Source organism: Exiguobacterium sp. GL_137 (assembly GCF_057834585.1).
The window spans coordinates 2,264,471-2,495,156 of record NZ_CM174406.1 but is presented as its reverse complement, the minus strand read 5'-3'; the positions used below and the strand labels follow the sequence as shown (position 1 = coordinate 2,495,156).

The window sequence follows — 230,686 nt, the reverse complement described above, 5'->3', positions numbered from 1 at the left end:
ATTTTGAAGCCGTCATCGGAACCCTGGTCCTTGTCATCGCACTCGCATTTGCGATCCAAGTCATCGAAGTCAGACCGGTTCTGCAGGATGTTGCCGGTGGATTGATTCCCGGATTTTCGGGGACGTCGAGTATTGTTCTCGCAGCGGGGATGCTCGGGGCAACGGTCATGCCACACGCGATTTATCTCCATTCCGACTTAACGAAACGACGGATGGGGAACATCGCTGATAAAAAAGGATTATTACGGATTCAGAAAATGGACATTTGGGCGGCCATGTTGATTGCGGGAGCAGTCAATGCCGCGATGCTTGTCATTGCGGCGACCGTTTTCTTCGGGACGAGCCAACAGGCAGAGACGCTGGAAAGTATTTTTCACGGGCTCGGGACGTCACTCGGCGGTGCAGCACCTTATCTGTTTGGCGGAGCACTGTTGATTTCCGGACTCGCTTCATCGAGTGTCGGCACGATGTCCGGCGACGCCATCATGCGCGGTTTCCTGAAGATGGAGATTCCGCTTTTTCTCAGACGCAGTATCACGATGTTACCGGCTATCCTCTTGCTGTTATCCGGATTTGATCCGACACGCGCGTTGATTTGGAGCCAGGTCGCCTTATCGTTCGGGATTCCGTTTGCGTTGATTCCATTAATTCGTGCCACATCAAGTGAACGGATCATGGGCAAATATAAAAATCGGCCGCTGACGAAAGGTTCCGCTTGGACGATTGTCAGTATCGTTATCATCTTCAACGTCTATCTGTTAGCTGATCTTTTATTTTGAATAATCAGATTTTTTGTTTTGCTTACCGGCAGCTCGGGTAATTCATTACTAGAAGCTTTCTGCCCGGAAGCTTTGCTACCCCTACAAGGACGATGGTGCGGACCTCCCCCCGATGCACCATCGTCTTTTTTGTCTGGACAAAAAGTGCTATGATTAGAAATAGTGTAAAATATATTGAAAAAGTTCCGGAGGTGGAATCAGATGGCAAAGATTAATGAAGAACAAGTCCGCCATGTGGCGCATTTAGCACGTCTCGCCGTAACAGATGAAGAAGTCCAACAATTTACCGTTCAACTTGAGAAGATTCTCGGGTTTGCTGAACAATTAAATGAGCTCGATACGACAGGCGTCGAACCGACGACACACGTCCTCGATCTCAAAAACGTCTTGCGTAAAGATGAAGTACGTCCATCGCTTCCGCGCACGGAAGTAGAACGACTCTCACCTGATTGGGAAGACGGACAAGTCCGTGTCCCGGCAGTATTCGAATAAGGAGGAGACCACCGATATGTCACTTTTTGAACATGGTGTAAAGAATTTACACACACTCGTCAAAGACGGAGAAGTCAAAGTATCCGAGCTTGTCCAGGAATCGTTTGACCGGATTGACCGCGTGGACGGAAACATCGGCGCATTTTTATCGTTGAACGAAGATGCTTTCGAGCAGGCAAAACGGATGGACGAGATTGCAAAACATGAAGCAAACCCGTTATTCGGGTTACCGATTGGTGTCAAAGACAACATCGTCACGAAAGGGATGACGACGACATGTGGTTCGAAGTTCCTCGAAAACTTCGTTCCGGCGCATGATGCGACGGTCGTCGAGCGTCTGCATGAAGCAGGAGCCATCACAATCGGGAAATTGAACATGGATGAATTCGCGATGGGCTCATCAAACGAAAACTCGGCTTATAAACCGGTCCGCAACCCATGGAATACGAAACACGTGCCAGGCGGTTCGTCAGGCGGCTCAGCAGCAGCTGTCGCGGCAGGCGAAGTCTTATTCAGCCTCGGTTCTGATACGGGTGGTTCGATCCGTCAACCGGCTGCTTACTGTGGTGTCGTCGGTTTAAAACCAACATATGGTCTCGTCTCGCGTTACGGTCTCGTTGCCTTCGCCTCGTCACTTGACCAAATCGGTCCATTGACACGGACGGTCGAAGACAATGCGTACTTATTGAGTGCGATTGCCGGACATTGTGACATGGATTCGACGTCAGCGAACGTCAACCCGACGGATTACACACAAGCACTGACAGGGGATATCAAAGGACTGAAGATTGCCGTTCCGAAAGAATATTTCGGAGAAGGAATCAGTGAAGGTGTCAAGGAAAATATCCGTGCCGCCATCAAGAAACTCGAGTCGCTTGGTGCGACGGTTGATGAAGTGTCACTTCCGAACTCGAAATATGCGTTGGCGACGTATTACCTGCTTGCTTCTTCAGAAGCTTCATCCAACCTGGCCCGTTTCGACGGTATCCGTTACGGTGTCCGCGCCGAAGCCGATGCACTCGAAGATGTCTTCAAGTATTCGCGCGCTCAAGGTTTCGGTGACGAAGTCAAACGCCGGATCATGCTCGGAACGTATGCCCTCAGCTCAGGCTACTACGATGCCTACTATAAAAAAGCACAACAAGCACGGACATTGATTAAACAAGACTTTGACCAGGTCCTTGCCAACTACGATGTCATCATCGGACCAACTGCACCGACACCTGCCTTTGAACTCGGGGCACAAAACGATGATCCGGTCACGATGTATGCCAACGATATCCTGACGATTCCAATCAACTTGGCAGGTGTGCCGGCGATTTCGGTTCCAGCCGGTCTCGTCGACGGATTACCGGTCGGTCTGCAAATCATCGGAAAACACTTTGACGAGGCGACGATTTATCGTGCTGCGCATGCATTCGAGCTTGCGACCGGTGGATTTGCGCTTCCGAAGCTATAAAGGAGAATGCCTTATGAACTTTGAAACGGTCATCGGTATTGAAGTCCATGCCGAATTAAATACAAATACAAAGATGTTTTGCGGCTGTGCCCGGGAATACGGAGCGGAAACGAACACGAAGACGTGCCCGATCTGTCTCGGACATCCCGGTGTCCTGCCGAAAATCAATGAAAAAGCAGTCGAACTCGCCGTTCGTGCAGCCATGGCCTTGAACTGTCACGTTGCCGATCAAACGAAATTCGACCGGAAAAACTATTTTTATCCGGATACGCCAAAAGCCTATCAAATTTCGCAGTTTGATCAGCCGATCGGTTTTGACGGCTACATCGATGCGGAAGTCGACGGCGAAACAAAACGTTTCCGGATTGAACGCGTCCACCTCGAAGAAGATGCCGGGAAGATGAACCACACCGGCGCCAACCATTCGGTCGTCGACTTCAACCGGACCGGCGCACCGTTGATTGAGATCGTCAGTGAAGCCGACATGCGCTCACCAAAAGAAGCGGTCGCTTACCTCGAGCGTCTGAAAGAAGTCCTGCAGTATGCAGGCATCTCGGACGTTAAGATGGAAGAAGGGTCGTTACGTTGCGACTGTAACATCTCCGTCCGTCCCTACGGACAAGAGAAGTTCGGTACAAAAACCGAACTGAAGAACTTGAACTCGTTCGGAAATGTCTTAAAAGGTCTTGAGTTCGAAGAAGACCGTCACCGCAAGCTGTTGTTATCCGGCGGCGTCATGCGTCAGGAGACACTCCGCTTTGACGAAACGAAAAAACAAACAGTCCTGATGCGGGTCAAAGAAGGCGCATCCGATTACCGCTACTTCCCGGAACCGGATCTCGTTAAGCTGGTCCTCGATCATGACTGGAAAGAAGCAATCCGCGCCGGTATTCCGGAATTACCGGATGCCCGTCGTGTCCGCTACCAGGAAGCGCTTGGTCTGTCGGCCTATGACGCGAAACAATTGACGGTCACACGTGAGATGGCCGAGTACTTCGAAGCAACGATTGCAGCCGGTGCTGAACCGAAAGCCGCTGCCAACTGGACGGTCGGGGAAGTCCAAGGTCACTTGAACAAATCGACGGAAACGTTTGATACGATCAAGCTGACACCAGCCCGTCTCGCCGAAATGATCGAACTGATTGCCGGCGGAACGATTTCATCGAAAATCGCGAAACAAGTCTTCACGGCTGTCATCGAACAAGGCGTCGAGCCGCGTGCTTACGTCGAAGAACAAGGACTCGCGCAAATTTCGGACGAAGGACTCCTTCGCGGACTTATCGTCGAGATGTTTGAAGCAAATCCGGCGGTTGTTGAAGAACTTGTCAACGGCCGTGACCGGAAAAAAGGTTTCGTCATCGGTCAAATCATGAAAAAAACAAAAGGAATGGCGAATCCGGCATTGCTCGATCAACTGTTCTACGAAGAACTCGAAAAATTAAAATAAGCTTTGTTGAAGTACCGGTGTCCTTCCTTAAATCAGGGGGAGGAAGCGGTGCTTCTTTTTTTGCCTTTGTAATGTGTCAGAACTTCATGTAAAATAAAACAGTTATGTATCAAATGGATCGGTTGAGTAAAAAAGGAGAAAATCTTATGAGACCTAGAGCGCGAGTGATTTATAACCCGACTTCCGGGAAAGAGATGGTAAAGCGTAATCTGCCGTATATCTTAGACCGGCTGGAAGCAGCGGGTTATGAGACTTCCGTCTATTCGACGAAAGCGGTCGGTGACGCGACATATGAAGCAGCACGGGCCTGCGAAGCCGAATTTGACCTTGTCGTTGCTGCAGGTGGAGATGGTACGTTAAACGAAGTAATCAGTGGAATGGCCTCGTATCCGGTTCGTCCGAAACTGGGTGTCTTACCGGTCGGAACGACCAATGACTTCGGTCGGGCAATGCGGATTCCCTTGACGATCGAGGGTGCGATGGATGTCATCTGTACAGGGTACACGATGCCCGTCGACATCGGGAAGATCGAAGGGGCGACAGGTACCCACTATTTCATCAACATCGCAGGTGGTGGCATCATGACGGAACTCTCGTACGAAGTTCCATCAAAACTCAAAACGGCCCTTGGACAATTGGCGTATTACGTCAAAGGGATGGAAAAACTCCCGCAAATCCGTCCGACCTATGTCGAGCTTGAACATGAACGCGGGATATTTAAAGGTGAAGTCATGTTGTTTTTGACTTCGAATACCAATTCCGTAGGCGGTTTTGAAAAACTTTCACCGAATGCATCCCTCAATGATGGACGCTTTGATTTATTCATTTTGAAAAAATGTAATCTCGTTGAGTTAATCCGTGTCATGCGGTTGGCGTTAAAGGGAGACCACTTCTCTGATCCATGCATTGAACATGTGACGACGTCGTTTGTCCGGATGCGAAATACATCCGAGATGAGCTTGAACATCGATGGCGAGTTTGGCGGGATTTGTGAAGGGGAGATGACGAATCTTCAATCACATTTCGACGTCATGACGCCGAAGTTCCGGATCGACGAGATGGAAACGATCAATTTACAGCTACAGGCACAAGAACAGGAAACGAATCTCGCGTAAGACGCGGGATTTTCTAGGAGGAAAATAACATGATCCCAGTACAAAAAAACGATGAGCACGTCGTCGATATCGTCGACTTGACGCACGACGGTTCAGGGGTTGCCCGGATTGACGGCTACACCGTCTTCATTCCCGGTGCCTTGCCGACGGAACAAGTCAAAATCAGAATTACGAAAACGACGAAATCGTACGGTTTCGGACGGATCATCCGTCAAAAAACGAAGAGTGTCGATCGTGTTGAGCCGCCTTGCCCGGTCTATAACCAGTGCGGCGGTTGCCAACTGCAGCATCTCTCGTATGACGCGGAACTGAAATTCAAACATAACCGTGTCCGTGATGCGTTCGCGCGTCTTGCCGGTCTTGAGATTCCGGTCCACGAAACGATGGGTATGGAAGATCCATGGGGTTACCGCAACAAGGCACAAGTGCCGGTCGCGTTCCAATCCAACAAGTTAATGGCCGGTTTTTATCAAAAACGCAGTCACCGGATCATCGACATGGATTACTGTCTGATCCAAAATAAAGAGAATGATGATGCAATTCAAGCCGTCCGGAAAGTACTGGCTGACCTGAAGGTTCCGGCTTACGACGAAAAGAAAAACAGCGGTGTCATCCGTCACATCATGGCACGCCACGGTTACCACACAAACGAATTGATGATCGTCCTCGTGACGAAGGTCAAACAATTGCGCGGTGCTGATAAAATCGTCGAAGGCATCTTAAAAGCTGTCCCGAACGTCACATCGATCCAGCAAAATATCAATCCGGATGAGACGAACGTCATCTTAGGAAAACGTAACATCGTCTTACACGGACCATCTGTCATCCGCGATCAAATTGCCGGATTGACGTATGAAATTTCACCGCATTCGTTCTTCCAGGTCAACCCGTTACAAACGGAAAAACTGTACGGAAAAGCGCTTGAATACGCTCAGTTAACTGGCGATGAAATCGTTGTCGATGCGTATTGCGGTATCGGTTCGATTTCATTGTCGCTTGCGCAACAGGCGAAACACGTCTACGGCATCGAGATGGTACCACAAGCGATTGACGATGCACGCCGGAATGCAAAAGCAAACGGCATCGATAACGTATCGTTCGAATACGGAACTGCAGAAACGGTCATGCCGGCACTCGTGAAAGGCGGCATCAAGCCTGACGTCATCGTCGTTGACCCGCCGCGTAAAGGCTGTGACGAAGAATTCCTCCGTGCTGCTGCTGAAGTCGCGCCAAAGCGGATTGTCTACGTCTCTTGTAACGCTTCAACACAAGCGCGGGACGCCAAGCTTTTGGCTGAACTCGGCTACAAGCTGATGGAAGTAACACCTGTTGATATGTTCCCGCATACGACACACGTTGAGAGCGTTGCTTTGTTCGTACGTGAAGAAATCTAAAAATCTCTATACTAACAAAAAACGAGAATCACTTACCGCAAGAACGGTGAAGTGATTCTCGTTTTTTTATGCGTAATGTTTACTGGCTCTTAGAAGCGAATAGCGCATCCACCGCGCGTTGACTGGCTTTCCCGTCGTCCAAACTGCAAAAGCGTTCCTGGAATGCCGTGTATTTATCTGCGTATTTTCTGGAGTGTGCCTCGATGTCTGCGATATAGTCGATTACCTGGTCACTTTCTTTTAACAAGGGACCGGGAACGACTGCTTCAAAATCAAAATAGAATCCTCGGAGAACAGAAGCATATTTCTCTAAATCATACGTAAAAAACAACATCGGACGGTTCAGGTGGGCATAGTCAAAGAAAACGGACGAATAATCGGTAATCAGCAGATCGCTGATCAGATACAGTTCTGAGATGTCGCCGTAAGAGGAAACGTCGTAGGCGAAGTCCGCCTGTGCGCTGAGATCGAGATGTTCCGCAATCAAGTAGTGCATTCGTAACAGAACGATATAGTCATCACCTAACCGGGCTTGCATCTGTTCCAGATCCAGCTTGAGATTGAAACGGTATTGTCCCTTCGTCACGAACTCGTCGTCACGCCAAGTCGGTGCATATAAGATGACTTTTTTGTCAGGCGGTAATTGTAATGACTGTTTGATCTGTTCGGCTTGTTGCTGACGATTCGGGGCATACAACAGATCATTTCGCGGATAACCGGTTTCGAGAAGTTGTCCCCGGAAATCAAACGCCCGTTTAAAAATCTCACTGGAATAGACATTGGGTGAAAGCAGGTAATTCCATTCCTGTGCCTGTGACGAAAAGTTTTTTTTATATTGTTCGGTATTCGTACCCGGCATATGAACTTCGTCCATATCGAGTCCCAACCGTTTTAAGGGTGTCCCGTGCCAGGTCTGTAAATACAGCGTCTCCCGCCGTTTCTTTAAGCTGAGCGGCTGACGCGTGTTGAAAATCCAGTACTTGGCCCGGGCCATCTGATAATAGTATTTCGGGCTATTCCGCAATACCCAGTTCGGACAAGCTGCCTTGACTGTAGCGGTCGGTTCTTTGGCAAAAATCCAGACGAGTTGCAGTTCCGGATGCTGTTTTTGAAGCGTCAGGTAGAGCGCCTTCGGATTGTCCGAATAACCGCGTCCTAAAAAACTTTCAAACAGGACAAGATTCTGTTGAACCGGAAGCTTTTGAAACAGTCGATAGAGAAGTAATCCTTTATGGATTTTCTTGCGACGGATTTTCGTAAATAGCTGTGTCATGTCATGCTCCTTTAAAAATGATGTTGTCTGTAATGAGTCGGCGTCTCGCCCGTCGTCTGTTTGAACGCTTGACTGAAATGACTTTGACTCGAAAAATGTAACTTGTTCGAGATGGTCAGTAAGGAATCATCCGTCGAACGCAATAACCTTTTCGCTTCACGGATCCGTTCACGAATGACATAGCGTGCGAGTGGAAGACCCGTTTCTTCCTTGAACAGGACGGATAAATAATTCGCCGAGACATGAATGGCCTGGCTGATTGACGAGACCGATAGAGGATCATACAGATGCTGCTGGATATAACGGATCGCGGCAAGTACGTGCGGCGAATGGCGTAACTCCTGGATCTGTTTGACGGCTTCTGCAAAACTGACCGTAATCCGGACATGACGGTTTCGCAGTTCGGAAATACTGGTTGCCGCCTCAATCGATTCAATCATCCGGTCACTGAGCATAAAGGCTTCATCCGGTTCCAACCCGCCATTGATGGCAGCCCGGGCGCTCAATAAAACGGTACCGAGCAGAAGATTTTTTTCTGCCCGTAATGGTTGATGACGTGCCAATGATCCGAACTCACCGTAAGCGGGGAGAGAGTAGGTCGTCGCTAAGCGTTCGCTTTGTCCGGAAGAAATCCATTCAATGATCTGTTGTTCCCGCTCCCATGCTTTGATGTAGGCGGTTGTGGCCGTATGGGGAGAAACGTCGGCAATCAACGGGATTTCCTGCTCCTCGCTTTCCGATACAGTCCGGATGTCCCGTTTGGCGAGTTGCTGGCCGGTCAATAAGCGGTGGACCAGATGAGCACAGTCAATCAGCCGGTTTTCCGTCGTTCGGGTCAAGGATTTATAAAATTGATGGAACGCTTCATCCTGGATATGCGCACGGAACAAGGCCGACTGCAGTAAGACCGGACCGATCCGGTACTGCCCTTGTTCATGGACAGGAATGAACAGATAGGCCGTCCCGTCTTTTAATGTATACAGGAGCGGTGTCTGATCCGGTGCAGGCCACTCCTGTTCGATCGATAAACGGCTTGGATGGGAGGGGGCAACAGGACTGATGTCCAGTTCTTCACCGGTCAGGGACTGGTACGAAACAAAAAAACCAGTCGTCCCGTAAAGACTTTCCGCGATCTGAATTAAATCTTCTGTTGATAAGGGTGACACTGGAAATCCTCCTTTCTTCTAAACGTGTTGTTTTCAGTTTACGTCGTGTCCAGGCGATTGTATAGCAAGAATCGCCTGGACACGGGGACGCCGAAAAATCAAAAGACATCAACGGCCTGCGTGCTCAGGCTGTTGATGTCTGTTTGGTCTTAAGTGAAATCGATTAACGATGCGCGTCGTCAAAGGAGTCTGAGTCGACCGTATCAATTGATTCGATATCAGTTGATACGTCCTCGGTTTCAGGCAGCTCATCGAGTGAGGCCGTCGCTACTTGATCGTAAGATGTGTCATTAACAACCGGTTCAGATACTTCGGCAGGCGGCAGAAGGTCGTCCCCGCCAATCGGTTCATCCACTTGGAAATCGACGGTCAGGGCATGAAGTTCCGTTGCGATTTGCGCGAGATGGGCCGCTGCTGTCGTAACCGCTTCGATTGTCGCATTCGTTTCCTGGATGCTTGCGGCACTCGTCTCGATCCCGGCAGCATTTTCTTCCGTCAAGGCAAGAATCGTTCCCATCGCGTCAGAGACTTCTTCGGTGGCCGTCGTCAGCGCACTGATGTCACCCGTTAAGGATTCTGTCCGTTTCGAGACATGCTGGACGGATCCGGCGATCTGTTCGAAATCGACACCGGTCGTCTTGACCGATTCGAGCGATTGCTTTAAGTCATCCATGACGCCGTTCATCGCGCCCATCGCCGTCTGTGTTTCATGTTGGATGTTATCGAGCAGCTGTTTGATTTGTTTCGCGGACTGATCACTTTCCTCGGCAAGTTTCCGTACTTCGCTTGCGACGACGGCGAACCCGCGTCCCTGTTCTCCGACCCGCGCCGCTTCGATGGCCGCGTTTAAGGCCAACAGGTTGGTTTGACTCGAGATGGCCTGTAACGTTCCGAGGATTTTACCGATCTCTTCCGAACGATTGCTGAGGAAATCGGATGTATTCTGGATTTCCTGCTCCAGCGAGTCGGAATGCTGTAATAAATCGGTGATGGTTTGTTTCGTTAAGCTGCTGCCGCGTGCCGCTGCAGTTGCAACGGAAGCGACTTCATTCAGTGTTTGGGTAGCCGATGCCTGCATTGCGACAGACCGTTCCTTGACGCCATATACCGCCTGGGAAGACCGTTCCGCTTGCTTGGTTTGGGTCTCACCGGCGGAAGCGATTTCTTCCATCGTCTGTCCGATTTGAACCGATGCATTTTGAACGTGGGTCGCATTTGATGACAAATCTTGCGAAGCATCCCGGACGGTTCCGGCTGACTGAGTCATCGCGGTAATCGTTTGACGAAGCTTTTGGCGCATCGCGTCAAAGTTTTCGCCAAGATCAGACAGTTCATCGCGGATCCATCGTTTCGGACGGGTCGTTGATCGCAAATCGCCGCTCGCAATCGCTAATGCTTCATTACGCAGTCCGGCTAACGGGCGATTGATGGACCGGCCGATGAGCCAGGCGATCAATGTCGCTAAGGCAATCGCAATGACGAAATTGATTAACGATTGTTTCAGCATCGCATCCTTCGGCGCATACAACGAGGCGTAGTCGAGAACGACGGCTAATTTAAAGCCGGTCTTCGAGGACAACTGCCAGATGACGACCGATTTTTTTCCGTCGACATCCATGATCGTCGAACCGGATTCCTGGTCGATCATTTGTTTCGGTGCTTCAAAGTATGCTTTTCCACCTTCACGTAACTGATCGACTTTTTTGAAGAAATAATTTTTATTCGGGTGCGTGACGACTTTACCGTCTTTCGTATAACTGAAGACGAATCCTTGTTGACCGATTTCAATCCGTTTCATGTCTTCCGATAACCGGTCGACACTCTTGTAGACGGATAAGACCCCTTTGATGTTCGCCTGATCATCGAGCGCTGCTTTTGAAAAACCGATGACGGAAAGCTTGGTCGCCTGATCATAGTAGGGTTCGCTCATTGCGACCGTACTTGAATTTTCTAATGCCTGTTTGTACCAAACGTCCTGACGGGGATCATAACCCGACGTTGCTTCCTGTTTCGGCCAGTTTAAATAACCGCCTTTGACATCGGCATACTGAACAAAAGAATTTTCGATTTTAGATGAACCATATTTCTCAAGGACACTGTAGATATCTTTTGCTTTTTGAGAAGGCAGTTCCGCACCAATCTCCGGAGTATTGCGTATGTAATTCGGTAGTTGTCCGTTCGTCCGGTTGAACGGAAGACCGGCTAACAGGGTGGTATCTTTTTTAGTATCATCGATGATGCGGGAAAAGGATTGTTCGAGTTGTTTTAAGGCCGTTTGAGAAGTCGAATCGACCAGTCGCTCGACGGTCTGACTCGTCTGATCGTAGGAAAACCAGGTCGAGACCCCTAACGTGAGGGCAGGTAATAGAATCAACCCGATGAAAAGACGGCGTGTTATCGGAAGACGCATATGTAATTCTCCTATCTTTTGAAATAGTCTATAAAATCTGTCTATTCTGATTATCGGAAGGGTAGTACTAAATATGAAGGAATTGTGGGGAGATTTTCATGATTTGGGAACTGAACGTAACCGGAGTTCATGATAAAATAGAAGGGGTGTCACAGAGTGGCTAGGGAGGAACAGAAATGAATATTGCTTTTTTCTTATTACCAAAAGACGAAGTCAAATACTTAGATCCGGAATCAACGGTCAGACAAGCACTCGAAAAGATGAAACATCATCGATTCACGTCGGTCCCACTCGTTGATGACAAGGGAAAATATGCAGGAACCCTGACGGAAGGGGATGTCTTGTGGGCACTTGAAAAAAATCTTGAACATGCGGATTATGATCATGTCCTGCAAACCCGTTTAACGGATATTAAGCAACGTGTCCGGTACAAACCGGTTTCCATCACAGCGCAGATGGAAGAGATGATTGAAGTCATCACCGATCAAAATTTCGTACCGGTCATCGATGATGGAAAACACTTCATCGGGATCATTCGTCGACGCGATATCATTGACTACTTTGCTAAAAAAGTAGCGCGGGAAAACGTTCAATACTGAAATCCAGTAAAAAAAGCACTGATTTTCACGAAAAGTGGAGAGAAGTGCTTTTTATTGACCCGTTTTCACTTCAAGAACCGGTTGTGTTGGACGATATAGAAACATAATGACAAGTTAGGGAGGACGATGTGTTGCGACGTTTATCACCAGTCTCCATCGTAGAAGCATTCCGAAAACGCTCCTACTACAAAACGTTCTCATGGATGATTTCAGTTATTGGTCTGTTAGCGTTACTAATCGCGATGCAACAACTGGCTAAAAATCTTGAAGACGGGTATCAGTTCAAACGATCAAGTGATAGGATGGATATTTTTGAACAACTCAATCAGGTCGAACGGGATTTGACGAATGAGTATTACCTCACCTTAAGTGAAACAACGAGAGATGCCGTTCCGGCACGGACCGATACGTGGCAACAAACGAAAACTGAACTGACAGCATTGAGTCAACAGATTAAAAAAATACAGATGGAAGGACCTGCTAAAAAGGATCTCCTAGCTGAAATCAACCGTCTGCAGACCGGAGGATATCAGTCGGATCATCAATTCTTTCGGGTAGCGACTGCGTATAAAAGTGAAGTCTTGTTTAACCAACTGTACTTAAGCGGAGAGACCGGCACCTATTACTCGTTCTTCTCAAATCTTTTTTTAATGCAGGAAGAGTTCGGAAGGGCGGGACAGTTCTTAGTCAGTGTCACTAAAGAGGACCAATTGAATTCGATTGATTTGTTGCGCCTTCGGCAGATACGCCAGGAGCTGAATTCGCGGAACAATGCATTAATCCAGTCCCTCTATGCGACGATGCGACCGGAATATGAAGATCGTCGCCGTGATATTTCCGTCATGAGCAACCAGATGTACGCTTACTTACGAATGATTGATGCGACAATCAATCAACCGGAACTCCGGCAATATGGAACGATTGATGACTTGGCAGGGCGGTATCAGGCAAGTATGTACCGTTCGTTCGATCAAGGGATTGCTAATGTTCAGACTGAAATGACTGAACACGGGACAACACTTATCCAAAATGCCTGGTTAATGTTCGTCGCGACGTGTTGTGTCATTCTATTGCTGCTTTTGTTGACGTTATCCTTATTACGGGCATTCCGAAAAGACTTACATATTCTGCAGGCAGAAGCAGACTTTTTTGCGGAAGGTCCGAAGCAGTCGCATCATCAGGTGCCGGAATCAAATGACTTCCATCCGGTCGTCGAAGCCTTCCGGACGATGACGACAATCATTTCCGGATTGTTGGATTATAACGATAAAAAAACAAGGGAAATCAAACAGAAGAAGGCGGAAATCGAGTCCTTATTTTCTCAAAATACGAATCCAATCGTCGCGCTGTCGTCTGATTTTCAATTGCTTAGCAGTAACGACCGTTTCAAGCATTTGGCCCAATCCTCTGAATTGATGACGATTGAAGAACTGATTCACCCGGCGGATTTAAATCGGTTTCGCCGGGCACTCAATCGGGCAATCGAGGGATACAGTCAGACAATCCGTTGCCAAATGATTTTCAAACAAGACATCCGTAACATGTTCGTCAATATCATTCATGTCCCGTCGAAAAATGACAATGGGACAGCACTTTATTTAACCTGTCATGACGAGACGGATCAATTCAAACGGGAAGAACGAATCACACAATTGGCATTGTATGATGTGCTGACCTCCTTGTTGAACCGGAACGGGTTTGAACAAAAAATGGCAGAAGCCATCGCTGCACCGCAACCGGGAGAATTGGTCACGATCGGTGTACGTCAGTTCAGACGGATCAACGATATTTACGGACACAGTGCCGGTGACCAAATCTTAAAGGAAATGGCGAATCGTTTACGGCATCATTTCATCGGGACAGGTTCGGCAGCCCGGATTGGCGGCGATGAGTTTGCCGTCCTGATTTTCCAACAGGACATTGTCGATTACCGCGATCTGAAAACGATTTTGGAACGTCCTTACCGAATCGATGGTGAAAAAATTGATGTCAACATCAGTATGAGTATGGTCCGTTATCCGGATGACGCGGTCGCGGTGACCTCGTTGCTGTCTTCAGTCGATATCGCGATGCAACATGCGAAACGGGAACAAACGGGTGGACCCATCTGGTTTGAGTCCTGGATGAGTGAAGAATACCGCGAATCGGTCGTCTTAGAAGCAGAGTTACGGGAAGCGATTGCCCGAAACGAACTGCAACTGTTTTATCAGCCTCAAATCAATCTGAAGACAAAAACGGTCGATGGATGCGAAGCCCTGCTCCGCTGGTTCCATCCAGAGCGTGGCATGATCAGTCCGGCCGTCTTTATTCCGATTGCCGAACGATCGATGTTGATCGAAGAAATCGGGATGTGGGTCGTCCAGGAATCCGTCAATCAGGTCAGACGATGGGAAGGGACACCGCTTGCGTCGCTTCGTGTGTCTGCCAATCTATCCGTCAAAGAGTTGGTCTCGGGACGAATCGTCGAGTTATTAACGGATGTCAGGGACCGTTATCCCGGGATTGAACAACGGATGGAACTTGAAATTACAGAATCATTTGGTGTCTTTTCCGATACACGCGTATTCGATGCGTTGCAGACGTTGCATCAGCTCGGTTACCGACTGGCGATCGACGACTTTGGGACAGGCTATTCCTCGCTGTCGTATTTAAGCCGTCTTCCGATTCAGCGTCTGAAGATTGACCGGTCGTTTATCAGCGGGACCGATGCCTGTTCAAACGCACCGTTGATCGAGACGATCATCCGACTCGCCCACACGTTAAAATATGATGTCGTGGCGGAAGGAATCGAACAAGCCGAACAGGGAGAGAATTTACGAAAACTGGACTGTGAATATGGTCAAGGTTTCTATTACTCCCGTCCGGTTCCAGCCGATGAATTTGAAATCTGGTATGACCGGTATCAAGAGGATATTAAACTGTCGGGATGATGACCGGCTCGATGATACAAAATGACCGCTTCCCGTCTGATGGTGGGAAGCGGTCATTTTTCGTTTGAACGGAACTTTCTTTCGATTCTTCTCGTGAAACAACCAATCAAAAAACGAACCGAAGATTACCCTAATCAGGAATCCGGCGGTTCGTTTTTTGATGTTCTTTCTTGCGAATCAATCAAACACGGTCGAGTGCGAGATCATCCGTTTCTGATAAATAAGCTTTGATCGGTTCGACGGCTGCACCGACCGTACCAGGAGCGAATGGTGATTTCAGTCCGGCGCGTTCGACGAGTGTCAGGAAGCTTTCCGATCCACCGGCTTTACAGAGCTCGAGATACGATTTCCAAGCGGCTTCCCGGTCTTGTTCCATCCAGGCATAGAACTGGAAGGCACAGACTTGTGCGAGCGTATAATCGATATAATAGAACGGGCTGCCGAAGACGTGACCCTGCTGGTGCCACCAGGCACCTGAATCGAGATAATCATTTTCTTCATAGTTCCGGTGTGGCAGATATTTCTTCTCAATATCACGCCATGCCGTCCGGCGTTCTGCCGGTGTCAGTTCCGGTTGATTGTAGATGACATGCTGGAATTCATCGATTGCGACGCCGTATGGTAAGAATGTGACGCCACCGGCAAGGTGACTGAACTTATACTTCGCCGTCTGATCGCCGAAGAATTCTTCCATCCACGGGTAAGCGAAGTATTCCATCGACATGGAGTGGATTTCACACGCTTCGTACGTCGGGAATCCATATTCCGGCACCGTGAAATGACGGCTCTCATAGACTTGGAAGGCGTGTCCGACTTCGTGTGTCAGAACATCGATGTCGCCGGCCGTTCCGTTAAAGTTCGAGAAGATGAACGGCAGTTTTTCATCAGCGATATACGTACAATAACCGCCGCCGGCTTTCCCCGGTTTGGCCGTCAAGTCGAGTGCGCCGCGTTCGAGCATATACTCGAAGAACTCGTTTGTCTCCGGTGACATGTCGCGGTACATTTTCTTTCCGCCTTCGATGATGAACGCTTCTTCGCCTTGTGGTGTCGCATTTCCGGATTTGAAAGCAAATCCTTCATCGTAATAATAAAGAGAATCGACACCAATCCGGCGTTGCTGGCGTTCTTTGAGGGATGTTGCAATCGGAACGATCGTCTCGAGAATCTGTTCCCGGTAGTTTTCGACCATCGATTGATCGTAATCGACACGCAACATCCGGGCGTAACCGAGTTCAACGAATGACGGGAAACCAAGTGTCTTCGCGATATCGGTCCGGACATGAACAAGTTTGTCGTAAATCGTATCAATCGCGTCGCCGTGCTCTTTTAAGTAGCCGTAACGTGCTTCAGAAGCGGCTTTTCGGACAGTCCGGTCGGCCGACTGAAGATATGGACCAAACTGGGACAAGTTCAATGTCTTGCCGTCGAATTCAATTTGCGCCGCCGACATCAGCTTCGTATATTCACTTGCCAAACGATTTTCTTCCTGGAGTTTTGGGATGATGGCGTCAGAAAATGTTTTTAAGCTGGCTTCCGCCAGTAAGAAAAGTTGTTTCCCCCATGTGGATTCAAGTGAAGAGCGGAGGGGATGCGTCGTCAACGTTTGATAATAACTCGAGACATATCCTTGATAAACCGGACCGGCTTCGTCAAAGAAACCTTGCTCCGTTTCATAGAAACCATCGCGTGTATCGATCGTGTGACGAATCTCCACGAGTTGACTGGCTGTTTCAAATTGATTTCTAAGGGTATTAATCTCAGAGATGGCATTGTTTGCTGTGTCTACCTCAGTTGCTTCACGCAAACGAGCGATTGCAGCATGCATGGAAGTTTCAAGGACGTTCAGGTCAGGACGGACATATGTAAGTTCTGAAAATGTTAACATGTAAGCGCCTCCTTGTGATTTCTAACTATTATCACACAAAAATACTTGCAAAACCAGAGTTACAAACGTATGCTTTTTGTGAGAACGTGAGCGAGTTCGTATTTAACTGGCTCCTATAAAAAAATCGAATCTTCGTCAAGAAGAAAACGATCGAGAAAGTAGAGGGATAGTATCATGGGATTCTTTAAAAAATTGTTTGGTGGTAATGATGAAGGAAACACGAAAATTGCTTCTGCCCTTACAGGTAAAATCGTCAGCATCGAGAACGTACCCGATCAAGTTTTCTCGCAAAAAATGATGGGCGACGGTATCGCCATCGAACCAACGGAAGGTAAAGTCGTTTCACCGATCAACGCAACGGTCGAAACCATTTTCCCGACAAAACACGCGATTGGTCTTAAAGGCGAAGACGGTCTTGAGTTATTGATCCACGTTGGATTAGATACAGTTAACCTTAAAGGTGAAGGCTTCACAGCACACGTCCAATCTGGTGATAAAGTGAAAGCCGGTGACGTTCTTGTTGAATTCGACCTCGACTTCATCCGTGCGAACGCACCATCAACAATCACACCAATCATCGTGACGAACCACGATCAATTTACACTTTCTGCAGTACCGGCTGAAGGAACATCTGTTGTCGCAGGCGAAACAGAACTCTTCAAAGCAACACATAAATAATTACACACCGAATCAGTCCCCTTGTCCTAGATGAGGGGGCTTTTTTTGTCGTCTCATACCCGAGCTTACTGTTTTGTAAGATGAATGAAAGTCTAGCCGATTCTTTGAAAGGAATGGTGTTCCTTATACTAAAAGCAACATGAAGAATACGGGAGGAAACACATCATGAAAGCCATCTTACACGCAGAACAGATTACGAAAGTCTATCAGACGAAAAATGCCCGACACGAGGCTCTCCGGCCGACGACACTGACGATTCACGACGCAGAATTCGTCAGTATCATGGGTCCGTCTGGAGCCGGAAAATCAACATTGTTAAATCTATTGTCAACGATCGATCAACCGACGGACGGTACGATTCAGATTAACGGGGAAGATGTGACCGCAATGAAGGAAAAACAGCTGGCCCGTTTTCGGCGGGAACAGCTTGGTTTTATCTTTCAGGATTTTAACCTGCTCGATACGATGACCATCGAAGAAAACATTGCCTTACCGCTTGCGTTACAGCAGGTCCCGAAAGCCGATATTTTGGTTCGGGTCGCATCTGTCGCCCGAGAGCTTGGAATCGGGGAGTTACTCGCGAAACGGCCGTCCGAACTGTCTGGTGGTCAAAAACAACGAACGGCCGCCGCACGTGCAATCGTCCATCAGCCGTCACTGATTTTAGCGGATGAGCCGACCGGTGCACTCGATTCAAAATCAGCGACCGGTCTGCTTGAAGCAATGGCCGGTCTGAACGAACAGGGGGCGACGATTTTGATGGTGACGCATGATCCGGTAACCGCGTCGTATGCGGAACGGGTTCTGTTCGTCAAAGACGGCGAATTGTTCCGTGAAATTCATCAGTTCGGGACACGCAAAGAGTTTTTCGAGCAAATCATGGAAGTTCAACGTGAACTCGGAGGTGCGGTTCGTGAACTTGTTTAAGTTAGCTTTCCGGAATTTAAAGAACATCCGTCAGAATGTGATGTATCTCGGTGCTGTCACGTTTGCGATTTTAATTTACTATACGTTTTTAGCAATCCGCTCCAATGAAGCGATGTTACAAGCCAATGAATTGTACGGAAAACTCGGGACGGTCTTTACAGGTTCGAGTGTGATTCTGGCACTCTTTTCCGCCATCTTTATCTGGTATTCGAGTGATTTTTTCTTACGACGCCGGAAACAGGAAATCGGTCTGTATGCCTTACTTGGTCTCGAACGCCAACAGATTGCGAAGTTGCTGTTTCTTGAGACGATGGGGTATGGATTGATTGGGCTGTTGATTGGAGTTCTGCTTGGTACGGTCGCCTCGAAGTATTTTGTCCAACTGTTGGCGTACGTGATGGGAATGACGATTGAAGCAGATTTTTCGATCAACGCCGGTGCAATCGGTCAGACGGTTGTTGTCTTCTTGACAATCTTCCTTGTGATTGCGCTCCGTTCAGCCCGGACGATTTACCGGTTTACCTTGATCGAATTGTTTAAGGCGAAACAGCAGGTTGAAACCATCCCGAAAGTGCATCCGGTTCTTGCCGTAGTGTCCGTCTTATTGATTGGTACCGGTTATTACTTGACGGGGAAACCGTTGCTCGCTCACTTTACAATCGTCGCACCAATTTTGATGGTCTGTATCATTGTCGGAACGTTCGGCACGATGAGCTACTTCACGATTTTTTTACTGCGTGTCGTCAGTAAACGCCTTCGGCATTACCGTGGCACGAACTTGATTTTACACGGGCAATTGATATCGCGGATTAAATCGAATGCTGTCATGTTGTCGACGATCACCGTCATCACTGCCGTCACGCTTACGACAGTCGGGACAGCGACATCGATCTACTATTACATCGATCGGACGGTCGAGGAACAAATGCCATACAGCTTGTCAGTTGCAAGCAAACAAGCAGAGGCAGAAAAATTAATCCGGTCATCGAATCAGACAATTGAGTCGCGGACGATGGTCAACGTCAAGAACGTCAATCATACGCTCGAGGAGCTGCCGAATCCGCTGTCGTTTACGACGTCGTACCAGACATACGCGTTTGACGGGGAACCCGGACAGTTCAGTTATATCAGTTATTCCGATTATCAGAAGCTCGCGAAGAGTAACGGAAAACGTGTGCTACCCGAACCGGCAACAGGCGAAGCGATTGTCCTTGAGACGTTCAAAGGCAATGATTTATTGGAGGAATCCGTTCGGTCCCCAATCGGAGTGACGTTTAAAGACACACATTCGTCCTTTCGGATTACCGGTGCGACGAATCTACCACTTACTCAACTGTATGCGAAAAAACGGTTGGCCTTTGCTGTTTCGGATGATGCCTTTGCGATAATGCCGGAAAAAGCTGCCATGCTGACGAACTATCAGTTCTCCGACGAACGGTCGGATGACGGGCTGATCAACCGACTGGAGCAGTTGTATGGTGAAAAAGCAGAGACAGAGATGGCAGCCTATTATCCGGTCTACGCCATGACGACGGCGACGACAGGATTGCTTGCCTTTGCCGCCGGATTCCTCGGACTCGTCTTTTTACTGGCGACTGGATCCATCATTTACTTTAAAATGCTTGCGGAAGCAGAAGAATCGAAACAACGGTTTGAAATCATTCAAAAGATTGGTGTCGATCAGCAAGAGCAGACCGGTATCATCCGACGCTCGGTCGGTTTCATGTTCGTCTTGCCGTATCTGCTTGGTCTGGTCCACAGTCTGTTTGCGATGCAAGTTCTGCAAAAATTGTTGAACTATGATTTGCGGTTACCGATGTCACTTGCAATCGGTTGTTATACCATCGTTTATCTGTTGTACTATCTCGTCACGGTGCGTGCTTATCGGCGGATCGTCATCTAATTCAAATGGGCGGGAAACGAATAATCGTTTCCAGTCCATTTTTTGTTCGGTATCATGGAGGAAGAAGGAGTTGAATCTGCAGATGGAAACCATTTTATTAGTAGAAGACGATCAACAGATTGCACTGTTATTAAAAGAACTGTTGGAACGGTACGATTTTCATGTCATTCACGAAGATGGATTAGGAGATGTCGTCGCTCGATTCGAAGAAACGCAACCGGACGTCATCCTGTTGGACGTCAACTTGCCAAAGTTTGACGGATTTTATTGGTGCCGTCAGCTCCGGATGAAGACGCGGGCACCCATCCTGTTCATCTCGGCCCGTGTCGGGGAGATGGATCAAGTCATGGCACTCGAATATGGAGCGGATGACTATATCGTCAAACCCTTCCAGGGAGCCGTCGTCATTGCGAAAATCAAAAGTCAGATTCGACGTGCGTACGGGACATTGTCCCAGGAGAGTGAGGAGCGGACGGTCAGTCGTGCCGGTCTGACATTGTATTTGGATCGTTATATCGTCGAACATGAGGAACGGTCTATTGAACTATCGAAAAAAGAAGGATTGATTTTAGAGATGTTATTGACGGTGAGTCCACGGATTGTCAGTCGGGGTGACTTGTTGGAACGGATTTGGGATGATGAAGCGTTCGTCGATGAAAACACGCTGAACGTCAACATCACCCGTGTACGGAAACGACTGGCGGAAATCGGAATCGGGGGCCTTGAAACGGTCCGGGGAGTCGGCTATAAACTGGTCCTCGACAAATGAGACTTTTTTTCAGACATACGATTCCGGGCATTCTTTTCTTCAGCGGACAGATGGTAGCCTTGTTCCTCATCTTATGGTTATATGACCTCTATCGCCCGGCTGCCTTTTTTTATATTGCTCTTTTAAATGCAATCGCCTTGCTGATTTATTTAAGTTACCGTTTCTTTAGTATGTTACCGTTGCTCAAACGATTGCAGACACCGATTCAATCGGTCGCAGAACCCATCCGGGCGGACAGCGACGAACCGCTTGCGGCAGCCGTCGAACACTTTTTAGAACGGCAACAGACCGTCTTTCGAAACAGTCTGTTTGCGGAGCGGCGGAAGGAAAAGGAACGGCACCGGTACGTCGATCAATGGATTCATCAAATGAAGACGCCGCTTTCGGTCATCGAATTGATTCTCGAGCATCCGGGGGAACAGTTCCAGGCGGACTTACGCCATGAAGTCGACCGGATGCGAATCGGACTGGATCAGATGCTGTATTCGTCGCGTCTCGAAGCGATTGAAACGGACTTGAAGGCGGAGCGTTTAAATCTTCGGACGCTGGTGACGAGTATCATCAATCAGGAAAAACGGCTGTTCGTCAAAAATAAAGTGTATCCGAAGCTGGAACTCTCACCGGATTTTTATATCTATACCGACTCGAAGTGGTTCCGCTTTTTAGTGTTGCAATTGATCACGAATGCCGTCAAATATACAGCCGGTCATGGTCACGAAGTCTGCATTCGGGCGGTCGAACAATCCGGGAAAATCGTGCTGACGATTGAAGATGACGGCGTCGGGATTCCGAAACGTGACGTCCCGCGTGTCTTCAATGCATTTTTCACGGGCGAAAATGGACGACGTTACGGAGAATCAACCGGGATGGGACTGTACTTCGTCAGTCAGATTTGTCTGAAGCTCGGGCATACGATTGAACTCGACAGCACGGAAGGTGTCGGAACGACCTGTCGTCTTACACTGGTAGGAGGGAAACAACATGATTGAAGTCAAACAGTTAGGAAAAGTCTATCCCGGAAAAGTGACGGAACAACCATTGACGGATATCAACTTTCGGGTGGAGGAAGGGGAGATGGTCGCCGTCATGGGACCGTCCGGCAGCGGAAAGTCGACCTTGATCAACCTGCTCGCGACACTCGATCAACCCAGTTGGGGATCGATTTTGATTGAAGATATCGATACGGCAACGTTCAAACGGAAAGAAACAACCCGCTTCCGGCGTGAGACGCTCGGAATCATCTTTCAGGAGTTCAACTTGCTGGATTCGTTGACGGTGGCTGAAAATATGCTCGTTCCTCTGATGCTCAGCGGAAAAAAGACGAAGGAAGCCCGGGAAGAAATGCAACATCTCGCAAAACGGTTGCAGATTGACGAATTGCTCGACAAACAGGTGGATGAAGTATCCGGCGGGCAACGGCAACGGACGGCGATCGGGCGTGCCCTGATTCACGCACCGCGGCTGATGCTCGCGGACGAACCGACGGGCGCTCTTGATTTTCAGGCGACGAAACACGTCATGGAATTGCTGGCAGAATTGAATGCGGCAGGCATGACGATGGTCATCGTCACCCATGATCCGACGGTCGCCTCGTATTGCAATCACGTCCTGTTCCTGAAAGATGGCAGCATTCAAACGGAATTGTTCCGGGATGAACCACGCCGGGTCTTCTTTCAGCGTGTCATTGAGTCGCTCTCGTTATTAGGAGGGGATGAACATCACTTATCTGCAATACGCCCTACGTAACATCAAGCGGTACCAGCGTCTCTACTATGGATACGCGTTGACGATCATCGTCGCGATGACGATTGCGACGAGTTACTGGAACCTCGTCGTCAGCGAATCGTTTCAGAACATCGCCAAAGTTTTAAGTCAACTCAATCAGGTCATCGAACTGACGATGCTGTTTGTATTCATTGCCGAAGTCATCATCCTGTTTTTTAGTATCTTGTTTATTTATTCGACAACGTATACGATGCTCGAGCACCGGAAAAACGATTTACGGGTGATGCGGACGCTCGGAAGCGGATTTTCGCATTTCCTGAAATATTTTATGATTGAAATCCTGATTGTCGGCGGGCTGGCGATCATCGGCGGTATCACGCTCGGTGTCGTCCTGACGAAACTGATGTTACTCTCGATTGAAAAAGTCATGTTCTTACCGCGACTGACGATCGAACTGTCCCTTACCTCGTTTTTAGTGTTGATTGCAGGTGCGCTCCTGACCCTCTTGATTGCGACCGTCCTCGCGATTTATAGATTCCGACCGGATCGTCCTGTCCGGTCCCGTTCGCGCTTCCGGATCCGGTTTGGTCTTACGATGCAGGGAGTGGCAGTGCTCATTCTGTTTTACGGATATTTCATGGCATTGACACAACAAGATACCTTTCTGTTCGTCTTTCCTTTCATCATCTTTGTCGGCTCGTTCTTTTTCTGCCGTCACGTCATCCCGATGGTGCTTAAACTGTATCGTCCGCGACGGTTGTCGTTACGGAAGTTAATCGTCTCGGAAATCGCGATTCAGTTAAAAACGAACAGTACGCTGGTCGCGCTCGGAACAATCTTGACCTCCTGTGCTTTGACGGCCGTCGGTCTCGTCTTTATCTTTCAACTGATCGGATTTGATCTGTCGTCGAACAATCAATTCGGACTGGTCTATTACGAAGAAGCTGCCGTCCCGTCCGAACGTCTGGAAAAACTGGAACGGACGATGACAAAAACGTTTCCGGACAAATACCGGCAGGATGTCCGGCTCAAAGGAGTCAAGACCCGGTACGTAATTCCGTTATCGGATTATAACGAACTGATGAAGCATCTGGGTCATGAGCAACGGACGCTGTTGACGGACAAACAAACTTTCATGATTCCGGCCCGTCCGGTTCAAGTCAAGGAAGTGACACCGACGATGCAAAAAGCAAAAGCCGGGATGAAGCAAGCCGGCTACCGGCTTGAGCCGATGGCGGAACATCGTCTGCTATTCGGGTACAATGACCGGATTGAAACATTATTCGTCGTCAGTGACCGTGCTTTTACCACGATGGATCGTCCGGTATTCCATATCCGTGTCTTTGATACACCATCGTATGCCGATTACGGGACGGACCGCTGGACGCGTTGGATGTCGATTGTCCGGGAAATTCAATCCAAAGCAGAGCTAGGTAAAAACACTCCGGTTCCGTACCAGCTGATCAATGAGACGGAAGATAAACTGGACGGGATTCGCATCATCCGGCTGGTCTCGTTTGTTGTCATTCTGTTGACGGTCTGGCTGTTTGTCATCAATGCGAGCTTCCTGCACGTCTGGATGCAGATGACGGCAGAACGTGAACAAAAGCGGTTAAAGACATTGTCTGCGCTCGGTTTCAGTAAACGGAGCATCCGTCGTTTCCTGTTCATCAAATACGGTACGGTCTTGATGGTTCCGTACTTCATTTCGATTTTTCATGCCTGGTTGCTCTTTCAGGTCATCTTATCGAATGGGGGACTGGAAATCGGTCCGTTTCTTCCCTTATCCTTCACCTGGATCGGAATCGTCACCGGCTGTTATTTCATCAGTATCTTGCCTTTATGGGTCCGCTATCCGCGGCATCTGATGAAAAAATCGTGCGAAAGTTCGATGTATGCGATACCCGATTCAAGGGTATGATAATAGCATAGCGAGGAGGGATAATATGCTGGACCATTCACCTTACCGGGGATACGGTGACCGCATCCGAATCTTACGGGAACGTGCCGGAATTTCAATCGACCAGTTGGCGGAAAATCTTGGGGTTGCCCCCTATTTCATTCGTCGTACGGAACTCAGCGAAGTGTATCCGACGAAAGCGTATATCGAATCTTTGGCGGAGGCCCTGCATATCGATTCCAGTTACTTGGCACGACACATCTGGACCGGGGAGTCCTTGAAGTTCGTCATGCAGGAAAGAACGCCGCTCGAAGAAATGCGATTGGCGTATGAACAGACGATGGGACAAGATGAAACAATGATTGAACAACAACTGGAAGAACGGATGCGCCTGTTCGATTTAATGTATGACGAAGACGTCAAACGGATTGAACAGACCATGAGTGCGACGGAACAGCGGATTTTTCACGAATTGGTGGAAGCAGTCATGGAGGCGGGGGAACTGCAACGGGAAGAGGCGAACGAGACGTTCGAATTGTTTGCGGACAAACTCCCGACGATGCTTCAACTCGATGAATACCTCAATCGTCTGACGGAAGAAACCGAGACGACAGTAACCGATTGTTATACGAAGTTCAGTCAATCAGTTGACCGGGCACGTTATCACCGTAAATAAACGATCCGAACGGAAGGATAAACAAACGAGGAAGGCGGATGTAATATCCGTCTTCCTCGTTTGTATGAACACTGACGTTCAAGTCAGTTCTGTTTTAAATGAATTAACGCTGTGGTGCAGGACGTGGTGCCCGGCGTCCTTTTTGTCGTGTCCGTCCAATCAAGAAACCGATGAAGGCATTTGCGATGACAAGCACCCAGCCGACATATCCGAAGTTTAAAGTCAGACTGCCAAGCATGGCCTGCCATTTTAAAATCATCATGAAGTCTCCCCGAATCAGGAAACGAGCGACACAAACGAGTAAGACTGTTGTTCCACCGATAAAGACGCCGATCCAGCTTCCATATAAACGGGAGGACTGGACGCGTACAGCGACGAAAGACCAATAAAATAAACTGACGATGAATGTCACTCCGCCATAAGCGAGGACCAGCTTCCATGTCTCACTTGCTTGTGGAAATTTCGTAAACATGACAAGGGACGAGACGATGGCGGCAGCTGTGAATAAAATCGCTGCCCAAAAACGAGACCGCATAACGTAATTCCTCCTCAAGGCTTTTTCTCACCTAACGATAGCGGAAACGGTTCGTCTTGTAAACTACTACTGGCGGCCACCTAAAATACGACGCAGTTGCTTCAACGGATTTGATCCGTAAAAGAGGACACCCCCGCGATAGAATCGTGTTCCGACGAACAGGGCGAGGGCGATGCTGATTCCCATCAGGAGGAGGGATAACGCGACTTGCCAGACCGGGACTTCCGTCAGCATGACACGTAAGAACATCAACATCGGGGTAAAGAACGGCACGAATGACAGGATGACGACTGCCTGGTTCGTCGGGGCGTTCAGGCTGAAAATCGACACCGTGAAAGCAGCGACGATCAACATGATGACCGGCAAGGTGACCTGTTGGGCATCTTCAACCCGACTGACGAGCGAACCGAGGGCGGCGAGCAGCGTCGCATACAGCAGATAACCGAGCAAGAAGAAGACGAACAGATACACAATCGTCTTGACGCTCAGTGAATCAAGCGACAGCTGATCAAACAGACTGCTGCTTTGGGCACTGTAATAGCCGACTCCGACGAGTAACGATAATTGAATCAGACTGACGGTGGCGATCGAGGTGATTTTCGCCAACATATGCTGAATCGGGCTGGCGGCAGAAATCAGCAATTCCATGACACGCGATGATTTTTCATTGGCAATTTCCGTCACGATCATGCCGCCGTAGATGGCAATCGTAAAGTACATCAGGAACAGCAATACATAGACGAGGGCGGAAGCAGCGAACAATTCGTCTTCGCTTTTGCCGCCGGTCGATGTCAATTCTTGTTTGACGTCGATGGGAGCGGCAAGCGAAGCAAGCAACGCCGGATCGACGTCGGCGTCAGTGATGACCGTCTGATCACGGACCTGTTTTAAAGCGGCAGACAGTTGCGTCTGCAACTCCTGTTCCGGACTGGCACTGATTAACGTCACCCGGTACGGATCGTCGGACAATAAGGCGACAGCATCATACGTTCCTTTGTCGACGACTTGTCGCGCCTGTTTCAGGGAATAGTCTTTTTCGGTAATATTCGTTTTGATACCGACGTCTTTTAAGACGGGAATGATCGGAGCTTCCAGGGAGCTGACGACTGCGATTTTCGGGTCATCGCCCGAAAACCAGTCGATGATCCGTTCGATGTTGCTGAATCCAACGAGGAACACAATCATCAGAACGGTCGAGATGAGAAAACTTTTCGCGCGTAATTTTTGAAACAGACTAAACCGATACAATGTCAGGAATTTACGGTTCATAACGTTTTCCAACCTCCTCGATGAAGATGTCCTGCAGGGATAGTTGATCCCAGACGAATCGTTCGACATGGAATCCTTCCGTAATCAAATGACGGAGCAGGGAATCTGCAGCTTCTTTCGATTCCACCTGTAAATTGTGACCGGTTCCGTCTGATTCGACCTGGAGAATTCCCGGCAATGCATCCCAAAGCAGGGCAGGGGCATCTGTCGTCAACAAGACCCGTGTCTTGCCGTATCCGGCCTTGATTTCCGGCAGGTAACCGGCGACGACCGGTTTCCCGTGATCGAGAATAGCGACATGTTCGCACAGTTCTTCAACATGATCCATCCGGTGGCTCGAGAAGACGATGGTCGTTCCTTCTGCCGTCAGTTTCCGGACCGCTTTTTTCAGTTGTTCGACGTTAACGGGATCGAGTCCGCTGAACGGTTCATCTAAAATCAGCAGGTCCGGTTTATGTAAGACGGCAGAAATCAATTGGATCTTTTGTTGATTACCTTTTGATAATTGTTCGACACGCATCTTTTCGTACTGCGGAATCTGGAAGTAATTGAGCCATTCGAGTAAAGACTGTTTAGCATCTTTTCGTTTCATGTCACGTAGTTCGGCTAAAAAAATCAATTGTTCGTCGACCCGGATTTTCGGATACAAGCCACGTTCCTCAGGAAGGTAACCGATTTTTGATAAAGGAATCGGCTGTCCTTTCCAGGTGATCGACCCTTCCGTCGGTTTCAATAAACCGAGTAACATCCGGAACGTCGTTGTTTTTCCGGCCCCGTTCGCTCCGAGTAATCCGAAAATCTGTCCTTCCGGCACTTCGAATGATAAATCGTCGACCGCTGTGAACGTCCCGAATCGTTTCGTGATGGCTTTGATTTCAAGCATGGAATCAGTCCTCCCTCATTCAGATAAAATGCATGGTCCAGTTGAAGTATCTCTTATTCTTACGGGGAAATGGAAGAAAGGTTCCAAAAAAGAGATGTTCAAGCATAAAAATTTACTTTTAGTAAATAAGTTACTATTATTGTGTTAAAGGGAATGATGAGAAGGGAGCGTGAACGAATATGAAAACAAAAGGCATTCATCACATTTCAGCAATGGTCGGTAATCCACAGGAAAATCTTGATTTTTACGGTACGACGCTTGGTCTGCGTTTCGTCAAGAAAACGGTCAACTTTGACGATCCGGGAACCTATCATTTTTATTTCGGCAATGAATCGGGTGCACCCGGGACGATTATCACCTTTTTCCCGTTTGAAGGCATGCAGCAGGGGAAAGTCGGAGCGGGGCAGGTTGGAACGACGGCATATGCGATTCCGACTGGGAGCTATGACTTTTGGAAAAACCGTTTGACGGAAAAAGGAGTTGTCTTTGAAGAAGCCGAACGTTTCAGCGAAAAACAACTTGTCTTTCAGGATCCGCACGGATTACAGATTGAACTCGTCGAACGCAGCAAAGGCGCAAACAGCCGCTTTGAAATCGACGGCATCTCAACCGATGTCGCCATCAAAGGGTTTGCCGGTGCGACCTTGTTGTCGCATGATCCGGCAGATACAGGACGTCTCTTAACGGATGCATTCGGATTAACGGTTGCGAAACGTTCCGAGACGATGGATCGTTATGAAGCGGAAGGCGAATTCGGCAACACCGTCGATATCCTGCATACGAACGTACCGGTTGGGCGACCGGGTGCCGGGACCGTCCACCATATCGCGTGGCGGGCCGATGATCAGGCACAGCAAATGGACTGGATGAAACAAATCAATACGTTTGGCTTGATGACGACAGAAGTGAAAGACCGGAATTACTTTACATCGGTCTACTTCCACGACCGTGGACGGATTCTGCATGAAATCGCCACCGATAATCCGGGATTTGCGGTCGATGAAGCATTTGAAGTATTAGGAGAAGCGTTAAAATTACCGGAACAGTTCGAAGCACACCGGGCGACAATTGAAGGACATGTCGCACCCATCAGACTACCAAAGGGGAGACTCATATGATTCATTTATTTGAACCTGCTAAACGACCAGGCGCACCCATTTTTCTTTTATTGCACGGAACAGGCGGGACTGAACAGGATTTAGTCGGACTCGTCCGGCTCCTCGATCCGGAGGCCGGTTATCTGTCGGTCCGGGGTGAGGTGACGGAAAACGGAATGCCCCGATTCTTCAAACGATTGGCGGAAGGGGTTTTTGATGAAGAGGATCTCGCCCTCCGGACAGCCCGTTTGATGGAGTTCGTGAAAGACATGAGCCGCACGTCGGACTTTTCGCTTCAAGATGTCATCCCGGTCGGTTATTCGAATGGTGCCAACATCGCAGCGAATATGATGTTTGAAGAACGGTTATTTGAACAGGCGATTTTATTGCATCCGATGGTACCGCGTCGCGGTGTGACGTTACCGGATTCGTCGCGGGTTCGAATCTTTATCGGAGCCGGAACGAACGATCCAATCTGTCCGGCTTCGGAGACGGAAGATTTGAAAGCGATTTTTGAACAGGCAGGAGCTACGGTTGATGTGACCTGGTCAAACCACGGTCATCAGCTCGTCATGCCGACGATCGAAGCAGCAGCAGAATGGCTGACTCAAAAATAACGACAGCAAAAAAGCACGGGATGCAGGGAGCAGATGTCCTGACATTCCATGCTCTTTTTTTGTTCAAGCAGGATGGTCGCTCTTAGGACGGGAATAGACGATGAGGACACCACGTTCGACGAGCTCGTTCGCAAGCGTCTCGATGGCTTCTGATGATGTTTTCGTTTGGGTGATGTGTCGGTAGAGGTGACGGAGTTCACGGCGCATCGGTTTACGGATCAACCACATGCTATCGATGATGAGGCACCAGGTCACGACGGTTTCATGACCGATGTAAAACTGGGTTTGACGATTGAGATACCGGATCCACCATTCATCCCGGGCCATTTTTAACAGGACGCCGGTGGTTAAGAGGACAGCCAACACAAGCGGGATGCTTTCGTAGATCGGGAGACCCGCCAGCTGATTGCGAAGTCCGGTTACGAAACTGATCATCGTCCATCCAATGATACCGATGACAAGCCAATAACTAAAGTTGACTATACTTCGTTGTTGTTGCTTCATCTGAAATCGGGGTTTCAGGATTGGGGTTGACATCAGAATCACCTCCTTTTTTAAATAATCGAATTTTCTGACAATTTATACTTGTCCTTCTACTATAGTTACTTTTTCCCGAAACGTCTAGTCGTTAGACATAGAAAATGTGTTTCTTTCTTGACGAATTTCGTGTACGCTAAAAAAAGAAAGTGAACGGTTACATACAAGGGGGAAAAATGATGGATCAAGTGGTATGGATTGCAGTCGGTATCGTCGCAATTGCTGTATTTTCAGCATCAAGCGTTGCCGCATACATGGGTGTCAAAAACCAGGAAGACTAATGACATGGTGCCTGTCACCGTGTAGATGAGTGCTGAAAAAAGGAGATTCCGTAAAAATCGGAATCTCCTTTTTTAATGACTGTTATTTGTTTTCCGTAATCTGAATTTTTTCAGCAAACGGTTTGAGTGCGTCGCTCCATCGAAGATAGCCGCCACCGACCAAATGAAGCCCGTCGTACGTCATCCGGTTTTGAAGGTAACCTTGCTGATTGGTCAACTCAGGTCGTAAATCAACAAAGGGAATACCAGCAGATTTCGCAAGCTGTTCAAGATTCCGGTTCAGGGCTTCGACGTCACGATTGACGCGGACCGAATCGGAATACTTGGGTGCGACGGGTAGTGTTGACTGAATGACGACATCAATGTTATTTTTTCGCAGTGTCGTCACGATCGTCGTCATGTTTTCCGTAATGGTCGGAATCGGAGTGAAGTGACGGATGTCATTGATGCCGCCCATCAGGAAGACACGTTTCGGTTTCAACTCGACAATCAGGTCAAGCCGGGTCAAAAATCCTTCCGTCGTATCGCCGGGAATCCCGAAGTTAACGATTGTCGGATCATTGAGCAAAATCCGCCAATCACCAAAATTCGTCATGGAGTCACCGAGCATGACAGAATTCGGTGATTTTGGGTATTGATAAGTATGAAAGAGACTATTCAACCGGACGTAGTTCGGATTTTTCGTATATTGGAATGTCGTGATGGGTTGTGTAGTGGTGGCAGGAAAGGCCTGCTCGAATAACTCGATCGGTTTGCGTCCGAGCAATAGGGCGAGGAGGACGACGTTTGCGACGACCGAGAGAATGACTAGTGCTTTTTTCATAAAACAATCGTTCCTTTCGAGGGAGTATAAGGGGTAGTGTAACATGAATCGAAATCCGTGGTTTGATAATATCAAAGGATTCCTTGTCATTTTCGTAGTAATTGGTCATATGCTGACGGATTTACGGTTTGATTACGATGGAAAGTTACTCGAAACGGTGTACTTGATCATTTATTCGTTTCACATGCCATTATTTATTATTTTAAGCGGCTACTTCTTCCGTGAAAACAAGTACTTGCGTGTCATCCAACTGTTTGCCGTCTATTGTGTCTGGCAAATCCTGATTGGTTCATGGGCGACGTTTGGAGAAGGATTGCCGTTGTTGTCCGGACAAAATCTCGGCACGCATCTGTTGCGTCCCTACTGGGCACTCTGGTATTTGTTCGTCATGGTCGTCTGGTATATCGTTACACCGTATGTCGTCCATCTGCGTGGGTATGTCTGGTTCGGACTCGCCTTTGCTTTATTGTACGGCTTTGAGCTCGAAAACACAGGTTTTTTGGCCTTACGGAAATTGATCATGTTCTATCCCTACTTCCTGCTCGGTAACTACTTGTCGGAACATGAGTTCATCCGGATTTTTGAAATGCCAAAAAGCTTCAAACGGAGAATGAATGTCCGGTTAATTGGCGGACTGGCGTTCGCGAGTGTCATCGGTTTTCTCCTATATGAAGCGTGGCGCGATACGCCGCAAGAAATCGTCGCTCTGGCGAATGCATTCAAGCACCGCTTCCCGTATGTCGAACAATATGACAGTGATGCCTGGATCGGTGTGTTGAAGCACAGTGTGATCTACTTCCTGTCGATTACAGCATCGCTTGGATTCATGATGCTCGTTCCGATGCGTCGTCTGCCGCTTGTTACACGGGCGGGTGAGCTCAGCTTATATGTCTACTTGCTTCATGTTTTCTTCGTCATGGCATGGCGTCAGTACGCGACGACAGCCTTCGTGCCGCAAACTTGGCTCGCCTTGCTGGTCGTCATCGGTGTCGCCCTGTTGATCGTCGGAGTAATCATTCATCCGTTCGTTGTCCGCCTGATGCGTCCACTGATTGAAATCGACATTCGTCCAATCGTCGAAGAACGACAAGACCTTTCAAAAAAAGGCTAAATGCTATACACTTTAAAGTAGAGCGATTAATAGATGAAGGGCGTGGAAAGTATGTCATATAACTTAAACAATGCGGATGGTGTCGTAAACGTTTCCCAACAAGTCATTGAAGTGATTGCCGGGGTAGCAGTTCAGGAAACAGAAGGAATTGCCTTTACACAGGACGATTCGAAGTTACAGGAAAAACAGATGGTCAAACTCGTGAAGGTCGAAGATGTGGACGGTGCGATTACGGTCAGTCTCTCGGTCCATATCAAATACGGGATGTCGATCATCAAGACAGCAGGAAAAGTACAGGAACGGATTGCACAAGACATGGAAAACATGTTAGCATTCCAACCGCAAGCGATTAATGTACGTGTAATCGGTTTATTAAAAGGATAATCAAAAATGGACTTTTCGTCATTGACGAGAAGTCCATTTTTTTGAGGGGATTATTCCGGCAGATACCGTAAATCCAGTGAATCGGCCGGATGTGCTACGTAATCAAAGCTTAAACGGATTGCGTGTTCACTCTGCGAGGACACGGTCAGCGAAGTATGCCGGGTTGCAGCGACGGCCTGATCACCAAGCAGTAACTCAAACGACAGCGAATCCAGCTCGAGAGACTGTCCGCTCGGATTACGGACCAGCACGATGGCCTCGACCTTTTGTTCCTGTTTAAAAATCGAGACCGGTAACAGGGACCATCCATCTGTTGGCGGGGCAGGGTGCGAGAAAGCGATTTGGCGAATCAAACGCTGTTCCGGAGCAGAGAACGACTCATCGATTACGAGATCCGTCAGCTGTTCATTCGAGAAGACGAGTTCGAGCGGTGCATCAAGCGTCGATAAATCAACGAACTGTTCTTCATCGGAAAACTCGAGCCAAAGCGGTAAGGTCGCTGTCGGAAGAAGGACCGGTACTTCCTCAATCGTGAATATTTTCCGGGCGACGAGCTGGTCACCTGACAGGACGAGAACGACCAAATCATTCAGCTGGAAAGAACGCGGAAGCGTATTTTGGAACAACGCAATCACGTGTAACGGTTCGGTCTGTAACACTTGAAAGAGATGGATCGCCAACTGGTTGGGTCCGAGTTTCGGTAACTGATTGAGTGCATAGCGAAAGACATACTCGTCTTCTTTGACAATCGGCATATCCTCGGTAAAGTAAAGCGCGGGTTGAATGTCAGAATCAATCGACGGTTGCATGAAGCAGTCCTCCTTGCAAAGTAGTCTCGTCCAGACGACATAGTCCAGACACGACTTGTTTTTCAAAACTGAAGATGGCATAACGGAAATAATCCATGCCTTCCCGTTCGAAGATCCGAACCGGCTGTTCTTGACCGTAACTGCGTAAATGAATTCCTTCCTTGAGCGAGTTCATCGCCGTCAAGTGACTCGTCCACTGTTCGTCCAGGGCAAGTAACATGAAACGTCGTGCCGTCTCTTCATCTTCGGCAATCTGCAAGGCCATTTTTTGATCGACTGAAGTAATCAGCGGTTCCATTTGTTGTTGGATGGTCTCGATCGAGTCACCCAGGACCAATTCAACCGGTTGATGCAGCAGCTGCTCCAGTTCCGCCGTCAATAATTCGATTGGCCATTCTTCCGGAACGAGATCATCCGTCAAATATTGCTCGAGATAGGAATGGATGGTCCGAGCCGCAAACGGCTGAACAAATTGTTCCAGCGTCGCCGAATCAACGATTTGGTTGCGAAGACGATAAATGGCAAGGCGCTGTTCACTGATGACTTCCTCGAGTTGGACAAGGTCGTCACGGACACTGCGGTTGACAGATTCACACGTTTCCTGAGCATAGGCCATCAGTTGCTGAGCTTCTTTTGCATGAACCGGACCGTTGACAGGACCAAGTTTCTTTGTGACACGCTCTAACCGTTCGCGCGCAAACCGGCGGGGCAGATCATCCTCAAGCGACAGGTAGAACCGGGTCAGGCCGGGATCGCCTTGGCGTCCTGCCCGACCACGCAACTGGTTATCGATCCGGACGGACTCGTGCCGTTCCGTGCCGATGACGAACAAACCGCCCTGTGCCTTCGCCGCATCATCAAGCAGGATATCCGTTCCGCGTCCTGCCATGTTTGTCGCAATCGTCACCCGACCGTGGCGGCCAGCGGACTCGATAATCCGAATTTCTTGATCGACGGTCTTGGCATTCAGTATTTCGTAAGGGATCTGACGTTGATCAAGGACATCGGCAACCTTTAAGGATTGTTCGATTGAAGTCGTTCCGATCAAGACGGGTTGTCCCGTCAAATGAGCCGTTTCGGTCGCTGCCGCAATCGCTGAATATTTCTCGGAACTCGTCAAGAACAGGACATCGGCTTCGTCAATCCGAATTTTAGGACGATTCGGTGGAATTGAGACAACATCCATCCGGTACGTCTTCAAAAATTCATCGCGAGACGTGGCAGCAGTACCTGTCATTCCGGACACATGATGATACATGCGGAAGTAATGCTGAATCGTAATTTGCGCCGTCGTCCGGTTTTCTTCGGTCACGCTGACGTGTTCCTTCGCCTCGAGCGCTTGATGGAGGCCATCCGATAAACTTCGTCCTTCCATCAACCGTCCGGTGAATAAGTCGACGAGCGCGATTTTATCATCCTTGACGATATAATCGACATCCCGTTTCAGAACGACGTGGGCCCGAAGTGCTTGGATGACATAGTGGAACAGGACGGCATGCTCGGCCGCGAACAGCTGATCGATACCGAAAATCCGTTCGATCGTCTCGATACTTTGATCGGTCAAGGCGACCGCTTTGATTTCTTCGTCGTATGAATAGTCAGCGTCTTCTTTAAAGTCTTTGACGACATGACGAACCAATTGCTGTAATCCTTCATGGACGGTATCGCGTTCCGCCATGATAAGCGGTGTTTTTGCTTCGTCAATCAAGACGCTGTCGACTTCGTCAATCAAGGCGAAGCGGAGGGGGCGTTGCAGACGATCCTCTTGTCGCATGACTAAATGGTCGCGCAGATAATCGAAACCAAATTCCGTTCCGACTCCGTATGTAATATCAGACGCATAGGCCTGTTGTTTTTCTTCGAATGACAGTTCTGCTGAATTGATGCCGACCGTTAAACCTAAAAACCGGTGAATCTGACCGATCTGTTCCGCATCACGCCGGGCGAGATATTCGTTGACCGTGATGACATGAACCCCTTGACCGTGTAAAGCCTGGGTGAAACTTGCAAGTGACGCGACCAGTGTCTTTCCTTCACCGGTCGCCATTTCGGCGATGTGTCCGGACAGAAGGGCCAATCCACCAAGTAACTGGACATCGTAGTGACGAAGACCGAGTGTCCGCTTGCTCGCTTCACGGACAAGCGCGAACGCTGTCCCGGTGAGGGCTTCGATTTTCTCACCAGCTTGAAGGCGGGTTTTTAAGGATTGTGTCAAAATCCTTAATTCTTCATCCGTTTTTTGTTCCATTTCTGCTTCCAGACTGTTAATTAATAAAACGGTTTTTTCATAACGGCGCATTCTGCGGCTCTGTTCATCTATTAATTGTTTAACACGCTGAAACATAGTTGGTCACTCCTTCGGTTCGACTGTCAAACTCGCTTTTATTATAACAGTTAAAAATTGTAAAACGAATAGTAAAGAGCGAAATAAGTAAAACATTCCCTTGAAATTGAAAACGGTTTCTTTGGGGAAAGACTAATGATTTGGATTTGTTTTTTGATAACGCTTGCAAACAATGTGGGGAACAGGTAAAATAATTCTTGAGGCAAGTGCAATCGTTTGCGCAAATCATTCGATTTCTTGTCTTTCATGTACGATGGATGAAAGGATGGATGTCGAATGGCACCAACGATTGAAGCGGTCATTTTTGACTTGGACGGCGTAATTACCGATACAGCCGAGTATCATTATCTGGCTTGGAAACAACTGGGTGAGGAGTTGGATATCCCGTTCGACCGGGAGTTCAATGAAACACTGAAAGGCGTCAGTCGGACTGATTCGCTGGAGCGGATTTTAACACTTGGCGGAAAGCAGGATGCTTTCACGGAACAAGAGAAAGTTGCGCTCGCAACGAAGAAGAACGACCATTACGTCACGTTGATCCAGCACATCTCAGAACAGGATCTTCTGCCGGGAATCATTGCGTTCCTTGACGAAATCCGTGCGACTGGGCTGAAGATCGGAATGGCGTCAGCTTCTAAAAATGCGTTGACTGTCGTTGAGGCACTTGGAGTTCGGCATTATTTTGACGACATCGTCGATGCGGCAACCGTCGCCCGGTCAAAACCACACCCTGAAGTGTTTTTACGGGCAGCAGAGGCGCTTGACGTCGCACCTGAACGTTGTATCGGTGTAGAAGATGCAGCAGCAGGAATCACGGCCATTCACGCAGCGGGTATGTATGCTGTCGGCGTCGGTCCGGAAACGACGTTACATGAGGCAGACTATCGTGTCGATTCGACGGATTTGCTTTCCCTTGAGCAGATCCTAGCTAGTCGCTAATGACCATCCGCCATTCCCTGATGGCAGATAGGTTTATCTGATTGATCTCTTTTCATGTGAGTACAAAAGGACCGCTTCCCTGAGCGGTCCTTTTGTCATATAAAAAAACGCTCGTTCCGACAAACGGAATGAGCGTTTTTGCAGTACTTAAAGTGTCGCGAGAATACCGTCGGCAATCGCCCGGGCATAACGCGCTTGATAAGCGGGATCCGCCAGTTTCGCACGGTCAGACGTATTGGATAGGAAACCGAGTTCCGCCAGGACGGCTGGTGCCTGCGTCCCCCGAATGACGGCATAGTTAGCGAAATGGACACCCCGGTCACGCATACCGGCATAACCTGTCATCCGTTGTTGGATCGCCTGGGCGAGTTGAACCGAAGTGGTTCCCTTATAGTAGTAACTTTCCGCACCGGACGCACTACCGGCATTTGAAGCATTGATATGGATACTGACGAACCGTGACGTTGACAAGGCATTCGCCATCGCACTCCGTTCGCCTAATGACGGATAATAATCGTTTGTGTAACGCGTCAGCGTCAAATCTACTTTTCCCTGTAGAAGACCGGCGACTTGACGCGCGACGGACAGGACGATGTCCCGTTCTGCGAGCCCTGCCCGGACAGCACCGGGATCATAAGCACCGTGTCCGGGATCGAGGACAATCAAGGGACGATTCGTTGGGCTTGGCTGGAAAATCGTCAAGTAAGTGGCTTCGACATATCCCCGTCGTCCGTCCGCTGTTTGGACAGCAACAAAACCACGTGTCTTATGAAGACTGTTTGTCACGACAACCGGCGTACCGCGGCCGAGACGAGTGAGTTGTCCGCTGAGGACGGAAGCGGATGACCGTAAGGCAACGGTGCTGCCGGCATCAATCAGGACATACATCTTGCTACCGCTGTAATCCGCATTTCCGGCAGACGGTGCAGTAGGGGAAGCTGTTCCCTTTTTCAAATACGTACCGATGACGTATCCGGTCTTGCCCCCGTAATTGATTTTATGCCAGTTCGAACTGACGGATAGGGACTGGACGACTTGATTGCTCGGAATCGTCATCAATAAGGCACCGGATGTCGTCGGGGCACTCCGGAAGTTCAGCCGTTCGGTCGTCGTATAAGCTGTCGATGATGCCGTCGCTTTCTTTAAATAGGCACCCGATACAAAACCGGTCTGTTTGTTATACGTCACTTTGTACCAATCGCCGTCCCGGAAGCTTGATGCGAGCGTCGTATTCGCGGGAATCGTCAACAGACGTGCCGAAGACGTCGAGGCTGCCTGTCGTAACGACAAAGCATCTGTCGTCTGGTAATTCGTTTTTGTAAAGTTCGTCCCGGTGACGACTTTCGTTAAGTATTGACCGAGTACATAACCCGTCTTGCCATTGTGTGTTACACGATACCATTCCCCGATCCGGTAGTTGGACGTCAGAGACGTTTTTTTCGGAATCGTTGTTAATTTTTTCGAAGAGATCGAGTTAGTCGAACGTAAATTCAATAAATCTGTTGTTTGATAGATTGTTTTCGTAAACGTTACGCCGGATGCAGCCGATACTAATGAGGACGGAAAAGCGATGGTAGTCAGAAGCAAAAGTACTAGTGCCATTGTTAAGATTTTAGTTAATTTGTCCATTAAATTTCCAGTCTCCTTTTAAGTAGAATGAATACGTATAAAACCTTATATAGTCAATTAAGTATTTTTAAAATAGTTTAATTTATAATTTATCTATTCCGTTCTAGCTCCTTTCTGTTAATATGAAGTGTAGTCAAGTGACAACCAATGAGAGAAAAATATTACAGAATAATTAAATATATAATAAAATTATATATTAAAGAGGCAAAATGTAGTTTGTTTTATTTCAAAAAACATACAATTGAAACATAATTGAAATATTTATGTTTAATTTAGGAAAGTAGGTTAACAAATGGGATCGAGTGAACATATCTACCGAGAACTGATGGAAATCGAAGAGGAATACCGTCGTTTGCAACGACGCGCTGAATATTTAATCGCAGAATTAAGCCGGGGAACAAGCGATTCAGCAAAAGAAATCGCGGTGACACAAGAACGTCCCCTTAAACAACGCCGAGTGAATCAACGTTACCCGCTGGAAGTGTATGTCCACCAAATCAGTGACTTGATGCGTGAGCGCGAGTCGATGTCGGCACGCGATATCCAAATGGAACTCGAACTCCGGTACCGTCACCAAATCAGCAACATCTATCAATTGATGGCCAAAGTGGAACAAGCGAATCCTGCGATTAAAAAAGTCGGACGCGGTATCTATACATATGATCCATCTGCAGAAGTCCCGATCTTCATGTGAGCCGCTCGTCGGCTCTTTTTTTTTATGATATAATTCGCGCAGGAGCGTGATGTTATTATGTTATGGACGGCGTCCATTGTCTGTTTTATCGCGGCCTTACTGATCACACCCGTTGTAAAACGCTTTGCGATTGCAGTCGGTGCCGTTGACAGTCCGGACGCGCGAAAGGTACACGTACGAATTATGCCGCGGTTAGGCGGACTTGCGATTTACATCGCATTCATGATCGGTTACTTTATTTTGCAACCTTCCAGTCCCTATGCGACACATATCCTGGTCGGAGGCTTTGTCGTGATTTTGACGGGAGCACTCGATGACCGTTTTCAATTAAATGCCCGGCTTAAATTAATGGGGCAGATCGTCGCGGCCGTGGTCGTCTTAAACGGCGGTATCCGGATTGAGTTCATCAATCTGCCGTTCGATCAACAATTATTTCTCGGCTGGTGGAGTGTCCCGCTGACGTTTCTATGGGTTATCGGTATCACGAATGCCGTCAACCTGATTGACGGGCTGGATGGCCTGGCGGCAGGGGTGTCGAGTATCGTTTTGCTGACGCTGATCAGTCTCGCCGTCATTCAGGGCAATGTCTACGTGACGATTGTCGCGATTCTCTTATTAATGAGTACATTTGGTTTTCTGTTCCACAACTTTTATCCGGCAAAGATTTTCATGGGGGACACCGGGGCGTTATTCCTCGGATATATGTTAGGTGTCTTGTCATTGCTCGGTTTCAAGAACGTCACCTTGTTTTCGCTCGCGGTTCCGGTCATCCTGCTCGGTATCCCGATTTCCGATACCTTGTTTGCGATCGTTCGACGGGTGTTACAGGGAAAACCACCGTTTGCGCCGGATAAAGCCCATCTTCATCACCGGTTACTCGACCTTGGGTTTACGATGCGGCAGGCGGTACTCGTCATTTACGGACTATGTGCCGTTTTCGGGATGACAGCGATCCTCTTTTCACAAACGACTTCGCTTGGAGCACTGGTATCCTTGCTGATGTTATTGCTGGTACTCGATATTTTAGTCGAATCGCTGGGCTTACTGGGTGAGCGTTATCGACCGTTACTGGATTTGCTGGAACGCATGACATCAAAATGACCAATCAGCCGCTCAAATCCGTTTGAGCGGCTGATTTGGCGATGGGAGAGTCGAGATGAATCCGATTGAACGAGCAGACCGAATTGTCTATCTGGATGTTTTGCGGGGATTTGCTTTATGCGGAATCCTCTTTGTCAATATGCCGAGTTTCCTTGGGGAACGTTTCACGAATGAGATGGGAACTGCCGATCAGGTGTTGCGCCTGCTTTTTGACCTGTTCATCCAAACGAAATTTTACACGTTGTTCAGTGTTTTATTTGGAGCCGGCTTTATCTTATTCATCAATCGCTTGCGGGTGAAGAAAAAATCACTGTGGATTTTCGTCCGCCGCTTGCTGGCTTTATTTCTATTCGGTCTTATCCATCTGTTGTTCTGGAGAGGGGATATTCTGCAGACGTATGCCCTTTGCGGCTTGATGTTGCTTGCCTTCGTCCACACACGATCATCAACGAAACTATGGATTGGTCTTGCCTTACAGCTGTATGTCTTCTTTCGTTATCTCTCGATTTATCAATATGCCCAGTCTGTCGGGGACCGGTCGATTCCGAACCCGGATATGACCCTGCAATCCATCGTGGCGGCACGTGACATTATGGAATTCGTCACCTATCATGCGATCGTTCAATTACCGCACGGTTTAAACAATTCACTGGCGATTTGGCCGGAAATTCTTTCCCTGTTTTTAATCGGGGCTTACTTCATGGAACGGTTCACGGCCCGACCGCCGGCGACCCGAACAATCGGTCTCGTGTTCGGCGTCAGTCTGTTGCTGTCGTTACCGTTACTCTATCCGATCGTTCAGATTCATCAGGGGCGCATCCCGGATGGACTGGCCAACTACTTTTTTGTCTGGCTGTCGGGGCGCACACTCGCTGTCGCCTATGCAGCGGGGATTGCTTTACTCGTCCGGTCAGGACGTCCGTTAATGGGATTTCAAGTGTTGGGACGGATGGCCTTGACGAATTACCTCACGCAGACGTTTGTCTTTACACTGGTGCTGTTCGTAACCGGGCGATACGGGACGATTCCGCTCTGGCAGGGAATGTTACTGGTTATCGTCGTACTAGTCATGCAAATCCTGTTCTCGAGCTGGTACCTGAAACGGTATCGTCAAGGTCCTGTGGAGACTTTTTGGAGAACTGTCACATATGGCGGGGAAAAATCACGAAACGTCTGAATGGTCACAGAAAATTTACAAATTTTTCGTATAATTCAGCGTGGAGGTGGTTATATGAACAGATGGATCGAAATTTTTATCGTGTCCTTGAAGCTTGGATTAACATCATTTGGCGGACCGGTTGCCCATTTAGGCTACTTTTACGAGGAATACGTCAAGCGAAGGAAATGGGTGGATGAGAAAGCCTATGCCGATCTCGTCGCCCTTTGCCAATTCTTGCCAGGACCGGCTTCGAGTCAGGTCGGGATGGGAATTGGTCTTGTCCGGGGTGGAGTCGTCGGGGCGATAGTCTCATTCATCGGCTTTACGTTACCATCAAGTATTCTGTTAATCATTTTTGCGTTGCTCGCAACCGAATTTGATTTAACGGAAGCCGGTTTCATCCATGGTCTGAAACTGGTTGCGGTCGCCATCGTTGCGGATGCGGTTCTCGGTATGGGAACAAAACTTGCAGTTGGTCCGAAACGGTTATTTTTAATGTTGCTGGCGTTGGCCGGTGTCTTGGTGCTTGCCCATCCATTGGCACAAGTCGGTGTCTTGCTTGTTGCGGCACTGATTGGTCTATTTTGGTTTGAAGATGAACCTGCGGGTGGTGGGAAACTAGATATTCGTGTGCCACGTGTTCTCAGCATCGGTGCGTTGATTTTGTTCGTCGTCCTGCTCGTCGTGACACCTTTCCTAGCCGCTAACGCGACAGGAAATCTTCAACTGACGAGTATCATGTACAGTGCAGGTGCACTCGTGTTTGGTGGTGGACATGTCGTCCTGCCATTCTTACAGCAGTCGCTTGTGCCGGACTTTTTGACGGGTGATAGTTTTCTTGCCGGGTATGCGGCAGCGCAAGCCGTCCCAGGACCGCTCTTTACCTTCGCGACGTACCTCGGGACGGTCGTGAACGGACTGATGGGCGGAATCCTTGCGACTCTCGCCATCTTCCTGCCTGGCTTTTTACTTGTCCTCGGTGTCCTGCCGTTTTGGGACCGGGTCCGTGGCAACAAACAGGTCGGCCGGATGTTGATTGGTGTCAATGCAGCGGTCGTCGGAATTCTGCTTGCTGCGTTATATGATCCGATTTTCACGTCGAGCGTCAAAACAGGAGTCGATTTTTTCGTTGCATTCGGTTTGTTTTGTCTGCTCCGATTTTATAAACAATCACCGCTCCGGATTGTTATTTTGGGTGCATTGATTGGATCCGTCATGGGCTGGTTCTGATTTTGAACAAGACAAAGGGTGGCAGAATTGTTCTGCCACCCTTTTCTTTGTAGAGACTGACGTTTAAGTTAACCTCTCTCTATAACCAATCACGTATCGGAAACGTCATCGCATTCAAGTGTCACGAGTACGATTGAATCTTGTTTGACTTGACGGATGGATTGAAATCCGAATTTTTGATACAACGCAATCGCCGGCTCATTTAAGGCAGCTGTAGAGACGAAGCGGAGCGGTTGTTTTTCGCAGGCATACCGGAGCAGTTGCGTGGCGATACCTTGACGAAAATAATCCGGGGAAACGAGCAACCGGGTGATGGTCTCTCCTTCGACTGTTACCGCTCCGACGAGTCGCCCGTCAAGACGCATGATATAACCGATCGGGTGCTCCTCGTGCAACGCGGCTTCTGTCTGAAGAAGCGGTGGAAAGAGAGCGGCACCGATCAATTCTGCCTCGACCCGGTAAGCCTGTTGTTGAAGCCGGTAAAGTTCGGGATAATCAGTTGATTCCAGTCGTTGAATCATCGGTAACCTCCGGTGTTGAAGTCGATTCATCCGCTGTATCAGGCAAGTTCAACTGTTCCTTTAACATCGTTTTCGCATCGGCGAGAGAACCTGGGTCGAGCTTATAATAGTAGGCACCGTTGATCTTGGTATCCGTCCCTTTTAAATCAATCCGGTTGACGGTATTCAAGGATTTGACGAACGGCTGTAATTGGAACGCTTCCGTCAGGGACATGTTTGTCGTGAAATTATCCCCGGTCGCATCCATCAACTTGTTCAGCTTTGTGATGGATCCAAAGGATGTCGATTGATCGATGATCGCTTGGACAACCTGTTGTTGGCGTTTCGTCCGTCCGATATCTCCTTCTGGATCTTCGTAACGCATCCGGGCATAGGCAAGAGCTTCCTCACCGTTTAAGCGTTGAAGACCGGGCTCGAGTTTGACGCCGCCCTTTTTGTCGGAAGAGTTTAACGTATCGATTGGTAATTTGACATCGACTTCAATGCCGCCGACAGCATCGACAATCGCAACGACACCATTGAAATTGATTGAACCGTAATAATCAATCGGGATATCGAGCAACTTTTCGACGGTCTCAATCGTTGAATCAATGCCGCCGAACGCATAGGAATGATTGATTTTATCTTCGTACCCGACAGACGGGATCATGACGAGGGAATCACGAGGAATACTCAGCAAACTGACTTGTTTATCCGTTTTGTTGAACGTTGCGACAATCATCGTATCGGCACGTGAGGACGTATCACCCGGACGTTCATCCGTTCCGACGAGCAGGACGGAAAAATGATCTTTCGTTAAGTCGACGGCAGCTGCCCGCTTATCTGATTTATCTCCACGTGACAGTTCGACTTCTGATTGTTTGGCGGTTTGGAACGTTTTATTAGCGACATAGGCAAATGCAGCACCTCCAGCGATAAATACGACTAGAAAAACGGTGACGAACACTTTAAACCACGACCGCTTTGGTTTTGGTTTGGTAGAACGGGATCGTTTGGAATCATCCACGATTCATTACTCCTTACTTTACTGAATTATTAGAAAACTTTTAAATTCTTTACAATCAGTATAGCAGGTCAAGGTTGAATGTCACGTTCGACATAGCGCGAATGCGTTTTCTCGAGCAGGGCTTGCCCGTTCGTCAAATTCGTCATCCACTCAAGGAAGGCGGGGACGGCTGTTTCCTCGACCCAGACATCGATTTTGACATGATCAAGATAATGAATCTGATCAATGATGTGTTCGGTTGCCCGTAATTCATTTTCCAGCTTTCCGAGCCAGGTGTAGTCGACCGTGATTTCCACTAAATCGTGGGCAATCCGTTCAACGATACCGACAGCGTTCAGGCCTTCCGAGACACTCGAGCCGTAAGCCCGGATCAATCCGCCGCCGCCGAGCTTGATGCCGCCGAAGTATCGGGTCACGACGACGACCGTATTGCGGAGATTCCGTTTTTTTAAGACTTCCAGCATCGGGACGCCTGCCGTTCCACTCGGTTCGCCGTCATCATTGGCTTTTTGAATCTCATTGCGTTCGCCGATGATGTAGGCGGAGCAATTATGATTGGCATCCGAATGTTTTTTTTTGAGGTCCGCAATGAAGCGCTGAGCCTCTTCTTCCGAGGTGGTACGCGCCAAATATGTAATAAATCGTGACTTTTGGATAATGATTTCATGGAAACCGTTTTCTTTTACTGTATAATAATTAAATAATGTCATAATCAAAAATGTCCTCCTCGTTAACTAGTTCTTTCTAGCATAACGACGATTTGAGAGAGAGACAACCGTGGGGACTGGCAAGGAACGGAGGGAGTAGTATGACGAATGAGATGGGGGAGCGACTGTCCTTGAATGATATCGTACAGAACATCATTGGTGTCGTAGAAGAAAGCCGGGAAGAAATCGTCCGGATTACCGAAAGTTCACGTGAGCAGTATGCTGAAATTCAGCAGGAGCTACGGGAGTTGAAGACACGTGTTCACGACTACATTAAAGAAGCTGAACGGCTGGAACGACACATTAAGGATTCGAAAGCGCGACTCGTCATCGTGAGCAAAAACTTCGACAACTACTCGGAACAAGATATTCGTTCTGCTTATGAGACGGCGAACTCGCTTCAGCTCGAGTCATTCATCAATCAACGCGATGAGATGAACTGCCGCAAACGGCGGGACGAGCTCGAACGACGTTTGATTCAACTGGACGAAACGATAGAACGTGCCGACATGCTGATCAGCCGTGTTTCGGTCGTGTTGAATTTCCTGACGGACGACATGCAGGTCATGAACGAAAAGTACGAAAAAGCGATGCAAAAACAAGAGATGGGTTTAAAAGTATTCCAGTCGGCAGAGAATGAGCGCCGCCGCCTGTCGCGGGATATGCATGACGGTCCTGCGCAGACGCTTGCCCACGTGTTGATCCGGGCTGATTTGATTGAAAAGATTCACCAGCATAATGGCGCGGAAGCGGCCTTTGAAGAAATACATCGTCTGCGGAAATTGATTCGTGATGGATTAGCTGACATTCGACGTATCATCTATGATTTACGGCCGATGACGCTGGATGATCTCGGATTCGTCCCGACACTTGAACGCTATTTACGACATATGCAGGAAATTTCCAACATCCCGATTCACTTTAATTATCTCGGAGGCGGCGAACGGATTGAGTCCACATATGAAGTCGCCGTCTTCCGAATTGTGCAGGAAGCGGTCCAAAATGCAGTTAAGCATTCCAAAGCAGGGGACATTCGTATTATCATAGAACAGTATCAACATTCCGTTCGAATTCATGTTAAAGATAACGGGATCGGATTTGATTTTGATTCCATCGTCGAATCGTGTGATGAGTCATTCGGACTGATCGGGATGCGGGAACGGATTGAATTGATAGACGGGGAATTTGAGATTGAGACGCAGCCAGGTAAAGGGACAGTCATCAAGGTAAGGATTCCAGTTGAGGAATCCGGAGTGAGAGGAGAAACACTGTGAATAACGAGCAAGTAAAAGTAGTCATCATCGACGATCATCAGTTATTCCGGGAAGGCGTCAAACGGATTCTTGATTTCGAAGAAGAGTTCGTCGTCGTCGCGGAGGGCGAGAGTGGAGCAGACGTGATTCCACTCGTTGAAGCACATCAGCCGGATATCGTCTTAATGGATATAAATATGCCGAAAGTCAACGGGGTCGAAGCAACGAAACGTTTGATGGAAGTCCATCCGGAAGTCCGGGTCATCATCCTGTCAATCCATGACGATGAAACCTATGTCATGCATGCGCTTGGAGCAGGGGCGGTCGGTTATCTCTTAAAAGAGATGGCGACGGATGAACTGGTCAATGCGATCCGGTCTGTGTACCGGGAAGGCGGATATGTCCACCCGAAAGTCACACCGAACCTGTTACAGGAATACCGTCGTCTGATGAAGATGAAGCAGACGATGTCTTCACAACCGATTGAAAAACGTGTCGCCGAAGCACCGTTACATGTGTTGACACGCCGGGAATGTGAAGTCCTGCAGCTGCTCGCGGACGGTTTCTCGAACCGGGCGATCAGCGATACGTTGTTCATCAGTGAGAAAACCGTTAAAAACCACGTATCCTCTATTTTACGTAAGATGAATGTACCCGATCGGACCGGTGCTGTCGTCGAAGCGATTCGCCGCGGCTGGGTCGTCGTCGTTTAAGGTCAGGACGGAAGCCGAGTCGGCTCCGTCTTTCTTTTTTTTAGACTTCAACCTGTGATATGATAAAAACCGATTGTGACCTGTCAGAATACCTTATGTCACGACGGAACTCTTAAAAGCGAGGAAATTCACGAATGAGCCAGATTGTGATTTTAACGGATAGTACTGCCTATCTGCCAACTACCTATTGTGAAGAAAACAATGTCCATGTTGCACCGCTCAGTGTCATCTTTGACGGAGATGCGTATCGTGAAGGACTCGATATTTCCGTACCTGATTTTTATCAACGGATTCAGACGGGAAGTTTACCGACGACCTCACAGCCGAACATCGGTGATCTTGTTGATTCGTTTGAACAACTTCCGCAAGGGACGGATATCATCGGTATCACGTTATCAAGCGGAATCAGTGGGACGTACCAGGCCTTACATACGATTAACATGATGGTCGAACACGTTCAGGTCCATCCGATTGATTCGCGGATTTCCTGTATGCCGCAAGCCTTTTTAGTCAAAGAAGCCGTTCGGATGCGTGATGCCGGTGCGACGGCGCGTGACATCGTCGCCCGTCTTGAAGCATTAAAAGAAGTCATCCGTGCCTATTTCGTGGTCGATGACTTGGAACACCTCCAACGCGGCGGACGTCTCAGCATGACACAAGCTGTCGTCGGTTCTTTCCTTAAAATCAAACCGGTGCTTCATTTCGTTGACGGGAAAATCGTGCCGTTCGAAAAAATCCGAACGTTCAAACGGGCCGTCAAACGGATTGAGGAAATGATGGATGAGACGATTCAAGGAACCGGTGCCGGTCATGTCATCGGTGTCATCCATGCGGAAGACTCTTCAAAAGCGGAAGCGGAAATTGCCGTCCTGCAAGAACGGTTCCCGGACGCCCGGATTGAGATGAGTGTGTTTGGTCCTGTCATCGGGACCCACTTAGGACCCGGTGCGATCGGCATCACCTGGTATCAAGAAGCGTAACCCTGTATTATCCATAGGACATACAATGAACAACGGCGTATCTGCGAAAGCAGGTACGCTTTTTTCGTCCCGTTATGCTAAATGGATGCTTCCAGGCGGCGGCAGGAAGTCCGTTCGACTTGCCGAAAAGGAGAGTCAGTCAACGAAAGGAAGTGACTTATGGATTTACGTGGACGATTGATTCCCGACTACCGGCTCGACATGTCGGTCGATGCTCCTCTTGAATACCGGCCGGCTGTCACGTGGCGTTGCGAGCGGTGCGGAAAATTACCGACCCGCGGACCGTGTACGTGCGGGAAACGCTGTTATTACTGCCGCCATTGTTTGATTTTCGGCAAACTGCGGACGTGTGACCGCCTTGTCACGGATCCGCGCCCGCTTGACCCCGTCCGTCCCGATTATCATACGGAACTGAATTTGACGAGTGATCAGCAACGGATTGCCGATGCGATTAGCCGGACGATTGATCAACAAGAGAAGCTGCTTGTCCATGCCGTCTGCGGCGCCGGAAAAACGCCGATGTTGTTTCCGGGCATCGAACGGGCACTTTGTACGAATCGCCGTGTCCTGATTACGACGCCGCGCGCGGACGTCGTCCGGGAATTGACAGGGCATCTGAGACGGGCGTTTCAACAGGCAACCATCGTTTCGTTGTTTGGAGGGTCCGCTGACCGGTTGGGACTCGGCGACATCACAATCAGTACGACCCATCAATTGATTCATTACCGCGCGTGTTTTGACGTCGTCTTCATTGATGAGGTCGATGCCTTTCCGTACCGGACCGATCGGACGTTACACCGCTATGTCCGTCAGGCGACGGCTCCCGGTTCTTCTTTGATTTTACTCAGTGCGACACCTTCGTTGCGCGATCAACGCCTGCCAACGGTTCGTTTGATGCGCCGCTATCATGGTTTTCCGTTGCCGATTCCCCGCCTGCAGATTCCCTATACGAAACAGGATATCGTAGACTGGCTTCGAACGCATGCGACTAAACCACGTCTGTTGTTCGTGCCGCAAGTCGCGGCGCTTGAGACATGGCAGACCTTTTTGCATCAGCAGGGGATCGAGTGCGAAACCGTCCATGCTGCCGATCCGGAGCGGGTCACAAAGGTCGCCCGTTTCCGTCAGACGACCGGTATTTTGTTGACAACGACGATCCTCGAACGGGGCGTGACGTTAGTCGACGTTCAAGTGGCAGTTCTCGATGCCGATCAATCTTTCAGCAGTGCGGCCTTGATTCAAATCAGCGGACGGGTCGGACGAAATGCTGATTTTCCGGAAGGGGACGTCGTATTGTTTGCGAATGACCGGTCCGATGCGATGTACCAAGCGATTCATCACATTAAACGAGCGAACCGGGAGGGATTTCGATGAACTGTTACCTGTGCAGGCAGGACTTTTTACCCGGCTGGACGTTATCAAATGTCTGGACTAGTCAAACCCTGTGTCCGACCTGTAAAATAGAATTTGTAAAAAGAGGGGAATGCGGAGGGTGTGAGGATTGCGGAAAACCGGGACTGCCGCTCTGTTCGGATTGTCAGAACTGGCGCAACCAGGGACGACGATTGGTCACGCACCCGCTATTTCTTTATCAGACACAAGCAAAGGCGTTCATGAAACGGTATAAGTTTCTCGGGGACACGGCTTTGCTCGACGTGTTTAAAACAGAGCTCAAAAAGGTAAAAGTCAAACAGGATTGGATTGTCCCGATTCCGCTCAGTCCGGAACGTTTGCGCGAACGCCGATTCAATCAGGCGGAACTGATCGCCCGGATGATGCGGGGACGGGTCCGGCTTGTGCTCGAACGGGCGGATGGAGCCGCATTCAGCCATCAGACGAGGCACGAACGACTGGAACGGGACAATCCGTATCACGTCATTCAGCCGGTGACCGGAAAAACGATTTTGCTGGTCGATGATGTCTATACGACCGGAATCACCTTGCACCAAGCGGCTTCGCGGCTTTATGGAGCCGGCGCCAAAGAAATTTCTGCGGTAACTTTATTTCGAAGTGTTTAAAAAATCTTCATTTCTGCCGATACTCAATATGAGGTGAAGGAAATGGATGTATTAAACTGCAAAACTTGTGGGAAGTTATTTGTTCGTCAATCTTCTGATCTGTGTGTCGATTGTATCAGAAAAGATCATACTGATTTTGAGAAGGTGCGTGAGTTCCTGCGAGAACGGCGAAAAGTCCGAACCTCACCTAAGGATGTTGAGATGGTTATCGGAGTAAAGAGAGAAACGGTCTTCCGTTACATCAAAGAAGGGCGATTGTTGATCTCTGAGATTTCTCAGATGGACATCATGTGTGAGAGTTGCGGGAAGCCCTCCCGTGATGGCACGATTTGTGCCGGATGTCGTGAAAAACTGCGACGTGACCTCGCCCAAGCGATGCTAGATTCTTCTACCCCTTCGAAACCGCGAACGTATCGAACTTGAATTAAGAATCTTGTAGTCTAGAAAGCAGGTGTTCACATGCGAATTGATTCTACGAAATGGGTTAACATGCCTAAAACGTACGAAAGAAATCAAAAAGTAGAAGGAACAGAACCAACACGCACGAATCGGCCGGATGAAGTGACGATTTCAAGCGAAGCGCGTCTGCGTTTCAATGAAACGACGCCTTCACGGACCGAAAAAATCGAATCCCTTCGACAAGCCATTCAGGATGGAACCTACAAACCGGATGCGAAGAAAATCGCGGAACGTTTCTTGAACTTGTAAGAAGACTAACTTAGACAATAGAGGCGACTCGGGGCAAGGATGCGCGGGTCGCTTTTTATATGAACGAACATAGACGGAAGAGGAGGACATGACGGATGGAACTCATCGATCAGCTGACGGCGGAACATGCCGCACTACTTGAATTGGCAAAAGAAAAAAAGCAGGTCTTGATTCAAAATGATATGCAACGTCTTTCGCAACTCGTCAAGGAAGAGCCGATTCATTTAAAACGAATCGAACAGTTGGAACAACAACGCCTGACGCAGATGGGCACGATGACGATGACGGAGTGGCTTCAAGCCCACCCGGAGGATGTCAATTCCATGCGTCGGTTACTTCAAACGATTGGTCAGTTAAAAGTACTCAACGAATTAAATGCTGATTTACTGACCCAATCGTTACACTACTTAAACTGGCATCTGGAATTGTTGATACCAGAAGCAGATGATTTTACATATGGTCAGTCCGCGCTTGATCGCGCACATTTCAATCGAAATGCTTAAGGAGGCAAATACATGGGATCAACATTCATGGGGCTTGAAACCGGTCGTCGTGCACTGACGACGAATCAGTGGGCGCTCCAGTCGACCGGAAACAATATCGCAAATGCAGGAACGGCCGGCTTTTCGCGGCAACGTCTTGTCATGGCGACGACGGAACAACTGTCGATGGCAATCGGTACGGGTAAAATGGGACAAATCGGTACGGGTGTAAAAGGTGAACTCCTCGAACGTGTCCGCGATGTCATGCTCGATAAACAATATCGAGACGAGGCAACGAAGACATCTTACTATGGTACAAAAGAAGCAGCATTCGGTCGTATGGAAGATGTCATCAATGAACCATCCGATACCGGCTTGTCCAAAGCATTTGACGGGTTTTGGGAATCCCTTCAGACCTTATCAACGAATCCCCAGGATTCAGGTGCCCGGAGTGTCGTCCGTCAAAAAGCGGAGACATTGACACAAACGTTTAATTACATGGCGAAGGCACTTAATCAAGTACAAGGTGACCTGAAAAGTGAAATTGAGGTCTCGACTAAAAAAGTAAATGATCTGTTCAAAAAGATTCATAATATCAATGCTGAAATTCATACAGTCGAACCGCTTGGTGTGTTACCAAATGCACTTTATGATGAACGAGACCGTTATTTCGATGAACTCGCAGAGTACGTCGATTTTGAAAAAGTATCAGTCGACGGTGATGCGATTCAGCAAGGAACACTTGGGAATACGGTTAAAACGGCAGAAGGCCGGATTGATGTTCGAATCAAATTACCGAATGGTGACAAGTTGCTTGCAGTGGATTCAGATTTACCAAAAGCAGGAACGTTGACCTTTACAACAGATGACAATGGTCTCTATACAGGATTCAAAACAGATTCACAAACGATCTCATTTGACGCAGCCGGCGGTTTTTCATCAGGTCGATTAATTGGTCTGATTGAGATGTACGGACACGTTGAGGATGGTCAAGCAACGGGTGAGTATGTCAATATGCAGGGACACCTGGATGAGATGGCAGCAACGTTTGCGACAGCATTCAACGAAGCGCATGCGACGAATGTAAAAAAAGACAAAACAGCGGGTACAAGTGAATTTTTTGTTTCTTCCAACGGAGGAGTAATCACAGCGAAGTCGATCACGCTTGGAGCAGACATTAAAAAGAGCCTGGATAACATTGCTACCTCGACAGACGGAAACATCGGTGATAGTGCCGGTGCCTTGAAACTGGCCAACATGAAGACGGCAAGCATTCGTTTTGAACGATCCGATACGACGACGACAATCGGTTCGTTTTACCAAAATGTCATTGGAGACATGGCAGTCGCAACGGATCAGGTCGCTCGGCTCGGTCAGAGTTCTGCCGTTTTGATGGAAAGTGCGGAACAGCGCCGTATGTCGGTTTCGGCTGTTTCAATCGATGAAGAGATGACGATGATGATTCAGTACCAACATGCATACAACGCGGCAGCGCGTAATATTACTACGGTTGATGAGATGCTTGATAAAATCATCAATGGTATGGGAATCGTAGGACGGTGATGACTAAATGCGCGTAACACAAACGATGCTGACGAAAACAAATATCGGACATCTCTCCGCCAGTTATCAAAAACTGAGTGCGATGCAGGAACAATTGATCAGTGGAAAAAAGATTCAGCGACCATCTGAAGATCCGGTCGTCGCAATGCAAGGGATTCGTTACCGGACAGAAGTGCGTGAAGTCGAACAGTTCAAAAAAAATGTCAATGAAGCGACAGGTTGGATGGACTTGACGGACTCGGCACTCAACGAAGTGACATCCGCCATGAGTCGGGTCCGCGAATTGACGACACAAGCTGCGACGGATACGTATGATGCTACGCAACGGAAAGCAATTCAGAGCGAAGTGGGTCAGTTGATTGAACATATCGGGACACTGGCGAACACGAAATATAATGAAAAAGCCATTTTTAATGGAACAAAGACGGATCAACCCTTCATTTCGATGGAAGGTCTGAAAGAATATTTAACGACACCGGGTAAGTCGGTTAATACCGTATTTACAGACGGTGATCCAACTCTAAAAGAAGAAGAAGTCATCCGTTATGAAATCTCTTCCGGAATTGAAGTTCAAGTCAACGTTTCACCGACAAATGTATTTAGTCCGGAGACGTTCACGACGCTCAAAAAATTATACGATGCTCTTGGTGGGGTTTCAGACGCAGGTGCCGTCGATAGTTCAAATAATGGAGCCGAATTATCAGGGATGTTAAAAGATCTTGATAGTATGCTCAATCAGACGGTCGAAACGCGTGCTGACCTTGGGGCGCGGGTCAACCGACTTGAACTGAACGCATCTCGTCTGGAAGATCAAGAAATTATCGCAAAATCGGTCATGTCGGATAACGAAGACATCGAAGCCGAAAAAGTCATCATGGAACTGAAGTCGTATGAAACGTTACATCGTGCGGCACTCAGCGCGGGGGCGCGGATCATTCAGCCAACCTTGCTTGATTTCTTACGTTAAGAAGGAGATGACGGACGGTGAATCTGCCACATCTTGAGATGCGTCAAACGTCAGCGAAGATTGGAATCAACACCACCCGTGCGACACTTGAGCAACATCAGGCACCGGCGACATTATCGATTGAACAACCGAAAGGGAATCTGTCGATCGAAACCGTCGCAGCACGACTCGAAATTGATTCGACCCAAGCGATGATTGAAACGGGACGACTTCCAGCTTTTGAGTCAGTCCAGCGTTATGCGGAATATGGTCGTCAGATGGGGCAACAGGCAGTTGGCCGGGCAGCGTCTGAAGGCGATCAATTGATGCGAATCGAGCAAGGGGGAAATGCGGTATCCCGCGTCGCAAAATCGCGGGACACACCGCCTGCTGAAGTGACGACACTCGGCTTTTCGCCACGCAGTCTCGAACGCGTCAAAATCAATTATACACCGGTGGAAGTGCAACTCAATTACACAGCAGAACGACCGCGAATCGAGGTTCAGGTCAATCGACCGGAGTTGAATGTGACGGAAGGTACGGTCGAAATTTATCTGCGGGAACAAAATCAACTGGATATGTGGCCGGTCGGCGGCATGTTCGATGGGGAAGGATAATCATATGCAAATCATTACTGATTTTTTTGGTCCGGTTCAAGTGGACGAAAGTGAAATCATTACTTTCGCTTCGGAAGTACCGGGTTTTCCGGAAGCACGACGCTTTATCCTCTTACCGTTCGGCGAAGGGATTCCTTTTTGGTCATTCCAATCGATTGACCAGCCGGAGTGTGCGTTTGTCGTGACGAATCCATTTTGGATTGATCCGGATTACGTGTTTGAATTACCGGAATCGGCGAAGGAGCAACTTGGGATTCAGGAAACGGCACAAGTCGCCGTCTATACGACGGTCACGTTACGTGAACCGTTCCAGGAATCGACGACGAACTTACGGGCACCATTCGTCATGGAGACGAAACGCCGTCAAGCGAAACAAATCATTCTCGATGAAACGTACGCGAATCGTCGGATGATCGGCAGTTTGACCGAAGTAGGTGGCCGCTGATGCTCGTCTTAAAACGAAAAACGGGAGAAGCGATTCAAATCGGGGATGATATTGAGTTGACGATTCTCGCGATCGAAGGGGATCAAGTCAAACTCGGTATCAATGCGCCCCGGCAAATCGATATCCACCGCAAAGAAATCTATCTGGCGATTCAGGATGAAAATGCGGAAGCTTCGCAAAGTACCGGTCTGATGAGCCAATTATTAAAACAACGAACAGATACATGACCAGGACGGGACGGACTTCAATGTCGGTCCTGTTTTTTCGTTCAACAAAAAAATGCTCAATTCTTTTGAATCGTGTATAGTAATGTAGAGAAAAGAAACCTTTTTGACTAAAGAGGGAGTGTAATGGATGAATGAGACGAAGCAGCTGAAGAAAGATGCGAATCGTGTATTAAAAGCGACGAGCCGGACCTTTTATATACCGATCAGCCGTCTGTCACAGGAACTACAGGAAGCCGTCGGAGCGGCTTACTTATGTATGCGGGCCATCGATGAAATCGAAGACCACGAAGAATTGCCGACCGGGGTCAAGACGACATTATTGCGCGAAACGGCGTTAATGATGCGGGGAACATTCGACGAGCAGACATACCGGACGATGATTGCCCCTTACGCGAATCAATTGCCGGAAGTGACACTGCGCCTGTCAGAGTGGATTGCGTATTGTCCGGCGGGTATTCGAACGAAAGTCCTGGAATCGACAGCCGAGATGGCAGAAGGCATGGCCACTTGGGCAGAACGGGACTGGACGGTCAAAACGGCAGCAGATCTTGACGAGTACACGTATTACGTTGCGGGACTGGTCGGTGTCATGTTATCCGACATCTGGTACTGGAAAGCCGGTATCGTGACGGACAAGCAGCAGGCGATCGGATTCGGACGGGGACTGCAGGCCGTCAACATCCTGCGCAATCAACAGGAGGACGCCGAACGCGGTGTCGGCTATTTCCCACCGGGTTGGACGACGGAGACGATGTTCGAGTATGCCCGGGAGAATCTGGCGGAAGCCGATGCATATCTCGCCTCGATTCCAAGAGAGACGACGATCTATGAGTTCTGCAAGATTCCGCTTGCACTCGCCCACGGAACACTGGATGCGCTCGCGCGGGGAAAAGAAAAACTCAGCCGGCCGGAAGTCCTGAAGATTGTCGGGAGTGCCGTTCTAAAACGATAATGGATAGACGAAAGGAGACATTGTTCCTCGGAACAATGTCTCTTTTTTTAGCGGATATCTTCGAGATACGATAAAATTTTTTCTTCATAGGCTTGCCGGTCATGTTTGTACGACTGGACGTGCCCGCCGTTTTTCGTCACATACAATTCAGACCGTGGAGCCGCTTTTTGCAGCCGCATACTTTCCGTGACCGGAATCGCATCATCGTCCTTCCCGTGAATCATCAAAATCGGATAATCAATCCGGCGGATGGCTTCGAGCGGTTGGACGCGTTCCGGGTTCAGTCCCGTTAAAGGCGGTGTCACCTGGAGGATGACCGGCGTGAACGGGAAGTTCGGCAGACCGCTCCAGACCGGCAGATTCGTCGCAAGATAGTTCTTGAGATCACTGAACGGACTGTCCGCGATGACACCCGCGACTTCGGCTTTCGGTGCCGTGACGAGAGACGTTGCGGCGCCCATCGAGATTCCGTAGAGGACGACGGGTTCTGATGCCCGGGACTTCGCATAGCGGACGGCGGTCAATAAATCATCCTGTTCCTTCGCTCCGACCGTGACGCGTTTGCCTTCCGATTGACCGGAGCCGCGGAAATCAAACGTCAGGACGTTATAACCGGCTTGATGGAACTTTTTGAACAGCGGCAACACCGGGACATCGTTTTGTTCCCGGTTTTTTCCGTACCCGTGGGCAAAGACGATCGTCAACTTGGCGTCTTCACTCGGAATCCACCAGCCGGACAGACGGGTCCGGTCTTTGTAAGAGCGGAACGAGATATTTTCGTACGCCAGATCCTCCGCCTTTTTCGGATTAGTCGTCAACGGTTCCCGGGGCGGCTCCGTTAAGGAAGAACCGACATAAGCAGAAATGCCGACGATGGCAATCAACACTAAGACGATGAGGACAATCAGTCCGGCAATCAATTTCTTGCGATGTTTTTTCAAAAACGACACGGCGATTCTTCCTCTCTGCAGTAGGATACGTTAATGAATATCTTTTTTCTTGAAACGACCGCCATGGACATCATGGATGTTGCCGATCGCGATAAAGGCTTCTTCGTCAAAATCGCGGACGATTTCCTTCAGCTTTGTTTCCTCCAACCGACTGATAACACAAAAAATGATTTTTTTGTCGTCGCCGGAAAAAGCACCTTCCCCGTTCAGGTACGTCATCGTCCGACCAAGCCGGTCCATGATGGCAAGACCGATTTCTTCATGGTTTTCAGAAATAATCCAGACACTCTTCGACTGATCGAGCCCGTCGATGACGACATCAATCGTCTTGAAGGCGATGAAGTAAGTAATCAAGGAATACATGGCCCGGTCCCAACCGAAGACGAAACCGGCAGCGCCTAAAATAAAGACGTTGAAGAACATGACGATTTCACCGACGGAAAACGGTGTCGAGCGACTGAACGAGACCGCTAAAATTTCGGTCCCGTCGAGTGAACCACTCGCCCGGATGACAATCCCGACACCGATTCCGAGAATCAACCCACCGAAGACGGTTGCGAGGAGATCGACCCGTGTCATCGGACCGATGTCTTCCAGTAACTTTGTCGCAATCGCCATGACGGAAATGGCGTAGAGCGTCGATAAGGCAAACGTCTTCCCGATTTGTTTATAACCGAAGAAGATGAACGGGATGTTGAGAAAGAATAACCACAACGCGAGTGTCGAATCGGTCAACTTCGATCCGATGATGGAAATGCCGACAATCCCACCATCGATGATACTGTTTGGGACAAGGAATCCTTTGAGTCCGATGGCGAAAATCACGGCACCGATCGTGAGCAACAACAAACGACGGACCAGTTGCCATTTCGTTGAACGGCGGTGTCGTTTGGCCTGTTCAGCAGCGGGCATCGAACCCCTCCTTTTGCATACACTTTTCATTACTATAACAAAAAAGCACTAAGGCACGCGAGAACGACCTTAGTGCTTATTTCACCCGTTGTAGCGTAATGTCTGGAAAAACCGTAAGACCAGTTCCGCTTCTTGCGTCGTCGTATAGCGTCCGACATATTGTCCGTCCTCAAAAGCAGTAACAGTCAGGGTGCAGGAGACCAGCTGAAGACCTTCCGACAACCGGACTTCAAACGTCGCGGTTTGCAGAGGTAAGGGAGTATCGGTCGTAAAGTAGAGATGACGTGTACTCGTCCGGTGGGCTTGAATCTCGGAAAAACTAAAGTCGAATGTCTGATTTTGATGTTGCAGCATCTTGATTTTGCCTTGGACCGTAAAGCTCGGTACGTTATCCGAGGCAAGCGAACAGGCTTCGATCGGATACAAGACTTCCCGGATCAGAAAACTTTCCATGACGGCCGCGGACACCGGTCGGCTGAATAAATACCCTTGGATGTTCGGACATTCAAGAGCCCGGAACGTCTCGAGCTGTTGAATCGTTTCAATGCCTTCCGCGATGACGGCAAGATTAAACTCCTTCGCCATGTAGAGAATACTTTTAACGATAGCTTGTGCTTTCTTATCCTCGGCGATATGTACCGCAAACTGGCGATCGATCTTGACGACATCAATCGGATAACGTTGCAGGTAGACCATTGATGAATATCCTTTTCCGAAATCATCGAGCGCAATCCGGACACCGAGCCGGCTGACATGTTCCAGCGTCCGGCTGATATTCGGATCATCCATGATCAATGCCGCTTCGGTGATTTCCAGTTCCAACAGCTCGGCCGGCAATTGATACGTAGCCAGTATCTGTTCAATCTGGTGTTCGAACCCGGGAATCAAAAACCGTTTCGGCGAGACGTTGACGGATACCGGGACAAGATCGGCACCGGCACTGGACCAGTCAAGCATCGCCTGGCACGCTGTCTCGACGACCCAGTCGCCGATTGCGATATGCAGGGCACTTTCCTCGGCGAGCGGGATGAAATCATTGGGCGGAATCCGTCCCCATTCCGGGTGTTGCCAGCGGATTAACGCTTCGAGACCGATGATTTTCCCCGTCCAGCTGTCGACTTTCGGTTGGTACTCAAGAAACAGTTGCTTCCGTTCAATCGCATAGTGTAAATCCTGTTCGAGCCGGTAACGGCGGTAATAATCGATATCGAGATTGGACGCATAATGATGGACGGTACTCTGATTTTCACGTCGTGACCGCCGGAGCGCCGTATACGAATGTTTCATCAATTCGACCGGATCGTTGCTGTCGTCCGGAAAACGGCTGATGCCGATCGAGACACGGGTGAACAAGGCATAAGGATCAATCAAAATCGGTTCGACGGATAAAGATAACAACGTTTCCGCATAGGACGTGATATCGTCCTTGAGGCTCGACGGAACGAGTATCGCATATTCGTCGCCTCCGAGGTGCCCGAAAAAGACGCCCTCCGGTTTTGAGGTGTTGAGGAGTGCACTTGTCGCCTGAATCCACTGGTCACCGGAAGCATGACCAAACGCATTGTTGATATCCGAAATCCGGTTAAACGAAATCGACAGAATCGAAAATGCCGTGTTCGCCTGCATCCAGTCACGGATCGTCTCCGTCAACGACAGGCGGTTCGGCAGACCGGTGACCGAGTCATACATCGCCAGCTGTTGCAAGCGTTCCTCGTACTCTTTTTGGAGTGTAATGTCGTGCATGATGCTGTTCGTATAGGCAATCGAACCGTCCAGCTGGAAGACCGGGATTTGTTGGTCTTCAATCCATTTCATACGCCCATCCGGGAACGACAGACGGTACTGGATCGAACTTGCTTTACCAGACTGCAACTGTAAGATGAAGCGTTTCATTGCCGGTACGTCACGCGGGTCAAGTCGCTCGAACAGCCAGTCCTGACTGAGGATCAAATCGTGCGGCAACTCTTCGAAAATCTGGAAAAACCCTTTGGAATGAAACAACAGGCGTCCGGTTGATAAATCGATTTGCGAGATGGCGGCTTCGAGTGCTTCATAGATTTCACGCGTCTGTTCCCGTTCGAGTGCCAGTTCACGGCGCGCTTCACTGACTTCTGACAAATCATAGAGAATCAGAGAAATCAATCCGGTCGGACCGTCGCGTCGTAATGCCTTCAGACGTAACAGTTGGTATTCGTAGTCAGCATTCAGGACGGACACTTCCTGTTCGAACGTATCGATTTCTCCATCAAGCAGGCGAATCATCTGAAAACGGAGCGGATCAAAATCACGCGGATGGATCCGTTGATGTAACTGTTCATTCGAAAAGGGATTCACCGGACTGGACTCGATTCCCAAATATTTGATCAAAGAGGGTGAATACTCAATCGTCCGGTTCACTGGATCGTAATGAAAGACGACCAGTTCCGGAATCTGTTCCGTCAGTTCCAGTTGCGACCGGATGTGGACGACATCATCCTCCAACTGTTTTTCGCGTGTGATGTCACGTGCGATCCCGTACACCCCGACGACATGCCCATCCTGTTCAATCGGCATATTCGTGATTTTGAGCGTCAGCCGGTGTTGATCGGCATGCAGACCTTGTGCCGTATAGTGGACCGTCTCACCGGCCAGGGCCCGCTCGAAAAATGCCGTGACGGACGCATGCTGTTCCGGTGGATTGAAGACGGCGAAATGATTATATAAAGTTTCCTTCGAATAACCGAGCATCCGTGGAAGCTGTTCGTTGAAATAGATGATTTCACCAAGATGATTAAAGAAAAAGACAGCATCTGTACTTTGCTGAAAAAAAGGTTCCACACGTTTTGGGCGTGACAGTTCTAACCCGCCAATCAGCAGAGGGGATGTAGATGAACGGCTCAGCCGTTGCATCGCGTCGAAAAAAGTCATAGACAAATCTCCTCACTCGAATTTTTTCTCTCACTCTTAGTATCGGAGTAAACGAAGATCAATTGCAATCAAAGTTCGAAGAATAGACTTTTTTTTCAAAAAAAGCGAATCATTTTTTGGAGAATGGGAGGAAGTGGAATGGAAAAGAAGAGGGTGGGATGGGAAGTCTGCTTTCTTTCGCTCGCTTTTCTCAGGTGGAACGGAAGCAGAGCTTCCTTTTCCCGTAGAAGTCGAGCTTCGAAAGCAGACGTACCCGAATCATTCAATCGGGCAAAAAAATATAAAAAATCATCAACGAAGGAAACGTACAAAAAGACAAAAAGACAAAAAGACAAAAAGACAAAAAGACAAAAAGACAAAAAGACAAAAAGACAAAAAGACAAAAAGACAAAAAGACAAAAAGACAAAAAGACAAAAAGACAAAAAGACAAAAAGACAAAAAGACAAAAAGACAAACCCCGCCGATGCCTGTTGAATGGCACATGCTGGAGTTTGTCCGTGCTTTACATATTAGATGGCAAGATCAACAGAAGTCTCGCTGGCGTTTGGATCAGCCTGATCCGGACGGTCGGCATCGTTCATGCCGTGATGGCGTCCCGGTCCATGTCCGCGTGGTCCCTGCTGTAAGTCGTCATAGCTTGAGACTTCATCGGCCCGTTCCTGCATCCGTTCCTTGATCGCCGTCGCTTGTTTTTTCGTGATGGCACCGCTTTTGACTTTCGCATCGATTGCTTTCGTTTGTTCGGCAAGGACAGCCTTCTCAAAAGCAGCGAAGGAGATGTTGTTCGCTTCCGCAAATTCCGGTAACGGTTGGTTCGCTGCCTTGAACTTCGTCGCATCGAGATTCAGCCGTTTCAAGATAGCGGACGTTGTATCACCGAAGACGTCATGACCGGGTCCACCGTGTTCGCCTGGTCCATGTTGACCGCGGTCCGGTAAGTCATCGTAACTGTTGGCATCCGAGAACTCTTCTGTCAGGCGGGCTTTGATCTCGGTCGCCTGTTTTTTCGTCATCTTCCCGTCTTTGACGAATTGATCGAGCTGTGTCGTCTGCGCTGCAAGCAATGCTTTTTTGTAATCCGCGAACTTGATTGACTGGGCTTTCGCATAAGCAGCGAGCGATTGGTTGGCTGCATCGAATTTATCTTGGCTCAGACCGAGTGCCTTCAAGACGTCGGCAATCAACGATTCGTTGAAGAAGCCGCCTTTGTCACCGCGATGTCCTTTTGGCATCTGTTCTTTTAAATCGGCATAACTCGAAACCCCGCTGAAGCGTTCCGTGTGGTGTTTTAACATATCCGCTGCCTGCGACTTCGTTAAGTCACCTGATTTGACGAGTGAAGCGAGCTGTTCTTTTGCGGCGGCGAGTTCCGCCTTTTTATAGTCACTGAACGAAATTCCTTTTTGTTTGGCCAGATCTGCGATCGATAAACCTTTTTCACGGGCCGCATCGACCTGCTTTTCCGTCAGATTCAATTTTTTGAGCAGTAATGTAAAATCGAGTCGTTTCATCCCTTCGAAATGCGGACGTTCTGATTTCGTTTCTGTTGAGCTGTCGTCATTGGTTGCAGCATAAGCAGAAGCTCCTCCTACTGTTAAGGCGCTGATTGTCAGTGCGGTGATCCATTGTTTTTTGAATTGCATGGGTGATCACTCCTTTCACCCTTTATGTTAGCGGGACACGCCTGCGAAGTTGTGAGGAAGTTGCAAGGAAATCGCAAAGAAACGTCAACCGTTCAAAAAAGACGGTACACTACAAGTGGAGGGATGAAGATGAACATTTTAGTGATAGAAGATGAACTGAAGCTGGCACAGGTGACGGAACGTTTTTTGCGTCATCACGGCTATACGGTCACGCTCGCGGCGTCGCTTGCGGAGGCTAAAACAAAACTTGCGAGTACGTCGTTTGACGCTGCCCTCGTTGATGTCCGCCTGCCGGACGGGGACGGCTGGTCGCTTGTCCCGGGCATCAAAGCGACGGTTCCGGCTCCGGTCGTCTTCATGCTGACGTCACGCGGGGAAGCGGACGATCGGGTGTTCGGACTGGAACTGGGAGCAGATGACTATCTCGTCAAACCGGTTGTCTTCAAGGAATTGATCATCCGGCTCGAGCGGGCGTTGAAGCACCGGTTGCCGGTCGGTCGGCAGTTAGGTGACGTGACGATTGATGAGAAGGCGCGCCGTGTCCAAAGTGGAACGGACACCGTCAGTCTCACGAAAATGGAATTCGAACTGTTGGTCTATTTCTTTGAGCACATGGGTGAAGCACTGACGCGCGATCAAATTCTCGATGAAGTCTGGGGCTATACGTTCGGAGGCGATACGCGGACGGTCGATACACATGTCAAACAGTTGCGGGATAAGATGCCGACGATTAAACAGCAGTTGAAGACGGTCCACCGGGTCGGCTACCGGTTGGAGGCAATCGAATGAGTAAGTTGATGCGAAAGTTTTTGCTGGCGGTCATTGCGCCGTTATTGATTATGGGCGTACTCAGTTTCAGTCTGACGGCGTTCCTCGTCAACCGGTTTGCGGAAGATGAACGTTACAGTCAGTTGATGCGGGAAGCAAATATCATCGAGGAAGCACTGGCAGAAAATCGTCCGGTACCGCGTGAAATTCAAGGGTTTATCACCCGTGACGAAGTGACGGAACGAATCGGAGGACGGGGACGGCAAGTCGTCGAACTGCCGATTCTTGACGATCTCAAACAAAAAGACATTATCGAAGTCCAGGGGAACCGGCTGTTGACGTATCAGTTGATGAGCGGCGATACCGTCATCACGACAATCCGCGAAGCACCGCTCGCAAGCAGTGCCCTCGACGGCGTCTATCTGGCGATCGGTGTGGCGTTACTGGCCGCCTTACTGCTCGCAACCGGACTGGCCTATTATATGGGACGGCAATTCATCCGACCGATCATGGAACTGCGGACCGTTGCGAAACAGATTGGCGACGGACGAAAAGACGTCCTGTTACCGGACCGACCGAATGATGAAGTCGGTGATCTGATTCACGCCGTCGATGAGATGCAGGAACAACTGATCCAGAAAGAAGCGTTGCAAAAATCGTTTATTGCCGGAATCACCCACGATTTGCGGACACCACTCGCCATCATCCGCAACGAGACGGAAGCTCTGGCGGCCGGAGTGATTCCAGTCGACGAACTGCCGGACGTCACAACCAGTATCATCGAAGAAACGGATCGGCTCGGGCTGTTGATTGATGAGACGCTGGTCTATTCGAAACTGGCCGGCGGGATGATGCCGCTTGACCGGACGGAGGTGGCAGTGAATCAATTAGTCGAAGAAACAGCGGAACGGTTACGGTCGACGTTCAAAAAAGACGGTCTTCGTTTGACGGTCGAGACAGAACCGGTCCTGCTTTCGCTTGATCGGCGGATGTTCGAACGGGTTCTCGTCAATTTTCTGATGAACGCCCACGTCGCTGCCCCGAGCGGAAGTGAAGTGTTCGTCCGGCTGACAGCAACCGAATTGACGGTGGAGGACGCCGGAAGCGGTGTCGCAGAACGCGACCGTTCGACAATTTGGGATTTGTATGTCAAACAGACCGGCGGCTCCGGGCATGGTCTCGGTCTTGCGATCAGCCGGTTGATTCTCGACAGCCACGGGCTGAAGTACGGTGTCCGGGACAGCATACTTGGCGGTGCCTGCTTTTATATCCGGTTCAAATAAGCAAAAGAAAAAAAGGTCCCGTCATTCACCTGAGTGAAGAGCGGGACCTGTTGGTTATTCAGAATCGTTGGCTTGAACGAGACTCGGTTTGACGAGCGTATAGAACTCATCGCTCATCCCGACACGGCTGCCCATCTGACAAGCGAGTTCGAGTGTCTCCTGATAGAATTTCGCCACCAAACTATGATTTTTGATGTGCATATCCTTCATCGCTTTTTCAACGCCGAGGACGACTTTTGCGATTTGATCATCGGCATCATTGCGAACTGGGACAACGTTTTCCGGAAGATCGACTTCCTTGTCGTGTCCGTTAAAGCGGAACGACGCCCCGAAACCAAGATGCTCGAGGAAGAAGTGCGGTAACAATTTACCGGCGAAGAACTGGTGCCACTCTGATTCTTTCATCGTATCCATGTCGCGTTTGAACGATGTCGTTGCAAGTGCATAGCGGTCATGTGTATCTTTCATGAACTTCTCGAGGATTGGTACCTGCATCGCAAACGAATTTTTCAGCAGATTATCGAGCTGTTCTTGCGTTAATAGTTCTTGTTCAGCCATCAGTTTAACCCCATTTCGTTTCGTTAGTTCTATCGTAAGAAATTTAGACAATTCCGTCAAATCTTTTTCAAGAATAGAGTTTACCTATTTCACAAAAGGGAATTCCTTTACTATCGAAGAGTTAAGGGGGAGTTAGCATGAAACGAGTAGCAATGACAGGGGTATTAATCGGAGCATGTCTAATTCCGGTGACAGCTTTCGGCGCAAGTAATGTGACGTACAAAACAGGTACGATTCAAAACAAGGACTTCGGCTATTCCGTCAAGGCGACGACAGCCTTGCAGACAGCGATCAAGCAGGATAAGATCGATGTCGTCAAAAACAAAACCGTCAAGACGAAATACGGTATCGTGACACGTAGCGGGACGTTTTCGCTCTACTATAAAGTAAAGGGAAAAGATCAAATGCTCGTCAACTTGAACTTTGAACCGAAAAAATTAACGAAAAAACAATTTGAGAAACAAGTCGGGTTCGGAACCTATCTCGGCACAAAAGGCAATAAAACATACTATTATGTGCAACCGACGGAAGCCGTCAAAGGCGCAGCCGGGAAACAAAAGATTGCCGACCTGATCACACACGATGTGCCGGCGATGATGAAGACATTCAAATTAAAATGAGGAAACTGCAAGGAGCACCAGCTTTTGCTAGTGCTTCTTTTGATGGTCCGATATAGTAAAGGTTGAGGTGAAGTGAAATGGAATGGACAGTAACAGAAGTTAAACAAACAACAGAAGTCTTACAACTTGAGAAATGTGTCAACGATCACGACGGCATTGAATTGAAAGTCGCCGCAGATTGGGTCGGACAAAATGATTTCGCGATTTATGACGATACGAAATTAATCGGTTATCTGCAAGCGTTCGCTTACTTACCGACAGAGTGGGAAATCAATGTCTTCGTCGATCCGGATTACCGGAAACAGGGTGTCTTCACGCAACTCGTCGAAGCGGCGAAAGAGGCGGCCCGTCCGCAAGGGGTCGAAGCGTTTACGTTCGTCATTGATGATGAAAGTAAATCGGGCCAGGCCGTCCTTGGTCAGCTCGGTGCCGGGTACCGGATGACGGAATACAACATGGTCCTGAAAAAAGCGCAATTGTTCCTAAAAGCGGACCCGGATTTTGAACTGCGGGAAGCGACAGCGGACGATCGTCCGTTCATCGTCGAGACACTTGGTTCGTCATTCGGCAATACAGCGGATGAAGCGGAATCCATCTATCAAGCAATTGAGTCGGATGATCGTGTCACCTATATCGGTGTCGCAAACGGCAAACCGGTTGGTGTCATTCGGGCTTACTTAGCATCTGAGACGCAAGCGAGCATTCATGCGTTTGCCGTCCGTCCGGAAGCACAGGGAAACGGATACGGCAAGAAGATGCTGAAGCTGATGGTCCAGGCGATGTTCCGCACCGGTCGGACGCAGCTTGAACTGGATGTCGAGACGGATAACGCGCGGGCGCTTGATCTCTATAAAGAGGCCGGTTTTGTTGTCGGACGCGGCTATCAGTTCCACGTACTTGGCTTATAATAGATTTAGAAGAAAGTCCACGCGAGTGGGCTTTTTTTGTTGGATAGACCACAGGTCTTGAAATAGAAAAAATGTTTCCGTTTGTCCGTTGGCGCGCTTTCCTCGGGCGGAACGCAAGCCGCGATCGTCCTCTTCGGACGACCGGGTCTTGCCTGTTCCTGACGGAAGGGACAAGCCCTTCCTTTTCCCGTAGGAGTCGCGCCCGGACGACGGAAACTTTTTTGTTAGGAAACTTGTGACAAATGGCGAAGTAAACAACAGGGAAAAACAAGTTCATATTCTAAAAGAAATCTGAAACCTTCTCGCGATTTTGTCGTATACTACACATATGGAAAAAAAGAGGAGGCGACGTTATGGAATGTCGTAAAGATTCATTACGGACGTTGAAGTGGGTATCAGGTGGTTTAGAGGCAATGCTCGGGATACCGGTGCTTGGTGGATTATTTATTGTCTTTGGAACAGGTTACAATGCGCTTTGGGTCATGTTAGCGTTCCATATCGTGGTCGTCGTCTTGACGGCACGTGCCGGTCGGGTGTCAAAAGGGAATATCGTCGGGATCGTCGCATCGACAATCGGATTCATTCCTGTTGTCGGGATGCTGTTGCACATGGCGGCAGCAATTACGATTTTACTGGATGCGGCATTCGGGAATCGGGTTATCACGCGGACACATGTTGAACGCGTCGAACCGATCCGTCCCCGTCCGGTCCGGAAAGAACAGGAACGCAAAGAGGACCATCCGTTCTAAGCTTTTTTCGTTGACAGTTGAAAACAAGCCGTGTAAAGTAAACAACAAGTTAAGCCATATCAAACAAATCAACGACGCGGAGTAAGTACCGTCAACACTGCCGACAAAGCGAGTCAGGAAAGGTGAGAGCCTGACGCGGTAAGCTGATCAGGGAATGGACCGCTGAGAGCCTGTTGAACGATTCAGTAGACAGGACGGTTGCCCCCGTTACCGGGCTAGCTGGTTGTTGGACCAGCGACAAGAGGAGATTTTTAATCTCAACTAGAGGTGGCACCGCGCGGATACAGGCGTCCTCTATGCATCAGCTTTTGCTGTGGCATAGAGGGCGTCTTTTTTGTTTACGTCAAGGAACGCCGAATCATCCAACGCACATTATCTTTAGGAGGAATTATTTATGAAAAAGACATTGATCGCGGCGGCAAGTACGGCGTTCCTGCTCGCAGGATGCTCCACAACGGATACAGAACAAGCAGCACCAAATAAGAATGACAAGAAAGTCCTGCACACGATGGAAAGTTATGACCTCCTGTCGGTCGACCCGGCAGACGCCATCACGTCAAATATCTTTAACCAAATCTACGAAGGATTGTACCGGTTTGATGCAAACAATGAACTGGTCCCGGCAGCAGCGAAGTCGCACAGCGTGTCGGAAGATGGAAAAGTCTATACGTTTAAGTTGGACAAAAACGCTAAATGGTCTGACGGCAAACCGGTCACAGCGGAAAACTTCCGTTATGCCTACGAGCGCGTCATCGAAACGAATTCACCGTTCGCGTACCTGCTTGAGCCGGTTAAAGAAACAAAGGTCATCGACGATCAGACGTTACAGATTGAACTGAAACGACCGACACCATACTTCCTCAGCATGACGACATTTGGTACGTATATGCCGGTCCGGGAAGACATCGTCAAAGCACAAGGTGAAAAGTTTGGAACGGATCCAAAAACAAACGTCTACAACGGACCGTTCACATTCAAGAAATATCAGGCCGAGCAAGGCTATACGCTCGCAAAAAACGCAGACTACGCGGACCGCAAAAACGTCAAGATTGACGAAGTGGATGTCAAAATCATCAAGGATCCGATGCTTGCGATCAATCTGTTTGAAACAGGAGAACTCGATGTTGCACCGTTGAATTCGGAAAACGTCGTCACGTACAAAAACAAAAAAGAGTACAACACGTTCAGCGATTCGCGGATGTTCTTCATCCGGATGAATCAAAAAACAGAAGCTCTTAAAGATCAGAAGACACGTCAGGCGATTGATGCCGCCTACGATAAAAAAGCACTGACAGAAACGTTACTCGGAAACGGCTCACTGCCGGCCGATTACATCGTCCCGCAGGAACTCGATCCAAAATACGACAAGACCCGTCAAATTGAATCATCGTTTGACGCAGCACAAGCGAAACAAGTACTCGCGGATCAAAACCTCGAGTTGACGATGATCATTGAAGACGACGATGTCTCAAAGAAAATCGGCGAATACATCCAAGGTTCACTGAAACAACAAAATGTCGATGTTAAGCTGTTGTCACTGCCGAAAAAAGAACGGTTGGCGCGTGAAGGACGAGGGGATTATGACTTGTCACTCGCAAGCTGGGCTCCGGATTATCAAGATGCGACAACATACTTGAACCTCTTCATGACAGGAAATCCGTTCAACATGATGGACTACTCGAACAAACAGTATGACAAACTCCTGAAACAGGCGGAAAACGAACTAGATCAGGACAAACGTTTGGAACTCTTAAGCGAATCCGAAACGATGTTACTCGACGATCAAGCGATTTCACCGGTCTACCAACGGAAAAATGCTTTCCTTCAAAACGCGGAAGTGAAAAACCTGGCCCGTCACAATGTCGGAACAGATATTTCCTATAAATACGTTGAGATTGACCGCAAATAAAGTAACACCAACAGATATCCAGTCAACTTCCTTCTTCTATAGAAGGTATTGACTGGATGTTTTTTTGTTATGTCTATTATCGATGTGACGAAAGTATGAAGGTGTGAACTGCAAAATCAGGTCAATTCACTTAAAGCGTTCTCAGAACCTGCCGATAAGTAGGGTGATGAGATTTGAAACAGGAAAGGGAGTTTCGAAGATGAGTAGATTACGCAAAAATTTAAAGATGCGGTTGTTTGTCTGGGTCTTGGCGATTTCAGTCATTACCGGTGGGATTTCAGCACAGTTGACGTTGTTCTTAAACCGAGGACTTGATGTCGCGGACGGACCGTCGATTTGGTTAGGTGCCGGGATTGGCTTAGTTTTATCCATCATTGGTTCAGCATTGATCCAATTGATTCTCCGTCAACCAATCAAAGCGATTGAAAAGGCGACGGAAACAGCGCGGGAAGTCGCAAACGGTAATTTCAACGTCGATTTCGAAGAAGCAAAACGCGGCGACGAAGTTGATCAGTTGATGCATGAACTCGAAGTCATGGTCTTACATATCCGCAAACAAGCGACACAGATGGGCAATTCAAGTGATAAATTGACGGCGTCAGCGCAGGAAATCGCGGCTGCTGTCCAAGAAGGTAATGCATCAGGCGAAAGCATCCGCTCGGCGATGGCAGAGCTCTCAACGAAGATGAATGAAAACGTCGATCAAGCTTATCTGTCGATGGATGCGCTCGGCGCCGTCAAACGGACGATGGACGAAGTCGCCAAAGAAATGAACGAAGCATTGAAATCAGCAACGGTCATGCAGACGGAAGCGGAGAACGGGAAGACGCTGGCGACAGATTCGGTCGAAGCGATGCATATGATTTCAAGTAAGATGGAACAATCAGCGACATTGAACAGTCGACTGACCGGTATGACAGGTGAAATTTCGCGGATTACCGATGTCATCAGTGACATCTCGGCCCAAACGAACTTACTCAGTCTGAATGCCTCGATTGAAGCGGCTCGTGCCGGTGATGCTGGACGTGGATTTGCTGTCGTCGCAGCGGAAGTTAAAAAACTCGCCGAACAGACCGCAACGTCGGCAAAAGAAATCACGGATTTAATTTCCGGTGTTAAACGTCTTGTTAACGATACAGCTAATGCGATGACGGACGTCCAAAAAGAAGTTGCAACTGGTGTCGGACTCGTCGAACAAGCCGGTTCGTCGTTTGAAGAGATCCATCAGTCGACAGAAAGTGTTTATTCACGTGTCCAGTCGGTTGATCAACTTGTCATTAAGTCAGACAAGGAAATCGATCAGGTTGGTTTAACGACGGCGAATATCCTCGCGATGGTCGAAGAAGCATCGAAACATGCGGAACAGGTCTTGCAGGCGTCAAGCCATCAAGCAGCTTCACTTGGTGAGGTCAACGGCGCGATGGAAGAGTTGGTTGCAGTCGCAGAACAACTACAGGAAGAGACAGGCGCGACGCGTCTGTAAATCAGAAATCGTAGACGGAAGTAGCGTCTGCGATTTTTGTTTAAATTTTTTTATTTTTTTTGAGAGAAACTGTTAAACATTTCGGTACGGCGACGATATATAGAGTGGAAGCAGTCATCGACTACAACCACCGCGCTACTCTTGGGCCGGCCAGGGGGCGCATCTCGGAGAAGAAGGATCTTCAAAGAGACAAAAAAATTATTCCTATGGAGGGAAACTTACAATGATTATCAATCACAACATTACAGCACTTAACACACACAACAAACTTTCGAGCGCAACTGCAGCTCAAGGGAAATCAATGGAGAAACTGGCTTCAGGTCTTCGCATTAACAAAGCGGGCGACGATGCAGCTGGTCTTGCAATCTCTGAAAAAATGCGTGGACAAGTTCGCGGACTTGATCAAGCGTCACGTAACTCGCAAGACGGTATTTCATTGATTCAAACAGCTGAAGGCGCATTAAACGAAACACATGATATCTTACAACGTATGCGCGAGCTTGGTAACCAAGCTGCCAATGATACAAATACATCTTCTGACCGTGGGGAAATTCAGAAAGAAATCAACTCTTTAACTTCTGAAATCAACCGTATCGGAAACACAACTGAGTTCAACACACAAAAACTTCTTGATGGTGGAAAAAATGGTGCTGGAAGCGCGGCAGTTACTGCTGTAGCTGGTAAGTTTACTGTTGGTGTTACAGATACAGTTACTGCTGGTGTTACAGTTGATGGTACTAATTTCACAGGTGCAGACGTTGATGCAGTTGTAACTGCAATGACAGCTGACGCAGCATTCACTGCTAAATACACAGCAGCAAACGTTGGTGGGAAAGTTGAACTTACACAAGCTACTGGAGCTGAGTCTGCAACAAACCCTACTGTTGCTGGTGGAACGATGGCTATCGATAACGCCGGAGTTGCAGCTAAGGCAGAAGTAATTGCAGATTCTTCAAAAAGCTTGAAATTCCAAATCGGTGCTAACGAAAATCAAAGCCTTACTCTTGATATCGCTGATATGCGTGCGTCTGCTCTTGGAATCACAACTTCAGGAACAAGCGACAAATTAGCAGTTACTGATGGAACAAACAACACCACTACTGAGCAAGCATTAGATGTCTCAACACACGCTAACGCTGCAAGTGCAGTTACAAAAATTCAATCAGCAATCGATACAGTTTCTGCTGAACGTTCAAAACTCGGTGCGAATCAAAACCGTCTTGAGCACACAATCAACAACCTCAAAACTTCTTCTGAAAACCTAACAGCAGCTGAATCGCGTGTACGTGATGTCGACATGGCAAAAGAAATGATGAACCAAACTAAGAGTTCAATTCTTGCACAAGCAGCACAAGCTATGCTTGCACAAGCGAACCAACAGCCACAAGGTGTTCTTCAATTACTTCGTTAATCATATTTTTTACTTAAAGGTCATGGACTTGTTCCATGGCCTTTTTCTATTGAATTTTAAAAACAGGTATTACAAGTTACTCGAATATGCCGATATACTACATAGAGAACAAAAAGGAGTGTTTGTCCATGAATTCCATCAATACGGAAATCCGGCTTCACCTGCCTGAAAATGTCTTGCCTTACGAAGCGACACGAAATATCTTTGTCGAAGCGAATCAAGAGGATTTGGCAAAGGATGGCATCGTCATTTTACCAACGCCGCAACATATTACGAAGCTTGAAACCGCTATCGAAAAGGCAAACGTTCAGCTCGAATCGCAACGCACTGGTTTAAAGTTTGTTAAGCATGAGAAATTGAATGAGTTTTATATTCAAGTTGTCGATACAAATAATAATGTCGTTCAAGAAATTCCAAGCAAAAAGGAACTCGATTTTTTTGCAGCTTTCATGGAATTTAATCAACTGATCGATAAACGAATTTAAGGGAAAGGACTGGTTGGATGGCAGGAATACGTCTTAGTGGTCTCGCAAGTGGAATTGATACAGAAACGATGATTAAACAATTGATGCAGGCAGAACGTGCACCTGTTGACCGTTTGTCACAAAAGAAACAAACGTTGACATGGCAACGGGATGCTTACCGCGAAATGAACCGCGGTTTACTCGATTTACGAACGGCAGCAAGTGATATGTTGCTATCCAAAAACTATACTGCGAAGACTGCCACTAGTTCGGATACATCGAAAGTCGTCGTTACAGCAAGTACAGTGGCAACAGCAGGGAGTGTAACGATTGATAAGATTGGTCAATTGGCGTCAGCTGCCTCTGTAACAATGACGACAACAGCAGGGAAGTTATCCAATACAACGCTTGCTGACAGTGGTATGTTTACAGTGACGGATGGAAAAATAAACATTCAAATCAACAGCTTTTCTGCTGATGGAACAGCAGTCAGTGAAACCATTTCGCTAGATGCAACACAAAAAATATCGGATTTAACATCAGCCATCAATGCTAAATCAAGCCTCGGAATGAGCACAGTCTATAACGACATTACAGGTAAGCTGGTTTTCACGAAAACAATTACTGGAAAACTGAATTCAAGTGGGGCAGATATAACGATTCGTGATGCGAATGCTAATGTTGATATTGTAAATTCACAGTCATCGGCGATGGGGCAAGACGGTAAAAATGCCAAGTACACGATCGGTGGACAAGAGCTTGAACAACGGACCAATACGTTCACCCAAAATGGTCTGACGATTACGTTGAATGGAACGTCTACAACTGCCACAACAATCAATACAAAACTCGATACGCAAGCAAATTTTGATTCGATTAAGAAGTTTGTTGATAAATATAATGATTTAATCGACAAGATGAATAAGAAAGTACGTGAAGAAAAATATCGTGATTTTCAACCATTGACGGATGCGCAACGTAAAGATTTAAGTGAAGACGAAGTCAAGAAGTGGGAAGAAAAAGCGATGAGTGGTGTACTCAAAAATGACAATTTCCTTCGTGACGGGATGAACGCGTTCCGAAGTGCGATTTCTGCGAAGATTGATACAGGCTATTCGTATACATCAGGTGCGGATACGATTCAATTGCAGTATATGTCACAAATCGGCATCACTTCAACAAGTGACTTCCGGGATGGTGGAAAGCTGAAAATTGACGAAACGAAACTCAAAAAGATGCTTGAGGAACAGCCGGAAGGCGTCTATAAACTGTTTACGGCAGATGCACCGGAACCGGTAAAAGATGCTCAAGGAAGTCCAATCCCAAGTACAGCTGGACTGGACGGATTTGTTCGTCAAATCCAAGGTTTCGCGACGACGATGCGCGACAAAATTTCGAAGGTCGCAGGACTTGATGGGGCCGTAGCGACGACGTACCGTCTCGGAAAATCATTAGCCGATCTGGATAAAAGTATGCTGACGTGGGAAGATAAGTTAACGAAAAAAGAAAATGCTTATTACCGTCGTTTTGCAGCGATGGAACAGGCAATGAACCAGGCGAACAGCCAATCGGCGACACTCGCTTCATACTTAGGACAATAAGGAGGACTTCAGATGGCGAACCCCTACGCAACGTACCAAACGAACTCTGTTACAACAGCACTACCACAAGACTTGACATTGATGCTGTATGAAGGACTGATCAAGTTTGCGATGCTTTCGAAACGGTCGATTGAACAGGGTCTGATTGAACAAAAAAACACGAACATTCAAAAAGCGCAGGCAATTATCCTCGAACTTCAGCTGACACTCAACCAGTCAATTGCCTTATCAAAAGATTTAAATAATTTATACGACTACATGCAGGGGCGTCTGATTGACGCCAATGTCAAAAATGATGTTGTGGCAATCGACGAAGTGATTGGTTTTGCGGAAGAGTTCCGCGAGACATGGAAAGAAGCGATGAAGCTCGCGCGTCAACGATGAGTCCGCTCGATCCGCTCCGTCTGAAGACAAAACATCTGATGGAACTGCTGGAGCAGACGCCGGACGAAGACGTTTATGACGAATGGTTACTGAAAATCCAGAACTTGTTGAACGAACGGGAAGCGTTCATCGCCGCTCATTCGAACTTACTAGCCGGCGCCAATCAAGCCGTCATTCAAGAGCTGGTTGCAGAAAGTCAAAAAATCGACTTGAAATTATCGTCAGAAACCGCTAAATTAGGGGTACAAATCAATCAATTGCGTCAGACGAAAACAAGTCGGAAATCGTATATCGATCCGTACGAAGAAGTCGAAGGTAGTTTTTCACCGTATTTTGATTCTCGTCAGTAACTTTCTAGACGTAGGGAGGGATCTCGCGTGCCAAAACGTGAAGACAAGAAACGAAAGGTCGTCAAACCATTTTACCGTTCCGATGGATCGTACGATCAGTTCATCGAACCGGATGTCGAGTCGGAATCCTGGGAAGAAGCCGAACGTCCGATTTCCGATTTACCGGATGCGTATGAAGAAGAAAAATATCGACGCGAGTCGTTGTAACGAAAGAGGACCTTCCACCGTGGGAGGTCCTCTTTCATGTAAAACGGTATGCATTTTTTTCATGTTGTTTGACGCTGTACATCGCTTCGTCCGCTTGAATCAGTAACAAAATTGTCGTTACGCCGTCTTCCGGGTAACGGGCAATCCCGATCGACGGCGTGACCGATATTGCTGTCCCGTGGAACAAAAACGGCTGATTGAGCTGATTGATCAAGTCTTCAGTATAGTGAACTGTCTCAGATTTCGAACGGGGTAAGAAAACGATGAACTCGTCTCCGCCGAGCCGGGCAGCAACTTCATCTTCCCTGAGATGAAGCCTGAGCCGGTTCGCCGTCTCCTGCAGGACATAATCGCCGGCGTCATGTCCGTACCTGTCGTTGACTTGTTTGAACCCGTCGAGGTCAATGAACAGCAACGAACCGGATTCAATCTGCACCAATCGGTCCTGCAGAAAGTTTTCAAAATACCGACGGTTCGGTAACCGGGTTAAGGCGTCGTGATAGCCAAGTTCTTCGAGCCACTGTTGCTGTTCGAGCGTTTCAGTAATATCCGACAGCAGGACGTAGACATATTCGTGATCCGGAACGGGAATCAGCGTCGTATCGTATGTTCTGGTTCCTTCATGCAACAACAGCTTCCTGCTTGTCTCCAGGCGCACGACTTCTCGACGGAGTTGTGACGACAGGTATTCCGGGAGTTGCTGACCGAAATGCTGCAAGGCCGGCGGATTCATCGTTTGGAGGGTCCCCATCCGGTTGACTTGAAGAATCGGTTCCGGATGATCGAGAAACAATCGCCGGTACTCTTCTTTCCGCAGTTCGAGGAGGGATGTCTGTTCCTTGACCTGTTGCGCGAGATCAAGCTGGATGACTTCGTATTCTTCTAATAAACGCCGGTTTAGCCGTTCTGAAAAGTACTGACGAATTAAAAACAACGAAAACAATAAGGCGATTGACAAGACGTAAACGAGAAGCGGAACTTGGAAAAAGGAAATCCAGACGAGCAACAGCACCAGGCTAATGTACGGTAAATACGGACGCGACAACGTATATTTTCGTGTCGTCGATGCCGGGACGCGGCGGAAGTAACGGATGAGTTCAAACAAGCTGAGTGGATAAAGCGGTAAGAAAAAAACGGCAAGATCAAACTGGCCACGAATCAAAAACGTGTAGTAACCGAAGTTCGCTACACAAAACAGGGCAATGGCCTGGATGAGCGTCCGGTGACGTACTGTATCGCTTAGCCCCGTCGTGTAGAGGATCAGAGAAAACAAAATCAGTGCCATGAAACAGAGCGAATAGATGGTCATCGCAATCAGTTCGACGGTATTTCGGGAAAAATCAGGCACATTCTGTAAAATCATCACGTAACCGAAGACGAACGACATGCCGAATAAAATAAAGCCATCAAGATAAAGCAACCGATTTTGACGGAACGAGGACCAATCGATTAGTTGGGCCAAGGTCATCGCGGTCAAGAATAAGAAAAGTGTCAGTGTCACATTTGCCAAGGCGTCAGACCAAACAGGGTGGAACCGGTCGGGTAACGATGCTAAAACAGAGTTGATGACAATTCCGAGCCAAAATAACACAATCGCCTGACCGATTCTACGGTACGGATGATTCGGCCGTCTTAAAAAATGAACAAACGCTGACCAGGAACAGAAACTTAAGCCGATTAAGGTAATGCTGCCGGCGATGGCAGGGGTCCACGTCTGGTCAAACGTCAATGCTAGAATCAGATAGGTCACAAGTAAATAAAGACTGGTTGCGTAAGGTCTCGTCATGTGTTCGCCTCCTTCCTCGATGTCTTATATGTATGGATTTCGTCAACCAAAAAGAAAACCCCTGTTTCGTCCAACACATCGCAGACAAACAGGGGAGAAAATTAAATGGGATGTTGTTCGCGGTACAGTTCCCAGTGCTCGCGGGCTTCTTTTTTAATTCGATCGGAAACCGTTTTACTTTGGAAAATGAGACCGTACCATTGTTTGGCGTTATCTGTATCGCCTAACGTCGCATACAAATCACTGATCCGTAAAAGTAAGACATCGTGAGGAATACCCGTTCGGACCGCATCCGAATACTCTAAATAGATGGTTTCGTATTTTTGGACAGATCGCATCGTCCAAGAAAGTTCCTGTTCCAAATCTTCCAGCAACCGATACATCCATGAAATTCGAATACCAAGCATCGCTTGGATGCTGTCTTTTTGTAACGTGACTTGTGCCATATACAAACATAGTTTGTATAGATACAGTACCTGTTTCACAGAACGTTCTGTTGCAGAGAAAGGTAAGACCGGAAGCGTTGATAAGATGTCCGTTTTTAGTAGCGTTCGGACATCAGGCCGTAGTTTTTCAAACGCTTCATGGAAAATGAAACGACAGTGGCTACATTGGATGGGTTCGTAAAAATAGACGTTAGGTCCCTGATAATGAATGAAGCCATCCATATCGGTGTGTTTGACACGAATATGGCGGCTCAAGACACGTTTCGTCTCCGTTTCTTTGAGACAGTAGGGGCAACGGCATTTTTTAAGATAAAGATCAGGCATGATACGTGCTCCTCAAGATAAATTTAGACAAAAACGTTGACGAGCATTCCTTTGATTTCACCGATCTGGTCGAGAATCTCGAGTCGGCGGGATTCGCCGGAAATGACGTTGTCGGTCAGTTGCAGCAACTTCGCATCGACCTGTTCGACGACCTTGTAGATTTTCGTTCGGCCACGGCGGTTGAAGCCACGCTTTTCTTCGAGTTGTTGCGACTGATCGAGGGCATCTTTTAGGAAGTCCTTGATCTTTTCTTTATATTCTTCGAGGTTCTCGATTGTCTGGCTTTCCGCCAGCAACTGACCGTGCTCTTCGACGAGCATCAGTTTTTGTTGGAGACGTTCGTAGCCTTTATGTTCACGCTTATCCTGCATCAAGGCAGAAAACGTCGTCGACGCTTCAACCTCACGTGGTCCGGTCTTCGGTGTCTGCAGGCGGCTTGTTTCTTGGATGCGCCGGATGTCCATGGGTGATTCCTCCTTTGATTAGTTGAGTAGTTGTAAGACGCCTTGCGGTAAGGCGTTTGCCTGGGCGATCATCGCCATGCCTGATTGATTGAGGATATTGTACTTCGCGTACTCCATCATCTCACGCGCCATATCGGTATCACGAATGCGTGACTCGGACGCCGTCAGGTTTTCTTTACTGACACTGAGGACGGACGATGTTGCTTCGAACCGGTTTTGAATCGCTCCGAGTTTTGCCCGTTGCTGGGAAATCGTATCGATGGCCTGTGTATAACGGCTGATAGCTTCATCGGCGTCGCTGTTCGTCATGACGCTGAGCGCGTATTCCGGTGTTGTGTTGACGCTTGGATAATCGAGTGTCCGGGCGTCGGCGTTGGGTTTGACGGTCGTACTGATTCCGATGTTGAGTGCGCGCATATCATCAATCGTTAAAGAAATGCCTTCGTTCGCGCCGGCATTCGTCTGAATGAAGACCGCATTGTCTTCTGTACTGAAGCCACCTGTCAATAGTTTTTTACCGTTGAACTGGGTTGTCTCGGCAATCCGTGAGACTTCATTCGTCAACTGATTGACTTCTTCCTGGATCGCCGTCCGGTCTTCGGTTGCAAGTGTTCCGTTCCCTGCTTGAACGGCCAGTTCCCGCATCCGTTGCAACAGGTTGTGTGTTTCACTGAGTCCGCCTTCGACCGTTTGAACCATTGAAATTCCGTCGAGGACGTTCTGTTCCGCTTTATCAAGTGCTTTGAGACGGTTCCGCATCTTTTCAGAAATCGCGAGACCAGCCGCATCGTCAGCGCCGCGGTTAATTTTTTGACCACTCGACAGTTTATCCATCGTTGTCTTGACGTTCATCTGATTAGCACTTAAGTTTCGGTAGGCTTTCAAAGCCTGTACGTTGTTTGAAATCCGCATTAATAGTCCATCCCTTCGTAACGCTCATGGTGTGCCGCCCGGACGAGGGGACGGTCTTTCTTCAGACTGGCCGCTTGCCAGGTGATCAGCAGTTCTTCCGTCAGTTGCAACAATTCGTTTAAACGCGTTGGCTCGATGTAAGCCTGTAACGTCTGTTCTGCTAAGTAATAATAAAGTTGATCGAGCTGGGCGGTGATGATGCCGCCTTCGTCGTTCAGTCCGGACTGCAGTTTTTCAAGCAATTGGTAGGCTTTTTGCAGACGGACGTTGACGGCATCGAACCGTCGCTCGTCGCGACCGGTAATTGCCTGTTCATATTGAAAGACGAGACCTTTTAACATCGTTTCCGTCAATTGTTGGGGAGTCATTTGATACAGTTCCTGTTCGGTCATGAGTTCCGTCCTTTCGCGTGATCAAGTTCTTCAATCAATAATAACAATTCGGCCATTACATCATACAGTTGCGGCGGGATCGCCGTTCCAAGATCAAGGTCTAGCAGATGACCGAGCAGCGACGTATCCTGTTCAATCGCGACGCCGCTGGCACGCGCCTCTTGCAAAATGCGGTCCGCTGCGGCACCGGTTGCCCGAGCGACGACGATCGGCGCATTACCGGACGCTTCATCGTACCGGAGGACGGCCGCTGACTTCCGGTGTTTTAAATCAATTTTCTGATACATAGGGCCTCCTTAAATCCGGTAATCGTAACCGGTCGGTATTTCGTCCGGTTTGACGGTTTCCGGTGTCGTTTGATCTTTCGTAAAAGCATCGAAGCGGATACGGACGTCCTGATAACCGGTTGCTTGTAACGCTTCCGTCGTCCGTTCGAGGAACGGTGTTGCCAGACGCTCGAGGAGCGGGAAATCATTTTCGATCGTAATCTGCATCTTCCGGCTGACGGTCTCGACACGGACGCCGATGTCACCGAGACGTGGTGTCTCGAGCTGGACATACAACGTGTTGTTTTCCCAGTCGATCACTTCATCCGGTCGTTTGTTTTGTAAGTGGACGTGGAGTCCGGCGGTGCCTTCGACGAGCTGGACGGGCAGGGCGAGCAACAGTTGCTGCAACTGCTGGTTGCTGTCCGGTTTATTGACCTGCTGCTGTGTGTTCAGGAACGTTTGCAGTTTCGCCGCTTCCGGATTCGCTGCCGGTGTCGCGAGTTTCAACTCTGCCGTCTGCAACTGGAGCGTTTTCTGGACTGTCTCCTGTAAAACCCGTGGACTGTTTTGTCCCGGTTCGTAGGGAATCGGTCGTTGCGCGGTCGAAGCCGGCTGGCTTTGTTGCGGTACCGGCGTTTGCTGCGTATTTGCAACAGCCGGCCGTAAGCTTGGATTCAGTTCCGGTAAGTAAGCTGTCCGGACATTCGCCGGGGAGTAGCGGAACGCTTCCAGTGTTTGGCGGACATCCTGGACGACGGCTTTGGCTTCCGCGCCGCGTCCGAGCAGGGCGAGTTCCGTTCCCCGTTCGAGTTTTGATAACAGTTGGATCAATTGTTTTTCATCACGCATGCTCGTATGTAACATTGCGTCCGTCTGCTGGAACGTTTGCCGCAGGCGATTTGCCGTACTTTCGATGACTTGGGCCATCTGGAGCGGACGCTCCTCGACAAGCGGTTCAATTTGCCGCAGTTGCGAGACGATCGTCCGTTGCTCACGCCGGAAGTCATTTGTCACTTCGGCGAGTCGGGGTGTCACTTCGGCAATGACCGTCAGATTCGACCGGACGGGTGCGGCGGGCGGACTAATTTTTTCTGCCGGCGCTGCTTGCGCCTGGGCGATGACGGCCGTCAGTTGTTCGAGCTTGCTTGCTACCGGCCGTTCCTTTAGCGTGGGGCGTTCACTCGGAAAATAGGACCGCAGCTGCTCCCGGACCTCTGTCAACTCACCACGGTCGATCCGGGCGAGGATGTCCGGTTGAGCGTCGTGCGGGACATGCGTTACGATCTGCCGGAGGGCGACCGGTGTTGCTTGATCGATATCGTGATGCGTCGGAAGCGTCGTACGGGCGACGTCGAGCGCGATGACGTTGCTGAGCGTCGGTTTGTCGATGACGGCCTGTCGTTCCGGTAAAATGTCGACCAATGCATCGGTTGAGCCGAGCAACTGGGCAATCAAGACATCGGCATCGGGCGGCAACGCACTGTCGGACGGGCGTGTCACGAGCTGGAGAACCAAGTCCTTGTAGGTCCCCTGCAGGGCAGCGACGAGGCGGGCAACCGTTTCCGGCGTCTGCGGCAGTTGACCGGTCGCAAGCAGTCGGGCAACGGCTTGTTTTAATTCCGGTGGGAGATCGTCGAGTAAGGTGGCATCGACACCAGACGAATCGGGTTTGGCAGGTCCGGTCACCAGGACATCGGCCTGCTCCGTCACCTGTTCGATCAGGTAACCTTCCGTCGTTTGGCCTTTGACCTGGAATTGAAAGGTGCCTTCCGGGACATCTCCCGTGAAGGTCATCTCGACCTTTTCGCGACCGACTTGGACGAGGGCTGTATTCGGTCCTGTCTTTTCAAGGACGGTCCCGCTATATGTTTTAGTCTCCGATAAGGTAGTAGCAGGGGCGGAACGGGTCGGACTTGTTGGATTCATCTGGATATTCATCGATGAACCTCCTTTCTTGAAAAATTCTTCATCTTATTATATATCGGCACAAACAAAAAAGGATTGAGCGAAATCATCGCCCAACCCATTTTTTTTAAGATTTAATTGCATTAAAGCGGTCCTCTAATGTCATCGCGTTTAATTGTTGGTAACGAGCCATCAGCTCGCCGGTTGCTTTCATCTGGTTGCGGACGATGTAAGGAGAGGCGTTTACGGGAAGGATCATGCCATTACGAGTTTTGAGTTTAGTCTGTCCGTCTTCCTCGATGACTTCGGACATGTGGCTCCAGGCGTACCACTCGCAATCATCACGTTTCGGTGATTTGGTAGGGAAAAAGACGAGACCGAGTGTCGGTTCGATGACGACAGGGACTTTTCCTTTCACGGAAGCGACACGTTTGGCTGTGACGATCCGTTCCTCAATGGAACTGTTGTACTGTCTGCAGGATAACTGCAGGAGTTGATACGGACGAAGCGGCGTCATGATCGTTGACCCGTCCTCCAGGACGATGATGGATTGTTTCATCATGTCATAGCACGGTAAAATCGCAACGGTCCGCTTCGTGATTCGATACTTTTCGTCATTATGGAATGGTCGCATTCGACTGCATCCTCCTTAGATAGGACAATGGATAAAATAGGTAATTACTAACGATATAATACAATACTACACCTGTAATGACAATGTAATTTTTTGAAAAAAAGAGTAATAAGTGCCTTTAATAGGTTTTATATGATATTGAATTCAAATTAATCAGAATTTTTAATTGTCAATAATTGTTTCTTTTGCTAGTATAGATGGTAGAGAGCTTGCTCTCGCTATCCAGTTTGCGAAGGGAATGTGAATTCGAATGGAACAAGGTAAAGTAAAATGGTTTAATGCTGAAAAAGGTTACGGCTTCATCGAGACATCGGATGCAAAAGACGTCTTCGTCCACTTCTCGGCAATTCAAGCAGAGGGCTACAAATCACTTGAAGAAGGCGAAGAAGTAGAATTCGAAATCGTCGATGGCGATCGTGGTCCGCAAGCAGCAAACGTCTCGAAACTGTAATCCCGTTAGCAGCCGCCACCGTTTTTAGGAATCTCCTAAAAGCGGTTTTTTTGTTTCATCTCAATTTGTTAAGGGTATATACGCTAATATCAACATGCAAAACTATTATAGTACGCTAAGGTTCAAGGTGGATGTTCAACAGAATGTCATCGTTTTCATTTCCTTGCATGGCTTATCGTGGTATAATAATTACGAACCAAAAGAATTTTGAATCTTCAGAAGGAAACGACTGAAACGATGACGAATTCATAGGTTCAACCGGTTACTTAAGGAGGAGTTTACATGATCTACAACATTCGCGGTGAAAACTTGGACGTCACAGATGCTCTCAAGGATTACGTCGAGAAAAAGCTTGAAAAGTTAACTCGTTACTTCACAACTCCTACGGAAGCGCAGACGGCTTATGTTAATCTCAAAGTTAACAATGAGAAACAAAAAGTCGAAGTGACGATTCCAATGCCAAACCTCTTGTTACGGGCAGAGGATGTCAATGGCGACATGTACGCAGCCATCGACCTTGTCGTCGATAAGCTCGAACGTCAGATCCGGAAACATAAAACGAAGATCAACCGGAGAGGCCGTGCCAAAGAAGGCGGTATTGGGGAGTACTTCAAAACGCTCGAAGGACCGGAGGCAGAAGCACCTGTCTACGAAGAGGATGAAGCGGAACTCGAACTTGTTCGGACAAAACGTTTCACACTCAAACCGATGGATACGGAAGAAGCAATTCTTCAAATGGATATGCTCGGTCACACGTTCTTCGTCTTCTCGGACGCTGAAACGGGTAACACGAACGTTGTCTACCGTCGAAAAGATGGCCGTTACGGCTTGATTGAACCAGAATAATGAATCTACAGAGGACTTACTCCATGGAGTAAGTCCTCTTTTGGTATGATAAAAAACTATTCATGAATAGAAGTTGTCTCAGACTAAAGTTGGATTTCCCGTGACGCGGATGGTCCGCGTGTTGAAATTTGACGGCGTATTCGGTACACTGAATAAAGGAAAAATCTCGGAATTCTGTTCGTTTAAAGAATCGTTCGAAGTAAGGGGACTGTAAGGCATGGCTAATTTTCTAAAAGAGTTATTCGCACCGACGAAACGTGTTCTGAAAAAAGCAGAAAAAGCGGCGGATGCCGTGGAATCATTTGAGGCACAAGTCGCTGCCTTATCGGATCAAGAATTAGAAGGAAAAGCGGTCGAATTCCGGACTCGTCTTGAGAACGGGGAAGACCTCGATGATATTTTACCGGAAGCTTTTGCGGTCTGTCGCGAAGTTTCAACGCGTGTCCTCGGGATGCGTCATTACCGTGTCCAGCTGATCGGCGGATACGTCCTGCACAACGGCGATATCGCTGAAATGAAGACCGGGGAAGGGAAAACGCTTGTTGCGACACTTCCTGTCTATTTGAATGCCCTCGCCGGAAACGGCGTCCACGTCATCACCGTCAATGAATATTTGGCGAAACGTGACCGGGACATCATGGAACCACTTTACGCAGCACTCGGTTTATCAGTCGGTCTGAACTTGTCGAGCATGTCGCGCCAGGAAAAACAAGCGGCTTACAACTGTGACATCACATACGGAACGAACAATGAGTTCGGATTCGATTACCTGCGTGACAACATGGTCCTCTATAAAGAAGACCGCGTGCAGCGTCCGCTGTCCTTCGCTGTCGTCGATGAAGTCGACTCGATTCTTGTCGATGAAGCACGGACACCGCTGATCATTTCCGGTTCTGCCGAAAAATCGACAGCGCTCTATTCGCAGGCGGATACGTTCGCGAAGATGATGAAAGCAGACGAAGACTATACCGTCGACATCAAAACGAAAAGTGTTTTACTGACGGAACAGGGAATCGACCGTGCTGAAAAATATTTCGGCATCGATAACCTGTTTGCGCTCGACCACATCGCGTTGAACCATCACTTGAGTCTTGCGCTACGTGCGAACTCCGTCATGCACCGGGACGTTGATTACATGGTTCGTGAAGACGAAGTCATGATCATTGACCAGTTCACGGGACGTGTCATGGAAGGCCGCCGTTATTCGGAAGGTCTGCACCAGGCGATTGAAGCGAAGGAAGGCGTCGAGATTCAACGTGAATCGATGACACTTGCGACGATCACGTACCAAAACTTCTTCCGGATGTACACGAAGCTTGCCGGAATGACCGGGACAGCAAAAACCGAGGAAGAAGAGTTCCGTAACATCTATAACATGCATGTCGTTCCGGTTCCGACGAACAAACCAATCGTCCGGGACGATCAGCCGGACTTGATCTTCAAGACGATGAACGGGAAATTTGCGGCAGTCGCGGACGAAATCGAACGTGCCCACCGCGAAGGACAACCGGTCCTTGTCGGTACGGTAGCGGTCGAGACGTCTGAACTCCTCAGCAGCATCCTCAAGAAACGCGGCATCCGCCACGAAGTCTTGAATGCGAAAAACCATGCACGGGAAGCGGAAATCGTTGAAAATGCGGGACAACCGAACTCGGTAACGATCGCAACGAACATGGCCGGTCGTGGTACCGACATCAAGCTTGGACAAGGGGTCATCGAAAAAGGCGGTCTTTATATCCTCGGGACAGAACGTCACGAATCACGCCGGATTGATAACCAGCTTCGTGGTCGTGCCGGACGTCAAGGAGATCCGGGGGCATCACAGTTCTATCTGTCACTCGAAGATGAATTGATGCGCCGTTTCGGATCAGATTCCCTGCAATCGATGATGGACCGTCTCGGAATGGACGATTCCCAACCCATCGAAAGCCGGATGGTCTCACGGGCCGTTGAATCGGCACAAAAACGGGTCGAAGGAAATAACTTTGATGCCCGGAAACAAGTTCTCGGATATGATAACGTCATGGCGGACCAACGGAAAGTCATGTACGCGGACCGGGCAGCCATTCTTGATGCCCAGTCGGTTTCAAACATCGTCCGTCCGATGATCGAACAGACGATTGAAGCGGGTGTCCATCAGTACACGCCAATCGAGTTCGTGCCGGAAGAGTGGAGCATCGGTGCGTTAGCAGAGTGGGCGAACCAGACACTTGCGCTCGAAGAAAAAGTGTCGGAACAGGATCTGTTCGGCAAGGAACGCGAAGAAATCATCGAACTGTTAAAAGAACGGACTTTCGCCCATTACGAGCACAAACGCTCGGAAGTACCGGCAGAAGCGTTTGACGAGTTCGAGAAAGTCATCGTTCTCCGCGCTGTCGATCAGCACTGGATGAACCATATCGATCAGATGGATCAATTGCGTGAAGGGATTCATTTACGTGCCTACGGTCAAAACGATCCACTTCGTGAGTATCAATCGGAAGGTTCGATGATGTTTGATACGATGAACGCAGCGATTGCGGAAGAAGTGACACAGTTCGTTCTCCGGGCGGATCTTGATCCGAACTTGAAACGCGAAAAAGTCGTCAAAGACGAAGTCGCCGTTTCCGGTAAAGAGGACAAGGTCGTCAAAAAAGCACCGGTCCGTAAAAATCCAAATGAACAAATCGGACGTAACGACCCATGTTGGTGCGGATCCGGTAAAAAATATAAGAACTGTCACGGCCGTCAGGCATAAGTGACGAAGCGGCTGAGAGAGGCGGGAGATTCCTGCCTCTTTTGACGGAAAGAGAAGGTGGAACACAATGGAATTAGCAGAAATACGCAATACCGCCGAGTGGATGGAAAAGAAACTCGATGAATACAAGGCATCACTCGATCTCGAGAACAAAATCTCACGCATCGAGGAGCTTGAAAATGAGATGACATACCCGGACTTTTGGAACAATCAGGAGTCGGCGCAAAAAGTCATCGACGAATCAAACGGTCTGAAGGCAATGGTCGATAAATACCAGCACCTCGCAGACGGTCACGAAAACATCGTCCTGACGTACGAATTGATTAAAGAAGAGCCGGACGTCGAATTGCAGGAAGAACTGGAGTCGGAACTCGGCGACATCAAACGGAAGTTTGACGAGTTCGAATTGCAAATCCTGTTGAACGGCGAATACGATGCCAACAACGCGATTCTCGAATTACACCCGGGAGCCGGCGGAACCGAGTCGCAGGACTGGGCATCGATGTTACTCCGGATGTACCAGCGTTTTTGCGACAAGCAGGGCTGGAAAGTCGAAACGATGGACTATCAGCCGGGTGACGAAGCCGGTGTCAAATCGGTCACGCTCCGTATTCAAGGGCACAATGCCTATGGGTATTTGAAAGCGGAAAAAGGGATTCACCGTCTTGTCCGGATTTCACCGTTTGATTCGTCAGGCCGTCGCCATACGTCGTTCGTGTCGTGTGACGTCATGCCGGAATTCAACGATGACATCGATATCGATATCCGCACGGAAGATTTACGTGTCGATACGTACCGGGCATCCGGTGCCGGTGGACAGCACATCAATACGACGGACTCTGCCGTTCGGATCACACACATCCCGACAGGCGTCGTCGTGTCATGTCAGCAGGAACGGTCGCAAATCAAGAACCGTGAAGCGGCAATGAAGATGTTGAAAGCAAAACTCTACCAACGTGAAATCGAAGAGAAGCAAAAGAAACTCGACGAAATCCGCGGTGAAAAATCAGACATCGCGTGGGGCAGCCAGATTCGTTCGTACGTCTTCCACCCATACAGCATGGTCAAGGATCACCGGACGAACTACGAAGTCGGGAATACGCAAGGGGCAATGGATGGAGACATCATGGGCTTCATCGATGCGTACCTGCGCTTAATGAATATGTAAGTTTATATCCCGTCGGCCTTTGTGTCGGCGGTTTTTTTCTACTAATCGATTCAGGAGGCGAAACAGATGCAGATTCGTACAGAAATATTCAAAGACGCGGCCGGAATCCGGCTTGTCCATCAAGCCGCGTTTGGTCAGCGGACGGAAGCCGATCTTGTCGAAGCGTTACGGGAAGACGAGGCGTCACTCCCGCACTACAGCCGCGTCGCCGTCACGGACAAGGGAGAGATTGTCGGACATGTCTTACTGAGCCGGATTTACATCGAAGACATCCCGTCGCTCGCACTTGCGCCGGTCGGTGTCAAACCACACTGGCAACGGAAAGGTATCGGGTCGGAACTGATCCGTCAAGTGATTGAAGATGCCCGGGAAGCCGGTGAATCGCATATCGTCGTCCTCGGTCATGACAGTTATTATCCACAGTTCGGGTTCGAGCGGGCCGTCGATTACGGTATCGAAGCGCCATTCCCGGTACCGACGGACGTCTTTCTCGTCATGCCGCTCGAGCGGCAGGCGTTAAAAGGGATTCGTGGTGTCGTCCGGTACTCGAAACCCTTTAGTGCGGTATAAGAGAACCACTGCGAGTTGCTCAGCCCTTCTAGTCGCTCCTCTGTTTTTCCGCTAAAATGAAAAACGGGTTGTAGAACTTATATAAGGGGAAATGTAACGTTATGACATCAACACGTCAGGAAGTCGTTCGCGACTATATTTATTTATTACTCGGTTCTGTGTTCGTCGCCAGTGCCTTCAGTTTATTTTTGGCACCGAACCAGTTGGCCTCCGGAGGCGTCAGCGGTCTGTCGATCGTTTTAAACGATCTGTTCGGGATTTCACCGGGCTTGTTTCAATTGATTGCTAACATTGTCCTGCTCGCAATCGGCTGGATGATTCTCGGGATGGGATTTGGCGTCAAATCACTTGTCGGCTCGATCTTTTTACCGGTCGTCATCCTGGTTTATGAACGGTTTGACGTACCGGCAGCGACGATGAATCCGATGCTTGCTGCCATCTTCGGCGGAGCCGGTGTCGGAATCGGTCTCGGTCTGATTTTTAAAGCCCGCGCCTCGACCGGCGGGATGGACTTGATTGCCCAGATTCTGCACCGCTTCACGAAAATTCCGCTCCATTTCTGCATCGCCATGCTCGACGGAACGATCGTCATCAGTGCTGCGATCATCTTCTCGCTTGAAATCGGCTTGTATGCCCTCGTCGCCTTGTTCATTACGATCAAGATGATTGATGTTGTGCAACTCGGTATCACGAATGACAAACTGGCGTATATCATCTCGGATCAACGGGAAGCGCTTGTCAAAGAGATTTTCCAAACGCTTGACCGGGGAGCGACGGAAATCGAAGCCGCCGGTGCCTTCACACGGACACGCAAACCGATGTTGATGGTCGTCGTCCGGCAGGGGGAAATCACGACGTTAAAGGAAATCGTCAAGCACATCGATCCGACAGCCTTTTTGGTCGTCAGTGAAGCCCATGAAGTGCTGGGACTTGGTTTTTCAGATGATAAACGGTACCGGAATGTGCCGTAATCGTTTATTATTCGTGAAGTTTTTGTGAAATCACGCTTAAAAAGTAGCGATAACGGTTATACTCTAATAACAAACGACGTTATTTGGTACTTACTAAGGGGGATATACGGATGAAACTGAAAAACCTTTTACTCGCAGCCGGACTCGGCGCGACGCTTGTACTCGGTGCATGTGGCAGTGACGATTCAAGTTCGTCGGATACATCAAAAGACGAATCGACGATGAGCGATGATTCGTCAAAAACAGAAACAGCGGTTGACGCTGAAAAAATCTTCGCCAACAACTGTGCCTCGTGTCACGGGAATAATCTCGAGGGAAATGTCGGACCGAACTTGACGAAAGTCGGAGCGAAATATTCTTCGGAAGAAATTCAGGAAATCATCAAAAACGGTAAAGGGCAAATGCCGGCCGGTATCCTGAAAGACGATAAAGAAATCGTCGCCGTTGCGGATTGGTTAGCTGACAAAAAATAATTATGTGATAGTATGGGGCTAGAGATGATGAACATGACAAATGTTCGCTGTCCGGCTCCCTTTTTTTATGTAAATCAGCCGGAAATGACATTTGATTGTAATGTGCTTAAAAATTGTTGCCTGTTATAATGGGGTTCGGTAGGCGTTAAGACCTATCTGATCACCATCAGTAATCAAGTAAGGATGTGAAGCAAGTGATCAAGATGCAACAAGTCAGCAAAATTTATCCGAACGGTGTCACGGCACTTCGTGAAGTCAATTTGACGATCAACCAAGGTGAATTCGTCTACATCGTTGGTCCATCCGGAGCCGGGAAATCGACATTCATGAAAATGATGTATCGCGAAGAACGTCCGACAAGCGGTTCGTTTTTATTTAAAGGAATTGAAGTAGGTAAGTTGAAAAACCGCCAAATCCCCGAACTTCGTCGCCAAATCGGCGTCATCTTCCAAGACTTTAAACTACTCCCGTCCTTGACGGTTTATGAAAACGTCGCGTTCGCCCTTGAAGTCGTCGGGGAAGACCGCTCGCAAATCCGTAAGAAAGTGCTTGAAGTACTCGATCTTGTGAAGCTGAAGCACAAGGAACGAAACTATCCAGATGAATTATCCGGTGGAGAACAACAACGGATCTCGATCGCGAGAGCCATTGTCAATCGTCCCTCACTTGTCATCGCCGATGAGCCGACAGGAAACCTCGACCCGGATACAGCATGGGAGATCATGGAAGTATTTGAAGAGATTTATCGCCGTGGGACAACGGTCGTAATGGCGACCCACAACCGAGATATCGTCAATAAGATGCGTCATCGCGTCCTCGCAATTGACGGTGGAAAAATCGTCCGAGACGAAGAGAAAGGAATGTACGGCTATGAAGTTTAATGGATTCCGTCATTTACGGGAAGGGGCAAAAGGTCTCGTCCGAAACGGCTGGATGACATTCGCTTCCGTCAGTGCCGTTACCGTGACCTTATTACTCGTCGGGATTTTTGCGATGGTCATGTTCAACGTCAACAAGATTTCCGATAACGTCGAAAAAGACGTCGAAATTCAAGTGTTCGTCGAACGAGAGTCCGATCAGGCAAAAATCGATGCAGTTGGAAAAAAACTAGAACAGATGCCGGGTGTTGAATCTGTTCGTTACAGCTCAAAAGAAGAAGAACTGGACCGCTTCAAGGAACAGCTTGGCGAAGGATCACAAGCCTACCAGTCGGTTGAGAAGGATAATCCGCTCCACGACCGGTATATCGTCAAGGCGACTTCACCAAATGAGACAGAAACTATTGCAAATACCGTCAAAAAAATGGAAAATATAGATAGTGTCGAATATGGCGAAGATTATGTTGAGAAGATGTTCAACTTCCTTGAAGGGGTTCGGATCGGCGGAATCATCCTGATTGTCGGTTTGACATTCATGGCGATGTTCCTCATTTCGAATACGATCAAGGTCACGATTTTCTCACGTCGCCGTGAGATTGAAATCATGCGACTCGTTGGTGCAAAAAACGGCTTCATTCGTGCACCGTTCTTCATTGAAGGACTGTTGATGGGTGTCCTCGGGGCCTTAATCCCGATTGCCGTCGTCTACTTCGGATACGAAGTGACGTACAATGCGTTGCAACCACAGCTCGTATCATTGAATGCCTCGATCTTCACCTTGATTCCACCGGGTGAACTGTCGATTCAGGTTTCCGTCATCCTGCTGGCGCTCGGTGCCTTCATCGGTGTATGGGGGTCAACGACGTCACTTGGCCGTTTCTTGAAGATTTAAATTCTGAAAATCAAATAAAAGATAGAGGAGAGATGCTTCTCATGAAGGTCCGATTCTGTTCTACCGTCCTAAGCTTGGCATTAATTGGTTCAAGTGTATCCGTTCAGGCAACGTCCAAGGAAGATTTGTTGAAGGAACAACAGGAGGTCGAGTCCCGTCTGCAAGAGACGGAACAATCGCAGAATCAGACATCGGAGAAGTTAGTCTTGACGAAACAGGAGCGCAAGGAAGCGAAAGTGCGTCTTGATGAAGTCAACAGCCGTCTGGAAGATTTAGCGAGTAAGATTGCGGATCAACAGGCGGCTGTTTCTGTTGCCAAAGAGGAACTGGCGATCGTCACCCGTGCCGTCGGTCAAACGGAATCCAAACTCCGGACACAGGAAAAATTGATCGGGGACCGGTTGCGGTCCGTCCAACGGGATGGGGATGTCAAATACATCGAAGTATTGCTCGATGCCAAGGATTTCGGGGATTTGATTTCACGTTTCAGTACTGTCAGCGAAATCATCAAGCAGGACGACGGTGTCCTGCAGACATACCAGGCGAACGTCAAACAGTTAACCGAACAACGGTCCGAGCAGGAACTCGTACTCGGACAATTAAAAAAAGAGCAGCGGAAGCTGTTGATTTTGCAGACCCGGATCATCGCGGAATCAGAAGTCAAACGGACGTTGGTTGTCCGGTTGAACAGTCAGGTCGAACAGTTACAACAGGAACAGTTCACGAAAGCGGAAGAAGCTGCAATCCTTGAAGACCAGCAACGTCTGATCAGCCGTCAGTTGGAAGAATTGCGGGCGGCCGAACTACGGGCGCAACAAGAAGCAAAAGAACGTGCCGAAGCGGCGCAAAGAGCAGCCGCTGCCCGGGAAGCAGAGGCAGCAGCAGAAGCTGAGCGGCAGGCAGAACAGGAAGCAAAAGCAGAAAAAGAACAGCAAGAACAAAATCAACCAACGTCCCGTCCGCCGACGGCTTCGGAACCGGTGACGGAAATACCTTCTGCCCAACCGGAGACATCGGAACCGGGCACGATCGTAAAGCCTTTCCTATTGCCTGTCACCGGCTACGTCTCGTCCCCGTTCGGTCCCCGCAACAATCCGTTGACCGGAAAATCGGAACGGCATACCGGACTGGATCTCGTTAATGCTAAAGGAACCCCGATTAAAGCAGCGGCAGGGGGGATTGTCCTCCGCGCCGGAAGTGCGACCGGCTATGGAAATGTCGTCATGATTACACACCTGATTGACGGAAAGGTCTGGACGACTGTTTACGGCCATCTCGATTCGGTTTCGGTCAAGGCGGGACAAACAGTCATGCCGGGGGATATCGTCGGCAAACTCGGTTCAACCGGCTGGTCGACAGGACCGCATCTCCACTTTGAGATCCATCGCGGCGAGTGGGCTGTCGGGCAACCAAATGCGGTTGATCCGGCACCGTACATCTTATAACTTCAACGAGCGACTGACGAAAAGATAGGGTAACCTATCTTTTTTTGCTATACTGAAAAAAATAGCAGGTTTACACCAGAAACGAGGAATTACGCGTGAAAAAATCGACAACGGCCGTCATAGCGGTCAGTACGTTTGGTTTGGGTCTTGGAGCAGGGGCTGTCGGGATGTTAGCGGCAGGTGGAACGGATTCAGTGGCGACGAGTTCTTCGTCTAACGCAACGGGAGATTGGAAAAAGATTGATCAGGTCAGACAGATGATTTCCCAAAATTATCTCGAGGACGTGACGGATCAGGAGTTGCTCGAAGGGGCACTGACGGGAATGACGGAAGTCCTCGAAGATCCCTATTCCGTCTATATGGACGAATCGGAAACGGCATCGTTCAACACGAATTTGTCGTCTTCATTCGAAGGCATCGGTGCGACGCTCGAACAAAAAGGTGAATCGATTGTCATCGTCTCACCGATCAAGGGATCGCCCGCTGAAAAAGCCGGTATCAAACCGGGGGATATTATTTTAGAAATCGACGGTAAATCAACAAAAGGACAGAAAACGGATCAAGCGGTCAAGAAAATCCGCGGCGAAAAAGGGACGAAAGTCGTCTTGACGATTCAACGCGGCGGACAGGATCCGATGAAGATTTCGATCGTCCGCGATACGATTCCGATTGAAACCGTCTATTCGAAGACGGAAAAAGTTAATGGCAAGACGATTGGTGTCCTGCAGGTGACACAATTCTCGGATCCGACGGCAAAAGAGTTCGAGGAACAACTCGCAGCGCTCGAGGAGAAAAACATTGATGGACTTGTCATCGATGTCAGGGGAAATCCGGGCGGCCTGCTGACGGCCGTCTCGCAAATGATTGCGCCGTTCATTCCGAAAGAGACACCGATTTTCCAGGTAGAGGACAACAAAGGGGAGCGGACGCAGGAATTCGGGAAAGCGGACGAGAAGAAACCTTATAAGCTTGTTGTCCTCGAAGACAGCGGATCGGCCTCAGCTTCGGAAATTCTGGCTGCCGGTCTCAAAGAAGGCGCCGGTGCGGAAGTGGTCGGAACGAAGTCATTCGGGAAAGGAATCGTCCAAAGTGCCTATGATTTAAAAGACGGCAGTGATTTGAAGCTGACGACGAACAAATGGCTGACTCCGGACGGAAACTGGATTCATAAAAAAGGGGTCAAGCCGACGGTCGAAGTCAAGCAGCCAGATTACTTTAATGTGACGAAGATTCTAACCGATGACAAGACACTTGCGACTGGGGATTACGGCAAAGCCGTCGAAAACGCGCACCTGGTCCTCGAAGCAATCGGCTTCGATCCAAAAGGGCAGGACGGTTACTATGGCGATACGATGAAGCAGGCCGTCGAGCGTCTTCAAAAAGAAGCGAAACTCGAAGTGACCGGTAAAATCGATCAAGTGACGGCGTCCGAAATGGAAACCCGTCTCCTGAAGAAACTGGAAGATGAAAAAAATGATGTTCAGCGCATCAAAGCGCTGGACGTCGCGGCACAATAACTCACAGAAAGAGGTCTGAATGAGCGTGGAATTACTCGATGGATTCGGTTGGACAGTGATTAGTCTCTTCGCTAGTCCAATCTTGTGGTTAGCAATTCTAGTCAGTTTTTTACTCAGTATGCGACGTATCAAACGCGAACGGAATCTGTTCCGGTCACGCACGCGTAGCAAGCGGACCGATGTCTTCGAAACGCTTATTCCAGGCTTCGTCGTTGGTCTTGTCTTATCCGTCATCAGTGTAAGTCTGACATTGACGGTCTCGTCAGAGTTTCTGATCGCCTTCATGGTGTTGACGTTTTTGATTTTGTTGACGGGTATCATCCGATTCAATTTACCGCTCGGACCGCTTGTCATCCTGGCAGGTCTCACCTGGTTCATGACGAGTGACCGGATTGACGGACTCCGTGATGTCAGTGTCAGCGATTGGATGCTGCTTGCGGCCCTGTCGTTAGGCGCCGAATTGCTGTTGCTGATCTGGCGGGGGAAAAAGAATTTATCGCCTTCGCTCGTCTTATCGAAACGGGGACGTTACATCGGCGGGCTGTCGTCCAACAAACTGTGGCTGATTCCGCTCATCGTCTTCGTGCCGGGAAGCAGTTTCGAAGCCTTGATTCCGCAATGGTCGTTTCCGGAGTTTGTTCCGATTGTCTTGTTCCTGCCGATCGGCTTCAGTTTCCTCTTTACCGGCCAGTTGCCGGACCAGCTGATCCGTCCCCTGATCCAAGGGCGGCTGATTACGTTCTTGTTGTCCGTCGTGCTCGCAGTAGGCGCATTCCTGGCCGGACAGGACATCTGGTTGTACGGGTTGCCGGTCCTGCTCATTATTCACCTGATTCTGCATCAGCGGACGAAACGACTTAACCGGTCCCAGACCCCGTTGTTCCTGAACGGTAAACGTGGGGTCGTCATTCTCGGCACATTACCGGAGAAACCGGCTTCCGAGATGGGGCTTGTTCCGGGTGAAGCAATCTATAAAGTCAACGGGGAGTTCGTCGAGTCGGAGAAATCATTTTATGAAGCGATTCAAAAACATAAACCGTACCTGCGTCTCGAAGTCATGAACCATAACGGAGACGTCCGGTTCGCACAGCGGGCCTTTTATGAACAGGATCATCACGATCTCGGGATTTTGTTCGTCAGTGAGCCCGGTAATAAACGGACGAAAATCCGGACGCTTCAGTGATTCAAAATCAAAATCCAGCTCAAAAAACAGTTCAGCCTACGGGCTGGACTTTTTCTTTTGGCGAAAAACGGGTAACTTCTAAGAGGAGCACTTCAAAGTCGAATGTTTGTTCGTAAAGTGGTACAATAAAAATAGATTTTGTGAACTGGATGAGGGGGAAGAATACGATGGATTTTGAGTTAGTATCACCATTTGAACCGGGTGGCGATCAGCCGGAAGCGATTAAAAAATTGATTGCAGGCGTCAAGAAAGGTGAACGCCATCAGACGTTGCTCGGCGCGACAGGGACAGGGAAAACCTTTACCGTCTCGAACGTCATCAAAGAGATTAAGAAGCCGACGCTGGTCTTGGCACACAATAAGACGCTTGCCGGTCAGCTGTATTCGGAGTTCAAAGAGTTCTTCCCAAATAACGCGGTCGAATATTTCGTCAGCTTTTATGATTACTACCAACCGGAAGCCTATGTGCCGTCGACGGATACGTTCATCGAAAAAGATTCATCGATCAACGATGAGATTGACAAGCTGCGTCACTCGGCGACATCTTCCTTGTTCGAACGGGAAGACGTCCTGATTGTCGCGTCGGTGTCGTGTATCTATGGTCTCGGTAATCCGGAAGAGTACAACAACCACGTGCTGTCGTTGCGTGTCGGAAACGAGATGGGACGAAACGAGATGTTGCGTCGTCTGATTGACATTCAATATGAACGAAATGATATCGACTTCCAGCGCGGGCGGTTCCGTGTTCGGGGGGATGTTGTTGAAATCTTCCCGGCGTCCCGCGATGAACAGTGTGTCCGGATCGAATTTTTCGGAGATGAGATTGAACGGATCCGTGATATGGATCCATTGACAGGGGAAATCATTGCCGACCGGGAACACATTTCGATTTTCCCGGCATCCCACTTCGTGACGGGGGATACCCGTCTGCAAAAAGCGATTACGAACATTGAGGCTGAGCTCGAAACGCAACTCGCGAAGATGCGTGAAGACGGCATGTTGCTTGAAGCCCAGCGTCTCGAACAACGGACGAACTACGATCTCGAGATGATGCGTGAAATGGGCTACTGTTCCGGGATTGAAAACTATTCCCGTCACTTGAACTTAATGCCACCGGGCTCGACACCGTATACGCTGATCGACTATTTCCCGAAAGACTTCTTACTCGTTGCCGATGAGTCGCACGTCACATTGCCGCAAATCCGCGGTATGTATAACGGGGACCAGGCGCGGAAACAAGTCCTCGTCGATCACGGTTTCCGTCTGCCGTCGGCGAAGGATAACCGACCTCTCCGGTTCGAGGAGTTCGAAGAGAAGGTCAGCCAAGCGATCTATATCTCGGCGACACCGGGTCCTTACGAAATCGAACATACAAAAGAGATGGTCGAACAGATCATCCGGCCGACCGGACTGGTCGACCCGACGATCGAGATTCATCCGATCACGGGACAAATCGACTACTTGATGGATAACATCCGTGAGCGTGTCGCGAAAAATGAACGGGTTCTCGTGACGACGCTGACGAAAAAAATGTCGGAAGACTTGACGGACTACCTGAAAGAACATGGCGTCAAGGTCAACTATATGCACTCGGAAATCAAGACCCTCGAACGGATTGAAATCATCCGCGATCTGCGGCTCGGCAAATACGATGTCCTTGTCGGGATTAACCTGTTGCGGGAAGGACTTGATATTCCGGAAGTCTCGCTCGTAACGATTCTCGATGCCGATAAAGAAGGATTCCTGCGGTCGGAACGGTCGCTGATTCAGACGATCGGCCGGGCCGCAAGGAACTCGGAGGGACACGTCATTCTCTTTGCCGATAAGATGACCGACTCGATGCAGCGGGCCATTGATGAAACGGAACGGCGGCGCAACATTCAGCTCGCCTTTAATAAAGAACACGGTATTACGCCGAAAACGATTCAAAAAGATGTCCGGGGTGTCATCAGTACGACGATTGAGAATGATGATACCGTCGAAAAACTCGAGAAGTTCAACAAATTGAAAAAACCGGAACGCGAAACATTGCTCGAACAACTCGATCAAGAGATGCGTCAAGCGGCGAAAGATATGCAGTTTGAACGGGCAGCAGAATTGCGTGACCTTATCTTAGAATTGAAAGCAGGTGCCTAAGTTGGCAGAAAAAAAGAACAAGATCATCATCAAGGGCGCTCGCGTCAATAACTTACAAAACATCGATGTTGAAATCCCGCGCGATCAGCTCGTCGTTCTGACGGGCTTATCAGGATCGGGGAAATCATCGCTCGCGTTCGACACGATTTATGCGGAAGGACAACGGCGTTATGTCGAAAGTCTGTCCGCTTACGCCCGTCAGTTTTTAGGTCAGATGGACAAACCGGATGTCGATGCGATTGAAGGACTTAGTCCGGCCATTTCAATCGACCAAAAGACGACGAGTAAAAACCCGCGTTCGACGGTCGGGACGGTCACGGAAATCTATGACTATCTCCGCCTGCTCTATGCACGGATCGGGAAACCAATCTGTCCGAATCACGGCATTGAAATTTCGAGCCAGACGATCAGTCAGATGGTCGACCAAGTGATGGAACTGCCGGAACGCAGCCGTCTGCAAATTCTCGCGCCGATCATTTCCGGACGAAAAGGCGCTCATGTCAAAGTCTTCGAAGATTTGAAAAAAGAAGGTTTCGTCCGCGTCCGTGTCGATGGAGAAACGATTGATTTGACGGATGACATCGAACTCGAGAAAAATAAAAAACACTCGATTGAAGTCGTCGTCGACCGGGTCGTTGTCCGTCCGGACGTCGAAGCCCGCCTCGCCGATTCTCTTGAGACGGCACTCCGTCTTGCCGACGGCCGCGTCATCGTAGATACGATGGATGGGAACGAACTGTTGTTCAGCGAACACCATGCCTGCCCGATCTGCGGCTTCTCCATCGGTGAACTTGAACCACGGATGTTCTCGTTCAACTCACCGTTTGGTGCCTGTACGTCATGCGACGGTCTCGGAACGAAACTGGAAGTTGATGTCGATCTCGTCGTGCCGCATCCGGATAAATCGCTCAACGAAGGGGCAATCATTGCCTGGGAACCGACCAGTTCACAGTATTATCCGCAGCTGTTGGCAGCGGTCTGCAGTCACTTCAACATCGATATGGATACGCCGTTCGAACAGTTGTCGGAAGAACACCGCGATATTGTATTAAATGGTAGCAGTAAGGAAGAGATTCAGTTCCGCTATGAAAATGACTTCGGGATGGTCCGGAATACATCGTTATTTTTTGAAGGCGTCTTGAATAACCTGCAACGCCGCTTCAAAGAGACGTCATCGGACTACATCCGTGAACAGATGGAAGGGTATATGGCGAAAAAAGCTTGTCCGACGTGTAAAGGACACCGCTTGAAACGCGAATCACTTGCGGTCAAAGTGTCAGGGATCCACATCGGTGACGTAACGAAGATGTCCGTCAAACAAGCAGTCGTCTGGTTTGAAGAGTTACCAAGTAAATTATCAGAAAAGGATCAGACAATTTCACGGATGATCGTCCGCGAAATTCATGAACGATCGTCGTTCCTCGAAAACGTTGGTTTGGATTATCTGACGATCTCGCGTGCTGCCGGAACATTATCCGGTGGGGAAGCGCAACGGATTCGTCTTGCGACGCAAATCGGATCGCGTTTGACAGGCGTTCTCTACGTCCTCGATGAACCGTCAATCGGACTCCACCAACGCGATAACGACCGCCTGATCAATACATTGAAGACGATGCGCGATCTCGGGAATACGTTGATCGTCGTCGAACACGATGAAGATACGATGATGGCGGCGGATTACCTGATTGATATCGGACCGGGAGCCGGCGATCACGGCGGATTCGTCACGGCAGCGGGGCGTCCAGAAGAATTGATGCAGGATCCGAACTCGTTGACGGGACAATACCTCTCCGGCAAGAAGTTCATTCCGGTGCCGTCTGAACGGAAACAACCGGACGGTCGGGCCTTACAGATTCATAAAGCATCGGAAAACAATTTGAAAAACGTCGATGTCGACATTCCACTTGGTTTGTTCGTTGCCGTGACCGGAGTATCCGGTTCCGGAAAATCGACATTAATCAATGAGATTCTCTACAAGACGATTGCCCATGAGATGAACCGGGCGAAAGAAAAACCGGGGGCGCACAAAGGCATTTCCGGACTCGATCAAATCGATAAAGTCATCGATATCGACCAATCTCCGATCGGTCGGACACCGCGTTCGAATCCGGCAACCTACACCGGTGTCTTTGACGATATCCGTGATGTCTTTGCGTCGACGAATGAAGCAAAACTCCGCGGTTACAAAAAAGGCCGTTTCAGTTTCAATATCAAAGGCGGACGTTGTGAAGCCTGCCGCGGCGACGGAATCATCAAGATCGAAATGCACTTCCTGCCGGATGTTTACGTGCCGTGTGAAATCTGTCACGGGAAACGCTACAACCGGGAAACGCTGGAAGTGAAATATAAAGGCAAGACGATTGCTGATGTCCTTGAGATGACAGTCGAAGATGCGTTGGAATTCTTTGAAAAGATTCCGAAAATCAGCCGCAAACTGCAGACGATTGCCGACGTTGGTCTGACGTACATGCGTCTCGGACAACCGGCGACGGAACTGTCCGGCGGAGAAGCACAACGGGTCAAGCTGGCATCGGAACTGCATAAACGGTCGACCGGGAAAACGATTTATATTCTCGATGAACCGACGACAGGGCTGCACGTCCACGATATCGCCCGGTTGCTGAAAGTCTTGCAACGACTCGTCGACAACGGAGACACGGTGCTCGTCATCGAACACAACCTGGATGTCATCAAAACAGCCGACTATTTGATCGATCTCGGACCAGAGGGCGGAGACGGTGGCGGGAAGATTGTCGCGACCGGAACACCTGAAGAAATCGCAGCAGTCAAGGAATCCTATACAGGTCATTACCTCGCTCCTGTTCTTGAACGAGACGCTGCCCGAATCGAATCGTGAAACTTTTTTGATTCAGGAATCGTAAAAAGGGAAGTAAGGAAAGTAGAACGAAGTAAATAAGCAAGTCACATCGATTAACGTGTACCAGATCAGAGGAGGGAAATATTGATGAAGCAAGATATGCGCCAACTGATACTTGAACAGGTGAAAGAAGGAAAGCTGACGATTGACGAAGCGCTCGACAAACTCGAACGGCTTGAAGCAATCGATCAGAACCCGTCGTCGGCAAGTCAGCATAAATATGTGGATGAACCGGAACAATACGACCGGGTCGATCATTATACGGTCGATTCTTTGACAACAAAGGTCATGTCAGCTTTTGACGGCCTCGTCAACCGGATCAAAGAGAGTGACTTGTCACTCAACCAAACATCCGGACCGAACGTCACGTACGTCAAACAATTCCCGTTCAGTGGTGAGACGATTCATTTGGATTTATTTAATGCCAATGCCATCGTTGAGCCCGGTGACCTGGAAGAGTGTGAGTTGACCGTTACCGGTCGCCCGCTCCGTCAAGTTAACGAAGAACAGGCACTGGAGCAACTGCAAGCAGCACTTCAGCACTCTGTCTCTGCGAATACGTTATCGATTCGTTTAAAAGATAAACGTGTTCGGGCGACGGTTCATTTGAAGATTCCGCGCCGTCACTATGAATCATTGATATTGCAGACGTTAAACGGGGAAGTGACGTTATCGTCACTCGATGCGACGTCGGTGCAACTGATGACAGCAAACGGACGGATTCATGTCCGCGACCTGTTCAGTGAAGAAGTGAAGACATCAACAGCCAACGGTTCGATTGAAATCGAAGAATCGGAAATCAAGTCGTTAAAAGCGAAGACAGCCAATGGTCAAGTCATCGCAACCGGTGTATTTGAACGGTCTGAGCTGAAGACGGCGAACGGAAACGTCCGGTGTGAACTGAAGACGGTTCAGGATGCGAAGATTCAGGCCTCATCGCTTGCGGGAAGTATCGCCTTGACGTTACCGCATGGTGCGGAAGTCTACGGTGAACTGGAAACGAACTTTGGCGGATTGAACTGTAACCTGGATGAGATGGAATTGATCCGTGATCAAAAAGAAGTCGTCAACCGGAAACTCCACTTCCTGTCAGGTCGTGGACGGACGCCAAAAATTGAAGTCGCTGCCGATACGAAGACGGGTACGATTTCAGTCACACACGGTGTTCATTTGAGCCCTCAAACCCTATAAAGTGATCCCTGCCCCTGAATCAATCGGGAGGCAGGGATTTTTTTGCCGAAAAAAGACGACCCGCTATCAGAGGATAGGGAGTCGCCGAGTCAAAAAGTGATACTCATTAATAATCGTAATCCTGATCCATCATCGGATCGTCAAAATTCATGTTTTCGAAATTGTTCATGTCATAACCAAACGAGAGCAATGCGATGACACCGATGATGCCGAGGACAATCGAAAGAACGATCAATCCGATTCCCATCCAACTCTTCCGGCGTGAGCGGTTCCAATAGAAAATGATAGCCAGAATGTACGAGATAAATGAACCGCTGATAAAGATTCCGATAATCGAGATGATGAAGAACAGTAATGCTGTTTGATCCTGATTGCGCGAGTAAGCTTTCCACATGTCGATCAGTGCGATGATAAGGTAAACAAAGCCGACGATGGCAAGAATACCGAATAAAATCATGATGATGATGAAACCTATGCCACTGCCTGAAGCGTCCATCATAATATCCCTCCTTTTTATGTTATCTGTAATCCATTCCCAAGATCGTCCACTTCTAATCGAATTCCTTGATTTCCGTAAAAATATGGTACAATACTTCAAGTGAAAGGGGCTGATTGAGCGTGCAACCAAAAGTGCGAACAGCTGAAATCGTAAAGCAATTCAATTTAAAAATCGTCACCGGAGAAGAGGGCTTACACCGTCCGATTCTGACGGCTGATCTTTGTCGACCGGGTCTGGTTCTCGCCGGGTATTATGCCTATTATCCAGCAGAACGTCTCCAGATTCTCGGAAAAACGGAATTGACATTTTTCAACAACTTGACGTACGAAGAACAGCTGGAACGGGCGAATGTTCTCTGTACGGATGAAACACCGGGAATTTTGATTACACGTGGTTTTGATGTGCCGGAAGCGATCGTCAAAGCAGCGGACGAAACGAACGTCCCGCTTTTGACGACGAAGGGACATACGACATCGGTCGAATCGCAAATCACGAACTTCCTCGAAGCGGAACTGGCACCAACGACCGCGATGCACGGCGTGCTCGTCGACATATACGGCGTCGGTGTCTTCATCAAAGGGGCAAGCGGCGTCGGGAAATCCGAGACGGCACTTGAACTCGTCAAACGGGGACATCGTTTGGTCGCCGATGATTCGGTTGAGATTCGTCAAACCGGTGACGGAATCCTCGTCGGGACGGCTCCGAAATTGATTCAGCATCTGCTTGAAATCCGCGGAATCGGCATCATCGATGTCATGACGTTATTCGGTGCCGGTGCCGTTCGTTCGCACAAGAAAATCAGCCTCGTCTGTAATTTGGAAATTTGGGATCAGGCGAAAGTCTACGATCGGGTAGGACTGGACCAGGAAACACTGCAAATCATCGATACGGAAATCCCGTTCTTGACGATTCCGGTTCGTCCCGGACGAAACTTAGCCGTCATTATCGAGGTAGCCGCGATGAACTACCGTCTAAAAAATATGGGCATCAACACAGCAGAAGAGTTTGCGGGACGTCTCGCGCAAGCGATTGAAGATGGGAACGGTGGTCTTTGATGGGAACATTAGCGAGTGTCCAACCGACGTTTGATCGGGTAGCCATCGAACTGGGCCCGATTCCGATTTACTGGTACGGGATCGTCATCGCGCTTGGCGCTGTCGTCGGTCTGATGATTGCGATTTTTGAATCCAAACGGATTGGCTTTAACGAAGAGTATGCCGTCGACGTTGTCATCTGGTCGATTCCGATCAGTATCATCTGTGCCCGTATTTATTATGTCGCGTTTGAATGGGATTATTATGGTCAGAATCTTGATCAAATCATCAACATCCGCCAGGGCGGGATTGCGATTCATGGTGCGATCATCGGTGCGATTTTGACCGTTCTGATTTATACGCGCAAGAAAAACATCTCGTTTTGGCAAATTGCTGATATTTTGGCGCCGTCGCTGTTATTCGGACAAGCGGTCGGACGCTGGGGGAACTTCTTTAACCAGGAAGCCCACGGCGGAGAAACGACATGGACATTCCTGCAGGATACGTTGCACTTACCGGACTGGATCGTCAATCAGATGTACATCGACGGTGTCTATTACATTCCGACGTTCTTATATGAAAGTATCTGGAACATAATCGGTGTCATCTTATTGATCGTTTGGCGGATGAAGTTCAACCCGCGCCGCGGTTATGTGTTCCTCGGTTACCTGATTTGGTATTCGATTGGTCGTTTTTACATCGAAGGTTTACGTACGGACAGTTTGATGATGGGAGGCGGACTCCGGACCGCGCAAATCGTCTCGATTTGTTTGATTGTCTTTGGTCTGATCATGCTATTCGTTCGTAAAAATGCTGTCCGTTATTTGGACGGAACAAAACGGGAGGCGAAATGAACCGATGATTCAAACGATTCTATTTGATCTCGACGGGACGTTGATTGATACGAACCCGCTCATTCTAAAAAGTTTTGCCCACACGCTCGATTATTACTATCCGGACCGGACGTTTACGGAAGCGGAACTGCTTCCGTTCATCGGACCGACACTGGAAAAGTCGTTTTCGGAAATGAATGCGGACCAGTGGAAAGAGATGGTCGCTTTTTACCGGAGTTACAACATCGCGATGCATGATGCGCTTGTCCTCGAGTATCCGGGGGTGCTGGTCGGATTACGAAAATTGAAGGAACAGGGTTATAAATTAGCGATCGTCACGTCGAAGAGTCGCCGCGTCGCGTTAAAAGGAATCGAACTGTTTGGATTGACGCATCTGTTTGATGCCATCATTGCAGCAGATGATGTGACGGAAGAGAAACCGGCTGTCGAACCGTTTGAAAAGGCGATGGCGTTACTCGGTTCGACCCGGGAAGAAACGATCATGGTCGGCGACAATGATACGGACATCCACGGCGGGAAAAATGCCTGTCTGAAAACCGTTGCTGTCGGCTGGGCCATTAAAGGACGTGCGTATCTCGAAGCATTGCAGCCGGACTTAATCATTGATTCGATGGAACAGTTAAGTGACTGGATCGAGGCCGAAAATGCCACGGCGGACTGACCGGTATTACGTCGGGGCAACGAACCCGCTTTGGCATATGTACCGGACGGTGTCGTTCTTCAAAGTGATGTGGTGTTTTACGATTATCACAATCGGCCGGTTCTCACCATCGCTTCGTTTCAAGAACAGCCTCTACCGGACGTGTATACGGATGAAAATCGGTGACCGGACGGCACTCGCTTTGATGGTCATGCCGGATACGATGTTCCCGGAACGGATTACGATCGGCTCCAATACGATCATCGGATTTAATACGACGATTCTTTGTCACGAATACTTGACGACCGAATACCGGATCGGGAACGTGACGATCGGGAATGATGTGTTGATTGGCGCAAATGTGACGATTTTGCCCGGAGTGACAATCGGGGACGGCGCGATGGTCGGAGCAGGATCCGTCGTCCACCGGGATATTCTGCCCGGCGAACGGGTCTCGAGTCAGCCGCTCCGCCGGCACGAAATGTGACAAAAATGTGAGAAGGAGGAGAGGACGAGATGAATCAAATCCGCTTTACGTATAAAACAGGAAAGTATTTCGGAAGATTATTTGCCGAACGTCCGCAAGGGTTGGTCGTCGAAGTATTGGCCGTCGAGAAACATCCGATTCAAGGTGATCTGCACAATCCGAATCAGGTCGACGTCCCGCTCTTCCATGTCCGTACTGCCTTACACCCGCACGAAAAAGTGACGGTCGCCCCCGGTGTCGTCTATGCCTATGAAGGTGAGATTCCGAGCTATGCCGAAAGCTTACGCCAGGCATATGACAAGGAAGTCGAACGTTTGAATGGACAAAACCCGGAGACGGATGCTTTCGTACAAAAATGCTTGGAGAATTACAAGGAACTGGAATCGATTTATGCGAAACGCTGGGGATAAACCCCGGCGTTTTTTTCTGTTGCAACGGTTTCCGAGATAGGTTATTCTTGTCTCTGCAACTACGAAACCAGATTTAGATCTATGGGGGCTTGAATCATGATGGAATTAACTGAATACAAAGCAGACCCCTTTGCGATTACAACGCGCCAAGCGGAGCTTTTTTATTTCCGCGGACGGAAGGCGCACCGGGAAGGGCGACTGGAAGAGGCGGTCTATCACCTCGACGAAGCGACAACACTTCAGCCGAGTGACATCCGTTACCTTTTACGTTACGCCCGTGTTTTATTCGAGACAGGCGAAATCAATCATGCAAATGATGTCTTGAAACAAGTGCGGACGCTCGACCAGTCAAATACGGAATCCTTGTTTTATTTAGCGAATAACTACGCGCATGTCTCCTTATATGAAGAGGCGAAAAAGTACGCGCTTGAATATTTATCCAGTGCACCAAACGGGAAACACGCAGAGGCATCGGCCGCGCTCGTGGAATTAATCGATCTCGAACAAGAGATGGAAGATGACGATGAGGATGAATTGATTCGTTTACATGCTCAAGCACAACGTCAAATCGATAAAGGGATGCTCTTTGCGGCGCAGGACACATTGGAGTCGTTGATTGCCCAGTATCCGACATTTTGGCCGGCCTATAACAATCTTGCGATCGTCGAGTTTTACCTCGGTGAAAATGATCGTGCGTTTGCTTCACTCGAACAAGTCCTTGATGGAAATCCGGGAAACCTGCATGCTCTCTGTAACACGCTCGTGTTGTTGCATGAGATGGGACAAGATGAAGAAGCACACCGTTTGTCGAACAAACTCGAACACGTCCGCTCTGTGAATCTTGAGACGCGCTATAAGGTCGCTTCAACGCTTGCGATCATCGGTCGCCACGATTTGGCGTACGAAGAACTGAAGTTACTTGAACGTCGCGGCTACCGGGGAGACCCGTTGTTTGGTCACTGGTTGTCGATTTCAGCATTCAAGACGGGACACATCGAAGAAGCGGCTGCGTTCCTTCAATCAGAAGAAGCGCAAGGCATGCGGGAAGAACGGGAAGCTTACGACATCCGTCATAACCTCCAGTTCCGCTCCGCCTTGATCCAGGCCTTGAAGACAGAAGATGATGTCTCGCGGATTTTTACGGCCTTGTTACTCGGCAAGCTGAACGATGAAGAAGCGAAGCTCGCATTATCGATGATGCCGGAAGTGACGGATCATCCGGACGTTTTATTACTGACCGAACAAATCATTCATGAGATGAACGGGGAGCACGAAGTGATCAATGCTCGGATTCAACGTGCCTTGATGACGATCCGTTTGGCGGAACGTTTTGTTTCGGATGAAGAACGAATGAGCCTCGAAGGTGATTTTTACGAACGATTTGCCCGACTCTTCCTGAGCGGTGAGACGTTTGATTCGGTCGAACAGTCGGCTGCGGCCTTGATCTATCTGTTTCACGATGTCCGCGACGGCATGTTGATTGAAGACTGTGCGTCACTCGTTCATGTTTCATTTGATGATACCGCAGCGACGATCCGTTCCTATCAACGCGTTTTGAACCCGGCCCGTGCAAAGTGTTAGACGTTTGTACGATTCTCACCTATACTCAAATTACAACGAAAATACAGATGGGGTGGAATCATGACAGAAACTGAACAGAAAATTTATGACGTCATCATTATTGGTGCCGGTCCTGCCGGCATGACAGCGGCACTTTACGCATCACGTGCGAACCTTTCGACTTTGATGATTGAACGCGGTATTCCGGGCGGACAGATGGCCAACACGGAAGACATCGAAAACTATCCGGGCTATGACAGCATTCTTGGACCGGATCTTTCACAAAAAATGTTCGACCATTCCAAAGCATTTGGTGCAGAGTATGCGTACGGAGACGTTCGCAGCATCGAAGACGGTCCGGCATTCAAGACCGTTCACGCACACAACAAGGATTACCATGCCCGGGCGATCATTATCGCCTCAGGAGCCCAGTACAAGAAAATCGGTGTGCCGGGCGAGGAAGAACTCGGCGGACGCGGTGTCTCCTACTGTGCGGTCTGTGACGGTGCGTTCTTTAAAGAAAAAGAACTGTTCGTCATCGGTGGCGGTGACTCGGCTGTCGAAGAAGGTGTCTACTTGACACGCTTCGCGAAAAAAGTCACGATTGTTCACCGTCGTGAAGAGTTACGCGCTCAAAAAATTCTTCAAAAACGTGCATTCGACAATCCGAAAATCGATTTCATTTGGAACCATACGGTCAAACAGATCAACGAAGATAACGGAAAAGTCGGCGGCGTGGAATTGATCAATACGAAAACAGCGGAAACGACGACGTATCCGATTGATGGTGTCTTCATCTACATCGGGATGAACCCGATCACAGGATATGTGCAGGATCTCGGCATCTTAAACGATCAAGGATATGTCGTGACGAACGAAGGCATGGAAACGAACATCAAAGGTATTTTTGCAGCCGGCGATGTCCGTGAAAAAACACTTCGTCAAGTCGTCACAGCAACAAACGACGGTTCGATTGCGGCGCAAAACGCGCAACACTATATCGAAGCGTTGCTTGAAGAATTACAGGAATCATCACAAGTCTAATTCAAGATCCAGCTTGGTTGGGAAGCTCTTCCATCAAGCTGGCTCTTTTTTTATGTTATACTGAAACGAGAGTAAAAAATACACACGGAACTGTTGTCTGGAGGGCGAAGAGATGGAACAGAATCAACCGCAACTGGTCATCATTACAGGAATGAGTGGCGCCGGAAAAACGGTCGCAATGAACAGCTTTGAAGACTTAGGCTATTTTTGTGTCGACAATCTACCACCGACGTTATTGCCACAATTGATTGAAGTGATTGGGCAGGTGCGTCCGAAAATCGCCGTTGCCATCGATACACGGGCTCGTGATTTCATTGACAGCTTCTTTGTCGTTTATGAAGATTTGAAAAAAACGAATCTGCAAATCCGGATGTTGTATCTTGATGCCCGCAATGATGTACTCGTCCGCCGGTATAAAGAATCCCGCCGGTCGCATCCGCTCGCACCGACCGCGTCTCCGTTGATCGGCATCGAACGGGAACGGACATTGCTCGAAGGATTCCGCGATAAAGCCCAGTTGCTGATGGATACGAGTGATATTAAACCGCTCGCCTTAAAGGAACGGATCTTAAAAGAGTTTACCGAAGGGGAACGGATTCCGTTCACCGTCAATGTCATGTCGTTTGGTTTCAAGCACGGTCTGCCGCTCGACGCAGATCTCGTGTTTGACTTACGTTTCCTGCCGAACCCGTTTTACATTCCGGAACTCCGACCGAAGACCGGTCTCGATCTTGAAGTCTCGTCTTATGTCATGCAGTGGCCGGAAGCGAAGCTGTTTTATAAAAAGCTCGTCGACATGCTCGAATTCCTGATTCCCCAGTATGAGCGGGAAGGAAAATCGCAGCTCGTCGTGGCGCTCGGTTGTACCGGTGGAAAACACCGGTCGATTACGTTTGCTGAAGCGATCAGTAAAGAGTTTAAGAACCAATACCATATCGTGACGAATCACCGGGATTATGTCCACGCGAAGGAGGAGAGATAATGAAATGGGAACGAAAAGTCGTCGCTATCGGCGGAGGAACGGGCCTATCGACTCTCTTGCGCGGATTAAAACATTACCCGCTTGATATTACGGCCATCGTCACCGTCGCGGATGACGGCGGAAGCTCGGGCCGTCTACGGACAGAGTTTAACATGTTACCGCCGGGCGATATCCGGAACGTCATCGTCTCGCTGTCTAAATCGGAAACGTTGATGGACCGGATCATGCAGTACCGTTTTGAGACGGGAGAAGGTCTGCACGGGCACTCACTCGGTAATTTGATGCTGACGGCAGCGACGCAGCTCTGTAACGGCTCCTTCGTCGAAGCGATCGGTGTCATGGGACAACTCTTGAATGCCGAAGGGAAAGTCTATCCGGCGACGGAACGGACGATTACGTTATGCGCCGAGTTTGAAGACGGAACGATCGTCAAAGGGGAATCCCTGATTCCGAAAGTCGGCAAAGTCATCGAGCGGATTTTCCTCGAGGAAGAGGATGTCCGTCCGGTTCCGGAAGCGATTCAGGCGATTCTTGATGCTGATGTCATCGTCCTCGGTCCCGGCAGTCTCTATACGAGTGTCATTCCGAACGTCCTGATTGAGGAAATCCGGGACGCCATCAGTCAATCGCTTGCGCCGGTCGTCTATATTTGTAACGTCATGACGCAACCGGGTGAGACGACAGCCTTTACGGCAAATGATCACTTGAATGTGTTGGAACGATTCCTCGGTAAAGGGGTGATTGATACAATCATCGTCAACAACGAATCGATTGATGTCAGTTATCTGCGGAAGTATCAAAAGGATCATGCCGACATCGTGACCTATGATGAATCAAGCTTTGAAGAAGCAGGAATTGAAGTACTCGCGGACGATATCGTGGATTATAACCATCACTTCATCCGTCATGACTCGGATGCTGTCGCAAGCCTCGTCATGCGGAAAGTTCTATCCATTCGACGCGTGCGTCAATTCGAAGGGAAGGAGGAACTGACGTGAGTTTTGCATCAGAAGTCAAAAAAGAGTTAACGCAAATCGCGATCACCGATCATGAAATGAAGGCGGAACTTGCTGCCTTGGCCCGGATGAATGGAGCAATCTCATTTGGACTGGGACGTGGACTGACACTGGATATCTCGACGGAAAACGCTTCGATTGCCCGCCGTATTTATTCCTTGCTCAAACGCGCCTATGCCGTCCATCTGGATTTACTCGTCCGGAAAAAAATGCGTCTGAAGAAAAATAATGTCTATATCGTCCGCGTCAAACAACAGGCGGATAAGATTTTACAAGACCTTGGTATTTTAGGGGAAGGGTTTACGATGATCCGTTCGATTAGTGATTCGATCGTCAACGACGAACGGCGTGCGCGGGCCTATCTGCGCGGTGCCTTTTTAGCCGGAGGCTCGTTGAACAATCCGGCGACGTCTTCGTACCATCTGGAAATCTTCAGTCTGTACGAAGAACATAATGCTGCTTTACGCAGCCTGACGAATCAGTTTGATTTGAATGCAAAAGCGATTGAACGGAAAAAAGGACATATTCTCTACATCAAGGAAAGTGAGAAGATTTCTGATTTTCTTAAGCTCGTCGGAGCAACGTATTCGATGTTACGGTTTGAGGATGTCCGGATTTTAAAAGATATGCGGAATTCGGTCAACCGGCTCGTCAACTGTGAGACGGCGAACCTCAACAAAACCGTCGGGGCGGCGTTACGCCAGGTCGAGAACATTAAGTTTCTCGAACGGACGGTCGGACTTGATGTCTTGCCGGACAAATTAAGAGAAATCGCCATCTTGCGGGTGACACATCAAGACGTGACCTTGCAGGAACTCGGTGAGATGGTCGAGAGTGGTTCCATCTCGAAATCCGGGATCAATCATCGATTGCGCAAGATTGATCAAATTGCGGATAAAATCCGAAACGGCGAGTCGATGACCGGGGCTCTTTAGGGAGTAACTTGCGAGATGAACAATAGTCTACTATAATATATAGTCGATGCAACTAAATGTTCGAATTAAGGAGTTTTTGAAATGGCTAATGAGAAAAAACGTATTTCGCTGACAGTTGATGCGAAGTTTGATGAAGTGCTTACGAAAAAAGCGAAAACAATCGGTGTACCAAAAAGTACGCTCGTCGCTTTTGCGACATCGTTGTTCCTGAAACAATTGCAGGCGGAAGAAGAACTTTCACCTCATGCGAACGGAATCTACACATTGATTCGCGAAAACCACGATATCGTATCTGATATCACAGATTTGATTGACTAAAAAATAGGACCTCTGTCCGCGTCTGTTCTGAGAAGAGTGACGCAAAGGACAGTGGTCTTTTTTTGTACACATGAAAAAACCGTCCTCGCAAGTTGCGAAGACGGTCTGGTGAAAATTATGCACGTTCCATGACGCGGTCGATTAAACCGTAGTCAGCGGCTGCTTGAGCAGACATGAAGTTATCGCGCTCTGTATCACGCTCGATGACTTCAAGTGGTTGTCCTGTGTTTTCAGCCATGATTTTGTTTAAGTGTTCACGCATTTTGATGATACGTTCCGCATGGATTTTAATATCCGATGCTTGACCTTGTGTTCCACCGAGTGGTTGGTGGATCATGATTTCGGCGTTTGGAAGTGCAAAACGTTTTCCTTTAGCGCCGGCTTGAAGCAAGAATGCACCCATTGAAGCAGCCATTCCGATACAGATGGTTGAAACTTGCGGTTTGATGAAGTTCATCGTATCGTAAATCGCCATACCTGCTGTGATTGAGCCGCCCGGGCTGTTGATGTAAAGTGAGATTTCTTTATCTGGATCTTCTGCTGCTAGGAAAAGTAACTGGGCAACGACTGAGTTGGCGACGTTGTCGTCAATCGCGCTCCCGAGAAGGATGATGCGGTCTTTCAGCAAACGGGAATAGATATCGTAAGCACGTTCCCCGCGGTTGGTTTGTTCGATGACTGTTGGAATTAACATAGTCTTTGCCTCCTTATGGTTGGTATGTAGCTCATATTCGACTTGTCCTTATCATAATCCTTTGGTCAATATTGGTCAAAAGATACGCTGTTGGTTTTATATATTTTTCCTGAAACAGTTCCTGTTAAACATATCAGTATAGAAAAAAGGCAATACCGTAAACGGCATTGCCTGAAGATTCAAGTATGGTACACCCGGAGAGATTTGAACTCCCGACACCTGGTACCGGAAACCAGTGCTCTATCCCCTGAGCTACGGGTGCATGTAATTACTGAACAATTAATAGTATACCGACATTTTTTCAGAAAAGCAATACTAGATTTTCAAGTTTACTGATTTTTTGTCAAAACGTAAGAGACGATTGAATGAAGGTCCATCCTATATAATAGAAGCAGAATCTATTTTAATCGGGAAAGGGAGGGGAACGGATGGAACAGAGACAGGAACAAGAACAGCGTCTCGTGATGTCAGCCGCTCAGTTGTTTCAATTGGCGGTGCTGGAAGAGACGCGGGCAGAACTCGAGGAACGATTGTACCGAATCATCCGTCGTGCTACTCGGACTGAACATAATGGAAGAAAAATGATTCCGCCGGATTTAGCGCAGGTTGCAGACCGGATTGACTCATTTGAAGCGGAACTTCTTCAGCAAATACGTTTAGAATCGGTCAGACAGGAAATAGGATATATGGCGGAACAACTCATCCTGTACTTAGACGCGGATGGATTACTCAGAACGACCGATGCACGATTAGCAGTTTTGCTTGACTGTGAGGAGTCGACAATCAAGCAGGCACGACAACTGCTTCAGCAATGTGAACCGACCGGAATCGCGGCACGCTCGGAAGCGGAGTGTCGCCTGTTGCATGCCATGGAGCTTGAGGAAGACCGTTTGATTGATTTGGTCGCTGATCTGTCAGACGGGCAATCTCTTACAAACGTCTTGGAAAAGATTAATGACGGGACAGAGCGGAAACAAATGAAGCTACGGATTGAACGGTTACCGAAAACCCCACTCTTACCGACATCGACCACGATGACGATCCCGGAAGCCGATGTCGAGTGGGTCGACGGTCAGGTGCAAGTCAACTGGTATAGCTTAACACTTGATACGTCGTGGACGGATCTTGAGGAAGCAACACCTTTTTTGAGCGCCTATGAACGACGACGCAAAACCTTGCATTCGATTCTGGACGTTATCATTGCGCGGCAAATCCGTTGGTTCAAAGGGGAACTTCATTTAGAACCGTTGACGAAAAAAGAAGTCGCCGAACAAACGGGATACCATCCTTCGACGATTGGTCGGGCGATTGCCAACAAAACGATCCGGACGGTTCAGGGAACCCTTGAGCTTGAGAATTTTTTTGTATCGAAGACGAAAAGCGGCACATCGAGCTTTTTAATCAAGGCCCGAATCGCACAATTGATTCAGGAAGCGACCTCGCCGCTGTCGGATCAACAGATCGTCAACCGTCTCGACCTGGAAGGCATCCGGGTCGCAAGACGGACAGTCGCGAAGTATCGGGCGGGTCTGTACTTGACCCGGTCCGACATGACGAAACGACGAGAGGCGAATGAATGATGCCATCAAAAGAACACACGACCTTAACACTGTATTCACGTCCCGGATGTACGCTATGTGAGGAAGCCGCCTTCTTACTTGATTTCGTGCTCGATGAATTTCCGGATTGGACATTCGAAGAAGTGAACATTGAAGAAGATGCTGCGCTCAGTCTCCGGTTTTTATATGAAATTCCTGTCGTCATGCATCAGTCCGAAATTTGGAGTTATGGCAAATTCGAGACAGAGGCGATAAGAAACCGCTTACTTGAAAAAAGTTAAAGGGCGAGGCTTGAATCCTTGTACGAGGGCTGTTATGATGAGGATGTACCAAGTGGGACAAGATATGACACGCGGGACGTAAAGTGTCCAGCAACTTGAGAGGAGCGGGAATACATGATTCGGCAGTTAGTACAGATCCAAAAACGAATCGTGCCTGATCTGATCGAAGAAATGCAGACACGTTACGACATACTTCATTATGTCCGGCTCATGCAGCCGATTGGCCGGCGGACCCTGGCAACAAGCCTCGGCTTGACGGAACGGGTATTACGCCGGGAAGTGGACTTCCTGAAAGAGCAGGGATTGCTCGAAGTGGCGACACAAGGAATGTCTTTGACGGATGAAGGGCGGATCGTCTTACGAAGTATGCACAGCGTGATGGCAGAACTGGCCGGTATTTCTGACATGGCGAAAGCCTTACAGGAAAAACTGGGTGTCCGGGATGTCGTCATCGTACCAGGAGATTCGGATCAAACCTTCTGGGTGCAACGCGATATGGGACGTGCGACGGTCGCACGTTTGAAACGAGAACTTTCTTCATCTGTACACAACACGATTGCAGTCACAGGAGGTACGACGATGGCTTCCGTCGCGGCGATGATGTCGCCCGATAAGGAAAACCGTCCGATGACATTCGTGCCGGCACGTGGCGGTTTAGGTGAAACCCTTGAATTACAAGCGAATACGGTCTGTTCACGGATGGCATCCCGTGCACAAAGTGATTATCACTTATTGCACATACCAGACATGGTCAGTAAGGAAACGTTTGTGAAGATGGTGGAAGAGCCGAGCATTAAAAATGTGTTACAAATGATTAAAGATGCCTCAATCGTGGTACATGGAATTGGTGAGGCAAAAACGATGGCAAAACGTCGTCGCGCTTCGACCGAGTTACTGGAACAGCTTGAACAGGAACATGCGGTAGCGGAAGCATTTGGTTATTACTTCGATCGGGACGGAAAGATCGTGCACCGGGTGAAGACGGTTGGTCTTCAACTCGACGACTTAAAAAAAGTCGAACACGTCATCGTCGTCGCCGGAGGACATTCTAAAGCAGAAGCAATCAATGCGTATGTCAAACAGTCCCCGGACATCATCCTGATTACGGATGAAGGGGCAGCAACAACGATTTTGAAAGGGTAGCCCCCTTTTGAATAATAGATAACTCGCTTTACATTAAAAGGAGGAAAATTATCATGGCGGTAAAAGTTGGTATTAATGGATTTGGACGTATCGGACGTTTGGCACTTCGTCAAATTCTTCAGTTTGACGGAATCGAAGTAGTCGCAATCAATGACCTTACAGACACTAAAATGCTTGCACACCTCTTGAAATATGATACGACTCAAGGTCGTTTCGACGGAGAAGTTGAAGTACACGACGGTTACTTCCTCGTCAACGGTAAAGAAATCAAAACACTTGCTAACCGCAACCCAGAAGAACTCCCATGGGGCGAGCTCGGTGTTGACATCGTTCTCGAATGTACTGGTTTCTTCACAGACAAAGAAAAAGCTGAGCTTCACTTGAAAGCCGGCGCTAAAAAAGTCGTTATCTCAGCACCTGCTACTGGCGACATGAAAACAGTTGTCTTCAACACGAACCACGAAATTCTTGACGGAACTGAAACAGTTATCTCTGGTGCTTCATGTACTACGAACTGTCTCGCGCCTATGGCTAAAGTTCTTCAAGATCAGTACGGAATCGTTCAAGGTCTCATGACAACGATCCACGCTTACACTGGCGACCAAAACACACTCGACGCTCCACACCCTAAAGGTGACTTCCGTCGTGCACGTGCAGCGGCAGCTAACATCGTTCCTAACTCAACTGGTGCTGCTAAAGCAATCGGTCTTGTTCTTCCAAAACTTCAAGGTAAACTTGACGGTGCAGCACAACGTGTACCAGTTGCTACAGGTTCACTCACTGAGCTCACAACAGTTCTCGAGAAGAAAGTAACAGTTGAAGAAGTTAACGCGGCAATGAAAGCAGCAGCTAACGAATCTTACGGTTACACTGAAGACGAAATCGTTTCTTCTGACATCGTTGGTATCTCTTACGGATCACTCTTCGATGCAACACAAACGAAAGTCGTTACAGTCGGCGACAAACAACTCGTTAAAACAGTTGCTTGGTATGACAACGAAATGTCTTACACTAGCCAGCTCATTCGCACACTCAAACACTTCGCAGAAATCGCTAAGTAATTCGAGCAATTAAATAGCAATTGAATAAGAGCGGAAACGATACAGTCTCCGCTCTTATTGCGGAAAAAAGTCTGGAGGGGCGCATCAGCCCCTCACTATACGTATGAGACGGAGGACGAATGTATGAATAAGAAATCAATTCGCGATATCGATGTAAAAGGAAAACGCGTGTTTACACGTGTGGACTTCAACGTACCGCTAGAAGACGGCAAAATCACAGATGATACACGGATCCGTGCTGCCCTTCCGACAATCAAACACTTGGTTGACGGTGGAGCGAAAGTCATCCTCGCAAGCCATATGGGACGTCCAAAAGGCGAGAAAAACCCTGAGTTCTCACTTGCACCAGTCGTAGCACGCCTTAGCGAACTGCTTGGTAAGGACATCAAGCTCGTTGAAGAAGCATACGGTCCGGTCGCTGAAGAAGCGGTCAGCAAGCTTGAAGAAGGAGACGTCATCGTTCTTGAAAACGTTCGTTTCTACCCAGGCGAAACGAAAAACGATCCTGAACTCGCAGAAGGTTTTGCGAAACTTGCAGACGTTTTCGTCAACGACGCATTTGGTGCAGCGCACCGTGCGCACGCTTCTACAGAAGGAATCGCACACCATGTCGAGACAGCTGTAGCAGGATTGTTGATCGAAAAAGAACTTCAGGTTCTCGGTAAAGCCCTCTCAAACCCGGATCGTCCGTTTACAGCGATCATCGGTGGTTCGAAAGTCGCGGACAAAATCGGCGTCATCGATCACTTGCTTGATATCGTCGATACGTTGATCATCGGCGGAGGATTATCTTATACATTCCTTAAAGCTCAAGGTTATGAAGTCGGTACGTCACTTCTTGAAGTTGACAAAATCGAACAGGCGAAGGAATTCATGAAAAAAGCAGAAGATAAAGGCGTTAAATTCTTGATGCCGGTCGACTGTGTCATCACGAAGGAATTCGGCGAAGAAACATACGTCGGACCACGCGATATCGACAGTATCCCAGCGGATCATATGTCACTCGATATCGGTCCGAAAACAATCGAACTGTATGCAGAAGCAATCAAGGATTCGAAACTCGTTGTCTGGAACGGACCAATGGGTGTGTTCGAACTTGATAAATATGCAAACGGAACAAAAGGTGTCGCTCAAGCATTAGCGGACAGCGATGCATACTCGATCATCGGTGGTGGAGATTCTGCTGCAGCGGCTGAGAAATTCGGTCTTGCAGATAAAATGAGTCACATTTCTACTGGTGGCGGCGCAAGCCTCGAGTTCATGGAAGGTAAAGCTCTTCCAGGTGTCGAAGCGCTTAACGACAAGTAATCTAAAGTTCACAAGGGAGTGTTTTCAATGCGTAAACCAATTATCGCAGGTAACTGGAAAATGAATCTTACCCTCAAGGATGCTGTGGCATTCGCTGAGGAAGTCAAAGGAACTGTACCCGCTTCTTCGAAAGTCGACGCGGCTGTCTGTGCACCGTCTGTATTCCTTGCACACTTGACAGAAGCGACAGCTGGAACGGACCTGAAAATCGGCGCTCAAAACATGTATGACCAAGAGAGCGGCGCATTCACAGGTGAAATCAGCCCAGTGATGCTCAAAGAACTTGGCGTAACATACGTCGTCCTCGGTCACTCAGAACGTCGTGAGTATTTCGGAGAAACAGATGCGTTCATCAACAGCAAAACGAAAAAAGCATTTGAGCATGGTATCGTGCCAATCGTTTGTGTCGGTGAAACACTCGAAGAACGCGAAGGCGGGAAATTCGAATCAGTCATCCGTGAACAAACAACGAACAGCTTGAAAGGCTTAACAGTCGATCAGGTTAAAAACCTTGTTGTCGCATATGAGCCTGTCTGGGCAATCGGAACAGGAAAATCAGCAACAGAACAAGATGCACAAGATTCTTGTAAATTCGTTCGCGATGTCATCGCAGCTGAATTCGGTACGGAAGCTGCAGAAGCAGTCCGCATCCAGTACGGCGGCAGTGTCAAACCGGACAACATCAAAGAATATATGGCTCAGCCTGACATCGACGGTGCTTTAGTTGGTGGCGCAAGTCTTGAGACAGGATCGTTCCTCAAACTGTTGGAGGCGATTTAAATGAAAAAACGTCCAGTCGCACTGATCATCCTTGATGGTTTCGGTATGCGTGACGAGGAGTTCGGAAATGCTGTCACGGCAGCAAACAAACCGAACTTCGACCGGTACTGGGAACAGTACCCGCATACGTTGTTGAATGCGCAAGGAGAATACGTCGGTTTGCCTGAAGGTCAAATGGGGAACTCAGAAGTGGGTCATTTGAACATCGGTGCAGGTCGCGTCGTCTACCAATCGCTATCCCGAATCAACAATGCCATTAAGGATCGCTCGTTCTTCTCGCGTCAAGCGATGAACGATGCGGCAGGTCACGTGAAAAAATACGGTTCAGCCCTTCATATCTTCGGTCTGGTCTCTGACGGTGGAATCCACAGTCACATCAACCACTTGTATGCCGTGCTTGAATTCGCAAAACTTCACGAAATCGAAAAAGTCTATCTCCATGCCTTCACGGATGGCCGCGATTGTGATCCGCAATCAGGAGCCGGTTTCCTCCGTGATGCCCAAGCGAAGATGGACGAGTTAAACGTCGGTCAATTCGCAAGTGTCTCTGGTCGTTATTATGCGATGGACCGCGACAACCGCTGGGAACGCGTCAAGAAAGTCTATGACGTCATCACGTTCGCAGACGGTCCGACAACAAAAGACCCAATCGCGATGGTCGAAGCTTCGTACAAAACAGACGTTACAGATGAGTTCATTGAACCAACGGTAGTCGTGCAGGAAGACGGTACTCCAGTAGCACCGATCCACGATAACGATGCGATCATGTTCTTCAACTATCGTCCGGACCGTGCGATTCAGCTCGCCAAGACGTATAAAGAAAAAACAGGCTTCAATGGTTTTGAATTGCCGGACAATGCGCCGAAGAACCTGCTGCTCGTCTCGATGACGAAGTACTCGGATGCGATTGATACGGACATCGTCTTCCCACCGGAAGACATCAAAAATACGCTCGGTGAAACGTTATCGAAACAAGGCCTTAAACAATTGCGGATTGCGGAAACTGAAAAGTACCCGCACGTCACGTTCTTCTTTAACGGTCAACGTGAAGAGCCGTACGAAGGAGAAGATCGGATTCTGATCCCGTCTCCAAAAGTCGCGACATACGACTTGAAACCGGAAATGAGTGTCTATGAAGTCACAGAAGCGCTCGTTGACGCAATCAACTCGGACGAACATGACGCAATTATCCTCAACTTCGCCAATCCCGATATGGTCGGTCACTCGGGTATGCTCGAGCCGACGAAGAAGGCGATCGAAGCGGTAGATAAATGTCTTGGACAAGTCGTTGATTTGATTCTCAGCAAGGGTGGCGCAGCCATCATCACAGCCGACCACGGGAATGCGGACAAAGTCCTCAATGCCGATGGTAGCAAGATGACGGCTCACACGACAGAACCTGTTCCATGTATCGTCACGGTCGAGGACGTCGAACTCCTTGAGCCATTGACTGGCGTATTGGCAGACTTGGCACCAACTGTTCTCGATTTACTCGGAGCAGATCAACCGGCAGAAATGACGGGGAAATCGATTGTATTAAAGAAATAATCCCGTCAATCGATCGACTTGTCACTGTCTCACCACAAACTAATCTTTCTCAAACAAAAAGGAGCGAATTTAAATGTCAATGATTACAGAGATTTATGCACGCGAGATTCTTGACTCACGCGGTAACCCAACAGTAGAAGTAGAAGTATATACAGAAGACGGCGGCTTTGGTCGCGCACTCGTCCCATCAGGCGCATCAACTGGTGAGCACGAAGCAGTTGAGCTTCGCGATGGCGACAAATCACGTTACCTCGGTAAAGGTGTCTTAAAAGCAGTTGACAACGTCAACGAAAAAATCGCACCTGAAATCATCGGTTACGATGTTTTCGACCAAGCAGGAATCGACAAAAAGATGATCGACCTCGACGGTACGAAAAACAAAGGGAACTTCGGCGCTAACGCAATCCTTGGTGTTTCTATGGCTGCTGCACGTGCTGCTGCAGATGAGCTTGGTCTTCCACTTTACACGTACCTCGGTGGATTCAACGCGAAAACATTGCCAACTCCAATGATGAACATCATCAACGGTGGATCACACGCTGACAACAACGTTGATTTCCAAGAGTTCATGATCATGCCTGTTGGAGCTCCAACATTCAAAGAAGCTCTTCGTATGGGTGCTGAAATCTTCCACGCGTTGAAATCAGTTCTTAGCGGAATGGGTCTTAACACAGCAGTCGGTGACGAGGGTGGATTCGCTCCAAACTTGAAATCAAACGAAGAAGCAATCACAGTTATTCTTGAAGCAATCGAAAAAGCTGGCTACAAAGCAGGCGAAGATGTTTACCTCGCTATGGACGTCGCTTCTTCTGAGTTCTACGATAAAGCAGCTGGAAAATACAACCTCGCTGGCGAAGGCAAAGTCCTTACAACAGAAGAGCTTGTTGAATTCTATGCACAACTCGTTGACAAATACCCAATCATCTCAATCGAAGATGGCTGTGACGAAAACGACTGGGATGGCCACAAACTTCTTACAGATCGTATCGGACACAAAGTCCAACTCGTTGGTGATGACTTGTTCGTAACAAACACAGAGAAACTCGCTGAAGGTATCGAAAAAGGCATCGCGAACTCGATCCTCATCAAAGTTAACCAAATCGGTACGTTGACTGAAACATTCGACGCAATCGAAATGGCGAAAAAAGCTGGTTACACAGCAGTTGTTTCTCACCGTTCTGGTGAAACAGAAGATTCAACAATCGCTGACATCGCTGTTGCGACAAACGCTGGTCAAATCAAAACTGGTTCACTTTCACGTACAGACCGTATCGCGAAATACAACCAACTTCTCCGCATCGAAGACATGCTTTCAGACGTTGCTGTCTACGACGGAATCAAATCATTCTACAACCTTAAGAAGTAATTCCAGGTTGATAATTTAACGTGTGTTGTACATTCACTGTACAGCCGAAACCTCCTATTCATGTGTGCGATCCGCACACGAATAGGAGGTTTTTTGTGTTCATGATTCATTGAGTAAAAGAAGTTGAATTCGATCTGACATCAGAAATGATTCAAAACAAATGGTTTTGCCATTGAGTACATACCAACGCCATTCAATTCCAAGGGGTAAAAAATCAAATTTATGAGACCTTTCTTTTACTACCTGGTCATTAAAATGTTATAGTTATAAATAAGTTTAAGCACAATCATTATAAGGCTTAAATACATTTGAACGGGTGAAGGTTCAAAAAACATCTAAAGGAGAAATGATCATGTTAAATTCAGATTTAGATATACGCTTAGAACCACGCATTAAAGAATTGTATCGCTTACATAAGGAGCGTTCAGCCAATATTGATTGGAGTTATCACGAATTCATTCCATGGGACAAGGCGATGTCGTTTAAACGCGTTCCTTGGGAGGAGAGTCAAGTCACGCTTCCGGAAGGTGTCATCGTTGCCGTGGAAACGGCATTACTGACAGAAGTGAACTTACCTTGGTATACGTCGCACTTGGATTACACGTTTAAAAACTCGATGGAAGTCATCAATGATTTCGTCCGTACGTGGACAGCGGAAGAAGACCAGCATTCGAGCTTACTGGAAACGTATTTACTCGTGACGCGAAACGTCAATCCGACACGGTTGCATCAGTTAAGAAGACGCGTCGTTGAAAGCGGCTGGTTCCCGGACTTCACGAATCCATTAGCGACTATGGCGTATACGTCGTTGCAAGAGCTTGCGACACTCGTTTTCTATAACAACGTAGCACGAGTGGCCGGTGCGCATGATAAAGACTTGGCGACACTGCTCCGCCGTTTGGCAAAAGACGAAGCTCTTCATTATGCGTTCTACCGTGACACGGTGAAAGCGCACCTTGAACTCGATCCAAACTTCATCGTGTTCTTTGAAGATGTCATCATCAATTTCTCGATGCCGGGTGCGATCATGCCGGACTTTACCGAGCGTATGAAGACCATTGCGATTGATACGAATTACGGACCCCTCCAATACTTTGACCAGGTATTAGATGTCGTCGTGAAATACTGGGATATTGAGAACTTGCAACCTACGAGCGAAGAGGCCAAACAATCCCAAGCGAATATCATGAAATATCATGGGCGTTTGAAACGTATCAAGGATCGCCAATCAGCAAAAAATAAGATCGATGCATGACGAGGGGAGAATAATGAAAATGACGTGTGAAATATGCGGAAAAGAAACGAATAACCAAGTCAGTTATTTGGAACTGAACACGTGGGAATTCAATTCGTTGAAGACAGAGGAAAAAGACTTTTATCCGATTTGCTACAGCTGTTTTGACAAGCATACGAACGAGTTCATTGATCAGGAAATGGATCTTGAATTAAGAAAAAAACGTTCGCAGATGGTGAATAAAGAAGTCGAGGCAGAAATCGAAGCTATTCTTGAAGTCGAAAATTAAGTAAGTAATCTACGGATTGAGTTGACAGTTTCCCGCTTGGCGGGAGGCTGTTTTTTTGCGTTGAGTATGGTTTGACAAAACTAGCCGTTCGTTTGCTTTTCTAAGGTTAGGTGCAAAGGGAGCACGCTTTTTTTCACGCGCTTTCCTCAGGTGAGACACAAGCCAGTTTGTCTGCCTCATTGAGGCAGGCAATCGGGTCTTGTTTGTCTCTGACAGCGCAAGCAGGCTTGCGCTTTTTCCTGTAGGAGTCGCGTGAAATGCGTGATAACAGTTTCATAGGAAAGCAGAAAAACATTCATAGCTCGACTTACTTCTAAGGGAAAAGGAAGCAACGCTTCCGTCAGGAACAGGCGAGACCCGGAGATCTGAAAGAAATCCGCGGCTCGCATTCCGCCCTAGAAAAGCGAGCGAATGAATGATTTTTGGTACATATAAAAAACGAGACCGACTAAACGTCGAATCCCGTAGTATCAAAATAGAATTATACTGCTTAAAATCAATCCTCGATAAACGTAACGAGGTAATGATGGGCAGAATAGAGTGGAGCACGCGTGACGAAGAACTCTGGTAAGTCGGCATCGATATCGAGTTCACGTAACGTCTGTGGGTCCAGACATTCCTGAACCAGGCGTTTGATGTCACTGAGCAGTTCGTCATGAAGATTTTCTTCCGCTGTAAAAGACCGTTTGGCCTCATCTTTTAATAATAAGACGACCGGTGGAAGACCACGCAATAGATCGACCTGTAGTGGTTCTTCGTTCCGTTGAAAAAAATCGTTTAAACAACTGACGACTTTCATCGAATGATCTTCTTTCATACGAACCCCCAACTTTCTAAAAGTACTGTTACTATCAAGCTATTCCCTAAAGTCAGATAGGATATGCAGATAAACTGGAATCAGGGCATTAAGGGAGCGGATAACCGGGTACAGAAAGAGGTAGGGGGGGATGGAGATGCTGTTTCGTTACTTGTTTTTGGGTCTGGACCCCACGATGGACGATATTCAGTTGCGCATCATCTATTTTACAGAACTGATCTTCTTTATCGGACTGTTTCAAATTACGAGCCGTTTCTCACGCCAAAGCATGATTCTCGGTACGCTCCTTGGAGTGACGGGTCTGATTGCTTTGTTGCCGGGAGCTATCTATATTCTTCGCTATAATCCGGAAGATGCCATCATTGATATTACATTTTTACTGATTTATTTGCTGGAGCCACTCGCGATTCTAGCATTTCTGATAGCATTGTTTCGCCGGTTTTATGAAAAGCGTCATCCGAATCATTCGAAAAAGTCCTGACAAACGTTCTGCTGCAACGTTTATCAGGACTTTTTTTGTTGCATTCCGAAAAAAATAAAATATATTTTCGTAAAAAGGATTGATGTGTAACCGGTTACACAATATGATACATATTGTAAGCGTTATCAAAAGAAAGAGGTGGCGAACATGTCGACCATCCGGGAAGTAGCGAAAGTGGCCAATGTATCCGTCGCGACGGTATCGCGTGTCATGAATGAAAAAGGATACGTCAGCGAAAAAGCAAGAACAGCCGTCCTGCAAGCGATTAAGCAGCTGGACTACCGACCAAACCGGGTCGCCCGGTCGTTGTTTCAAAAACGATCCGGATTGATCGGTTTGATCGTACCTGACATCACAAACCCGTTTTTTCCGCAACTGGCACGTGCTGTGGAAGATATGGCACATCAACACGGATTTCAGGTGATTTTGTGTAACACAGACGAACAGTTTCAGAAAGAACAAGAATATATTCAATCGCTCGAAGCGATGCATGTTGACGGATTGATCATCACAACTAACTATTCGAACAATCCGAACTACGAAAAACTTGAAGTACCGATCGTCGCCCTGGACCGTGTGTTACAGGGAGCGATTCCGACAGTGACCTCAAACGGGCATGACGGCGGGAAAAAAGCCGCCCAGTTTCTGCTTGATCACGGGGCAACCGAACTGGTCGTCATCAGCGGTCCGTCGAAATTACCAACGATCCGCAAGCGGCGTGACGGATTTGAAGAAATTGCCGGTAAACATCTGGTCGCAAGCATCGAGTCGCCGTTTCATTTCCAGGGGGCGCTCGGAGCAGCCAACTACTTATTTGACCATTACGACTGCAACGGAATTTTCGCAGCAAACGATGTCATCGCAGCGGCGACGATTCAGGTTGCAGCGGAGCGGGGAATCGCGATTCCGGAGCAGTTGCAAATCATCGGCTATGACGGAATTGAACTCGGTCAGATGATTTCGCCGCCACTGACGACCATTGCCCAACCGATTTATCAGATGGGCGAACTGGCAGCGAAGCTGTTGATTCAACGGATTGAAGGAAATGAGATTGCAGCCGTCCATCACGAATTGATGGTCGAAGTCATTGAACGGGAAACAACGAAGCGGAAGGATGAACAGTTATGAAACAAATCAGTGTAGTCGGAAGTATCTCGATGGACTTAGTCGTCGAAAGCGATCGTCGTCCCTCAGCAGGCGAAACGGTCATCGGATCCGCTTTCCATACGGTACCGGGAGGCAAGGGGGCGAACCAGGCAGTTGCGATTGCCCGCCTCGGCGGTCACGTCGAAATGGTCGGCTGTGTCGGCGACGATGCGAACGGCGTGGCGATTCGTCAGAACTTCGAGACAGAGCACGTCGGGACGACCCATCTGCAGACGATTGCGGATGAACGGACCGGAACGGCCCACATCACGCTCGCAGAAGGTGACAACTCGATTGTCGTCGTCCAGTCGGCGAACTTAGCGGTCGTCTATGACGAGAATCAACTCGATAGCCTGCTTGGTCAGGCAGACATGATTTTGTTACAGCTCGAAATTCCGCTCGCGACCGTCAAACAGGTGGCGCGTTACGGCAAGACACACGGCATTCCCGTCGTCTTGAATCCGGCGCCAGCCATCGTGCTTGATGACGAGTTACTTGCAGACGTGACGTATTTGACACCAAATGAACATGAATGCGCTTTGATCTTCGGACAACAGCAACCGCTCGAACATTGGTTGACGCAATACCCGAATAAATTGATCGTGACGGAAGGCAGCCGGGGTGCCCGCTTTTATGACGGGGAGGCGATCGTGACGGTCCCTGCGATCAAGACGGACGTCGTTGATACGACAGGTGCCGGTGATACGTTCAACGGTGCACTCGCGGTCAGCCTGACCGACGGTGCAACCTTAACGGAAGCGATTCGCTTTGCCAATAAAGCAGCCGGTATGTCCGTCCGCGCGCTTGGCGCACAAGGCGGGATGCCGACACGTGAACAGATGGAGGTTGAAGCATGAAACGACACGGTATTTTAAACAGTCAGATCAGTAAAGTCTTAGCCGATCTTGGTCATACCGATACAATCGTCATTGCCGACTGCGGTCTGCCGATTCCGGCCGGTGTAGCACGGATTGATTTGGCACTTGAACTCGGAACGCCATCGTTCGTCGATGTTGTTCGGATCGTTGCCGACGATATGGCCGTCGAACAGGTGACACTGGCGACAGAAATCAAAGAAGCTAATTCAGTTGCACTCGAGGCCGTAACGAAACTCGACGTACCGCAAGACTATGTATCGCACGAAGCATTCAAGGAATTGACGAAGCAGGCGAAAGTCATCATCCGGACGGGTGAAGCGACACCGTATGCGAACGTCATCTTACACGCCGGCGTCATTTTTTAAGGGGAGGAAGTACGATGCAAATTGAGATGACAGGTATCACAAAAGCGTTTGGTCCCGTTCCCGTCTTGAAGGGAGTCGACTTCACTCTCGCGACCGGTGAGATTCATGCCTTGATGGGAGAGAACGGTGCCGGAAAATCGACACTTATGAAAATTTTGACCGGTGTTCATAAAGCCGATCAAGGAACGATTCTCGTCGACGGCGTCGAACAGCAGTATAAAAATCCAAAACTGGCGGAAGAAGCGGGAATTGCCTTCATCCACCAGGAACTGAATATCTTACCGGACTTAACGGTCACTGAAAATCTGTTTCTCGGACGGGAACTGAAATCCCGATTTGGTGTCCTGAAACAGGCGGAAATGAAACGGCTCGCTGAACGCGAACTGGCAGAATTAAATGTCTTCATGGACGTGAATCAGCTCGCCCGGACGTTATCGGTCGGACAACAGCAGATGATTGAAATCGCCAAAGCCTTGATGACGGACGCGAAGGTCATCATCATGGATGAACCGACGGCCGCTTTGACGGAACGCGAAATCCGCGCTTTGTTCAGTGTCGCGACGGCATTGCGGGGTCAAGGAGTCTCGATCGTCTATATTTCACACCGAATGGAAGAAATTTTTGAGCTGTGTGACCGAATCACGGTCTTACGGGACGGTGTCTCTGTCTCGACCCACCGGATTGCCGACACCTCATTTGAACAGATCGTCCGCGAAATGGTCGGACGCGAGATGGGCGAACGCTATCCGGAGCGTCAAGTGACACTCGGTCAGACGGTCCTCGAAGTCACCGGGGCAACCGGCAAACGGTTTGAAGATGTCTCGTTCTCGGTCCGTGCCGGTGAAATCGTCGGATTTTCTGGCTTGATGGGAGCAGGACGAACAGAAGTCATGCGCGGCTTGTTCGGGGTCGACCGGATGAAAGCAGGGACGATCAGCTTAAACGGCAACGTCGTCAAAATCAAATCACCGCACGATGCGATCAAACAGGGACTCGGTTTCTTAACGGAAGACCGAAAAGGCGAAGGATTGTTCCTCGATTTTTCACTCCGGGAAAACATCTCCTTGCCGACAATCCGGTCGTTATCGAAGTCCGGTGTCATCTCCGATCAATCGGAGCGGCAGTTCGCCGAAGGATATCTCAAGTCGTTATCTGTCCGGCACAGCTCGATGGATCAACCGGCGAAGTCTTTATCAGGCGGGAACCAGCAAAAGGTCGTCCTCGCGAAATGGCTCGGAACAAAACCGGATGTCCTGATTCTCGACGAACCGACACGCGGTGTCGACGTCGGGGCGAAAAAAGAGATTTATATGATTATGAACGAACTGGCCGCATCGGGAGTCGCAATCATCATGATCAGTTCTGATCTGCCGGAAATCCTCGGCATGAGCGACCGCGTCTATGTAATGCGTGAAGGGCAAATGAGCGGCATGCTCAATCAAGAAGAGGCAACGCAAGAGAGTATCATGACGCTTGCGACAGGAGGACAATGACATGGAATTGATGCAAGGGAAACTGACAGAAAAGAAACCGAGACGACTCGGGATTGGTCAAAAGCTCGGTCCGCTCGCCGGACTGTTCGCGATCATTCTCGTCGTTTCGATCATGGAACCGGACTTTTTAACGCTTAATAACTTATTTAACATCTTACGCCAAGTTTCGATCAATGCCTTGATTGCTTTCGGGATGACGTTCGTTATCTTAACGGGCGGAATCGACTTATCGGTCGGTTCGATCCTCGCCTTGTCATCCGCGTTCGTCGCTGGTCTGATGACCGACGGAACGTCCGCGATTCTCGCCGTGCTTGCCGGTTTGATCGTCGGGGCAATCATGGGTGCTTTAAACGGAATGGTCATCTCACTCGGGAAAGTCGCACCATTCATCGCGACACTTGCGACGATGACGATCTTCCGTGGTCTGACACTCGTCTATACGGACGGGAAGCCGATTACCGGACTCAGCCAGGGTGGCTGGTTCGAATTATTCGGCCGCGGCTACATTTGGATCTTCCCGGTTCCGGTCGTCACGATGTTGATTGCCTTTGGCGTTCTGTACTTCATCCTGAAGAAAACGACGTTCGGGCGTTACACGTATGCGATCGGCGGTAACGAAGAAGCTGCAAAACTGATGGGGATTCAAGTCAACAAAGTGAAGATTTTGATCTACTCGCTGTCTGGTTTAATGGCAGCACTTGCTGGAATCATCTTGACGTCGCGTCTAAACTCGGCGCAACCGACAGCCGGAACATCGTACGAACTCGATGCGATCGCAGCGGTCGTCCTTGGTGGAACGAGCTTATCTGGTGGACGCGGTTGGATCGTCGGGACGTTGATCGGTGCCTTGATTATCGGGACACTCAACAACGGACTGAACCTGCTTGGTGTCTCGTCCTTCTTCCAGCTTGTCGTCAAAGGGCTCGTCATCCTGTTCGCGGTACTCGCGGACCGGAAACAAACTACGTGATTTACCATCCAAAAGGAGGATATTGATATGAAAAAACTACTCGCACTCGTCATGATGGCTTTAATGGTCTTCGCAGCGGCTTGTTCGACGGAACAACCGGGCAGTGACACGGAAAAAGAGAAGAAAACAAAAGATTTCAAGATTGGTCTGTCGATTTCGACGCTCAACAACCCGTTCTTTGTTTCACTTAAAGAAGGGGCAGAAAAAGAAGCAAAAGCACAAGGCGCAACATTACAAGTCGCGGATGCACAAGATGATGCGGCCAAACAAGCAAGCGACATCGAAGACATGATTCAAAAGAAAGTCGATCTTATCTTGATCAACCCAACCGATTCAGCAGCAGTCGGTGCAGCTGTTCAAACAGCAAACGATGCGGACATCCCGGTCATCACAGTTGACCGCAATGCAGAAGCCGGTGACGTCATCGCGCACATCGCGTCGGATAACGTAGCAGGTGGGAAACAAGCGGGTGAGTACATGATCGAACTCGTTGGCGACAAAGCGAAAGTCGTTGAACTTGAAGGAATCCCGGGCGCATCTGCAACACGCGACCGTGGCGAAGGTTTCCACGCGGCAGTCGACAGCAAGCTTGACGTCGTCGCTAAACAATCAGCAAACTTCGACCGGGCAAAAGGTCTGTCGGTCATGGAAAACATCCTGCAAAACAACAAAGACATCAAAGCGGTCTTCGCGCACAACGATGAAATGGCCCTTGGTGCCGTTGAAGCGTTGAAAGCAGCAGGCATGGAAGATGTCAAAGTCATCGGGTTTGACGCAACAGATGATGCGGTCAAAGCAGTCGAAGATGGTAAAATGGCCGGAACCGTTGCTCAAAAACCGGCAGAAATCGGTAAAACGGGGATCGACACAGCGATCAAACACCTTAAAGGGGAAACAGTCGAGAAGAACATTCCAGTCGAACTCGATCTCATCAAACAATAATTTTCCTCACCAGCCAGGCTGATTTTGTCAGCCGGCTGGTGTTTTTTGGAGGTAAGATGAACTTCGCGAATCTATACCTTGTTCCCGTAGTTGTTTTTCTCTATAATGAAAGAAGCGTATATTACTGAAGGAGGATCATCGATGATCATTCATAACGTGGCTCTTGTCGGCCTCATCGTCGTTTCCGTTCTTCTCATCATCGTCGTTCTCTTGATGTCAGGCCGTACGGCTGGACTCGGAGCATTGACAGGTGGGGCAGAACAATTATTTGGTCGCCAAAAAGCCCGTGGCTTGGATGCGGTCCTAAATCGTGTAGCGTCTATTTTAGGGGCATTATTCTTTATCTTGGCGTTACTCGTCGCTTTTTATAAGTGAGTACTGAAACGACAGCCGTCCGATCGCGCTGTCGTTTTTTCTTATTTTCTCGATTTCTAAATTTTCATTTTGGGGTATAGAGTTAGAGGGGGAATCATTTTATGAAAATTACATTACCAAAACCATTCTTTTTTGAAGGCGGCAACCGGGCAGTCCTGCTGTTGCACGGCTTCACCGGCTCAAGCGCCGATGTCCGGATGCTCGGACGTTACCTGCAAAAACATGGTTATACATCACTGGCACCACAATATAAAGGGCACGCTGCCCCACCCGAAGAGCTGACGAAGACCGGGCCAGCCGACTGGTGGCAGGATGTCCTCGACGGTTACGAAGAGTTAAAAGCGAAAGGATACGACGAGATTGCGGTCTGCGGACTGTCGCTCGGCGGTGTCATGTCGCTTCGACTTTCGATGCACCGTCCGGTCAAAGCGGTCATTCCGATGTGTGCGCCGGCTTACATCAAAAGTGAAGATGTCATGTATGCAGGAGTCACGGAGTATGCCAGAGAATTTAAGAAGCGAGAAGGAAAATCGGTCGAGGAAATCGAGCAGGAGATGGCTGTGTTCGAACCGATGCCGACCTTAAAGGATCTGCAAGCCTTGCTGAAAGATACACGCGATTCACTCGAAGATGTCTATGCACCGACACTCGTCATCCAAGCCCGCAATGATCATATGATCAACACGGATTCAGCCAACATCATCCACGATGGTGTCAGTGCCTTACAAAAAGATCTGATCTGGTATGAGAACTCAGGTCATGTCATTACGCTCGACAAAGAAAAAGAAACGCTCCATCAAGACATCCATGAATTTTTGGACGGCTTGAACTGGAGCCATTAACTGGAGGTGTCACGTTGGAATTACGTGAACGCATATTAGAGGTCATCGCAGCGGACGAACGTCCGTTGTCGATTGATCAATTAACGAAAAAACTGGAATTAACGGATACGGCACAGTTCAAGGAACTGATCCGGACGTTAAATGAACTCGAAGAAGAAGCGCTTGTCGCGCGGACCCGTTCGAACAAATACGGGACACTCGCCCAAATCGGGCAAGTTGCGGGAAAAATCTCGGTCCACCAACGTGGATTCGGATTCGTTTCACCGGAAGACGGTTCAGCAGGCGATATCTTCCTGCCGGCACCGGAGCTCGGCAATGTCTATAACGGGGACCGTGTCCTCGTCAAAGTCTTTGCTGAATCAAACGGCGGGGACCGCCGTGAAGGAAAGTTACTCAAGATTCTTTCGCGCGGACCGGCTGATTTCGTCGGGACGTTCGTCAATCCAAAAGGACGGATTGAGTCGATCGCCTACATCGAGCCGGATGATTCGAAGCTGACGTTCCTGCCGGTCGTCGCAAACGAAGATACGCTCGGTGCCGTCGACGGACATAAAGTCCTCGCGCGGATTACGAAGTATCCGGACGGCCGTTATGCCGGAACCGCAAAAGTCTTACAAATCATCGGTCATAAAAACGACCCGGGTGTCGATATCCTGTCAATCGTCCACAAGCACGGCATCAATGTCGACTTCTCGGACGCCGCGATTGCGGAAGCAAATGACATTCCCGATCAAATCGATGAGAAAGATCTCGTCGGTCGCGTCGACTTACGTAAGGAAGTGACGGTCACGATTGACGGCGCTGACGCAAAAGACTTGGATGATGCCGTTCACGTCAAGAAGCTCAGCAACGGCAACTACGAGCTCGGTGTTCACATCGCCGACGTTTCACATTACGTCAAGGAAGATTCACCGCTCGACGAAGAAGCACGCGAACGCGGAACGAGTGTTTATCTCGTGGACCGGGTCATTCCGATGATTCCGCACCGTCTGTCAAACGGAATCTGTTCACTGAACCCGCACGTTGACCGGTTGACACTCAGCTGTATTATGGAAATCGATCAAAACGGGGTTGTCGTCAACCATGAGATTTTACAGAGTGTCATTAAGACGGTGGAACGGATGACGTATACCGATGTCCGGAAAATCATCGAACGTGAAGACGAAGAAGTGGTCGCAAAATACCATGATCTCGTCGCTAACTTCGATCAGATGGCGGAACTGGCTGCGATCTTACGCGAACGCCGCTCGCGTCGTGGCGCAATCAACTTCGATTTCCCGGAAGCGAAAGTCCTCGTCAACGAAGAAGGCAAGACAAGCGAAATCATCTTGCGCGAACGGTCGGTTGCTGAAAAACTGATCGAAGAGTTCATGCTTGCCGCGAACGAAACGGTCGCGGAGCACGTCCAGCACCAAAAACTGCCGTTCATGTACCGGATCCACGATGAGCCAAAAGCAGAACGTCTCGATACGTTCTTCAAGTTCATCGCGAACTTCGGGATCAATGTCGAGCGCAAAGGCGAATCGGTCGCACCGAAGACGTTGCAATCGATCCTGAATGCCGTGGAAGGCGAACCGGAAGAAGCCGTCGTCAGTACGGTCATGTTACGGTCGCTCCAACAAGCGAAATATGACGTCGAACCGATTGGTCACTTTGGTCTGTCGACTGATTTCTATACGCACTTCACGTCACCGATCCGCCGGTATCCGGACTTGATGGTCCACCGTCTCCTGCGCGAGTACATCATCTTTAATGATAAATCGCAAAAGACACAGGACCGTTACTCTGCCATCTTGCCGGAGATCGCCGATCACGCTTCAAAACGGGAACGCCGTGCCGTCGATGCCGAACGCGAAACGAATGCGCTCAAGAAAGCCGAGTATATGGAACAACACATCGGTGAGACGTTTGAAGGGGTCGTCAGTGGCGTGACCAACTTCGGTATGTTCGTCGAGTTACCGAACACGATCGAAGGACTCGTCCACATCCAGGCGATGACGGATGACTTCTATCGCTATGATGAAGCGAACTATCAATTGATGGGCGAACGGACGAAACAACAGTTCCGGATCGGCGACGTCGTCGAGATTAAAGTCACCGGTGTCAACATCGATGAGAAGACGATCGACTTTGCAGTCGTCGGCATGCCGGAACGTCAACCGAAAAAACGCTTTGAGTCGAAGACGATCCGTTCAAGCGGCGGCCGTCCGGGACAAAAACGCGACGATAAGAAAGACGACCGTCGCGGGAAGTCGAAGCGTCCGAGTAAGCCGAAGGACCAGTCGAAAGGCAAAGGGTTCGCGCTGAAGGACAAGAAGGATAAACCGCCGTTCCATAAAGCGGTCTCGAATAAAAAACGGAAGCGCAAATAAGCGCTTCTGTTTAGAAATGTGGTGGAAGAGAGATGCCAAAAGGTACAAGTTCAAAAGTATTAGCCAACAACAAACGGGCGTCGTTTGATTATGCGATTGAAGATACGATCGAAGCGGGTCTCGTCTTGACGGGAACCGAAATCAAATCGGTCCGTAAAGGAAAAATCAGTATCGGCGACGCGTTCGTCCGGTTCGACGGCGGGGAAGCGATTCTCTGGAACTCGAACATCGCCCACTTCGAACAAGGGAACCGGTACAACCACGAACAGCTCCGTCCGCGGAAACTGTTGCTGCACAAAAAACAGATCGCAAACTTAATGGGACTTGTCTCGCGCGACGGCTATACAATCGTGCCGCTGAAGGTCTACATCAAGAACGGCTACGCGAAATGTCTGATCGGACTCGGCCGCGGTAAGAAGAAATTCGACAAACGTGACGATCTTAAGAAGAAGGATGCGAAACGCGATATCGACCGCGCATTACGCGACAAGCAAAAGTATTGAACCCGTAACACTTTTCTGCTATTATAATAGTATTCGGAAAGCCCCAATTTTATATCTTGGGGACGTTACGGATTCGACGGGGGTAGTTCGGTCTTCTGTGGCGTGTCGAGGGGTCGGCCTCGTTAAAACGCATCAGCCATAACTGGCAAAACTAACACACAACTCGCAGCAGCTTAATAGCTACTACGGATCCTAGCAGCCGTCGCCTGGTCGGCTGATTTCTAGGGTCTCACTTTAAACAGGCTACGCTTGGACCCTTCCGTCTGGAGGGAAAGAGAAGAGATGGAATCAGACTGGTCGGACGGACGCCTGTCAATTGGCAGCCTGACGACGAGATCCCAATAAACTGACTACACACGTAGAAGCTTAAGTATACGATGCCTTCGGACGTGGGTTCGACTCCCACCGTCTCCATACGACGAAATCAGTGGATTTCAACGAACTGTCAAACTCTTAAATTCGGAGTTTGGCAGTTTTTTTAATTACTAAATACAATTATCGCTTATTTTGGTAGTAAATAAAATAAATGGTTATAATAAGATGTTAGTGATCTAGATTTATTGTTGGGGGAGATGAACTTAAAATATGAAAAAAAATACATTTGATGAAGGTGGAATTAATAGTTTAGGTGGTTTTGCTTATCAAATAAAAATTTTTATATATTTTTTAAAAGATTTAAAGGAAGGAACAAAAATAGAGTTTGAAAAAATTGAAGATGTAAGTATAACAAATTTTAAGGGGATTGAAAAATCATGGGGAAGTCTATGTAATAAGATTATAGAAAACGAATCTCATACTGTTATGCAAGTTAAGAGAACTTCTTTGTCTCCGTCAGATTCATTTAAAGTTTTTCTTAATTGGCTTTTACTAGAAGAATCGGAATTAGATATTAAAAGTTATATTTTGTTGACGGACAATCAATATAAAAATAAAGATAATATGTTTAATAAATCTGCTAAGGAATACTTTGATGAAATTATTTCTTCGGATAAATCTAACAAAGCAACAATCAGTAAAGTGAAAGAAAAGTATATTAACAACTATACTCAATTTGAGATCGACTATTTAAATATTAAAAGCAAGTATTCATTTAAATCTTTATCTGATATTGATCAATTAATAAATGATGAATTTTCAACTCATTTTAGAAGGATTGTTAATGAAATAATTTATAGTTTTAGAATTACAGAATTGATGAAGCATATTAGTGTCAAAGTACTATCAAGTATAGGAAAAGGTATACCATATACACTTACATATCAAGAATTCATGAAATTAATAGAAGATATTTCAATTCGAATATCTGAAGAAAAAATTGACCCTTCATATATTGATTTTAAAAATGCAAACCCTGTAAATCTAGAAGATTTGAAAATAGCTAGTTCAAGAGAATTTTATCAGCTGACTACTTGTGGTATTAATGAAAAAATGATAGCTAGACATCTTGAATATAATGAATTTTATAAAGATTTTAAATTTATGAATTTAGAAAATAATAAAATAAATTTAATAAATAATTTGGAAGAAACAGCATATGAGAACTTTGAAGACGTGAAATTTAGTTTAATAAAAAATAACAATGATGATCCATATAATAGATTACAAGAAACCAAAAATCGAAGTAATTCTTATTCAAGCATTGACCAAATTAGATATGGAGTTGCTATCCATTTAACCGGTGAAGATATTGAATACAACCAAATTTCATGGAGTGATGACCAATGAACAATAAAAAAATTAAACTTGAGTCTGAAACAATACAAGTAAGTATGTATTGTGAAATAGTTGAGAATATTCTTTATGAGCATAAAGACTTGAGTGTTGTTAAAACTTTACTGTACGCATACTTAATAAAAAATGATAACTTCCTTCGAAAAAAAATTTATAACGGAAGTAATAAAAACGATTTAATGAATAAAAGTATATCAATGCTATCTGGAGATTATGAAAGCTTTTGTGAAAGTATTGAATTTATCTTAAAAGCAATTCATTTATTATTAGAAAATCGTATATTGCACCTCGAGAATGAAGTTTTATTATTAAACCGTTCTACATCGAAAAAGAAGATGATTTATAAAGCTACAACCTTTTTAAATAATGCTATTGAAGAATCAAAAAAAGTTAATGATAAGCAATTTTTAAAGGAGGTACTACAAATTGTTTGAGATTAAGAAAATTGTTTTGATTAGTAATGAAGGAGAAAGTTATACATACGATTTTAAAAAAGGCTTAAATTACTTCAAAGGAACAAACAGCTCTGGTAAAACAGAATTTTATAATTTTATAGATTACATGTTTGGTTCATCAGAAAATATAAGTAAAAAGCCTTGGTATTCAGATTCATTAAAAGAAGCAAGAATGACTTTTATATTTGATAATATTGAATACAGAGCTGTTAGATCGATTAACACAACTGAGTGTAAATTCGGTTATTCAGATTTCGGAATTTTGCAAATTCTAGATTTAAAACAATACAAAGAAAAGCTAAATAGTGTATTTACGAAAGATGTTGAATATTTAAAAAGTATTCGTGAATTTGCGGAAGAAGATTTGACGTATAGAACTTTCACGTTATTTAATTTTTTAGGTGAAAAAAGACAGGGCACAATACAAGACTTTTTTGATAAATGTAGTGAAATTAAATACGCAACAAAGCTACCTTCGATTTTAAATTATATATTCAATAAAAATTTAGAGAGAATTTACAACATTCAATTTAAACTAAAGAGGCTTTCTACACAGCTTAAAAAAATTGAAAACGATTCTTTAAAGTATGATTTTGTAAACAAACAGGTTAATTATAATCTTAAAAAATTAGATATTGGGATAGTTTATAATAAAAATAAAAAAGAAGTTATAGAAGAAATAAATAAGTTAAAGAAATTAGAACAGACAACTAAGAGAAAAAATACTGAGTCGATCACTAAATTAGAAGTCATATACAACAATGTAACTGAACAAATTAAAATTTACGAAAATAAAAATAATAGTTTGAAACAGATTGAAAAAAATAATAAAAATAGAGTTATCTTATTGAAAAATTTAGAAAAATTATTAGATTCTAATCAGGATTTTGAATATTTAATTGCTCCTCTAAAGGATATGACCTCAAATCTTGAAACTACAATTTCTTTCGGGAATTATTTATTAAATGACAAAACTATTTTGGAACTGAAAAAGCAACGTGATTTTTTGAAAACAGAAATAGTTGACACTCAAACAGGTTTTCAAATGTATTCATTAATGGATAAAGAAAAAGCAATTGCAGTTATTGAAGATTACTTATCAGAAGATATAAAATATGACGAGGAGTTAATGAAAAAAGTTCGAAATGAAATAAATGAGCTAAAAAAAGAATTGAAATTGCTCCAAAATACAGATGACGTTGAAAAAATTGCATCGTTATCTACCTTTATAACAAATATATATAAATCCGCAAAAAATATTTCTTCAGTAGTTAGCGCTGATATCAAGCAAAATGAATTTAAAATAAACTATTTAAAGAAAGGTAATATTTTACAACCTTCTATTCTTAAAAATTCATCTAATATAAATCAAAACGAAAACGAAAACGAACGCGAAAATTATTACATCGGTAGTATGGCTAGACATACACTGATTCAATTAAGTGGATACTTAGGTTTTCTTGATATGCTTTTATCGGAAAGGAAATATCCTCTAATTCCGATATTAGTGATTGATCATATATCTCAAACTTTTGATCAAAATAATATGAAGGCACTAGGAAGTATTATTGATTCAGCATATCAATCAATAGGAAAAGATAATTTACAAATCTTTATGTTTGATGATGAAAAATATGAAAATCTAAATATTAAACCAGATAACTTTGTAAATCTAGTTACGCCTAAAAAAACTGGTTTTAATCCATTTTATTCGAATTCTCAAAATTTATCAGAATAAAACATAGAGTATAGAAGACATTCACGAAATACTTTGAAACGGAGCTGACACCTATGATACGACGTGCCACCTTGATGGACGGAAAGGCCTTATCGGATTTGATGCGACGGATTGATCGGGAAACAAAATATATGTTGTATGAACCGGAAGAACGCAGCATGTCGACGGAACAGGCAGAAGCGTTCATTGAACGATTTGGTCAGGCAGCGAACTCAGATATCTTCGTTGTCGATGTCGATGAGCAACTCGTTGGCTATGTGTTGGTCGTCGGTGGCAAACCAAGCCGAATCCGTCACCGGGCGAACCTCGTGATCGGCTTGCTGGATGCCTATACGGGGCGCGGGCTTGGTGCCGGATTACTCGAAGCAGTTGATGCCTTTGCCGTTGAAGCGGGACTTGTCCGGCTCGAACTGACAGTCCGGAAAGATAACCTGCGGGCAATCGAGCTTTATCATAAGTTTGGCTTTAACATCGAAGGGACACGAATTGCTTCGCTGTTTATTGACGGCGAATACGTCGACGAACTGGCGATGTCGAAAATATTTACAGCAGAAGAAGTCTAAAAAAAGATGCTCGATTGCCTCCTCTCAGATTGAGACGGGACAGACGAGCACCTTTTTTATTGGGATAATTTCTGTTGTTCGAACTCGACTTCGAGGACATTTTTGGCATAATCCTTACCCCAATCGTACATCGCGTCCAAAATCGGCATCAGGCTGTAGCCGTGTGGCGTCAACGAATATTCGACCTTCGGCGGAACGACCGGATAGACTTCCCGGTGGATGATATGGTGATCTTCCAGCTCCCGTAACTGATTGACGAGCATCCGTTGCGTAATGCCGGGCATCAGACTTTTCAGCTCTCCGAAGCGTTTGGTGCCTTCTTTACCAAGGTGCCAAAGAATCAGCATCTTCCATTTGCCTCCGATGATTGATAGGGTCAATTCCTTTTCACAATTAAACTGCCGGTCTTCAAAATGTGGCATCGATCCACCTCCTTTTTTAGTATAGCCCTCTTGTCATCGACAGTATACTTTTCCGCACTATGTATGAAAAACCGCACTATGTAAATTAAAAGTGCGTACTTCCCAAGTTCGTCTATGAGGATTATATTTAGTCATGTTCCTTCACGAACGTCAGAAGGAAGTGCCAGGATTCACAAATAGAGAGAAGAATGGGAGAGAGAAATTATGAAATTACAACTCGCAATCGATTTAGTAGATACAGCAGGTGCCATCGCTTTAGTCAAAGAAATTGGTGAAGAAAACTTAGATATCGTTGAGATCGGGACACCGGTCGTCATCAACGAAGGGCTTCGCGCCGTTAAAGAAATGAAAGCGGCATTCCCGAACTTAACAGTTCTCGCCGACTTAAAAATCATGGATGCTGCCGGATATGAAGTCAGCCAAGCTGTCGCACACGGTGCTGACATCGTGACGATTCTTGGAGCTGCCGAAGATATGTCGATCCAAGGTGCTGTTGAAGAAGCGAAAAAATCAGGCAAGAAGATTTTGGTTGATATGATCGCTGTCAAAGATATCGCGACACGTGCGAAAGAACTTGATGAACTTGGTGTTGACTACATCTGTGTCCACACAGGTTACGATCTTCAAGCCGTCGGCCAAAACTCGTTCGAGGATCTCGCGACAATCAAATCGGTTGTCAAAAACGCAAAAACAGCCGTTGCTGGTGGTATCAAGATGGAGACATTGCCGGAAGTCATCGCAGCACGTCCAGACCTCATCATCGTCGGTGGCGGAATTACCGGACAAGACGACAAACAAGGAACAGCGTCAACGATGCGTCGGATGCTGCAAGAGGCGTAAATGACACATATTCAAACGATTTTACAAGAGTTGACGTCGACGGTTGAAGCGATTGATCAAGCCGAGACGACGCAACTCGCGGAAGCCGTTCTGAAGGCAGACCGGATCTTTCTCGCTGGAGCCGGTCGCTCCGGCTTGATGGGCAAAGCGTTTGTCATGCGCCTGATGCACATGAACTTCGATGCATATGTCGTCGGTGAGACGGTCACCGCGAACTTGCGTGAAGGAGACTTGTTGATCATCGGATCAGGATCCGGTGAGACGAAAACACTCGTTCCAATAGTCGAGAAAGCGAAACAGATCGGTGGAACCGTCGCGGTCGTCACGATTGAGCCGACGTCGACACTGGCGAAGTTAGCGGACTTAACCGTCAAACTGCCGGGAGTGCCGAAAGAGCGGACAGCCACGGCGGATGAAACGGTTCAGCCGATGGGATCATTGTTTGAACAAACGATGTTGCTGTTTTACGACGCATTGATTCTTCACATCATGGCGGCGAAACAACTTGATTCAAAAACGATGTACGGCAAACATGCCAACTTAGAATAGAAGAAATCATAAGACCGGTAGACGTGTTTGATACGTTTGCCGGTCTTTTTTTTGGTCTGAATTTTAATAAAACATTTCCCCTTTTTATGAATTTGTTCGAATAACACGAGGAATCGACCTGCCATACTGAAAGAAACGGAGTGATGGAAGGGAGGACGGGGAATGCGTTTTGTAAAGCCGATGACAACCATCGTATTGATCAGCAGCTGTCTGCTGTCGGGATGTATGACTGAGACGGAAGAACCTGTCGTGAAACCGCCTGCTGACGTTAAATCAGTAAAACCAGTTAAAGAAAAAAATGAGGTGGAGGAATTTTTAATCAAAGAGCCATCGAAAGATGCGGATACACCGGGAAAAGCGGCCGTCGAACAGATTCAACTGACATTTAAAAATGGACAAACGGCTGTCCCGACCGAAGACGATGTCTTGTCGGAAGCAATTCTCGGTCAAAAAGCGGTTGTCAGTCTGCATGCACCGAAAGCACAGAATAATTACATCATCTTATTTTACGAACGGTCTAATCGCTGGACATTAACCGGGATTCTTCCAGTGGCAGGTCCAAGTAAGTCCGAACGTTCGAAATCACGTGGCTTGAAGCTTCCGTTTCAAACGTTTAAGAAAAATGAAATGGTCTGGAATGACGAAAAAGACGCTTCGACCACGTGGACGTTTACCGGGAAACAGTCTATTATCACAGTCTCGAAGCTGTCACAGCAGACGATCGACGATAAGCGGTCAGCAAGTGTGACATTATCAAATGGCATCACAGCATACACCCACGAGACGAGGCGGGAAGCCAGCTTGTCTTATCAGGATGGCGAACAGACGGTTCTCTTAGGTGGTAACGTCCCGCTTGCCAGTCTTAAAATACTTGCGGAATCATTGCCTTCCGTGAACTCAGGATTGTTTCCGTATCCTGAAGCAGAATAAAAAAATCGCCGTTTCCCGCAACTCCTGACAGAGTTGATGAAAACGAGCGATTCTTTTTTTACATATTTAATGTCTTACCACTTCATGTCAAAATCAGCCCCGACGTCTTTCGCCAAATGCGCATCTGATCCGTAAACGAGCGGAATCCCTAAAGACTGCGTGAGTTGCAGGAGTTCCGGGTAAGGATAGGAAAGACCGCATAACGGTTTGCGCAGTCCTGCCGTATTGAGATCAAGCGTAAAGTCCGCCTGGCGGATTTTACGCACTGTCTCGTCGAGGTTCGCCGGCGTCTGCTCGAGCGGATAGGCTTGAATGAATTTCGTCGGCAACGTCAGGTGACCGAGACGTTTTGGTTGATGCGTCCCGAGGTTCGTCATGACGAGCGCTTGGATGCCTTCGTAATAGCGTTCGTGAGCGGCTGTGACACTGCCTGTCGCCGTGACGATCTCACCAAAACTTTCCTTGCTGAAGTCGACCATGTAATACCGGTCCTCGATCCAAAGGTAATGCAGTGACAGAATGCCGTCCGTCAGCTCGGGACCGTAACGGGCGATGATGTCCCGTGTCCCGTCGACGTCATGCTCCCAGTAATCAAACTCCATCCCGATCCGAATGTCGATATCGTTTTTGTATGTGTCGCGTAACGTCTTCAGTTCTTCAATGTAGCGTTCGGCTGTCGCAAACGACATCCCGGAATCGTTATCGGGTGCCGGATCGACGAGTCCTTCCGGCAGCGGGGCGTGCTCGGTGAAGCTGATCCGTTCGAGACCTTGTAACAGGGCGCGTTCGATATACGCTTCGAGTGGATCCTTTGTTCCGTGCGGACAATACGGGCTGTGGACGTGACCGTCCCATTTAATCAATTGCATGACAAAACCTCCAATATGTTTTTTTCGGTACGAAAACAGGCAAAAGGATTGACAATCGAACCACAAAAAAGGTATCTTATCGTTAAATAATTTAGCGTGGTACAGTGATAACAAGATAAAGGAGTGGCGACATGCAATCATTTTCTACGATTCGACTCAAAGACGGGGCGACGGATTACGTCGGGCAATCAGCTGAACGCCTGCAACGTGTCATCCGCCAACTCGAGGATGGGCTCGAACAATCTAACTATACCCGATTAATCACCCCTTTAATTGAAGAAGTCGGTGGTCGGGAACAAATTCGGATGGATTTTACGACAAGTGTCGCGCGGGCGCTCAGTGAGCGGGGCCGCGAACAATATAAACGGGTCTTTTACAGTGGTTCGGTCTTCCAGCCGGAAGAAAAGTTCCAAGTCGGTTTTGAAGAGCGGGGCGTCATTGCCGAGGTTGAAGCGATCCAACTCGGTGTCCGGTTGATCGAAGAATTGACGGGTAAAGAAGTGACGTTGTCGATCGGCGACGCCGGACTGATTGAACACTTGATTGAAACCCGGGTCGGTGATCACCACCTGCGGGATCAAGTGACACAGATGTTGCGGTTACGGAACGTCATCGAACTGAAACGGATTGCCCGGGAACTCGATGATGCCTTGCTCGCCAAACTCCCGCTCTTATTTGGTCGGGAAGGGGCGGAACAGATCTTGCCGTATGTCGACGAAACCCGCTTAAATGCCGTCATCGATTTAGCAGACGCCGTCAATGCCGATCTCGACTTCGGACAGATGGGGCTGCAGACATACTATGATGGAGTGACGATTCACGGTTTCATCGAAGGTGTGACCGAGCCGGTGTTGGTCGGAGGACGATACGACCGGCTGTACGAACAATTTGGTCAGGAACAACAAGCGTTCGGGATCGGGTTTTCCGTCGAACGACTCGCGGAGGTGCTCTAAATGCGGATTGGGATTACGAAAGGCCGGCTGTCGAAAACGACGGAACGGTATTTAAAAGAAGCAGGCGTCGAAACGTGGGGGGCGATCGAACGTGAATTGATCGTCAAGCGCGGCGAACATGAATTCGTCTTCATGAAAGGATCAGATTTGATTCCGTACGTCGCCCAAGGCGTCCTCGACGTCGCGATCACCGGTAGCGACATCTTGCTCGAATCGGATCAGGAATTGTCGGAACTGGCAGAATTGCCATTCGGGATTTGCCGGATGTCGGTTTGTGCAAAAGAACCGTTGCAGTTCGAAGGCGGACGCCGGGTCCGGATTGCGACCAAATATCCGGTCATCGCGAAACGTTACTTCAGTGAACTTGGTGTCGATGTCGATATCGTGCCGCTGAACGGTTCGGTTGAACTGGCACCATTGCTCGGACTTGCCGATGCGATCGTCGATATCGTCGAAACGGGTGAAACACTCCGGGCGAACGGTCTTAATGAATACGAAAAAATCATCGATATCAACGCCCGATTCTTTACAAGCGAGTGGACGTTGAAACGCAAACGCGTCGAAGTGATTCAATTACTTGAACAGCTGACAGAAGGAGTGACTCGGTAATGGCAACGACAAAAAACTTCAGTGTCGACCGCGAGACGGAGCAAGCCGTCCGGTCGATTCTGGAACAAGTGGCAAACGACGGCGATGCAGCCGTCCGTCGCTATACAAGTGAATTTGACCGCGTGGATCTGACCGACTTCCGTCTGGATGAAACGAAGATCCAAGAAGCGTTTGATCAAGCCGATCCGAATTTGGTCGACTCGTTAAAACTGATGGCGACTCGACTCGTCGAGTGGCACGAACAAGAATTGCCGTCCGACATCGAGCTCGTCGAAGCGGACGTCACCCGTCGCCAACGGTTTGTTCCGGTTGACTCGGTCGGGATTTATGTCCCGGGCGGAGCAGCAAGTTATCCGTCGACCGTCCTGATGAACGCGATTCCGGCTAAAGTCGCCGGCGTCGAACGGGTCGTCATGGTGACACCGGTCACTGGACTCAGCACAGAAGTGTTGGTCGCGGCGAAAATCGCCGGTGTGACGGAAATCTATACGATCGGTGGCGCCCAAGCCGTCGCTGCCTTGACGTTCGGTACGGAATCGATTCAAGCAGTTGATTTGATCGTCGGACCGGGTAACCGGTTTGTTGCCGAAGCGAAACGTCAAGTCTACGGCATCGTCGGTATCGACTCAGTCGCCGGACCGTCAGAAGTCGTCGTCATCGCCGATGAGACGGCGCATCCGGACCGGATTGCTGCCGATCTCCTGGCGCAAGCAGAACACGACCGTGACGCGGTCGCGATTGCCTTTGTCCCGACAGAAGCGATGAAAGCGGACGTCGATGCGAACATCGAACGCCGTCTGCAACATTTACCACGCCAGGAGATTGCACGCCGGGCGATGGAAAACGGTGGGGTCTTCGTCGCTTCACTCGATGATGCGATTGAAGAAGCAAACCGTCTGGCAGCCGAACACTTGGAGCTCGCTGTCGCGAACCCGCAAGAGGTCGTCAAGTTGATCCGTCACGCGGGGATGATTTTCCTCGGACACGAAACACCGGAAACACTGGGCGATTATGTCGCCGGCACGAACCACGTCTTACCGACATCCGGGACGGCACGCTTTGCGTCCGGCTTATCGGCACGAACCTTCTTACGTCACCAGACGATGCTCGAAGCGACACGGGAAGGTGTCGCTCGACTAGCGAATGCCGCGAAAACGGTCGCTCGGGTCGAAGGACTCGAAGCACACGCACAAGCGATAGAAGTGAGGGAAAACTGATGCGATTACACCAAAACGAACGATTCACGGCCCACAGCCGGACGGGAATCGAGACCATTAAACAACTGGTCGAGACGTTTCCGATCAATGAATATCCGGTCGAAGTCATCGATCAAGCCAAAGCATCTTACAGCGCCTATGCCGGTGTCCGTCCCACCCAACTTGTGGCCGGGAATGGCTCCGACGAACTGATTGGTTACCTCTGTGCCCGCTACGCCGGTCCAGAGTCACCGGTCATCGCCTCGCAACCGGATTTCGTCATGTATCAGTTTTATGCTGACCGCGCACGGGCCGACTTCAGTAAAGTCCCGTTGCTCGAAGGGATGGCGCTCGATGTCGATGGACTGCTCGCTGCACCGGGCAATATCATCTTCCTCAGTCACCCGCATAATCCGTCGGGGATCCTACGGAAGGAAGCGGATGTCCGCCGATTGCTCGATAGCGGAAAATATGTCGTGATTGACGAAGCCTACATCGACTTTGCCCTCGAACAATCGATGGTCGCTCTGCTCGACGAGTATCCGAACGCGATCATTCTCCGGACGTTGTCGAAAGCGTTTGGTCTCGCGTCCCTGCGGCTTGGATTCCTGATTGCCAGTGAACAGGTCGTTGCCGAAGTCGAATCAATCAAGTCGCCATATAACGTCTCCGGACTCTCGGCCGCCGTCGGAATCGCCATCATGGCCGAGCCGGAGCTGGATCTTGTGTTAGAAGAAACGTTTGCGAGCCGGGACACGATTGCCCGTCTGGTCGAACCGCTTGGCAGAACGTATCCGAGTGCTGCGAATTTTGTTTACGTTGAATACGACGAAGCTGAACGCTTCACTGAACGTTGTGCCAACGCCGGACTGCGGATCCGTTTGTTTGACGGAGCCTTCCGCGTCAGTTGCGGCTCGACGGAAGCGATGGAAATCTTAGAGAAATGTGTAGAGGAGGAACTGCAATGCGTCGTGGGACAAGTGAACGAGTAAGTTCAGAATCAGAAATCAAGGTGGCGGTCGACCTGAGTGGCGGACCGGTTGAGATCAAGACGGGCGTCGGCTTCTTTGATCACATGTTGACGTTGTTTGCCTTCCAGGCCCGGATTGGTCTAGTGATTGAAGCGAAGGGCGATCTCTGGATTGATGCCCACCATACGGTTGAAGATACGGCGATCGTTCTCGGAGCTGCCTTGACGGAAGCGTTAGGCGACAAAGCCGGTATCGAACGGTACGGCGAATCGCGTGTGCCGATGGACGAGACGCTTGCCTCGGTCGTTCTCGACTTCAGCGGTCGTCCGTATACGGTCTTCCTCGCCGAATTCAAAAATCCGAAGCTCGGTGATTTTGATACGGAACTGGCGGAAGAGTTTTTCCAAGGCTTGTCCCGCAGTGCCCGGATGACGATTCATGCCCAAGTCCTCTACGGTTCGAATACGCACCACATGATCGAAGGACTGTTCAAGGCGCTGGGTCGGGCTGTCCGTCAAGCGGTTGCCGTAACCGGTGACGGCGTCCCGTCGACGAAAGGACTGATTGACCAATGATCGCGATCGTAGATTATGGTGTCGGCAATATCGCCAATATTGAACGGGCGTTAAAAGAGCTCGGAGAAGCCGTCATCGTCACGAGTGATCTGGAATTGCTCGGACAGGCGGAAGCGCTCGTCTTACCGGGTGTCGGTGCCTATGCCCCGGCAATGGCCCGGTTAGAAGAGACGGGATTGATTGAGTTCTTACAGGAACAAGCGACGAAAAAACCTTTCCTCGGGATTTGTCTCGGGATGCAACTGTTGTTTGAATCAAGCGATGAAGACGGACAGACACAAGGGCTCGGTATTTTACCGGGAACGGTCGAAAAGTTACCGAGTGACGTCCGCTTGCCGCACATGGGCTGGCACCAGTTGACGAACCATGGAGAAGCCGTCTATTTCGTCCACTCGTACGGTGCTGTCTGTGAACCGGACTGGATCGTCGACTCGGTCGAATACGGACGACTCGTCCCGGCCATCGTCCAAAAGGACTTGGTGACAGGGATGCAATTCCACCCGGAGAAGAGTGGCGAAGTCGGATTGAAATTACTTAAGGAATGGAGAGAGACGACATGCAACTCTACCCAGCAATCGATTTAATGAGCGGACAGGCCGTCCGGCTCAAACAAGGTGATTTTCAACAGCAGACCTTTTTCGGGGATGCGTTGACGATCGCAAGACGGTTTAAAGAAGACGGTGCGACAGCGATTCACCTGATTGATCTCGATGGCGCCAAAGCCGGTGAACCCCTTCACTTGAGCCTGATCGCGGACATCAAAAAAGAAACCGGTTTGTTCGTTGAAGCCGGCGGCGGCGTCCGCAACATCGAAACGGTCGAAGCGTACGTTGGCGCCGGGATTGATCGGATTTTGATCGGGACGGTTGCGCTCGAAGACGAAGCGTTGCTCGAACAGATGATTGAGCGGGCCGGTGATAAGCTGGCTGTGGCACTTGATGCCAAAGACGGCATCGTTCAGACACGCGGCTGGCTCGAAGCGAGTGACTGGACGCTCGAACGGGCAATCGAACACTTGATTCAAAAAGGCATCAAGACCTTTTTATATACGGACATCTCCCGCGACGGGATGATGCAGGGACCGGATGTTGACGGACTCGACCGCTTAAAACGGGACGGCGTTGAACTGATTGCGTCCGGTGGTGTGACGACGGTCGAAGACGTCGCCCGCTTAAAAGAAATCGGGATGGACGGTGCCGTCATCGGTCGTGCCTTGCTCGACGGTTCGTTGTCGTTGAAAGAGGTGCTTCGCGTATGTTGATGAAACGGATCATTCCTTGCCTCGATGTCAAGGAGGGGCGCGTCGTCAAAGGCGTGAAGTTTCAAAATCTGCGCGACCTCGGAGATCCCGTCGCCGTCGCGAAATACTATTACGAACAAGGTGCCGATGAGCTGGTGTTACTTGATATCTCAGCGACGCAGGAAGGACGCGACACGATGCTCGATATCGTCGAGCGGGTGGCGGAAGTCATCTACATGCCGTTTACGGTCGGCGGCGGCATCAAGACGCTGGAAGACGCGAAACGATTGATCCGTGCCGGTGCCGATAAAGTCTCCCTCAACTCATCGGCGTTACAGAACCCGCAACTGATTCAAGACATCAGCCGTCTGTTTGGTGTTCAGGCGACGGTCGTCGCGATCGATGCCAAGCGGACCGGTGATTCGTGGGGCGTCTTCTCGCACGGCGGCACACAAGCCGTCGGACGGGACGCAATCGAATGGGCGAAGGAAGCCGTCTCGCTTGGAGCCGGTGAACTGCTCGTCACGTCGATGGATGCCGACGGAACAAAGGATGGCTACGATTTGGAATTGATCCAACGCTTACGCGAAGTCGTCAATGTGCCGTTGATCGCCTCCGGTGGGGTCGGGACACTCGAACACTTGGCGGAAGGTCTCGAAGCGGGAGCCGATGCGGCACTGGCAGCATCGATTTTCCACGAAGCGACCTATACGATGCCGGAGACAAAAGACTACTTGAAGGCGAGAGGAGTCGACGTCCGATGATCGAATTGAATTTTTCAAAGGGACTCGTCGCGGCTGTCATCTTGGATGAAACGACAAACGATGTCCTGATGGTCGGTTTCATGGATCAGGCGGCTTACGACAAGACGCTTGCGACCGGACTCGTCACGTTTTTCTCGCGGACGAAAAACCGGCTTTGGACGAAGGGCGAGACGAGCGGGCATACGCTCGAACTACGCCGTATATGGATTGACTGCGATCAGGACAGTCTGTTGATCACCGTTAAAGCGAACGGACCGACGTGCCATACCGGCAATCGGACATGTTTCTATACAGAAGTGGAGGTGCCGCATGCTACATGAACTTGAACGCACGGTAAAAGAAAAAATCGCGTCACAAGATGAGGCGTCTTATACGAACTACCTGGTTAAAGCCGGGCGGGAAAAAATCGCCAAGAAGTTTGGCGAAGAGGCGTTTGAAGTCGTCCTCGCGGGCGACGACACACTCGCGGAAGAGACAGCGGATCTGCTGTATCATCTGACGGTGTTGCTCGCTGATCGCGGAGTATCGTTTACGGACGTTGAAGCCGTTTTGAACGAACGTCACGGGACGAAGTCGACGTTCAAGGATCGACCGGATATCGAACAGTGGTAATCCACGGCTCTGCATTCCTCAAACGGGATGCAGAGTTTTTTTGCTGAAAAAAACGGGAAAACAACAAAGGAAGTGTCATCAAATCGTCAGAACATTTTGATAGGCATTTAGTAGAAAGCGGGCGTATAATCAAGAGCATAGTCTGTTTGTCAAGAAAGTAGGTGTCATCTTGATCACGAAAAAAGAGATCACGAAAACAATCAAAGAACAATCAAAAGAAACGATCGAAGAGTTGCTTGCGAAAGGCGACTCGTTAAAAGAAGAAGTGGCTAGTGCGATCACGCACGGACTGGGTGTCATCTTCAGCATCGTCGCTTTAGTATTGCTAATCTTGCAAGCAACGAAGTCAGGCAGTGCCTGGAACATCACGGCGGTCAGTATTTTCGGGGCGACGATGATTTTACTCTATCTGTTCTCGACATTGATGCACTCACTCATGCATACGCGTGCCAATAAAGTGTTGCAGATTCTCGACCACGCGGGAATCTACTTATTGATTGCCGGGAGCTATACGCCTTTCGCCTTGATCACGTTGCGCGGACCACTCGGTTGGACGTTGCTCGGCATCGTCTGGGGTGTCGGGATACTCGGGATCATCTGGAAATTGTATTCGACCGGAAAACACGTTTGGATTTCGAACGCCTCGTATTTGATTCTCGGCTGGTGTTGTATATTCGCAATCAAACCGATGTATGAAGCGCTTGGTTTACAAGGATTCCTTCTCCTGCTTGGTGGGGGACTCGCTTATTCACTTGGTGTCATCTTTTACGTCTGGGCCCGTTTGCCTTACAATCATGCGATTTGGCATCTGTTTGTCCTCGCCGGCAGCATCTTAATTTTCTTGTCAATCTTCTATTACGTGGCGCCGGCATCGGCACCGCTGTCTTGAAAAACTTAAAGTTACGGGACTGGCTCCCGTTTACACTCTACATGCTGATTGGTGTTGGACTGCTCCTGTATTTCCGTTTTTCCGGAATGATGGAGCAGTTTGATATTCAAGCCTTGTCTGACTGGATTCGTCAGCAGGGCGCCTTCGGCATGTTGCTGTACATATTGGCTTATACGATCCGTCCGCTCGTCTTTTTCCCGGCGAGTCTGTTGACGGTGTTTGGCGGTTATACCTACGGTCCGTGGATCGGGACGCTTCTCGATGTCGTCGGTGCAGGGACCGGAAGTTTATTAAGTTTTTGGATTGCCCGTTTGCTCGGTCGACGCGGCATCGAAAAGATCATCGGAACCGGTAAATTGACGGTTCTCGATGAACGGATCGCAACGAATGGATTCGTCGTCGTCTTGATTGTCCGGTTGATTCCACTGTTTCCGTTTGACGCGATCAGTTATGCATCCGGTCTGTCGAAAATTAAATTCCGGCAGTTTGCGCTCGCCAGTTACCTCGGTATCATTCCTGGAGCTTTTGTCTACAACAATATCGGCGCCAGTCTCCGGGACCCGTTTTCCTGGCAATTTTTCTTTGCGATTTTTTTGTACCTGCTCTTTTTCATCATCGGTTTTTTTGCACAACGAAAACTTCGAAAAAAACAAAACATCGAGCACATGTAAGCGCTTTATGTCATAATATGAATGCAGAGATGTGAACCGACATGGTAAAACAGCCTAGCATTTATTTAGGGGGAGTAATGAGTGATGGAACGAGTATTACGGGATGGTTTTATCTTCTTATCGCAAAATAAGACTTTGAATGGTCTGGCGAAACGGTATGGTCTGAAGTTCGGTGCAGGGCGCTTTGTGGCAGGGGATTCATTGGAAGCTTCAAAACGGGCGATTCAAGATTTGAATTCAAAGGGATTGTGCGTCACGATGGATCACCTCGGTGAATTCATCTCGACGGTTGCTGAAGCGGAAATGATGACGCAGGAATGTATTCGGGCAGTGGAAATGATTGCGGAAGAGAAATTAGACTCGCAACTTTCACTGAAATTGACATCACTTGGTCTTGATATCTCGGATGAATTGATCCGCTCGAACATGGAACGGATTTTGACACGGGCGAAGGAAGTCGGCGTGTTCGTCACGATCGATATGGAAGACGAGCCTCGTTGTGAAAAGACGATTCAACTGTTCGAAGAATTACGTCAGTCATTTGATAATATCGGAACGGTCATTCAGTCGTACTTGTACCGGTCGGAAGACGACATCAAACGTGTCGGCCGGTTCGAGACAAACTTACGGATCGTCAAGGGGGCTTACAAAGAGCCGGCAACGGTCGCTTTCCCGGAAAAAGAAGACGTCGATCATAACTACATCAAGCTCGTAAAACTTCAACTGTCACTCGGTAACTATGCCGCGGTCGCGACGCATGACGATGCGATGATCGAACAGATTATCCGCTATGCGAAAGACAACGGTATCGGCAACGACAAGTTCGAATTCCAGATGCTGTACGGCATCCGTGTCGAGCGTCAGCTTGAACTCGTGAAGCTTGGCTATAAAGTCCGCGTCTACGTCCCGTACGGCCGTGACTGGTACGGTTACTTCATGCGCCGTTTGGCGGAACGTCCGGCGAACGTGGCATTTGTACTCAAAGGCATGGTCAAAGGTTAATAGGGAAATGCGAGATGGAGCTGTCATGGCTTCATCTTTTTGTTTTATCGTTTGAAAGATTTTTCTCTTCCCGTGCTTTCCTCGGGCGAGACGCAAGTCGCGGCTCTTTGACCCATCGGATCAATGAGCCGGGTCTCGCCTGTCTCTGACAGCGCAAAAACCGCGCTTTTTCCCGTAGGAGTCACGGGAAAAAATCTTTCTTCACTTACTACATATACTACATAGGAGGTATGGTCATGGATGTAACGGAACAGCAGTTGAAAATGCAGCTGCAACAAGAGGATACTATTATTTCGGAGGAACTGCTTGATCAGATGCTGCACCACATCGGCAGTTTGGATCCGGTCCTTCGCGATGACCTGATTTTTTCAAAACTAGCGGAATGGATCATGTCAGGAGAGTTCACGGTGACGTCTGCTAAACGAATTGTCTCGTTTGTACTCAGTCCGGACGGCTTGTTTTATAAAATGAAGACTTCCGATGATACAGCAGTCTTTACCCGTTCGTTTTCAGCGTTGCTTCTTGCAGTAGTACTTGAAACAGACGTTGCGCATCCACAACTGGAGGAGAAGACATACGAACAGATATCTAATCAATTATTGGAATATCTGAGTAACGAAACCGACTTTAGGGGGTTTGTTCCTGACTATGGTTGGGCGCATAGTATTGCCCATATTGCCGATGCCTACGACGCTTGGTTCAAGCATCCCCGGTGTCAGGTCAAGAATGAGCAAGCGGCGATTGCCCGGTTCATCGAGATTTTGATGACACCAGACTATGTTTTTATCGATGAAGAACAGGAACGTGTCATCACAGCTTGGTTAGCGGCAAGAGAACGAGGAATGACAGACGAAATCTTTTTTACGACGATTGAGACATCAGTCCAAGCATTGCTTGATCTACCGGTGAATTGGAGCGACGAACGATTTACTGTCCTCCGCAATACAAAACAATTACTACGGACACTGTACTTTCGGGTGAAATGGCAAGACAAGACATCTACGCTCCCGGAACTGATTGAACACTTGTTGTTTCAAATCCATCAACGCTATCAGTAAACAAAAACAGACGTGTCCACTCGACTTCTACGGGAAAAGGAAGCTTGCTTCCGTCAGGGACAGGCAAGACCCGATCATCGTTAGATGGGCGCGGCTTGCGTCCCGCCCGAGAAAAGCGGATGGACATACGTCTGTTTTAGAACTTATGATTTTGTGGTTCTTCAGCACTCAATCCATTTACTGCGTCCGAAAAGCAAACAAACAAGAAAACGCATGGGCCTGATCGAGTAACCGGTGTCCGGTCATGACGGCACCTTCTTTTTGAATGACAGCTTCGTCAAGCAACGTCCAGCCGAGTTCATCTGCCAGTTGGACGAGTTCCCACGGCATCATCGTATTGCCCATCGGTGCGTCTTCTCCGTGCAGGCGACGGTACGATAACGCTCGTGGTGCCGCCGTTGGTCCGAGCAGACTGATGACGACGAGTGGAGAAACGCGGCTGATCTCTTTAAGTACCGTGAGGGGATGCGTCGACCATTCGAGTGAGTTGACGGCAAGGACGACGTCAAACGTATCATCCGCAAACGGTAACGCTTCGCCGGTTCCGACGACGAAGTCGAGTGCCGGTGATTTGTCACGGGCGATCCGGATCATCTCTTCCGACAAATCAAGTCCTGTGACCTGAAACGCGTCCGCGAGTAACCGGCAGGCCGCGCCGTCGCCGCATCCTAAGTCGAGTAAGTTGCCGGACGTGATGACCGACTTCAGAAACGGAATGATTGTTTTCCGGCTGCCTGTCGTCCACATCATCTCCGATCGTTCCGCCCAATCCGTCGCTTTTTGATCCCATAATTGTTCCGTCGGTTTCATGAGAATTCCCCCTTTGCTTTCAGTCTAACAGGAAAATTTGACCAATAGCTGATTTTTTATTGCTACTGAATGATAATTCATTTATGATGGAGAGGTAGAAGGAAGCAGTGGAAAAACGGACGGCTTCTTTTTTTGTCAGAATAATGAATGGTTGTTCATTCAATTACGAATCAGGGGGTCTATCATGGCGAGTCAAATCGGTCAGCCGACCACAGTACACACGACGAAACATATTCAATTCGCCGTCATTATCGGTTCAGGGGTCATGGGTGCAGGGATTGCCGCACACCTCGCGAACGCGGGAATCCGGACATTGATGCTTGATATCGTACCAAAAGAATTAACCGCACAGGAGACGAAACAAGGATTGACGCTTGATGATGCAGCAGTTCGTTCACGGATTGCCCGTGACAACCGTCAGAAGTTGCTCAAACAAAATCCGGCACCACTGGCTTCGAAGCAGTTACTCGATTTAATTGAAGTCGGAAACCTCGAAGACGACTTGGAACGTCTCAAAGAAGCGGACTGGGTGATTGAAGTCATCGTCGAACGGCTTGACGTCAAACAACAGTTGTTTGCGACAATCGAACCGTTCTTACGCGAAGATGCGATCGTCAGTTCAAACACGTCAGGGATTTCAATCGAAGCGATGCGTCAAGGACGTTCGGATTCCTTTAACGCTCGGTTCCTCGGGACTCACTTCTTTAATCCGCCGCGTTACTTGAAGTTACTGGAACTGATTCCGACAAGTGACACGGATCCGGAAGTCGTCCGGTTCATGAAACAGTTTGCAGAAGAACGTCTCGGTAAAGGGGTCGTCATCGCAAAAGATACACCAAACTTCATCGGCAACCGGATCGGCACATACGGTCTGCTCGTCACACTGGATGAGATGAAGAAGGGCGGCTATTCGATCGGGGAGGTCGATTCCGTCACCGGACCATTACTTGGTCGTCCAAGCTCAGCGACGTTCCGGACGCTTGATGTCGTGGGGATCGACACATTCGTTCACGTTGCGAACAACGTCTACGACTTGTTACCGGACGGAGCGGAAAAAGACACGTTCGCCGTGCCGGCAGAAATGAAACGGTTGGTCGACGAAGGGTCACTCGGAGCGAAGTCGGGACAAGGATTCTACAAAAAAGTCGGCAAACAGATCCTGGAACTTGATCTTGCAACTTTTGAATACGTCGAAAAGAGAGCGCTTACTGAGCCGTCGATCGGCCAAGCAAAAGCTCTTCCGGGCGCCAAAAACAAACTGAAAGCCGTTGTCTTTGCGAAGGACCGTGTCGGTGCCTTATTGTGGCCGATCCATGCGAAGACGTTACTGTACTCGGCTCAACTGACACACGAAATCGCGGATGACATCAAAGCGATTGACGAAGCGATGAAATGGGGCTTCGGTTGGAAGATGGGACCGTTCGAGACATGGGATGCTCTCGGCGTCGAGAAGACGGTCGCGAAGATGAAGCAGGACGGCTATGACGTACCGGCTTGGGTCGACGAAATGCTCGCGTCAGGCGTAACCAGTTTCTACAACGAAGATGGTCAGTTCTATGATGCGCAGACACAAACGTATGTCGGCAGTGCCGTCAATCCGAAAGAAATCCGCTTACGCGACGTCCGCAAATCAAACGGCGTCTTACTTGAAAACAACGGTGCTCGCCTGCTTGATCTTGGTGACGATGTCGCAGTCCTTGAATTCACGTCGAAGAGTAACGCGATCGGCGTCGACATCATGCAGATGATCGAACAGTCGATTGATCTCGTTGAAAAAAATCACCGGGGTCTTGTCATCGCCAACGACGGCAAAAACTTCTGTGTCGGAGCGAACCTCGCGATGATGTTGATGGAAGCAGAGGATGAAAACTGGTTCGAACTCGACTGGATCATCAATAAGTTCCAGCAGTCGATTCAAAAAATCCGTTACGCGTCCCGTCCGATCGTCGTTGCACCGCAAGGGATGACGCTTGGCGGCGGAACGGAGATTTCGCTTCCGGCAGCCCGTCTGCAGGCAGGTCTTGAAACGTATATGGGACTGGTTGAAGTCGGTGTTGGTCTGATTCCAGGAGGCGGCGGAAACGTCAACACGTATCGTCGTCTGCTCGAAAATACACCGGACGGACTCGTCAACATCGAAAAAGCCGCGCAGAAGACGTTTGAGAACGTCGCGATGGCGAAGGTTTCGAAATCGGCCTTTGAAGCCCGGGAACTCGGGTATGTCCGGACCGTCGATCAAATTTCGATGAACCGTGATCACCTGACGCATGATGCGAAACAACTGATCCTTGAGCTCGACCGGACCGGTTACACGGCTCCAGCCCGTTCACGGATTCCAGTCGTTGGTCGTGCAGGGAAAGCGACGCTTGAACTTGCAACTCGCGAGATGTTCTACGGCGGCTATATCTCGGAACATGATTTAAAAATTGCAAGTAAACTCGCACACGTCATTGCCGGTGGGAACGTCTCGTTTGGCACACAAGTCGATGAGCAGTACATGCTCGATATCGAACGGGAAGCCTTCTTGAGCTTGATCGGCGAACTGAAAACACAACAACGGATGCAGCATATGCTTGTCAAAGGCAAGCCGCTCCGTAACTGATGACTGGGGGGATTCGAATGAAGGAAGCAGTAATCATCGCTGGTGCACGGACACCAGTCGGCAAAGCCAAAAAAGGATCGTTTAAGTCGATGCGTTCTGATGAACTCGCAGGAATCGCCATCAAGGAAACATTGAAACGCGCGAACTACACCGGAGCAATCGATGACGTCATTCTCGGTTGTGCCTTACCGGAAGCTGAACAAGGGATGAACATCGCCCGGTATGCATCGGTCCTCGGAGGACTGTCGCATGAAGTGCCGGCGATCACGATCAACCGGTATTGCTCGTCCGGTCTCCAATCGATTGCCGATGCGTCGATGAAGATCATGACAGGACAAGCGACAGCTGTCATCGCCGGTGGACTCGAATCGATGAGCCAAATTCCGATGCCAGGACACGTCGTACGACCGAATCCATCAATCGTCGAGACGGCACCGGAATATTATATGAGCATGGGGCATACGGCAGAGCAAGTCGCTTCGACCTATCAAGTCTCACGCGAAGATCAAGATGCCTTTGCACTGAAAAGCCATCAAAAAGCAGCCGCTGCGATTGCGTCCGGCAAGTTCGTCGACGAAATCGTCCCGGTGACGGTCACGGAACAATACGTCAACGATGAGTTGAAGATTGAAGAAAAGACGTGGATCGTCGAACATGACGAAGGTGTCCGCGCCGATTCATCACCGGAAGGTCTCGCCAAGCTCCGTCCGGCATTCCGCCTCGGCGGAAGTGTCACAGCGGGCAACTCGTCTCAGACATCAGACGGTGCTGCTGCCGTCTTGATCATGGAACGCGAAGAAGCGGAACGCCAAGGACTGCCGATTCTCGGAAAGTTCAAATCGTTTGCCGTCGGTGGTGTCCGTCCGGAAGTCATGGGAATCGGACCGGTCGTCGCGATTCCAAAGGCACTGGAACTCGCTGGCATCACGCTCGAAGATGTCGGATTGATTGAATTAAACGAAGCCTTTGCATCCCAGTCACTCGGTGTCATCCGGGAACTCGGTCTGAATGAAGACATCGTCAACGTTAACGGCGGCGCGATTGCGCTTGGTCATCCGCTCGGTTGTACCGGAACGAAACTGACGTTAACACTTTTGCATGAAATGAAACGACGGAACGTCCAATACGGCGTCGTCTCGATGTGTATTGGCGGCGGCATGGGTGCTGCCGGCGTATTCGAACTAGTTGAAGGAGGAACAGGACAATGAGCCAAACAACAAACGAATTGATTAAAGGTGGAAGTTTTGTACTGGATGAGTTACAAGCGGATCGTCTCTTTACACCGGAAGATTTTTCGGAAGAACACAAAATGGTTGGTGACATGACGGCGAAGTTCGTCGAAGACCGTGTCGTTCCAGTCCTCGACCGGATCGAAAAACATGAGTTCGAATTGTCGGTCGGTTTACTGCGCGAAGCAGGCGAGCTCGGCTTGCTTGGTGCAGACGTTCCGGAAGCCTACGGCGGCTATCAAATGGATAAGATTTCATCGTCGATCATCACGGAGAAGTTTGCCCGCGGCCGTTCGTTTGCTCTCAGTTACGGTGCCCACGTCGGGATCGGTTCGTTGCCAATCGTCTTCTTCGGAAACGAAGAGCAAAAACAAAAATATCTCCCGAAACTGTCGTCTGGTGAATGGATTGCGTCTTACGCGTTGACAGAACCGGGCTCAGGTTCGGATGCGCTCGGTGCGAAAACGACGGCTGTCCTGAATGAAGCCGGCACACACTACATCCTGAACGGGGAAAAACAATGGATCACGAATGCCGGTTTTGCCAGCCTGTTCGTCGTCTACGCGAAAATCGACGGTGACAAATTCACGGCGTTCCTCGTCGAAGGCGAGTACCCGGGCGTCTCGACCGGACTCGAAGAACAGAAGATGGGAATCAAAGGATCGTCAACACGGACGTTGATCCTGCAAGATGCGGAAGTACCGGTTGAAAACGTCCTCGGTGAAATCGGTCGCGGACACGTCATCGCCTTTAACATCTTAAACGTCGGACGGTATAAACTCGCAGTTGGTGCGGTCGGATCATCAAAACGGGCGATCGACCTTGCCGTCCAGTATTCCAATGAGCGGAAACAGTTCAAGACACCAATCAGCTCATTCCCGTTGATCCAGGAAAAACTGGCGACGATGTCAGCGCAGACGTATGCGATGGAGAGCTCGGTCTACCGGACCGGCGGATTGTTCCAGGACAGTCTCGATCAGTTGTCGGAAGAAGAGAGCAAGGATGGCAAGAAAATCGCCGATGCGATTGCCGAATACGCGATTGAATGCTCGATGAACAAAGTTTTTGCTTCGGAAACATTTGATTATGTCATCGACGAAGCGGTCCAGATTCACGGCGGGTACGGCTTCATGGCCGAATACGAAGTCGAGAACATGTACCGTGATTCACGGATCAACCGAATCTTCGAAGGAACAAACGAAATCAACCGTCTGCTCGTACCGGGCACGTTGCTGAAAAAAGCAATGAAAGGCGACCTACCGCTTCTCGCAGAAGCGCAACGTCTGCAACAGGAAATCATGAGCTTCATGCCGACGGAAGTCGGATCAGAGCCGCTTGACCGTGAACGTCATTTACTTGCGATGATGAAAAAGATCTTCCTGCTGACGGCCGGAACAGCCGTTCAGAAGTATCAGGACAAGCTCCAAGGCGAACAGGAAATCCTTGCGAACACGGCAGACATCATGAGTGCGATCTATGCACTGGAGTCAGCCATCGTCCGGACGGAAAAAGCGATTGCCGCCAAAGGCGTCGAGAAAAACGAATTGAAAATCCGTTACACGGAAGTCTTCGCGCAACAAGCCTTTGAAGGCGTCGAGCGGGACGCGAAGGAAACGTTGTACGCGGCAGCGAGCGGCGACGAACTCCGGATGCTGCTCTCGGCACTGAAGAAATTCAGCCGGTACCAGCCGATCAACTCGATCGGAACAAAACGTTTGATTGCGAAACGTTTGATCGAAGCGAACAAATATACAGTCTAAGTCAGGTTTACCGATTCGCCTTTGCAGGGAAAATCTCTGTAAGGGCGAATTTTTTCATTGAAGGAGGGAGCAAACATGCGACAAGAATTGACGGAACTCCAGTTTGCCATCGACTACTATAAATCACTTGAACGGCTTTCTGATGAAGAATGGGAATTACCGCTTGCTGTCGATAAATGGACCATTCAGGAATGTGTCAGTCATTTGTTTTTATGGGACCGGTACTATCTCGATCATGCCGTATCCAAGCTGCCGGATGAACGGTTGACGCTTGTTCAGACCGATTATGACGAGTTCAATCGCCTGGCGGTCGAATATGCCCATCATATCGATGCCCTCGCTTTAGTAAAAAAAGCCATCGGTGTACGCCGGGAACTGGTCACGCTCCTCGACCGGTTGACGGACGAACAGTATGAGCGGACATATGAGGGGACCTTTCAGCCAAAAGCGTTTGTCGACTCCTTCATTGCCCATGACCACCACCATCAGGATCAAATCGATGCAGCATTGGCACGCTTGAAACGAAACTGATGCATCTGCTAATCTGAAGACAGAGGTGATGAAAAAATGGTAACGATGTACGGTTATCCAAAATGCAGTACGTGTGTCAAAGCAAAAAAAGCACTGGAAACGAACGGTGTCGAAGTTGACTACAAGCATATCGTCAATGAGACACCGAGTGCCGAGACGATTCGGGAACTCCATCAAAAGAGCGGCGAACCGCTGAAAAAGTTTTTTAATACGAGCGGCCAGTCGTACCGGTCGCAAGGCATCAAGGACCGTTTGCCGGAACTTTCCGAACAGGAGCAATACGAATTGCTTGCAAGTGACGGGATGTTGCTGAAACGTCCGATCGTCACAGACGGGCAAGACGTGACAATCGGCTTTAAAGAAGAACTCTATCAAGGAAAATGGTATTAAGAAGGCTAGTTCATTTGGTATACTAAATGCGTTAGTCCACTATAGATCACAGGGGGAATCGCAAATGAGTCAAGTCAAAGACAATCTACGTTATTCGGAAGAGCATGAATGGGTCGAAGTAACAGGAAACAAGGCACGAATCGGGATTACGGATTTCGCGCAACACGAACTTGGCGATATCGTCTTCGTCGAATTACCAGAAGTCGGCGATACGATTTCTGCCAACGAGCCGTTTGGTTCAGTTGAATCGGTTAAAACGGTATCCGAATTGTACGCACCGATTTCAGGGAAAGTCGTTGCCATCAATGAGTCACTGTCTGATTCCCCGGAACTCGTCAACGAATCACCATTCGAAGGTGCCTGGATGGTTGATATCGAAATCGAAGATGATGCACAAGTAGAAGCGTTAATGGACGCAGCTGCTTACAAATCGATGATTAACGAGTAATACTTACGGAAAAGGCGGCAAGGAAACGATATCGTTTCCTCGTCGTCTTTTTTTCTGTATACTGGCACAAGATAAAACAAAACAGAGGGGGAGTGGAACGGATGAAAGAAGTCACACAAGTCCCGGAAAACGGTTTTTTGTATGTCTATGCACCGATGTGTGGGACATGCGCCATCGCCAGTCGGATGCTTGAGATCGTCGAAGCGACGAAAGAGGAAGAATGGATCGTGCAGGCAAACGGAAACTTCATTCCGGACTTTTTAGAGCAAGCGCAGGTCATGAGTGTGCCGGCATTGTTAAAAATTGAAGAGAATCAAGTCGTATCAAGGCTTTACGCTTTTCAATCGGTTCAAAATGTCTTCGCATTCTGTGCCGAGTAACAAGAGAAATCCGTCTGAGATTTCTCTTTACGCTAAATTGTCGGAATATTTACAATAATTCATTGACAATGCTAAATTATGAATGGTATATTCATATCAACTTCTAGAAATGCTTTTATAGGAAGTCTGGCAGAGATATGAGTTGGCTGTTGTTTTTCATTCCAGAACCGTTCAAAAAAATCCTGTGTTGTTTGCTTGTCTCCCCTTAAGTCGTCCCCCAAAGACGAAGCGGCGCAAGGAAACAATTCGGGATTCGAGCAGGAGATCTGTCATGGGAGTCCAGTTCAACTGATATATCGAAAAGGCGCCGCCCTCTGATACGACGAACGAAGAAGTTCGTGTCAGAGCTGGGTTTTCCTTCGTGGCATTTCTAACCACATTATTCGTGTTGCCGGTTCTCCGGCAGCGCCTTTTTTTTGTTTTCAAAAGAATTTAAAGCAGTCGTCTTGCCATTCGTAAATGTCCCTGCTACAATGCGATTAAGGTAAATTACTTTAATTCATATCCGATTAGTCGGAATTAAAAGAGAGATACGGAGGACGAACAGGCATGACAGTACGTTTTATGGATGTTTTTACAGAGTGGGCGTCAACATACGACGACACGGTAACGGGGCATGATCCGGAGTACAAAGAAGTCTTTCGTCGTTATGAAGAAATATTAGATACGGTCGCAACGAAAGCTCTCTCACCGGTTGTTGAGTTTGGTGCAGGAACCGGTAACCTGACGCAACGGTTGCTGGAGCGACATGATCATGTCCTCGCCGTCGAACCGAGTCCGGAGATGCGTGATATTCTCATCAACAAGATTCCGGAACTTCCGGTGCAGGACGGACATTTCCTGTCGTTTACGGCAGATGATGCGAAAAGCTTTGTTTCGACGTATGCGTTTCATCATCTGACGGATGAGGAAAAGGGAGAAGCTGTTGATTTGATGGCGAAGATTTTGCCGCACGACGGAAAAATCGTTTATGCCGATACGATGTTTGTTTCGGAAGAAGCCCGCTTACAAACGATTGCTGAAGCGAAAGCACAAGGATTTAACGGACTGGCGGAAGATTTGGAACGTGAGTTTTATCCACTGATTCCGGTGATGGAACAGATTTTTGCGTCACGCGGGTTTGATGTTTCATTTACACAATACAATCACTTCGTCTGGCTCGTAGAAGCCGAGAAAATGGGGGAATAAATCATGACACTTAAAAAAATGAACGTAGAAAGCTTTAACCTGGATCATACGAAAGTCAAAGCACCATATATTCGCGTTGCCGGATACAAAGACGGTAAAGTCGATCAAGTCGTTAAATACGACATCCGCTTCACGCAACCAAACGTTGAGCAAATGCCGATGCGTGCAATGCATACACTCGAACATTTACTTGCGGAAAACATCCGCAACTACTCGGACGATGTCATCGATGTCTCGCCAATGGGATGCCAGACTGGTTTCTACATGGCGATGATGAACTTCGATTCGGTCGAAAAAATGAGCGAGCTTGTTGAGAAAACATTAAAAGACGTCTTAGCAGCAGAAGAAATTCCAGCGCAAAATGAAGTCCAATGCGGATTCGCAAGCGCCCACGACCTTAAAGGAGCGAAGCACTATGCCGAGAAAATGCTTGCCGGTCGTGATGAATGGGACATCGTCTTCGGATGATCGCGAAATCAGTCCGCGACCTCGTCGGAAATACGCCGCTCTACGAGATTACTTCATTCGATTTGCCTGCTGGTACGCGGATTTTGGCGAAGCTCGAATGGATGAACCCTGGGGGCAGCGTCAAAGACCGCCTGGGCATTCAACTCGTTGATGCCGCGATCGAACAGGGATATGTGACACCAGGTGGAACGATCATCGAACCGACTGCCGGCAACACCGGCATCGGTTTAGCGCTCGCCGCCAAAAAGTATGATTTACAGGTCATCTGTGTCGTTCCGGAAAAGTTCAGCCAGGAGAAACAGACGTTGATGCGGGCACTCGGCGCGACTGTCGTCAACACACCGACTGAGCTCGATATGCAGGGCGCGATCGATAAAGCCAAAGAACTCGGACAAACGATTCCGAACAGCTATGTTCCGCTTCAATTCGAAAACGAAGAAAATCCGGTCACGTATCAGCGGACACTTGGTCCTGAGCTGATGGCGGAACTGGATCAGATTGATTGGTTCGTTGCCGGATGCGGGTCAGGCGGAACGTTTGCCGGAACAGCGGCCTATTTAAAAGAACGTCTCGGGACGAAAGGTGCAATCGTCGAACCGGAAGGCTCGGTCCTCAACGGGGGACCAGCCGGACCGCATAAGACGGAAGGTATCGGGACGGCCAAATGGCCAAGCCTCGTCTCGCGTGACTTAGTAGATGAAATTCATACGGTTTCGGATCATGATGCCTTCACGAAAGTCCATGAATTGGCGGCTCGTGAAGGATTGCTCGTCGGCAGTTCAGCCGGTGCAGCACTCGTAGCAGCACTTGATCTGGCACATCGTTTTCCCGGCAGTACCATCGTCACCGTCTTCGCCGACAGTGCCGAGCGGTATTTAAGCCAACAAATCTTTGAAAAGGTGGACGAGACACATGCGTAAAAAGACAGCATTGATTCATGGAGGAACAGGCGTCGATCGAGCAACTGGTGCCGTTACACCTCCGATTTATCAGACAAGTACGTACAAACAAGAGAAAATCGGTCAACTAAAAGAAGGCTACGAATATTCACGGACAGCAAACCCGACACGGACGAGCATCGAACGATTGATCGCCGATCTTGAAGGCGGCGCACGTGGTTTTGCCTTTGGATCAGGAATGGCAGCGATTCATGCCGTATTCAACCTGCTTGAGTCAGGCGACCATATTGTCATGACGGATGACGTCTACGGCGGAACGTTCCGTTTGATGCAACGTGTCTTACCAAAGTTCAACATCCAAGTGACATTCGTCGATACGACGGATCTTGCTGCAACGGAAGCTGCGGTTCAAGACAACACGAAGATGCTGTACGTCGAAACACCAACGAACCCGTTGTTGAAAGTGACGGATATCGCAGCTGTTTCTGAGATCGCAAAACGCAACAACCTGAAACTTGTCGTCGACAACACGTTTGCGACACCATACCTGCAGCAACCACTCGCACTCGGCGCAGACATCGTCTTGCACAGTGCGACAAAATACATCGGCGGTCATTCGGACGTCGTCGCCGGACTCGTCGTCGTCAACAGCGACGAGCTCGGAGAAGATCTTCATTTCATCCAAAACTCGACCGGCGGTATTCTTGGACCGCAGGACAGCTTCTTGCTCGTCCGTGGTTTACGGACGCTTGGTATCCGGATGGATGCAATCGAAGAAACGTCACACGATCTCGTTCAGTTCTTACAGGAACAGGATGTCGTCTCAAACATCTTTTATCCGGGACTGGCATCACATCCGGGTCACGCGACACAACAAAAACAAGCGACCGGTTTCGGCGGCATGATCAGCTTTGATGTCGGTTCAGCAGAAAATGCGGAGAAACTCGTCGAAGCGACACATTTCTTCACACTGGCTGAAAGTCTTGGTGCGGTCGAAAGTCTGATTTCTGTCCCGGCACGGATGACACATGCGTCGATTCCGGCAGAGCGCCGTGCAGAACTCGGGATCACGAACGGTCTCGTTCGGATTTCCGTAGGTCTTGAGGACGCGGAAGACTTGAAAGAAGATTTGGCACGTGCTTTCAGCCTGCTTCAACCGGTTTCAGAAAAAACTGTTTGACAAGCAAAATAACCCCTGCTAATATTCAGATTATATTAAAAATAACTAAATACCGATAACTCTTATCGAGAGTGGTGGAGGGACTGGCCCGATGAAACCCGGCAACCGCGGAATTTATTCCGAAGTGGTGCTAATTCCAGCAGACGAATGTCTGCAAGATGAGAGCAAATGGTTTTGTGTACTGAAAAAGTGCGCGCGTTTGCTCTAAAACGTGCGCACTTTTTTTATATTTAGGAGGGACCGTATTGATTCGCTTACAGGATGTAGGAAAGATTTATCGTTCGAAGCGCGGATCGGTTGAAGCCGTCGTCAATGTCGACTTGTCAATCGAGCGCGGTGAAATTTTTGGAATAATCGGTTATTCAGGGGCAGGGAAATCAACACTGATTCGTTTGCTGAACATGCTGGAGGCACCGACGAGCGGCTCGATTCAAATCGACGGTGTCGAAATGACGACGCTCAAACCAAAAGAATTACGTGGCGTCCGCAAAAACGTCTCAATGGTATTCCAGCACTTTAATCTGCTTTGGTCACGGACAGTCGAAGAAAACATCATGTTCCCGCTTGAGCTCGGCGGTTATCCGAAAGCCCGCCGTAAAGAACGGGTCGCCGAACTGATTCAACTCGTCGGACTCGACGGACGCGAAGGTGCTTACCCGTCGCAACTGTCAGGTGGACAAAAACAACGGGTCGGGATTGCCCGGGCACTGGCATCCAACCCGGATGTCTTACTCTGTGACGAAGCGACCAGTGCGCTGGATCCGAAAACGACGGACTCGATCCTCGAGTTGCTTGTCGACATCAACAAAAAATTAAAACTGACAATCGTCTTGATCACACATGAGATGCACGTCATTCAGAAAATCTGTCACCGGGTTGCCGTCATGGAAGCCGGGAAAATCGTCGAACAGGGACCGGTCGCAGAAGTGTTCCGTCACCCGAAACAGGCGATGACAAAAGAGTTCGTCAAACAATTGACGTCACCATCTGAAAACGAATTGACGTTTGCGAAATTACGCGAACGCTACCCGACCGGAAAAATCGTCCAGCTGACGTTCGTCGGTTCGACGGCGGAAAGTCCGATCCTGGCCGAAGTCATGAAAGACTCGAACTTATTATTCAATATCATCGGCGGAAACGTCGGACAGACGCAGGACGGGGCACTCGGAACGCTGTTCATTCAGCTGCTCGGGTCGGAACAGGAAGCACAAGCGGTCATCGCCAAACTTCAAGCGAGTGACGTTGAAGTGGAGGTGGATCACCGATGAGTACATTTTTTACAGATGTGGATTGGGATATGGTTTGGGAAGCAACCCGCAGTACCGTCTATATGACGGCTGTTGCAGGACTCGCGACGTTCGTCCTCGGACTGGCGATCGGTCTGTTGTTATATGCGACAAACGAAGATCTGTTGTTTAAGAACCGGGCACTGTATTCCGTGCTCAGCTTTTTAGTCAATATCTTCCGCTCAATCCCGTTTATTATCCTATTGATCCTGTTGATTCCGATTACGAAAATCATCGTCGGATCATTCTTAGGACCAACGGCTGCGCTACCTGCGTTAATTCTAGGTGCAGCACCGTTTTACGGCCGGATGGTCGAACTGGCTCTTCGTGAAGTCGATAAGGGTGTCATCGAGGCAGCCGAATCGATGGGCGCAACGAAGTTCCAAATCATCTATAAAGTCCTGATTCCGGAAGCTCTTCCGGCAATCGTATCCGGGATCACCGTCACACTCGTCGCACTCGTCGGTTACACGGCAATGGCCGGGTTAGCCGGTGGTGGTGGACTGGGCGATATGGCCTTCATCGAAGGATTCCAGCGCTCACAAAATAACATCACCGTCATCGCGACGTTGTTGATTCTCGTCATCGTCTTCATCATTCAAATTATTGGTGACCTGCTCGTCAAAGCCATCGATAAACGGTAAGACCTATTTTATTTAACTTGGGAGGAATCATTCATGAAACTTTGGAAAAAATTCGTCGGCACAGCAGCCGTATCGGTCTTAGCAATCAGCCTCGCGGCATGCGGAGAAGAATCTTCTTCGTCAGGCAGCGGTGAATCAAAAACACTCGTCATCGGGGCGTCAAACGTTCCCCACGCTGAAATTCTCGAGCACGTTCAAAAAGAATACGAAGCAAAAGGCTATAAACTCGAAATCAAGAAGTTCCAGGATTATGTTCTTCCGAACAAAGCATTGGCTGAAAAAGAAATCGATGCGAACTATTTCCAACACGTGCCGTACCTTGAGCAACAGGAAAAAGAAAACAAAGACTACAAATTTGCAAGTGCCGGCGGCGTTCACGTTGAACCACTCGGCGTTTATTCTAAAAAATACAAGTCGTTGGATGAATTGCCAAAAGGCGCAACAATCTTGACGAGCTCAAACGTCGCAGAACGAGGACGTGTCTTGACGTTCCTTCAAAACGAAGGACTGATCAAACTAAAAGACGGTAAAACAACCGATGCCCAGCTCAACGACATCGCAGAAAATCCGAAAAACATCAAGTTCAAAACAAACATCGAAGCATCACTCTTACCGCAAGCCTACAAAAACAACGAAGGCGATGCTGTCTTGATCAACACGAACTATGCGATCGATAACGGCTTAAACCCGTTGAAAGATACGATTGCACTTGAAGACGAGTCTTCACCGTACGTCAACATCATCGTCACACGTGACGGCGATGAAAAAGACAAACGTGTCACGACATTACTCGATATTCTCCACGAGAAAAAGAACCAAGATTGGATCACGAAAGAATACAAAGGGGCCGTCGTTCCGGTCAGTAAATAAGTTGCTTCATTCAATGCATTCTTCCTATATAATGGAAGGATGCATTGTTTTTTTGTGCGAAAGGGGGATTTCCATGCAACGTTTGAAACAGCTTCATCCATTGACGGTCGGGGTTTTGCTCGGGACATTTTTTGCCCGGCTCGGGACTTTCATCACGATGCCGTTTTTTGCGATTTACTTATCGGTCGTCCTGAAGTTCAGCCCGGTCGACGTCGGTTGGATTCTCAGTATTTCGGCCATCGCCAGTCTCGTCATGAGTTTCGTCGGTGGGACATTATCCGACCGCTATGGCCGGCGGACGATGATGCTCAGCGGAACGTTTGGTTTCGTGCTCGTCTTTATCGGACTGGCACAAGTCGAGACGTTTTGGGCGTTTTTCGTCTTAAGTGCTCTGAACGGAGTGTTCCGGTCCGTCTTCGAACCGTCGGCCCGGGCGTTGATCAGTGATACGACGGAGGAAGAGAACCGGTTGTTCGTCTTTAATATCCGTTATACGTGCATCAATATCGCAGCGGCGATTGGACCGGGGATTGCCTTGTTGCTCAGTGCGGGCAATACGTCGATTACCTTCTATATTACGGCGTTCGTTTACTTCGGCTACGGCGTCGCGATTTTCATCCTGTTCCGGCGGCATCCGATCACGGAAAGTCACGGCGGGAAAAAGGTGTCGTTCGGGGCAACGGTCCGTCTGCTGAAGACCGACGTCGCCTTTACGTTCGCGCTCGCCGGGATCATCTTCGGAGTCTTCGGATACAGTCAGTTCAACTCGACATTGCCGCAGTTTTTAACGACGACGACGCTATTGTCGGGCGGGACGAGTTTGTTTGCCTTGTTGATTACGATTAACGCGATCACGGTACTCGTCGTCCAGTACCCGATCATGAAGTTCGGTGTCAAGACGTCGCCGCTCGTATCGATCACGGTCGGCATTGCGACCGTCGCCGTCGGTTTATTCGTCATGGGAACAGCCGGTACGGTCTGGCTGATGATCGGCGCGATGTTCATCTTCACATGCGGGGAAGTGATGATGTTCACGATGACGGATATCTTGACCGACAGCTTTGCGAAGCCGGAATTACGGGGTAGTTATTTCGGGGCGATGGGCTTGACGTCAATCGGTCAATCAGTCGGACCAGTCGTCGGCGGTCAATTGTTACTTTATTTTGGACCGGAACGTCCGTTGCCGATTTTCGGTATTTTAGCCCTCTTGACAGTTCTCGGAATACCACTGCTCTTACTGTCACAGCGGGTTCATCGACAAACGAAACCGGAAGAAGAGAAGGAAGTCGTCTCACTTTAAAGTCATTCTCACTAAAAGGCTCGGTTTTGAGAAAAAACCATGAGCGATGACGCTTGAATAATGTGGTATGATTCATTAAGATTAGAATGATACTAAATTAGTAACTCTCGTGAACTGAATCGTCAGACACGAAATGAATAGATGGAGGGATTCTACATGAAGGCTTCACACTTAAAGATTGAAGATTTACACGTTGCAATCGACGGCAAAGAAATTTTGAAAGGCGTCAACTTAGAAATCAAAGGCGGCGAAATCCACGCGGTCATGGGACCAAACGGGACTGGTAAATCAACACTCGCATCTGCATTGATGGGTCACCCGACGTATGAAGTGACATCAGGATCAGTCACACTCGACGGCGAAGACGTCCTCGAAATGGAAGTCAACGAACGTGCGCAAGCAGGTATGTTCCTTGCAATGCAATACCCAAGCGAAATCAGTGGTGTGACGAACTCAGACTTCCTGCGTTCAGCAATCAACTCACGCCGCGAAGAAGGCGATGAAATCTCACTCATGAAATTCATACGTCAACTCGACGCGCAAATGGGTCTTCTCGAAATGCCGGGCGAAATGGCACACCGTTACCTCAACGAAGGTTTCTCGGGCGGAGAGAAGAAACGGAATGAAATTCTCCAAATGACGATGCTGAAACCAGCGATCGCCATCCTTGACGAAATCGATTCAGGTCTTGATATCGATGCGCTTAAAGTTGTCGCAAAAGGTGTGAACGAAATGCGTTCACCTGAATTCGGCTGCTTGATCATCACGCACTATCAACGTCTCTTGAACTATATCGAGCCTGATTTCATCCACATCATGATGGGCGGAAAAATCGTCATGTCTGGTGGTAAAGAACTTGCTCACCGTCTCGAAGCAGAAGGTTATGACTGGGTTAAAAAAGAACTCGGCATCGAAGAAGTCGAAATCGAAACAAAAGCGTAAGACGAGGGAGGAAGCATGATGACTGTAGAACTGAATCTTGCCGTAAATCGCGAGGCAGTGGCAGAACGTGCGACTCGCTTAGGGGAACCGGCTTGGATGATTACCAAGCGTCAAGATGCACTTGATCTTGCCCCGACGCTCGCATTGCCAAAAGTAGAAAAAATTAAAATCGGTGGCTGGAACTTCACAGAAGGTACAGCAGATCTCGAAACGGTAACTGGTTTGACACCGGATATCGAATCGTTGATCGGTGAAAACCGTGACCATATGCTGATTACGCGTAACGGACAACTCGTCCACGCGCAAAACAGCGAAGCGACGAACGGCGTCATCTTCACGACGCTTGAAGACGCAATGAAGCACCATCCGGAGCTCGTCGAGAAATACTTCATGACAGAAGGCGTCAACGTCAACGAAGATCGTCTCGCAGCACTCAACGCAGCACTCATGAACGGCGGTACATTCCTATACGTACCAAAAGGCTTGAAGTTGACTGTTCCAATGCAGGCGATTTATACGCTGGAACAAACAGGCGGTGCGTTGTACCACCATGCAATCATCATCGCAGATGCTGACAGTGAACTGACGTATATCGAAAGCTTCGTCTCGTACGGAGAAGAAGCACATAACGTCAACGTCGTCACGGAAGTCTTCGTCGAAGACAATGCGAAAGTTCTTTTCGGAGGCGTCGATACGCTTGCGAAAGGTGCTGTCACGTATATGAACCGTCGCGGTGTCGTCAAACAAGGCGCGAAGCTCGAATGGGCACTCGGTCACATGAATGACGGACACACGATCACGGAAACGAAAACACACCTCGTCGGTAACGATTCGTTCTCGGATACGAAAGCCGTAACGGTTGGTCGTGGCGATCAAAAACAAAACTTCAACGTCCGGACAGACCATTTTGGTAAAGGTTCGGAAGGTTTCATCTTGATTCACGGTGTTCAAAAAGATTCGGCAACATCGATCTTCAACGGAACATCCATGATTCATCATGGCGCTTCAAAATCAAACGGTGTGCAGACGGAACGTGTGCTCATGTTGTCTGAAAAGGCACGTGGTGACGCGAACCCGATCCTCTTGATTGATGAAGATGATGTCATGGCAGGACACGCGGCATCTGTCGGCCGTGTCGACGAACTCCAACTCTACTACTTGATGAGCCGCGGTCTTTCACGTAAAGAAGCAGAACGTCTTGTCGTTCATGGTTTCTTACAACCGGTCGTTTCAGAACTCGCGATTGACTCTGTCAAAGAACGTCTCGTTCAAGTGATCGAAGGGAAAGTAAACTAATATGGGAATCGATGCATCCATCCGCAATCAGTTTCCGATTCTTGACCAACAGGTTAATGACCGGAAACTCGTCTATTTAGATAGTGCGGCTTCGTCACAAAAGCCGCTCGTCGTCATCGAGGCGATTGAGAACTACTACAAGACGGTTCATTCGAATGTGCACCGTGGCGTCCATACGCTCGGAACACGAGCGACGGATGCGTACGAAGGTGCGCGTGAGAACGTACGTCGTTTCATCAAGGCGCAACACCATGAAGAGATTATCTTTACCCGCGGTACGACGACGGCGATCAATATCGTCGCCTCAAGTTACGGAATGGAGCATGTGGAAGAAGGGGACGAGATTGTCGTCACGTACCTCGAGCACCATGCGAATCTCATTCCGTGGCAACAAGTCGCGAAAAAGAAAAAAGCGAAACTGAAATATGTGGATTTGACGGCAGACGGTCGCGTGACGATCGAAGCGGTCAAAGAACAAATTTCTGATCGGACGAAAATTGTGGCAATGGCCCACGTTTCAAACGTCCTTGGAACAATCAACCCGATTAAAGAAGTCACGCAACTTGCCCATGCTGCCGGTGCCGTCATGGTCGTCGATGCTGCGCAAAGCGCGCCACATCAACAGATTGATGTCACCGATCTCGACTGTGATTTCCTGGCGTTTTCGGCACATAAGATGTGCGGACCAACCGGTATCGGTGTCTTGTACGGTAAAAAAGCATTGCTCAATGCGATGGAGCCGGTCGAATTCGGCGGTGAGATGATTGACTACGTCGGGCTGGAAGAGTCGACGTTCAAACCATCACCGTACCGGTTCGAAGCAGGAACACCGATCATCGCCGGGGCAGTCGGTTTATCGGCAGCGATTGATTTCTTGGAACAAGTCGGACTCAGTAACATCGAAGCCCACGAACGTGAGCTCGCCCAGTATGCGATGGCACAAATGCGTGACATCGAAGGGCTGACGATTTACGGTCCGGAAGAACGCGTCGGTCTCGTCACCTTTAATCTCGGTGATGTCCACGCACATGATGTCGCGACGGTCCTCGATATGCAAGGAATCGCCGTCCGTGCCGGTCACCATTGCGCGCAACCACTGATGCGCTGGCTTGGAGCCAGTTCTACGGCACGAGCCAGCTTCTACCTGTATAATACAAAGGAAGAAGTAGACGCATTAGTGACAGGACTTCGCCAAACGAAGGAGTATTTCAGTCATGGATTTTAACAATCTCGATCACTTGTACCGTCAAGTGATCATGGACCACTATAAAACGCCCCGCAATCGTGGTGCGATTGACGGTGGTGTGACAATCGATATGAACAATCCGACATGTGGCGACACAATCCGTCTGCAACTCGCCATCGAAGACGATATCGTCAAAGATGCGAAGTTCGACGGAGAAGGATGTTCCATCAGTATGGCGTCTGCGTCGATGATGACACAGGCCGTCAAAGGAAAAACAGTCGAAGAAGCATTACAACTCGCCAACGTCTTTTCCGAGATGGTTCAAGGAAAAGACTACGACGATGAGAAATTTGATCTGGGAGACGCGGAAGCACTGTCTGGTGTGACAAAATTCCCGGCGCGAATCAAGTGTGCGACACTTGCCTGGAAGGCGCTCGAACGCGGCGTCGAAGAAGGGAAGTAACTTCGGTCAGTAAGTAAGAGGAGGAAACGAACATGGCTAAGAACATGCCTGAAATTGGCGATTATAAATATGGTTTCCACGATCGCGATATCTCGATCTTCCGTTCTGGACGCGGCTTGACGACGGAAGTCGTCGAGACGATTTCTAAAATGAAGGAAGAACCGCAATGGATGCTTGATTTCCGTCTGAAATCACTTAAGATTTTCAACGAACAATCAATGCCAGCATGGGGCGGCGATTTATCAGATCTTCGTTTTGATGATATCACGTATTACGTCAAGCCATCAGAACGTGCTGAAAAATCTTGGGATGAAGTACCGGAAGAAATCAAACGCACGTTTGACAAACTCGGAATCCCGGAAGCGGAGCAAAAATACCTCGCAGGTGTTTCCGCGCAGTATGAATCAGAAGTCGTTTACCACAACATGAAGAGTGAACTGGAAGATCAAGGGATCGTCTTCAAAGATACAGATACAGCACTGAAAGAAAACGAAGATTTATTCCGTGAGTACTTCGGGAAATTGATTCCGCCGACAGATAACAAGTTCGCTGCCCTCAACACAGCGGTTTGGTCGGGTGGATCATTCATCTACGTACCAAAAGGTATCAAGATGGACACGCCGCTTCAAGCCTATTTCCGGATCAACTCGGAAAACATGGGTCAATTCGAGCGGACGTTGATCATCGTTGACGAAGAAGCATCGGTTCATTACGTCGAAGGATGTACAGCACCGGTCTACACGACGAACTCGCTTCACTCAGCAGTCGTTGAGATCTTCATCAACAAAAACGCGTACTGCCGTTACACGACGATCCAAAACTGGGCGAACAACGTCTACAACCTCGTTACGAAACGTGCGATTTGTGAAGCCGGCGCGACGATGGAATGGGTCGATGGCAACATCGGTTCGAAATTGACGATGAAATACCCTGCTGTCATCCTTAAAGGGGAAGGCTCACGCGGTATGACATTATCAATCGCCATCGCGGGTAAAGGACAACACCAGGACGCAGGTGCGAAAATGATTCACCTCGCACCAAACACGTCGTCTACAATCGTTTCGAAATCGATTTCGAAACATGGTGGTAAAGTAACGTACCGTGGGATTGTCCACTTTGGCCGTAAAGCAACCGGCGCACGTTCGAACATCGAATGTGACACGTTGATCATGGACAACCAGTCGACATCAGATACGATTCCGTACAACGAAATTCTCAACGATAACATTTCGCTTGAACACGAAGCGAAAGTATCGAAGGTCTCGGAAGAGCAATTGTTCTACCTGATGAGCCGCGGGATTTCACAAGAAGAAGCAACTGAAATGATCGTCATGGGCTTCATCGAGCCGTTCACAAAAGAATTGCCGATGGAATATGCGGTCGAAATGAACCGTCTCATCAAGTTCGAGATGGAAGGTTCAATCGGATAATTTGTTTCTCAATCTCTCATCTTCGGATGAGGGATTTTTTTGTACACAGGTAAAAGAGGGTAAAGGATTGAAAAAGGAGGGCGTCATCATGCGTAAACTCATCTATTCTTTTCAAGTCTCGCTCGACGGCTACATCGAGGATGCGTCGGGCAGCATCGCGTTTGCGTCACCGGACGCGGAACTGCATCAGTATTTCAATGACTATGAAAAAGCATTTGATACCCATGTCTATGGCCGTCTTCTGTATGAGATGATGCAATACTGGGAAACGGCCGATCAGGAAGATGAACCGATCATCGTCGAGTATGCGAGAACATGGCAGGCACTTGAAAAAGTCGTCTTCTCGCAAACGTTGACGGCCGTTGAGGGGAATGCCCGTCTTGCGAACCGGTCGCTCGCTGAGGAACTCGCGGCATTGAAGCAGGCGCCCGGCAAACAGATTGCAATCGGCGGAGCGACGCTCGCGGCAGAAGCCGTCCGTCTGGACTTGATCGACCGCTACCATATCGTCATCTATCCCGTCCTACTCGGAGGTGGCAAGCGGATGTTTCCGTTGTTTGAGCAACCGTTGTCCTTACGGCTCGTTGATCAGCAGACATTTGCTTCCGGCTGTATCGCCTTAACGTATGAACGGATCCGGAATGATTGATTCAAAAGGTGAGAAGGCTGATGAAATAGGCAGTCCATCCCCCTGATTTTTGCAGGAGTGGGAAGGATCTGCTTGTTTTTTATATGGAAAACCTGTGTCTTTTCCAAGACGAGCTTTGAAGAAGAAATTCCCGATTCCGCTATGCTATGATAAAAAATATGCAACGCACACAGATGAGGAGGGAGCAGGATGATTTATGTCGGCGTGACCGGTTGGGGCGATCACGACAGCCTCTATCCGACACCACAGGACCGGAAGGAAAAGCTTGCCGCCTATGCGGGCCACTTTCCAGCAGTCGAGGTCGATTCGACGTATTATGCGATTCAACCGGAACGGAATTATCAAAAATGGGTCGCGGAAACACCCGACGACTTTCGATTCATCGTCAAGGTCCACCGGGCGATGAGCGGTCATGACCGGGAGAACAAAGACCCGCTCGGTCCAATCTTTGAACAGTATCTCGCTTCGATTGAACCGATGCGGCAGAGTGGAAAGATTGCGGCGATTCTCGTCCAGCTTCCACCCTGGTTCGACGTCAGTAAAGTGCATCTTGAATATCTTCAGACAATCCGGAAATCGCTTGCCGGACTGCCTGTCGCGATTGAGTTTCGTAATCCGTCCTGGTATTCGGAGGCTTATCAGGAACGGACACTCCGGTTCTTAGCCGAGCATCAGTTCATCCATACGATTTGTGATGAGCCGCAGACGGAAGACGGATCGGTGCCGTTCGTCCCGGTCGTCACACAGGAGACGGCATTTGTCCGGCTGCACGGCCGGAATGTCGCCGGATGGCTGAAGAAGCCCGGACAAAGCAGCGAGGACTGGCGGAAGGTCCGGTGTCTATACCGCTATTCAGAAGAAGAATTACAAGAGTTGGCCCTACATATCCGTTCACTTGCCGAACAGGCAAAAGACGTGTATGTTTTCTTTAATAACAACTCAGCAGGAGATGCCGTACCCAATGCGAAACGTCTCATCGAGATTTTAGGTCTCGATTATGAATCGCTCGCGCCCCGGCAAATTTCACTGTTTTAATACCTGGAGGAGGCTTATGCGTGAAGTTACACGTCATTCATTATAACGATCTGCATTCACACTTTGATATGTGGCCTCGCTATATGTCGTTTATGAAAGAACACCGGACATATGACTCCCTCGTCTTTGACTTGGGGGACCATGCCGACCGGGTTGCCCCGGCAACGGAAGCGACGCAAGGAAAAATTAACACCCATCTCTTAAACGAATTATCGCCGACGGCTGTCACGATTGGAAACAATGAAGGCATCACATTTCCGCATGACTGGCTGGCGGAACTATACAGCGATGCGACGTTCCCGGTGCTTGTCTCGAACTTGTCGGCCCCATTCGCCAAAGCCGGGATGATTCAGGAATTACCGACTGGGAAAGTCGGTATTTTTGGACTGACGGCGCCGTATTATGAATTGTACGAGTTACTTGGTTGGTCGATTGAGAATCCGTTTGAAGCAGCTGCCCGCGAAATCGAAGCCTTGCGGGATCAGGTCGATGTACTGATCTGTCTCAGTCATCTCGGTTTTTATCAGGACGAAGAGCTGGCGGAACGGTTCCCGGAGCTTGATTTGATCATCGGAGCGCATACGCATCACGTCCTCGATGACGGGGTCGTCAAAAACGGTGTGTTGATTGCCCAGGCTGGAAAGTATGGTCAGTACGCAGGGGAAATCTACTTAAACACGGATACAGGCGAAAAAGAGGCGGTCCTGCATGCGCTTGAAGCGTATCCGGCAGACGAGGCGACAACGGTCTTACTCGATAAAGAACAGTATTTAGCAGAACGTCAGATGAAACAACCGATTGGCCGGACATCAGGTCTAGCGAATGACTGGTTTAATCCATCACCGTTTACACAGCTGCTTGCCGATACGATGCGGGACTGGTGTCAGGCGGATCTTGCCTGTGTGCCGGCCGGTATGCTTCTTGGTTCATTGTCCCCGGGACCGGTCTCGTCTTACGATTTACACCGGCTTTGTCCGCATCCGATCAATCCGTGTAAAGTGACGATGACGGGGGTTGAATTAAAACAATTCATCACCGAAGTCGATACGAACCGCTTTGAACAATTAAAAGTCCGCGGACTTGGTTTCCGCGGGAAGCTGATGGGCAAGATGCATTATGCCGGAAACCGTCAACATCTGGATGACGAAAAACATTACACCGTGGTCCTTCCGGATATGTTTACATTTGGTCCTTTATTTCCGGAAATCAAAGAAATGCCGAAAGAATATTTCATGCCGGAATTGTTACGGGATCTGCTCTTTGATCGCCTATCGGAGCAGTCAGAATTTGGTGAATTACCCATCCGCAAACACTGAATATTTGTTATACTGTAACAGAAATCAGGTCAGTTTTTTACGGATAAAGGGGGAAACCGATTCATGGGACGCAGAGAGATACAACGTAAACCAGAATGGCTGAAAATCAAGCTGAACACGAATGAGACTTACACAGAACTCAAAAGTATGATGCGTGAAAAAAAGCTTCACACGGTATGTGAGGAAGCAAAATGTCCGAACATTCACGAGTGTTGGGCTGTGCGCCGGACGGCGACATTCATGATTCTTGGAAGCATCTGTACACGTGCATGCCGTTTTTGTGCCGTGACGACAGGACGTCCAAATGAACTTGACTTAGAAGAACCGAAACGCGTTGCGGAATCCGTTCGTCTGATGAATCTGAAGCATGCCGTCATCACAGCAGTTGCGCGTGATGACTTAAATGATTTCGGGGCAGGGGTATATGCAGAGACGGTACGGGAAGTCCGTCGCATGAACCCGGAAACATCAATTGAAGTCTTACCGTCCGACATGGGTGGGAACTTCGAAGCGTTGCAGACGCTGATCGAAGCCAAGCCGGACATCATGAACCATAACATTGAGACAGTTCGTCGTCTGACACCGACCGTCCGGGCGAAAGCAACATACGATCGGACACTTGAATTCCTGCGCCGTTCAAAAGAACTGGCTCCTGAAATTCCGACGAAATCGAGTCTGATGTTAGGTCTTGGTGAGACATGGGAAGAAATCTTACAGACGATGGATGACTTACGGGCGAATGATGTCGACATCATGACGATTGGTCAATATCTCCAACCGACGAAAAAGCACTTGGATGTCATCAAGTACTACACGCCGCAAGAGTTTGCCGAACTCAAGCAGATTGCGCTCGGAAAAGGGTTCTCGCATTGTGAAGCCGGTCCGCTTGTCCGTTCGTCTTATCACGCCGACGAACAGGTCAATGCTGCGAAAAAAAATAAGGCTGCTCTACCGATTGATTGATACTGACAGACCGTCCGCGCCATCTGCGAGGACGGTTTTCTGCTGTCTGACGATTCGTTTTCAATCATGATTATGGTAAGATAAAAGAAGCAGGGGGTGGAAAAATGATACAAGTCAATCGTGAAAGATATGAAATCGTCGAAGAAAAACGGGAAGGATTCCACGAAGAAGCCTTCATCGGCCGCTTTAGCGATGTGCTCGAAAAATATGACTACATCGTCGGAGACTGGGGACACGGACAATTGCGGCTCCGTGGTTTCTATGAAGATAACCATGAAAAAGCAACGTTCGATACAAAAATCTCCCATGTGGCGGATTATTTGTACGAATACTGCAATTTCGGCTGTGCCTATTTTATCGTCAAACGGATGGAATTCGTAGAAGGAGAAGAAGCACCACCTCGCTTCGACGGATCTTCAGCGAATACGTTAAAACTGAAACGGAAGTTTTCGGCGGCGAAAGAAGAGACGGAAGAAGAGCAGTAATCAAAATGACATCTGAAAAGACGTTTCTGAATGGGTGATTTCGGCTAATAGTATAGTATCACGCACCTATAGGGGGAACTATCCATGAGAATCGTCGGAATCTACCATTCAGTACCAGAAGTCGTCAGTGCTGTTCATGATTTACGTGTCGCAGGTGTTGTATCAACGGATTTAAAAGTCATTGCCCATGATCGATATGATTTGGAACAAATCGAGGAATTGGCAGATTTGAATAATCATCAAACATCAACACGTCTGTCGCAAGAAGAACACATGAATCTGTGGCAGGAGATCAAAGGGATCTTTAAAAAAGACAGTGCCGGTTCTTCACACAGTGATGTTCTCGAAGCAAGCGGCTTGACGAAAGATGATGTCAACCGTGCCAACAAAGCAGCGGAAGAGGGACAATTCGTCTTACTCGTCGGCGACGAAGCGGATCAACATTCTGAACGTAAAGCCCACGATGAATCAGATAATACCAACGTCTTTAGCGGTCCTAACACACTCAATGAGCGGAACGACCGGTTACTGTAACAGTAAAAAACAGCCAACTCCCTCGGGAATTGGCTGTTCTTTTGCTTACAGACCGATATAGTCGCGTAAGTATCCTTCAAGTTCATCCGCCGCTTCATCCTCTAAATCAAAGGCATGAGCGATATAGCCGGGTTCATCAAAGTCATCCGTACCGATGATGGCAAACCGGTTCGATAAGAGATTCAACACTAAAATCTTTCCGAAAAAATGTTCGGAATGGGTGATCGCTAAATCAAACCGGCTCGTCTCTCCGATCCAGCAAACGAATCGGGTTTTCGTCTGTTCGACGTCATCATATAAAAAATCACGTTCTTGCATCATCTGTCAGTTCCCTCATTTCCTTCATCTCTGCTTAGATTAAAGGGTTTGGGGAACCTTTTGCAAGTACGGTTTACGTGAAAGGCTGTGTTCTGCGATGACTTTCCGGATTGTCCGTGTTTTTGAGCGCATGACGAGTGATGTCGTCTCAACGATATCATCGGTCAAGAAACGGACTCCGTCGAGCATTTCGCCGGTTGTGACGCCGGTTGCAGCAAAGATGCAGTCGTCACTTTTAATCAGGTCATCGAGTGTCAACAATTGCAGCGGATCGGCAAGACCCATCCGGATGACACGTGCCGTTTCTTCCTCATTCATCGGGTGCAGACGGGCCTGCATGTCGCCCCCCATCGCCTTGACGGCCGCTGCCGTGATGACGCCTTCCGGTGCCCCACCGGTTCCGATGAAGATATCGATTCCTGTCGATGGCGAAAGCGGAGCGATTCCTGCTGACACATCGCCGTCTTCAAACAGACGGACACGGGCACCGACACGCATCGCGGCTTCCCGGAAGTGGTCATGGCGTGGACGGTCCTGCATGATGACGGTGACGTCTTCAATCCGTTTATGATTCAATTCCGCTGCTTTTTGAATGATGAATTCAAGCGGATCGTCAAGTGAGACATGGCCTTTTAAGTTCGGTCCGACGGTCAGTTTATCCATATACATATCCGGTGCGTGTAACAAGGCACCTTGATCGGCGACCGCGATGACGACCATCGCATTACCGAGACCTTTGGCAACGATGTTCGTCCCTTCGAGTGGATCGACTGCGATATCGACGATTGGTCCGTTTGACGTCCCGACTTTTTCGCCGATGAATAACATCGGTGCTTCGTCGAGTTCTCCTTCACCGATGACGACCGTTCCTGCCATGTTGACTGTGTTTAAGACTTCGCGCATGGCCGTTGTTGCCGCATCATCGGCTTCGTTCTTTTTCCCCCGGCCAATCCATTTGGCGGATGCCAGTGCAGCTGCTTCTGTTGCTCGGACGATTTCTAGTGCTAATTCGCGTTCCATCTATGAATAACCTCCAAGTCACTTAATGTGACATACTATTTTCGTAAAAATCTAAATTGAGGATAACACATTGGACAATGTGATGCAAACAGCCTTTCTGCTTTTCATGTTTCGCCGATAGAGCTAAAATGAAGGATGTGAGGGGGAATGTAAGGTGTATTTTGTAAATCGTGAAAAGATTGAACAAACCGTTGTTTGTTTTGAAACGGCATTGCGTCAAAGCAAAGAGTTAACGGGGGATGCTTTGACAGTTTCACTTGCGTGGGAACGGATCGGGTTTTTAGTGATTGAAAGTATCATCGATATCGGGAACAGTATGATTGATGGTTTCATCATGCGTGATCCGGGAAGTTATGAAGATATCGTCATGATTTTAGAAGATGAACGGGTCATCGATGCGTCACTTGCGACGAGCTTAAAACGGATCGTTGCATTGCGGACACGAATCGTCCGTGAATTTACGACATCGAGTACGGCAGAGATCCGGACTGTTCTTTTTGAGGAAGAAACGCAATTGCGTCGTTTTCCGGACGCCGTCCGACATTATTTAGAGACAGAACTCGGACCCGTCTCTGCATTTTTACCAAATGAGGAGTGAGCCAGGATGAAAGCACAAGGATATTTATTTGATTTAGACGGTACGATGTATAACGGGACAGAACCGGTCAAAGAAGCAGTCGATTTCGTGAACCGGTTGCAGGAAGAAGGCGTACCGTATCTGTTCGTCACGAACAATGCTTCGATGACGGCAGAAGCGGTCGCGGAAAAATTACGCGGCATGGGTGTCCACTCGAACGCGGAACACGTCTTAACAAGTGCGATGGCGACAGGTCGCTACATCGCAGAACTCGATCCGGGTGCGAAGGTCTATGCAATCGGAGAAGGCGGGCTGATTGATGCTCTTGAGCGTCAAGGCTTACAGGTCGTCGCAGACCAGCATGCCGACTATGTCGTCATCGGTCTTGACCGTCAGATTACGTATGAGAAGTTAGCGGTCGGAGCCCTCGCGATTCGGAGCGGAGCCCGTTTTATCTCGACGAACGGAGATATCGCGATTCCGACAGAACGCGGATTCTTACCGGGGAACGGCGCATTAACATCCGTTTTACGCGTGACGACAGAAAAAGAACCGTTTTATATCGGGAAACCGGAACCGGTCATGGTCAATATCGCAGCAGAAATGATTGGACTTGCGAAAGAAGACCTCATCATGGTCGGGGACAACTACCATACGGACATCTTGTTCGGCATCAATGGTGGCATCCGGACGATGCATGTCAATTCCGGCGTCCATACACCGGTCTTCATTCAAGGACAAGACGCGCAACCGACCTATATGGTCGATACGCTGGCGGAATGGATTCTCTAAACAAAAAAATCCCCATTGACGGATGTCAGTGGGGATTTTACTGATTAGAAAACTTGTTCGACTTCAACGACGCCGGCTACTTCTTCAAGCAGGGCACGTTCGATACCAGCCTTCAGTGTGATTGTTGAACTTGGGCAGCTGCCGCAAGCACCCATCAAACGGAGTTTGACGATACCATCTTCTACATCTACGAGTTCAACGTCTCCTCCGTCACGAAGAAGGAACGGACGCAATTTTTCGAGTACTTCGTTTACTTGATCAAACATTTCCATGCGTAAACACATCCTTTCTTATAGAATCATTGTAACAGGGTTGAAAAATGTTCTCAATCTGGAAAACTTGTATACTGAAAAAGAAGTGTAGAAAGAAAAGGGGGATATGGGATGGAAATCAAGGTATACGGGGCTGCGAAGACTTGTCCGAGCTGTGTCGGAGCACCGAGTTCCGAAGAGACGTACAGCTGGCTGCAAGCCGTTCTCGGACGAAAATACGGGACGACATTAACATTTGAATACGTCGATTTTGAAGATGAACCGTTTGAAGATGAGTGGGTGACAGCCTTAAAGGACGATGTCTATTTTTATCCGCTCGTCCTGCTCGATGGTGAAATGGTTGATGAAGGATACGTTCAACTGAAGAAAATCACCCAAGCGATTGATCAAAGAATCGAAAAAACGGCGCCGAAATGACCGGCGCCGTTTTTCTTATTTAATCTTTTTGTGTTTCCAAAGGACACCGGACTTCAGAAGACGCGGAACTTTTCCTGTCAAGGCTTGTTTCCCCATGACGATTCCGAAACCATCTGATTTTCCGAGTGACCCGAGCATCCCACGTAACTTGATCTCCGGCAGTTTCGGTAACTTCTTTCCAGCCCATTTCGCCTGCAGGACATCGACGACTTGATCGGCTTGATGTTCGGCGAGCTGACCGCTTGGTGCGTACGGCAGGCTGGCGCAATCCCCGATGACAAACACATTTTCATGTTCCGGCACATGGTGGTGTTCCGTCAGCTTGATCCGTCCGCCGCTGTCGGCTTCAAAACCGAGATCACGGACGACTTTGACCGGTTGTGTCCCGGCCGTCCAAATCGTCAAATTCGATGGATAGGCATCATCACCGTTTTGAACATCATCTGCCGTGACGAATGTGACGTTGGAGTTATTGATGACCTCGACATCATGCTCCTCGAACCACTCCTGGACGTAGGTCGAGACCTTATCCGAAAGGAACGACAAGACAGACGGTCCGCGGTCAAATAAGCGGATTTTTAAATCTTTCCGGCTTTCGTGCAGTTCACTGGCAAGTTCGACTCCGGATAGACCGGCTCCGACGATTGAGACAACCGCACCGGGAGAAAGTCCGCAAATCGCTTGTTGTGTTTTGCGCGACTCTTCAAGTGTCTGGATGCTGTACGTAAACTCTTGTGCGCCCGGTATGTTATGGTATTTATCTTCACACCCTAACGCGATGACTAAATCATCATAAAAAAGTTCCGTACCGTCTTGCAGATGGACGGAGTTCGTCTCGGGTGAAATCTTGACGACATGTCCATACTTATATGAGAGATGTTCTCCTTCCGGAAACGCAATCCGGACATCCCGGTCCGATAATGTTCCGGCAGCAAGTGCATAGTATTCTGTTTTTAACGCGTGATATGGTAAACGATCGACGAGCGTCACAGCCACGTCCTCATCCTTGAATCGTTCACAGATCCGCATACCGCCATATCCGCCACCTAAAACAACCAGTTGCTTCATAACTTAAAATCCCCCTTAGTTCCCCTAAATCAGTCTGACCTTGTATAATACGACATGAGGAAAGATAATTCCTGCCTGAAGGAGGAAAAAAAGTGAATCCGATTATTGAATTTTGTATCAGTAACTTAGCGACAGGGACCCAGGTTGTCATGCAACAACTCGAACGGGACCCGAATGTCGATGTTGTCGAATATGGTTGTCTTGGTTATTGCGGCATCTGCTCCCTCGATCATTTCTGTCTGGTTGACGGGGAAACCGTTGTCGGCGAGACGCCGGAAGAACTGCTTGAAAAGATTTATCAGAAAATCGAAGAGAATGAACTTTAAAAAAATCCCCGTGTCTCAGATGAGACCGGGGATTCGTGTCTGTCAGCGGGCGCAGCTTCGGACTTAGACAGTTTGTTGACGGCGCGTCATCCATGGCTTCAGTTTCAGGAACAGCGGAATGAAGAGTGCTGAGATGAACATCGCCTTGATGATGTTAAACGGCAGAATACCAGCCGTGATCGTCGTCCACTTGACGGCAGGGTCAAGCATGTAGTCCATACCGAAGAACCAAGCGTACGCTGGAAGAATCAAGATATAGTTGAGGATTGCAAGACCGAGTGCCATCGTGATTGTACCAGCGACAAGACCGGTTGCAAGACCTTTTGTAGATTTCTTTTTATGGTAGAACCAACTGACCGGAAGAATGAAAGCAACGCCAGCTGCGAAGTTGGCAAGTTCACCGACCGGAACACCACTTCCGCGGAAGATGTAGTACAGGACGTTTTTGAGTGCTTCGACGATGACGCCGGCTACCGGTGAGAACATGATGGCAGCAATCAAAGCAGGAACGTCACTGAAGTCGATCTTCAAGTAGTTCGGTAAAAAAGGAAGCGGGAAATTCAGTAGCATAAGAACAAACGAAATTGAACCTAACATGGATAATGTGACCATTTTTTGTGTGCGTTTCATACGAGTATAATCTCCTTTTGCTCGTTCCTCTCGATGAAGTATTGGCATGTCTGCGTCCAAAATAAACCCCCATCGAAGTGTTCGATAGGGGAGAAGTCCGCAGTAAACTAAGCCTGACCGATTTTTGCAAAAACCGGTTCAAGAAAGAAACATGCCGCCATCTTCTCCCATCCAGACTATACTGTCGGCTCCTGAGTCACACAGAATCAGCAAATAGCGCCCTATTCGCTCGCGGGCTTCAGACGAATCGCCTGTTTACCGCCGGTCGGGAATTTCACCCTGCCCTGAAGATGGAACGATTTAATTTTTTTTGATACAACTCCTTTATACAACGAATTCAAGATTGTTTCAAGCAACTAGGTTTCGATTCCCCTTAAAATTGCGTATACTAATAAAAAAGGGAAGGTGATGACATGATTCATTTAACAGAAGCGGCCGCACTCCAAGTCAAAGAGATGATGTTGCAGGCGCCGGACGATGAACAAAATCTGCGCATGCTCGTTCAAGGTGGCGGATGCAGTGGTCTCTCCTACGGCATGGGCTTTGACAGTGAAAAAGAAACGGACTTAACTTTTGAGCAACACGGGGTTAAAGTCATCGTTGATCAAAAAGATTATCCGGTCGTCAAGGGACTGGAAGTAGACTATAAACAATCGATGCTCGGCGGCGGATTCACGATTACGAATCCGAATGCGATCGCGACATGCGGTTGCGGGACGTCGTTCCGGACGGCTACAAATGCCGGGACACCCGGTGGTTGCTAATCAAAAAACTTTTATCGCAGACGATGCCGTCTGCGTTTTTTTTGTTTTCAGCGCAAAGCGACAGGACTTTTTAAGGCACGTGGAGAAGAATTAACAAGAACGTTAGCACGCTATGACGAGGGAGGACTATCGATGCGAAAGGTACTGATTTTCGGTGGAACACGCTACTTTGGTCGACGGTTGGCATTACGGCTCACGGAATCGGGGGATGATGTTACGATTGTCACGCGTGGGGAACATACGCCGCCTGTCGCGAAGGGCTTGACATTTTTTAAAGGGGACCGGACATCAAGCAGTACAATGAAGGATCTTGGAAGTCAAAACTGGGATATCATCTATGACAATATCTGCTTTAATCCGTATCAGGCGAAGCTTGCTGTTGATGCATTCGAGGGGAAAGTCGGTCGTTACATTCTGACGTCGACGATGTCGGTCTATGAGCAGGGCGGGACAAATGTTTCCGAACGGTCCTATAATCCGTTTCCCGGGAAATACGACCTCGAAAAAGAACATGATTACGGCGAAGGAAAGCGTCAGGCGGAAAGTTATTTCTTCCAACGGGCGACTTTCCCCGTCATTGCCGTCCGTTTCCCGGTTGTCCTCGGACCGGATGATTACACGGAACGGCTTGTCTTTCATGTCAAACGCGCTTTGGCCGATCAGCCGATCGTTGCTGAAAACTTGTATGCGAAGGTGGGGTACATCTCAAGTTATGAAGCGGCAGCTTTCCTTGAATGGTGCGGCCGTTCGACAATGACCGGACCGATAAATGCCGCGAGTGACGGCGTGTTGTCGATTCAAGATTTGATGGATAAAATTGATCACGTGGCAGGAACGACATCGCGTTTTGAGACGACAGGCGAAGAGCCGTCACCGCTTGCACCGGCACATGACTTCTATATGGACACGACAGCAGCCAAGAAGGCCGGTTATATCTTCCAACATGTCGACGACTGGCTCGATCGACTGATTGAAGAGGAGGTCCGTAACCACAAATGATGAAATTAATGAAACCAACGGTCGCATGGGAAAAAGAATACCGTGCCTTTTTAGAAGACTGGCGAAAATCGGGAGAAACAATCGTACCGGAAGTTGTCGGAGATACGTATGAACCGCTCGCAGCCTATTTCTCTGAACAAGAAGCGGAGGAATCGAAAGTGAGCCCGGGACGTGTTACGCATTCAACGTACTGGATGGTCGACGGACAACGGATTGTCGGTGCGTTGAACTTCCGACATGACTTGACGGAGAATTTGAAGTTGTACGGCGGGCATATCGGATACGGCATCCGACCGTCCGAGCGCAAGAAAGGATATGCGACGACAGGGCTTCGGCTCGCACTCGAGGAAGCACGACAGCAGGGACTCGATCAAGTATTGCTGACGTGTGGTGTCGACAATGTCGCATCGTGCCGTGTCATCGTAGCGAACGGTGGTCAGGAAATCGACCCGACTGTTCGCAATGGACGAAAGACACGTCGCTTCATCATTCCGTTATGAGGATGCCTGTTTTGATTCGTGCAGCGGTGCTTGAAGACGCTGCTGCGATTGCCCGGATTCATGTCGTATCCTGGCGGGAAACGTACCGGATGATCATGCCGGATCCGTATCTCGATCAGTTATCTGCGGAGAAGCGGGAACCGGGTTGGCGGAAAAGCCTTGCCGAAGGTCCGGTTTTCGTCGCGCTTGATCAGACAAACGAAATCGTCGGTTTTGCGAACGGTGGATCAAACAGGGAAAATGATGCGACGGAAGGAGAACTGTACGCGCTCTATCTTTTGAAAAGCCATCAGGGGCAAGGAACCGGTAAACGGTTGTTTGATCACGTGTTGGAAGATCTCGGACGGAAAGGCTTCCCGTCCTGTATTGTAAGTGTGCTGGCAGATAACCCGTCCCGTCACTTTTACGAACGTTTCGGCGGACGACTCGTTTCCGAACAATCAATCGCGCGGGGCGGGAAACAACTGGTCGAGTATACGTATCGGATTCTATTTGAATCATCATCCGACAGTTGAGTCAAAAAAAAACAGCGTCCCTTCGATCCTGAAATCGAGGTGGCGCTGTTGTTGGTTATACCTTAATGATTTTTAACTTTTTCAAACAGACTTGTCGAGTGCTGCGGATGACGTGCCGATGGATCGACAAGCAACTTCGCTTGGTTGACGGCAATCGGCGCTTCACCGAAACCGGTCGCGATCAATTTGACACGACCGTCATAGGTCGCGATATCGCCGCAGGCGAAAACACCGGGAATCGCTGTTTCCATCTTCGAGTTGACACGGATCGAGTTCCGTTCGAATTCGACTTCCCACTCCTTGAGCGGACCGAGTGATGAGACGAAACCGAAGTTGCAGACGACATCATCGGCACCGACGACGATGACTTCATCCGTCTCGGCGTGTTTGAATGTCAACGTTTCGATGCTGTCTTCACCGGTAACCGATTCGAGTGTATACGGTGTCATGACATTGACGGACGAGTTATGCAACAATTCGACCGTATGTTCATGGGCACGGAACTTATCACGTCGGTGGACGAGGGTAACTGATTTTGCAATCGGCTCAAGCATCAGTGACCAGTCGACGGCAGAATCGCCGCCGCCGAGCAAGACGACTTGACGGTCCTTAAAGCGGTCCATCTCGTTGACGAAATAGTGTAAGTTGCTTTCTTCGAACCGTTCGGCATCGGCGACACCGAGCGGGCGGGCAGCAAACGAACCGTTTCCGGCTGTCAGAATGACGGTTCTCGTATAGTGTTCACCTTTGTTCGTGACGAGACGGATCAGTCCGTCATCAAGTCGTTCATAAGCAAGGACGGTTTCGCCGAGAACGTAAGTCGGATCGAATTCATTTGCTTGTTCAAGCAGGCGGTCGACTAAGTCCTGAGCTTTGACTTTCGGGAAGCCGGCAATATCGTATATATATTTTTCAGGATAGAGCGTCGCAAGTTGTCCGCCGAGTTGCGGCAGACTTTCGATGACTTTCGTCTTCATTTGACGCATGCCTGAGTAAAACGCGGTGAACAGTCCGACCGGACCGCCGCCGATAATCGTTACATCATATGGTTGGTGCATCTGAGTCCCTCCTAAAGTTGGATACCTCTATTATATAGGAAGAGGGGTTCCATGTTGCAAGTACGGGACATCTCACATTTTTTTGGGTTTGCATAATTTCCCTTTGCAATCTATGATAGAAAATGGTTCAATAAACGTATAGACGTGTGAACATTATTTGAACAAAGTTTTTGAGCATTTATCTGCAATTGAATGTGAAGAAAATCACAACAAAACTATTATGCGTAAGGGGTATTAGAACATGAACACACCAAATATTGTTATTCTCGGAGCCGGCTACGGTGGATTGATCACAGCAGTCAACCTTCAGAAAAAACTTGGCGTCGACCAAGCGAACATTACATTAATCAACAAACACGATTATCATTACCAAACAACGTGGTTACACGAACCAGCAGCAGGTACGATGTCTGCTGAACAAGCACGTATCTATATCAATGATGTCATCAATCCTTCACGCGTTAAGCTTGTTAAAGGAATCGTCGAAAAAGTCGATACAGCAAACAATACAGTGAAGCTTGTGGATGGCGGGACAGTCCCTTACGATTATGTCGTCGTGGCACTCGGTGGAGTTCCTGAAACATTCGGCATCAAAGGGTTGAAAGAGAATGCTCTAACAATCAGTTCATTGAACAGTGTCCGGAAAATCAAAGAACACATCGACTACTCATTCGCAGAGTACAAAACGACGGGTTCAACAAACCGTTCACTCTTGACGATCGTCGTCGGTGGTGCCGGGTTTACAGGAATCGAGTTCATGGGTGAGCTCGTCAACCGGATCCCTGAACTGTGCAAACAGTATGACATCCCACGCGAACTTGTTCGTGTCGTCAATATCGAAGCGGCTCCAACAGTCCTTCCTGGATTTGATGCCGATCTCGTTAACTACGCACACAAATGGCTTGAGCGCCAAGGCATCGAGTTTAAACTCGGTAACGGCATCAAGGAATGTGGACCGGGTAGCGTGACATTCGGACCACTTCAAGGTGATACGACAGAAACAATCGAAGCGAACACAATCATCTGGACAGGTGGCGTCAGCGGAAACCCTGTTGTTGCAGCATCTGGTTTCGAAGCGATGCGTAACCGTGTAGTCGTTGCAGAAGATCTCCGTGTTCCTGGACATGAAAATGTCTTCATGATTGGTGACTGTTCAGCTGTTATGGATCCGGCTTCAAACCGTCCGTACCCGCCGACAGCACAAATCGCGACACAACAGGCACACAAAGTGGCTGAAAACATTGCAGCACTCATCGGTGGACGTCAAACATCGACATTCACATATGAAAACAAAGGAACTGTCGCTTCACTTGGTCATAAAGATGGAATCGGAATGGTCTTCGGTAAGAAGATTTACGGCCGTAATGCATCATTCATGAAAAAAGTCATCGACAACAAACATTTCCTTGAGCTTAAAAAGATTGGTCTTGCCATCAAAAAAGGTAAATTCTAAGTTCACGTTTTAGGCAAATGTACACTCGTGCATTTGCCTTTTTTGTCGGTTATACTAAAAGAGATTTAAAGGGGGAACATTATGCATATCATTCAAGCCGTGATCGGGAGCGTTCTTTATCTCGTCATGTTCTTTAGTATCGGTTTTATCTTAAACATGTTATTACGCAGTACGTGGATCATGCTTGTCCTGTATCCGATCATCATCATCATGATGATTGATAACCAGTCGACACTGGATTATTTCACGAGTGCGCGTGAAGCGATTCCGAAACTCGGGGAACGTATCATGGGTCTGCAGACGGCAGACATCACGATGTTCGTAGCCGGTCTTGCCGGAATCATCATCGCCGGGATGTCGATTCGCTTCCTGCGTAAGAGCGGTTACCAAATGTTTTAAAGTCTACTTGAGTGAGTAGGCTTTTTTAGTATGTGAAAACACGTTATAATGAAAACAGTGTCTTTTAAAAAATGTGTAAGAGCAGATAGGGTTGAGAGCGAATGGATAAACAAATGTACCACGTTATCAAAGTCTTGAATAATAATGTCGTCATTTGTTCGACTGGTGCCAACCAGGAAGTCATTATCCTCGCAAAAGGGATTGGCTTCGGTCGGAAGCCAGGCGATCAACTAACGGATCTTGATAAATTAGAAAAAGTGTATACGTTAAAGGATAAAGACGAACAGGCGCAGTATAAAGCACTTGTCGGACATTTGGATGAAAACTTCATCGCCTTGATGAATGAAATCGTTTCAATGATTGAAACGCGATTCGGAAAACGGGTGGATGAACATATTCACATCGGTTTGACGGATCACTTGACGTTTACATTCAAGCGACTTGAACAAGGGATGGAAGTGACGAATCCGTTTCTTGCTGAAACCGAAGCCTTGTATCCGGAAGAGTATGCTTTAGCTGAAGAAATCGTTGAATTCATCAGCGCCGAGATGAATTTTTATTTACCGCCGGCTGAAACCGGATTTATTGCCCTTCATATTCATTCGGCGACGAACTTCAAAGATGTACTCGAAGTCAACCGGCACCATCAATTGGTTGGATTAATTGCGAGTCATATCGAACAACGGTTACAGATTAAAATCGACCGGAAATCACTGGATTACAAGCGTTTAATCCGGCACTTACGATCGGCGATTGAAAGGGTTTCCAATGGGGAGTACCTAGAGGCGCCAGAAAAAGTAGAAAAGCTATTGCGCGAAGAATATCCGCTGTGCTATGATACTGCTTGGGAGCTGATGTCCATCATGGAACGTCAGTTGAAGAAAGCGGTACCGCGCGGCGAAGCGACGTATCTTACGATGCATCTGCAACGCTTAGTGCAGTACGATTTAGGTAAATGACCGCACGGACTACGTGTTACTGATACGATCAGGCATGAGTGGGATGTCGGGCAAGATGATTTATTTCCGTTTCTATTTTTACGGGATAAGTGTATTTTGTCTACAATCCGCTTGTGCCTGATTTTTTTCTGTAAAAATCGGTCAGATGTCTGACTTTTTTCGACCTGTCATTGGTATTATTCCTTATTCTTAGCTCGTACATCAAAAGGAGGAAACACACATGTTCAAACAGATTTTTGCTGTTCTTCAACGTGTCGGTAAAGCGTTGATGCTTCCTGTTGCGATTTTGCCTGCTGCCGGGATCTTACTTGGATTCGGTAACGCGATGCAAAATCCGAACTTGACGTCAAAACTCGAGTTCTTAAAAAATGATGCAATCATCAAGGTTGCAAAATTGATGGAAGCAGCCGGGGATATCATCTTCGGTAACTTAGCACTCTTATTCGCGGTCGGTGTCGCGATCGGATTAGCAGGAGACGGCGCTGCCGGACTTGCTGCCATCGTCGGATTCCTGATCATGAACAAAACAATGAGCGTTTGGCTCGGCGTTACACCAGAAATGGTTGCTAACGGACAAGGATACGCAAACGTACTCGGTATCCCGACACTTCAAACAGGTGTTTTCGGTGGTATCATCATCGGTTTAATCGCAGCCTGGGCATACGGGAAGTATCATAATCTCGAATTGCCGCAATTCCTCGGATTTTTCGCAGGAAAACGTTTTGTTCCAATCGTTACAGCAGTTGTTTCATTATTTGCAGGTCTTGTACTTGTTTTCGTTTGGCCGTTCGCTCAAGACGGGTTGAACACATTCTCCCACTTCATGATGGAGAAAAACCCAACACTTGCAGCATTCGTCTTTGGTCTCATTGAACGTTCATTGATTCCATTTGGTCTTCACCACATCTTCTACGCACCATTCTGGTTCGAGTTCGGTTCATACACGAACAAAGCCGGTACAGTTGTTCACGGTGACCAAGCGATCTTCTTCGCTCAGTTAAAAGATAACGTTGCCTTGACAGCTGGTACATTCATGACTGGTAAATTCCCGTTCATGATGTTCGGTCTTCCGGCAGCAGCACTTGCTATGTACCATGAAGCACGCCCAGAGCGTCGCGCAATCGTTGGTGGTCTTCTTGGATCAGCAGCACTTACAGCATTCTTGACAGGTATCACAGAGCCAATCGAATTCGCATTCTTATTCGTTGCTCCAATCTTGTTCGCAGTTCACGCAGTCTTCGCAGGTCTTTCGTTCATGACAATGCAACTCTTGAACGTTAAAATCGGTATGACATTCTCAGGTGGATTGATTGACTTCCTTCTCTTCGGTGTCCTTCCAGGACGCACGCAGTGGTGGCTCGTCATCGTCGTCGGTCTTGTTCTTGCAGTTGTTTACTACGTCGGATTCCGTTTCGCAATCCGCAAGTTCAACTTGAAAACACCGGGTCGTGAAGACGAAGTTCAAGAGACATCAATGGCACAAGGTTCTGAACTCGCAGCAGGTATTCTTGATGCACTTGGTTCTGAATCAAACATTAAACACCTGGACGCATGTATCACACGTCTTCGTGTTGAAGTCCTTGATAAATCAAAAGTTGACAAAAATGAATTGAAAAAATTAGGTGCTGCAGGAGTTCTTGAAGTTGGTAACAACGTTCAAGCGATCTACGGACCGAAATCAGATAACATTAAATCTGAAATTCAAGCTGTCATCGCATCACGTAAACAAGAAAAATCAGTCTAATGAGTAAAAGAGCTTTCCCGATTTGGGAAGGCTCTTTTTTTGTGGAAAGAAACCTGAAGGAAATAGTTTTGTGGAAGAAACATTAAGGGTATGAAGTAAGTAGTTTGGTCAAAAAAAGGAGGGAAATCACTGATGTGGAAAAACGTGTTCGGTGTATTGCAACGGATCGGTAAAGCGCTGATGTTACCGGTCGCAATCCTACCGGCAGCGGGGCTGCTCCTGGCGTTTGGTACGGCGTTTCAAAACCCGAACCTGACGCAGTATCTTCCGTTTCTCGAAAATGATGCACTAGTGGTCATTTGGCGGGTCATGCAAGATGCAGGGGACATCATCTTTGCCAATTTAGGATTACTGTTTGCCGTCGGGGTTGCGATTGGCCTTGCGAATGGTGAAGGGGTCGCCGGGTTAGCTGCGATTGTCGGATTTTTGATCATGAACAAAGTTATCAGCTCATTTTTACAGATTACACCTGAAAAGATTACAGAAGCACAAAAGTCGAGTGATTTATCGTATGCCACCGTGTTAGGGATACCGACCCTGCAAATGGGGGTATTCGGAGGGATCATCGCCGGATTGATTGCGGCGTACAGCTATAATAAATTCTTTAAGATTAAACTTCCGGATTTCCTTGGATTCTTTGCCGGTAAACGATTTGTACCAATTGCTACAGCGCTATTCAGTTTAGTCGCTGGTTTTGCACTGTCTTATATTTGGCCACCAATCGGGACAGGAATCAACACGTTCTCGAAAACCATCATCGAATCAAACGAAACGTTATCTGCCTTCATTTTTGGATTAGTCGAACGTTCCCTCATTCCGTTTGGTCTCCACCATATTTGGTATTCAAGTTTCTGGTTCCAGTTCGGTGAATACACCGATAAAGCCGGTAATCTCGTCAACGGGGATCAGCGGATCTTCTTCGCCCAGTTAAAAGATGGTGTTCCATTTACAGCCGGAACGTATATGACGGGAAAATATCCGTTCATGATGTTTGGACTTCCTGCTGCCTGTCTTGCGATGTATCATACGGTTGCGAAAGATCGCCGAAAAGCAGTTGAAGGGTTATATTTCTCGGCTGCCCTGACTTCTTTCCTGACAGGGATCACTGAACCTGTTGAGTTTTCGTTCGTATTCGTTGCACCGTTATTGTTTGCAGTCCATGCTTTGTTTGCCGGATTGTCGTTCATGATCATGGACATCTTAAACGTCAAGATCGGGATGACCTTCTCCGGAGGATTGATTGACTATACGTTGTTCGGTATTTTACCAAACCGGACTTCCTGGTGGCTCGTCATTCCGGTAGGTCTCGTCTTCGCGGTCATTTATTACTTTGGTTTCCGTTTCGTCATCAAGAAATTTGATTTGAAGATTCCTGGACGCGAAGCGATTCAGGAAGGTGCAGCAACAGCCGGTGCGACAGCCGGTGAATTGCCGTATGAAATTCTCCAAGCCTTTGGTGGACCCGCGAATATCAAACACTTGGACGCTTGTATCACACGACTCCGGATTACCGTCAATGATAAATCAGGGGTCAACAAAGAGCGCTTGAAACAACTCGGTGCTGCCGGTGTCCTCGAAGTAGGGGATAACGTCCAGGCAATCTTTGGTCCGAAGTCGGATGGCATCAAGACCGAAATGGCAGAAATTATGAACGACCCGAACTATCAACCGCCGGCTAAGCCGGAAGCTGATCCGATTCCACAAGTGCCAACAGGAGCGGAAGCGCGGACGGATGACCGCTCTGACTTAGCCGGTAAAGATGGAGCCTATGTACCGGTTGAAGGATATGTTTCGCCACTGAGCGGTGTGATTCGTTCACTTGATGACGTACCGGATCAGGTTTTCTCTGGACGGATGATGGGTGACGGTTATGCGATTGAGCCGACAGAAGGATATGTCGTTTCTCCTGTATCCGGTGAAATCACGACGTTCTTCCCGACGAAACACGCGATTGGCATCCTTGCTGATAATGGAGACGAAATTTTAATTCATATCGGAATCGATACCGTCTCGCTTGAAGGGAAAGGATTCGAAGCACTCGCCAAAGCCGGCGATCGGGTCGAACCGGGATCACCATTATTAAATGTTGATCTAGAACAAATCCGGCCACTTGTTCCATCGTTACTCACGCCAATCATCGTCACGAACAGCGGCGACCGGAAAGTCTCGGTCGATGTTGGAAAAACAGTCGAAGCCGGTGAAAAGATTTCGTATGACATTAAATAATGAGCGGTACGATGAACACGATTCCGTTTTTGGAATCGTGTTTTTTTATATGCAGCGAACATTTAACAGTGAGATTTTGCACATACGATGATACAATGAATAAGCTATTATGAAGATTAGCTATTTTTTTGAAAAGAAAGAGGTGAGTCGATGGCTACGACTTCGACAAAAACACGCTATGTGGTGTTAGGGTTATTGATCGGGATTTTGGTAGCGGCAATGGATAATACCATCGTTGCAACAGCAATGCCGACAATCGTCAGTGAATTAAACGGCTTTGATCAATATGCATGGGTCACATCGGCCTACATGATTGCGACTGTGGCCGGGATGCCGATTTTTGGTAAATTGAGTGACATGTATGGTCGGAAACGATTCTTCTTATTTGGAATGTTACTGTTTATCGCAGGAAGTATTCTTTGCGGAATGGCCGACTCGATCGTGGAACTATCCGTATATCGTGCCGTTCAAGGTCTTGGCGGCGGTGCTTTAATGCCAATCGCCTTTACGATTATTTTTGATATTTTTCCACCGGAAAAACGGGGGAAAGTCAGCGGATTGTTTGGGGCCGTCTTCGGAATTTCAAGTATCTTTGGTCCGTTGCTTGGTGCCGTCTTAACGGATGCCATCAATTGGCGCTGGGTCTTCTATATCAATATTCCATTAGGGATTTTGGCGTTAACACTCGTTTCACTGTTTTACAAGGAGTCACCGGTTCACCGGACACAAAAAATCGATTATGCCGGAGCGGTGACGTTGGTTGCCGGACTTGTCCTATTCCTGCTGGCACTTGAAATGGGCGGAAAAGATTATGCGTGGAACTCACCGCAAATCCTCGGTTTGTTTGGAGCAGCACTTGTTGCCTTCATCGTCTTTGGCTTCATCGAACGCCGGGCAGCTGATCCGGTCATCACGTTCAGCTTATTTAGACGGCAATTGTTTGCGGCGACACAAGGCGTAGCCTTCTTCTATGGCTTTGTCTTTATCTCCGCCAGTGTCTTTATTCCGATTTTTGTCCAAGGTGTATTTGGTGGTAGCGCGACCAATTCGGGTCTGATCTTGATGCCGATGTTGATTGCATCCGTCGTTTCGGCCCAACTCGGTGGACGTCTACCGAATAAATACGGATTCCGGAATGTCATGCTCGTTTCAGCTGTTTTCTTCTTATTAGGCGTTTATCTCTTGAGTACGATGTCGCTTGAAACATCAAGAACAGCCATCACGATCTATATGATCATTTTAGGGTTTGGTGTCGGATTCAGTTTCTCGTTACTCAACCTGGCGAGTATCAACGGAATTGAGATGCAACGGCGCGGTGCTGCCACATCGATGGGATCGACGTTCCGGACCATCGGAATGACGCTCGGGGTAACAGTTCTTGGTATTGTCCAGTCGCGGACATTCTCATCGACGATCAGTGAACAGTTGCCAAATGGCAATGCACCGGATGGCGGACAATTCCCGACGGCTTCGGCCCTTGCGAAGATGCCGCCGGAAGTAGCGAATGCCATCAAGTCATCACTTGTCGAATCGATTTCATCCGTCTACCTGTGGGCTTTGATTCCAGCAGTACTCGGTGTTATCTTTGTGTTCCTGATGGGGAATGAACGTCCGACGTTAAAAGAAGGACAAGGCGAACGACCAAAAGCAAAACAAGCATAATGTGTAGTTAAAGCGATTTAGATAAACATTAACAGACGAGAGGAAAGTGGATGTCAAAATCCGCTTTCCTTTTTTGTTGTTCGAAATCATTCAATGCACGAGACTCCTGCAGGAAAAAGCGCAAGTGCAAACTGCGCTGTCAGAGACAAACAAGACCCGCTTTTCTGCCCACACGGGGCAGGAAAACTGGCTTGTGTCTCGTCTGAGAAAAGCGAGTACAAAGAGGAATGATTTCGACGTAGGATAATCCGATTTCCCGCACAAAGTAAAGGAAAAGGGGATACTTTGTTAACGAGACAAAAAAACACGCCCCGAGACGGGACGTGTCTGAAAAACCTTATTTTTTGATATCGAATGTTGTGCTGAGGAAGTTAACGACATCTTCCGCTGTATCCATATCGAGTACTTGTTCAACGACTGCTTCACATTCTGCTTTGTTCAAGCGCGTCATTAAGCTGCGTGCACGAAGGACGGAAGAAGCTGACATTGAGAATTCGTCGAGTCCGAGTCCGAGAAGGATTGGAAGCGCGAGTTCTTCTCCAGCCATCTCACCACACATGCCGACCCATTTGCCTGCTTTGTGTGCTTCTGTGATGACGTTGTTTAAGAGGTTCAAGATGGCCGGGTTGAACGGTTGGTAGAGATATGAAACTTTCTCATTCATCCGGTCAGCTGCCATCGTGTATTGAATCAAGTCGTTTGTTCCGACTGAGAAGAAGTCGACTTCTTTCGCGAATTGTTTCGCCATGACAGCTGTTGATGGAATCTCGACCATCATACCAACTTCGATGTCTTCAGAAACCGTCACGCCTTCTGCTTGAAGGTTTGCTTTTTCTTCCAAGAGAAGCGCTTTTGCTGCACGGAATTCTTCGAGTGTCGCGATCATCGGGAACATGACAGCAAGTTTTCCGTACGCGCTTGCCCGGAGAAGGGCACGGAGCTGTGTCCGGAAGAGATCTGTTTGGTCCAGACAAAGACGGATTGCACGGTAGCCGAGGAACGGGTTCATCTCATGCGGGAGATCGAGGTAAGACAACTCTTTGTCGCCGCCGATATCGAGTGTCCGGATGACAACTTTTTTATCGCCCATCGATTCGAGAACCGTTTTGTAAGCCGTGAATTGCTCGTCTTCCGTCGGGAACGTTTCAGCGTCCATGTAAAGGAACTCTGTCCGGTATAATCCGACTGCTTCCGCACCATTCTCGAGAACGCCTTTTACATCGTTTGGTGTTCCGATGTTCGCTGCGAGCTCGACGTGATGACCGTCTGCTGTAACTGTTTTTTCGTTTTTTAGTTTTTTCCACTCTTCTTTTTGAGCGATATACGCTGAACGTTTTTCTTCATACTCTGCGATTTGTTCGCTTGAAGGGTTGACGATGACGTCACCCTCTGTACCGTCAAGAATCAAGAAATCACCGTGTTTGACTTCCGTCAAGACGACTTTTGTTCCGACGACAGCCGGAATTTCAAGAGAACGGGACATGATCGCCGAGTGCGAAGTCCGTCCACCGATGTTCGTAGCAAATCCTTTTGCATACTTCCGGTTGAGTTGTGCTGTATCTGAAGGTGTTAAATCTTCTGCAATGATGATGACTTCTTCATTGATTTGAGCCGGTGTAACGAATGTGATACCGAGCAAGTGGGCCATCGTCCGTTTTGTAACGTCACGGACATCGGCTGCACGCTCACGCATGTATTCGTTATCCATGGATTCAAAAATCATGACCATCATCTGTGACACTTCATCGAGTGCTTGGGCTGCATTGGTCTTCTCATCGTCAATTTTTGCGTTGACTTGGCTGACGATTTCCGGGTCTTCCAAGATCAAGAGGTGAGCTGAGAAGATTTCCGCTTTGTCTGCACCGAGTTCTTTTAATGTGTTTTCACGGATGATTTCAAGTTCACCCTTCGACTTAACGATGGCGGCTTGGAAACGTTCCTTTTCTGCTGCCGAGTCCTCGATTTTATTCGTTGGAATGTCAAAGACAGGTGTTTCCATTACGAATGCCTTTGCAATCGCAATCCCTGCAGAAGCGCCAATTCCTTTGATGTGCTGTGCCATGTGCATTACCCTCTTTTCAGTAAGTTTTTTCGCCGCAGCGACGTCATTTCTTTGCTATCTATAGATACCCATAAACGCATCTCTCTTAACGGGTCGCTTGCGGACTCTCCCTTTGAATGAAAACGTAGACATTTCTGTCGTTGCCAAATGACCGTTAAAATAGAAGTGCCTGTCCTTTTCACCTGTTTAATCCTATCATATTGTGAAACAGGCAACAATTGTTTGAAACGCTTCAAATCGACAAATTAAAGAACGTCTTCTTTGAGAACGGTTTCATTTTTCTCGGAGGCTATCATTTGGAAAATTGGATTAAACACTTCATACTAATATGTATCACTAAAGGGGGATTTGAATATGCGATGGAATCAAGTAGATCCACAAGCTCATGTCGAAGTACTCGTTGTCGGTATTTCAGGAAACCAGCCGGTCGAGGAACGGATCCGGTCACTTTATCCGGATCGTTTGGATGAATGGGTACGCCGAGGGGATATCTCAACGAAACAAGGAGAACTCCGCTTGTTGCCGACACTGACGGGAACCGTGGAACGTGTGTTGTTCGTCGGTCTTGGGAAAGCCGAAGGACTTACGACAGACAGCCTTCGCCGATTATTCGGAAAAGCAGCTCAGTTCTTGAAAGCACGCCAGTTATCCAAAGTGACGATTGATGCGACGACTTTCCCGGGTCAACCGGTCGAACTGATTGCTGAGACGTTTGGCTTAGCTACATATGAAGTCAAACATTATAAAACAAACACGCGGGGCACATATGATCTGGATTTAACAATCTGGTCAGACGCGGGAGATCAGGATGTTGTACGTGGGGAAGCACTTGCGCAAGCGACGAATCTCGCGCGCCGTCTCGTCACGATGCCGGGTAACCTGTTGACTGCACCTGCTTTGGCGGATGAAGCCCGCTTTATTGCCGAGCGTCACGGGCATGATTTGAAGATTCTTGAAAAAACAGATATGGAAGCGCTCGGGATGGGTGCATTGCTTGCCGTCAATCAAGGGTCGACAATTCCACCGAAACTGATTGTCCTTGAATACAAAGGAGCAGGCGACGAGGCTCCGATTGCCGTCGTCGGAAAAGGTGTGACTTTCGATACAGGCGGTTACTCGATTAAACCAAAAGACGGAATCGTCGGGATGAAAGGGGATATGGGAGGAGCCGCAGCCGTCCTCGGATTGTTTGAAGCCCTCGGTCAGCTTAAACCGAATGTAAACGTCTTGGGAGTCATTCCGGCGACGGATAACATGATTTCCGGTGATGCTTTTAAACCGGATGATGTCATCACGTCAATGGCAGGAAAAACGATTGAAATCCTGAACACCGATGCGGAAGGACGCCTTGTCCTGGCAGATGCCGTCACCTACGCCAAAGAATACAAGCCGAAGATGATCATTGACCTTGCGACGCTGACAGGCGGAGTCTTAGTGGCACTTGGAACAGAAATCACAGGGGCATTGACGAATGATGCTGATCTGTACGAACGATTTGAAGCCGTGACACAAGAGACAAACGAAATGGTCTGGCAGATGCCGTACGTTGATCAGTTCATCAAGCAGGTCCGACGCTCGGACGTCGCAGACTTAAATAACTCACCGGGACGGATGGGACATATGATTTTCGGTGGTGCGTTTGTCGGTGAATTTGTCGGTGAGACCCCGTGGCTCCACCTTGATATCGCCGGAACATCCGAACAAAAAGCCGCGACGGAACTTGGTCCAAAAGGGGCGACCGGTGTCATGGTCCGCAGTCTGTATCATTTCGTCGAACGCGAAAAATGATGCGCGTCAACAGCGTCCTCATTTTAATGACAATCGTTAGTATCGTCTGGTACCTGGATGCACGGGAACAGATTTCTTTAGCGGCAGCGACTTTTTTTGGTGTCTTTATGATTTTATCGCTCCTTAAGAGTCTGCGGGAGAAGTCCAATGGACGTCACCGGAATTGATGCGGCGAAAGCCGGATGGGTGGCTGTATCGATTCAAGACGGTCAGTTTTCCTGGACGGTCGCTCCGTCACTCGACGAAATCGAATGCGGAACCCGGACCTATATCGATATGCCGATTGGACTGGAAGAAGACAAACGCCGGGCAGTCGATCAGTTGTTACGGGAAGAATTGAAGCCTGGCCGAACGAGCAGTGTCTTTAATGCCCCGTTGCGTGCAGCACTGGAGCAAGCCGGTTATCCGGAAGCAAACGAGTATTCGAAGCAGCAGGCAGGTTTCGGTCTCTCCAAACAAGCGTGGTATCTGTTACCGAAAATCCAACAGGTACGGAACTGTTATCGACCGGGCATGGTGGAATCCCATCCGGAAGTCTGTTTTGCCCGCCTGACCGGTCATCCGGCACGTCACAGTAAACGGACGGTCGAGGGAATGGCAGAGCGGGCAGAACTGTTGCGACGGTACGGTTGTCCGGCTTACTGGGAACTAAATGTGCGCGGTGTCGCGACAGACGACTGGATCGATGCCTGTCTCCTGGCAGTTGCTGCCACGTTACCGGCAGTCTATGTGCCGGACGATCGTCCGGTTGATTCGATGGGATTTCCGTTATATGCCGCATTACCGAAAAAAATCACCTTCACCGAAATGGTGTAGGTGATCCTTTGATAAAGTCCCAAAGATAATGAAAAATCCTCGCGTTGTGTAACGCTTTGATGATGACCGCAATCAAGGGACCTAAAATCAATCCGAAGACGCCGAACACCTGAATACCGACAAATAAGGCGATTAAGGCGGTGATCGGTTGAATACCGATGTTATCGCCGACGATTTTAGGTTCCATGATATTGCGTTGTAAGATGACGATTCCGTAAAGAATCGCAAGACCGATGGCAAGACCCGTATCTCCCGTAATGATGGAATAGGCAATCCAAGGCAAAAAGACGGAGCCGGTTCCAAGATAGGGTAAGATGTCAAAAAATGCCGCGATAAAGGCGATCGCAAACGGATGCTCGACTCCGATGATCAACAGTCCGATCAGGACGATGAAAAATGTAATCGTAATCAATGTCAGTTGCGCTTTGATATAACCGAACAAAGCGGACCGGAGACTCGTGACAACCGATTCGGCACGGGCGAACCATGGTAACATTTCGTATTGCTTCAATCTGATTTCGTACTTGTGCCAGTCTTTTGAGATGAAGAACCAGGCGAGCAAGACGATGACTAAAATCAACGCGATGGAGGGTAATGTCGCTAAAATCGTCTGCAACATCCCGGCGACACTTTTGGAGCCTTCACCGATCGCACTGGCAAGGGAACTGCCGAGGGACTGGATACTGTTTTGGACCGTATTTTGTTGTGACGGTTCAAGTGAGCGAAGGGCTTCCGACGCATCGTTCCAAATCGGTGCCAGCTTTTCGTTGTAGAGTTTTTGGAAATAAAGACTCAGCTCCTGGATTTGTGCCGGCAGCTGATTGGCGACAAACACAAGTCCACGAATCAACTGCATGATGATCAAGACGAGCGAGCCGATCAATAAACCGCTCATTAAAATGATGGACAGCAGAGCACCCCAACCGCGGTTGATCCGAAGTCGTTTTTGGAAAAAGTCGACGAGCGGCCGACTGAATAAAGCCAATAGAAAAGCAAAGACGAACGGGTACATGAAAGAAGACAAGCGAACGATCAGCCAACCGGTGAAAAAGATGGCAAGGATGACGCCAATGAAACGGGCTAATTGCCACAAACGTTCAGTCGACATAAGCAACACCTCTTACTATGTATGGAATGTCATCATCATATCATGTTTGTCAGACGAACGTATCGTTCAAAAGGGGAGGAATTCAGATGAAACGAAAAGAAATGGGATTACTCGTCTCGCTCGCCGTTGCGAGCGGACTGGCTGTTCGGGAATGGCGGAAGAACCAACAGTTTACGAAACGATTTAAGGAACAATCGGAAGACCGGCTTGTGAAGGGACTGGCGGAGGTGCAGGACGATGCAGGAGATGATTCTTCTTCAACAAAAGGTTGATGAAACGATTCGAGCGCTCGGAGGATATTTTCGCCCGTTATCTGGATTAGCCCGTTTGATTGAGGAGGTCGGTGAAGTCGGGGAGGCGCTCGAAACCGGAGACGAGTCGTCGTTTCAAGCGGAACTGGTCGATGTCCTGATGATTTCGACCTGTCTTGCGAATCAATACGTGACGGATTTGGCACAGCAACATCAACAGCTCGGGACGATCGAAGACGAGGTGCGAGGTTCGTTTTACCGCCTTGTTCATGAAACGGGGCAGGTCGCTCGTGTCATGAACGGATATGAAGGTGACAAGCCGCCGAAAAAGACGGAAGACGTCATTCCGATCGGGACATCGCTCGCCCGTCTCCAGCGTGAACTGTTCCGGTTGGCCCGTCCCCTCGGAATCAACCTCCTGAAAGAAATCGACCGGACAAACGAGAAGAATCTGAATCGTGACCGTAAACGGTTTGCTTTGACACGTGATCCGGTGACAGAAGCGACGATTGATCACTTCCGAAGCGCAACGGGCAATACGGAACGTCTCTGGGGTGCACCCGTCCATGAAAGCGGCCTCTCGCTCGAGGCGCATATTCGGGCGTCACTGCCGTCGTTACGCCGGTTCTTGCGTTGTGCCCGGATTGAAGGCATTGATGGATTCGTCATCGAGGCTCCGATCGAGCGGACTGACAGTTTACGAAGCGTCAAAGATCAGGCTGATGAAATCGGACGAATCATTAAGGAACAGACACCGCTGTCGTTTAAAGAAGCACCGTACCGGATTGATGTCTATGCCCCTCAACTCGGTCCGGTATCGCCGTATCATGCGGAAGACGACCACCGGATGTTTATCGTCCTACATGTCGATGAGTAACTAAAAAAGAAGCATCCTTTCCCAATTTGGAATGGATGCTTCTTTTGGTGTAGATCATCTTGAGGGATTCGATAGTTCGACCTGTTTCTGATTCAAGTGTTGCATGAAACGGTTGATCCGGTGAATCGCCTGTTGGAGCTGTTCGATCGAACTGGCATAACTGGCCCGGACATAACCTTCTCCACTTGCACCGAATACAGAACCGGGGACGACCGCGACGCGTTCCGCAAGCAACAGTTGCTCTGCGAATTCCTCACTCGTCAAACCGGTTCCGCCGATGTACGGGAAGGCATAGAACGCCCCACCCGGTGAATGCGTCGGCAGTCCGGCGTCATTTAACGCTTTGACGAAATAGTTCCGCCGTTGCCGGTAACTGCGGACCATATCCGGAACTGTCTTATGACGCGAACGTAAGGCTTCGATTCCGGCGAACTGAACGAGCGTCGGGGCACACATCATGCCATACTGATGAACTTTCAGCATCGCCTGGCTGATAGCGGGCGGGGCACAGGTAAAACCGAGCCGCCAACCGGTCATCGCAAAGGCTTTAGAAAACCCGTTGATGACAATCGTCCGTTCCCGCATATCGGGAAGGGTCGCAAAACAAGTCGGCTCGTCTTCATAAGAAAGTTCAGCGTAGATTTCATCGCTGATGACATAAAGATCATGTTTCTTGGCAAGCAACGCGAGATCAGCCAATTGATCGCGTGTCATGACGGAACCGGTCGGATTGGACGGGAAACAAAAGATGATCGCTTTTGTCCGGTCTGTGATGACCGCTTCAATCGTTTCCGGCTGAATCGTAAATCCGTCTTCTGCACGACAGGCTGCCGCGACAGGAATACCGCCTGCCAGTTCAATCAATGGAGCATACGAGACGAAGGCCGGTTCAACGACGATGACTTCGTCTCCCGGATTGATCAACGTCCGAAAGGCTAAATCGAGTCCTTCCGAAGCACCGGTCGTGACGATGATTTCGTCCGCGACCTGATAGTCAATCGAAAATTTTTCTTGCATGTACAAACGGATCTCCTGGCGTAATTCGACTAATCCGGCATTGGCACTGTATGCCGTATAACCTTGTTCGAGCGCAGCGAAACTGGCTTCCCGGACATTCCAGGGGGTGACAAAATCAGGTTCGCCGACACCAAGCGAGATGACATCTTCCATCGAACCGGCTAAATCAAAAAAACGCCGGATACCGGAAGGGGCCAATCGTTCGACACGTTCAGATAAATGTTTCATGGAGACACCTTCAATCGTTTGTCCCCGTCATCCTGGCTGAATAAAACGCCGTCATGTTTATACGTTTTGAGACGGAAATGGGTTGTCGTCGAAATGACAGAATCGAGTGTCGATAATTTTTCTGAGACGAACTGTGATACTTCCTGCAGGGATTTTCCGTCAAGGACGACTTGTAAATCGTATGCTCCTGACATCAAATAGAGTGACGTCACTTCCGGGAAGCGGTGGATGCGTTCTGCGACCTCATCAAAGCCGCGTCCCCGTTTCGGTGTCACTTTGACATCGATGAAAGCGGTCACGCCATGGTGAGCATGGATTTTTTGCCAGTCGATAACGGCTGTATAACCGAGCAGGACCCCGTCTTGTTTAAACGTCTCGAGTGAAGATGACACCTCTTCCTCTGTCAAATTAAGCATTTGAGCAGCTAAGACAGGATCGACCGGTCCATTCTGCGTCAATAATTCCAGTAGTTCTAGTTGTTTGTCTGTGTACACAATCATCACTCGCTTTCTGTCAGGTTGCCATGGAACGTCCGGCGTGTCTCGCGTAGCCGGGAGCGACGTTCCTCTTGTACGATGTGGAAATTTTTCATATCAGTTGTCGGGAGATGATGCTTTTCGACGAGTCGGTCAAAATAGACGCGACGCGACGCATCCTGCTTAGCCGATTGGTGGTTGCCCGCAGGATTAAACGCATACAGGACGGTTGCCCGGGCCGGGTGCAGAACGAGATGATCCTGTCCGACACGCAAAATCCAGTCCCAATCCCAATAGTTGAAGACGTCTTCATCAAATAAACCAAGTTTTTCATGAAGTGACTTGCGATAGAGGGAACCGGACGGGATATAGGTCGAATCCTCTTTCATCGCTTCCCGGTCATACGGATAAGCAAAAGGTTCCGTCGTTTTTACGACACGCCGGTCCTGTTGCCACTCGTAAGTGAACAGTTCGGCATCGACGTACGTCAAGTCCGCACCGGCCTCAAGATCGCCGACAACTTCCTCGATATGTGAAGGCAACAATAAATCGTCGTCGTCGTGGAGAAGGATATACTTTCCTGTTGCTAACGAGACACCGTGATTTCGTGCCCGGACATGGTGGTTTTCCGGCAAATCGATTGACGTGATTGTCAGTTTGTCCTGAAAGTCAGTCAGGACAGGAGTCAGCGGCTCGCCGTTATTGTTTAAGATGATGACTTCAAAATCCTGATAGATTTGTTTTGTCAGTGCGGTCAGTGCTTCGCGCAACTCACGCAATCTGTTATATGTGGGGATGATGACTGAGACCATCGGCATTTAAGTCGTCTCCTTAGAACAAAGACACCCTTGAAATTCAGGTGTCCTTGTGAGATATTTACATTTTTTCTTCGATTGTCGGAAGTAAGTCATTCCATTCAGCGTCAGCTTCTTTTGTGACGGTGACGAAATCACCGTATGCAAATAGATTATCGATGCCGTCAATCGTAATGAGTGATGCGAGCAAAGCATCTTCCGGTGTATCCCCTTTTTTGACGCTGGTGCTCTTGGCACCGAAACGGTCTCCGTCGAGGGTGATTTTTACTGAGTTCGGGTTAGGCGTGTAGTCAACTTGCATAATCAGTCTCCTTTCAAAGTTCACACGAAGCTTCACATAAAAGTAAGTTCGTTGCGAGTAAAATCAATTCCTGCTGATCCGGTCGTTCATCAAATGATTCTTCAAAAACGCTCCCGATTGCTTCCGCAAGCGGGCTTATTTGATCATGAACCGTCAGTAAGCTTAGTATAGCAGACATTTCCGTCGGATAATTTCCTTCTCCTAGGTGAAATGGATCATATTTTTTTAAAAGTTCTTCTGAACTCATAATCACTAAAACTCCTTATCTCAATATATCTCAAAAGGCGGTAGTCCGCCTTTTCAAATTTGTTTGACCTGAATTTCAATGCAAGGGCTTATTTTTCCGGCATTTAGTGATAACCTATATCTTGTAGATAAATAGGTTTAAAAATGCCTGAAACGTCTATATATAGAGTGAAGATTGAATAACACTTTCTATATGTAGGGCGTCTTTTTTTAGTTTAGCGCATTTTTTACGGCAACGGAACCTATTTTAAAGTTAGAGAATGGGAGTGGTTCATAGTGGCATCTCCACTGAATACAGCACGCATCTATCAAGGTGCAATGACAATAGAAGATGTATATACGGTCATCCGTCAGATTACAGCATCATACTCGGAGCTCGACGTCGAGCGTTACACAGAACGCGCGATTCGGGCACTCGAAGGGAAGACGTTACAGGCGGATCAAGTCTATGAACTCTTAACCATGCATGCACTTGACATGTTGAAGGCAGAAGAACCGAACTGGACGTTTGTTGCGACAGCAACGTACTTGAACCGGTTGTATCTTGAAGCGAGTGAAAACCGCGGCTATGCAGCGGACGAACGGTACGGCTCGCTATATCACTTGATTGAAAAATTAACGGAGATTGGTATTTTCACACCCCACCTTCTGGAGACGTATTCGAAAGAAGAAGTCGAGGAACTTGCGGCATCGATTGACCCGTCACGTGATCATCTGTTCACGTATATCGGACTCCGGACATTATCCGACCGTTACTTAGCGCGCGACCACGTCAAGAAATTATACGAATTGCCGCAGGAACGTTTTATGATCATCGCGATGACACTCATGCAGACAGAACCAAAAGACCGCCGGATCGAGCTCGTCAAAGAGTCTTACTGGGCACTTTCGAATCTCTACATGACTGTTGCGACACCGACTTTATCGAATGCCGGTAAATCATACGGACAACTGTCATCATGTTTCATCGATACAGTCGATGATTCGTTGCGGGGTATCTATGATTCGAATACCGATGTTGCGACACTGTCAAAAGGCGGCGGCGGAATCGGTGTCTACATGGGGAAAATCCGTTCACGCGGGTCAGACATTAAAGGATTTAAAGGAGTTTCAAGCGGTGTCATTCCGTGGATGAAACAGTTGAACAACACAGCGGTCAGCGTCGATCAGCTCGGTATGCGCCAAGGTTCAATCGCCGTTTATCTCGATATTTGGCATAAAGATATTCTTGAGTTCCTCGATGCGAAATTGAACAACGGGGACGAACGGTTGCGGACACATGACTTGTTCACAGGCGTCAGCTTACCGGACCATTTCATGCGGACGGTCGAAGCGCGCGGTGACTGGTACTTGTTCGACCCGCACGAAATTCGGACGGTGATGGGCTTCAGCCTGGAAGATTCGTTTGATGAAACGGAACAAGGCGGCAGCTTCACGGAGAAATACACAGCGTGTGTCAATGAACCGCGTCTGAGCCGGACGAAAGTACCGGCGATTGATCTCGTCAAACGCTATATGCGTTCGCAGCTCGAAACAGGCACACCGTACATGTTCTTCCGTGATGCAGTAAACCGTGCCAACCCGAACAAACATGCGGGAATGATTTATTCGTCTAACCTCTGTTCGGAAATCATGCAAAACATGAGCCCGACGACTGTCACAGAAGAGTACACGGAAGACGGCAAAATCATCATCACGAAAACACCGGGCGATTTCGTTGTTTGTAACTTATCTTCGATTGCGCTTGCGCGTGCTGTCCGTGAAAATGTATTGGAACGGTTGATTCCGATTCAAATGCGGATGCTTGATAACGTCATCGATTTAAATACGATTGACGTGCCGCAAGCACAGATTACGAATCAAAAATACCGCGCCGTCGGTCTCGGAACATTCGGCTGGCATCATCTGCTCGCTCTCGAAGGCATCCGCTGGGAGTCGGTCGAGGCTGTTCAGTATGCCGATCGTCTTTACGAAAAAATTGCGTACTTGACGATTGATGCGTCTATGCAACTGGCGAAAGAAAAAGGCGCTTACCGTCTCTTTGAAGGATCGGAATGGCAGACAGGGGAATACATCGCCCGCCGTCACTACAAAACAACGACTGAACTGAACTGGGATCGTCTGCAAGCCGACATCACAGAACACGGTATGCGAAATGCCTATCTGATGGCAGTCGCCCCGAACTCGTCGACGGCAATCATCGCCGGAAGTACGGCTTCGATCGATCCGATTTACAAGAAGGTTTATGCGGAAGAGAAGAAAAACTACAAGATTCCAGTCACAGTGCCCGATTTGACACCGGAAACGAACTGGTTCTATAAATCAGCGTTTGAGATTGATCAGCTTTGGAGCATCCGTCAAAATGCCTCACGCCAACGTCATATTGACCAAGCAATCAGCTTTAATCTCTACGTCAAAAACAGTGTCAAAGCAAAAGAGTTACTCGAGATGCACATGGAGGCATGGCAGCTGGGGATGAAGACGATTTACTACACACGTTCGACGACCGTCGAAATCGATGAATGTGAGTCGTGTTCATCATAAGAGAAGGAGGACGATATCATGAAGGCAGCAATCGTATATGCGTCAATGAGCGGAAATACAGAGGAGGTTGCGGAACTGATTGCAAAAGCATGTTCCGAAATGCAGGTCGAACCGACGATGATCTTTGCCGATGATGTGACGACGTATCAGCTGGTCCCTTATGATATCGTCTATTTTGGTTCGTACACCTGGGGAGACGGACAATTGCCGGATGAGATGCGGGATTGTCTGAAGCTGGTCTTAAAGGAAAGTCCGCACGCGATTCCGCAGGCGGCTGTCTTTGGGACGGGTGATAAAATGTTTGTCAAATATTGCCGCGCCGTCGATGAGATGGCGTATCATCTCGCGAAGTTCGGGGTACCGCTCGCAGGTGAATTACTCAAAATCGAACAATCGCCGCGAAACCGGCCGCACATGGTCAAAGAGTGGACACGCCGAACACTACTGCAATTACAGCAAGAGGGAGCCGAACAACATGGAACAACTACAAAAAATCAAACTGCTTGATGCCCGTCATCCAAATCGTGCGACAGCGATCATCGGTGGCGAGACAAGCTCGATCGTCAACTGGAACGACATCGCATATCCGCAGTTTTATTCGATCTATAAACAACTGTTATCGAACTTCTGGATTCCGGACGAAATTTCGATGTCAAAAGACATGCAACAGTGGAATCAATTGAGCGAGCGGGAACAGGATGCGTTTAAGCGGATCATCGGTCTGTTATCGATTCTTGACTCTGTCCAGACCCGCTATATCCTGGAGTCGGCAATGTTTACGTCAGACGCCTCGATTCATGCGATCCTCGCGATTGTGGCCCAACAGGAAGTCGTGCATAACCAATCGTACAGCTACGTGCTGTCGAGTCTCGTACCGTTGTCAGAACAAAACCGGATCTTCGACATCGCCAAAGATGATGACATGGTCATGAAGCGGAATGCTTTTATTCTAGATCTGTATGAAGATTTCCAAAACGACCGGACACCGGAAAACTTTGCGAAATCACTCGTCGCCTCAATCGTTCTTGAAGGAATCAACTTCTACTCCGGATTTGCGTTCTTTTATAACCTGGCGCGCCATCAGAAAATGGTCGGAACGTCGACGATGATCAGTTATATCCAACGCGACGAGTTGCAACACTCGTACTTCATCAGTCAGCTGTTACGTGCCGTCTTGACAGAACATCCGCAAATCGATGCCGACGGTTCATTCACGAAGTTCGTCTATGCCACATTCGAGCGTGCTGTTGATCTCGAAATCGAGTGGAGTGAATACGTGTTACGTGACTTGGACGGACTTGATGTCAGCGAGATGCGTGACTATGTCAAATACCTCGCCAACAAACGTCTCCGTGTCATCGGGCTCGACGATCTGTATGAAGGACATGATGAAGACGTCATGCCATGGATCCGGGCGTATTCCGACGACTCGATGAATGCGACGAAATCCGATTTCTTCGAGCAAAAATCACGGTCATATGCGAAAGTGACGGATGCAAACGGATTTGACGATTTGTAAGCCATTCCCGAATCTTTATTTTTTGATTGCTTCACCGTGAAATTTCCTTTACGCTAGGACAGGTGAGGTCATGCTCGACTCCTGCGGAAATACAAGTCAATCCTGACCCTGGAAGATGCATCGCATCTGAAGCGGCATGATGGCTTGTCCGCGGAAAGCGGGCAGACCGGACCTGTCCTTTTTGCGTGAAAAAGTAAGTTGAAACAAAAAAGGGCCGGACTCGAAAAGTCCGGCAGAATCAGGGGGAATACTTGAAGTCTTGCTACTAATTTGTTCCCTGGTAAAATAAAAAATAAACAATTTGAAAAATATTTTTTACCATCCGTAAAAAGTATGTTATTATAAGTTGATGAATTTAGTTAGGGAGTGTATAAACTATGGCAAACTTTGAAAAAGACCAAGTCGTTACTGGTAAAGTAACTGGTATTCAAAACTTCGGTGCTTTCGTAGCACTTGACGAGCAAACACAAGGTCTCGTCCACATCTCAGAAATCTCACACGATTACGTAAAAGACATCAACGATTACGTAAAAGTTGGCGATGAAGTAACTGTTAAAGTTCTCGACATCGACGAAGCTAACAAAAAAATGAAGCTTTCGATCAAAGCAACACAGGAAGCTCCAAAACGCGAAGCACGCGCTAAAGGCCCACGCAAAAACACTGGCCGTCGCGATGCAGGTCCTGCTTTCAAACAAGAAGAAGCTCCTGGCTTCAACGTGTTAAAAGGCAAATTGGAAGAATGGATTGAAAAATCAAACTTCCAAAAATAAGATTTTGAAAGGGAATCGACATCGGTCGGTTCTCTTTTTTTGCGTTATAAGCATTAAAATAGATGCAAAAGGGGAATGTGTGGATAATGTAAGGTGTTCATTACTTATCAAGGGGGCAACACACAATGGAAAACTTCGAATATCGTAATCCAACGAAACTTATTTTTGGTGACGGTCAAGTCAACAAAATCAAAGACGAATTGAAAGCTTTAGATGCTAAAAAAGTCATGCTCGTATTTGGCGGCGGCAGTATCAAACGTAATGGTGTCTATGATGACGTCACGCGCGAACTCAATGCGGCAGGAATCGAATACGTCGAATGCGACGGCGTCGAACCAAATCCACGCATCGAGACAGCAGAACGCGGTATTAAAATCGCACGTGAAGCTGGCGTTGACGCATTGCTCGCTCTTGGTGGCGGTTCTGTCATCGACTGCACGAAATTAATCGCTGCAGGTATCCCTTACGAGGGTGAAGCATGGGATCTCGTCATCGGTAAAGCGACACCTGAAACAGTGATCCCGTTTGGAACAGTCTTGACGCTCGCTGCGACAGGTTCAGAAATGAACTCAGGTTCTGTTATCACGAACTGGAAGACACAAGAGAAATACGGTTGGGGCAGCCCGTTGACGTTCCCGACATTCTCAATCCTTGATCCAAAGTACACTGTCAGCGTTCCGAAAGATCAAACGATTTACGGAATCGTCGACATGATGAGTCATTGCCTCGAGCAATATTTCCACACGGCGCATGCACCGGTTCAAGAGCGGATGACGGAAGGTGTCATGAAAGCAGTCGTTGAAGCTGCACCGAAACTTGTCAACGATCTTGAAAACGTTGAACTCCGCGGTACGATCCTGTTTGCCGGTACGATGGCACTCAACGGTGTTCTTCAAATGGGCGCACGCGGCGACTGGGCGTCACACAACATTGAGCACGCGGTCTCAGCGGTTCACGACATCCCGCATGCAGGCGGTCTGGCGATTCTCTTCCCGAACTGGATGCGTCATGTTCTTGATGAGTCAAACGCACACCGTTTCGTTACGCTCGGTGAAAACGTCTTTGATGTCGATACGACAGGTAAATCAGAAATGGAAGCAGCACACGCTACAATCGATGCAATCAGTGCATTCTGGACATCACTTGGTGCACCAAACCGCCTTGCGGATTATGACATCAAAGAAGAAACGGTCGATTCAATCGTGAAGTCAGCGATGACACGTGGAGACTTTGGTAACTTCAAATCACTTGGCAACGAAGATGTTCGTCAAATCGTAACAGCTGCTTTGTAAGCGTCATAACATTTGCTAATCTTTTCACAAAAGACTTGAACGACCTTCCTTCTTGCGTTTTAATGAAAAGGAAGGTCGCATTTGTTTGCGAATGAATAAGGAGGACGAGTGAATGACAACGGTACGTTTTGATTATTCGAAGGCCCTACAATTCGTAGGACAACATGAAGTGGACTATATGGCGGATACGGTAAAAACATTACACGGAGCAATCCACAACGGCACAGGTGCCGGCAGCGATTTCTTAGGATGGGTCGATTTACCGACAAACTATGACAAAGCGGAATTTGAAAAAATTCAGGCGGCGGCTGAAAAAATCAAGTCGGATTCAGATGTCTTGTTAGTCGTCGGGATCGGCGGATCGTATCTCGGAGCACGTGCTGCAATTGAGATGCTCGGTCATTCGTTCCACAACTTACTGTCAAAAGACGAGCGGAAAGCACCGCAAATCATTTATGCCGGACATAACATTTCTTCGACGTACTTACACGATTTGTTCCAAGTACTTGAAGGAAAAGATGTTTCGGTCAACATCATCTCAAAATCAGGGACAACGACGGAACCAGCGATTTCATTCCGTCTCCTGAAAACATTTATGGAAGACAAGTACGGTAAAGCCGGAGCGAAGGACCGGATTTATGCGACGACGGATAAAGCACGTGGTGCCCTGAAGACACTTGCTGACTCGGAAGGATACCAGACATTTGTGATTCCGGATGACGTTGGCGGTCGTTTCTCTGTCTTGACACCGGTTGGTTTATTACCGATTGCAGCTGCCGGCATTTCGATTGAAGACTTGATGGCAGGTGCGCGTGATGCGCAAGTTCAGTTCTCAAATGAGAACTTGGCGGAAAACGAAGCGTACCAGTACGCGGTCGTTCGAAACGCATTATATGCGAAAGGAAAAACAATCGAGTTGCTCGTCAACTATGAACCTGCTTTACACTATGTGTCGGAGTGGTGGAAACAGTTGTACGGAGAGTCAGAAGGAAAAGACTTTAAAGGGATCTTCCCGGCAGCAGTCGACTTCTCAACGGATCTTCACTCGATGGGACAATACGTTCAAGAAGGACGTCGTGATTTGTTCGAAACGGTCATCAAAGTCGGACAAGCGCGTCATACCTTGACGATTGAAAAAGATGCACAGGATTTGGACGGCTTAAACTTCCTTGAAGGCAAGTCGATTCAATTCGTCAACGACAAGGCAGCAGAAGGAACGTTGCTTGCCCACACAGATGGACAAGTTCCGAACCTGACAGTTGAGTTGCCGGAGATGACACCGTATCATCTCGGATTCTTGTTCTACTTCTTTGAAAAGGCATGTGCAATGAGTGGATACCTGCTTGGTGTCAACCCATTCGATCAGCCGGGTGTGGAAGCGTACAAGAAAAACATGTTTGCCTTGCTTGGTAAACCTGGATTTGAAGCAGAAAAAGCAGAGCTTGAAGCTCGCTTGAAATAAGAAGCCGGACATCTCTCGATTCAGAGGGATGTCTTTTTTTGTCATTCTGGCAAATTCCTACGCACTTTCACTTTTAGAATGCTTTCGAAACAGGTAAAGTGAAGAGAGAAGAAGAAATGAGGTGCACGCACGTGATTACGTTTTTAGATTATTATCAAAATCGGGTTGAACTGAGTTTTGAGGACCATCCGTTTTCAGTCCATCCGCTTCATGTCTGGGTCATTGCCGTGTACGAAGGGAAATGGTTACTGACACATCATAAGCAACGGGGCTACGAATTTCCGGGTGGAAAGGTCGAACCGGGGGAAACGGCCGAGGAAGCAGCGCACCGGGAAGTCATGGAAGAGACAGGGGGACATATCGAACGTCTCCAGTACATCGGACAATACCGGGTTGAAGGTCGGGGGGATACGATCATCAAGAATATCTACTTCGCCGAAATCGCATCCTTGGTGCCGCATCTTGCTGTCGATGAGACGGACGGTGCCTATTTACTAGACGATATCCCGAAACGTTTAGATACGAACCGCCAATACAGCTTCATGATGAAGGACCGTGTCCTTCCGGAGACTCTTCGTGTACTCGCCGAACGCCGACTGGTTTGAGCTCCCCCGCCAGGGACCGTTTCGTACCTTTCGGGTCTTTTATGAAACATCCGACGGAGAACGGGTCGGGGCGTACATCATCTTACCGGTTCGGGCGAACGGACAAGGTCTCTTGTATTTACGTGGTGGGACACGTAATATCGGCATGGTTCGGCCGACCCGCTTAATGCAGTTCGCGCAAGCCGGTTATTTGGTCATGGCTCCTTTTTATCGCGGTAACTTAGGGGGGACCGGAAAAGAAGATTTTGGACAACGGGATATCCTTGACGCCATCAGTGCTTTTGATTGGCTCGATCAATATGTCGAGCGGACATCGGTATTTGGCTTTTCCCGCGGCGGTCAGATGGCGCTTTTACTGGCGCATCATCGTGAAGTCGCCCGGACAGTTTCCTGGGCCGGCGTGACGAATTTGATTTGGACGTATGAAGAACAACGGACGATGCAAAAAATGCTCAGACGATTTACCGGTGGCGTTCCAGAGCAACGGCTGGAGGCATATCGCGTCCGGTCACCACTCTATTTTCCGCCGCAAGGAGACGTCTTATTGATTCATGGATTGTACGATCAAAACGTTCGGTTGCGGCATGCGACGAACTATGCAGCCCGCTATCCGGAAAAGACCCGTTTATGGGTATATCAATATGCGCATCAATTTCCAATCCATCAAAAAATGCTTGTGACGAAACAAGTCATCGATTGGATGTTATCCAAGTAAAAGGATTCGTGAAAACATCTCAGTGCCTCGCATTGAGATGTTTTTTTCTCCAAATGATGGGAACATTGATATGTTTTAAAAAAGAGATTTTTTAAGGGAAAACGATATTTGATATACTAGAACATATAAAATAAGCCAGATTAACGGATTTAGAAGGGATATATGAGATGGAAATCTTACTTGCGCGACAACCGATTGTAGACCGGTTTGGTTCGATTGACGCTTTTGAACTGCTCTATCGTTCCGTTGAAACACCTGCAGTGTTTGATGGTGACTTGGCAACGATGGATGTATTGACGAATACACTGATTCATTTGGGAGTAGACCGTGTAGCAGAAGGGAAACGATTATTCATTAATTTCACAGGCGATCTGTTACAGTCTGAGCTGATCGATCACTTGGATCCGACCCGATTCGTGATTGAAGTGTTAGAGACGGTTCACATTGATGCTGCTATGCTCCTGACGTTGCAGAAGTGGAAAGAAGCAGGCTTCGTATTGGCACTGGATGATTTCGTAACCGATCTGTTGCGTCATCATGGGGCAGAGCTGTTTGATCTGATTGATTTGATTAAAATTGATATCGAAGCCATCAACCCACGCGAACAAAGTGCAATCTTACATATTTTAAAGCGGAATTATCCGCATATGCGCTTTTTGGCAGAACGGGTCGAAACACATGAAGATCATACGCGAAGCCTTGAGATGGGATATGACTGGTTTCAAGGATACTTTTATGCCAAACCGATGCTGATGAAAGGGAAGGCGGTTCCTCCGCAAGTACCTGTCCTGTTGAAGATGCTGAAGTGGTTGGATACAGACGATCATTATGAGGACGTCGTCGATGAAATCGAAGGAAATCCTTACATCAGTGTACAAGTACTGCAATTAATCAATTCTCCGGGAATCGGTCTTCGGAACACCGTCAGTTCCGTCCGACAAGCGATTTCCTTACTTGGATTTTCGCAATTAAAGAGCTGGATTTCGTTAATCGTTTTGCGTGAAATGAAACTCGCAAGTCCGTACAGGTGGTCGGATGAATTGTTACGTTCATCTTTGCATTGTGCAAAGCTGTGTGAACTGTTTGCGACGGAAACGAAGACCTTGAAAGCAGAGAGCGCTTATATGATTGGATTACTGTCTCATATTGATGCATTACTCTCAGTCGATATTGATGAAATCATTGATCAGCTTCCGATTGAACCGGCTTTGAAAAACGTCTTACAAGGTGATGATCATCCGTTTCGGGATTGCCTGCTCCTTGCGATCAGCGCAGACCGGGGAGAGTTCGAACGGTTCGAGATGCTGAGCAATCGATTCGGGATTGCGAAGCACCGCGCTTATGAATTATTAAAAGAAAGCCAAGTTTGGCTTTCTCAAAAAGAGCTTCATTTACAAGATAAGACAGATTCAATCGTCTAACATAAAAGGTTGAGCATCCGTTAAGGAGCTCAACCTTTTTGGTATCATCAATCATTTTTAAACGCGGGGACCGGCTGCTTTGATGGCATCCGTCGCACTTTCGAAACGTGCAAAGTTCTGCGTGAACTTTTGCGCGAGTGCAGTCGCTTGTTGTTCGTAAACAGATGAATCCGCCCATACCTTGACCGGATTGAGTAAATCAGTCGGAACACCGGGTACTTCAATCGGCATATGCAGACCGAAAATCGGATGTTCTTCTGTCGGGATGTCTGCGAGCAGGCCGTTGACGGCTGCATTGACCATCGTCCGTGTATACGAAAGTTTCATCCGGCTGCCGGTACCATAAGCCCCACCGGTCCAACCGGTGTTGACGAGATAAACGGTGACGCCGTGGCGATCAATCAGTTCCCCGAGCATCGTCGCATATTTTTCTGGAATCAACGGCAGGAACGGGGAACCGAAGCAGGTCGAAAACGTTGCTTCCGGTTCCGTGACACCACGCTCTGTGCCGGCAAGTTTAGATGTATAACCTGACAAGAAGTGATACATCGCTTGTTCTTTTGTCAGTTTACTGATCGGAGGCAGTACACCGTAAGCATCTGCTGTCAGGAAGACAATCGTTTTCGGATGACCGGCGCGTGACGGGATGGCGATATTCTCGATTGCTGTGATCGGGTAAGCCGCACGCGTATTTTCCGTCAGTGAGGTATCATCATAATCCGGAATCCGGGTGTCGTCGAGGACGACGTTTTCAAGAACGGTTCCGAAGCGGATGGCGTCAAAGATTTGTGGTTCTTTTTCGCGTGACAAGTTGACCGTTTTCGCATAGCAGCCACCTTCGATGTTGAAGACACCGTCATGGGACCAACCGTGTTCATCGTCGCCGATCAATTGACGGCTCTCATCTGCAGACAGTGTGGTCTTACCAGTCCCGGATAGTCCGAAGAATAACGCGACATCCCCTTCGTGTCCAACATTGGCGGAACAGTGCATCGACAACACTTCTTGTTGTGGTAAGAGATAGTTCATGACCGAGAAAATTGATTTTTTAATTTCTCCGGCGTACTCTGTACCACCGATCAAGACAATACGGTGTTCGAAAGACATCGCGATGAATGTCTCCGAGTTTGTCCCGTCGACCGCCGGATCCGCTTTAAAATGTGGTGCGTAGACGACCGTAAATGGTTCAAAGGCCGCAACCGTAGGATATTCGCGTAAGAATAGCTGTTTCGCAAACAAATTATGCCAAGCATATTCGGTTACGACGCGCACTGGAAGGGTGAAATGCGTATCGGCACCAGCAGCAGCTTCTGTGTAGTAAAGTTGATCTGCTTCGTTCATATAACGAAGAACTTTTTGTAACAGTTGCTCGAATTTGTCCGATTCCATTGGTTGATTGACATGACCCCAATCGATATGCATCTCACACGATTGATCACGGACGATGAACTTGTCTTTCGGTGAACGACCTGTAAATTTCCCCGTTTCTACAGACAAAGCACCATTTTCTGCAAGAACTCCTTCTTTGTTGCGAATCGCATGTTCGACTAGTTCAGCAACTGACAGTTGTTTGAACACATGCTCCTTCTTGAGTAGCTCTTCGATATTCAGGACCGTCATCGGCATCCTGACCCCACCTTTCCCCTACGTTGGTTTTAGCTCTACTATTAGTATGACACATTTATTATATATGACATACTAATGATAGGGCAATCATTTTCCTGCGCTGATTTCTATTTATCTGGAAACGCTTTCAGCATTAACAGTTTAACATCTCTTCCGAAATTTTTCGACTAGAAATTAAAACGTTGCTTGACAGAGTGAGCACAAGTTTATATCATGTAATTCGTAACGGATACTCTTATTCTGAGCAGGTGGAGGGAACAAGGCCCGAAGAAACCCGGCAACCGTCTTATATTAATTTCATCATTAATGTAGGAAAAGGTGCTCTCCTGAAGCGAAGTAAACACTTCGAACGATAAGAGGGTAAAGGAAGAACGCACAACCTTTCCCTGACCATTTTTGGACATGGAAAGGTTTTTTTCATTTTACCGTCCCACTCAACTAGGGGAAATGAGTACACCGTCAAATTCTTTTTTGGGAGGGTCAAACATGACAAACCTTAATCGCCGACTATTTACGTCGGAATCAGTAACTGAAGGTCACCCGGATAAAATCTGTGACCAGATTTCGGATTCAATTTTGGATGCAATTCTTGCAGCCGATCCAAACGCACGTGTTGCGGCAGAAACTTCTGTCACGACAGGACTCGTATTAGTAGCTGGAGAAATCACGACATCAACTTACGTGGATATCCCGAAAGTCGTTCGTGAAACTATTCGTGAAATCGGCTATACACGCGCTAAATACGGTTTCGATGCAGACACTTGTGCTGTATTGACATCAATCGATGAGCAGTCAGCAGACATCGCTCTCGGTGTGGACCAAGCGCTTGAAGCACGCGAAGGAAACATGTCCGATGAAGAAATCGATGCGATCGGAGCAGGAGACCAAGGTCTGATGTTCGGTTATGCAACGAAAGAAACACCGGAACTCATGCCACTTCCAATCTCGCTTTCACACAAACTGGCTCGTCGTTTGGCAGAGGTCCGCAAAACGGGGCAACTCGATTACCTCCGTCCGGATGGTAAAACGCAAGTTACGGTTGAATACAACGAGAACAATGAACCTGTTCGCGTCGATACAATCGTCATCTCGACACAACATGCAGAAGAAGTGACGCTTGAGCAAATTCAAGCTGATCTGAAAGAACATGTCATCGCACCGGTCATCCCGGCAGAGTACATCGATGCAGACACAAAATTCTTCATCAACCCGACTGGTCGTTTCGTCATCGGCGGACCACAAGGAGATGCAGGGTTGACAGGTCGTAAAATCATCGTTGATACGTATGGCGGATATGCACGTCACGGCGGTGGAGCGTTCTCTGGTAAAGATCCAACGAAAGTCGACCGTTCAGCTGCTTACGCAGCACGTTATGTCGCGAAAAACCTGGTTGCATCTGGTCTTGCGGACAAAGCAGAAGTTCAACTTGCTTACGCAATCGGTGTGGCGCACCCGGTTTCAATCGCAGTCGATACGTTCGGTACAGGAAAACTTCCTGAAGCGCAACTCGTTGAATTAATCGCAGAAAACTTTGATCTCCGTCCTGCAGGGATCATCAAGATGCTTGATCTCCGCCGTCCGATTTATCGTCAGACAGCAGCTTATGGTCACTTCGGTCGTACAGACATCGAATTACCATGGGAGCAAACAGATAAAGCCGCTACTCTTGAAGAGCAGGCAAAACGTTTCGCATAATCCTGAGTTCAGAAACTCCCTTTTAAGGGTGTTTCTGAACTTTTTTTGTTTCTCCGGAACTTTGCAGGGAAACGACTGAAATTTCTAGAAAAGGGTAAAAGAACATGAGCCTGTAAAAGGAAAAGGGGGATTTCGGTATGGAGATACGCGAAGCAGTTCCGGCTGATGCAGCACGCATTCATGATATTGCGCTCACGTCCTGGATGGACACATATGAGGAAATCTATTCAGAGCGTTCGAAAGCCCATTTCGTACAAGAAGCGTACCCGCAGGAAGAAGTGGTCCGAGCAATCCGGACAGCGGAAGAAGCACGTGGAGAATACTTCAATGTCGGACTGATCGACGGGGAAATCGTCGGTTTTATCCACGCCATCGATGTGGATGGAACGTGGGAAATCGTCCGGCTGTATGTCTTGCCGAAATACCAGCAAAACGGAATCGGACGCCGGCTGATCCGCGAACTGGAATTGCAAGGGGCGTCTCCGATTGAAGTGTATGTTGAATCCCGAAACTATAAAGCCCGTCACTTTTTGACTTCATACGGATTTAAGGAAATCAGCGAGACGACAGAGGAAGTCTTCGGACAGGTGGAACCTGTGACGCGACTACAACGTATATATTAAAGAAACGGAATCCGACTTAAGGCGGTTTGGCTGAAGTCGGATTTGTTGCATACTAAACAGATATCGAATGAAGAGGTGAGTTTGTGGTAGAACAACCAACCGGAGTGATCGTTCTTGTATATCCACTCCAATTACGTGCCCGGCCAAGTGAAGCACTGATTCGTGTCTTAGAGCACGAATATGAGGTCCTCTTGGTCGACGCACCCCGTCGTGTATCGTTTGAAGAACATCAACAGTTATTAAAAGAAGCACTACGCGAAGCCGGTAAGCGGAAATTACCGATTCATATCATTGCCTGCAGTATGGGAGCGCTTGTCGTCAACCGACTGCTTCAAGAATATGAGTTGCCGATGGCGAGCCTGACGTTTATCTCGCCGTTATTTGATTGGCACAATTCCAAGCAATTGGGAGGCGTCAAACAAGTCTTCGCGAGTGCCTTCGACCGGTTCCGTCCGGATGCTCCGCTTGGGACATTACCGTTCGGACAAAATAATGAGGATGCTGCTCGTCTCGGTGAACTGACGTACGCTGAATATCGTGAGATTGAAGAAGAAATTGTCATCCATGATGAAGAACGTAAGAAACTGCCGCGGGTCCAACTCGCTTGTTTTTATGCGCCGGACGATCAGTTTGCTGACGTCAAGTTGACGCTTGAGGTATGCCGGAAAATGGGTGGGGACCAGATTTATCTGCAACGTCTGCACGGGTTCCCGCACTTCAGTTTCGAACGCTTGAACACACGGTTTGCTGAAAAGTTGTTGCTGTTCCTGAAATTAGTGGAAGATTAATATGTTTTAAAAAGAGGGGTGCCGTCGCATACGACGGCACTCCTCTGTTGTTTAATCGAGTATTTGTTTTTTTAATTTTTTTTCAATCGCAACGATGAACGGCGGATTATTTTGCTGATTCAAGAAACGGTACTGCAAGACGGCATAATCCTGCTGGGGGAGCGATGAAACATGCTCCAGCACTGCATCACGTTCGCGGCGCCCTTCCAAGTGACCGTGATAAATCACGAGGACAACCAGACCACCGGGGACGAGGACCGGAAGAAGGGCCCGGAGTGCCTCTAGCGTTTCTTCTCCTGTCGTCGTGACGGATTTATCGCTTCCCGGTAAGTAACCAAGATTAAAGACTCCGGCACGAATCGGACGTTGTTCAGCAAATAACCGAGCGCCGACATGGATATGACTTTCGTGATACAAATCGACCCAATCGAAGACGTGAGCCGCCTGCAACCGACGGGTCGTTTCTTCGATTGCCTGCTCCTGGACATCAAAAGCGATGACCCGTCCGCCCGGTCCGACCTGTTCAGCAAGGAAATGCGTATCATGACCGTTCCCCGCAGTCATATCGACGACGCAATCCCCTTCATGGATGACTGATTCCAACAATTCTTTGGCATAAGGTAACACACGTGCAAGTGACATGGCAAAAACTCCTCTTTTTGATTGATATGCTCTATTTTTTTCTAAGTACCCGCAAAATCGACCCTTTAGTTAATTGTATCATTTTTCCGATTGTTCGTTTAAATCGAAGTTCCTTGACAGACGACAGAATAATTTCGTAAAGTGGCAAGGTTGGAAACTACATTGGAGGATACTTACCATGCCGAAATTACCTCGCGCGGTCTGGATTCTGGTATTGGCGATGGCAATCAATACGACAGGGTCCTCTTTTTTATGGCCGTTTAATACATTATACATTCATGACTATTTAGGGGAGTCGATGACGAAGGCCGGAATGGCCTTATTCGTCAACTCGGCTCTCGCCATCATCGGGAACTACATTGGTGGAAAAGCATTTGATCGGTTAGGTGGGAAACGCACACTTGTCATCAGTGTCATCGGACTCGTCCTTGCCTCAATCGGACTTTGGATGTTCCATCAGACTTTCACCGGTTATGTTCTGATGCTGGGATTAATCGGATTCGTCGGCGGAATGGTTTTTCCGACCATCTATGCTCTGACCGGTGTGATCTGGCCGGAAGGCGGGAGACGGGCGTTTAACGCAATCTATGTTGCTCAAAACGTCGGTGTGGCGCTCGGAACTGCTATCAGTGGGCAAATTGCGGCGATTGATATCCAATTCATCTTCATCGCAAATCTGATACTGTACTTGTTGTTTGCTGTGGTTCTGTTGGTAGGATTGAATTGGATTCAGGTCCATCCAATCAGACGTCAATCGATGTCGGCAAGCGAGGAAGTGCGGGAACCGCTCTCACGGAGTTCTGTCCGGACGATGTTGTATGTCTCGATTGGTTATGCACTGTTATGGTTTGTGTATGTTCAATGGCAGGGAACGTTTGCCGTGCATACAAAGTCACTTGGAGTAACAATTTCCGAGTATTCGATTTTATGGACGATCAACGGGGCGCTAATTGTGTTTGCACAACCGTTATTGACACCCGTCTTACGATGGTTTGGAGACGATTTGAAACGTCAGTTACTGACGGGGACAGGGATTTTTCTTTTGTCCTATGCCATCGTTCCCTTTGCGGGCGGATTCAAAATGTTTTTAGTGGCGATGATCATCTTGACGATTGGTGAGATGTTCATTTGGCCGGCAGTTCCTGCAATGGCAGCGCGCTTGGCTCCGATTGGTAAAGAAGGTGAGTTTCAGGGATACGTCAATATCGCCGCTTCGGCAGGCCGGATGATAAGTCCGACCGTCGGGGGACTGATTTATGATTTATCCGGTATGAATGCCGTGTTCCTGACGTTGATCGGATTGATTCTGGTGGCAGGATTCACATTCATTCGTGCTATACCAAGTAAGGCGATAAAATAAGTTCGAAAGACAGACGCGGTCGTTTGATGCCGCCATCTGTCTTTTTTTGAGGACGCATAATAAACATGTAAAACGGGTATTCAATTAAAAGGAAAATATTAATTGATTAACCAAATTAAAGAAAAAATATGTTTGACGTGTCGTGTGCCGGAGGTGTAAAAGATGAGGCAATGTATTTTCGTTGAAGATCAGCTGACTTGGACATCACTTGTCGAAAATAAATCACTTGATATTTTTTATAGCTATGAATACGTCCGTTTAAATGCACGGGCCGATGAAACGGCGGGACTGGTTTATTTTCAAGGTGCGTCAGGCGAACTATTTTATCCTTTTTTGAAGAGGCGTATTTTCGACACCGAGTATTTTGATATGATTACACCTTATGGTTATGGAGGTCCGGAAGTTGTTGGTGAACTGACGTTGGAAGAACTGGCAGATGCCAAGCGTTCTTTTCGGCAATGGGCCATGCGTCACAAAATTGTCTCGGAGCTGATTCGGTTTAATCCATTGACGGAAAATCAAAAACGGATAGCGGATTGGACGAAAACGGAATTCATCCGCCACACGACGAGCATCGATCTTCGGCCAACCGTGGAAGAAATCATGCAAACGTTTCATAAGAAAAACCGGAGTATGATCCGGAAGTCATTGGCGTCAGAGCTGACAGTCCGTCGGGGATCAAAAGAAGATTTGCCAACTTTTATCCGTCTTTATTACCAAACGATGGACCGGAAAGATGCCTCTTCCCATTACTATTTTACACCTGAATACTTTGAACAACTGTTTCAGCCGACACAGCTGTGTGAACCGTTATTGTTGATTGCCGAGTGGAGAGGGGAAGCCGTCGGTGGTTATTTCGTATTGCTTGGACAAGAGTATGCACACGGACATTTGATTGGATGTCAACGGGATGAACATAAACTGTTTCCGAATCAGCGACTGGAATATGAGGCGATCTTACATTCCAAGACGGCAGGGATGGTCGAACACCATTTAGGCGGCGGATATAAGGAACGGGACAGTCTGTTTGAAAGCAAGTGCCGTTACACAGGATACCGGATGTTTGAATACCACCAAGGAAAAACGATTCTTCTGCCTCATGTCTATGAAAAATTGTGCCAACGCTATGGAAGTGATCAAGACGTAGACTATTTCCCGGAATACCGCTACCAAGAGACGGTTTTAGCGACATGAATCCACCTGATCGTCTGCGGATGATCAGGTTTTTTGGTAGGCTGATAGCAGGAGGGGAAAAAATGAAAAAAACAGGTCTGATTTTTGATATGGATGGTGTCATTCTCGACAGTGAAATTCAATATTTTAAAGTCCACCAACACATGTTTAAGACGTTATCTATCCCGCTCGATCATACGCAGTATGCGACATTCATGGGGAAAACAGGAGACGAGATGTGGGAAGAACTGATTACACAACATGAGTTACCTCACTCTACGGAAGCATTACTGGCACTCGAACATGAATTATTCCAGCAACACGCGAAGCCGGAAGCATGCGGCCTAAAAGACGGAGTCAAAGAATTGATGGAACTGGCCCGCATGGAAGGATACCGGATTGCGATTGCTTCTTCCAGTTCACTTGAAAAAATCACACGCGTCATCACGCATTATGGATTGACGGTCGATGCGTACACGAGCGGATTTGAAGTCCCGCGGTCGAAGCCGGATCCGGCGATTTTCCGCTTGGCGGCGCAACGGATTGATCAAGCACCGGAGGCTTGTATCGTGATTGAAGATGCAGCGAACGGGATGATCGGGGCGAAGGAAGCAGGAATGGAAGTCATCGCCTTGCTGGATGAACGGATGCCGGCACAAATCCTGCATCACGCGGACCACGTCGTCTCGTCGCATGCGGCAATCGGAGAAATTTTACGGAACCGTTGACGATAAGGGAAGATTCAGCTTACACTAACACATAGATAGTCCATTGCGACGAACTGAAGTAGTAAGGGAGTCATTCCGTTTAGAGAGCTGGTGATCGGTGCAAACCAGTCGGAATCGTCCGTGAACTCGTCAGGGAGCATGATTCGTGAAATCAAGTAGCGAACTCCGGTCCTTCACACCGTTATCCGTGAATCAAGTGGTCTGCTTCAGCAGACAACGTGGGTGGTACCGCGGGAGACAAACCGGTCTTTCGTCCCTATTCCTAGGGGCGGAGACCGGTTTTTTGTATATTCAGAGGAGGAATAGAGATGCCGTACAATCATCGTGAAATCGAACCGAAATGGCAAGCGCGCTGGGAACAGGACAATGCGTTCGTCACAACAGAAGATCCGGAAAAAGAAGGTTTTTATGCGTTAGACATGTTTCCTTATCCATCGGGAGCAGGACTCCATGTCGGACACCCAGAAGGATACACGGCAACGGATATCCTCGCACGGATGAAACGGATGCAGGGGTACAACGTCCTTCATCCGATGGGATGGGATGCGTTTGGACTTCCAGCGGAACAGTATGCCCTTGATACAGGGAATGATCCGCGGGAGTTTACAGCGCAAAACATCGAGACGTTCAAACGTCAGTTAAAAGATTTAGGATTCTCATATGATTGGGATCGTGAAATCAATACGACGGATCCAAATTATTACAAATGGACACAGTGGATCTTTACGAAATTGTATGAACAAGGACTTGCTTTCGTTGACGAAGTCGCGGTTAACTGGTGTCCGGCGCTTGGAACAGTCCTTGCGAACGAGGAAGTCATCGACGGACTGTCGGAGCGTGGCAATCATCCCGTCGTCCGTGTTCCGATGCGGCAGTGGGTCTTAAAAATCACAGAGTATGCGGGCCGTTTACTCGAAGATTTAGATGAACTAGACTGGCCAGAATCGGTGAAAGAAATGCAACGGAACTGGATCGGAAAATCGGAAGGGGCGGAAATCGACTTTACGATTGACGGTCATAAAAAACAAGTGACGGTCTTTACGACACGTCCGGATACAGTTTTCGGGGCAACTTACCTTGTTCTTGCACCGGAGCATCCGTTCGTCGCGGACATCACGACAGCCGATCATGAAGAAGCTGTTAAAACGTATATCGCATCTGTTCAGACGAAATCAGACTTGGAGCGGACAGATCTTGCGAAAGAAAAAACAGGCGTCTTCACGGGAGCTTTTGCCGTCAATCCGATTTCCGGAGAACGTCTGCCGATCTGGATCGCCGATTATGTCCTCGCGACATATGGGACAGGCGCCATCATGGCCGTACCGGCACATGACGAGCGAGATCATGAATTTGCGAAACAGTTTGACCTGCCAATCATCGAAGTCGTAACAGGCGGTAACGTCGACGAAGCAGCGTACACGGGTGAAGGAGAGCACGTCAATTCACAGATGCTCGACGGACTATCAAAACAAGAAGCGATTGAGACAATCATCGCTGAACTTGAGACGAATCAAGTCGGACGCAAAAAAATCACTTTCCGGTTGCGTGACTGGTTATTCAGCCGTCAACGGTACTGGGGTGAGCCGATTCCGGTCGTCCACATGGAAGACGGAACGATGAAGACGCTCGATAAATCAGAACTTCCGCTTGAATTGCCGATGATTCCGGAAATCAAGCCGTCGGGAACGGGTGAATCTCCACTCGCTCTTGCTGAAGACTGGCTCGATTACACGGATCCGGTCACAGGACTTAAAGGGCGTCGTGAGACGAATACGATGCCACAATGGGGCGGCAGCTGCTGGTATTACCTTCGCTTCATCGATCCGCACAATGAAGAAGCGATTGCCGATCCGGAAAAATTAAAATACTGGCTCCCGGTTGATATTTACATCGGAGGGGCTGAACATGCCGTACTTCATTTACTCTACGCCCGCTTCTGGCACAAAGTCTTGTATGATATCGGTGTCGTACCGACGAAAGAACCATTCCAAAAGTTATATAACCAAGGGATGATTCTCGGAGAAAACAACGAAAAAATGTCGAAATCACGCGGAAACGTCATCAATCCGGATGAAATCGTCAAATCGCACGGTGCGGATACGCTCCGTTTATATGAGATGTTCATGGGACCACTGGATGCTTCAGTTTCCTGGTCGGAGAACGGTCTAGACGGAGCACGTCGTTTCCTTGACCGCGTCTGGCGTCTGTTTGAACGGACAGCGGACATTCAAGACGTGACGACAGTCGATGTGGACTTTGAACGTGTCTACCACCAGACGGTTAAGAAAGTAACGGAAGATTTCACGAATATTCAGTTCAACACCGGCATTTCGCAGTTGATGGTCTTCGTCAACGAAGCAAACAAACAACCGGTCTTGCCACGCCATTTCCTTCGTGGATTCATTCAATTATTGACTCCGGTTGCTCCGCACTTAGGGGAAGAGTTATGGGAACAACTTGGCTTTGACGACACCTTGACATATGCGGTATGGCCGACATTCGATGAAACGAAACTCGTCAGCGATACAATGGAATTCGTCATTCAAGTCAACGGCAAAGTCCGTTCGAAGCTCGTCATCAGCATCGACGCAACGAAAGAAGAAATTGAAGCTCTTGCGTTTGCAGATGAAAAAACACAAGAGTGGATTGGTGATAAAACGGTTCGAAAAGTCATCGTCGTCCCGAAAAAACTGATCAACATCGTAGCAAACTAAGCTGAAACCCCTCATCTGATTTAATCAGATCGAGGGGTTTTCGATTATCTCCGTCGCAAGTCCGCTTTTTTTTTAGGGCGCCTTCTGCTAAACTGAATCAGAAACCGAGACAGAAAGGCGATTTGTGTAAATGAAACGAACTTATATAGTCTATACAACGATTTTTGCCGTCGTCTCCGGTCTGATCCTTTGTGTGGCCCTCGTCTTTTCGAGACCTGAGACCGTAGCACAAATTCAAGAGACGTTTGCAAAAATTGAGACACAATCCAAACACCAAGCAGCTGTGAAACAAGTACCACCGAAAACGCCGTCTTCGATTCCAAATCCGGAAGAACCGTTGATCAAGAATGTCCAACAGATGTTGTATGATGATTCGATTGGTTCTTATCTTGTTGTAACGGAAGATTATCACTTTTTTGAAATCAGTGGGACAGGAGAACGTATCAATGCTTCATTCCAAATCGAGGATGAAGGCAAGTTGATGTTATCGGGACTTGACGGAATGACGCTCGTTGACGGCGAGACCGTCGCCTTATTGACATCCAATCAAATTCTCGTGACAGTCAAACGGGAAGAGGGCGTCTGGAAAGAAGACAAACGAGAGCGGGTAGCAGGTACGACAATCCGTGACAGCTTTCACGGACTCGGTTACGATGCCAAGAAAAAACAATTTTATACGATCAATCACATTCGCTCGTTAGCACGAAGTGAACTGACGTATTTTGCGATGAAACAAGATGAAATCAAGATTGATAAAGAGGCGACTGCGAAGGAAAAGCGTGCCTTGAAGAAAAAACAAAAACCACCGTATTTGACGATCGTGGCACGAAAACGGATCGACACGGCCAGTGGCATGCGCAGTGATGCGAAAAAAGCCTTCACGGAAAACTTCCGTCCGATCGGTCTGGCCGAGCGGCAAGGGCGGATTTATACATTGGATTCGGAAGCGTTATTCCTGTATTCGATTGATACGAAAGATGTGACAATCACGGGGGAATCAGCGAGTCCGAAAGTGTACGGGGCAGAAGGAATATTTGTTCAGGACAATGAGTTGTTTGCACTCATCCAAACGGATAAATTCTCGAGCCGTTCGTTTACGCCAATCGACTAAAAGGCTAGCTCCGTGTAGGAACTAGCCTTTTTGTCATAATGCGGTCAAGGCAGCATTCGTTCCGGCACAATGTCCGGTCACGAAAGCGGCTGTGATGTTGTAACCGCCTGTATAGCCGTGAATGTCGAGGATTTCGCCGGCGAAAAAGAGACCGTCTGCTTTTTTCGACATCATCGTTTTCGGCTGGATTTCCTTAATCGAAACGCCACCTCCGGTGACGAATGCCTTATCAAAGTCGAGTGTTCCTACTGCTTGAAGGGGGAACCGTTTGAGCGTTGCTAACAATTGGGTGAAGTCCTGCTTCTTAATTTGCGTACACACTTCATCACCGAAACCGATTTTAGCAAATAACAGGTCGAGTAACCGTTCCGGAACAAATCCTTTTAACGCATTACGGACTGTCTTTTTCGGATTAGCGGCAAGGGCGGCTTGGAATCGTTCCGTCAACGCACCGATTGATTCATCCGGGAACAAATCGATCGAGAGATGGACGACTCGCTCATCTGATCGTTTTCTTTCTTTGATCGTGTACTGACTGCACCGTAACGCAATCGGACCACTCAGACCGAAATGCGTGAACAGGAGGTCACCGGTATGCGTTTTAATCGGTTTGTCTTTTTTGCCATGGACGGTCAGAGCAACGTCACGTAAGGAAAGACCTTGTAATGTCTTTTCCTGAATGAACGTGTCGTTCAGTAAAATCGGGACTTCCGTCGGAAAGAGTTCCGTGATCGTATGGCCGGCTTTACGTGCCCAATGATAGCCGTCACCGGTTGAACCAGTGTGGGGAACCGATTGTCCGCCGACAGCGACGACACAACTTTTGGCTTCAAGGCGGGTTCCGTCAGCGAGCAAGACGGCTGCAAACGAACCATCCGGATGAAAGTCGAGGGTTTCGACTTCGGCATTGATTTGGATTTCGGCGCCGTGTTGACGAATTTGATCAATCAACACACGAACGACATCGGCCGCTTTATCGGAAACAGGGAACATCCGTCCGTTGTCCTCTTCTTTTAGGGCGACACCAAACCCTTCGAACAGTTCAATGATCGATTCGTTATTGAACTGCGAAAAGGCGCTATAGAGAAAACGGCCGTTTCCCGGAATCGATTGAACCAACTCTTCCAGTGGTTTGCGATTTGTGACGTTACACCGACCGCCCCCTGAAATCGCCAGTTTTCGTCCAAGTTTACTTCCTTTATCGAGCAAAAGCGTCTTCGCGCCTGCTTGTAACGAGGCGAGAGTTGCCATTAAACCGCTTGGGCCGCCTCCGATTACGATTACATCATACATGTGGTCACCTCATTTGTTGGATTCTGCTTGTTTCACTTTAGCAGAAGTTTGTACTGTAAACAAACCGTCTCTTTCTTTTATGGAAGCTG

At 48.4% G+C, this 230,686-nt stretch carries 229 protein-coding genes, 1 tRNA gene, 1 other RNA gene, 3 pseudogenes, 3 riboswitches and 2 other annotated features (1 of these 239 only partly in view); of the genes and pseudogenes, 183 read left to right on the top strand and 51 right to left on the bottom strand.

The features are described 5' to 3' along the window. From AC3IRK_RS13055 to rlmD, 6 genes are all read left to right on the top strand, one after another. Window positions 1–779 carry the 3' portion of an Nramp family divalent metal transporter gene (locus tag AC3IRK_RS13055; RefSeq protein ID WP_255508366.1) on the top strand. 439 nt of this gene lie to the left of the window's left edge, so the window shows 779 of its 1,218 coding nt (coding positions 440–1,218); its start codon lies beyond the left edge, outside the window; it ends in the stop codon at window positions 777–779. Window positions 780–980: 201 nt separating this feature from the next. Beyond that, the gene (gene gatC / locus AC3IRK_RS13050; protein WP_026827487.1) at window positions 981–1,271 is read left to right on the top strand and encodes an Asp-tRNA(Asn)/Glu-tRNA(Gln) amidotransferase subunit GatC; all 291 of its coding nucleotides are present in this window, start codon (window positions 981–983) and stop codon (window positions 1,269–1,271) included. A gap of 16 nt (window positions 1,272–1,287) precedes the next feature. Then, window positions 1,288–2,730, top strand: coding sequence for an Asp-tRNA(Asn)/Glu-tRNA(Gln) amidotransferase subunit GatA (gene gatA / locus AC3IRK_RS13045; RefSeq protein ID WP_026827488.1), 1,443 nt, complete (start codon window positions 1,288–1,290; stop codon window positions 2,728–2,730). Between the two features lie 13 nt (window positions 2,731–2,743). Continuing rightward, a complete protein-coding gene (gatB, locus tag AC3IRK_RS13040; protein ID WP_489170059.1) occupies window positions 2,744–4,177 on the top strand; it encodes an Asp-tRNA(Asn)/Glu-tRNA(Gln) amidotransferase subunit GatB in 1,434 nt (477 codons plus the stop codon). A gap of 146 nt (window positions 4,178–4,323) precedes the next feature. After that, window positions 4,324–5,292: a diacylglycerol kinase gene (locus AC3IRK_RS13035; RefSeq protein WP_131502269.1), complete on the top strand. Its 969-nt coding sequence runs from the start codon at window positions 4,324–4,326 to the stop codon at window positions 5,290–5,292. Window positions 5,293–5,321: 29 nt separating this feature from the next. Beyond that, window positions 5,322–6,686 carry a 23S rRNA (uracil(1939)-C(5))-methyltransferase RlmD gene (gene rlmD, locus AC3IRK_RS13030; protein ID WP_489170058.1) on the top strand — a complete coding sequence of 455 codons (1,365 nt, stop codon included), beginning with the start codon at window positions 5,322–5,324 and terminating at the stop codon, window positions 6,684–6,686. 79 nt (window positions 6,687–6,765) lie between these two features. Here rlmD and AC3IRK_RS13025 read toward each other — a convergent pair whose 3' ends face one another. The 3 genes from AC3IRK_RS13025 to AC3IRK_RS13015 all read right to left on the bottom strand — a co-directional run bounded on the left by AC3IRK_RS13025 (window position 6,766) and on the right by AC3IRK_RS13015 (window position 11,535). Continuing rightward, window positions 6,766–7,959: a CDP-glycerol glycerophosphotransferase family protein gene (locus tag AC3IRK_RS13025; protein ID WP_489170057.1), complete on the bottom strand. Its 1,194-nt coding sequence runs from the start codon at window positions 7,957–7,959 to the stop codon at window positions 6,766–6,768. Between the two features lie 11 nt (window positions 7,960–7,970). Then, on the bottom strand, window positions 7,971–9,125 hold the full coding sequence (locus tag AC3IRK_RS13020; protein ID WP_131502266.1) for a helix-turn-helix domain-containing protein: 1,155 nt from the start codon (window positions 9,123–9,125) through the stop codon (window positions 7,971–7,973). A gap of 163 nt (window positions 9,126–9,288) precedes the next feature. Continuing rightward, a complete protein-coding gene (locus AC3IRK_RS13015; RefSeq protein ID WP_489170056.1) occupies window positions 9,289–11,535 on the bottom strand; it encodes a methyl-accepting chemotaxis protein in 2,247 nt (748 codons plus the stop codon). Between the two features lie 176 nt (window positions 11,536–11,711). On the opposite strand from AC3IRK_RS13015, the gene AC3IRK_RS13010 reads away from it, so the two are divergent. Together AC3IRK_RS13010 and AC3IRK_RS13005 are read left to right on the top strand one after the other, a co-directional pair. Beyond that, window positions 11,712–12,134 (top strand): CBS domain-containing protein, encoded by a 423-nt coding sequence (locus AC3IRK_RS13010; RefSeq protein ID WP_012371366.1) that lies wholly within the window; start codon window positions 11,712–11,714, stop codon window positions 12,132–12,134. Window positions 12,135–12,262: 128 nt separating this feature from the next. Next, window positions 12,263–15,064, top strand: a complete 2,802-nt coding sequence (locus AC3IRK_RS13005; RefSeq protein ID WP_489170055.1) for a putative bifunctional diguanylate cyclase/phosphodiesterase — start codon at window positions 12,263–12,265, stop codon at window positions 15,062–15,064. A gap of 181 nt (window positions 15,065–15,245) precedes the next feature. On the opposite strand, the gene AC3IRK_RS13000 is transcribed toward AC3IRK_RS13005, so the two are convergent. Next, window positions 15,246–16,952, bottom strand: a complete 1,707-nt coding sequence (locus tag AC3IRK_RS13000; RefSeq protein WP_131502263.1) for a M3 family oligoendopeptidase — start codon at window positions 16,950–16,952, stop codon at window positions 15,246–15,248. A 174-nt stretch (window positions 16,953–17,126) separates the two neighbouring features. On the opposite strand from AC3IRK_RS13000, the gene AC3IRK_RS12995 reads away from it, so the two are divergent. From AC3IRK_RS12995 to AC3IRK_RS12960, 8 genes are all read left to right on the top strand, one after another. Then, window positions 17,127–17,630, top strand: a complete 504-nt coding sequence (locus AC3IRK_RS12995; RefSeq protein ID WP_026827496.1) for a PTS sugar transporter subunit IIA — start codon at window positions 17,127–17,129, stop codon at window positions 17,628–17,630. Between the two features lie 165 nt (window positions 17,631–17,795). After that, a complete protein-coding gene (locus AC3IRK_RS12990; RefSeq protein ID WP_131502262.1) occupies window positions 17,796–18,557 on the top strand; it encodes an ABC transporter ATP-binding protein in 762 nt (253 codons plus the stop codon). Further along, the gene (locus tag AC3IRK_RS12985; RefSeq protein WP_131502261.1) at window positions 18,544–20,460 is read left to right on the top strand and encodes an FtsX-like permease family protein; all 1,917 of its coding nucleotides are present in this window, start codon (window positions 18,544–18,546) and stop codon (window positions 20,458–20,460) included. Before AC3IRK_RS12990 ends, AC3IRK_RS12985 begins: the two co-directional genes overlap by 14 nt. Before the next feature lie 82 nt (window positions 20,461–20,542). Further along, window positions 20,543–21,229, top strand: coding sequence for a response regulator transcription factor (locus AC3IRK_RS12980; RefSeq protein WP_131502260.1), 687 nt, complete (start codon window positions 20,543–20,545; stop codon window positions 21,227–21,229). Continuing rightward, on the top strand, window positions 21,226–22,218 hold the full coding sequence (locus AC3IRK_RS12975) for a sensor histidine kinase (protein WP_131502259.1): 993 nt from the start codon (window positions 21,226–21,228) through the stop codon (window positions 22,216–22,218). The genes AC3IRK_RS12980 and AC3IRK_RS12975 overlap by 4 nt, the downstream gene beginning before the upstream one ends. Next, window positions 22,211–22,975 (top strand): ABC transporter ATP-binding protein, encoded by a 765-nt coding sequence (locus AC3IRK_RS12970; RefSeq protein ID WP_131502258.1) that lies wholly within the window; start codon window positions 22,211–22,213, stop codon window positions 22,973–22,975. Before AC3IRK_RS12975 ends, AC3IRK_RS12970 begins: the two co-directional genes overlap by 8 nt. Then, the gene (locus tag AC3IRK_RS12965; protein WP_489170054.1) at window positions 22,941–24,875 is read left to right on the top strand and encodes an ABC transporter permease; all 1,935 of its coding nucleotides are present in this window, start codon (window positions 22,941–22,943) and stop codon (window positions 24,873–24,875) included. Before AC3IRK_RS12970 ends, AC3IRK_RS12965 begins: the two co-directional genes overlap by 35 nt. A gap of 25 nt (window positions 24,876–24,900) precedes the next feature. Continuing rightward, entirely contained in the window at window positions 24,901–25,530 is a 630-nt protein-coding gene (locus AC3IRK_RS12960) for a helix-turn-helix domain-containing protein (RefSeq protein WP_131502256.1), read from the top strand. Between the two features lie 103 nt (window positions 25,531–25,633). Here AC3IRK_RS12960 and AC3IRK_RS12955 read toward each other — a convergent pair whose 3' ends face one another. From AC3IRK_RS12955 to AC3IRK_RS12945, 3 genes are all read right to left on the bottom strand, one after another. Then, on the bottom strand, window positions 25,634–26,065 hold the full coding sequence (locus tag AC3IRK_RS12955; RefSeq protein WP_131972279.1) for a hypothetical protein: 432 nt from the start codon (window positions 26,063–26,065) through the stop codon (window positions 25,634–25,636). Between the two features lie 66 nt (window positions 26,066–26,131). After that, window positions 26,132–27,334 carry an ABC transporter permease gene (locus AC3IRK_RS12950; RefSeq protein WP_131502255.1) on the bottom strand — a complete coding sequence of 401 codons (1,203 nt, stop codon included), beginning with the start codon at window positions 27,332–27,334 and terminating at the stop codon, window positions 26,132–26,134. Continuing rightward, the gene (locus AC3IRK_RS12945) at window positions 27,324–28,217 is read right to left on the bottom strand and encodes an ABC transporter ATP-binding protein (RefSeq protein WP_131502254.1); all 894 of its coding nucleotides are present in this window, start codon (window positions 28,215–28,217) and stop codon (window positions 27,324–27,326) included. The genes AC3IRK_RS12950 and AC3IRK_RS12945 overlap by 11 nt, the downstream gene beginning before the upstream one ends. A gap of 179 nt (window positions 28,218–28,396) precedes the next feature. Here AC3IRK_RS12945 and AC3IRK_RS12940 point away from each other — a divergent pair, with 179 nt between their 5' ends. After that, window positions 28,397–29,335 carry a VOC family protein gene (locus tag AC3IRK_RS12940; RefSeq protein ID WP_489170053.1) on the top strand — a complete coding sequence of 313 codons (939 nt, stop codon included), beginning with the start codon at window positions 28,397–28,399 and terminating at the stop codon, window positions 29,333–29,335. Then, window positions 29,332–29,931 carry an alpha/beta hydrolase gene (locus tag AC3IRK_RS12935; protein WP_131502252.1) on the top strand — a complete coding sequence of 200 codons (600 nt, stop codon included), beginning with the start codon at window positions 29,332–29,334 and terminating at the stop codon, window positions 29,929–29,931. The genes AC3IRK_RS12940 and AC3IRK_RS12935 overlap by 4 nt, the downstream gene beginning before the upstream one ends. A gap of 63 nt (window positions 29,932–29,994) precedes the next feature. Here the strand turns inward: AC3IRK_RS12935 and AC3IRK_RS12930 are convergent, their stop codons facing one another. Beyond that, window positions 29,995–30,468, bottom strand: a complete 474-nt coding sequence (locus AC3IRK_RS12930; RefSeq protein ID WP_131502251.1) for a hypothetical protein — start codon at window positions 30,466–30,468, stop codon at window positions 29,995–29,997. Between the two features lie 363 nt (window positions 30,469–30,831). Then, window positions 30,832–31,572 carry an SGNH/GDSL hydrolase family protein gene (locus AC3IRK_RS12925; protein WP_131502250.1) on the bottom strand — a complete coding sequence of 247 codons (741 nt, stop codon included), beginning with the start codon at window positions 31,570–31,572 and terminating at the stop codon, window positions 30,832–30,834. A 43-nt stretch (window positions 31,573–31,615) separates the two neighbouring features. Here AC3IRK_RS12925 and AC3IRK_RS12920 point away from each other — a divergent pair, with 43 nt between their 5' ends. After that, window positions 31,616–32,683, top strand: coding sequence for an acyltransferase family protein (locus AC3IRK_RS12920; RefSeq protein ID WP_131502249.1), 1,068 nt, complete (start codon window positions 31,616–31,618; stop codon window positions 32,681–32,683). Window positions 32,684–32,734: 51 nt separating this feature from the next. After that, window positions 32,735–33,067 carry an Asp23/Gls24 family envelope stress response protein gene (locus AC3IRK_RS12915; protein WP_233494498.1) on the top strand — a complete coding sequence of 111 codons (333 nt, stop codon included), beginning with the start codon at window positions 32,735–32,737 and terminating at the stop codon, window positions 33,065–33,067. Between the two features lie 50 nt (window positions 33,068–33,117). Here AC3IRK_RS12915 and AC3IRK_RS12910 read toward each other — a convergent pair whose 3' ends face one another. Together AC3IRK_RS12910 and secA (AC3IRK_RS12905) are read right to left on the bottom strand one after the other, a co-directional pair. After that, window positions 33,118–33,876 carry an SLAP domain-containing protein gene (locus AC3IRK_RS12910; RefSeq protein WP_214853203.1) on the bottom strand — a complete coding sequence of 253 codons (759 nt, stop codon included), beginning with the start codon at window positions 33,874–33,876 and terminating at the stop codon, window positions 33,118–33,120. Further along, window positions 33,860–36,220 carry a preprotein translocase subunit SecA gene (gene secA, locus AC3IRK_RS12905; protein WP_426354033.1) on the bottom strand — a complete coding sequence of 787 codons (2,361 nt, stop codon included), beginning with the start codon at window positions 36,218–36,220 and terminating at the stop codon, window positions 33,860–33,862. The genes AC3IRK_RS12910 and secA (AC3IRK_RS12905) overlap by 17 nt, the downstream gene beginning before the upstream one ends. 276 nt (window positions 36,221–36,496) lie before the next feature. Between secA (AC3IRK_RS12905) and pgmB the strand changes: the two genes are divergently transcribed. Beyond that, window positions 36,497–37,159 carry a beta-phosphoglucomutase gene (gene pgmB, locus AC3IRK_RS12900; RefSeq protein ID WP_114595055.1) on the top strand — a complete coding sequence of 221 codons (663 nt, stop codon included), beginning with the start codon at window positions 36,497–36,499 and terminating at the stop codon, window positions 37,157–37,159. 147 nt (window positions 37,160–37,306) lie between these two features. On the opposite strand, the gene AC3IRK_RS12895 is transcribed toward pgmB, so the two are convergent. Next, window positions 37,307–38,788 carry an N-acetylmuramoyl-L-alanine amidase family protein gene (locus AC3IRK_RS12895; protein ID WP_131972284.1) on the bottom strand — a complete coding sequence of 494 codons (1,482 nt, stop codon included), beginning with the start codon at window positions 38,786–38,788 and terminating at the stop codon, window positions 37,307–37,309. A 292-nt stretch (window positions 38,789–39,080) separates the two neighbouring features. Here AC3IRK_RS12895 and AC3IRK_RS12890 point away from each other — a divergent pair, with 292 nt between their 5' ends. Genes AC3IRK_RS12890 through chrA form a run of 4 tightly spaced genes read left to right on the top strand, consistent with a single transcriptional unit; the run spans window position 39,081 to window position 42,972 of the window. Next, window positions 39,081–39,482 (top strand): Rok-like winged helix domain-containing protein, encoded by a 402-nt coding sequence (locus AC3IRK_RS12890; RefSeq protein WP_131502245.1) that lies wholly within the window; start codon window positions 39,081–39,083, stop codon window positions 39,480–39,482. A gap of 57 nt (window positions 39,483–39,539) precedes the next feature. Beyond that, window positions 39,540–40,583: a glycosyltransferase family 4 protein gene (locus AC3IRK_RS12885; RefSeq protein ID WP_131502244.1), complete on the top strand. Its 1,044-nt coding sequence runs from the start codon at window positions 39,540–39,542 to the stop codon at window positions 40,581–40,583. 55 nt (window positions 40,584–40,638) lie between these two features. Next, on the top strand, window positions 40,639–41,760 hold the full coding sequence (locus tag AC3IRK_RS12880) for a DUF418 domain-containing protein (protein WP_489170052.1): 1,122 nt from the start codon (window positions 40,639–40,641) through the stop codon (window positions 41,758–41,760). A 54-nt stretch (window positions 41,761–41,814) separates the two neighbouring features. After that, the gene (chrA, locus tag AC3IRK_RS12875; protein ID WP_131502242.1) at window positions 41,815–42,972 is read left to right on the top strand and encodes a chromate efflux transporter; all 1,158 of its coding nucleotides are present in this window, start codon (window positions 41,815–41,817) and stop codon (window positions 42,970–42,972) included. Window positions 42,973–43,061: 89 nt separating this feature from the next. On the opposite strand, the gene AC3IRK_RS12870 is transcribed toward chrA, so the two are convergent. From AC3IRK_RS12870 to AC3IRK_RS12860, 3 genes are all read right to left on the bottom strand, one after another. Then, window positions 43,062–43,493 carry a GNAT family N-acetyltransferase gene (locus AC3IRK_RS12870; protein ID WP_131502241.1) on the bottom strand — a complete coding sequence of 144 codons (432 nt, stop codon included), beginning with the start codon at window positions 43,491–43,493 and terminating at the stop codon, window positions 43,062–43,064. Beyond that, window positions 43,468–44,499: an LCP family protein gene (locus AC3IRK_RS12865; protein ID WP_131502240.1), complete on the bottom strand. Its 1,032-nt coding sequence runs from the start codon at window positions 44,497–44,499 to the stop codon at window positions 43,468–43,470. The genes AC3IRK_RS12870 and AC3IRK_RS12865 overlap by 26 nt, the downstream gene beginning before the upstream one ends. A gap of 68 nt (window positions 44,500–44,567) precedes the next feature. Continuing rightward, complete coding sequence (locus AC3IRK_RS12860) at window positions 44,568–45,209, bottom strand: YigZ family protein (protein ID WP_188005462.1); 642 nt, start codon at window positions 45,207–45,209, stop codon at window positions 44,568–44,570. Window positions 45,210–45,307: 98 nt separating this feature from the next. On the opposite strand from AC3IRK_RS12860, the gene AC3IRK_RS12855 reads away from it, so the two are divergent. The 14 genes from AC3IRK_RS12855 to AC3IRK_RS12790 all read left to right on the top strand — a co-directional run bounded on the left by AC3IRK_RS12855 (window position 45,308) and on the right by AC3IRK_RS12790 (window position 56,110). Next, window positions 45,308–46,480 carry a sensor histidine kinase gene (locus AC3IRK_RS12855; RefSeq protein WP_131502238.1) on the top strand — a complete coding sequence of 391 codons (1,173 nt, stop codon included), beginning with the start codon at window positions 45,308–45,310 and terminating at the stop codon, window positions 46,478–46,480. Beyond that, the gene (locus AC3IRK_RS12850; protein WP_012371334.1) at window positions 46,477–47,172 is read left to right on the top strand and encodes a response regulator; all 696 of its coding nucleotides are present in this window, start codon (window positions 46,477–46,479) and stop codon (window positions 47,170–47,172) included. Before AC3IRK_RS12855 ends, AC3IRK_RS12850 begins: the two co-directional genes overlap by 4 nt. 134 nt (window positions 47,173–47,306) lie before the next feature. Beyond that, window positions 47,307–48,152 carry a DegV family protein gene (locus AC3IRK_RS12845; RefSeq protein WP_489170051.1) on the top strand — a complete coding sequence of 282 codons (846 nt, stop codon included), beginning with the start codon at window positions 47,307–47,309 and terminating at the stop codon, window positions 48,150–48,152. A 159-nt stretch (window positions 48,153–48,311) separates the two neighbouring features. Continuing rightward, a complete protein-coding gene (locus AC3IRK_RS12840) occupies window positions 48,312–49,526 on the top strand; it encodes a helicase-related protein (protein ID WP_489170050.1) in 1,215 nt (404 codons plus the stop codon). Between the two features lie 127 nt (window positions 49,527–49,653). Next, entirely contained in the window at window positions 49,654–49,779 is a 126-nt protein-coding gene (locus tag AC3IRK_RS12835) for a hypothetical protein (protein ID WP_255508362.1), read from the top strand. Next, window positions 49,766–50,170, top strand: coding sequence for a ComF family protein (locus tag AC3IRK_RS12830; protein WP_251138602.1), 405 nt, complete (start codon window positions 49,766–49,768; stop codon window positions 50,168–50,170). Before AC3IRK_RS12835 ends, AC3IRK_RS12830 begins: the two co-directional genes overlap by 14 nt. A gap of 459 nt (window positions 50,171–50,629) precedes the next feature. Beyond that, a complete protein-coding gene (gene flgM, locus AC3IRK_RS12825) occupies window positions 50,630–50,878 on the top strand; it encodes a flagellar biosynthesis anti-sigma factor FlgM (RefSeq protein WP_012371329.1) in 249 nt (82 codons plus the stop codon). Window positions 50,879–50,973: 95 nt separating this feature from the next. Beyond that, window positions 50,974–51,381, top strand: a complete 408-nt coding sequence (locus AC3IRK_RS12820; RefSeq protein ID WP_131502235.1) for a flagellar protein FlgN — start codon at window positions 50,974–50,976, stop codon at window positions 51,379–51,381. 12 nt (window positions 51,382–51,393) lie between these two features. Further along, window positions 51,394–52,923, top strand: coding sequence for a flagellar hook-associated protein FlgK (gene flgK, locus AC3IRK_RS12815; RefSeq protein ID WP_131972290.1), 1,530 nt, complete (start codon window positions 51,394–51,396; stop codon window positions 52,921–52,923). A 7-nt stretch (window positions 52,924–52,930) separates the two neighbouring features. After that, window positions 52,931–53,890 (top strand): flagellar hook-associated protein FlgL, encoded by a 960-nt coding sequence (gene flgL, locus AC3IRK_RS12810; RefSeq protein ID WP_426354025.1) that lies wholly within the window; start codon window positions 52,931–52,933, stop codon window positions 53,888–53,890. A 17-nt stretch (window positions 53,891–53,907) separates the two neighbouring features. After that, complete coding sequence (locus AC3IRK_RS12805) at window positions 53,908–54,486, top strand: DUF6470 family protein (protein WP_426354023.1); 579 nt, start codon at window positions 53,908–53,910, stop codon at window positions 54,484–54,486. Between the two features lie 4 nt (window positions 54,487–54,490). Further along, window positions 54,491–54,931, top strand: a complete 441-nt coding sequence (fliW, locus tag AC3IRK_RS12800; RefSeq protein ID WP_251138601.1) for a flagellar assembly protein FliW — start codon at window positions 54,491–54,493, stop codon at window positions 54,929–54,931. Then, window positions 54,931–55,158 (top strand): carbon storage regulator CsrA, encoded by a 228-nt coding sequence (gene csrA, locus AC3IRK_RS12795; protein WP_026827533.1) that lies wholly within the window; start codon window positions 54,931–54,933, stop codon window positions 55,156–55,158. The genes fliW and csrA overlap by 1 nt, the downstream gene beginning before the upstream one ends. Before the next feature lie 127 nt (window positions 55,159–55,285). After that, window positions 55,286–56,110, top strand: a complete 825-nt coding sequence (locus AC3IRK_RS12790) for a squalene/phytoene synthase family protein (protein ID WP_131502230.1) — start codon at window positions 55,286–55,288, stop codon at window positions 56,108–56,110. A 47-nt stretch (window positions 56,111–56,157) separates the two neighbouring features. On the opposite strand, the gene AC3IRK_RS12785 is transcribed toward AC3IRK_RS12790, so the two are convergent. The 3 genes from AC3IRK_RS12785 to AC3IRK_RS12775 form a co-directional block, all read right to left on the bottom strand. Next, the gene (locus tag AC3IRK_RS12785; protein WP_131972292.1) at window positions 56,158–57,060 is read right to left on the bottom strand and encodes an alpha/beta hydrolase; all 903 of its coding nucleotides are present in this window, start codon (window positions 57,058–57,060) and stop codon (window positions 56,158–56,160) included. 30 nt (window positions 57,061–57,090) lie between these two features. Then, window positions 57,091–57,972, bottom strand: a complete 882-nt coding sequence (locus AC3IRK_RS12780) for a YitT family protein (protein ID WP_114595077.1) — start codon at window positions 57,970–57,972, stop codon at window positions 57,091–57,093. 81 nt (window positions 57,973–58,053) lie between these two features. After that, entirely contained in the window at window positions 58,054–60,879 is a 2,826-nt protein-coding gene (locus tag AC3IRK_RS12775; protein WP_489170049.1) for a sensor domain-containing protein, read from the bottom strand. Between the two features lie 133 nt (window positions 60,880–61,012). Between AC3IRK_RS12775 and AC3IRK_RS12770 the strand changes: the two genes are divergently transcribed. Next, window positions 61,013–61,354 carry a hypothetical protein gene (locus AC3IRK_RS12770; RefSeq protein WP_489170048.1) on the top strand — a complete coding sequence of 114 codons (342 nt, stop codon included), beginning with the start codon at window positions 61,013–61,015 and terminating at the stop codon, window positions 61,352–61,354. 35 nt (window positions 61,355–61,389) lie between these two features. Here AC3IRK_RS12770 and AC3IRK_RS12765 read toward each other — a convergent pair whose 3' ends face one another. Next, window positions 61,390–62,523 (bottom strand): hypothetical protein, encoded by a 1,134-nt coding sequence (locus tag AC3IRK_RS12765; RefSeq protein WP_131972294.1) that lies wholly within the window; start codon window positions 62,521–62,523, stop codon window positions 61,390–61,392. Between the two features lie 129 nt (window positions 62,524–62,652). Between AC3IRK_RS12765 and AC3IRK_RS12760 the strand changes: the two genes are divergently transcribed. Both AC3IRK_RS12760 and AC3IRK_RS12755 read left to right on the top strand, forming a co-directional pair. Then, on the top strand, window positions 62,653–63,312 hold the full coding sequence (locus tag AC3IRK_RS12760; protein WP_131972295.1) for a response regulator transcription factor: 660 nt from the start codon (window positions 62,653–62,655) through the stop codon (window positions 63,310–63,312). Next, the gene (locus tag AC3IRK_RS12755; protein ID WP_489170047.1) at window positions 63,309–64,574 is read left to right on the top strand and encodes a HAMP domain-containing sensor histidine kinase; all 1,266 of its coding nucleotides are present in this window, start codon (window positions 63,309–63,311) and stop codon (window positions 64,572–64,574) included. The genes AC3IRK_RS12760 and AC3IRK_RS12755 overlap by 4 nt, the downstream gene beginning before the upstream one ends. A gap of 54 nt (window positions 64,575–64,628) precedes the next feature. Here the strand turns inward: AC3IRK_RS12755 and AC3IRK_RS12750 are convergent, their stop codons facing one another. Then, window positions 64,629–65,132 carry a hypothetical protein gene (locus AC3IRK_RS12750; protein WP_114595083.1) on the bottom strand — a complete coding sequence of 168 codons (504 nt, stop codon included), beginning with the start codon at window positions 65,130–65,132 and terminating at the stop codon, window positions 64,629–64,631. A gap of 137 nt (window positions 65,133–65,269) precedes the next feature. On the opposite strand from AC3IRK_RS12750, the gene AC3IRK_RS12745 reads away from it, so the two are divergent. From AC3IRK_RS12745 to AC3IRK_RS12695, 11 genes are all read left to right on the top strand, one after another. Beyond that, window positions 65,270–65,752 (top strand): hypothetical protein, encoded by a 483-nt coding sequence (locus AC3IRK_RS12745; protein WP_131502223.1) that lies wholly within the window; start codon window positions 65,270–65,272, stop codon window positions 65,750–65,752. A 77-nt stretch (window positions 65,753–65,829) separates the two neighbouring features. Further along, window positions 65,830–66,660 carry a GNAT family N-acetyltransferase gene (locus tag AC3IRK_RS12740; protein WP_131502222.1) on the top strand — a complete coding sequence of 277 codons (831 nt, stop codon included), beginning with the start codon at window positions 65,830–65,832 and terminating at the stop codon, window positions 66,658–66,660. Between the two features lie 353 nt (window positions 66,661–67,013). Further along, window positions 67,014–67,409 carry a hypothetical protein gene (locus AC3IRK_RS12735; protein ID WP_131502221.1) on the top strand — a complete coding sequence of 132 codons (396 nt, stop codon included), beginning with the start codon at window positions 67,014–67,016 and terminating at the stop codon, window positions 67,407–67,409. Between the two features lie 62 nt (window positions 67,410–67,471). Beyond that, window positions 67,472–67,707, top strand: a binding site (T-box leader). Window positions 67,708–67,803: 96 nt separating this feature from the next. Next, window positions 67,804–69,318, top strand: coding sequence for a peptide ABC transporter substrate-binding protein (locus tag AC3IRK_RS12730; protein ID WP_131972298.1), 1,515 nt, complete (start codon window positions 67,804–67,806; stop codon window positions 69,316–69,318). A 199-nt stretch (window positions 69,319–69,517) separates the two neighbouring features. Continuing rightward, complete coding sequence (locus AC3IRK_RS12725; RefSeq protein WP_131972299.1) at window positions 69,518–70,801, top strand: methyl-accepting chemotaxis protein; 1,284 nt, start codon at window positions 69,518–69,520, stop codon at window positions 70,799–70,801. Between the two features lie 223 nt (window positions 70,802–71,024). Next, on the top strand, window positions 71,025–72,212 hold the full coding sequence (locus AC3IRK_RS12720; protein WP_131972300.1) for a flagellin N-terminal helical domain-containing protein: 1,188 nt from the start codon (window positions 71,025–71,027) through the stop codon (window positions 72,210–72,212). A gap of 128 nt (window positions 72,213–72,340) precedes the next feature. Beyond that, the gene (locus AC3IRK_RS12715) at window positions 72,341–72,697 is read left to right on the top strand and encodes a flagellar protein FlaG (protein WP_131972301.1); all 357 of its coding nucleotides are present in this window, start codon (window positions 72,341–72,343) and stop codon (window positions 72,695–72,697) included. Between the two features lie 17 nt (window positions 72,698–72,714). Continuing rightward, the gene (fliD, locus tag AC3IRK_RS12710; protein WP_131972302.1) at window positions 72,715–74,277 is read left to right on the top strand and encodes a flagellar filament capping protein FliD; all 1,563 of its coding nucleotides are present in this window, start codon (window positions 72,715–72,717) and stop codon (window positions 74,275–74,277) included. 12 nt (window positions 74,278–74,289) lie between these two features. Then, window positions 74,290–74,661 (top strand): flagellar export chaperone FliS, encoded by a 372-nt coding sequence (fliS, locus tag AC3IRK_RS12705; protein WP_131972303.1) that lies wholly within the window; start codon window positions 74,290–74,292, stop codon window positions 74,659–74,661. After that, window positions 74,625–75,011 carry a hypothetical protein gene (locus AC3IRK_RS12700; RefSeq protein WP_233494501.1) on the top strand — a complete coding sequence of 129 codons (387 nt, stop codon included), beginning with the start codon at window positions 74,625–74,627 and terminating at the stop codon, window positions 75,009–75,011. The genes fliS and AC3IRK_RS12700 overlap by 37 nt, the downstream gene beginning before the upstream one ends. A 27-nt stretch (window positions 75,012–75,038) precedes the next feature. After that, complete coding sequence (locus tag AC3IRK_RS12695; protein WP_026827549.1) at window positions 75,039–75,218, top strand: hypothetical protein; 180 nt, start codon at window positions 75,039–75,041, stop codon at window positions 75,216–75,218. A gap of 34 nt (window positions 75,219–75,252) precedes the next feature. Here AC3IRK_RS12695 and AC3IRK_RS12690 read toward each other — a convergent pair whose 3' ends face one another. From AC3IRK_RS12690 to AC3IRK_RS12655, 8 genes are all read right to left on the bottom strand, one after another. Then, complete coding sequence (locus tag AC3IRK_RS12690) at window positions 75,253–77,004, bottom strand: diguanylate cyclase domain-containing protein (protein ID WP_489170044.1); 1,752 nt, start codon at window positions 77,002–77,004, stop codon at window positions 75,253–75,255. Between the two features lie 101 nt (window positions 77,005–77,105). Continuing rightward, window positions 77,106–77,774 (bottom strand): DUF2225 domain-containing protein, encoded by a 669-nt coding sequence (locus AC3IRK_RS12685; protein ID WP_131502212.1) that lies wholly within the window; start codon window positions 77,772–77,774, stop codon window positions 77,106–77,108. Between the two features lie 23 nt (window positions 77,775–77,797). Further along, window positions 77,798–78,238 carry a YaaR family protein gene (locus AC3IRK_RS12680; RefSeq protein ID WP_131502211.1) on the bottom strand — a complete coding sequence of 147 codons (441 nt, stop codon included), beginning with the start codon at window positions 78,236–78,238 and terminating at the stop codon, window positions 77,798–77,800. Window positions 78,239–78,256: 18 nt separating this feature from the next. Next, on the bottom strand, window positions 78,257–79,150 hold the full coding sequence (locus AC3IRK_RS12675; protein WP_131972305.1) for a flagellin N-terminal helical domain-containing protein: 894 nt from the start codon (window positions 79,148–79,150) through the stop codon (window positions 78,257–78,259). Next, window positions 79,150–79,542 (bottom strand): flagellar protein FliS, encoded by a 393-nt coding sequence (locus AC3IRK_RS12670; protein ID WP_131972306.1) that lies wholly within the window; start codon window positions 79,540–79,542, stop codon window positions 79,150–79,152. Before AC3IRK_RS12670 ends, AC3IRK_RS12675 begins: the two co-directional genes overlap by 1 nt. Further along, window positions 79,539–79,829: an EscU/YscU/HrcU family type III secretion system export apparatus switch protein gene (locus AC3IRK_RS12665; protein WP_012371297.1), complete on the bottom strand. Its 291-nt coding sequence runs from the start codon at window positions 79,827–79,829 to the stop codon at window positions 79,539–79,541. The genes AC3IRK_RS12670 and AC3IRK_RS12665 overlap by 4 nt, the downstream gene beginning before the upstream one ends. A gap of 9 nt (window positions 79,830–79,838) precedes the next feature. After that, a complete protein-coding gene (locus tag AC3IRK_RS12660) occupies window positions 79,839–81,749 on the bottom strand; it encodes a hypothetical protein (protein ID WP_131972307.1) in 1,911 nt (636 codons plus the stop codon). A gap of 94 nt (window positions 81,750–81,843) precedes the next feature. Then, window positions 81,844–82,350: a competence protein ComK gene (locus tag AC3IRK_RS12655; RefSeq protein ID WP_026827557.1), complete on the bottom strand. Its 507-nt coding sequence runs from the start codon at window positions 82,348–82,350 to the stop codon at window positions 81,844–81,846. A gap of 250 nt (window positions 82,351–82,600) precedes the next feature. On the opposite strand from AC3IRK_RS12655, the gene AC3IRK_RS12650 reads away from it, so the two are divergent. From AC3IRK_RS12650 to AC3IRK_RS12580, 15 genes are all read left to right on the top strand, one after another. Further along, entirely contained in the window at window positions 82,601–82,801 is a 201-nt protein-coding gene (locus AC3IRK_RS12650) for a cold shock domain-containing protein (protein WP_026827558.1), read from the top strand. A 282-nt stretch (window positions 82,802–83,083) separates the two neighbouring features. Next, on the top strand, window positions 83,084–83,647 hold the full coding sequence (gene hpf, locus AC3IRK_RS12645) for a ribosome hibernation-promoting factor, HPF/YfiA family (protein WP_026827559.1): 564 nt from the start codon (window positions 83,084–83,086) through the stop codon (window positions 83,645–83,647). Window positions 83,648–83,864: 217 nt separating this feature from the next. Further along, window positions 83,865–86,384: a preprotein translocase subunit SecA gene (gene secA / locus AC3IRK_RS12640; protein ID WP_114595099.1), complete on the top strand. Its 2,520-nt coding sequence runs from the start codon at window positions 83,865–83,867 to the stop codon at window positions 86,382–86,384. Window positions 86,385–86,451: 67 nt separating this feature from the next. Further along, window positions 86,452–87,552 (top strand): peptide chain release factor 2, encoded by a 1,101-nt coding sequence (gene prfB, locus AC3IRK_RS12635; protein ID WP_131502206.1) that lies wholly within the window; start codon window positions 86,452–86,454, stop codon window positions 87,550–87,552. A gap of 66 nt (window positions 87,553–87,618) precedes the next feature. Continuing rightward, entirely contained in the window at window positions 87,619–88,122 is a 504-nt protein-coding gene (locus AC3IRK_RS12630) for a GNAT family N-acetyltransferase (protein ID WP_114595101.1), read from the top strand. Window positions 88,123–88,223: 101 nt separating this feature from the next. Continuing rightward, a complete protein-coding gene (locus AC3IRK_RS12625) occupies window positions 88,224–89,093 on the top strand; it encodes a YitT family protein (RefSeq protein WP_131502204.1) in 870 nt (289 codons plus the stop codon). A 110-nt stretch (window positions 89,094–89,203) separates the two neighbouring features. Then, on the top strand, window positions 89,204–89,566 hold the full coding sequence (cccB, locus tag AC3IRK_RS12620; protein WP_188004677.1) for a cytochrome c551: 363 nt from the start codon (window positions 89,204–89,206) through the stop codon (window positions 89,564–89,566). Between the two features lie 194 nt (window positions 89,567–89,760). Further along, the gene (gene ftsE / locus AC3IRK_RS12615) at window positions 89,761–90,447 is read left to right on the top strand and encodes a cell division ATP-binding protein FtsE (RefSeq protein ID WP_014971187.1); all 687 of its coding nucleotides are present in this window, start codon (window positions 89,761–89,763) and stop codon (window positions 90,445–90,447) included. Further along, entirely contained in the window at window positions 90,437–91,336 is a 900-nt protein-coding gene (gene ftsX, locus AC3IRK_RS12610; protein ID WP_012371286.1) for a permease-like cell division protein FtsX, read from the top strand. The genes ftsE and ftsX overlap by 11 nt, the downstream gene beginning before the upstream one ends. A 41-nt stretch (window positions 91,337–91,377) precedes the next feature. Beyond that, window positions 91,378–92,781 carry a M23 family metallopeptidase gene (locus AC3IRK_RS12605; RefSeq protein WP_131972308.1) on the top strand — a complete coding sequence of 468 codons (1,404 nt, stop codon included), beginning with the start codon at window positions 91,378–91,380 and terminating at the stop codon, window positions 92,779–92,781. Between the two features lie 95 nt (window positions 92,782–92,876). Beyond that, window positions 92,877–94,298 (top strand): S41 family peptidase, encoded by a 1,422-nt coding sequence (locus AC3IRK_RS12600; RefSeq protein ID WP_131502201.1) that lies wholly within the window; start codon window positions 92,877–92,879, stop codon window positions 94,296–94,298. Window positions 94,299–94,317: 19 nt separating this feature from the next. After that, window positions 94,318–95,481: a PDZ domain-containing protein gene (locus tag AC3IRK_RS12595; protein ID WP_131972309.1), complete on the top strand. Its 1,164-nt coding sequence runs from the start codon at window positions 94,318–94,320 to the stop codon at window positions 95,479–95,481. Between the two features lie 167 nt (window positions 95,482–95,648). Continuing rightward, window positions 95,649–97,616 (top strand): excinuclease ABC subunit UvrB, encoded by a 1,968-nt coding sequence (gene uvrB / locus AC3IRK_RS12590; protein ID WP_370528945.1) that lies wholly within the window; start codon window positions 95,649–95,651, stop codon window positions 97,614–97,616. Window position 97,617: 1 nt separating this feature from the next. Further along, window positions 97,618–100,473, top strand: a complete 2,856-nt coding sequence (gene uvrA, locus AC3IRK_RS12585; RefSeq protein WP_131972310.1) for an excinuclease ABC subunit UvrA — start codon at window positions 97,618–97,620, stop codon at window positions 100,471–100,473. A gap of 108 nt (window positions 100,474–100,581) precedes the next feature. Then, complete coding sequence (locus AC3IRK_RS12580; RefSeq protein WP_489170040.1) at window positions 100,582–101,685, top strand: DUF4097 family beta strand repeat-containing protein; 1,104 nt, start codon at window positions 100,582–100,584, stop codon at window positions 101,683–101,685. A gap of 106 nt (window positions 101,686–101,791) precedes the next feature. On the opposite strand, the gene AC3IRK_RS12575 is transcribed toward AC3IRK_RS12580, so the two are convergent. Beyond that, window positions 101,792–102,184: a hypothetical protein gene (locus AC3IRK_RS12575; protein WP_131502197.1), complete on the bottom strand. Its 393-nt coding sequence runs from the start codon at window positions 102,182–102,184 to the stop codon at window positions 101,792–101,794. A 119-nt stretch (window positions 102,185–102,303) separates the two neighbouring features. Here AC3IRK_RS12575 and hprK point away from each other — a divergent pair, with 119 nt between their 5' ends. The 11 genes from hprK (at window position 102,304) to AC3IRK_RS12520 (ending at window position 111,464) form a co-directional block, all read left to right on the top strand. Next, window positions 102,304–103,239, top strand: coding sequence for an HPr(Ser) kinase/phosphatase (hprK, locus tag AC3IRK_RS12570; protein ID WP_012371278.1), 936 nt, complete (start codon window positions 102,304–102,306; stop codon window positions 103,237–103,239). Further along, on the top strand, window positions 103,239–104,072 hold the full coding sequence (gene lgt / locus AC3IRK_RS12565) for a prolipoprotein diacylglyceryl transferase (protein ID WP_131502196.1): 834 nt from the start codon (window positions 103,239–103,241) through the stop codon (window positions 104,070–104,072). The genes hprK and lgt overlap by 1 nt, the downstream gene beginning before the upstream one ends. Window positions 104,073–104,076: 4 nt before the next feature. Further along, window positions 104,077–104,733, top strand: coding sequence for a pyrophosphatase PpaX (gene ppaX / locus AC3IRK_RS12560; RefSeq protein ID WP_489170038.1), 657 nt, complete (start codon window positions 104,077–104,079; stop codon window positions 104,731–104,733). Next, entirely contained in the window at window positions 104,717–105,199 is a 483-nt protein-coding gene (locus AC3IRK_RS12555) for an acyltransferase (RefSeq protein WP_131972312.1), read from the top strand. Before ppaX ends, AC3IRK_RS12555 begins: the two co-directional genes overlap by 17 nt. Window positions 105,200–105,228: 29 nt before the next feature. Next, window positions 105,229–105,609 carry a sporulation phosphorelay system protein KapB gene (gene kapB, locus AC3IRK_RS12550; RefSeq protein ID WP_131972313.1) on the top strand — a complete coding sequence of 127 codons (381 nt, stop codon included), beginning with the start codon at window positions 105,229–105,231 and terminating at the stop codon, window positions 105,607–105,609. A gap of 96 nt (window positions 105,610–105,705) precedes the next feature. Continuing rightward, on the top strand, window positions 105,706–107,190 hold the full coding sequence (locus AC3IRK_RS12545) for a tetratricopeptide repeat protein (RefSeq protein ID WP_131502192.1): 1,485 nt from the start codon (window positions 105,706–105,708) through the stop codon (window positions 107,188–107,190). Window positions 107,191–107,250: 60 nt separating this feature from the next. Next, complete coding sequence (gene trxB / locus AC3IRK_RS12540; protein WP_131502191.1) at window positions 107,251–108,213, top strand: thioredoxin-disulfide reductase; 963 nt, start codon at window positions 107,251–107,253, stop codon at window positions 108,211–108,213. Window positions 108,214–108,325: 112 nt separating this feature from the next. Continuing rightward, window positions 108,326–109,195: an RNase adapter RapZ gene (rapZ, locus tag AC3IRK_RS12535; RefSeq protein WP_131502190.1), complete on the top strand. Its 870-nt coding sequence runs from the start codon at window positions 108,326–108,328 to the stop codon at window positions 109,193–109,195. Next, entirely contained in the window at window positions 109,195–110,193 is a 999-nt protein-coding gene (locus tag AC3IRK_RS12530) for a gluconeogenesis factor YvcK family protein (protein WP_114595117.1), read from the top strand. The genes rapZ and AC3IRK_RS12530 overlap by 1 nt, the downstream gene beginning before the upstream one ends. Further along, window positions 110,190–111,146 (top strand): DNA-binding protein WhiA, encoded by a 957-nt coding sequence (whiA, locus tag AC3IRK_RS12525; RefSeq protein WP_131502189.1) that lies wholly within the window; start codon window positions 110,190–110,192, stop codon window positions 111,144–111,146. The genes AC3IRK_RS12530 and whiA overlap by 4 nt, the downstream gene beginning before the upstream one ends. An 81-nt stretch (window positions 111,147–111,227) precedes the next feature. Next, the gene (locus AC3IRK_RS12520; protein ID WP_012371268.1) at window positions 111,228–111,464 is read left to right on the top strand and encodes a hypothetical protein; all 237 of its coding nucleotides are present in this window, start codon (window positions 111,228–111,230) and stop codon (window positions 111,462–111,464) included. Between the two features lie 115 nt (window positions 111,465–111,579). On the opposite strand, the pseudogene clpP reads toward AC3IRK_RS12520, so the two are convergent. Together clpP and AC3IRK_RS12510 are read right to left on the bottom strand one after the other, a co-directional pair. Then, a pseudogene (clpP, locus tag AC3IRK_RS12515) lies at window positions 111,580–112,167 on the bottom strand (ATP-dependent Clp endopeptidase proteolytic subunit ClpP); the annotation flags it as partial. Window positions 112,168–112,344: 177 nt separating this feature from the next. After that, window positions 112,345–112,420, bottom strand: a tRNA-Arg gene (locus AC3IRK_RS12510). Window positions 112,421–112,586: 166 nt separating this feature from the next. Between AC3IRK_RS12510 and AC3IRK_RS12505 the strand changes: the two genes are divergently transcribed. The 10 genes from AC3IRK_RS12505 to AC3IRK_RS12460 all read left to right on the top strand — a co-directional run bounded on the left by AC3IRK_RS12505 (window position 112,587) and on the right by AC3IRK_RS12460 (window position 122,727). Next, on the top strand, window positions 112,587–113,738 hold the full coding sequence (locus AC3IRK_RS12505; RefSeq protein WP_489170037.1) for an RNA polymerase factor sigma-54: 1,152 nt from the start codon (window positions 112,587–112,589) through the stop codon (window positions 113,736–113,738). Further along, window positions 113,735–113,998, top strand: coding sequence for a glutaredoxin family protein (locus AC3IRK_RS12500; RefSeq protein WP_114595120.1), 264 nt, complete (start codon window positions 113,735–113,737; stop codon window positions 113,996–113,998). The genes AC3IRK_RS12505 and AC3IRK_RS12500 overlap by 4 nt, the downstream gene beginning before the upstream one ends. 114 nt (window positions 113,999–114,112) lie before the next feature. Beyond that, window positions 114,113–115,141 carry a sugar-binding transcriptional regulator gene (locus tag AC3IRK_RS12495; protein ID WP_131972316.1) on the top strand — a complete coding sequence of 343 codons (1,029 nt, stop codon included), beginning with the start codon at window positions 114,113–114,115 and terminating at the stop codon, window positions 115,139–115,141. A 53-nt stretch (window positions 115,142–115,194) separates the two neighbouring features. After that, the gene (gap, locus tag AC3IRK_RS12490; RefSeq protein WP_489170036.1) at window positions 115,195–116,202 is read left to right on the top strand and encodes a type I glyceraldehyde-3-phosphate dehydrogenase; all 1,008 of its coding nucleotides are present in this window, start codon (window positions 115,195–115,197) and stop codon (window positions 116,200–116,202) included. Between the two features lie 123 nt (window positions 116,203–116,325). Continuing rightward, window positions 116,326–117,510 carry a phosphoglycerate kinase gene (locus tag AC3IRK_RS12485; RefSeq protein WP_131502185.1) on the top strand — a complete coding sequence of 395 codons (1,185 nt, stop codon included), beginning with the start codon at window positions 116,326–116,328 and terminating at the stop codon, window positions 117,508–117,510. 27 nt (window positions 117,511–117,537) lie between these two features. Then, entirely contained in the window at window positions 117,538–118,290 is a 753-nt protein-coding gene (gene tpiA, locus AC3IRK_RS12480; protein WP_026827585.1) for a triose-phosphate isomerase, read from the top strand. Beyond that, complete coding sequence (gpmI, locus tag AC3IRK_RS12475) at window positions 118,291–119,838, top strand: 2,3-bisphosphoglycerate-independent phosphoglycerate mutase (RefSeq protein ID WP_114595124.1); 1,548 nt, start codon at window positions 118,291–118,293, stop codon at window positions 119,836–119,838. 73 nt (window positions 119,839–119,911) lie between these two features. Continuing rightward, on the top strand, window positions 119,912–121,204 hold the full coding sequence (gene eno / locus AC3IRK_RS12470; RefSeq protein WP_114595125.1) for a phosphopyruvate hydratase: 1,293 nt from the start codon (window positions 119,912–119,914) through the stop codon (window positions 121,202–121,204). A 352-nt stretch (window positions 121,205–121,556) separates the two neighbouring features. Further along, window positions 121,557–122,459 carry an acyl-ACP desaturase gene (locus AC3IRK_RS12465; RefSeq protein WP_012371258.1) on the top strand — a complete coding sequence of 301 codons (903 nt, stop codon included), beginning with the start codon at window positions 121,557–121,559 and terminating at the stop codon, window positions 122,457–122,459. Between the two features lie 13 nt (window positions 122,460–122,472). Beyond that, window positions 122,473–122,727, top strand: a complete 255-nt coding sequence (locus tag AC3IRK_RS12460; RefSeq protein WP_012371257.1) for a hypothetical protein — start codon at window positions 122,473–122,475, stop codon at window positions 122,725–122,727. Between the two features lie 496 nt (window positions 122,728–123,223). On the opposite strand, the gene AC3IRK_RS12455 is transcribed toward AC3IRK_RS12460, so the two are convergent. Further along, window positions 123,224–123,544 (bottom strand): hypothetical protein, encoded by a 321-nt coding sequence (locus AC3IRK_RS12455; protein ID WP_131972318.1) that lies wholly within the window; start codon window positions 123,542–123,544, stop codon window positions 123,224–123,226. Between the two features lie 136 nt (window positions 123,545–123,680). Between AC3IRK_RS12455 and AC3IRK_RS12450 the strand changes: the two genes are divergently transcribed. The 16 genes from AC3IRK_RS12450 to AC3IRK_RS12375 all read left to right on the top strand — a co-directional run bounded on the left by AC3IRK_RS12450 (window position 123,681) and on the right by AC3IRK_RS12375 (window position 138,398). Then, window positions 123,681–124,025, top strand: coding sequence for a hypothetical protein (locus tag AC3IRK_RS12450; protein ID WP_188004658.1), 345 nt, complete (start codon window positions 123,681–123,683; stop codon window positions 124,023–124,025). Window positions 124,026–124,172: 147 nt separating this feature from the next. Next, entirely contained in the window at window positions 124,173–125,153 is a 981-nt protein-coding gene (locus AC3IRK_RS12445) for a LacI family DNA-binding transcriptional regulator (RefSeq protein WP_188004657.1), read from the top strand. Then, on the top strand, window positions 125,150–126,028 hold the full coding sequence (gene rbsK, locus AC3IRK_RS12440; protein WP_489170033.1) for a ribokinase: 879 nt from the start codon (window positions 125,150–125,152) through the stop codon (window positions 126,026–126,028). Before AC3IRK_RS12445 ends, rbsK begins: the two co-directional genes overlap by 4 nt. Next, window positions 126,025–126,414: a D-ribose pyranase gene (rbsD, locus tag AC3IRK_RS12435; RefSeq protein WP_131502180.1), complete on the top strand. Its 390-nt coding sequence runs from the start codon at window positions 126,025–126,027 to the stop codon at window positions 126,412–126,414. Before rbsK ends, rbsD begins: the two co-directional genes overlap by 4 nt. Before the next feature lie 14 nt (window positions 126,415–126,428). Next, window positions 126,429–127,907 (top strand): sugar ABC transporter ATP-binding protein, encoded by a 1,479-nt coding sequence (locus AC3IRK_RS12430; protein WP_188004655.1) that lies wholly within the window; start codon window positions 126,429–126,431, stop codon window positions 127,905–127,907. Between the two features lies 1 nt (window position 127,908). Next, window positions 127,909–128,877, top strand: a complete 969-nt coding sequence (locus tag AC3IRK_RS12425) for an ABC transporter permease subunit (protein ID WP_114595133.1) — start codon at window positions 127,909–127,911, stop codon at window positions 128,875–128,877. A 27-nt stretch (window positions 128,878–128,904) separates the two neighbouring features. Next, complete coding sequence (rbsB, locus tag AC3IRK_RS12420; RefSeq protein WP_026827595.1) at window positions 128,905–129,819, top strand: ribose ABC transporter substrate-binding protein RbsB; 915 nt, start codon at window positions 128,905–128,907, stop codon at window positions 129,817–129,819. Between the two features lie 141 nt (window positions 129,820–129,960). Next, window positions 129,961–130,194, top strand: a complete 234-nt coding sequence (secG, locus tag AC3IRK_RS12415) for a preprotein translocase subunit SecG (protein ID WP_012371248.1) — start codon at window positions 129,961–129,963, stop codon at window positions 130,192–130,194. A 101-nt stretch (window positions 130,195–130,295) separates the two neighbouring features. Next, a complete protein-coding gene (locus AC3IRK_RS12410; protein ID WP_026827597.1) occupies window positions 130,296–131,036 on the top strand; it encodes an alpha/beta hydrolase in 741 nt (246 codons plus the stop codon). Between the two features lie 14 nt (window positions 131,037–131,050). Beyond that, window positions 131,051–133,408 carry a ribonuclease R gene (rnr, locus tag AC3IRK_RS12405; RefSeq protein ID WP_489170030.1) on the top strand — a complete coding sequence of 786 codons (2,358 nt, stop codon included), beginning with the start codon at window positions 131,051–131,053 and terminating at the stop codon, window positions 133,406–133,408. A gap of 32 nt (window positions 133,409–133,440) precedes the next feature. Then, on the top strand, window positions 133,441–133,911 hold the full coding sequence (smpB, locus tag AC3IRK_RS12400) for an SsrA-binding protein SmpB (RefSeq protein ID WP_014971147.1): 471 nt from the start codon (window positions 133,441–133,443) through the stop codon (window positions 133,909–133,911). A gap of 58 nt (window positions 133,912–133,969) precedes the next feature. Then, window positions 133,970–134,328: a transfer-messenger RNA gene (gene ssrA / locus AC3IRK_RS12395) on the top strand. 168 nt (window positions 134,329–134,496) lie between these two features. Further along, window positions 134,497–135,636 (top strand): hypothetical protein, encoded by a 1,140-nt coding sequence (locus tag AC3IRK_RS12390; RefSeq protein ID WP_489170028.1) that lies wholly within the window; start codon window positions 134,497–134,499, stop codon window positions 135,634–135,636. Beyond that, entirely contained in the window at window positions 135,633–136,076 is a 444-nt protein-coding gene (locus AC3IRK_RS12385) for a hypothetical protein (RefSeq protein WP_489170027.1), read from the top strand. Before AC3IRK_RS12390 ends, AC3IRK_RS12385 begins: the two co-directional genes overlap by 4 nt. Continuing rightward, window positions 136,069–137,835, top strand: a complete 1,767-nt coding sequence (locus AC3IRK_RS12380; RefSeq protein WP_489170025.1) for a hypothetical protein — start codon at window positions 136,069–136,071, stop codon at window positions 137,833–137,835. The genes AC3IRK_RS12385 and AC3IRK_RS12380 overlap by 8 nt, the downstream gene beginning before the upstream one ends. A gap of 53 nt (window positions 137,836–137,888) precedes the next feature. Continuing rightward, entirely contained in the window at window positions 137,889–138,398 is a 510-nt protein-coding gene (locus AC3IRK_RS12375; RefSeq protein WP_026832191.1) for a GNAT family N-acetyltransferase, read from the top strand. A gap of 56 nt (window positions 138,399–138,454) precedes the next feature. On the opposite strand, the gene AC3IRK_RS12370 is transcribed toward AC3IRK_RS12375, so the two are convergent. Next, on the bottom strand, window positions 138,455–138,820 hold the full coding sequence (locus tag AC3IRK_RS12370) for a winged helix-turn-helix transcriptional regulator (RefSeq protein ID WP_012371239.1): 366 nt from the start codon (window positions 138,818–138,820) through the stop codon (window positions 138,455–138,457). A gap of 204 nt (window positions 138,821–139,024) precedes the next feature. On the opposite strand from AC3IRK_RS12370, the gene hxlA reads away from it, so the two are divergent. From hxlA to AC3IRK_RS12355, 3 genes are all read left to right on the top strand, one after another. After that, a complete protein-coding gene (gene hxlA / locus AC3IRK_RS12365) occupies window positions 139,025–139,660 on the top strand; it encodes a 3-hexulose-6-phosphate synthase (RefSeq protein WP_026827605.1) in 636 nt (211 codons plus the stop codon). Continuing rightward, complete coding sequence (gene hxlB, locus AC3IRK_RS12360; protein WP_028105789.1) at window positions 139,661–140,209, top strand: 6-phospho-3-hexuloisomerase; 549 nt, start codon at window positions 139,661–139,663, stop codon at window positions 140,207–140,209. A 162-nt stretch (window positions 140,210–140,371) separates the two neighbouring features. Beyond that, window positions 140,372–141,139 (top strand): hypothetical protein, encoded by a 768-nt coding sequence (locus AC3IRK_RS12355; protein ID WP_489170022.1) that lies wholly within the window; start codon window positions 140,372–140,374, stop codon window positions 141,137–141,139. Window positions 141,140–141,213: 74 nt separating this feature from the next. Here AC3IRK_RS12355 and hisJ read toward each other — a convergent pair whose 3' ends face one another. Further along, window positions 141,214–142,008, bottom strand: a complete 795-nt coding sequence (hisJ, locus tag AC3IRK_RS12350) for a histidinol-phosphatase HisJ (protein ID WP_404274719.1) — start codon at window positions 142,006–142,008, stop codon at window positions 141,214–141,216. A 131-nt stretch (window positions 142,009–142,139) separates the two neighbouring features. Here hisJ and AC3IRK_RS12345 point away from each other — a divergent pair, with 131 nt between their 5' ends. The 13 genes and pseudogenes from AC3IRK_RS12345 to AC3IRK_RS12285 all read left to right on the top strand — a co-directional run bounded on the left by AC3IRK_RS12345 (window position 142,140) and on the right by AC3IRK_RS12285 (window position 152,548). Then, window positions 142,140–142,961: an ATP phosphoribosyltransferase regulatory subunit gene (locus AC3IRK_RS12345; RefSeq protein ID WP_026827608.1), complete on the top strand. Its 822-nt coding sequence runs from the start codon at window positions 142,140–142,142 to the stop codon at window positions 142,959–142,961. Further along, on the top strand, window positions 142,962–143,570 hold the full coding sequence (hisG, locus tag AC3IRK_RS12340; RefSeq protein WP_012371233.1) for an ATP phosphoribosyltransferase: 609 nt from the start codon (window positions 142,962–142,964) through the stop codon (window positions 143,568–143,570). After that, window positions 143,570–144,787: a histidinol dehydrogenase gene (gene hisD / locus AC3IRK_RS12335; protein ID WP_489170019.1), complete on the top strand. Its 1,218-nt coding sequence runs from the start codon at window positions 143,570–143,572 to the stop codon at window positions 144,785–144,787. The genes hisG and hisD overlap by 1 nt, the downstream gene beginning before the upstream one ends. Continuing rightward, window positions 144,787–145,758, top strand: coding sequence for a pyridoxal phosphate-dependent aminotransferase (locus AC3IRK_RS12330; RefSeq protein WP_214853044.1), 972 nt, complete (start codon window positions 144,787–144,789; stop codon window positions 145,756–145,758). The genes hisD and AC3IRK_RS12330 overlap by 1 nt, the downstream gene beginning before the upstream one ends. Beyond that, the gene (gene hisB / locus AC3IRK_RS12325; protein ID WP_012371230.1) at window positions 145,731–146,312 is read left to right on the top strand and encodes an imidazoleglycerol-phosphate dehydratase HisB; all 582 of its coding nucleotides are present in this window, start codon (window positions 145,731–145,733) and stop codon (window positions 146,310–146,312) included. Before AC3IRK_RS12330 ends, hisB begins: the two co-directional genes overlap by 28 nt. Further along, on the top strand, window positions 146,309–146,896 hold the full coding sequence (gene hisH / locus AC3IRK_RS12320) for an imidazole glycerol phosphate synthase subunit HisH (protein ID WP_028105794.1): 588 nt from the start codon (window positions 146,309–146,311) through the stop codon (window positions 146,894–146,896). Before hisB ends, hisH begins: the two co-directional genes overlap by 4 nt. Continuing rightward, window positions 146,869–147,573, top strand: a complete 705-nt coding sequence (gene hisA, locus AC3IRK_RS12315) for a 1-(5-phosphoribosyl)-5-[(5-phosphoribosylamino)methylideneamino]imidazole-4-carboxamide isomerase (RefSeq protein ID WP_214722093.1) — start codon at window positions 146,869–146,871, stop codon at window positions 147,571–147,573. Before hisH ends, hisA begins: the two co-directional genes overlap by 28 nt. After that, window positions 147,567–148,316, top strand: coding sequence for an imidazole glycerol phosphate synthase subunit HisF (hisF, locus tag AC3IRK_RS12310; protein WP_026827613.1), 750 nt, complete (start codon window positions 147,567–147,569; stop codon window positions 148,314–148,316). The genes hisA and hisF overlap by 7 nt, the downstream gene beginning before the upstream one ends. Further along, window positions 148,313–148,928 (top strand): annotated as a pseudogene (hisIE, locus tag AC3IRK_RS12305) (bifunctional phosphoribosyl-AMP cyclohydrolase/phosphoribosyl-ATP diphosphatase HisIE). The gene hisF and the pseudogene hisIE overlap by 4 nt, the downstream one beginning before the upstream one ends. A gap of 223 nt (window positions 148,929–149,151) precedes the next feature. Further along, complete coding sequence (gene trhA, locus AC3IRK_RS12300) at window positions 149,152–149,817, top strand: PAQR family membrane homeostasis protein TrhA (RefSeq protein WP_489170732.1); 666 nt, start codon at window positions 149,152–149,154, stop codon at window positions 149,815–149,817. Next, on the top strand, window positions 149,814–150,488 hold the full coding sequence (locus AC3IRK_RS12295) for a TVP38/TMEM64 family protein (protein WP_489170018.1): 675 nt from the start codon (window positions 149,814–149,816) through the stop codon (window positions 150,486–150,488). The genes trhA and AC3IRK_RS12295 overlap by 4 nt, the downstream gene beginning before the upstream one ends. A gap of 84 nt (window positions 150,489–150,572) precedes the next feature. Further along, a complete protein-coding gene (locus AC3IRK_RS12290; RefSeq protein WP_026832202.1) occupies window positions 150,573–151,490 on the top strand; it encodes a proline dehydrogenase family protein in 918 nt (305 codons plus the stop codon). A 236-nt stretch (window positions 151,491–151,726) separates the two neighbouring features. Then, window positions 151,727–152,548, top strand: coding sequence for a DUF2785 domain-containing protein (locus AC3IRK_RS12285; protein ID WP_489170017.1), 822 nt, complete (start codon window positions 151,727–151,729; stop codon window positions 152,546–152,548). 177 nt (window positions 152,549–152,725) lie between these two features. On the opposite strand, the gene AC3IRK_RS12280 is transcribed toward AC3IRK_RS12285, so the two are convergent. Then, window positions 152,726–153,358, bottom strand: a complete 633-nt coding sequence (locus AC3IRK_RS12280; RefSeq protein WP_489170016.1) for a class I SAM-dependent methyltransferase — start codon at window positions 153,356–153,358, stop codon at window positions 152,726–152,728. A gap of 184 nt (window positions 153,359–153,542) precedes the next feature. Between AC3IRK_RS12280 and AC3IRK_RS12275 the strand changes: the two genes are divergently transcribed. From AC3IRK_RS12275 to AC3IRK_RS12150, 26 genes are all read left to right on the top strand, one after another. Further along, the gene (locus AC3IRK_RS12275) at window positions 153,543–155,960 is read left to right on the top strand and encodes a 3-hydroxyacyl-CoA dehydrogenase NAD-binding domain-containing protein (RefSeq protein WP_489170015.1); all 2,418 of its coding nucleotides are present in this window, start codon (window positions 153,543–153,545) and stop codon (window positions 155,958–155,960) included. Between the two features lie 17 nt (window positions 155,961–155,977). After that, a complete protein-coding gene (locus AC3IRK_RS12270) occupies window positions 155,978–157,168 on the top strand; it encodes an acetyl-CoA C-acetyltransferase (RefSeq protein WP_489170014.1) in 1,191 nt (396 codons plus the stop codon). Next, window positions 157,165–158,949 carry an acyl-CoA dehydrogenase FadE gene (locus AC3IRK_RS12265; RefSeq protein WP_489170013.1) on the top strand — a complete coding sequence of 595 codons (1,785 nt, stop codon included), beginning with the start codon at window positions 157,165–157,167 and terminating at the stop codon, window positions 158,947–158,949. The genes AC3IRK_RS12270 and AC3IRK_RS12265 overlap by 4 nt, the downstream gene beginning before the upstream one ends. Before the next feature lie 75 nt (window positions 158,950–159,024). Beyond that, on the top strand, window positions 159,025–159,480 hold the full coding sequence (locus tag AC3IRK_RS12260; protein ID WP_489170012.1) for a DinB family protein: 456 nt from the start codon (window positions 159,025–159,027) through the stop codon (window positions 159,478–159,480). Window positions 159,481–159,516: 36 nt separating this feature from the next. Next, entirely contained in the window at window positions 159,517–159,870 is a 354-nt protein-coding gene (locus tag AC3IRK_RS12255; RefSeq protein WP_188004639.1) for an arsenate reductase family protein, read from the top strand. 64 nt (window positions 159,871–159,934) lie between these two features. Continuing rightward, window positions 159,935–160,318 (top strand): glycine cleavage system protein GcvH, encoded by a 384-nt coding sequence (gene gcvH / locus AC3IRK_RS12250; protein ID WP_114595154.1) that lies wholly within the window; start codon window positions 159,935–159,937, stop codon window positions 160,316–160,318. Window positions 160,319–160,419: 101 nt separating this feature from the next. Beyond that, on the top strand, window positions 160,420–160,698 hold the full coding sequence (locus AC3IRK_RS12245) for a thioredoxin family protein (protein WP_131972339.1): 279 nt from the start codon (window positions 160,420–160,422) through the stop codon (window positions 160,696–160,698). Between the two features lie 549 nt (window positions 160,699–161,247). Further along, a complete protein-coding gene (locus tag AC3IRK_RS12240; protein WP_131972340.1) occupies window positions 161,248–161,886 on the top strand; it encodes a class I SAM-dependent methyltransferase in 639 nt (212 codons plus the stop codon). 3 nt (window positions 161,887–161,889) lie between these two features. Next, window positions 161,890–162,354 (top strand): S-ribosylhomocysteine lyase, encoded by a 465-nt coding sequence (locus AC3IRK_RS12235; RefSeq protein WP_114595157.1) that lies wholly within the window; start codon window positions 161,890–161,892, stop codon window positions 162,352–162,354. After that, entirely contained in the window at window positions 162,351–163,274 is a 924-nt protein-coding gene (locus tag AC3IRK_RS12230) for a PLP-dependent cysteine synthase family protein (RefSeq protein WP_489170011.1), read from the top strand. Before AC3IRK_RS12235 ends, AC3IRK_RS12230 begins: the two co-directional genes overlap by 4 nt. Next, window positions 163,267–164,433 (top strand): bifunctional cystathionine gamma-lyase/homocysteine desulfhydrase, encoded by a 1,167-nt coding sequence (locus tag AC3IRK_RS12225; protein WP_489170010.1) that lies wholly within the window; start codon window positions 163,267–163,269, stop codon window positions 164,431–164,433. Before AC3IRK_RS12230 ends, AC3IRK_RS12225 begins: the two co-directional genes overlap by 8 nt. Window positions 164,434–164,492: 59 nt before the next feature. Continuing rightward, window positions 164,493–164,598, top strand: a riboswitch (SAM riboswitch). 80 nt (window positions 164,599–164,678) lie between these two features. After that, window positions 164,679–165,701, top strand: coding sequence for a methionine ABC transporter ATP-binding protein (locus tag AC3IRK_RS12220; protein ID WP_131972343.1), 1,023 nt, complete (start codon window positions 164,679–164,681; stop codon window positions 165,699–165,701). Then, the gene (locus tag AC3IRK_RS12215; protein WP_214853001.1) at window positions 165,698–166,363 is read left to right on the top strand and encodes a methionine ABC transporter permease; all 666 of its coding nucleotides are present in this window, start codon (window positions 165,698–165,700) and stop codon (window positions 166,361–166,363) included. The genes AC3IRK_RS12220 and AC3IRK_RS12215 overlap by 4 nt, the downstream gene beginning before the upstream one ends. A gap of 33 nt (window positions 166,364–166,396) precedes the next feature. Continuing rightward, entirely contained in the window at window positions 166,397–167,233 is an 837-nt protein-coding gene (locus AC3IRK_RS12210) for a MetQ/NlpA family ABC transporter substrate-binding protein (protein ID WP_489170009.1), read from the top strand. A gap of 73 nt (window positions 167,234–167,306) precedes the next feature. Continuing rightward, on the top strand, window positions 167,307–168,533 hold the full coding sequence (locus tag AC3IRK_RS12205; protein WP_489170008.1) for an MDR family MFS transporter: 1,227 nt from the start codon (window positions 167,307–167,309) through the stop codon (window positions 168,531–168,533). 156 nt (window positions 168,534–168,689) lie between these two features. Beyond that, window positions 168,690–169,475 (top strand): Fe-S cluster assembly ATPase SufC, encoded by a 786-nt coding sequence (gene sufC / locus AC3IRK_RS12200; protein ID WP_012371204.1) that lies wholly within the window; start codon window positions 168,690–168,692, stop codon window positions 169,473–169,475. A gap of 18 nt (window positions 169,476–169,493) precedes the next feature. Continuing rightward, window positions 169,494–170,771 (top strand): Fe-S cluster assembly protein SufD, encoded by a 1,278-nt coding sequence (sufD, locus tag AC3IRK_RS12195; protein WP_426353956.1) that lies wholly within the window; start codon window positions 169,494–169,496, stop codon window positions 170,769–170,771. A 1-nt stretch (window position 170,772) separates the two neighbouring features. Then, complete coding sequence (locus tag AC3IRK_RS12190; RefSeq protein ID WP_012371202.1) at window positions 170,773–171,996, top strand: cysteine desulfurase; 1,224 nt, start codon at window positions 170,773–170,775, stop codon at window positions 171,994–171,996. After that, window positions 171,986–172,420, top strand: a complete 435-nt coding sequence (gene sufU, locus AC3IRK_RS12185; RefSeq protein ID WP_012371201.1) for a Fe-S cluster assembly sulfur transfer protein SufU — start codon at window positions 171,986–171,988, stop codon at window positions 172,418–172,420. Before AC3IRK_RS12190 ends, sufU begins: the two co-directional genes overlap by 11 nt. A gap of 32 nt (window positions 172,421–172,452) precedes the next feature. Then, window positions 172,453–173,850, top strand: a complete 1,398-nt coding sequence (gene sufB / locus AC3IRK_RS12180; RefSeq protein ID WP_026827635.1) for a Fe-S cluster assembly protein SufB — start codon at window positions 172,453–172,455, stop codon at window positions 173,848–173,850. 88 nt (window positions 173,851–173,938) lie between these two features. Then, window positions 173,939–174,499 carry a dihydrofolate reductase family protein gene (locus AC3IRK_RS12175; protein WP_426353955.1) on the top strand — a complete coding sequence of 187 codons (561 nt, stop codon included), beginning with the start codon at window positions 173,939–173,941 and terminating at the stop codon, window positions 174,497–174,499. A gap of 189 nt (window positions 174,500–174,688) precedes the next feature. Continuing rightward, window positions 174,689–175,534, top strand: a complete 846-nt coding sequence (locus AC3IRK_RS12170; RefSeq protein WP_131502154.1) for a DUF72 domain-containing protein — start codon at window positions 174,689–174,691, stop codon at window positions 175,532–175,534. 20 nt (window positions 175,535–175,554) lie between these two features. After that, window positions 175,555–176,850, top strand: coding sequence for a bifunctional metallophosphatase/5'-nucleotidase (locus AC3IRK_RS12165; RefSeq protein WP_489170007.1), 1,296 nt, complete (start codon window positions 175,555–175,557; stop codon window positions 176,848–176,850). 63 nt (window positions 176,851–176,913) lie between these two features. Beyond that, window positions 176,914–177,813 carry a lipoyl synthase gene (lipA, locus tag AC3IRK_RS12160; RefSeq protein ID WP_131502152.1) on the top strand — a complete coding sequence of 300 codons (900 nt, stop codon included), beginning with the start codon at window positions 176,914–176,916 and terminating at the stop codon, window positions 177,811–177,813. 104 nt (window positions 177,814–177,917) lie between these two features. Continuing rightward, window positions 177,918–178,298 (top strand): YutD family protein, encoded by a 381-nt coding sequence (locus AC3IRK_RS12155; RefSeq protein WP_131502151.1) that lies wholly within the window; start codon window positions 177,918–177,920, stop codon window positions 178,296–178,298. Between the two features lie 84 nt (window positions 178,299–178,382). Further along, window positions 178,383–178,832 (top strand): general stress protein, encoded by a 450-nt coding sequence (locus AC3IRK_RS12150; protein WP_131502150.1) that lies wholly within the window; start codon window positions 178,383–178,385, stop codon window positions 178,830–178,832. Window positions 178,833–178,877: 45 nt separating this feature from the next. Here the strand turns inward: AC3IRK_RS12150 and AC3IRK_RS12145 are convergent, their stop codons facing one another. Further along, the gene (locus tag AC3IRK_RS12145; RefSeq protein ID WP_131502149.1) at window positions 178,878–179,153 is read right to left on the bottom strand and encodes a DUF3055 domain-containing protein; all 276 of its coding nucleotides are present in this window, start codon (window positions 179,151–179,153) and stop codon (window positions 178,878–178,880) included. Between the two features lie 36 nt (window positions 179,154–179,189). Next, on the bottom strand, window positions 179,190–180,170 hold the full coding sequence (gene glpX, locus AC3IRK_RS12140; protein WP_188004629.1) for a class II fructose-bisphosphatase: 981 nt from the start codon (window positions 180,168–180,170) through the stop codon (window positions 179,190–179,192). A 154-nt stretch (window positions 180,171–180,324) separates the two neighbouring features. Here glpX and AC3IRK_RS12135 point away from each other — a divergent pair, with 154 nt between their 5' ends. Then, a complete protein-coding gene (locus tag AC3IRK_RS12135) occupies window positions 180,325–180,768 on the top strand; it encodes a DUF86 domain-containing protein (RefSeq protein ID WP_131972352.1) in 444 nt (147 codons plus the stop codon). Between the two features lie 6 nt (window positions 180,769–180,774). Further along, window positions 180,775–181,539 carry a TIGR01457 family HAD-type hydrolase gene (locus tag AC3IRK_RS12130; RefSeq protein ID WP_131502146.1) on the top strand — a complete coding sequence of 255 codons (765 nt, stop codon included), beginning with the start codon at window positions 180,775–180,777 and terminating at the stop codon, window positions 181,537–181,539. Window positions 181,540–181,583: 44 nt separating this feature from the next. On the opposite strand, the gene AC3IRK_RS12125 is transcribed toward AC3IRK_RS12130, so the two are convergent. Continuing rightward, window positions 181,584–181,811 (bottom strand): NifU family protein, encoded by a 228-nt coding sequence (locus AC3IRK_RS12125; RefSeq protein WP_012371190.1) that lies wholly within the window; start codon window positions 181,809–181,811, stop codon window positions 181,584–181,586. Window positions 181,812–181,922: 111 nt separating this feature from the next. On the opposite strand from AC3IRK_RS12125, the gene AC3IRK_RS12120 reads away from it, so the two are divergent. Beyond that, a complete protein-coding gene (locus AC3IRK_RS12120; protein ID WP_131502145.1) occupies window positions 181,923–182,228 on the top strand; it encodes a DUF1462 family protein in 306 nt (101 codons plus the stop codon). 15 nt (window positions 182,229–182,243) lie between these two features. On the opposite strand, the gene AC3IRK_RS12115 is transcribed toward AC3IRK_RS12120, so the two are convergent. Continuing rightward, window positions 182,244–183,296 (bottom strand): NAD(P)/FAD-dependent oxidoreductase, encoded by a 1,053-nt coding sequence (locus tag AC3IRK_RS12115; RefSeq protein WP_489170006.1) that lies wholly within the window; start codon window positions 183,294–183,296, stop codon window positions 182,244–182,246. A gap of 92 nt (window positions 183,297–183,388) precedes the next feature. On the opposite strand from AC3IRK_RS12115, the gene AC3IRK_RS12110 reads away from it, so the two are divergent. Beyond that, complete coding sequence (locus tag AC3IRK_RS12110; RefSeq protein WP_012371187.1) at window positions 183,389–183,622, top strand: YuzB family protein; 234 nt, start codon at window positions 183,389–183,391, stop codon at window positions 183,620–183,622. Between the two features lie 63 nt (window positions 183,623–183,685). On the opposite strand, the gene AC3IRK_RS12105 is transcribed toward AC3IRK_RS12110, so the two are convergent. Beyond that, window positions 183,686–184,252, bottom strand: coding sequence for an ECF transporter S component (locus AC3IRK_RS12105; RefSeq protein ID WP_131502143.1), 567 nt, complete (start codon window positions 184,250–184,252; stop codon window positions 183,686–183,688). A 155-nt stretch (window positions 184,253–184,407) separates the two neighbouring features. Continuing rightward, window positions 184,408–184,548: riboswitch (FMN riboswitch) on the bottom strand. Window positions 184,549–184,665: 117 nt separating this feature from the next. Here AC3IRK_RS12105 and AC3IRK_RS12100 point away from each other — a divergent pair. The 4 genes from AC3IRK_RS12100 (at window position 184,666) to AC3IRK_RS12085 (ending at window position 187,030) form a co-directional block, all read left to right on the top strand. After that, the gene (locus AC3IRK_RS12100) at window positions 184,666–185,016 is read left to right on the top strand and encodes a HesB/IscA family protein (protein ID WP_012371185.1); all 351 of its coding nucleotides are present in this window, start codon (window positions 184,666–184,668) and stop codon (window positions 185,014–185,016) included. 132 nt (window positions 185,017–185,148) lie between these two features. Further along, a complete protein-coding gene (locus tag AC3IRK_RS12095; RefSeq protein WP_489170005.1) occupies window positions 185,149–186,015 on the top strand; it encodes an NAD-dependent epimerase/dehydratase family protein in 867 nt (288 codons plus the stop codon). Next, complete coding sequence (locus AC3IRK_RS12090; protein WP_489170004.1) at window positions 186,012–186,515, top strand: GNAT family N-acetyltransferase; 504 nt, start codon at window positions 186,012–186,014, stop codon at window positions 186,513–186,515. Before AC3IRK_RS12095 ends, AC3IRK_RS12090 begins: the two co-directional genes overlap by 4 nt. Before the next feature lie 11 nt (window positions 186,516–186,526). Beyond that, the gene (locus AC3IRK_RS12085) at window positions 186,527–187,030 is read left to right on the top strand and encodes a GNAT family N-acetyltransferase (protein WP_207904750.1); all 504 of its coding nucleotides are present in this window, start codon (window positions 186,527–186,529) and stop codon (window positions 187,028–187,030) included. A gap of 62 nt (window positions 187,031–187,092) precedes the next feature. Here the strand turns inward: AC3IRK_RS12085 and AC3IRK_RS12080 are convergent, their stop codons facing one another. Beyond that, window positions 187,093–188,088: an NAD(P)/FAD-dependent oxidoreductase gene (locus tag AC3IRK_RS12080; RefSeq protein ID WP_131972356.1), complete on the bottom strand. Its 996-nt coding sequence runs from the start codon at window positions 188,086–188,088 to the stop codon at window positions 187,093–187,095. Between the two features lie 241 nt (window positions 188,089–188,329). Between AC3IRK_RS12080 and AC3IRK_RS12075 the strand changes: the two genes are divergently transcribed. From AC3IRK_RS12075 to AC3IRK_RS12050, 6 genes and pseudogenes are all read left to right on the top strand, one after another. Further along, complete coding sequence (locus tag AC3IRK_RS12075) at window positions 188,330–189,541, top strand: NAD(P)/FAD-dependent oxidoreductase (protein WP_131502138.1); 1,212 nt, start codon at window positions 188,330–188,332, stop codon at window positions 189,539–189,541. Window positions 189,542–189,622: 81 nt separating this feature from the next. After that, the gene (locus tag AC3IRK_RS12070; RefSeq protein ID WP_131502137.1) at window positions 189,623–189,940 is read left to right on the top strand and encodes a YuiB family protein; all 318 of its coding nucleotides are present in this window, start codon (window positions 189,623–189,625) and stop codon (window positions 189,938–189,940) included. Window positions 189,941–190,041: 101 nt separating this feature from the next. Further along, the gene (gene glcT, locus AC3IRK_RS12065) at window positions 190,042–190,899 is read left to right on the top strand and encodes a glucose PTS transporter transcription antiterminator GlcT (protein ID WP_012371178.1); all 858 of its coding nucleotides are present in this window, start codon (window positions 190,042–190,044) and stop codon (window positions 190,897–190,899) included. Window positions 190,900–191,119: 220 nt separating this feature from the next. Beyond that, window positions 191,120–192,622: pseudogene (gene ptsG, locus AC3IRK_RS12060) on the top strand (glucose-specific PTS transporter subunit IIBC); the annotation flags it as partial. 153 nt (window positions 192,623–192,775) lie between these two features. Beyond that, window positions 192,776–194,869 carry a glucose-specific PTS transporter subunit IIBC gene (gene ptsG / locus AC3IRK_RS12055; protein WP_426353947.1) on the top strand — a complete coding sequence of 698 codons (2,094 nt, stop codon included), beginning with the start codon at window positions 192,776–192,778 and terminating at the stop codon, window positions 194,867–194,869. Between the two features lie 150 nt (window positions 194,870–195,019). Beyond that, on the top strand, window positions 195,020–196,531 hold the full coding sequence (locus tag AC3IRK_RS12050) for an MDR family MFS transporter (protein WP_489170003.1): 1,512 nt from the start codon (window positions 195,020–195,022) through the stop codon (window positions 196,529–196,531). Between the two features lie 337 nt (window positions 196,532–196,868). Here AC3IRK_RS12050 and ptsP read toward each other — a convergent pair whose 3' ends face one another. Then, window positions 196,869–198,593, bottom strand: a complete 1,725-nt coding sequence (ptsP, locus tag AC3IRK_RS12045) for a phosphoenolpyruvate--protein phosphotransferase (RefSeq protein WP_188004624.1) — start codon at window positions 198,591–198,593, stop codon at window positions 196,869–196,871. Between the two features lie 354 nt (window positions 198,594–198,947). Between ptsP and AC3IRK_RS12040 the strand changes: the two genes are divergently transcribed. From AC3IRK_RS12040 to AC3IRK_RS12030, 3 genes are read left to right on the top strand one after another with little or no spacing between them, the layout of a single operon-like run. Next, window positions 198,948–200,381: a leucyl aminopeptidase gene (locus AC3IRK_RS12040; RefSeq protein ID WP_131972360.1), complete on the top strand. Its 1,434-nt coding sequence runs from the start codon at window positions 198,948–198,950 to the stop codon at window positions 200,379–200,381. Window positions 200,382–200,407: 26 nt separating this feature from the next. Next, entirely contained in the window at window positions 200,408–200,548 is a 141-nt protein-coding gene (locus AC3IRK_RS12035; RefSeq protein ID WP_489170002.1) for a hypothetical protein, read from the top strand. Further along, a complete protein-coding gene (locus tag AC3IRK_RS12030) occupies window positions 200,529–201,197 on the top strand; it encodes a DUF429 domain-containing protein (RefSeq protein ID WP_131502131.1) in 669 nt (222 codons plus the stop codon). The genes AC3IRK_RS12035 and AC3IRK_RS12030 overlap by 20 nt, the downstream gene beginning before the upstream one ends. Here AC3IRK_RS12030 and ytvI read toward each other — a convergent pair. Beyond that, window positions 201,181–202,305, bottom strand: coding sequence for a sporulation integral membrane protein YtvI (gene ytvI / locus AC3IRK_RS12025; protein ID WP_131502130.1), 1,125 nt, complete (start codon window positions 202,303–202,305; stop codon window positions 201,181–201,183). The two genes, AC3IRK_RS12030 and ytvI, sit on opposite strands and share 17 nt — an antisense overlap. Window positions 202,306–202,391: 86 nt before the next feature. Here ytvI and AC3IRK_RS12020 point away from each other — a divergent pair, with 86 nt between their 5' ends. Next, window positions 202,392–202,577: a hypothetical protein gene (locus AC3IRK_RS12020; RefSeq protein ID WP_131502129.1), complete on the top strand. Its 186-nt coding sequence runs from the start codon at window positions 202,392–202,394 to the stop codon at window positions 202,575–202,577. After that, entirely contained in the window at window positions 202,543–203,433 is an 891-nt protein-coding gene (locus AC3IRK_RS12015; protein ID WP_426353942.1) for a MazG nucleotide pyrophosphohydrolase domain-containing protein, read from the top strand. Before AC3IRK_RS12020 ends, AC3IRK_RS12015 begins: the two co-directional genes overlap by 35 nt. A 54-nt stretch (window positions 203,434–203,487) precedes the next feature. On the opposite strand, the gene AC3IRK_RS12010 is transcribed toward AC3IRK_RS12015, so the two are convergent. From AC3IRK_RS12010 to AC3IRK_RS11990, 5 genes are read right to left on the bottom strand one after another with little or no spacing between them, the layout of a single operon-like run. Beyond that, window positions 203,488–204,678, bottom strand: a complete 1,191-nt coding sequence (locus tag AC3IRK_RS12010) for an aminotransferase (protein ID WP_131972362.1) — start codon at window positions 204,676–204,678, stop codon at window positions 203,488–203,490. Further along, window positions 204,675–205,178, bottom strand: a complete 504-nt coding sequence (locus AC3IRK_RS12005; RefSeq protein ID WP_131502127.1) for an Lrp/AsnC family transcriptional regulator — start codon at window positions 205,176–205,178, stop codon at window positions 204,675–204,677. The genes AC3IRK_RS12010 and AC3IRK_RS12005 overlap by 4 nt, the downstream gene beginning before the upstream one ends. Further along, window positions 205,178–205,972: a glycosyltransferase family 2 protein gene (locus tag AC3IRK_RS12000; protein WP_131502126.1), complete on the bottom strand. Its 795-nt coding sequence runs from the start codon at window positions 205,970–205,972 to the stop codon at window positions 205,178–205,180. The genes AC3IRK_RS12005 and AC3IRK_RS12000 overlap by 1 nt, the downstream gene beginning before the upstream one ends. 58 nt (window positions 205,973–206,030) lie before the next feature. Then, entirely contained in the window at window positions 206,031–206,270 is a 240-nt protein-coding gene (locus tag AC3IRK_RS11995; protein ID WP_026827667.1) for a NifU N-terminal domain-containing protein, read from the bottom strand. A 13-nt stretch (window positions 206,271–206,283) separates the two neighbouring features. After that, window positions 206,284–206,517: a DUF1871 family protein gene (locus AC3IRK_RS11990; protein ID WP_114595187.1), complete on the bottom strand. Its 234-nt coding sequence runs from the start codon at window positions 206,515–206,517 to the stop codon at window positions 206,284–206,286. A gap of 317 nt (window positions 206,518–206,834) precedes the next feature. Between AC3IRK_RS11990 and AC3IRK_RS11985 the strand changes: the two genes are divergently transcribed. The 9 genes from AC3IRK_RS11985 to AC3IRK_RS11945 all read left to right on the top strand — a co-directional run bounded on the left by AC3IRK_RS11985 (window position 206,835) and on the right by AC3IRK_RS11945 (window position 216,844). Continuing rightward, a complete protein-coding gene (locus AC3IRK_RS11985; protein ID WP_489170731.1) occupies window positions 206,835–209,060 on the top strand; it encodes a ribonucleoside-diphosphate reductase subunit alpha in 2,226 nt (741 codons plus the stop codon). 18 nt (window positions 209,061–209,078) lie between these two features. Further along, window positions 209,079–209,567, top strand: coding sequence for a flavodoxin domain-containing protein (locus AC3IRK_RS11980; RefSeq protein ID WP_026827670.1), 489 nt, complete (start codon window positions 209,079–209,081; stop codon window positions 209,565–209,567). Then, a complete protein-coding gene (locus AC3IRK_RS11975) occupies window positions 209,536–210,579 on the top strand; it encodes a ribonucleotide-diphosphate reductase subunit beta (RefSeq protein ID WP_114595190.1) in 1,044 nt (347 codons plus the stop codon). Before AC3IRK_RS11980 ends, AC3IRK_RS11975 begins: the two co-directional genes overlap by 32 nt. A gap of 377 nt (window positions 210,580–210,956) precedes the next feature. Then, the gene (yugI, locus tag AC3IRK_RS11970; protein ID WP_014971071.1) at window positions 210,957–211,349 is read left to right on the top strand and encodes a S1 domain-containing post-transcriptional regulator GSP13; all 393 of its coding nucleotides are present in this window, start codon (window positions 210,957–210,959) and stop codon (window positions 211,347–211,349) included. Between the two features lie 125 nt (window positions 211,350–211,474). Then, entirely contained in the window at window positions 211,475–212,641 is a 1,167-nt protein-coding gene (locus tag AC3IRK_RS11965) for an iron-containing alcohol dehydrogenase (RefSeq protein WP_131972364.1), read from the top strand. A gap of 112 nt (window positions 212,642–212,753) precedes the next feature. Next, entirely contained in the window at window positions 212,754–214,103 is a 1,350-nt protein-coding gene (locus tag AC3IRK_RS11960) for a glucose-6-phosphate isomerase (protein WP_188004621.1), read from the top strand. Window positions 214,104–214,234: 131 nt separating this feature from the next. Continuing rightward, a complete protein-coding gene (gene ytkD, locus AC3IRK_RS11955) occupies window positions 214,235–214,708 on the top strand; it encodes an RNA deprotection pyrophosphohydrolase (RefSeq protein WP_114595193.1) in 474 nt (157 codons plus the stop codon). Next, window positions 214,680–215,423: an alpha/beta hydrolase family protein gene (locus AC3IRK_RS11950; RefSeq protein WP_188004620.1), complete on the top strand. Its 744-nt coding sequence runs from the start codon at window positions 214,680–214,682 to the stop codon at window positions 215,421–215,423. The genes ytkD and AC3IRK_RS11950 overlap by 29 nt, the downstream gene beginning before the upstream one ends. Before the next feature lie 167 nt (window positions 215,424–215,590). Further along, entirely contained in the window at window positions 215,591–216,844 is a 1,254-nt protein-coding gene (locus AC3IRK_RS11945; protein ID WP_188004619.1) for an EAL and HDOD domain-containing protein, read from the top strand. Between the two features lie 57 nt (window positions 216,845–216,901). On the opposite strand, the gene pckA is transcribed toward AC3IRK_RS11945, so the two are convergent. Continuing rightward, the gene (gene pckA / locus AC3IRK_RS11940; RefSeq protein WP_188004618.1) at window positions 216,902–218,470 is read right to left on the bottom strand and encodes a phosphoenolpyruvate carboxykinase (ATP); all 1,569 of its coding nucleotides are present in this window, start codon (window positions 218,468–218,470) and stop codon (window positions 216,902–216,904) included. 232 nt (window positions 218,471–218,702) lie between these two features. Continuing rightward, window positions 218,703–218,829: riboswitch (SAM riboswitch) on the top strand. 127 nt (window positions 218,830–218,956) lie between these two features. On the opposite strand from pckA, the gene metK reads away from it, so the two are divergent. From metK to AC3IRK_RS11925, 3 genes are all read left to right on the top strand, one after another. Then, window positions 218,957–220,165 carry a methionine adenosyltransferase gene (metK, locus tag AC3IRK_RS11935; RefSeq protein WP_114595196.1) on the top strand — a complete coding sequence of 403 codons (1,209 nt, stop codon included), beginning with the start codon at window positions 218,957–218,959 and terminating at the stop codon, window positions 220,163–220,165. A 137-nt stretch (window positions 220,166–220,302) separates the two neighbouring features. Then, a complete protein-coding gene (locus AC3IRK_RS11930; protein ID WP_114595197.1) occupies window positions 220,303–220,788 on the top strand; it encodes a GNAT family N-acetyltransferase in 486 nt (161 codons plus the stop codon). Window positions 220,789–220,871: 83 nt separating this feature from the next. Continuing rightward, entirely contained in the window at window positions 220,872–221,576 is a 705-nt protein-coding gene (locus AC3IRK_RS11925; RefSeq protein WP_131972368.1) for an alpha/beta fold hydrolase, read from the top strand. 51 nt (window positions 221,577–221,627) lie between these two features. Here AC3IRK_RS11925 and mnmM read toward each other — a convergent pair whose 3' ends face one another. Then, the gene (mnmM, locus tag AC3IRK_RS11920; RefSeq protein WP_131502117.1) at window positions 221,628–222,218 is read right to left on the bottom strand and encodes a tRNA 5-(aminomethyl)-2-thiouridylate-methyltransferase MnmM; all 591 of its coding nucleotides are present in this window, start codon (window positions 222,216–222,218) and stop codon (window positions 221,628–221,630) included. A 178-nt stretch (window positions 222,219–222,396) separates the two neighbouring features. Between mnmM and AC3IRK_RS11915 the strand changes: the two genes are divergently transcribed. The 5 genes from AC3IRK_RS11915 (at window position 222,397) to AC3IRK_RS11895 (ending at window position 229,304) form a co-directional block, all read left to right on the top strand. Next, on the top strand, window positions 222,397–223,578 hold the full coding sequence (locus AC3IRK_RS11915; protein ID WP_131502116.1) for an MDR family MFS transporter: 1,182 nt from the start codon (window positions 222,397–222,399) through the stop codon (window positions 223,576–223,578). Window positions 223,579–223,740: 162 nt separating this feature from the next. Then, window positions 223,741–224,772, top strand: a complete 1,032-nt coding sequence (locus AC3IRK_RS11910; RefSeq protein WP_489170001.1) for a peptidoglycan bridge formation glycyltransferase FemA/FemB family protein — start codon at window positions 223,741–223,743, stop codon at window positions 224,770–224,772. Between the two features lie 62 nt (window positions 224,773–224,834). Further along, the gene (locus AC3IRK_RS11905) at window positions 224,835–225,479 is read left to right on the top strand and encodes an HAD family hydrolase (protein ID WP_131502114.1); all 645 of its coding nucleotides are present in this window, start codon (window positions 224,835–224,837) and stop codon (window positions 225,477–225,479) included. Window positions 225,480–225,518: 39 nt separating this feature from the next. Next, window positions 225,519–225,740 (top strand) — a binding site (T-box leader). Window positions 225,741–225,787: 47 nt separating this feature from the next. Next, window positions 225,788–228,193 (top strand): leucine--tRNA ligase, encoded by a 2,406-nt coding sequence (gene leuS / locus AC3IRK_RS11900; RefSeq protein ID WP_489170000.1) that lies wholly within the window; start codon window positions 225,788–225,790, stop codon window positions 228,191–228,193. Window positions 228,194–228,323: 130 nt separating this feature from the next. Then, a complete protein-coding gene (locus AC3IRK_RS11895) occupies window positions 228,324–229,304 on the top strand; it encodes a hypothetical protein (protein WP_131502112.1) in 981 nt (326 codons plus the stop codon). Between the two features lie 33 nt (window positions 229,305–229,337). On the opposite strand, the gene AC3IRK_RS11890 is transcribed toward AC3IRK_RS11895, so the two are convergent. Continuing rightward, window positions 229,338–230,597 (bottom strand): BaiN/RdsA family NAD(P)/FAD-dependent oxidoreductase, encoded by a 1,260-nt coding sequence (locus tag AC3IRK_RS11890; RefSeq protein ID WP_489169999.1) that lies wholly within the window; start codon window positions 230,595–230,597, stop codon window positions 229,338–229,340. Window positions 230,598–230,686 lie beyond the last annotated feature (89 nt).

Excerpts from the sequence above, each read along its gene's own strand:
- gatC (WP_026827487.1), top strand. The coding sequence starts at position 981 with ATGGCAAAGATTAATGAAGAACAAGTCCGCCATGTGGCGCATTTAGCA.
- gatA (WP_026827488.1), top strand. The coding sequence starts at position 1,288 with ATGTCACTTTTTGAACATGGTGTAAAGAATTTACACACACTCGTCAAA.
- gatB (WP_489170059.1), top strand. The coding sequence starts at position 2,744 with ATGAACTTTGAAACGGTCATCGGTATTGAAGTCCATGCCGAATTAAAT.
- AC3IRK_RS13035 (WP_131502269.1), top strand. The coding sequence starts at position 4,324 with ATGAGACCTAGAGCGCGAGTGATTTATAACCCGACTTCCGGGAAAGAG.
- rlmD (WP_489170058.1), top strand. The coding sequence starts at position 5,322 with ATGATCCCAGTACAAAAAAACGATGAGCACGTCGTCGATATCGTCGAC.
- AC3IRK_RS13025 (WP_489170057.1), bottom strand. The coding sequence starts at position 7,959 with ATGACACAGCTATTTACGAAAATCCGTCGCAAGAAAATCCATAAAGGA.
- AC3IRK_RS13015 (WP_489170056.1), bottom strand. The coding sequence starts at position 11,535 with ATGCGTCTTCCGATAACACGCCGTCTTTTCATCGGGTTGATTCTATTA.
- AC3IRK_RS13010 (WP_012371366.1), top strand. The coding sequence starts at position 11,712 with ATGAATATTGCTTTTTTCTTATTACCAAAAGACGAAGTCAAATACTTA.
- AC3IRK_RS13000 (WP_131502263.1), bottom strand. The coding sequence starts at position 16,952 with ATGTTAACATTTTCAGAACTTACATATGTCCGTCCTGACCTGAACGTC.
- AC3IRK_RS12995 (WP_026827496.1), top strand. The coding sequence starts at position 17,127 with ATGGGATTCTTTAAAAAATTGTTTGGTGGTAATGATGAAGGAAACACG.
- AC3IRK_RS12990 (WP_131502262.1), top strand. The coding sequence starts at position 17,796 with ATGAAAGCCATCTTACACGCAGAACAGATTACGAAAGTCTATCAGACG.
- AC3IRK_RS12980 (WP_131502260.1), top strand. The coding sequence starts at position 20,543 with ATGGAAACCATTTTATTAGTAGAAGACGATCAACAGATTGCACTGTTA.
- AC3IRK_RS12975 (WP_131502259.1), top strand. The coding sequence starts at position 21,226 with ATGAGACTTTTTTTCAGACATACGATTCCGGGCATTCTTTTCTTCAGC.
- AC3IRK_RS12970 (WP_131502258.1), top strand. The coding sequence starts at position 22,211 with ATGATTGAAGTCAAACAGTTAGGAAAAGTCTATCCCGGAAAAGTGACG.
- AC3IRK_RS12965 (WP_489170054.1), top strand. The coding sequence starts at position 22,941 with ATGAACATCACTTATCTGCAATACGCCCTACGTAACATCAAGCGGTAC.
- AC3IRK_RS12960 (WP_131502256.1), top strand. The coding sequence starts at position 24,901 with ATGCTGGACCATTCACCTTACCGGGGATACGGTGACCGCATCCGAATC.
- AC3IRK_RS12955 (WP_131972279.1), bottom strand. The coding sequence starts at position 26,065 with ATGCGGTCTCGTTTTTGGGCAGCGATTTTATTCACAGCTGCCGCCATC.
- AC3IRK_RS12950 (WP_131502255.1), bottom strand. The coding sequence starts at position 27,334 with ATGAACCGTAAATTCCTGACATTGTATCGGTTTAGTCTGTTTCAAAAA.
- AC3IRK_RS12945 (WP_131502254.1), bottom strand. The coding sequence starts at position 28,217 with ATGCTTGAAATCAAAGCCATCACGAAACGATTCGGGACGTTCACAGCG.
- AC3IRK_RS12940 (WP_489170053.1), top strand. The coding sequence starts at position 28,397 with ATGAAAACAAAAGGCATTCATCACATTTCAGCAATGGTCGGTAATCCA.
- AC3IRK_RS12935 (WP_131502252.1), top strand. The coding sequence starts at position 29,332 with ATGATTCATTTATTTGAACCTGCTAAACGACCAGGCGCACCCATTTTT.
- AC3IRK_RS12930 (WP_131502251.1), bottom strand. The coding sequence starts at position 30,468 with ATGTCAACCCCAATCCTGAAACCCCGATTTCAGATGAAGCAACAACAA.
- AC3IRK_RS12925 (WP_131502250.1), bottom strand. The coding sequence starts at position 31,572 with ATGAAAAAAGCACTAGTCATTCTCTCGGTCGTCGCAAACGTCGTCCTC.
- AC3IRK_RS12920 (WP_131502249.1), top strand. The coding sequence starts at position 31,616 with ATGAATCGAAATCCGTGGTTTGATAATATCAAAGGATTCCTTGTCATT.
- AC3IRK_RS12915 (WP_233494498.1), top strand. The coding sequence starts at position 32,735 with ATGTCATATAACTTAAACAATGCGGATGGTGTCGTAAACGTTTCCCAA.
- AC3IRK_RS12910 (WP_214853203.1), bottom strand. The coding sequence starts at position 33,876 with ATGCAACCGTCGATTGATTCTGACATTCAACCCGCGCTTTACTTTACC.
- secA (WP_426354033.1), bottom strand. The coding sequence starts at position 36,220 with ATGTTTCAGCGTGTTAAACAATTAATAGATGAACAGAGCCGCAGAATG.
- pgmB (WP_114595055.1), top strand. The coding sequence starts at position 36,497 with ATGGCACCAACGATTGAAGCGGTCATTTTTGACTTGGACGGCGTAATT.
- AC3IRK_RS12895 (WP_131972284.1), bottom strand. The coding sequence starts at position 38,788 with ATGGACAAATTAACTAAAATCTTAACAATGGCACTAGTACTTTTGCTT.
- AC3IRK_RS12890 (WP_131502245.1), top strand. The coding sequence starts at position 39,081 with ATGGGATCGAGTGAACATATCTACCGAGAACTGATGGAAATCGAAGAG.
- AC3IRK_RS12885 (WP_131502244.1), top strand. The coding sequence starts at position 39,540 with ATGTTATGGACGGCGTCCATTGTCTGTTTTATCGCGGCCTTACTGATC.
- AC3IRK_RS12880 (WP_489170052.1), top strand. The coding sequence starts at position 40,639 with ATGAATCCGATTGAACGAGCAGACCGAATTGTCTATCTGGATGTTTTG.
- chrA (WP_131502242.1), top strand. The coding sequence starts at position 41,815 with ATGAACAGATGGATCGAAATTTTTATCGTGTCCTTGAAGCTTGGATTA.
- AC3IRK_RS12870 (WP_131502241.1), bottom strand. The coding sequence starts at position 43,493 with ATGATTCAACGACTGGAATCAACTGATTATCCCGAACTTTACCGGCTT.
- AC3IRK_RS12860 (WP_188005462.1), bottom strand. The coding sequence starts at position 45,209 with ATGACATTATTTAATTATTATACAGTAAAAGAAAACGGTTTCCATGAA.
- AC3IRK_RS12855 (WP_131502238.1), top strand. The coding sequence starts at position 45,308 with ATGACGAATGAGATGGGGGAGCGACTGTCCTTGAATGATATCGTACAG.
- AC3IRK_RS12845 (WP_489170051.1), top strand. The coding sequence starts at position 47,307 with ATGAGCCAGATTGTGATTTTAACGGATAGTACTGCCTATCTGCCAACT.
- AC3IRK_RS12840 (WP_489170050.1), top strand. The coding sequence starts at position 48,312 with ATGGATTTACGTGGACGATTGATTCCCGACTACCGGCTCGACATGTCG.
- AC3IRK_RS12830 (WP_251138602.1), top strand. The coding sequence starts at position 49,766 with ATGAAACGGTATAAGTTTCTCGGGGACACGGCTTTGCTCGACGTGTTT.
- flgM (WP_012371329.1), top strand. The coding sequence starts at position 50,630 with ATGCGAATTGATTCTACGAAATGGGTTAACATGCCTAAAACGTACGAA.
- AC3IRK_RS12820 (WP_131502235.1), top strand. The coding sequence starts at position 50,974 with ATGGAACTCATCGATCAGCTGACGGCGGAACATGCCGCACTACTTGAA.
- flgK (WP_131972290.1), top strand. The coding sequence starts at position 51,394 with ATGGGATCAACATTCATGGGGCTTGAAACCGGTCGTCGTGCACTGACG.
- flgL (WP_426354025.1), top strand. The coding sequence starts at position 52,931 with ATGCGCGTAACACAAACGATGCTGACGAAAACAAATATCGGACATCTC.
- fliW (WP_251138601.1), top strand. The coding sequence starts at position 54,491 with ATGCAAATCATTACTGATTTTTTTGGTCCGGTTCAAGTGGACGAAAGT.
- csrA (WP_026827533.1), top strand. The coding sequence starts at position 54,931 with ATGCTCGTCTTAAAACGAAAAACGGGAGAAGCGATTCAAATCGGGGAT.
- AC3IRK_RS12790 (WP_131502230.1), top strand. The coding sequence starts at position 55,286 with ATGAATGAGACGAAGCAGCTGAAGAAAGATGCGAATCGTGTATTAAAA.
- AC3IRK_RS12780 (WP_114595077.1), bottom strand. The coding sequence starts at position 57,972 with ATGCCCGCTGCTGAACAGGCCAAACGACACCGCCGTTCAACGAAATGG.
- AC3IRK_RS12775 (WP_489170049.1), bottom strand. The coding sequence starts at position 60,879 with ATGACTTTTTTCGACGCGATGCAACGGCTGAGCCGTTCATCTACATCC.
- AC3IRK_RS12765 (WP_131972294.1), bottom strand. The coding sequence starts at position 62,523 with ATGCAATTCAAAAAACAATGGATCACCGCACTGACAATCAGCGCCTTA.
- AC3IRK_RS12760 (WP_131972295.1), top strand. The coding sequence starts at position 62,653 with ATGAACATTTTAGTGATAGAAGATGAACTGAAGCTGGCACAGGTGACG.
- AC3IRK_RS12755 (WP_489170047.1), top strand. The coding sequence starts at position 63,309 with ATGAGTAAGTTGATGCGAAAGTTTTTGCTGGCGGTCATTGCGCCGTTA.
- AC3IRK_RS12750 (WP_114595083.1), bottom strand. The coding sequence starts at position 65,132 with ATGGCTGAACAAGAACTATTAACGCAAGAACAGCTCGATAATCTGCTG.
- AC3IRK_RS12745 (WP_131502223.1), top strand. The coding sequence starts at position 65,270 with ATGAAACGAGTAGCAATGACAGGGGTATTAATCGGAGCATGTCTAATT.
- AC3IRK_RS12740 (WP_131502222.1), top strand. The coding sequence starts at position 65,830 with ATGGAATGGACAGTAACAGAAGTTAAACAAACAACAGAAGTCTTACAA.
- AC3IRK_RS12735 (WP_131502221.1), top strand. The coding sequence starts at position 67,014 with ATGGAATGTCGTAAAGATTCATTACGGACGTTGAAGTGGGTATCAGGT.
- AC3IRK_RS12730 (WP_131972298.1), top strand. The coding sequence starts at position 67,804 with ATGAAAAAGACATTGATCGCGGCGGCAAGTACGGCGTTCCTGCTCGCA.
- AC3IRK_RS12725 (WP_131972299.1), top strand. The coding sequence starts at position 69,518 with ATGAGTAGATTACGCAAAAATTTAAAGATGCGGTTGTTTGTCTGGGTC.
- AC3IRK_RS12720 (WP_131972300.1), top strand. The coding sequence starts at position 71,025 with ATGATTATCAATCACAACATTACAGCACTTAACACACACAACAAACTT.
- AC3IRK_RS12715 (WP_131972301.1), top strand. The coding sequence starts at position 72,341 with ATGAATTCCATCAATACGGAAATCCGGCTTCACCTGCCTGAAAATGTC.
- fliD (WP_131972302.1), top strand. The coding sequence starts at position 72,715 with ATGGCAGGAATACGTCTTAGTGGTCTCGCAAGTGGAATTGATACAGAA.
- fliS (WP_131972303.1), top strand. The coding sequence starts at position 74,290 with ATGGCGAACCCCTACGCAACGTACCAAACGAACTCTGTTACAACAGCA.
- AC3IRK_RS12700 (WP_233494501.1), top strand. The coding sequence starts at position 74,625 with ATGGAAAGAAGCGATGAAGCTCGCGCGTCAACGATGAGTCCGCTCGAT.
- AC3IRK_RS12690 (WP_489170044.1), bottom strand. The coding sequence starts at position 77,004 with ATGACGAGACCTTACGCAACCAGTCTTTATTTACTTGTGACCTATCTG.
- AC3IRK_RS12685 (WP_131502212.1), bottom strand. The coding sequence starts at position 77,774 with ATGCCTGATCTTTATCTTAAAAAATGCCGTTGCCCCTACTGTCTCAAA.
- AC3IRK_RS12680 (WP_131502211.1), bottom strand. The coding sequence starts at position 78,238 with ATGGACATCCGGCGCATCCAAGAAACAAGCCGCCTGCAGACACCGAAG.
- AC3IRK_RS12675 (WP_131972305.1), bottom strand. The coding sequence starts at position 79,150 with ATGCGGATTTCAAACAACGTACAGGCTTTGAAAGCCTACCGAAACTTA.
- AC3IRK_RS12670 (WP_131972306.1), bottom strand. The coding sequence starts at position 79,542 with ATGACCGAACAGGAACTGTATCAAATGACTCCCCAACAATTGACGGAA.
- AC3IRK_RS12665 (WP_012371297.1), bottom strand. The coding sequence starts at position 79,829 with ATGTATCAGAAAATTGATTTAAAACACCGGAAGTCAGCGGCCGTCCTC.
- AC3IRK_RS12660 (WP_131972307.1), bottom strand. The coding sequence starts at position 81,749 with ATGAATATCCAGATGAATCCAACAAGTCCGACCCGTTCCGCCCCTGCT.
- AC3IRK_RS12655 (WP_026827557.1), bottom strand. The coding sequence starts at position 82,350 with ATGCGACCATTCCATAATGACGAAAAGTATCGAATCACGAAGCGGACC.
- AC3IRK_RS12650 (WP_026827558.1), top strand. The coding sequence starts at position 82,601 with ATGGAACAAGGTAAAGTAAAATGGTTTAATGCTGAAAAAGGTTACGGC.
- hpf (WP_026827559.1), top strand. The coding sequence starts at position 83,084 with ATGATCTACAACATTCGCGGTGAAAACTTGGACGTCACAGATGCTCTC.
- secA (WP_114595099.1), top strand. The coding sequence starts at position 83,865 with ATGGCTAATTTTCTAAAAGAGTTATTCGCACCGACGAAACGTGTTCTG.
- prfB (WP_131502206.1), top strand. The coding sequence starts at position 86,452 with ATGGAATTAGCAGAAATACGCAATACCGCCGAGTGGATGGAAAAGAAA.
- AC3IRK_RS12630 (WP_114595101.1), top strand. The coding sequence starts at position 87,619 with ATGCAGATTCGTACAGAAATATTCAAAGACGCGGCCGGAATCCGGCTT.
- AC3IRK_RS12625 (WP_131502204.1), top strand. The coding sequence starts at position 88,224 with ATGACATCAACACGTCAGGAAGTCGTTCGCGACTATATTTATTTATTA.
- cccB (WP_188004677.1), top strand. The coding sequence starts at position 89,204 with ATGAAACTGAAAAACCTTTTACTCGCAGCCGGACTCGGCGCGACGCTT.
- ftsX (WP_012371286.1), top strand. The coding sequence starts at position 90,437 with ATGAAGTTTAATGGATTCCGTCATTTACGGGAAGGGGCAAAAGGTCTC.
- AC3IRK_RS12605 (WP_131972308.1), top strand. The coding sequence starts at position 91,378 with ATGAAGGTCCGATTCTGTTCTACCGTCCTAAGCTTGGCATTAATTGGT.
- AC3IRK_RS12595 (WP_131972309.1), top strand. The coding sequence starts at position 94,318 with ATGAGCGTGGAATTACTCGATGGATTCGGTTGGACAGTGATTAGTCTC.
- uvrB (WP_370528945.1), top strand. The coding sequence starts at position 95,649 with ATGGATTTTGAGTTAGTATCACCATTTGAACCGGGTGGCGATCAGCCG.
- AC3IRK_RS12580 (WP_489170040.1), top strand. The coding sequence starts at position 100,582 with ATGAAGCAAGATATGCGCCAACTGATACTTGAACAGGTGAAAGAAGGA.
- AC3IRK_RS12575 (WP_131502197.1), bottom strand. The coding sequence starts at position 102,184 with ATGATGGACGCTTCAGGCAGTGGCATAGGTTTCATCATCATCATGATT.
- lgt (WP_131502196.1), top strand. The coding sequence starts at position 103,239 with ATGGGAACATTAGCGAGTGTCCAACCGACGTTTGATCGGGTAGCCATC.
- ppaX (WP_489170038.1), top strand. The coding sequence starts at position 104,077 with ATGATTCAAACGATTCTATTTGATCTCGACGGGACGTTGATTGATACG.
- AC3IRK_RS12555 (WP_131972312.1), top strand. The coding sequence starts at position 104,717 with ATGCCACGGCGGACTGACCGGTATTACGTCGGGGCAACGAACCCGCTT.
- kapB (WP_131972313.1), top strand. The coding sequence starts at position 105,229 with ATGAATCAAATCCGCTTTACGTATAAAACAGGAAAGTATTTCGGAAGA.
- AC3IRK_RS12545 (WP_131502192.1), top strand. The coding sequence starts at position 105,706 with ATGATGGAATTAACTGAATACAAAGCAGACCCCTTTGCGATTACAACG.
- trxB (WP_131502191.1), top strand. The coding sequence starts at position 107,251 with ATGACAGAAACTGAACAGAAAATTTATGACGTCATCATTATTGGTGCC.
- rapZ (WP_131502190.1), top strand. The coding sequence starts at position 108,326 with ATGGAACAGAATCAACCGCAACTGGTCATCATTACAGGAATGAGTGGC.
- AC3IRK_RS12530 (WP_114595117.1), top strand. The coding sequence starts at position 109,195 with ATGAAATGGGAACGAAAAGTCGTCGCTATCGGCGGAGGAACGGGCCTA.
- AC3IRK_RS12520 (WP_012371268.1), top strand. The coding sequence starts at position 111,228 with ATGGCTAATGAGAAAAAACGTATTTCGCTGACAGTTGATGCGAAGTTT.
- AC3IRK_RS12505 (WP_489170037.1), top strand. The coding sequence starts at position 112,587 with ATGGAACAGAGACAGGAACAAGAACAGCGTCTCGTGATGTCAGCCGCT.
- AC3IRK_RS12500 (WP_114595120.1), top strand. The coding sequence starts at position 113,735 with ATGATGCCATCAAAAGAACACACGACCTTAACACTGTATTCACGTCCC.
- AC3IRK_RS12495 (WP_131972316.1), top strand. The coding sequence starts at position 114,113 with ATGATTCGGCAGTTAGTACAGATCCAAAAACGAATCGTGCCTGATCTG.
- gap (WP_489170036.1), top strand. The coding sequence starts at position 115,195 with ATGGCGGTAAAAGTTGGTATTAATGGATTTGGACGTATCGGACGTTTG.
- AC3IRK_RS12485 (WP_131502185.1), top strand. The coding sequence starts at position 116,326 with ATGAATAAGAAATCAATTCGCGATATCGATGTAAAAGGAAAACGCGTG.
- tpiA (WP_026827585.1), top strand. The coding sequence starts at position 117,538 with ATGCGTAAACCAATTATCGCAGGTAACTGGAAAATGAATCTTACCCTC.
- gpmI (WP_114595124.1), top strand. The coding sequence starts at position 118,291 with ATGAAAAAACGTCCAGTCGCACTGATCATCCTTGATGGTTTCGGTATG.
- eno (WP_114595125.1), top strand. The coding sequence starts at position 119,912 with ATGTCAATGATTACAGAGATTTATGCACGCGAGATTCTTGACTCACGC.
- AC3IRK_RS12465 (WP_012371258.1), top strand. The coding sequence starts at position 121,557 with ATGTTAAATTCAGATTTAGATATACGCTTAGAACCACGCATTAAAGAA.
- AC3IRK_RS12460 (WP_012371257.1), top strand. The coding sequence starts at position 122,473 with ATGAAAATGACGTGTGAAATATGCGGAAAAGAAACGAATAACCAAGTC.
- AC3IRK_RS12455 (WP_131972318.1), bottom strand. The coding sequence starts at position 123,544 with ATGAAAGAAGATCATTCGATGAAAGTCGTCAGTTGTTTAAACGATTTT.
- AC3IRK_RS12450 (WP_188004658.1), top strand. The coding sequence starts at position 123,681 with ATGCTGTTTCGTTACTTGTTTTTGGGTCTGGACCCCACGATGGACGAT.
- AC3IRK_RS12445 (WP_188004657.1), top strand. The coding sequence starts at position 124,173 with ATGTCGACCATCCGGGAAGTAGCGAAAGTGGCCAATGTATCCGTCGCG.
- rbsK (WP_489170033.1), top strand. The coding sequence starts at position 125,150 with ATGAAACAAATCAGTGTAGTCGGAAGTATCTCGATGGACTTAGTCGTC.
- rbsD (WP_131502180.1), top strand. The coding sequence starts at position 126,025 with ATGAAACGACACGGTATTTTAAACAGTCAGATCAGTAAAGTCTTAGCC.
- AC3IRK_RS12430 (WP_188004655.1), top strand. The coding sequence starts at position 126,429 with ATGCAAATTGAGATGACAGGTATCACAAAAGCGTTTGGTCCCGTTCCC.
- AC3IRK_RS12425 (WP_114595133.1), top strand. The coding sequence starts at position 127,909 with ATGGAATTGATGCAAGGGAAACTGACAGAAAAGAAACCGAGACGACTC.
- rbsB (WP_026827595.1), top strand. The coding sequence starts at position 128,905 with ATGAAAAAACTACTCGCACTCGTCATGATGGCTTTAATGGTCTTCGCA.
- secG (WP_012371248.1), top strand. The coding sequence starts at position 129,961 with ATGATCATTCATAACGTGGCTCTTGTCGGCCTCATCGTCGTTTCCGTT.
- AC3IRK_RS12410 (WP_026827597.1), top strand. The coding sequence starts at position 130,296 with ATGAAAATTACATTACCAAAACCATTCTTTTTTGAAGGCGGCAACCGG.
- smpB (WP_014971147.1), top strand. The coding sequence starts at position 133,441 with ATGCCAAAAGGTACAAGTTCAAAAGTATTAGCCAACAACAAACGGGCG.
- AC3IRK_RS12390 (WP_489170028.1), top strand. The coding sequence starts at position 134,497 with ATGAAAAAAAATACATTTGATGAAGGTGGAATTAATAGTTTAGGTGGT.
- AC3IRK_RS12385 (WP_489170027.1), top strand. The coding sequence starts at position 135,633 with ATGAACAATAAAAAAATTAAACTTGAGTCTGAAACAATACAAGTAAGT.
- AC3IRK_RS12375 (WP_026832191.1), top strand. The coding sequence starts at position 137,889 with ATGATACGACGTGCCACCTTGATGGACGGAAAGGCCTTATCGGATTTG.
- AC3IRK_RS12370 (WP_012371239.1), bottom strand. The coding sequence starts at position 138,820 with ATGCCACATTTTGAAGACCGGCAGTTTAATTGTGAAAAGGAATTGACC.
- hxlA (WP_026827605.1), top strand. The coding sequence starts at position 139,025 with ATGAAATTACAACTCGCAATCGATTTAGTAGATACAGCAGGTGCCATC.
- hxlB (WP_028105789.1), top strand. The coding sequence starts at position 139,661 with ATGACACATATTCAAACGATTTTACAAGAGTTGACGTCGACGGTTGAA.
- AC3IRK_RS12355 (WP_489170022.1), top strand. The coding sequence starts at position 140,372 with ATGCGTTTTGTAAAGCCGATGACAACCATCGTATTGATCAGCAGCTGT.
- hisJ (WP_404274719.1), bottom strand. The coding sequence starts at position 142,008 with ATGCAATTGATTAAATGGGACGGTCACGTCCACAGCCCGTATTGTCCG.
- AC3IRK_RS12345 (WP_026827608.1), top strand. The coding sequence starts at position 142,140 with ATGCAATCATTTTCTACGATTCGACTCAAAGACGGGGCGACGGATTAC.
- hisG (WP_012371233.1), top strand. The coding sequence starts at position 142,962 with ATGCGGATTGGGATTACGAAAGGCCGGCTGTCGAAAACGACGGAACGG.
- hisD (WP_489170019.1), top strand. The coding sequence starts at position 143,570 with ATGGCAACGACAAAAAACTTCAGTGTCGACCGCGAGACGGAGCAAGCC.
- AC3IRK_RS12330 (WP_214853044.1), top strand. The coding sequence starts at position 144,787 with ATGCGATTACACCAAAACGAACGATTCACGGCCCACAGCCGGACGGGA.
- hisB (WP_012371230.1), top strand. The coding sequence starts at position 145,731 with ATGCGTCGTGGGACAAGTGAACGAGTAAGTTCAGAATCAGAAATCAAG.
- hisH (WP_028105794.1), top strand. The coding sequence starts at position 146,309 with ATGATCGCGATCGTAGATTATGGTGTCGGCAATATCGCCAATATTGAA.
- hisA (WP_214722093.1), top strand. The coding sequence starts at position 146,869 with ATGCAACTCTACCCAGCAATCGATTTAATGAGCGGACAGGCCGTCCGG.
- hisF (WP_026827613.1), top strand. The coding sequence starts at position 147,567 with ATGTTGATGAAACGGATCATTCCTTGCCTCGATGTCAAGGAGGGGCGC.
- AC3IRK_RS12290 (WP_026832202.1), top strand. The coding sequence starts at position 150,573 with ATGGAACGAGTATTACGGGATGGTTTTATCTTCTTATCGCAAAATAAG.
- AC3IRK_RS12285 (WP_489170017.1), top strand. The coding sequence starts at position 151,727 with ATGGATGTAACGGAACAGCAGTTGAAAATGCAGCTGCAACAAGAGGAT.
- AC3IRK_RS12280 (WP_489170016.1), bottom strand. The coding sequence starts at position 153,358 with ATGAAACCGACGGAACAATTATGGGATCAAAAAGCGACGGATTGGGCG.
- AC3IRK_RS12275 (WP_489170015.1), top strand. The coding sequence starts at position 153,543 with ATGGCGAGTCAAATCGGTCAGCCGACCACAGTACACACGACGAAACAT.
- AC3IRK_RS12270 (WP_489170014.1), top strand. The coding sequence starts at position 155,978 with ATGAAGGAAGCAGTAATCATCGCTGGTGCACGGACACCAGTCGGCAAA.
- AC3IRK_RS12265 (WP_489170013.1), top strand. The coding sequence starts at position 157,165 with ATGAGCCAAACAACAAACGAATTGATTAAAGGTGGAAGTTTTGTACTG.
- AC3IRK_RS12260 (WP_489170012.1), top strand. The coding sequence starts at position 159,025 with ATGCGACAAGAATTGACGGAACTCCAGTTTGCCATCGACTACTATAAA.
- AC3IRK_RS12255 (WP_188004639.1), top strand. The coding sequence starts at position 159,517 with ATGGTAACGATGTACGGTTATCCAAAATGCAGTACGTGTGTCAAAGCA.
- gcvH (WP_114595154.1), top strand. The coding sequence starts at position 159,935 with ATGAGTCAAGTCAAAGACAATCTACGTTATTCGGAAGAGCATGAATGG.
- AC3IRK_RS12245 (WP_131972339.1), top strand. The coding sequence starts at position 160,420 with ATGAAAGAAGTCACACAAGTCCCGGAAAACGGTTTTTTGTATGTCTAT.
- AC3IRK_RS12240 (WP_131972340.1), top strand. The coding sequence starts at position 161,248 with ATGACAGTACGTTTTATGGATGTTTTTACAGAGTGGGCGTCAACATAC.
- AC3IRK_RS12235 (WP_114595157.1), top strand. The coding sequence starts at position 161,890 with ATGACACTTAAAAAAATGAACGTAGAAAGCTTTAACCTGGATCATACG.
- AC3IRK_RS12230 (WP_489170011.1), top strand. The coding sequence starts at position 162,351 with ATGATCGCGAAATCAGTCCGCGACCTCGTCGGAAATACGCCGCTCTAC.
- AC3IRK_RS12225 (WP_489170010.1), top strand. The coding sequence starts at position 163,267 with ATGCGTAAAAAGACAGCATTGATTCATGGAGGAACAGGCGTCGATCGA.
- AC3IRK_RS12215 (WP_214853001.1), top strand. The coding sequence starts at position 165,698 with ATGAGTACATTTTTTACAGATGTGGATTGGGATATGGTTTGGGAAGCA.
- AC3IRK_RS12210 (WP_489170009.1), top strand. The coding sequence starts at position 166,397 with ATGAAACTTTGGAAAAAATTCGTCGGCACAGCAGCCGTATCGGTCTTA.
- AC3IRK_RS12205 (WP_489170008.1), top strand. The coding sequence starts at position 167,307 with ATGCAACGTTTGAAACAGCTTCATCCATTGACGGTCGGGGTTTTGCTC.
- sufC (WP_012371204.1), top strand. The coding sequence starts at position 168,690 with ATGAAGGCTTCACACTTAAAGATTGAAGATTTACACGTTGCAATCGAC.
- sufD (WP_426353956.1), top strand. The coding sequence starts at position 169,494 with ATGACTGTAGAACTGAATCTTGCCGTAAATCGCGAGGCAGTGGCAGAA.
- AC3IRK_RS12190 (WP_012371202.1), top strand. The coding sequence starts at position 170,773 with ATGGGAATCGATGCATCCATCCGCAATCAGTTTCCGATTCTTGACCAA.
- sufU (WP_012371201.1), top strand. The coding sequence starts at position 171,986 with ATGGATTTTAACAATCTCGATCACTTGTACCGTCAAGTGATCATGGAC.
- sufB (WP_026827635.1), top strand. The coding sequence starts at position 172,453 with ATGGCTAAGAACATGCCTGAAATTGGCGATTATAAATATGGTTTCCAC.
- AC3IRK_RS12175 (WP_426353955.1), top strand. The coding sequence starts at position 173,939 with ATGCGTAAACTCATCTATTCTTTTCAAGTCTCGCTCGACGGCTACATC.
- AC3IRK_RS12170 (WP_131502154.1), top strand. The coding sequence starts at position 174,689 with ATGATTTATGTCGGCGTGACCGGTTGGGGCGATCACGACAGCCTCTAT.
- lipA (WP_131502152.1), top strand. The coding sequence starts at position 176,914 with ATGGGACGCAGAGAGATACAACGTAAACCAGAATGGCTGAAAATCAAG.
- AC3IRK_RS12155 (WP_131502151.1), top strand. The coding sequence starts at position 177,918 with ATGATACAAGTCAATCGTGAAAGATATGAAATCGTCGAAGAAAAACGG.
- AC3IRK_RS12150 (WP_131502150.1), top strand. The coding sequence starts at position 178,383 with ATGAGAATCGTCGGAATCTACCATTCAGTACCAGAAGTCGTCAGTGCT.
- AC3IRK_RS12145 (WP_131502149.1), bottom strand. The coding sequence starts at position 179,153 with ATGATGCAAGAACGTGATTTTTTATATGATGACGTCGAACAGACGAAA.
- glpX (WP_188004629.1), bottom strand. The coding sequence starts at position 180,170 with ATGGAACGCGAATTAGCACTAGAAATCGTCCGAGCAACAGAAGCAGCT.
- AC3IRK_RS12130 (WP_131502146.1), top strand. The coding sequence starts at position 180,775 with ATGAAAGCACAAGGATATTTATTTGATTTAGACGGTACGATGTATAAC.
- AC3IRK_RS12125 (WP_012371190.1), bottom strand. The coding sequence starts at position 181,811 with ATGGAAATGTTTGATCAAGTAAACGAAGTACTCGAAAAATTGCGTCCG.
- AC3IRK_RS12120 (WP_131502145.1), top strand. The coding sequence starts at position 181,923 with ATGGAAATCAAGGTATACGGGGCTGCGAAGACTTGTCCGAGCTGTGTC.
- AC3IRK_RS12115 (WP_489170006.1), bottom strand. The coding sequence starts at position 183,296 with ATGAAGCAACTGGTTGTTTTAGGTGGCGGATATGGCGGTATGCGGATC.
- AC3IRK_RS12105 (WP_131502143.1), bottom strand. The coding sequence starts at position 184,252 with ATGAAACGCACACAAAAAATGGTCACATTATCCATGTTAGGTTCAATT.
- AC3IRK_RS12100 (WP_012371185.1), top strand. The coding sequence starts at position 184,666 with ATGATTCATTTAACAGAAGCGGCCGCACTCCAAGTCAAAGAGATGATG.
- AC3IRK_RS12095 (WP_489170005.1), top strand. The coding sequence starts at position 185,149 with ATGCGAAAGGTACTGATTTTCGGTGGAACACGCTACTTTGGTCGACGG.
- AC3IRK_RS12090 (WP_489170004.1), top strand. The coding sequence starts at position 186,012 with ATGATGAAATTAATGAAACCAACGGTCGCATGGGAAAAAGAATACCGT.
- AC3IRK_RS12080 (WP_131972356.1), bottom strand. The coding sequence starts at position 188,088 with ATGCACCAACCATATGATGTAACGATTATCGGCGGCGGTCCGGTCGGA.
- AC3IRK_RS12075 (WP_131502138.1), top strand. The coding sequence starts at position 188,330 with ATGAACACACCAAATATTGTTATTCTCGGAGCCGGCTACGGTGGATTG.
- AC3IRK_RS12070 (WP_131502137.1), top strand. The coding sequence starts at position 189,623 with ATGCATATCATTCAAGCCGTGATCGGGAGCGTTCTTTATCTCGTCATG.
- glcT (WP_012371178.1), top strand. The coding sequence starts at position 190,042 with ATGGATAAACAAATGTACCACGTTATCAAAGTCTTGAATAATAATGTC.
- ptsG (WP_426353947.1), top strand. The coding sequence starts at position 192,776 with ATGTGGAAAAACGTGTTCGGTGTATTGCAACGGATCGGTAAAGCGCTG.
- AC3IRK_RS12050 (WP_489170003.1), top strand. The coding sequence starts at position 195,020 with ATGGCTACGACTTCGACAAAAACACGCTATGTGGTGTTAGGGTTATTG.
- ptsP (WP_188004624.1), bottom strand. The coding sequence starts at position 198,593 with ATGGCACAGCACATCAAAGGAATTGGCGCTTCTGCAGGGATTGCGATT.
- AC3IRK_RS12040 (WP_131972360.1), top strand. The coding sequence starts at position 198,948 with ATGCGATGGAATCAAGTAGATCCACAAGCTCATGTCGAAGTACTCGTT.
- AC3IRK_RS12035 (WP_489170002.1), top strand. The coding sequence starts at position 200,408 with ATGACAATCGTTAGTATCGTCTGGTACCTGGATGCACGGGAACAGATT.
- AC3IRK_RS12030 (WP_131502131.1), top strand. The coding sequence starts at position 200,529 with ATGGACGTCACCGGAATTGATGCGGCGAAAGCCGGATGGGTGGCTGTA.
- ytvI (WP_131502130.1), bottom strand. The coding sequence starts at position 202,305 with ATGTCGACTGAACGTTTGTGGCAATTAGCCCGTTTCATTGGCGTCATC.
- AC3IRK_RS12020 (WP_131502129.1), top strand. The coding sequence starts at position 202,392 with ATGAAACGAAAAGAAATGGGATTACTCGTCTCGCTCGCCGTTGCGAGC.
- AC3IRK_RS12015 (WP_426353942.1), top strand. The coding sequence starts at position 202,543 with ATGCAGGAGATGATTCTTCTTCAACAAAAGGTTGATGAAACGATTCGA.
- AC3IRK_RS12010 (WP_131972362.1), bottom strand. The coding sequence starts at position 204,678 with ATGAAACATTTATCTGAACGTGTCGAACGATTGGCCCCTTCCGGTATC.
- AC3IRK_RS12005 (WP_131502127.1), bottom strand. The coding sequence starts at position 205,178 with ATGATTGTGTACACAGACAAACAACTAGAACTACTGGAATTATTGACG.
- AC3IRK_RS12000 (WP_131502126.1), bottom strand. The coding sequence starts at position 205,972 with ATGCCGATGGTCTCAGTCATCATCCCCACATATAACAGATTGCGTGAG.
- AC3IRK_RS11995 (WP_026827667.1), bottom strand. The coding sequence starts at position 206,270 with ATGCAAGTTGACTACACGCCTAACCCGAACTCAGTAAAAATCACCCTC.
- AC3IRK_RS11990 (WP_114595187.1), bottom strand. The coding sequence starts at position 206,517 with ATGAGTTCAGAAGAACTTTTAAAAAAATATGATCCATTTCACCTAGGA.
- AC3IRK_RS11985 (WP_489170731.1), top strand. The coding sequence starts at position 206,835 with ATGACAATAGAAGATGTATATACGGTCATCCGTCAGATTACAGCATCA.
- AC3IRK_RS11980 (WP_026827670.1), top strand. The coding sequence starts at position 209,079 with ATGAAGGCAGCAATCGTATATGCGTCAATGAGCGGAAATACAGAGGAG.
- AC3IRK_RS11975 (WP_114595190.1), top strand. The coding sequence starts at position 209,536 with ATGGAACAACTACAAAAAATCAAACTGCTTGATGCCCGTCATCCAAAT.
- yugI (WP_014971071.1), top strand. The coding sequence starts at position 210,957 with ATGGCAAACTTTGAAAAAGACCAAGTCGTTACTGGTAAAGTAACTGGT.
- AC3IRK_RS11965 (WP_131972364.1), top strand. The coding sequence starts at position 211,475 with ATGGAAAACTTCGAATATCGTAATCCAACGAAACTTATTTTTGGTGAC.
- AC3IRK_RS11960 (WP_188004621.1), top strand. The coding sequence starts at position 212,754 with ATGACAACGGTACGTTTTGATTATTCGAAGGCCCTACAATTCGTAGGA.
- AC3IRK_RS11945 (WP_188004619.1), top strand. The coding sequence starts at position 215,591 with ATGGAAATCTTACTTGCGCGACAACCGATTGTAGACCGGTTTGGTTCG.
- pckA (WP_188004618.1), bottom strand. The coding sequence starts at position 218,470 with ATGCCGATGACGGTCCTGAATATCGAAGAGCTACTCAAGAAGGAGCAT.
- metK (WP_114595196.1), top strand. The coding sequence starts at position 218,957 with ATGACAAACCTTAATCGCCGACTATTTACGTCGGAATCAGTAACTGAA.
- AC3IRK_RS11930 (WP_114595197.1), top strand. The coding sequence starts at position 220,303 with ATGGAGATACGCGAAGCAGTTCCGGCTGATGCAGCACGCATTCATGAT.
- mnmM (WP_131502117.1), bottom strand. The coding sequence starts at position 222,218 with ATGTCACTTGCACGTGTGTTACCTTATGCCAAAGAATTGTTGGAATCA.
- AC3IRK_RS11915 (WP_131502116.1), top strand. The coding sequence starts at position 222,397 with ATGCCGAAATTACCTCGCGCGGTCTGGATTCTGGTATTGGCGATGGCA.
- AC3IRK_RS11910 (WP_489170001.1), top strand. The coding sequence starts at position 223,741 with ATGAGGCAATGTATTTTCGTTGAAGATCAGCTGACTTGGACATCACTT.
- AC3IRK_RS11905 (WP_131502114.1), top strand. The coding sequence starts at position 224,835 with ATGAAAAAAACAGGTCTGATTTTTGATATGGATGGTGTCATTCTCGAC.
- leuS (WP_489170000.1), top strand. The coding sequence starts at position 225,788 with ATGCCGTACAATCATCGTGAAATCGAACCGAAATGGCAAGCGCGCTGG.
- AC3IRK_RS11895 (WP_131502112.1), top strand. The coding sequence starts at position 228,324 with ATGAAACGAACTTATATAGTCTATACAACGATTTTTGCCGTCGTCTCC.
- AC3IRK_RS11890 (WP_489169999.1), bottom strand. The coding sequence starts at position 230,597 with ATGTATGATGTAATCGTAATCGGAGGCGGCCCAAGCGGTTTAATGGCA.